The 227,606-nt window shown below is 55.0% G+C and carries 207 protein-coding genes, 2 tRNA genes, 4 pseudogenes and 1 riboswitch; of the genes and pseudogenes, 124 read left to right on the top strand and 89 right to left on the bottom strand.

Going from position 1 to position 227,606, the window contains the following annotated elements; translation table 11 throughout:
• Window positions 1-49: 49 nt before the first annotated feature.
• A complete protein-coding gene (locus tag EU557_RS11255; RefSeq protein ID WP_135436013.1) occupies window positions 50-244 on the bottom strand; it encodes a hypothetical protein in 195 nt (64 codons plus the stop codon).
• A 182-nt stretch (window positions 245-426) separates the two neighbouring features.
• On the opposite strand from EU557_RS11255, the gene EU557_RS11250 reads away from it, so the two are divergent.
• Window positions 427-1,236 (top strand): M48 family metallopeptidase, encoded by an 810-nt coding sequence (locus tag EU557_RS11250; protein WP_135530560.1) that lies wholly within the window; start codon window positions 427-429, stop codon window positions 1,234-1,236.
• A gap of 125 nt (window positions 1,237-1,361) precedes the next feature.
• Window positions 1,362-2,297 carry a diacylglycerol/lipid kinase family protein gene (locus tag EU557_RS11245; protein WP_135530559.1) on the top strand — a complete coding sequence of 312 codons (936 nt, stop codon included), beginning with the start codon at window positions 1,362-1,364 and terminating at the stop codon, window positions 2,295-2,297.
• A gap of 62 nt (window positions 2,298-2,359) precedes the next feature.
• On the opposite strand, the gene EU557_RS11240 is transcribed toward EU557_RS11245, so the two are convergent.
• Both EU557_RS11240 and EU557_RS11235 read right to left on the bottom strand, forming a co-directional pair.
• Window positions 2,360-3,595, bottom strand: coding sequence for a metallophosphoesterase (locus EU557_RS11240; protein WP_245326239.1), 1,236 nt, complete (start codon window positions 3,593-3,595; stop codon window positions 2,360-2,362).
• Window positions 3,596-3,699: 104 nt separating this feature from the next.
• Window positions 3,700-4,341, bottom strand: coding sequence for an LON peptidase substrate-binding domain-containing protein (locus tag EU557_RS11235; RefSeq protein ID WP_135530558.1), 642 nt, complete (start codon window positions 4,339-4,341; stop codon window positions 3,700-3,702).
• Between the two features lie 341 nt (window positions 4,342-4,682).
• Here EU557_RS11235 and mtgA point away from each other — a divergent pair, with 341 nt between their 5' ends.
• Complete coding sequence (gene mtgA, locus EU557_RS11230) at window positions 4,683-5,429, top strand: monofunctional biosynthetic peptidoglycan transglycosylase (protein ID WP_135530557.1); 747 nt, start codon at window positions 4,683-4,685, stop codon at window positions 5,427-5,429.
• Window positions 5,430-5,531: 102 nt separating this feature from the next.
• Here the strand turns inward: mtgA and EU557_RS11225 are convergent, their stop codons facing one another.
• Together EU557_RS11225 and EU557_RS11220 are read right to left on the bottom strand one after the other, a co-directional pair.
• Window positions 5,532-5,837 carry a hypothetical protein gene (locus EU557_RS11225; RefSeq protein WP_135530556.1) on the bottom strand — a complete coding sequence of 102 codons (306 nt, stop codon included), beginning with the start codon at window positions 5,835-5,837 and terminating at the stop codon, window positions 5,532-5,534.
• 812 nt (window positions 5,838-6,649) lie between these two features.
• Entirely contained in the window at window positions 6,650-8,773 is a 2,124-nt protein-coding gene (locus EU557_RS11220) for a prolyl oligopeptidase family serine peptidase (protein ID WP_135530555.1), read from the bottom strand.
• A gap of 373 nt (window positions 8,774-9,146) precedes the next feature.
• Here EU557_RS11220 and EU557_RS11215 point away from each other — a divergent pair, with 373 nt between their 5' ends.
• Window positions 9,147-9,590, top strand: coding sequence for a YybH family protein (locus tag EU557_RS11215; RefSeq protein WP_135530554.1), 444 nt, complete (start codon window positions 9,147-9,149; stop codon window positions 9,588-9,590).
• Between the two features lie 165 nt (window positions 9,591-9,755).
• On the opposite strand, the gene EU557_RS11210 is transcribed toward EU557_RS11215, so the two are convergent.
• Together EU557_RS11210 and EU557_RS11205 are read right to left on the bottom strand one after the other, a co-directional pair.
• Window positions 9,756-10,937: an App1 family protein phosphatidate phosphatase gene (locus tag EU557_RS11210; RefSeq protein WP_135530553.1), complete on the bottom strand. Its 1,182-nt coding sequence runs from the start codon at window positions 10,935-10,937 to the stop codon at window positions 9,756-9,758.
• Window positions 10,938-11,074: 137 nt separating this feature from the next.
• Window positions 11,075-11,824, bottom strand: a complete 750-nt coding sequence (locus EU557_RS11205; protein WP_245326238.1) for a M48 family metalloprotease — start codon at window positions 11,822-11,824, stop codon at window positions 11,075-11,077.
• 454 nt (window positions 11,825-12,278) lie between these two features.
• Here EU557_RS11205 and EU557_RS11200 point away from each other — a divergent pair, with 454 nt between their 5' ends.
• A complete protein-coding gene (locus EU557_RS11200) occupies window positions 12,279-13,412 on the top strand; it encodes a DNA topoisomerase IB (protein WP_135530551.1) in 1,134 nt (377 codons plus the stop codon).
• Window positions 13,413-13,547: 135 nt separating this feature from the next.
• On the opposite strand, the gene EU557_RS11195 is transcribed toward EU557_RS11200, so the two are convergent.
• Window positions 13,548-15,143, bottom strand: a complete 1,596-nt coding sequence (locus EU557_RS11195; RefSeq protein WP_135530550.1) for a hypothetical protein — start codon at window positions 15,141-15,143, stop codon at window positions 13,548-13,550.
• Window positions 15,144-15,290: 147 nt separating this feature from the next.
• Here EU557_RS11195 and EU557_RS11190 point away from each other — a divergent pair, with 147 nt between their 5' ends.
• Both EU557_RS11190 and EU557_RS11185 read left to right on the top strand, forming a co-directional pair.
• Window positions 15,291-16,886: a hypothetical protein gene (locus EU557_RS11190; RefSeq protein ID WP_135530549.1), complete on the top strand. Its 1,596-nt coding sequence runs from the start codon at window positions 15,291-15,293 to the stop codon at window positions 16,884-16,886.
• A 194-nt stretch (window positions 16,887-17,080) separates the two neighbouring features.
• A complete protein-coding gene (locus tag EU557_RS11185) occupies window positions 17,081-17,521 on the top strand; it encodes a hypothetical protein (RefSeq protein WP_135530548.1) in 441 nt (146 codons plus the stop codon).
• Window positions 17,522-17,533: 12 nt separating this feature from the next.
• Here EU557_RS11185 and EU557_RS11180 read toward each other — a convergent pair whose 3' ends face one another.
• The 3 genes from EU557_RS11180 to EU557_RS11170 all read right to left on the bottom strand — a co-directional run bounded on the left by EU557_RS11180 (window position 17,534) and on the right by EU557_RS11170 (window position 21,066).
• Entirely contained in the window at window positions 17,534-19,030 is a 1,497-nt protein-coding gene (locus EU557_RS11180; protein WP_135530547.1) for an exonuclease domain-containing protein, read from the bottom strand.
• A 172-nt stretch (window positions 19,031-19,202) separates the two neighbouring features.
• The gene (locus EU557_RS11175) at window positions 19,203-19,673 is read right to left on the bottom strand and encodes a ferritin-like domain-containing protein (protein ID WP_135530546.1); all 471 of its coding nucleotides are present in this window, start codon (window positions 19,671-19,673) and stop codon (window positions 19,203-19,205) included.
• Between the two features lie 208 nt (window positions 19,674-19,881).
• The gene (locus EU557_RS11170) at window positions 19,882-21,066 is read right to left on the bottom strand and encodes an AI-2E family transporter (protein WP_245326237.1); all 1,185 of its coding nucleotides are present in this window, start codon (window positions 21,064-21,066) and stop codon (window positions 19,882-19,884) included.
• A gap of 194 nt (window positions 21,067-21,260) precedes the next feature.
• Between EU557_RS11170 and EU557_RS11165 the strand changes: the two genes are divergently transcribed.
• The 10 genes and pseudogenes from EU557_RS11165 (at window position 21,261) to EU557_RS11120 (ending at window position 34,051) form a co-directional block, all read left to right on the top strand.
• Complete coding sequence (locus EU557_RS11165) at window positions 21,261-23,177, top strand: DNA topoisomerase IV subunit B (protein WP_135530545.1); 1,917 nt, start codon at window positions 21,261-21,263, stop codon at window positions 23,175-23,177.
• A 188-nt stretch (window positions 23,178-23,365) separates the two neighbouring features.
• Window positions 23,366-26,323 (top strand): DNA gyrase/topoisomerase IV subunit A, encoded by a 2,958-nt coding sequence (locus tag EU557_RS11160; protein ID WP_135530544.1) that lies wholly within the window; start codon window positions 23,366-23,368, stop codon window positions 26,321-26,323.
• A gap of 291 nt (window positions 26,324-26,614) precedes the next feature.
• Window positions 26,615-27,340 carry a tetratricopeptide repeat protein gene (locus EU557_RS11155; protein WP_210116023.1) on the top strand — a complete coding sequence of 242 codons (726 nt, stop codon included), beginning with the start codon at window positions 26,615-26,617 and terminating at the stop codon, window positions 27,338-27,340.
• Between the two features lie 134 nt (window positions 27,341-27,474).
• Window positions 27,475-28,569, top strand: a complete 1,095-nt coding sequence (locus EU557_RS11150; RefSeq protein ID WP_167855168.1) for a tetratricopeptide repeat protein — start codon at window positions 27,475-27,477, stop codon at window positions 28,567-28,569.
• Window positions 28,570-28,761: 192 nt separating this feature from the next.
• Window positions 28,762-30,711, top strand: coding sequence for a threonine--tRNA ligase (gene thrS, locus EU557_RS11145; RefSeq protein WP_135530541.1), 1,950 nt, complete (start codon window positions 28,762-28,764; stop codon window positions 30,709-30,711).
• A gap of 260 nt (window positions 30,712-30,971) precedes the next feature.
• Window positions 30,972-31,529: pseudogene (gene infC / locus EU557_RS11140) on the top strand (translation initiation factor IF-3); the annotation flags it as partial.
• Window positions 31,530-31,711: 182 nt separating this feature from the next.
• Window positions 31,712-31,906 (top strand): 50S ribosomal protein L35, encoded by a 195-nt coding sequence (rpmI, locus tag EU557_RS11135; protein ID WP_135436037.1) that lies wholly within the window; start codon window positions 31,712-31,714, stop codon window positions 31,904-31,906.
• A 146-nt stretch (window positions 31,907-32,052) separates the two neighbouring features.
• Window positions 32,053-32,397 (top strand): 50S ribosomal protein L20, encoded by a 345-nt coding sequence (gene rplT, locus EU557_RS11130; protein ID WP_135436038.1) that lies wholly within the window; start codon window positions 32,053-32,055, stop codon window positions 32,395-32,397.
• A gap of 387 nt (window positions 32,398-32,784) precedes the next feature.
• Complete coding sequence (locus tag EU557_RS11125) at window positions 32,785-33,567, top strand: phosphatase PAP2 family protein (protein ID WP_167855167.1); 783 nt, start codon at window positions 32,785-32,787, stop codon at window positions 33,565-33,567.
• Between the two features lie 70 nt (window positions 33,568-33,637).
• Window positions 33,638-34,051 carry an EamA family transporter gene (locus tag EU557_RS11120; protein ID WP_135530538.1) on the top strand — a complete coding sequence of 138 codons (414 nt, stop codon included), beginning with the start codon at window positions 33,638-33,640 and terminating at the stop codon, window positions 34,049-34,051.
• A 78-nt stretch (window positions 34,052-34,129) separates the two neighbouring features.
• On the opposite strand, the gene EU557_RS11115 is transcribed toward EU557_RS11120, so the two are convergent.
• Window positions 34,130-34,633 (bottom strand): hypothetical protein, encoded by a 504-nt coding sequence (locus EU557_RS11115; protein ID WP_135530537.1) that lies wholly within the window; start codon window positions 34,631-34,633, stop codon window positions 34,130-34,132.
• 333 nt (window positions 34,634-34,966) lie between these two features.
• Between EU557_RS11115 and EU557_RS11110 the strand changes: the two genes are divergently transcribed.
• Window positions 34,967-35,725 (top strand): DUF4184 family protein, encoded by a 759-nt coding sequence (locus EU557_RS11110; protein ID WP_135530536.1) that lies wholly within the window; start codon window positions 34,967-34,969, stop codon window positions 35,723-35,725.
• Window positions 35,726-35,829: 104 nt separating this feature from the next.
• On the opposite strand, the gene EU557_RS11105 is transcribed toward EU557_RS11110, so the two are convergent.
• Window positions 35,830-35,903, bottom strand: a tRNA-Met gene (locus EU557_RS11105).
• A 135-nt stretch (window positions 35,904-36,038) separates the two neighbouring features.
• Between EU557_RS11105 and EU557_RS11100 the strand changes: the two genes are divergently transcribed.
• From EU557_RS11100 to EU557_RS11070, 7 genes are all read left to right on the top strand, one after another.
• On the top strand, window positions 36,039-36,452 hold the full coding sequence (locus EU557_RS11100) for an START-like domain-containing protein (RefSeq protein WP_135530535.1): 414 nt from the start codon (window positions 36,039-36,041) through the stop codon (window positions 36,450-36,452).
• Between the two features lie 117 nt (window positions 36,453-36,569).
• Window positions 36,570-38,003 carry an LptF/LptG family permease gene (locus EU557_RS11095; RefSeq protein ID WP_135530534.1) on the top strand — a complete coding sequence of 478 codons (1,434 nt, stop codon included), beginning with the start codon at window positions 36,570-36,572 and terminating at the stop codon, window positions 38,001-38,003.
• A 167-nt stretch (window positions 38,004-38,170) separates the two neighbouring features.
• Window positions 38,171-38,446 carry a 30S ribosomal protein S15 gene (gene rpsO / locus EU557_RS11090; protein ID WP_135436106.1) on the top strand — a complete coding sequence of 92 codons (276 nt, stop codon included), beginning with the start codon at window positions 38,171-38,173 and terminating at the stop codon, window positions 38,444-38,446.
• Between the two features lie 190 nt (window positions 38,447-38,636).
• Window positions 38,637-40,799, top strand: a complete 2,163-nt coding sequence (pnp, locus tag EU557_RS11085; protein ID WP_135530533.1) for a polyribonucleotide nucleotidyltransferase — start codon at window positions 38,637-38,639, stop codon at window positions 40,797-40,799.
• Between the two features lie 133 nt (window positions 40,800-40,932).
• Complete coding sequence (locus EU557_RS11080; protein ID WP_022823752.1) at window positions 40,933-41,796, top strand: sigma-70 family RNA polymerase sigma factor; 864 nt, start codon at window positions 40,933-40,935, stop codon at window positions 41,794-41,796.
• Window positions 41,797-41,974: 178 nt separating this feature from the next.
• Entirely contained in the window at window positions 41,975-42,922 is a 948-nt protein-coding gene (gene trxB / locus EU557_RS11075) for a thioredoxin-disulfide reductase (RefSeq protein ID WP_135530532.1), read from the top strand.
• An 83-nt stretch (window positions 42,923-43,005) separates the two neighbouring features.
• A complete protein-coding gene (locus EU557_RS11070) occupies window positions 43,006-44,214 on the top strand; it encodes a M23 family metallopeptidase (protein WP_135530531.1) in 1,209 nt (402 codons plus the stop codon).
• A gap of 99 nt (window positions 44,215-44,313) precedes the next feature.
• On the opposite strand, the gene EU557_RS11065 is transcribed toward EU557_RS11070, so the two are convergent.
• Window positions 44,314-45,339, bottom strand: a complete 1,026-nt coding sequence (locus EU557_RS11065; RefSeq protein WP_135530530.1) for an aldo/keto reductase — start codon at window positions 45,337-45,339, stop codon at window positions 44,314-44,316.
• Window positions 45,340-45,603: 264 nt separating this feature from the next.
• On the opposite strand from EU557_RS11065, the gene bshB1 reads away from it, so the two are divergent.
• The gene (gene bshB1 / locus EU557_RS11060; RefSeq protein WP_135530529.1) at window positions 45,604-46,323 is read left to right on the top strand and encodes a bacillithiol biosynthesis deacetylase BshB1; all 720 of its coding nucleotides are present in this window, start codon (window positions 45,604-45,606) and stop codon (window positions 46,321-46,323) included.
• Window positions 46,324-46,497: 174 nt separating this feature from the next.
• Here bshB1 and accC read toward each other — a convergent pair whose 3' ends face one another.
• On the bottom strand, window positions 46,498-48,006 hold the full coding sequence (gene accC, locus EU557_RS11055; RefSeq protein WP_135530528.1) for an acetyl-CoA carboxylase biotin carboxylase subunit: 1,509 nt from the start codon (window positions 48,004-48,006) through the stop codon (window positions 46,498-46,500).
• 268 nt (window positions 48,007-48,274) lie between these two features.
• On the opposite strand from accC, the gene EU557_RS11050 reads away from it, so the two are divergent.
• Both EU557_RS11050 and EU557_RS11045 read left to right on the top strand, forming a co-directional pair.
• Complete coding sequence (locus EU557_RS11050; protein ID WP_135530527.1) at window positions 48,275-49,519, top strand: aminotransferase class I/II-fold pyridoxal phosphate-dependent enzyme; 1,245 nt, start codon at window positions 48,275-48,277, stop codon at window positions 49,517-49,519.
• A 246-nt stretch (window positions 49,520-49,765) separates the two neighbouring features.
• Window positions 49,766-49,936, top strand: a pseudogene (locus EU557_RS11045) (histone H1); the annotation flags it as partial.
• 198 nt (window positions 49,937-50,134) lie between these two features.
• Here EU557_RS11045 and tyrS read toward each other — a convergent pair.
• Complete coding sequence (gene tyrS, locus EU557_RS11040; RefSeq protein WP_135530525.1) at window positions 50,135-51,430, bottom strand: tyrosine--tRNA ligase; 1,296 nt, start codon at window positions 51,428-51,430, stop codon at window positions 50,135-50,137.
• Window positions 51,431-51,562: 132 nt separating this feature from the next.
• Here tyrS and holA point away from each other — a divergent pair, with 132 nt between their 5' ends.
• The 4 genes from holA (at window position 51,563) to EU557_RS11020 (ending at window position 54,114) form a co-directional block, all read left to right on the top strand.
• On the top strand, window positions 51,563-52,729 hold the full coding sequence (holA, locus tag EU557_RS11035; protein ID WP_342588236.1) for a DNA polymerase III subunit delta: 1,167 nt from the start codon (window positions 51,563-51,565) through the stop codon (window positions 52,727-52,729).
• 139 nt (window positions 52,730-52,868) lie between these two features.
• The gene (parS, locus tag EU557_RS11030; protein ID WP_135530524.1) at window positions 52,869-53,330 is read left to right on the top strand and encodes a type II RES/Xre toxin-antitoxin system antitoxin; all 462 of its coding nucleotides are present in this window, start codon (window positions 52,869-52,871) and stop codon (window positions 53,328-53,330) included.
• A 4-nt stretch (window positions 53,331-53,334) separates the two neighbouring features.
• Window positions 53,335-53,796: an RES family NAD+ phosphorylase gene (locus EU557_RS11025; protein WP_135530523.1), complete on the top strand. Its 462-nt coding sequence runs from the start codon at window positions 53,335-53,337 to the stop codon at window positions 53,794-53,796.
• A gap of 36 nt (window positions 53,797-53,832) precedes the next feature.
• Window positions 53,833-54,114 carry a hypothetical protein gene (locus tag EU557_RS11020; protein WP_135530522.1) on the top strand — a complete coding sequence of 94 codons (282 nt, stop codon included), beginning with the start codon at window positions 53,833-53,835 and terminating at the stop codon, window positions 54,112-54,114.
• A gap of 16 nt (window positions 54,115-54,130) precedes the next feature.
• Here the strand turns inward: EU557_RS11020 and EU557_RS11015 are convergent, their stop codons facing one another.
• Window positions 54,131-55,831 carry an alpha/beta fold hydrolase gene (locus EU557_RS11015; RefSeq protein ID WP_135530521.1) on the bottom strand — a complete coding sequence of 567 codons (1,701 nt, stop codon included), beginning with the start codon at window positions 55,829-55,831 and terminating at the stop codon, window positions 54,131-54,133.
• Window positions 55,832-55,905: 74 nt separating this feature from the next.
• Entirely contained in the window at window positions 55,906-56,757 is an 852-nt protein-coding gene (locus EU557_RS11010) for a hypothetical protein (RefSeq protein ID WP_135530520.1), read from the bottom strand.
• Window positions 56,758-56,944: 187 nt separating this feature from the next.
• Between EU557_RS11010 and EU557_RS11005 the strand changes: the two genes are divergently transcribed.
• From EU557_RS11005 to trmB, 8 genes are all read left to right on the top strand, one after another.
• Window positions 56,945-60,172: a tetratricopeptide repeat protein gene (locus EU557_RS11005; RefSeq protein WP_135530519.1), complete on the top strand. Its 3,228-nt coding sequence runs from the start codon at window positions 56,945-56,947 to the stop codon at window positions 60,170-60,172.
• 98 nt (window positions 60,173-60,270) lie between these two features.
• Complete coding sequence (locus tag EU557_RS11000) at window positions 60,271-61,983, top strand: porin family protein (RefSeq protein ID WP_135530518.1); 1,713 nt, start codon at window positions 60,271-60,273, stop codon at window positions 61,981-61,983.
• 183 nt (window positions 61,984-62,166) lie between these two features.
• On the top strand, window positions 62,167-63,351 hold the full coding sequence (locus tag EU557_RS10995) for an HU domain-containing protein (protein WP_135530517.1): 1,185 nt from the start codon (window positions 62,167-62,169) through the stop codon (window positions 63,349-63,351).
• Between the two features lies 1 nt (window position 63,352).
• A complete protein-coding gene (locus EU557_RS10990) occupies window positions 63,353-64,084 on the top strand; it encodes a MotA/TolQ/ExbB proton channel family protein (protein ID WP_135530516.1) in 732 nt (243 codons plus the stop codon).
• A 73-nt stretch (window positions 64,085-64,157) separates the two neighbouring features.
• On the top strand, window positions 64,158-64,568 hold the full coding sequence (locus EU557_RS10985; RefSeq protein ID WP_135530515.1) for an ExbD/TolR family protein: 411 nt from the start codon (window positions 64,158-64,160) through the stop codon (window positions 64,566-64,568).
• A gap of 287 nt (window positions 64,569-64,855) precedes the next feature.
• Entirely contained in the window at window positions 64,856-65,743 is an 888-nt protein-coding gene (locus EU557_RS10980; RefSeq protein WP_135530514.1) for a TonB family protein, read from the top strand.
• Window positions 65,744-65,936: 193 nt separating this feature from the next.
• Window positions 65,937-67,238, top strand: a complete 1,302-nt coding sequence (locus EU557_RS10975; RefSeq protein ID WP_135530513.1) for a bifunctional folylpolyglutamate synthase/dihydrofolate synthase — start codon at window positions 65,937-65,939, stop codon at window positions 67,236-67,238.
• Between the two features lie 142 nt (window positions 67,239-67,380).
• Window positions 67,381-68,043 (top strand): tRNA (guanosine(46)-N7)-methyltransferase TrmB, encoded by a 663-nt coding sequence (gene trmB / locus EU557_RS10970; protein ID WP_135530512.1) that lies wholly within the window; start codon window positions 67,381-67,383, stop codon window positions 68,041-68,043.
• Between the two features lie 133 nt (window positions 68,044-68,176).
• On the opposite strand, the gene EU557_RS10965 is transcribed toward trmB, so the two are convergent.
• A complete protein-coding gene (locus EU557_RS10965; protein WP_135530511.1) occupies window positions 68,177-68,470 on the bottom strand; it encodes a hypothetical protein in 294 nt (97 codons plus the stop codon).
• A gap of 324 nt (window positions 68,471-68,794) precedes the next feature.
• Between EU557_RS10965 and EU557_RS10960 the strand changes: the two genes are divergently transcribed.
• The gene (locus tag EU557_RS10960; RefSeq protein WP_135530510.1) at window positions 68,795-69,634 is read left to right on the top strand and encodes a maleylpyruvate isomerase N-terminal domain-containing protein; all 840 of its coding nucleotides are present in this window, start codon (window positions 68,795-68,797) and stop codon (window positions 69,632-69,634) included.
• A gap of 4 nt (window positions 69,635-69,638) precedes the next feature.
• Here the strand turns inward: EU557_RS10960 and trpF are convergent, their stop codons facing one another.
• Complete coding sequence (gene trpF, locus EU557_RS10955) at window positions 69,639-70,262, bottom strand: phosphoribosylanthranilate isomerase (RefSeq protein ID WP_135530509.1); 624 nt, start codon at window positions 70,260-70,262, stop codon at window positions 69,639-69,641.
• A 226-nt stretch (window positions 70,263-70,488) separates the two neighbouring features.
• Between trpF and mnmA the strand changes: the two genes are divergently transcribed.
• From mnmA to EU557_RS10920, 7 genes are all read left to right on the top strand, one after another.
• Window positions 70,489-71,637, top strand: a complete 1,149-nt coding sequence (gene mnmA / locus EU557_RS10950) for a tRNA 2-thiouridine(34) synthase MnmA (RefSeq protein WP_135530508.1) — start codon at window positions 70,489-70,491, stop codon at window positions 71,635-71,637.
• A 146-nt stretch (window positions 71,638-71,783) separates the two neighbouring features.
• Window positions 71,784-72,584 carry a hypothetical protein gene (locus EU557_RS10945; protein ID WP_135530507.1) on the top strand — a complete coding sequence of 267 codons (801 nt, stop codon included), beginning with the start codon at window positions 71,784-71,786 and terminating at the stop codon, window positions 72,582-72,584.
• A gap of 157 nt (window positions 72,585-72,741) precedes the next feature.
• Entirely contained in the window at window positions 72,742-73,449 is a 708-nt protein-coding gene (locus tag EU557_RS10940; protein ID WP_135530506.1) for a hypothetical protein, read from the top strand.
• A 120-nt stretch (window positions 73,450-73,569) separates the two neighbouring features.
• Complete coding sequence (locus EU557_RS10935) at window positions 73,570-75,273, top strand: S8 family serine peptidase (protein WP_135530505.1); 1,704 nt, start codon at window positions 73,570-73,572, stop codon at window positions 75,271-75,273.
• A gap of 173 nt (window positions 75,274-75,446) precedes the next feature.
• Window positions 75,447-75,770, top strand: coding sequence for a hypothetical protein (locus EU557_RS10930; RefSeq protein ID WP_135530504.1), 324 nt, complete (start codon window positions 75,447-75,449; stop codon window positions 75,768-75,770).
• Window positions 75,771-76,009: 239 nt separating this feature from the next.
• Complete coding sequence (rpe, locus tag EU557_RS10925) at window positions 76,010-76,711, top strand: ribulose-phosphate 3-epimerase (RefSeq protein ID WP_135530503.1); 702 nt, start codon at window positions 76,010-76,012, stop codon at window positions 76,709-76,711.
• A gap of 5 nt (window positions 76,712-76,716) precedes the next feature.
• Window positions 76,717-79,263 (top strand): TonB-dependent receptor, encoded by a 2,547-nt coding sequence (locus tag EU557_RS10920; protein WP_135530502.1) that lies wholly within the window; start codon window positions 76,717-76,719, stop codon window positions 79,261-79,263.
• Between the two features lie 268 nt (window positions 79,264-79,531).
• Here EU557_RS10920 and EU557_RS10915 read toward each other — a convergent pair whose 3' ends face one another.
• On the bottom strand, window positions 79,532-80,476 hold the full coding sequence (locus EU557_RS10915; RefSeq protein ID WP_167855166.1) for a DUF2911 domain-containing protein: 945 nt from the start codon (window positions 80,474-80,476) through the stop codon (window positions 79,532-79,534).
• A 523-nt stretch (window positions 80,477-80,999) separates the two neighbouring features.
• Between EU557_RS10915 and hisG the strand changes: the two genes are divergently transcribed.
• From hisG to hisIE, 8 genes are all read left to right on the top strand, one after another.
• The gene (gene hisG, locus EU557_RS10910; protein ID WP_135530500.1) at window positions 81,000-81,851 is read left to right on the top strand and encodes an ATP phosphoribosyltransferase; all 852 of its coding nucleotides are present in this window, start codon (window positions 81,000-81,002) and stop codon (window positions 81,849-81,851) included.
• A 118-nt stretch (window positions 81,852-81,969) separates the two neighbouring features.
• Window positions 81,970-83,274 (top strand): histidinol dehydrogenase, encoded by a 1,305-nt coding sequence (hisD, locus tag EU557_RS10905; RefSeq protein WP_135530499.1) that lies wholly within the window; start codon window positions 81,970-81,972, stop codon window positions 83,272-83,274.
• Between the two features lie 80 nt (window positions 83,275-83,354).
• Window positions 83,355-84,410, top strand: coding sequence for a histidinol-phosphate transaminase (gene hisC, locus EU557_RS10900; protein ID WP_135530498.1), 1,056 nt, complete (start codon window positions 83,355-83,357; stop codon window positions 84,408-84,410).
• 110 nt (window positions 84,411-84,520) lie between these two features.
• Entirely contained in the window at window positions 84,521-85,633 is a 1,113-nt protein-coding gene (hisB, locus tag EU557_RS10895) for a bifunctional histidinol-phosphatase/imidazoleglycerol-phosphate dehydratase HisB (protein WP_135530497.1), read from the top strand.
• A gap of 192 nt (window positions 85,634-85,825) precedes the next feature.
• Complete coding sequence (gene hisH, locus EU557_RS10890) at window positions 85,826-86,416, top strand: imidazole glycerol phosphate synthase subunit HisH (protein ID WP_135530496.1); 591 nt, start codon at window positions 85,826-85,828, stop codon at window positions 86,414-86,416.
• A 70-nt stretch (window positions 86,417-86,486) separates the two neighbouring features.
• Window positions 86,487-87,203, top strand: a complete 717-nt coding sequence (hisA, locus tag EU557_RS10885) for a 1-(5-phosphoribosyl)-5-[(5-phosphoribosylamino)methylideneamino]imidazole-4-carboxamide isomerase (RefSeq protein WP_135530495.1) — start codon at window positions 86,487-86,489, stop codon at window positions 87,201-87,203.
• 19 nt (window positions 87,204-87,222) lie between these two features.
• Entirely contained in the window at window positions 87,223-87,981 is a 759-nt protein-coding gene (gene hisF / locus EU557_RS10880; protein ID WP_135530494.1) for an imidazole glycerol phosphate synthase subunit HisF, read from the top strand.
• Between the two features lie 118 nt (window positions 87,982-88,099).
• A complete protein-coding gene (gene hisIE / locus EU557_RS10875) occupies window positions 88,100-88,738 on the top strand; it encodes a bifunctional phosphoribosyl-AMP cyclohydrolase/phosphoribosyl-ATP diphosphatase HisIE (protein ID WP_135530493.1) in 639 nt (212 codons plus the stop codon).
• Between the two features lie 93 nt (window positions 88,739-88,831).
• On the opposite strand, the gene EU557_RS10870 is transcribed toward hisIE, so the two are convergent.
• Window positions 88,832-89,470 carry a hypothetical protein gene (locus EU557_RS10870; protein ID WP_135530492.1) on the bottom strand — a complete coding sequence of 213 codons (639 nt, stop codon included), beginning with the start codon at window positions 89,468-89,470 and terminating at the stop codon, window positions 88,832-88,834.
• A gap of 127 nt (window positions 89,471-89,597) precedes the next feature.
• Between EU557_RS10870 and EU557_RS10865 the strand changes: the two genes are divergently transcribed.
• The gene (locus EU557_RS10865) at window positions 89,598-90,356 is read left to right on the top strand and encodes a glycosyltransferase (RefSeq protein WP_135530491.1); all 759 of its coding nucleotides are present in this window, start codon (window positions 89,598-89,600) and stop codon (window positions 90,354-90,356) included.
• A gap of 17 nt (window positions 90,357-90,373) precedes the next feature.
• Window positions 90,374-91,018 carry a lipid-A-disaccharide synthase N-terminal domain-containing protein gene (locus tag EU557_RS10860; RefSeq protein ID WP_135530490.1) on the top strand — a complete coding sequence of 215 codons (645 nt, stop codon included), beginning with the start codon at window positions 90,374-90,376 and terminating at the stop codon, window positions 91,016-91,018.
• Between the two features lie 122 nt (window positions 91,019-91,140).
• Here the strand turns inward: EU557_RS10860 and EU557_RS10855 are convergent, their stop codons facing one another.
• Window positions 91,141-92,169 (bottom strand): GDP-mannose 4,6-dehydratase, encoded by a 1,029-nt coding sequence (locus tag EU557_RS10855; RefSeq protein WP_245326236.1) that lies wholly within the window; start codon window positions 92,167-92,169, stop codon window positions 91,141-91,143.
• A gap of 75 nt (window positions 92,170-92,244) precedes the next feature.
• Between EU557_RS10855 and EU557_RS10850 the strand changes: the two genes are divergently transcribed.
• A complete protein-coding gene (locus EU557_RS10850; protein WP_135530488.1) occupies window positions 92,245-93,234 on the top strand; it encodes a glycerophosphodiester phosphodiesterase family protein in 990 nt (329 codons plus the stop codon).
• Between the two features lie 178 nt (window positions 93,235-93,412).
• On the top strand, window positions 93,413-95,008 hold the full coding sequence (locus EU557_RS10845; RefSeq protein WP_167855165.1) for an ArnT family glycosyltransferase: 1,596 nt from the start codon (window positions 93,413-93,415) through the stop codon (window positions 95,006-95,008).
• A 104-nt stretch (window positions 95,009-95,112) separates the two neighbouring features.
• Here EU557_RS10845 and EU557_RS10840 read toward each other — a convergent pair whose 3' ends face one another.
• The 6 genes from EU557_RS10840 to EU557_RS10815 all read right to left on the bottom strand — a co-directional run bounded on the left by EU557_RS10840 (window position 95,113) and on the right by EU557_RS10815 (window position 102,967).
• Window positions 95,113-96,144, bottom strand: a complete 1,032-nt coding sequence (locus tag EU557_RS10840; protein WP_135530486.1) for a hypothetical protein — start codon at window positions 96,142-96,144, stop codon at window positions 95,113-95,115.
• 1,236 nt (window positions 96,145-97,380) lie between these two features.
• A complete protein-coding gene (locus EU557_RS10835) occupies window positions 97,381-98,520 on the bottom strand; it encodes a tetratricopeptide repeat protein (protein ID WP_135530485.1) in 1,140 nt (379 codons plus the stop codon).
• A gap of 86 nt (window positions 98,521-98,606) precedes the next feature.
• Window positions 98,607-101,171, bottom strand: a complete 2,565-nt coding sequence (gene gyrA, locus EU557_RS10830) for a DNA gyrase subunit A (RefSeq protein WP_135530484.1) — start codon at window positions 101,169-101,171, stop codon at window positions 98,607-98,609.
• Window positions 101,172-101,302: 131 nt separating this feature from the next.
• The gene (locus tag EU557_RS10825) at window positions 101,303-101,542 is read right to left on the bottom strand and encodes a hypothetical protein (RefSeq protein WP_135530483.1); all 240 of its coding nucleotides are present in this window, start codon (window positions 101,540-101,542) and stop codon (window positions 101,303-101,305) included.
• A 103-nt stretch (window positions 101,543-101,645) separates the two neighbouring features.
• A complete protein-coding gene (locus tag EU557_RS10820; RefSeq protein WP_135530482.1) occupies window positions 101,646-102,323 on the bottom strand; it encodes an HD domain-containing protein in 678 nt (225 codons plus the stop codon).
• A gap of 89 nt (window positions 102,324-102,412) precedes the next feature.
• Window positions 102,413-102,967 carry an RNA 2'-phosphotransferase gene (locus EU557_RS10815; protein ID WP_135530481.1) on the bottom strand — a complete coding sequence of 185 codons (555 nt, stop codon included), beginning with the start codon at window positions 102,965-102,967 and terminating at the stop codon, window positions 102,413-102,415.
• Window positions 102,968-103,078: 111 nt separating this feature from the next.
• Here EU557_RS10815 and parS (EU557_RS10810) point away from each other — a divergent pair, with 111 nt between their 5' ends.
• From parS (EU557_RS10810) to EU557_RS10795, 4 genes are all read left to right on the top strand, one after another.
• The gene (parS, locus tag EU557_RS10810; protein ID WP_135530480.1) at window positions 103,079-103,531 is read left to right on the top strand and encodes a type II RES/Xre toxin-antitoxin system antitoxin; all 453 of its coding nucleotides are present in this window, start codon (window positions 103,079-103,081) and stop codon (window positions 103,529-103,531) included.
• A gap of 8 nt (window positions 103,532-103,539) precedes the next feature.
• On the top strand, window positions 103,540-103,992 hold the full coding sequence (locus tag EU557_RS10805) for an RES family NAD+ phosphorylase (RefSeq protein WP_135530479.1): 453 nt from the start codon (window positions 103,540-103,542) through the stop codon (window positions 103,990-103,992).
• Between the two features lie 214 nt (window positions 103,993-104,206).
• Window positions 104,207-105,688 carry a L,D-transpeptidase family protein gene (locus tag EU557_RS10800; protein WP_135530478.1) on the top strand — a complete coding sequence of 494 codons (1,482 nt, stop codon included), beginning with the start codon at window positions 104,207-104,209 and terminating at the stop codon, window positions 105,686-105,688.
• Window positions 105,689-105,897: 209 nt separating this feature from the next.
• Window positions 105,898-106,470 carry a fasciclin domain-containing protein gene (locus EU557_RS10795; protein WP_135530477.1) on the top strand — a complete coding sequence of 191 codons (573 nt, stop codon included), beginning with the start codon at window positions 105,898-105,900 and terminating at the stop codon, window positions 106,468-106,470.
• 321 nt (window positions 106,471-106,791) lie between these two features.
• Here the strand turns inward: EU557_RS10795 and EU557_RS10790 are convergent, their stop codons facing one another.
• The gene (locus tag EU557_RS10790; RefSeq protein WP_245326235.1) at window positions 106,792-107,403 is read right to left on the bottom strand and encodes a TlpA family protein disulfide reductase; all 612 of its coding nucleotides are present in this window, start codon (window positions 107,401-107,403) and stop codon (window positions 106,792-106,794) included.
• A 52-nt stretch (window positions 107,404-107,455) separates the two neighbouring features.
• Between EU557_RS10790 and EU557_RS10785 the strand changes: the two genes are divergently transcribed.
• Both EU557_RS10785 and EU557_RS10780 read left to right on the top strand, forming a co-directional pair.
• Window positions 107,456-108,097 (top strand): flavin reductase family protein, encoded by a 642-nt coding sequence (locus EU557_RS10785; RefSeq protein WP_135530476.1) that lies wholly within the window; start codon window positions 107,456-107,458, stop codon window positions 108,095-108,097.
• Between the two features lie 102 nt (window positions 108,098-108,199).
• Window positions 108,200-108,595: a DUF4259 domain-containing protein gene (locus EU557_RS10780; protein WP_135530475.1), complete on the top strand. Its 396-nt coding sequence runs from the start codon at window positions 108,200-108,202 to the stop codon at window positions 108,593-108,595.
• Window positions 108,596-108,620: 25 nt separating this feature from the next.
• Here the strand turns inward: EU557_RS10780 and EU557_RS10775 are convergent, their stop codons facing one another.
• From EU557_RS10775 to pdxH, 3 genes are all read right to left on the bottom strand, one after another.
• Window positions 108,621-109,232 carry a Maf family nucleotide pyrophosphatase gene (locus EU557_RS10775; protein ID WP_135530474.1) on the bottom strand — a complete coding sequence of 204 codons (612 nt, stop codon included), beginning with the start codon at window positions 109,230-109,232 and terminating at the stop codon, window positions 108,621-108,623.
• Window positions 109,213-110,535 carry a DUF1015 domain-containing protein gene (locus EU557_RS10770; protein WP_135530473.1) on the bottom strand — a complete coding sequence of 441 codons (1,323 nt, stop codon included), beginning with the start codon at window positions 110,533-110,535 and terminating at the stop codon, window positions 109,213-109,215. Before EU557_RS10770 ends, EU557_RS10775 begins: the two co-directional genes overlap by 20 nt.
• A 102-nt stretch (window positions 110,536-110,637) precedes the next feature.
• Window positions 110,638-111,288, bottom strand: coding sequence for a pyridoxamine 5'-phosphate oxidase (gene pdxH / locus EU557_RS10765; RefSeq protein WP_135530472.1), 651 nt, complete (start codon window positions 111,286-111,288; stop codon window positions 110,638-110,640).
• Window positions 111,289-111,647: 359 nt separating this feature from the next.
• Between pdxH and EU557_RS10760 the strand changes: the two genes are divergently transcribed.
• From EU557_RS10760 to EU557_RS10750, 3 genes are all read left to right on the top strand, one after another.
• Window positions 111,648-112,214 (top strand): YqgE/AlgH family protein, encoded by a 567-nt coding sequence (locus EU557_RS10760; RefSeq protein ID WP_135530471.1) that lies wholly within the window; start codon window positions 111,648-111,650, stop codon window positions 112,212-112,214.
• A gap of 43 nt (window positions 112,215-112,257) precedes the next feature.
• The gene (locus EU557_RS10755; RefSeq protein ID WP_135530470.1) at window positions 112,258-114,558 is read left to right on the top strand and encodes a DUF349 domain-containing protein; all 2,301 of its coding nucleotides are present in this window, start codon (window positions 112,258-112,260) and stop codon (window positions 114,556-114,558) included.
• 265 nt (window positions 114,559-114,823) lie between these two features.
• A tRNA-Thr gene (locus EU557_RS10750) sits at window positions 114,824-114,896 on the top strand.
• A gap of 331 nt (window positions 114,897-115,227) precedes the next feature.
• On the opposite strand, the gene EU557_RS10745 is transcribed toward EU557_RS10750, so the two are convergent.
• From EU557_RS10745 to EU557_RS10700, 10 genes are all read right to left on the bottom strand, one after another.
• Window positions 115,228-115,821, bottom strand: coding sequence for a hypothetical protein (locus EU557_RS10745; protein WP_135530469.1), 594 nt, complete (start codon window positions 115,819-115,821; stop codon window positions 115,228-115,230).
• A 2-nt stretch (window positions 115,822-115,823) separates the two neighbouring features.
• Window positions 115,824-116,411 (bottom strand): hypothetical protein, encoded by a 588-nt coding sequence (locus tag EU557_RS10740; RefSeq protein ID WP_135530468.1) that lies wholly within the window; start codon window positions 116,409-116,411, stop codon window positions 115,824-115,826.
• Complete coding sequence (locus EU557_RS10735; protein ID WP_135530467.1) at window positions 116,324-116,812, bottom strand: hypothetical protein; 489 nt, start codon at window positions 116,810-116,812, stop codon at window positions 116,324-116,326. The genes EU557_RS10740 and EU557_RS10735 overlap by 88 nt, the downstream gene beginning before the upstream one ends.
• Before the next feature lie 14 nt (window positions 116,813-116,826).
• Window positions 116,827-117,135, bottom strand: a complete 309-nt coding sequence (locus EU557_RS10730) for a hypothetical protein (protein WP_135530466.1) — start codon at window positions 117,133-117,135, stop codon at window positions 116,827-116,829.
• Window positions 117,136-117,797: 662 nt separating this feature from the next.
• Window positions 117,798-118,319 carry a DUF6712 family protein gene (locus tag EU557_RS10725; RefSeq protein WP_135530465.1) on the bottom strand — a complete coding sequence of 174 codons (522 nt, stop codon included), beginning with the start codon at window positions 118,317-118,319 and terminating at the stop codon, window positions 117,798-117,800.
• 125 nt (window positions 118,320-118,444) lie between these two features.
• Window positions 118,445-119,734, bottom strand: a complete 1,290-nt coding sequence (locus EU557_RS10720; RefSeq protein WP_135530464.1) for a hypothetical protein — start codon at window positions 119,732-119,734, stop codon at window positions 118,445-118,447.
• An 88-nt stretch (window positions 119,735-119,822) separates the two neighbouring features.
• Window positions 119,823-120,431 (bottom strand): hypothetical protein, encoded by a 609-nt coding sequence (locus EU557_RS10715; RefSeq protein WP_135530463.1) that lies wholly within the window; start codon window positions 120,429-120,431, stop codon window positions 119,823-119,825.
• Window positions 120,428-121,003, bottom strand: coding sequence for a hypothetical protein (locus EU557_RS10710; protein ID WP_135530462.1), 576 nt, complete (start codon window positions 121,001-121,003; stop codon window positions 120,428-120,430). The genes EU557_RS10715 and EU557_RS10710 overlap by 4 nt, the downstream gene beginning before the upstream one ends.
• 75 nt (window positions 121,004-121,078) lie before the next feature.
• Complete coding sequence (locus EU557_RS10705; RefSeq protein WP_135530461.1) at window positions 121,079-122,185, bottom strand: hypothetical protein; 1,107 nt, start codon at window positions 122,183-122,185, stop codon at window positions 121,079-121,081.
• 44 nt (window positions 122,186-122,229) lie between these two features.
• Window positions 122,230-123,417, bottom strand: a complete 1,188-nt coding sequence (locus EU557_RS10700) for an ATP-dependent Clp protease proteolytic subunit (RefSeq protein WP_135530460.1) — start codon at window positions 123,415-123,417, stop codon at window positions 122,230-122,232.
• 102 nt (window positions 123,418-123,519) lie between these two features.
• Here EU557_RS10700 and EU557_RS10695 point away from each other — a divergent pair, with 102 nt between their 5' ends.
• Window positions 123,520-123,951 carry a lipocalin family protein gene (locus EU557_RS10695; protein ID WP_135530459.1) on the top strand — a complete coding sequence of 144 codons (432 nt, stop codon included), beginning with the start codon at window positions 123,520-123,522 and terminating at the stop codon, window positions 123,949-123,951.
• Here EU557_RS10695 and EU557_RS10690 read toward each other — a convergent pair.
• Both EU557_RS10690 and EU557_RS10685 read right to left on the bottom strand, forming a co-directional pair.
• Window positions 123,948-124,196, bottom strand: coding sequence for a hypothetical protein (locus tag EU557_RS10690; protein WP_135530458.1), 249 nt, complete (start codon window positions 124,194-124,196; stop codon window positions 123,948-123,950). The two genes, EU557_RS10695 and EU557_RS10690, sit on opposite strands and share 4 nt — an antisense overlap.
• The gene (locus EU557_RS10685) at window positions 124,193-127,354 is read right to left on the bottom strand and encodes a coiled-coil domain-containing protein (RefSeq protein WP_135530457.1); all 3,162 of its coding nucleotides are present in this window, start codon (window positions 127,352-127,354) and stop codon (window positions 124,193-124,195) included. Before EU557_RS10685 ends, EU557_RS10690 begins: the two co-directional genes overlap by 4 nt.
• A gap of 157 nt (window positions 127,355-127,511) precedes the next feature.
• On the opposite strand from EU557_RS10685, the gene EU557_RS10680 reads away from it, so the two are divergent.
• Window positions 127,512-128,624 (top strand): acyltransferase family protein, encoded by a 1,113-nt coding sequence (locus EU557_RS10680; protein WP_135530456.1) that lies wholly within the window; start codon window positions 127,512-127,514, stop codon window positions 128,622-128,624.
• 15 nt (window positions 128,625-128,639) lie between these two features.
• Here the strand turns inward: EU557_RS10680 and EU557_RS10675 are convergent, their stop codons facing one another.
• The 9 genes from EU557_RS10675 to EU557_RS10635 all read right to left on the bottom strand — a co-directional run bounded on the left by EU557_RS10675 (window position 128,640) and on the right by EU557_RS10635 (window position 139,430).
• Window positions 128,640-130,679 (bottom strand): hypothetical protein, encoded by a 2,040-nt coding sequence (locus EU557_RS10675; protein ID WP_135530455.1) that lies wholly within the window; start codon window positions 130,677-130,679, stop codon window positions 128,640-128,642.
• Window positions 130,679-131,101 (bottom strand): hypothetical protein, encoded by a 423-nt coding sequence (locus tag EU557_RS10670; RefSeq protein ID WP_135530454.1) that lies wholly within the window; start codon window positions 131,099-131,101, stop codon window positions 130,679-130,681. Before EU557_RS10670 ends, EU557_RS10675 begins: the two co-directional genes overlap by 1 nt.
• A gap of 134 nt (window positions 131,102-131,235) precedes the next feature.
• Window positions 131,236-134,448: a PKD domain-containing protein gene (locus tag EU557_RS10665; RefSeq protein ID WP_135530453.1), complete on the bottom strand. Its 3,213-nt coding sequence runs from the start codon at window positions 134,446-134,448 to the stop codon at window positions 131,236-131,238.
• Window positions 134,448-135,815, bottom strand: a complete 1,368-nt coding sequence (locus EU557_RS10660; RefSeq protein WP_135530452.1) for a hypothetical protein — start codon at window positions 135,813-135,815, stop codon at window positions 134,448-134,450. Before EU557_RS10660 ends, EU557_RS10665 begins: the two co-directional genes overlap by 1 nt.
• Complete coding sequence (locus EU557_RS10655; protein ID WP_135530451.1) at window positions 135,815-136,291, bottom strand: hypothetical protein; 477 nt, start codon at window positions 136,289-136,291, stop codon at window positions 135,815-135,817. Before EU557_RS10655 ends, EU557_RS10660 begins: the two co-directional genes overlap by 1 nt.
• A gap of 2 nt (window positions 136,292-136,293) precedes the next feature.
• Window positions 136,294-136,734, bottom strand: coding sequence for a hypothetical protein (locus EU557_RS10650; RefSeq protein WP_135530450.1), 441 nt, complete (start codon window positions 136,732-136,734; stop codon window positions 136,294-136,296).
• Between the two features lie 428 nt (window positions 136,735-137,162).
• Window positions 137,163-137,462: a hypothetical protein gene (locus EU557_RS10645; RefSeq protein WP_135530449.1), complete on the bottom strand. Its 300-nt coding sequence runs from the start codon at window positions 137,460-137,462 to the stop codon at window positions 137,163-137,165.
• Between the two features lie 468 nt (window positions 137,463-137,930).
• Window positions 137,931-139,082, bottom strand: coding sequence for a PBSX family phage terminase large subunit (locus tag EU557_RS10640; protein WP_135530448.1), 1,152 nt, complete (start codon window positions 139,080-139,082; stop codon window positions 137,931-137,933).
• A 93-nt stretch (window positions 139,083-139,175) separates the two neighbouring features.
• On the bottom strand, window positions 139,176-139,430 hold the full coding sequence (locus tag EU557_RS10635) for a DUF5681 domain-containing protein (protein ID WP_135530447.1): 255 nt from the start codon (window positions 139,428-139,430) through the stop codon (window positions 139,176-139,178).
• Between the two features lie 837 nt (window positions 139,431-140,267).
• Between EU557_RS10635 and EU557_RS10630 the strand changes: the two genes are divergently transcribed.
• Entirely contained in the window at window positions 140,268-140,453 is a 186-nt protein-coding gene (locus EU557_RS10630; RefSeq protein ID WP_135530446.1) for a hypothetical protein, read from the top strand.
• A gap of 475 nt (window positions 140,454-140,928) precedes the next feature.
• Here the strand turns inward: EU557_RS10630 and EU557_RS10625 are convergent, their stop codons facing one another.
• Window positions 140,929-141,450 (bottom strand): hypothetical protein, encoded by a 522-nt coding sequence (locus tag EU557_RS10625; RefSeq protein WP_135530445.1) that lies wholly within the window; start codon window positions 141,448-141,450, stop codon window positions 140,929-140,931.
• Window positions 141,451-141,653: 203 nt separating this feature from the next.
• Window positions 141,654-141,905 (bottom strand): annotated as a pseudogene (locus EU557_RS10620) (DnaB-like helicase C-terminal domain-containing protein); the annotation flags it as partial.
• A 10-nt stretch (window positions 141,906-141,915) separates the two neighbouring features.
• On the opposite strand from EU557_RS10620, the gene EU557_RS25835 reads away from it, so the two are divergent.
• The 5 genes from EU557_RS25835 to EU557_RS10595 all read left to right on the top strand — a co-directional run bounded on the left by EU557_RS25835 (window position 141,916) and on the right by EU557_RS10595 (window position 144,140).
• Entirely contained in the window at window positions 141,916-142,011 is a 96-nt protein-coding gene (locus EU557_RS25835) for an SHOCT domain-containing protein (RefSeq protein WP_245326234.1), read from the top strand.
• A gap of 33 nt (window positions 142,012-142,044) precedes the next feature.
• A complete protein-coding gene (locus EU557_RS10610; protein WP_135530443.1) occupies window positions 142,045-142,527 on the top strand; it encodes a DUF4274 domain-containing protein in 483 nt (160 codons plus the stop codon).
• A 234-nt stretch (window positions 142,528-142,761) separates the two neighbouring features.
• Window positions 142,762-142,965, top strand: a complete 204-nt coding sequence (locus EU557_RS10605) for a hypothetical protein (RefSeq protein ID WP_135530442.1) — start codon at window positions 142,762-142,764, stop codon at window positions 142,963-142,965.
• Between the two features lie 31 nt (window positions 142,966-142,996).
• Window positions 142,997-143,569, top strand: coding sequence for a hypothetical protein (locus EU557_RS10600; RefSeq protein WP_135530441.1), 573 nt, complete (start codon window positions 142,997-142,999; stop codon window positions 143,567-143,569).
• A gap of 136 nt (window positions 143,570-143,705) precedes the next feature.
• Entirely contained in the window at window positions 143,706-144,140 is a 435-nt protein-coding gene (locus tag EU557_RS10595) for a VOC family protein (RefSeq protein ID WP_135530440.1), read from the top strand.
• A gap of 104 nt (window positions 144,141-144,244) precedes the next feature.
• Here EU557_RS10595 and EU557_RS10590 read toward each other — a convergent pair whose 3' ends face one another.
• Window positions 144,245-144,586: a hypothetical protein gene (locus tag EU557_RS10590; protein WP_135530439.1), complete on the bottom strand. Its 342-nt coding sequence runs from the start codon at window positions 144,584-144,586 to the stop codon at window positions 144,245-144,247.
• Window positions 144,587-145,117: 531 nt separating this feature from the next.
• Between EU557_RS10590 and EU557_RS10585 the strand changes: the two genes are divergently transcribed.
• Window positions 145,118-145,522: a hypothetical protein gene (locus EU557_RS10585; RefSeq protein WP_135530438.1), complete on the top strand. Its 405-nt coding sequence runs from the start codon at window positions 145,118-145,120 to the stop codon at window positions 145,520-145,522.
• 92 nt (window positions 145,523-145,614) lie between these two features.
• Here EU557_RS10585 and EU557_RS10580 read toward each other — a convergent pair whose 3' ends face one another.
• A complete protein-coding gene (locus tag EU557_RS10580) occupies window positions 145,615-145,947 on the bottom strand; it encodes a hypothetical protein (RefSeq protein WP_135530437.1) in 333 nt (110 codons plus the stop codon).
• A 268-nt stretch (window positions 145,948-146,215) separates the two neighbouring features.
• Here EU557_RS10580 and EU557_RS10575 point away from each other — a divergent pair, with 268 nt between their 5' ends.
• From EU557_RS10575 to EU557_RS10560, 6 genes are all read left to right on the top strand, one after another.
• A complete protein-coding gene (locus tag EU557_RS10575) occupies window positions 146,216-146,518 on the top strand; it encodes a hypothetical protein (RefSeq protein WP_135530436.1) in 303 nt (100 codons plus the stop codon).
• Between the two features lie 94 nt (window positions 146,519-146,612).
• Window positions 146,613-146,744, top strand: a complete 132-nt coding sequence (locus EU557_RS25945) for a hypothetical protein (RefSeq protein ID WP_281062603.1) — start codon at window positions 146,613-146,615, stop codon at window positions 146,742-146,744.
• A gap of 431 nt (window positions 146,745-147,175) precedes the next feature.
• Window positions 147,176-147,334, top strand: coding sequence for a hypothetical protein (locus tag EU557_RS25470; protein ID WP_167855164.1), 159 nt, complete (start codon window positions 147,176-147,178; stop codon window positions 147,332-147,334).
• Window positions 147,335-147,353: 19 nt separating this feature from the next.
• Window positions 147,354-147,914: a site-specific integrase gene (locus EU557_RS10570; RefSeq protein ID WP_135530435.1), complete on the top strand. Its 561-nt coding sequence runs from the start codon at window positions 147,354-147,356 to the stop codon at window positions 147,912-147,914.
• A gap of 1,400 nt (window positions 147,915-149,314) precedes the next feature.
• Window positions 149,315-149,518, top strand: a complete 204-nt coding sequence (locus EU557_RS10565) for an acyltransferase family protein (protein WP_135530434.1) — start codon at window positions 149,315-149,317, stop codon at window positions 149,516-149,518.
• Window positions 149,519-149,532: 14 nt separating this feature from the next.
• The gene (locus EU557_RS10560) at window positions 149,533-150,249 is read left to right on the top strand and encodes an acyltransferase family protein (RefSeq protein WP_135530433.1); all 717 of its coding nucleotides are present in this window, start codon (window positions 149,533-149,535) and stop codon (window positions 150,247-150,249) included.
• A 1,652-nt stretch (window positions 150,250-151,901) separates the two neighbouring features.
• Here EU557_RS10560 and EU557_RS10555 read toward each other — a convergent pair.
• Window positions 151,902-152,153, bottom strand: coding sequence for a hypothetical protein (locus EU557_RS10555; RefSeq protein WP_135530432.1), 252 nt, complete (start codon window positions 152,151-152,153; stop codon window positions 151,902-151,904).
• A 381-nt stretch (window positions 152,154-152,534) separates the two neighbouring features.
• Between EU557_RS10555 and EU557_RS10550 the strand changes: the two genes are divergently transcribed.
• From EU557_RS10550 to EU557_RS10535, 5 genes are all read left to right on the top strand, one after another.
• On the top strand, window positions 152,535-152,774 hold the full coding sequence (locus tag EU557_RS10550) for a hypothetical protein (RefSeq protein ID WP_135530431.1): 240 nt from the start codon (window positions 152,535-152,537) through the stop codon (window positions 152,772-152,774).
• A 476-nt stretch (window positions 152,775-153,250) separates the two neighbouring features.
• Entirely contained in the window at window positions 153,251-153,670 is a 420-nt protein-coding gene (locus EU557_RS10545) for a hypothetical protein (protein WP_135530430.1), read from the top strand.
• A 487-nt stretch (window positions 153,671-154,157) separates the two neighbouring features.
• Entirely contained in the window at window positions 154,158-154,346 is a 189-nt protein-coding gene (locus EU557_RS10540) for a hypothetical protein (protein ID WP_135530429.1), read from the top strand.
• Between the two features lie 87 nt (window positions 154,347-154,433).
• Window positions 154,434-154,574, top strand: coding sequence for a hypothetical protein (locus tag EU557_RS25465; RefSeq protein ID WP_167855163.1), 141 nt, complete (start codon window positions 154,434-154,436; stop codon window positions 154,572-154,574).
• Window positions 154,575-155,169: 595 nt separating this feature from the next.
• Window positions 155,170-157,233 (top strand): tetratricopeptide repeat protein, encoded by a 2,064-nt coding sequence (locus EU557_RS10535; protein ID WP_135530428.1) that lies wholly within the window; start codon window positions 155,170-155,172, stop codon window positions 157,231-157,233.
• A 436-nt stretch (window positions 157,234-157,669) separates the two neighbouring features.
• On the opposite strand, the gene EU557_RS10530 is transcribed toward EU557_RS10535, so the two are convergent.
• From EU557_RS10530 to sdaAB, 6 genes are all read right to left on the bottom strand, one after another.
• Window positions 157,670-158,098: an EamA family transporter gene (locus EU557_RS10530; RefSeq protein WP_135530427.1), complete on the bottom strand. Its 429-nt coding sequence runs from the start codon at window positions 158,096-158,098 to the stop codon at window positions 157,670-157,672.
• Between the two features lie 17 nt (window positions 158,099-158,115).
• The gene (locus EU557_RS10525; RefSeq protein WP_135530426.1) at window positions 158,116-158,505 is read right to left on the bottom strand and encodes a DUF4259 domain-containing protein; all 390 of its coding nucleotides are present in this window, start codon (window positions 158,503-158,505) and stop codon (window positions 158,116-158,118) included.
• 138 nt (window positions 158,506-158,643) lie between these two features.
• Window positions 158,644-159,633, bottom strand: a complete 990-nt coding sequence (locus EU557_RS10520; RefSeq protein WP_245326233.1) for an NAD(P)H-dependent glycerol-3-phosphate dehydrogenase — start codon at window positions 159,631-159,633, stop codon at window positions 158,644-158,646.
• 237 nt (window positions 159,634-159,870) lie between these two features.
• On the bottom strand, window positions 159,871-161,280 hold the full coding sequence (locus EU557_RS10515) for an efflux RND transporter periplasmic adaptor subunit (protein ID WP_135530425.1): 1,410 nt from the start codon (window positions 161,278-161,280) through the stop codon (window positions 159,871-159,873).
• A gap of 145 nt (window positions 161,281-161,425) precedes the next feature.
• Window positions 161,426-162,934 (bottom strand): TolC family protein, encoded by a 1,509-nt coding sequence (locus EU557_RS10510; protein WP_135530424.1) that lies wholly within the window; start codon window positions 162,932-162,934, stop codon window positions 161,426-161,428.
• A 164-nt stretch (window positions 162,935-163,098) separates the two neighbouring features.
• On the bottom strand, window positions 163,099-163,779 hold the full coding sequence (gene sdaAB / locus EU557_RS10505; RefSeq protein WP_135530423.1) for an L-serine ammonia-lyase, iron-sulfur-dependent subunit beta: 681 nt from the start codon (window positions 163,777-163,779) through the stop codon (window positions 163,099-163,101).
• 287 nt (window positions 163,780-164,066) lie between these two features.
• Between sdaAB and EU557_RS10500 the strand changes: the two genes are divergently transcribed.
• The 3 genes from EU557_RS10500 (at window position 164,067) to EU557_RS10490 (ending at window position 166,646) form a co-directional block, all read left to right on the top strand.
• Entirely contained in the window at window positions 164,067-165,044 is a 978-nt protein-coding gene (locus EU557_RS10500; protein ID WP_135530422.1) for a tryptophan 2,3-dioxygenase family protein, read from the top strand.
• A gap of 141 nt (window positions 165,045-165,185) precedes the next feature.
• Window positions 165,186-165,851 (top strand): M23 family metallopeptidase, encoded by a 666-nt coding sequence (locus EU557_RS10495; RefSeq protein WP_135530421.1) that lies wholly within the window; start codon window positions 165,186-165,188, stop codon window positions 165,849-165,851.
• 54 nt (window positions 165,852-165,905) lie between these two features.
• Window positions 165,906-166,646 (top strand): peptidoglycan DD-metalloendopeptidase family protein, encoded by a 741-nt coding sequence (locus tag EU557_RS10490; RefSeq protein ID WP_135530420.1) that lies wholly within the window; start codon window positions 165,906-165,908, stop codon window positions 166,644-166,646.
• Between the two features lie 95 nt (window positions 166,647-166,741).
• On the opposite strand, the gene EU557_RS10485 is transcribed toward EU557_RS10490, so the two are convergent.
• Together EU557_RS10485 and EU557_RS10480 are read right to left on the bottom strand one after the other, a co-directional pair.
• On the bottom strand, window positions 166,742-167,296 hold the full coding sequence (locus EU557_RS10485) for a DUF2911 domain-containing protein (protein ID WP_245326232.1): 555 nt from the start codon (window positions 167,294-167,296) through the stop codon (window positions 166,742-166,744).
• 201 nt (window positions 167,297-167,497) lie between these two features.
• Window positions 167,498-168,805: an MFS transporter gene (locus tag EU557_RS10480; RefSeq protein ID WP_135530419.1), complete on the bottom strand. Its 1,308-nt coding sequence runs from the start codon at window positions 168,803-168,805 to the stop codon at window positions 167,498-167,500.
• Between the two features lie 204 nt (window positions 168,806-169,009).
• Window positions 169,010-169,202: riboswitch (cobalamin riboswitch) on the top strand.
• Window positions 169,203-169,393: 191 nt separating this feature from the next.
• Between EU557_RS10480 and EU557_RS10475 the strand changes: the two genes are divergently transcribed.
• The 7 genes from EU557_RS10475 (at window position 169,394) to EU557_RS10445 (ending at window position 175,345) form a co-directional block, all read left to right on the top strand.
• Window positions 169,394-169,789 carry an acyl-CoA thioesterase gene (locus EU557_RS10475; RefSeq protein WP_135530418.1) on the top strand — a complete coding sequence of 132 codons (396 nt, stop codon included), beginning with the start codon at window positions 169,394-169,396 and terminating at the stop codon, window positions 169,787-169,789.
• A gap of 168 nt (window positions 169,790-169,957) precedes the next feature.
• Entirely contained in the window at window positions 169,958-170,266 is a 309-nt protein-coding gene (locus EU557_RS10470) for a hypothetical protein (protein ID WP_135530417.1), read from the top strand.
• Window positions 170,267-170,449: 183 nt separating this feature from the next.
• Window positions 170,450-172,027, top strand: coding sequence for an NAD(P)/FAD-dependent oxidoreductase (locus tag EU557_RS10465; RefSeq protein ID WP_135530416.1), 1,578 nt, complete (start codon window positions 170,450-170,452; stop codon window positions 172,025-172,027).
• A 63-nt stretch (window positions 172,028-172,090) separates the two neighbouring features.
• Entirely contained in the window at window positions 172,091-172,450 is a 360-nt protein-coding gene (locus EU557_RS10460; protein ID WP_135436283.1) for a CoA-binding protein, read from the top strand.
• A gap of 317 nt (window positions 172,451-172,767) precedes the next feature.
• Complete coding sequence (locus tag EU557_RS10455) at window positions 172,768-173,352, top strand: RNA polymerase sigma factor (RefSeq protein ID WP_135530415.1); 585 nt, start codon at window positions 172,768-172,770, stop codon at window positions 173,350-173,352.
• Window positions 173,333-174,175, top strand: a complete 843-nt coding sequence (locus EU557_RS10450; RefSeq protein WP_135530414.1) for a hypothetical protein — start codon at window positions 173,333-173,335, stop codon at window positions 174,173-174,175. Before EU557_RS10455 ends, EU557_RS10450 begins: the two co-directional genes overlap by 20 nt.
• A gap of 24 nt (window positions 174,176-174,199) precedes the next feature.
• Window positions 174,200-175,345 carry a porin family protein gene (locus EU557_RS10445; protein ID WP_135530413.1) on the top strand — a complete coding sequence of 382 codons (1,146 nt, stop codon included), beginning with the start codon at window positions 174,200-174,202 and terminating at the stop codon, window positions 175,343-175,345.
• Window positions 175,346-175,457: 112 nt separating this feature from the next.
• Here the strand turns inward: EU557_RS10445 and EU557_RS10440 are convergent, their stop codons facing one another.
• Complete coding sequence (locus tag EU557_RS10440) at window positions 175,458-176,204, bottom strand: TrmH family RNA methyltransferase (RefSeq protein WP_135530412.1); 747 nt, start codon at window positions 176,202-176,204, stop codon at window positions 175,458-175,460.
• Here EU557_RS10440 and EU557_RS10435 point away from each other — a divergent pair.
• Window positions 176,195-178,837, top strand: coding sequence for a BamA/TamA family outer membrane protein (locus tag EU557_RS10435; RefSeq protein ID WP_167855162.1), 2,643 nt, complete (start codon window positions 176,195-176,197; stop codon window positions 178,835-178,837). The genes EU557_RS10440 and EU557_RS10435 overlap by 10 nt on opposite strands.
• A 213-nt stretch (window positions 178,838-179,050) precedes the next feature.
• Here EU557_RS10435 and EU557_RS10430 read toward each other — a convergent pair whose 3' ends face one another.
• Window positions 179,051-181,156, bottom strand: coding sequence for an alpha-ketoacid dehydrogenase subunit alpha/beta (locus EU557_RS10430; protein WP_135530410.1), 2,106 nt, complete (start codon window positions 181,154-181,156; stop codon window positions 179,051-179,053).
• Between the two features lie 244 nt (window positions 181,157-181,400).
• Between EU557_RS10430 and EU557_RS10425 the strand changes: the two genes are divergently transcribed.
• A complete protein-coding gene (locus EU557_RS10425; RefSeq protein ID WP_135530409.1) occupies window positions 181,401-181,922 on the top strand; it encodes a GNAT family N-acetyltransferase in 522 nt (173 codons plus the stop codon).
• A 3-nt stretch (window positions 181,923-181,925) separates the two neighbouring features.
• Here EU557_RS10425 and EU557_RS10420 read toward each other — a convergent pair whose 3' ends face one another.
• On the bottom strand, window positions 181,926-182,384 hold the full coding sequence (locus tag EU557_RS10420) for a hypothetical protein (protein WP_135530408.1): 459 nt from the start codon (window positions 182,382-182,384) through the stop codon (window positions 181,926-181,928).
• Window positions 182,385-182,666: 282 nt separating this feature from the next.
• Here EU557_RS10420 and hemF point away from each other — a divergent pair, with 282 nt between their 5' ends.
• Complete coding sequence (hemF, locus tag EU557_RS10415; RefSeq protein ID WP_135530407.1) at window positions 182,667-183,626, top strand: oxygen-dependent coproporphyrinogen oxidase; 960 nt, start codon at window positions 182,667-182,669, stop codon at window positions 183,624-183,626.
• Complete coding sequence (locus tag EU557_RS10410) at window positions 183,623-184,201, top strand: phosphatase PAP2 family protein (RefSeq protein ID WP_135530406.1); 579 nt, start codon at window positions 183,623-183,625, stop codon at window positions 184,199-184,201. Before hemF ends, EU557_RS10410 begins: the two co-directional genes overlap by 4 nt.
• Before the next feature lie 97 nt (window positions 184,202-184,298).
• Here the strand turns inward: EU557_RS10410 and EU557_RS10405 are convergent, their stop codons facing one another.
• From EU557_RS10405 to EU557_RS10395, 3 genes are all read right to left on the bottom strand, one after another.
• The gene (locus EU557_RS10405) at window positions 184,299-184,508 is read right to left on the bottom strand and encodes a hypothetical protein (protein ID WP_135530405.1); all 210 of its coding nucleotides are present in this window, start codon (window positions 184,506-184,508) and stop codon (window positions 184,299-184,301) included.
• A 74-nt stretch (window positions 184,509-184,582) separates the two neighbouring features.
• Window positions 184,583-185,173, bottom strand: coding sequence for a riboflavin synthase (locus EU557_RS10400; RefSeq protein ID WP_135530404.1), 591 nt, complete (start codon window positions 185,171-185,173; stop codon window positions 184,583-184,585).
• Between the two features lie 107 nt (window positions 185,174-185,280).
• Window positions 185,281-186,699 (bottom strand): sugar transferase, encoded by a 1,419-nt coding sequence (locus tag EU557_RS10395; protein ID WP_245326231.1) that lies wholly within the window; start codon window positions 186,697-186,699, stop codon window positions 185,281-185,283.
• Between the two features lie 190 nt (window positions 186,700-186,889).
• Here EU557_RS10395 and EU557_RS10390 point away from each other — a divergent pair, with 190 nt between their 5' ends.
• The 4 genes and pseudogenes from EU557_RS10390 (at window position 186,890) to EU557_RS10375 (ending at window position 189,869) form a co-directional block, all read left to right on the top strand.
• Window positions 186,890-187,543, top strand: coding sequence for a protein-L-isoaspartate(D-aspartate) O-methyltransferase (locus EU557_RS10390; RefSeq protein WP_135530403.1), 654 nt, complete (start codon window positions 186,890-186,892; stop codon window positions 187,541-187,543).
• A 424-nt stretch (window positions 187,544-187,967) separates the two neighbouring features.
• Window positions 187,968-188,339, top strand: a pseudogene (locus EU557_RS10385) (TlpA family protein disulfide reductase); the annotation flags it as partial.
• Window positions 188,340-188,423: 84 nt separating this feature from the next.
• Complete coding sequence (locus tag EU557_RS10380) at window positions 188,424-188,942, top strand: acyl-CoA thioesterase (protein WP_135530401.1); 519 nt, start codon at window positions 188,424-188,426, stop codon at window positions 188,940-188,942.
• Window positions 188,943-189,008: 66 nt separating this feature from the next.
• Window positions 189,009-189,869: a hypothetical protein gene (locus EU557_RS10375; RefSeq protein ID WP_135530400.1), complete on the top strand. Its 861-nt coding sequence runs from the start codon at window positions 189,009-189,011 to the stop codon at window positions 189,867-189,869.
• Between the two features lie 77 nt (window positions 189,870-189,946).
• Here EU557_RS10375 and EU557_RS10370 read toward each other — a convergent pair whose 3' ends face one another.
• From EU557_RS10370 to alaS, 8 genes are all read right to left on the bottom strand, one after another.
• A complete protein-coding gene (locus tag EU557_RS10370) occupies window positions 189,947-191,098 on the bottom strand; it encodes a TlpA disulfide reductase family protein (protein ID WP_135530399.1) in 1,152 nt (383 codons plus the stop codon).
• A gap of 194 nt (window positions 191,099-191,292) precedes the next feature.
• A complete protein-coding gene (locus tag EU557_RS10365) occupies window positions 191,293-191,805 on the bottom strand; it encodes a TlpA family protein disulfide reductase (protein WP_135530398.1) in 513 nt (170 codons plus the stop codon).
• Between the two features lie 100 nt (window positions 191,806-191,905).
• A complete protein-coding gene (gene gatB / locus EU557_RS10360) occupies window positions 191,906-193,363 on the bottom strand; it encodes an Asp-tRNA(Asn)/Glu-tRNA(Gln) amidotransferase subunit GatB (RefSeq protein ID WP_135530397.1) in 1,458 nt (485 codons plus the stop codon).
• A 44-nt stretch (window positions 193,364-193,407) separates the two neighbouring features.
• Window positions 193,408-194,205 carry an energy transducer TonB gene (locus tag EU557_RS10355; protein ID WP_135530396.1) on the bottom strand — a complete coding sequence of 266 codons (798 nt, stop codon included), beginning with the start codon at window positions 194,203-194,205 and terminating at the stop codon, window positions 193,408-193,410.
• Between the two features lie 108 nt (window positions 194,206-194,313).
• On the bottom strand, window positions 194,314-195,282 hold the full coding sequence (locus EU557_RS10350) for an LIC11966 family surface protein (RefSeq protein ID WP_135530395.1): 969 nt from the start codon (window positions 195,280-195,282) through the stop codon (window positions 194,314-194,316).
• Between the two features lie 35 nt (window positions 195,283-195,317).
• Window positions 195,318-196,073, bottom strand: a complete 756-nt coding sequence (locus EU557_RS10345) for an energy transducer TonB (RefSeq protein ID WP_135530394.1) — start codon at window positions 196,071-196,073, stop codon at window positions 195,318-195,320.
• 21 nt (window positions 196,074-196,094) lie between these two features.
• Window positions 196,095-196,844: an energy transducer TonB gene (locus EU557_RS10340; RefSeq protein WP_135530393.1), complete on the bottom strand. Its 750-nt coding sequence runs from the start codon at window positions 196,842-196,844 to the stop codon at window positions 196,095-196,097.
• A 168-nt stretch (window positions 196,845-197,012) separates the two neighbouring features.
• Complete coding sequence (alaS, locus tag EU557_RS10335) at window positions 197,013-199,697, bottom strand: alanine--tRNA ligase (protein ID WP_135530392.1); 2,685 nt, start codon at window positions 199,695-199,697, stop codon at window positions 197,013-197,015.
• Window positions 199,698-200,063: 366 nt separating this feature from the next.
• Here alaS and EU557_RS10330 point away from each other — a divergent pair, with 366 nt between their 5' ends.
• The 3 genes from EU557_RS10330 to EU557_RS10320 all read left to right on the top strand — a co-directional run bounded on the left by EU557_RS10330 (window position 200,064) and on the right by EU557_RS10320 (window position 202,612).
• Window positions 200,064-200,423 (top strand): MerR family transcriptional regulator, encoded by a 360-nt coding sequence (locus EU557_RS10330; RefSeq protein WP_135530391.1) that lies wholly within the window; start codon window positions 200,064-200,066, stop codon window positions 200,421-200,423.
• A gap of 118 nt (window positions 200,424-200,541) precedes the next feature.
• Window positions 200,542-201,675, top strand: a complete 1,134-nt coding sequence (dprA, locus tag EU557_RS10325) for a DNA-processing protein DprA (RefSeq protein ID WP_135530390.1) — start codon at window positions 200,542-200,544, stop codon at window positions 201,673-201,675.
• 103 nt (window positions 201,676-201,778) lie between these two features.
• The gene (locus EU557_RS10320) at window positions 201,779-202,612 is read left to right on the top strand and encodes an aminotransferase class IV (RefSeq protein ID WP_135530389.1); all 834 of its coding nucleotides are present in this window, start codon (window positions 201,779-201,781) and stop codon (window positions 202,610-202,612) included.
• An 848-nt stretch (window positions 202,613-203,460) separates the two neighbouring features.
• Here the strand turns inward: EU557_RS10320 and EU557_RS10315 are convergent.
• Window positions 203,461-204,255, bottom strand: a complete 795-nt coding sequence (locus EU557_RS10315) for a thymidylate synthase (RefSeq protein WP_135530388.1) — start codon at window positions 204,253-204,255, stop codon at window positions 203,461-203,463.
• A 273-nt stretch (window positions 204,256-204,528) separates the two neighbouring features.
• On the opposite strand from EU557_RS10315, the gene EU557_RS10310 reads away from it, so the two are divergent.
• The 4 genes from EU557_RS10310 (at window position 204,529) to EU557_RS10295 (ending at window position 207,864) form a co-directional block, all read left to right on the top strand.
• On the top strand, window positions 204,529-204,840 hold the full coding sequence (locus tag EU557_RS10310; RefSeq protein ID WP_135530387.1) for a hypothetical protein: 312 nt from the start codon (window positions 204,529-204,531) through the stop codon (window positions 204,838-204,840).
• Window positions 204,841-204,950: 110 nt separating this feature from the next.
• Complete coding sequence (locus EU557_RS10305) at window positions 204,951-206,342, top strand: ATP-binding protein (RefSeq protein WP_135530386.1); 1,392 nt, start codon at window positions 204,951-204,953, stop codon at window positions 206,340-206,342.
• A 90-nt stretch (window positions 206,343-206,432) separates the two neighbouring features.
• Complete coding sequence (locus EU557_RS10300) at window positions 206,433-206,828, top strand: response regulator (RefSeq protein ID WP_135530385.1); 396 nt, start codon at window positions 206,433-206,435, stop codon at window positions 206,826-206,828.
• Window positions 206,818-207,864 (top strand): adenylate/guanylate cyclase domain-containing protein, encoded by a 1,047-nt coding sequence (locus EU557_RS10295; RefSeq protein ID WP_135530384.1) that lies wholly within the window; start codon window positions 206,818-206,820, stop codon window positions 207,862-207,864. The genes EU557_RS10300 and EU557_RS10295 overlap by 11 nt, the downstream gene beginning before the upstream one ends.
• Window positions 207,865-207,948: 84 nt before the next feature.
• Here EU557_RS10295 and EU557_RS10290 read toward each other — a convergent pair whose 3' ends face one another.
• Both EU557_RS10290 and EU557_RS10285 read right to left on the bottom strand, forming a co-directional pair.
• On the bottom strand, window positions 207,949-209,016 hold the full coding sequence (locus EU557_RS10290) for an SDR family oxidoreductase (protein ID WP_135530383.1): 1,068 nt from the start codon (window positions 209,014-209,016) through the stop codon (window positions 207,949-207,951).
• A gap of 243 nt (window positions 209,017-209,259) precedes the next feature.
• Window positions 209,260-211,974, bottom strand: a complete 2,715-nt coding sequence (locus EU557_RS10285; protein WP_135530382.1) for a cyclic nucleotide-binding domain-containing protein — start codon at window positions 211,972-211,974, stop codon at window positions 209,260-209,262.
• A gap of 202 nt (window positions 211,975-212,176) precedes the next feature.
• On the opposite strand from EU557_RS10285, the gene EU557_RS10280 reads away from it, so the two are divergent.
• Both EU557_RS10280 and EU557_RS10275 read left to right on the top strand, forming a co-directional pair.
• Window positions 212,177-212,764: an HD domain-containing protein gene (locus EU557_RS10280; protein WP_135530381.1), complete on the top strand. Its 588-nt coding sequence runs from the start codon at window positions 212,177-212,179 to the stop codon at window positions 212,762-212,764.
• A gap of 104 nt (window positions 212,765-212,868) precedes the next feature.
• On the top strand, window positions 212,869-213,534 hold the full coding sequence (locus EU557_RS10275) for an acyl carrier protein (RefSeq protein WP_135530380.1): 666 nt from the start codon (window positions 212,869-212,871) through the stop codon (window positions 213,532-213,534).
• 56 nt (window positions 213,535-213,590) lie between these two features.
• Here EU557_RS10275 and EU557_RS10270 read toward each other — a convergent pair whose 3' ends face one another.
• Window positions 213,591-213,818, bottom strand: coding sequence for a hypothetical protein (locus tag EU557_RS10270; protein ID WP_135530379.1), 228 nt, complete (start codon window positions 213,816-213,818; stop codon window positions 213,591-213,593).
• 327 nt (window positions 213,819-214,145) lie between these two features.
• On the opposite strand from EU557_RS10270, the gene EU557_RS10265 reads away from it, so the two are divergent.
• Complete coding sequence (locus EU557_RS10265; RefSeq protein ID WP_135530378.1) at window positions 214,146-216,446, top strand: efflux RND transporter permease subunit; 2,301 nt, start codon at window positions 214,146-214,148, stop codon at window positions 216,444-216,446.
• Between the two features lie 121 nt (window positions 216,447-216,567).
• On the opposite strand, the gene EU557_RS25460 is transcribed toward EU557_RS10265, so the two are convergent.
• From EU557_RS25460 to EU557_RS10255, 3 genes are all read right to left on the bottom strand, one after another.
• Window positions 216,568-216,735 carry a hypothetical protein gene (locus tag EU557_RS25460; protein WP_167855161.1) on the bottom strand — a complete coding sequence of 56 codons (168 nt, stop codon included), beginning with the start codon at window positions 216,733-216,735 and terminating at the stop codon, window positions 216,568-216,570.
• A gap of 250 nt (window positions 216,736-216,985) precedes the next feature.
• Window positions 216,986-217,783: an alpha/beta fold hydrolase gene (locus EU557_RS10260; RefSeq protein WP_135530377.1), complete on the bottom strand. Its 798-nt coding sequence runs from the start codon at window positions 217,781-217,783 to the stop codon at window positions 216,986-216,988.
• A 430-nt stretch (window positions 217,784-218,213) separates the two neighbouring features.
• Window positions 218,214-218,456, bottom strand: a complete 243-nt coding sequence (locus tag EU557_RS10255; protein ID WP_135530376.1) for a hypothetical protein — start codon at window positions 218,454-218,456, stop codon at window positions 218,214-218,216.
• Between the two features lie 538 nt (window positions 218,457-218,994).
• Between EU557_RS10255 and EU557_RS10250 the strand changes: the two genes are divergently transcribed.
• From EU557_RS10250 to EU557_RS10220, 7 genes are all read left to right on the top strand, one after another.
• Window positions 218,995-219,771: a hypothetical protein gene (locus tag EU557_RS10250; protein WP_135530375.1), complete on the top strand. Its 777-nt coding sequence runs from the start codon at window positions 218,995-218,997 to the stop codon at window positions 219,769-219,771.
• 30 nt (window positions 219,772-219,801) lie between these two features.
• Complete coding sequence (locus tag EU557_RS10245) at window positions 219,802-220,638, top strand: hypothetical protein (protein WP_135530374.1); 837 nt, start codon at window positions 219,802-219,804, stop codon at window positions 220,636-220,638.
• 81 nt (window positions 220,639-220,719) lie between these two features.
• Window positions 220,720-221,304 (top strand): hypothetical protein, encoded by a 585-nt coding sequence (locus tag EU557_RS10240; protein ID WP_135530373.1) that lies wholly within the window; start codon window positions 220,720-220,722, stop codon window positions 221,302-221,304.
• Between the two features lie 413 nt (window positions 221,305-221,717).
• Window positions 221,718-222,068: a hypothetical protein gene (locus tag EU557_RS10235; RefSeq protein WP_135530372.1), complete on the top strand. Its 351-nt coding sequence runs from the start codon at window positions 221,718-221,720 to the stop codon at window positions 222,066-222,068.
• A gap of 57 nt (window positions 222,069-222,125) precedes the next feature.
• The gene (locus EU557_RS10230) at window positions 222,126-223,583 is read left to right on the top strand and encodes an SWIM zinc finger family protein (protein ID WP_135530371.1); all 1,458 of its coding nucleotides are present in this window, start codon (window positions 222,126-222,128) and stop codon (window positions 223,581-223,583) included.
• A 41-nt stretch (window positions 223,584-223,624) separates the two neighbouring features.
• A complete protein-coding gene (locus EU557_RS10225; RefSeq protein ID WP_135530370.1) occupies window positions 223,625-225,190 on the top strand; it encodes a DUF5691 domain-containing protein in 1,566 nt (521 codons plus the stop codon).
• Between the two features lie 69 nt (window positions 225,191-225,259).
• The gene (locus EU557_RS10220; RefSeq protein ID WP_135530369.1) at window positions 225,260-226,357 is read left to right on the top strand and encodes an ATP-binding protein; all 1,098 of its coding nucleotides are present in this window, start codon (window positions 225,260-225,262) and stop codon (window positions 226,355-226,357) included.
• 844 nt (window positions 226,358-227,201) lie between these two features.
• On the opposite strand, the gene EU557_RS10210 is transcribed toward EU557_RS10220, so the two are convergent.
• Window positions 227,202-227,483 (bottom strand): alpha/beta hydrolase fold domain-containing protein, encoded by a 282-nt coding sequence (locus tag EU557_RS10210; protein ID WP_281062605.1) that lies wholly within the window; start codon window positions 227,481-227,483, stop codon window positions 227,202-227,204.
• Window positions 227,484-227,606: the final 123 nt, after the last annotated feature.

Genomic DNA, 227,606 nt, shown 5'->3' with positions numbered 1-227,606 from the left:
GCTAATAATAGCCGGGCATTTTGCTGTGCGGTTATCTGAGGCCAAGTGGTTAGGCCCGGTCGCTAGTAGTCTTCACCAGGTTGATGCCGGCGAAGAAGAAAATGAGGCCTACAATGAAAGGCACGGCAGAGTTCATCTTGCTTAGGCCTATACCACCGATTTGCAGGAAAGCCAGCGCGGCGATGATGATACCAATTATGCCAAGAACAGTCAGGATGCTGCCGAAGGTGCGTTTCTGATTCATGATGACAAGGGAATTAGTGAGGAGAGAATTGTTAGAAAAGGGAGAGTAAGCCTGATACGGGAATCAGCACATTTTGGGTATATGCCGGCAGACAACCCTGCCGCAAGCTTCGCGTTACAAACCCCTGGAGGAGCTATACTCCTCTGTTTTGCCCTTCTCTCACTCCCTATTCCTAACCAATCATGCGCGGAAGTCTTCGTTATATCATTGCCCTCTTGCTAGGGGGCATTACACTCATATCCTACTACTGTAAACGCTCCGTGAATGAAGTGACCGGTGAAGTGCAGCACGTGGATATGACTGCCGACCAGGAAATTGCCCTAGGCCTGCAGGCCGCCCCCGAAATGGCCCAGCAATACGGCGGTATTCACCCCGACCGCCAAGCTGGGGCAGCTGTGGAGCGTATTGGTCAGGAAATTGTGCGCAGCACGAAAGCTGGACAGACGCCCTACAAGTTTCAGTTTCACCTGCTAGCCGATGAAAACACCATTAACGCTTTTGCCCTGCCGGGCGGGCAGGTATTCATTACGGCGGGTTTGCTTAAGAACCTCAAAACAGAAGGACAGGTAGCGGGCGTGCTGGCGCACGAAATTGGCCACGTAGTAGCTCGCCACTCAGCGGAGCAGATTGCTAAGTCAAAGCTGACGCAAGGCCTGACGGGTGCCGCCGCTATTGGCATGTATGACCCCGACCGGCCCGGAACGGCTGTAAGTGCCGCGGCAGCTGCTATGGTAGGCAAGCTCCTTACCCTGCGCTACGGGCGCCAGGATGAGCTAGAAGCCGATAAGCTGGCCGTAGATTTTACACCTTCTGCCGGCTATGATCCCCGGTCTATGATTCAGGTAATGGAGATCTTGGAGCAGGCAAACCACGGCAGCAGCCCCCCCGAGTTCCTAAGTACTCACCCCAACCCGGGAAACCGCATCCAGGAGCTGCAGCGCGACATTGCTACGGACTACCCCCAGGGGTTACCCGCCAATCTGAAGCCCTAACTCATATTCTTACAGCCCTTACAGCGTGGCCGGCCCAGTAGCCGGTCACGTTTGGTTTTAGAAGGTGGGCGGTGCCTGTTTTACCTATTCTCTTGACTCATGAAAACCTTTTTTTTCGCCTCCTTATGAGCGCTCCAGTTCAACTACGGAACCTTCTGTTTGTGTTAAATCCCATATCAGGCGATATTGACAAAGCGCAGTTGGAAGGCACCATTCGCAGCTATTGCCAGGAGCGCGGCCGCAATGCAGCGTTTTTCCATACTACTGGCGAAGACGACCTGGCGCGCCTACAGGAGCACCTTCAGCAAGTGGCCTACGATGCGGTTTTCGCCGCCGGTGGCGACGGCACCGTGAGTCTAGTGGCGGAATCTCTGGTTAATGGCTCGCTGCCGCTGGGCATAATTCCGTTAGGCTCGGGCAACGGCTTATCCAAGGACTTAGGTATTCCGCAACAGGTGGAAGAAGCCTTGCGCCTGACGTGGGATTTTGAAGTTCTGACGATGGATACCATCCGGGTGGGTGGCAAGTTCTCCGCTCACCTAGCCGATTTGGGCTTTAACGCGCTAGTGGTAGAGCGTTTCGACCAGGGAGATGTCCGCGGCCCGGGTGCTTACATTCGTATCGCCACTCAGGAGTACATCAACTACGAGCCAGAGCAGTATCATATAAAAACGGATCTGGAAGAATGGGAGGGGCCTGCCTTCATGCTCACCATTGCGAATGCTAATACCTTCGGCAGCAATGTGGTCATTAACCCAGAAGGCGAGTTAGATGATGGTCAGTTTGAGATTTGCCTGATCAACCCCTTCCCAAATGCTGCGGCGCCAGGCATCTTATATAATCTGTACACCAGCGGGTTTGATAGCTCTGAGTATACCCGGCGGTTGTGCTGCAGCCGGGCAACCATTACCGTACCCGGTAAAAACCGCGTATTAGCGCAGGTTGACGGTGAGCCTCTGTATTTACCTACGCCGGTTGAGGTGGAAATACTACCCCAAAGCCTGCATGTATTAACCCCAAAAAAGCAAAGCCCAGATGCAGCGGCACCGGGTGAGCAGTAAGTACCAAGTGGCCTAGAAGATAGAAGCCGGAAGTAGCGTATGCTGCTTCCGGCTTCTATCTTCTAGGCCACTTGGTCGCCCAAAAGCAGGGGTACTACCGCTGGGGCGGCTTCGTGCGTGGGCTGCAGGCGGAGCCGGAATACTTCTGGGCCGGGCTGCAAGCTATCCGTAACGCCGGGCTCCAGTGTACGGAGCCAAGTCTCACCGTTAGCATAAAAATCGAGGCTAAAGAAGCCCTGATACTCGTGCACAAACGTGGCCCGCCCGCCTTTTTGCACAAAGGCTGTTTTACTGCCCGACCCACTCACCAGGTAATGTCCGCCGTGTTTCTGAAAATACTGTAGGTTGTGGTCGTGGCCGGAGGCATAGATAACACCCGGAAACTGGTGTAGCACCCGCAGTAGTCGCCGCCGCATTTTGCGGTAACGGGGATGGGCCATGTCTTCGGCTGCTCCCACCACCTTGCGGTATAACGGTAATAAGGAGCCAATAAGGGGGAGCGGAACGTAGGCCCGTTTGTTTACCGTAGTAAGGGGAAACACGTGCTGCTTGGCCGTAAACTTACCCCCGTGCAATGCATTGGAATACAGCGGATGATGACCCGCTACTAGCACGCGCTGGTGCCGGTTCTGCTCCAGCAGCAGCTGCAATTGCCGAAAGGGCTCTTTAGAATCAGATGGCGGGCGTGCCCCCGTTTGCACCCACCATTGGGTATTGAGCACTACCAGCAGCACACCGTCCGCTAACTGCAGACTCATGGGGCCTGGTAGGCCACCTGTAGGAAGGTAGTGGGCTTGCGGCAAATGCTCGCGCACGTACGCCTCTTGCCGTTGCAGGTATTCCCACCCATCGGGCCGGCCTTTGTTCCAGTCGTGGTTGCCGCTGAGCAGTACAATATTGCCCTTATACTGGCCTAGTGCCTCTAACAACGCCTGAAAGCGTGCCTCTGCTGCCGCTCGGCCAGGGTGCTCAGGGGCCGGTAAGCCGGTAGGATAAATATTATCGCCCAGGATGACAATGGTGCCTGCTGGGCCAGTCTCCTGCTGCCAGAAGCTGAGCAGGTGCAGAATAGGATCGGTACCATCGGTTTTGACGGCGCCGGGGTCGCCCAGCACGGCCACGCGGTGCAAGGGGGGCGTTTGCGCATTGGGGGTTTGCAACTCCCAATCTAAAACCGCCGGGGCCACATACGGCCGTCGCCGGTACTGCCGCTCCTGCCAGTAACGCCAGCTCAGCCAGCATACGGCCGCCAGAACTGCACCAGCAAGTAAGCTCAGAATTAGGGTAGAGTAGGGCACGGCAATACAGTAGAGGTAAGTGTATACTACGTAAGGCCTACCCTCCGGCGTTCCGCTATGGCGCAGTTATGTGCTGGCAACCCCTGGTAAGTACGCAACCAGGTCTAAAAATTTGGTGGGGTGAGGTTTTTGAAATGCCCATTAAGGCGGGAGCGTTCTTTCAACCGCTCGGTTTCTAACAGAATGGGCAACACCTGCTCTAAGTGCTCCAGCACCATTGTCTGGCGGTCAACTTCCGACTCAGCAGTAAGAAGCTCAAACTCCTGCTCAGTATTCATGCCTAAGTGGTGGGCAATGTCATACACCCGGAAGTCAGTGGGCAGTTCCAGAAACAAATGACGTAGGCCTAGGATGTCATAGAGCTGTTGAATTTGCTTCTTAATGCGAGTCTGTAGCACTACGTCGCCTGTCAAGTCATCGGTCACCTCCTCAATATCGGCGCCGGCGTAGAGCTTGCCGGGGGCCTGCCGGTAGAACTCCTGCACCCGAAAGAGGCCTAGAGCCCGCGTCCGAATATCCATTTCCCCCGACTCATACGTTTTCTCCACGCCTACCAGCTTCATTTCGGTGCCCAGCGTGCTGATACCTTCCTTGAGGTAAGGAGGAATACCAAACGTAATGTTTTGCTCCAGGCAGTCATGCACGAGCTGGCGGTAGCGTGGCTCAAAAATGTGCAGGTTGAGTTTTTCGCCAGGAAACACCACCAGGTTCAACGGGAATAAGGCAAGTAGCCGGGTCTCAGACATGCAGGTGGGATTAAGAAGTGGGCTCTCAGAAGCGGCAGCTGAAAGAGTACGTAGTGCTATGGTAACAACCGCGCTTCGCTTTTGATATACTGTATTTGTGGCGGGTAGTTGCTAAGGGAGTGTACCGCACGGCGCACCACGCAAAAGCTGACGCAGGTAACACGAGTGGCCTAGCGGCACAATTACTCACCAAGCACTTCTACATACAATCAAAACCGGATAGAAGCACGCATACAACGCTTTTTCAATCTCTGGGCTGCCTTCCGCTAGCTAAATGCGCTACTTTTGCTTGGCTGCACTAAGGGCACGTTGTTCACAGTTGTTTCACCTAGGTTTCCGTTTTGAAGAGCGATTACAAGCAATACCTGCGTCGGGCCGGACGAATAGGCCTACAAGTAGCTGCGGCGCTGTTCCTCGCTTCCATTGCGTGGGTGCTGGTGTATAGGTGGGTTTCGCCACCCGCTACTTGGCTGATGCTAGACCGTCGGGCTCATGCTCCGATTGGCAAGGGGTACTATGGTATCCGGGAGGAAGACCGCCGGATCAACTATCACTTCCGAACCATGGAGGAAGTATCAGGCAATGTACCTCTGGCTTTGGTAGCCGCCGAAGATCAGCGTTTTCTCATCCATCATGGGTTCGATGGCGACGCCTTGCTAAAAGCAGCTAAGTCTAACCTAAGTGGTGGCAAGCAGCTACGGGGTGGCAGCACCATTTCGCAGCAGGTAGCCAAAAATGTGTTTTTATGGCAGGGGCGCAGCTACGTGCGCAAAGCGGCCGAGGCTTACTTCACTGTTCTGATTGAGCTATTGTGGGATAAGCGCCGCATTATGGAGATGTACCTAAACGTGGCTGAAATGGGCGACTGTATTTTTGGGGTAGAAGCTGCTTCCCAGCAGTACTTCCATAAGTCGGCCGCTAAACTCAACGCCCAGGAGGCCGCCCTATTAGCCGGCGTACTGCCCAATCCTTTGCGGTTCCGGGCTAGCAACCCCGGCCCCCAAGCGCGGGCCAAGCAGCAGCGCGTACTGCGCAACATGCGCCGCCTCGGTGGACAGGCCTACGTGCGGGAGTTGTTGGATGAGTAGGCGCTTATGAGGTGGAGTTACCCTATTTCAAAACTGAATGGTAATACGCCTAATGTTACGCCCCCTTACACTTGAACGGCTATTCGATTTTCACATGAGCATTTATTCAAGTTTGCTAAATAATCGAGTGCCTATAAAAGTAGATAATGTGCCACCCGTAACGGTTCCTGCACAAAGCATTACCAGATAACCAACAACCGCTTCTGAGGAATTTAACTGCTGGTTTTCATCAGCAAAAATCCAGGTATAGAGGATGGATGAACCTATTGCTCCCGCAAAAGCACCTACGACAAACAAAGCTATATTCTTGAATGCAAGCTTCCAGATAGGGTGAATAGCAATTACTATAGCTCCGAGTGTAGCGCTACCAACAACACCGAATATAAGGCCAATTAACGGTAAAAGCATATTGTTGTAAATCGCCTGCGTACTGACGCAAAAGAAGGAAGGAATTCTAGGACGTTTATAGAGAGTGCCTATTCATCTATTAATATAGTAAATGGCAGAAATCAATCCAAGCTTATATCCCAGTTTTAGCTAAGAAATATACTTGATAATTAGAAATGTAAAGGTAAAAACTATCCTTGTTTATAGGATATGGATATAAATCCAAGTATATAGAATTGACCAAAGCTATTTTTGCAATAATGGCTAGTTCCTTAACGGATATTCCTAAAATATAATAGCACTTATTTATGCGTCAGGCATTGAAGATATTTCGTAATATGTTAATCATGTGCCTCATATTTTCGCTACTATTGACAATTATTGGAGGTATTTCTGACATGATATTGAATCACGATTACGACAAAAGCTTCATACATAATATTGATCGATTTATCTTTTATTACTTGTTGGTCTTAAGCTACTGGTTGCCTGTTATGCTGTGCGGAAGTATATTGTTAGCTATATTATTAACCGCCTTGCGAATTGGCTATAATCGGTGGAATTTGCAAAAGAGTTCAACAGGTAATAAAACGCGATAACTGTCTATAAATGCACCTTCATCAAACACTAAAATATTTGATGATAGATTTAAAATTGTCCGTATGGTTTGAAGAACGTTATATAAAACATGTATTATGGAGTAATGCGCTGAGAAATTAACTTAGCAAATACAGTTAAGTGGCTTAATATATTTTAGCTGGCTCTCTCATAAAAAAGCCTGACAACTCTTGAAGAGCTGTCAGGCTTTTTTATTGTTTCAAAATGCTGCTAATCTAGTTATTCTGATAGGGCGTGAGGCCCATGTTTTGGAACATGAACGACCATTTATCGGCCTGTTCGCTAATTACTTGGGCCGTGGAGCGGCCGGCACCGTGGCCAGCCTTGGTTTCCACTCGAATCAGGACGGGGGCATTGCCTTTTTGTGATTCCTGGAGCTTGGAAGCAAACTTGAAGGAGTGGGCTGGCACTACGCGGTCGTCGTGGTCGGCGGTGGTAACCATGGTGGCGGGGTAGGAGGCGGGCTTTAGGGCGTGGTAGGGCGAGTATTTGTAGAGGTACTCGAACATTTCCTTGCTATCCTGAGCAGTGCCGTAGTCGTAGGCCCAGCCTGCACCAGCCGTAAATTGGTTGTAACGCAGCATGTCCATTACCCCCACAGCCGGGAAAGCTACTTTGAACATCTCGGGGCGCTGGGCCATGGTGGCACCCACAAGCAGACCGCCGTTCGAGCCACCCGAAATAGCGAGATAGTCTTTGGAGGTATAGTTGTTTTTCACCAGATACTCGGCCGCCGCAATGTAGTCGTCGAACACGTTTTGCTTCTGCAATTTGGTGCCGGCCAAGTGCCACTTCTCACCATACTCGCCCCCGCCACGCAAGTTGGGTACGGCGTAGATGCCACCGTTTTCGAGTAGCACAATAGTAGAAGTGCCAAAGCTAGGCGTTACGCTGGAGTTAAAGCCCCCATAAGCATACATCAGCGTGGGGTTCTTGCCATTAAGCACCAAGCCTTTTTTATGCGTGATGATCATGGGAATACGGGTGCCATCTTTCGAGTTATAAAACACCTGCTTCGACTCATACTGCGTAGGGTCGAACTGCACACCTGCTTTCTTGTAGACCGTGGATTTGCCGGTCGCAATGTCGTACTTGAAAATGGTAGGCGGGTAGATGTAAGAAGTAAAAGTGTAATACGTTTCCTTCTCTTCTTTCTTGGTGCCAAAGCCGCCGGCTGAGCCCACTGAAGGCAGTGTGATACTACGCTCTTTCTTACCGTTCATGTCGTACTGCTCAATCAGCGACGTCGCATCCTTCAAGTAGTTAGCGAAGATTTTACCGCCGCCAGTAGAGGCGTTCAACACATTCTTGCTCTCCGGAATTAAGTCTTTCCAGTTAGTAGGCTTAGGGTTGGCAGCATCCACCGTTACCACCTTGCTGTTAGGAGCATTCAGGTTGGTTTCGAGGTAGAGCTTACTGCCCACATTGTCGAGCACCCGCACTTCGTTCTTCTCGTTGTCAACCACCTGCACAATGGGGCTGTTAGCCTTGCTCAGATCCTGGATGTACAGTTCGTTACCCGTAGTAGTATTAGCGCCGCTGATAACCAGGAACCTCTCATCTTCTGTTAGGTAAGCTCCCACGTAACGACGGGGCGTTTTATCACCCCCAAATACGAGTTTATCATTCCGCTGTGGCGTGCCCAGTTTATGGTAAAACAGCTTATGAATTTGCGTTTTGCCGGCCAGTTGGCTTCCCGCTACGGGCTTGTCGTAGCTGCTGTAGTAGAAGCCGTCGTTGCCTTTCCAGGCCAAGCCCGAAAACTTCACGTCCTTCAGCGTATCACCGACCAAGGCTTTGTCGGAGGTGCGCATTACAATCACCTTGCGCCAGTCGGAGCCGCCTTCCGAAATCTGGTACGCGGCCAGGCTGCCGTCTTTGGTGAAGCTGATACCTGCCAGCGACGTGGTGCCGTCTTTGGAGAAGCCGTTGGGGTCAAGGAATACTTCCGGAGCACCGTTGCCCTGCTGTCGATAGAGAACCGACTGACTTTGTAGGCCAGTGTTCTTACTGAAGTAAGTGTACTTGCCTTCTTTGTAGGGTGCACCGTACTTCTCGTAATTCCAGAGGGTTTCAAGGCGCTTGCGAATGCTTTCGCGGAAGGGAATCTGAGACAGGTAATTCTGCGTCACCTTGTTTTCTTCCTGCACCCAAGCTTTGGTATCGGCCGCTTGGTCGTTTTCGAGCCAGCGGTACGGGTCAGCTACCTTGGTGCCGAAGTACGTGGTAACGGTATCCACCTTCTTGGTCTGCGGGTAGGGCAGCGTTTTGATTGGCGTTTGGGCGAAAGCGTGCGCGCTTAGCAGTGCCGCCGCCGTCGAAAGGTAAAGGCTTCTCATAGAGTAAGGGCTAGGTGAACGTTAGGGCGAAAGAAGGTAAGAATGTGAACCAGCATGAGGTAACTGCCTCGGAAGGCAGCGGCCTAGGCCAGTTAGGTAACAGCAAAAAGGTACGTCACAATGCTGAAGTTGCAAGATTTAAAGGTAAGCTACCCGCGGAAGATGCTACTTATTCTATAGGTTGTGGCAGGGCGTGTCATACCATCACTGGCAGTACATGCGGTTATTCAAAGAGGAAGCTACTCCGCTGCCTGACGCACGTTGCCCTTCTCGTAAAAATACAGATGCACAGCCAGTAGGTGGCCTACAACTAATAAAACTGAGCATGTTGCTTCCTAGGCCAGGTACTCGCATGGGGTTGTATATTAACGCCATGAAATACCGTGTTCTCATTGCTTTTCCATTCTTATTAACTGGCTGTGCTACCACTCAACAGCTGGGCAACCCTGCTGCCACCCGCCAAGCCATAACGCAGGTGCTGGCCACGCAAACAGCGGCCTGGAACCGTGGCGATGTAGCAGGGTTCATGCAGGGATACTGGAAGAACGACTCTTTGGTGTTCATCGGAAAAAGCGGTTTAACGTACGGTTGGCAGCAGACCCTCGACAACTACCGCCGTAGCTACCCCGATGCTACGGCCATGGGCCAGCTCGATTTTAGCAACCTAAAAGTGCAGCCACTCAGCCCCGACGCAGCCCACGTAATTGGCCGCTGGCACTTGGCCCGGCCTAGTGCGGGCGACTTACAAGGACATTTCCTGCTCGTCTTCCGCCGCTTCAACGGGCAGTGGGTGGTAGTGGCCGACCACTCTAGCTGAACTAAGGCATTGGGCCACCAGCCTGAGCCAAATCCTTACTCTATCGCGTTCTGCTTGGGACTAGCAAAAAGCCCTTACCTCCAGCTTGGAAGTAAGGGCTTTTGTGTTGAAAAGGCAGGAGCTAGCAAGAGCTACTCATTGAGAATACCTCACTGAGGTACTGTGTTACTTCATCACCGGCTTGCCAGTGCTAGTCTCATCTTCGGGGCCATCTGAGGCGGTTTCGTCTTTGCGTTTTTCCTTTTCCACAGCCGAAACTGCCTCGTGGAAGATCAGGCCTTTCTTGGCCGCGTGCTCAGCGGCTTGCACAGTGTCTTTCACCAGCAACATCTCCACCTTATCCAGGAGTAGATCTTCGGATACGCGTTCAACCATGGCCGCCCGTTCTGGCAGGTTCACATCGCGGATATACACGGCCAGAATACGACCAGGGTAGCGCCGCACCACCTCGCGGTAGATGTTAGCATCTTCCTGCCCCGAGTCGCCGATCAGCACAAAGGGCAGGTTAGGATAGGTGAGCAGCAGGTTGTCGATTTCCTTGAGCTTATGGCCGTGATGAGCTGAGGCATCGGCGGAGCTTTTGCGTTTCACCGCCATATCGCGCAGCAACAGGGGGCCGGGCGGAATGCTGTTCAGGTTAAGAAAGTCCTCCAGCAAGTCATACAGATTCCAGGGGGAGCTGCTCACGTAGAAGAACGGGTTGTTGCGCTTGCCGTTGCGGCCCAGCTGCAGGGCCCGGTAGAATTCCGCCACGCCCTTGAAGGGGAGGCGCGACCGGGCATTCCGGAGGAGCACCGTGCGCGCCATCCGGATCAGGTCGGTAGCGGAGGTTTGGATAACGGTGTCGTCCAGATCAGAGATGATACCATATTCCGCATCGACGGGCGGAATCAGCACCATAGCCTGCGTATTCAAGCCTGCTGGCGTGGGGAATGGCGGAGGTGACTGTTGCAGCAGCACATCTACCGGGTACCAAAGAAAGTCAACGGGTTCGGGCAGCACCTTAGGCTCCAGATTCAGGGTAAAATACCCTTCATCATCGGTCACTACGGGGTGGTCGGTGCCATCGGCTGGCTGCACTGAGAGCAAGGCGCCACTGATTTCGTTGCTATCAAAGCGCCGGTACATGTTCAGCAGGTTGTGCCAGCGCGAGTCGTTGGGATCTGGCTCTTTAATGCCTTTGTCGGTGAGCAAACGCCCTTTCACATACAGGCGCGACGTAGTGCCGTAGCTACGGTAAGGCACCAGCTGGAGCGGATGCAGTAACCCCAGGCGGGCCCGTATGTTCGTGAGGGTATCATCGGCGCGCTCAGCCCAGTCGCTGAACTTGTCTAGAATTGGTGGCATAGGTTGTAAAGAAAGCGGGTCTACCGTACAGGCCTACGAGTATAGTTGGGCTCGGCGTTACGTGGTACGGCAATAATGACAATAAAAAAGCGGCTTCCTGCCGGGGCAGGAAGCCGCTATCCAGGGGCTATTGTGGCCTAGAGCAGGCTCTTGAGCTCATTGAGCGAACCGTTGCTGGTGTTGCGGCTCCGGCAGCCCAGTTGGTCGGCTTTGGTTTGAATGTCCTGAATGCGAGAGCCTGGGTTGGGGTGCGTGCTCAGGAACTCCGGCGTGGCACTTTGGCCCTGGGCTTCTGCCTTGATGAAGAAGCCGGCGGCACCATCGCAGGCGTAATAGTTGGTGCCATTGAGGTACACTACGGAGTATTCATCGGCCTCCCGCTCAAAGTCGCGGCTAAATTTGAGTTGACCCAGGCCAGTGGCAATCTCGGCTAGCTGGCCGGGGTTTTCACCCAACAGCACGCTCAGAAGCAGGCTGATGCCATACTGCTGCTGCAGCTGGCGGGAGGTGTGGCGGCGGTCGGCGTGGGCAATTTCGTGGCCTAGAACCCCAGCCAGTTGATCTTCGCTGTCAAGAAACTTAATCAGGCCCGAGTAAACATAAATGTGGCCGCCGGGAGTAGCGAAGGCATTCTGGGTTTGGTCATCCTTGATGATCTGCACGTCCCAAGGAAACTCATTGCGGTATTGCAACTGGCCTGAGTTGAGCACGCGCGTCACAATTTGATTGAGCAGCGTGTAGGCGCGGGCATTGCTGCTCTTTTCCAGCAGCTGGCCTTTAGCTCGGTAGGTAGAATCGGTTTCCTGAGCAACTTTCTGGCCTAGCGCCTTATCATCTTCAACTGAAAAGAGCACAACACCATCACCATCCTTGGAGCAGGACGACATGGAACCAAGGGTGAGAACAAGGCCAAAAAGCAGCCAAGGTTTAAGCAAATAACGACGCATGAAAAAGGAAATGAGTAAGTAGAAAAAGAGCGGAGGTGAGCGTAAGGCGACACGAAATAGTGCCAAAATACCGGCGCTTCCGTACGATGCGCATGGCTTTAGGTTGCCACTTTACAATTTCTAGGCCTATCTGCCGGAATATCAGCCCGAAAATTTTTGCCTTTTCAGATGAGAAGTCTAACCCACGCAGTAGTGCTACCAGAAACGAACAAACCTATCGGGAGCGTATGTGAGCTACGTGTAATAAGCAGGCAAGAAGACTAGGAAAGGTGCCGGGTCAAGGGGTTTACTTCAATTGCCGGAGCACCGCAAGGGCTATAGACTATCACTTCCGATGTTTCTGCGTACAGCAGAGCCAGTAGGCCACTTCAGGCCTGCGGTTTCCCGTTCCCGTATGACTGTCTCTGCTGCCCGCCCAAAAACCCGTAAAAAGCGCCTCGATCCGTTGGAAGAAGCGCATTTGTTATATAAAGATCCTGCCCGCCAGGCTGAGCTAGCCGGCTTGCGTTACCTGAGCGATACCAAGCCAGGCCTGACGCGTCAAGCTGCTGCTGATGGCACTTTCCACTATCTCAACGCTAAAGGCGAGCCTATCAGTGATGAGAAAACCTTGAGCCGAATCCAGGGCTTTGTGATTCCACCCGCCTGGACGGATGTGTGGATTTCGCCCTCGGCCAACTCGCATTTGCAGGTAACTGGCCGCGATGCCAAAGGGCGCAAGCAGTACCTATATCACGCGGCCTGGGACCAGGCCCGCAGCCTCACCAAGTTTAGCCGTTTGCGTGCGTTTGGTGAGAAGCTGGCCGAGCTGCGCCAACAGATCCATAAAGACCTGGGGCGCCCGCAACTAGACAAGCAAAAGGTAATTGCCCTGGTGCTCACGCTCATGGATCAGTCCTTTATCCGGGTGGGTAACAAGGAGTACGCCAAGAAAAACAAGACCTACGGCCTTACCACCTTGCGCGATAAGCACGTGCAAGTGAGTGGCGCCGATGTGCGTTTTGCCTTCGTGGGTAAAAAAGGTGTTGCGCACGATCTGACCATTCACGACCGGAAGCTGGCTCGCATGGTGCAAAAGTGCAAGGAGATTCCTGGCCAGCACTTATTCCAGTACTACTTGCCCGATGGACACCGCGCCGAGCTAGAATCGGGCGACGTAAATGAGTACCTGCAACAAGTAACCGGGCTGAAGCTGTCGGCCAAGGACTTCCGCACCTGGGGAGGCACCGTGAAAATGGTAGAGTGCTTAGAGACTATTATTGACGAAGAACCAGAGTTTCCGAAGCCCAAAACGCTGAAGCGCGCGATAAAAGATGTGGCCCAGAACCTGGGCAATACCCCCACGGTCTGTTCTAAATACTACATTCACCCCCAGGTAGTCGAGCTGTTTAACTCCGATAAACTCATCGATTACCTGCGCCGTCACGACGCTGATCCTTCCGAGAATGACTTGCTCACGCCCACCGAACACATGGTGCTGGAAATGCTGCAAGAACTGGAAGGGGAAAAGCTACGTGCGGTAGAGTAGAAAAGCCGCGAGGCTGATTTTCTAAGTCAGAAAGGATCTTATGCTACCTGAATGAGTGGCCTAGTGCAGGCACCATCAGCTATCATAAGATCCTTTTTGTGCTATGGAGTATTGAGCTGTCAGCTGTCGGGTGGATTATCTGCCAGAGCCGTCTCGGTCGAAAGCGTGAGAGGCTACGCCGTGGCTGCGGTGGTCTTTGGTTTCTTTGCCGCCCTCCAATACGTTGTTGCGTTTGGTATCGAAGAAGCGCGTCTTCTTGCGTAGGCCACTTACGTGGGAGGTATCCTGCACGGTGTCCTCTTCTGGCCCCCCGTAGATGTCGATGAAGGGGGAATGAGACACCGAGCCAGAAACGGTGAATTCATCCTTGCCGCGCAACCCATGTAGCACTACCCGGTGGGTTTCTGCGGGATTAAATTGCCGACGGTACAGCAGGGAGTCGGGGGCGGCCTTGCCACCACCGAGGCGATATACTGATACCACAGTTGCCGTATCCGAAAGCCGCTCTATTACAAACCGCTCATTATCGTCGGTGCCCGCAACCAGTACTTCTTTGGCCTGCAAGCCATAATACCTTTCTGCCACATGCAGGAGGCCTTCGCGCCGAGCCCGCAGAGTGGCTTCCATACGGGCGCCTTCCAGTGCGTATACTTCGCGGGGCAGCCCTTTAACAACCGCCCGATGTATTATCTCATCGGTAAGGCGCTTTTGTAAGTCATGCGCTGTGCGCACATATCGTTCCCGGGGTAGTTCACTCAGCGTCCGTTGGTCAATGAAATGGGCGTTGCGGGTGTAGCCTTCCACGCTTTCGTAGGTTGGCTTAAACGACCGGAACTTCGGTACAATTCTACTGGCCAGCCAGGTCAGTAGGCCATCATTAAAGCGGAAGAACACTTGGTCGCGGTCTTGAGGCACCGGGCGCCAGAGGGTGCGGCCATTCTCCTGCGAGAAGGCGGCCCAACTCCATTGTCCTTCGTGCCGGTCCCAGTCGCCCAGCCACAGGTCAAGTAACCGGGCCCGCAGGAAGGCTGCTTCATCAATACGGTGATCTTGGCTGCGGTAGCGTTCTTCCAGCATCTCATCACTTTCCTCAAGCTCTGAGGCGCCCCGCAGGGAAGGCGGCAGGTTAATCTTGCCTTCCATTTTCTCTTCCAGCAGTACAACTTTACCCCTGAACCGCTCGGAGGCAACGTCTAGGCCACTCTCATCCGACCTGACATAGAAGGCTCTCGGGTTGGCATGAGGAATACCTGCGGCCTGAGCCAACGGGGGAACTACCATGGCCCCGTAAGGCATGCCCGCGGAAGTGGCATCGCGCACGGTTGTAAGCACAAAGCCTTGGCGGAGAACTTTGGGCAAGGTCTTATAGGGGTCTTTATCAATGGTGCGCAGCGCGTAGGCGAGCCCATCATCAGCAAGCAGCGTAACACTGGTTGTTTGGAAGCCCCCACCTAGTTTGCCAAACCGTAGGCCACCTGGCACTGCTTTCTGCGGGTCTAAAACCGGTAAGGTAACCGGAGTTGCCCACGCCTTGCGGTAATGCGCCCCCAGAAAAAGCCTGCCTATTGGGCCCCGCAAGTAGTGACGGCCGGCCGTTACCACCGCGCTGTCAGTCCCGGCGGCCATGGGCGCAGGGTAGCTTACCCGGGCGTCGGGCTGGAAATAAGAGTCGCGGGCACAACCTGATGCCGTAAGCAGCAGCAGCACTACTGAGGGAAAACGTTTGGTCATTCAGCGGAAATAAAACACGTCTGTATCCTTCAACGCAACTTCTCCCGAAAAGTAGGGGCCGAGCTCAACAACCGTTTAGGTAACGTTTGCGCTATAAGGGCGGCGGCTTCACATCGCGGCCGCTTTCTCGTCGCAATACCCAACTTTGTGTCTGGTTCTACTTTACATGTGCCCGGTGGTCTGCTGGCCGCGCTACTGCTGTACTCTTGCTCTTCGCCCGCGGCGCCACCTGTAGCCCACCCGGCATTACCCGTGCGCTCCGATTCTACGGTGCAGGTAGCCGCTGGACCGCAGTATAAGCGTGGGGCTGTGCATCGGTTTTTCTGGGGCAAGCACTACCGTAATGTGTGGGCTGAGCCTGTTACGGCACCCGTATTTAATTTGCGTACGGCCGTGCCTGGTGGACTTACTCCGGTGCGGGAAGGAGGGAGTTTTCAAACGCGCAACTTGCGCCTCGTAGACCGCAACGGAGTGCAGTATGTGTTGCGCTCCGTGGATAAGGATGCCACCAAAGCTCTGCCTGCAAGCCTGCAGAACGGCCCCATTGGCAACTTGATGAAGGACCAGACCAGTGTTATTCATCCATATGGTGCTTACATAGTGCCTGCGTTGGCTGAAGCGGCCGGGCTCTATCATACCAACCCCCGCCTAGTATTCGTGACGGACGACCCGGCCTTGGGTGAGTTTCGTAAGCTTTTTGCCAACCAGCTCTACTTATTTGAAGAGCGGCCCGAGGGTGACCAAAGCGCTGTTAGCAGTTTCGGGCGCTCTACCCGGGTAGAAAGCTCCCGTAAGGTGTTTACAAACCTGCTCACGAGTTCACAGTACCGGGTTGATGCCCGTCAGTACCTCCGTAACCGGCTTTTTGATATGTGGCTCGGCGACTGGAGCCGGCGGGAAGACCAGTGGCGCTGGGCAAGCTTTACGGGGAAGGAGGGAGCTACCATATACCGAGCCATTCCGCGCGACCGAGACCATGCCTTCTTTAAGTTCGACGATGGGTTTTTTACTCACATTGTTGCCTGGGTGAAGTCAAACTACCAGAGCTTCCATGAAAAAATCCGCCTCAAGGATGTCGAAGGACTAAACCGAGCGGCGCGGCCCATGGATAAATCGTTGCTGGCCTACCTCACGCGTGAGGACTTCCAGCAGATTGCCGACTCGTTGCGCCAATCATTACCTGACCCAGTAATTACCAACGCCCTGAGCGTGTGGCCTAAGGAAGTACAGACTCTGTCGGCCAGTGAATTTACCCGCAAGCTTCGCTCTCGCCGCGACCAGTTGCCCGCCGTAGCGGGCAAGTTCTATGAGCTCTTAGCTGAGGAAGTGGAACTACCCGGCACCGACGAGGCGGAGCGTTTTGTAGTAGAGGCCCTTGGAGAAGGGCAAGTGCGGATACAGGTATTCCAACTGTTGGCTACCGGTGAAAAATTGTTGTCTCAGCGAACCTTCGATGCTCGGCAAACAAAAAGTATCCGGCTCTTTGGCCTAGGAGGAAACGATGCCTTCGAGATAAGGGGCACCCCTGATGCACGCATAGCTATCAGCATCTATGATGGGGCAGGCCAAGACTTAATTGGGACCACAAACATGCCTGCTACGGCCAAATCTCGCATTACTGTGTACGATAGCGGCGATGGTAATACGCTACCTCTAAACAAGGCAGTGAAGGTGGAGAAATACCAACCAAGAGCCGATGAGTTTGACGGAGCAGGTTGGCTACTGCGCCACCGCTTGTACTAGTCCCAAGGTTCGGCAAACAGGCTTCCGTTTCACTAGGTGGCCCGCTGGAGGCTGGTAACCTTGGCTAAGCTAGAGCAGTAAAGAATACTACTTGCAAAGCAGGGGCACCTGGGTTGGCTAGCTCTGGTGAGCTGATAAGCCACTCAAAGCACAATTGCCGCCTTATCGTAAGTTTGTAGTTTAGTACTAGTATAATGCGCACGTTTACTGCTCCCGATTATCTAACCCTTACTTATCGGTCAGATCTCAAATTCTTGGTGGCGCGTTGGCTTCGGCCCGTTTCCAATGCCGAAACCCGAGAAGGGTACCAATTAATTCTGGAAGCTGCTCAGCAATCCGACTGTCCTTACTGGCTCCTCGATGGCCGTCGGCGCACACCTGCCGATCCTGAGACTACTGCCTGGGGGCTCAACGAGTTTTTCCCGACGTTAAGCCCTACGCTAGGGAGCACGGTGTACATGAGTCAGCTCCTGTCGCCATTCTATCAGCAGCTCACGCACACCATTGAGGCGTTTGAGCGGGCCGATACTGACCCAACTCGTACCTATCAGATGCGGCGCTTTAATGACGAAACACATGCCGTGCAGTGGCTGCAGATAGCCCAGCAGCATGAAGGCAGAGCTACGCCTAGCTAGAGCAGCAGTGGCCTAGGCAAATACCTTCACCTTGTCTTTGTGCTTGGTACGCAGGTATTGCCGTATAATCTGCTGCACGTCTTTATTGTCGTTGTAGCGAGTAATGGCGTCTTTGAAATCCACGAAGCGCCGCGCCGAGAAGCTTTCGTCTACGTACCCAAAGCCCAAGTACCGGCCATTTTCCACTACTACCAGGCTTTTCTCCGTGGCATGCCGCCCCGCACCAATGATAACAAAGGTGCCGTGCTCGTACGTGAACGATTCAATAGCCTCTTCTACCCGTTGGTTGTACTCCTCAGGCGGCTCTAGGCCTATGCAAGCGCCTTTACAGCGATGCACCTGATAATCGAAGCAAGAGCCAGTAGTTTTATATAAATCACAGAGCTTCTGGCACAGGTTAAACTTCGAAACCTTGTGAAATAAAAAGCCTTTGGCTTTAAACTGATTGCCTAGTGCAATTAACGGGTGCGACTCCGCGTGGTCGTCGGCCCGACCATAATACAGGCGCTTGTAGCCATTTTCATCGGTACGCAAGAAGATGCCTGCCGGAAACACTGACCGCCGCTGCGCCCGATTATACAGTGGCTTCATGCGCTTTATCTCGTGCGACTCATATAGCAGCGCCACCAGCTCGGAGCCCGTTAGTTCCCACGTAATGTCAGAGATAGAGTTCTTAAACTCTAGGCTCTTGCGCGACTTATAATCGACGGCAAAGTGCTGCTGAATCCGCTTGTATATGTTGATGCTCTTACCAACATAAATCACCTCGCCCTGCTGATCATAGAAGTAGTACACGCCCGCCTCCTGAGGTAGCGAAGCCACTTTCTCGGGAGTAATGTTCGGGGGCAGTAGGGCCGTTCGGATAGCCTCCTGTACTGCTTTGATCTTGCGGGTTGAAGGCTGCTTGGTGCTCACCGCCGCCGCTTTGGGTTGCCGGCCTGAAGGAGCAGTAGCGTCTACGGCGGCTAAGGTTTCAGCGGGGCTCAGGCCAGGTGCTACTAGGGCCTCTTCCTGTTGCGAAATTTTCAGCAACCGCCCGAATAAGATGGCCGTGGCCGCCGCATCGCCAGAAGCCCGGTGCCGGTCGTGGAGGGGAATGCCAATGTTCTGACACAGCTTGCCCAGGCTATAGCTAGGCTGGCCAGGCATCAGGGACCTACTCAGCCGCACCGTGCACAAGGTTTTACGGGAGTAGTTATAGCCTAGGTCCGCAAACTCTTTTTTCAGAAAGCTATAGTCGAAGCGCACGTTGTGGGCTACGAACACGCAACCCTCCGTCATTTCTACCACTTTGCGGGCCACCTCATGAAACTTGGGGGCATCGCGCACCATCTCGTCGGAAATCCCCGTGAGTTGGGTAATAAAGAAGGGAATAGGCCTACCAGGGTTCACGAGCGTGCTATACTCATCCACCACCTTTTCACCGTCGTGGATATAAATGGCAATTTCCGTGATGCGGTCTTGCGTGGGCTGACCGCCGGTAGTTTCTAAGTCAATGATGGCGTACAAAAGCGGCTCGAAATCAGGTAAGAAACGTGCTAATCAAATTGGTAACAAAGATACGCTTTCCAAAGGTTGCATTCGGTGCGTAGGCCAGGGTCTAACTATTGTTACTGCTTTGGTAACAACAAAAAAGGCTCACCATGTGGTGAGCCTTTTCTAAAATAGTTGCCAGATAGGCCTAGCGAGTGCCTTTGTGCTGGGTAACCCAGTTCTTAGCCGACAAGATTTCGCCGTGCTGCTTCTGAATTACGTTGCGGGCTTCAGCAGGAAGCTCGTTCGATTTCAGCGCCGTTTCATAGGACGAGAGAGCCGTAGCGTCGCCAGTTTCGCACTCGCCCAGAATAGCCGAGTCGTCTTGGCCAGTAATAGCCGATTTAATATTGATCCAGCCACGATGTACGGCAGCAGCGGCATCCGCTACTACACCTTCAATCGTGTTGTCGTTCTCAACCGAAATGCCAAACTGCTGTGCATGCTGCGACAGCTCCGAGGCGAATTGAGCGCGCTGCTGGCTGAACTGGCTCAGCTGCGATTTGAGATCGGGGCTAGATACGCCTTCAGCAGCTTCCTGATAGCCTTTAGCAGCCGTTTTATTGATTTCTACGAGGTCGTTGTAAGCGCGGGCGGCTTCGCCAGAGATAGTTGCCATGATGAAGAGAGTTTCAAGGGTTTACAGTATGATGCGGTAATACCGCCGGAAGCGGCTACCTGAGCTTTATACCCTCTTGTGCAAGGCTAGGTTGCTTTCTCGTCGGTACATAATTTGGGATAATAGCATTTAAACTTTTCTAGATGCAAAAAGGCCCCCACTCGCAAAACACGCGATGTGAAGGCCTTTGATAACGTTTAGAAGTGGGCTAGGCTGCCTTGCCGAAGGCTCGGTCCCAGAGCTTCTTTATGCCACCAGGCTGTTTAGCTTCGGGTTTAGTTGAGTCGTCTCCTTCGGCTGTATCACCCAGCAAAAAGCCCCAGGGTTCCGTTACCTTATTGGTGTCAAGTACCACTTTGATTACCGCAATCATGGGAATGCTCAGAATCATGCCGGGGGTTCCCCACAGAGCATTGCCCAAGATCAGGGCCAGAATAGCGGCCAATGGGTTAATGCTAACCTGAGAGCCCGTAATCATCGGGGTAATAAAGTTGCCCTCCAAGAATTGCACAAACACAAAAACACCGATTACTAGGCCTGCCTGCACCACTGAGCCGGTTTCTACCAGCGTGATAATAGCCGGTATTGTTGCCCCAATCATAATTCCGATGTAGGGAATAACCGCTAGCACGGAAGCGAAAATGGCGAAGAAGATGGCAAATTTCACTCCTAGCGCCAGTAGGCCTATGCCATTGAGAACGGCAACAATGATGATGACCTTGAACAAACCAGAGATATAGGCCTGCACAACGGTTTGAATATTGTCGACGGTGTGAAGCACGAAGGTGCGCTTATCCGGCGACACGAAACGGAACATGAATTGGCGCAGATGGTCGCGGTACAGCAGCAAGCAGAAGATGTAAATAAGCACCTGCGCCAAATTGCTGAACACTGAGGTAGTCGTGTTAAGCGTGGTGCCAAGGTATGTGCCCCCCGATTTCTTCAGGGCTTTTACTGTCGACTCCTTTACTTCCTCAATGCTCATGGGCTCATAGCCAAACTTATTGTGAGCCCAGGCCTGAGCATCCGTAAAGAACTGCATCATCTTGTCTTGCAGCTTCGGAATTTCAGACTGGAACTGCGTAAGCTGGGAGCCAAAGCCCAGGATAATGCCTGCTAAGAATAGCAGTAGCATTAGCAGGCATATAATAATGCTCAGTATTCGGGGAATGCCTCGCAACTCAAGCCACCGGCAAATAGGCAGCAGTAGCAGCGTAAACAGTGCCGAAAACAGCAATGGCAACAGGATATCGTCTAGCCTGTTAAGGGTATAGATCAGCAGCACTGCCCCCAGCATGAAGAAGGCGAACTGTATCATGGGCGACTGCTTCACTACCGGATTAGGCGTATGTCCGGAGGGGGGCAGATGATGTTGACTAGCGGGAGGAAACATTTTGCTAATATCGTTGGGATGGTGAGAGGTGTGAAGAAGAAGGAAATGAGGTTATTTAGGCGCTACTGTGGGAACAAACCGCCATTTATCTAGGTTGAAACGCTATTAATTGCTAACTTGGCTAGCGAAAGTAAAGCGCGGAAAAGGTCAATTTTCTGTGTTATTTTACCCCAAATTCGAATTCCAGTTTTCTGATGGCTGAAGAACAAGTACCCGCCGCAACCCCCGATCATGGCTACACCGAGGACAGCATTCGCTCGCTGGACTGGCGTGAGCACATTCGCCTGCGCCCAGGCATGTACATTGGTAAACTCGGGGATGGCTCCAGCTACGATGACGGCATTTATGTGCTGGTAAAAGAAGTCATCGACAACTCGATTGACGAGCACGTAATGGGCCACGGGCGTACCATCGACATCAAAATCTCCGATCAACGCGTGCAGGTACGTGACTATGGCCGGGGTATTCCGCTGGGCAAAGTGGTGGAAGTAGTAAGTAAGATTAATACAGGTGGCAAGTACGACTCGAAGGTCTTCCAGAAGTCTGTAGGCTTAAACGGCGTCGGCACCAAGGCGGTTAACGCGCTCAGCAATTACTTTTTGGTGCAGAGTGTCCGGGAGGGCATGATGAAGTCGGCGGAATTCTCCCAGGGTGTGCTTACCAGTGACCTTAAGCCCCAGAAAACCAGCCAGCGCAACGGCACGCTGTTCACGTTCCAGCCCGACGATTCTATTTTCCGCAACTACCGCTTCATCCCGGAGTACCTGGAAAATCAGATCTGGAACTACGTGTACCTGAATGCAGGTCTGACAATCAACTTCAACGGCCAGAAGTACTACTCCGAGAATGGCCTGCTGGACCTGTTGGCTCGCAAAGCCGATCCTGAATCGATTAAGTACCCTATCATTCACCTGAAGGGAGAGGATATTGAACTGGCTCTCACCCATGGCAACGACTACGGGGAAGAGTATTATTCCTTCGTAAACGGCCAGTACACCACGCAGGGCGGTACTCACCTGGCAGCCTTCCGTGAGGCTGTAGTAAAAACGGTGCGCGAGTTTTACAAGAAGGAGTATGATGCCGCCGATATTCGCGCTTCCATTGTGGCGGCCATTTCCGTTCGGGTGCAGGAGCCAGTATTCGAGTCGCAGACTAAAACCAAGTTAGGCTCCATCAACATGGGGCCTGATGGGCCTACGGTGCGCGGATTTGTTCTCGACTTCGTGAAGGAGCACCTCGACAATTACCTGCACAAAAATCAGGCAGTTGCTGACGCCCTACGCAAGCGCATTGAGCAAAGCGAGCGGGAACGGAAGGATATGGCGGGTGTGAAGAAGCTGGCCAACCAGCGCGCCAAGAAAGCCAACCTCCACAACCGCAAGCTCCGCGACTGCCGATTCCACCTCGGCGAAGGCAAGCAGGAAGCGGAGGCCCTGACCACGCTCTTTATCACGGAAGGTGACTCCGCATCGGGCTCCATTACCAAAAGCCGGAACGTAGAGACAGAAGCCGTTTTCTCCCTGCGCGGTAAGCCCCTGAACTGCTTCGGGCTGAAGAAGAAGATAGTGTATGAAAACGAGGAGCTGAACTTGCTCCAGCACGCGCTCAACATTGAGGAAGGCATTGAAGGCCTGCGCTACAACCGCGTAGTAATTGCCACCGACGCCGACGTAGACGGTATGCACATCCGGTTGTTGCTGCTCACCTTCTTCCTACAATTCTTCCCCGACCTGGTTCGCAACGGCCACGTGTTCATTCTGGAAACGCCGTTGTTCCGGGTGCGCAACAAGAAAACCACCATCTACTGCTACAACGAGCAGGAGAAGCAGGCCGCCATGCGCAAGCTGGGCCGCAACCCCGAAGTAACGCGCTTTAAAGGGTTGGGCGAGATTTCTCCAGATGAGTTTGGTAAGTTTATCGGCGACAACATCAAGCTGGAGCCCGTGATTCTGCAATCCGACCGCAGTATTCAGCAAGTACTGAACTACTACATGGGCAAAAACACGCCAGCTCGTCAGGAATTTATCATCGAAAATCTTCGTCTAGAGAAGGATTTGGTGACTTCTGATGTTCTCCCCGTTGAGGAAGTACCCGAAGAAGACCTAGCCTAACCTAAGGCGGTTTCAGCCGGCTGCCCTAAGTGGCCTAGCGCCATAGCGAGGCCTGTACACCAGCCAGGTAATACCAGCAGAAGCTGGACAGTAAATAGTTTAAAACCTTCTGCTTTCCTAGCTTTCATGGCGGGAGAGCAGGAGAGAGGTACAAGAACAATAACCGTGGTCCTAGGCCACACCCCGTAATGTCAGAAGAGACGAACCCCCAAGACCCAAATCAAGAAGAGCAACCAAACCTGTTTGGCTCCGGCGACTCCTTTGAGTTTGGGTCCGCGCCGGATCAGTCGGCGGATGCTGAAACGCCGGCGGATGAGCCCGCGCAATCTGTGGTAAGCGAATCAGGCGAACTACTCCTCGCGGAGTCGGGCGCCGACGTGGACGCCGTGACCGAGCCAGAGCCCGTAACGGAAGAAACAGAAGAGGAGCCTAAGTTTGCGCCCGGTGAGACCATTCATGACGTGGCCACCGTGAACGGCATGTACCAGAACTGGTTTCTGGACTACGCTTCCTATGTAATTCTGGAGCGTGCCGTGCCCGCCATTGAGGATGGCCTGAAGCCCGTACAGCGCCGTATTCTGCATGCCATGAAGGAAATGGACGATGGCCGCTTCAACAAGGTAGCTAACGTCATCGGCCAGACCATGCAGTACCATCCCCACGGTGATGCCTCCATTGGCGACGCCATGGTGAACCTAGGCCAGAAGGATCTGCTTATCGAGACGCAGGGTAATTGGGGCGACATCCGTACCGGCGACGGCGCGGCGGCTCCGCGTTATATTGAAGCCCGCCTAAGCAAGTTTGCGCTGGATGTGGTGTTCAACCCCGACATTACGGAGTGGCAGATGAGCTACGATGGCCGCAAGCGCGAGCCTACTACACTGCCCGTGAAGTTCCCGCTGCTGCTGGCACAAGGAGTAGAGGGTATTGCCGTAGGCCTCTCCACGAAGATCATGCCCCACAACTTCCGGGAGTTGTGCAAGGCCAGCATCGACGTGCTCCGCGGCCGCGACATTCAGCTCTTCCCCGACTTCCCCACGGGTGGCCTCTGCGACGTTACGAACTACAATGGTGGCCTACGCGGCGCCAAGATTCGCTTGCGGGCTACCATCGAGAAGGCCGATAAGACCATGCTCATCATTCGCGACATTCCGTACGGCACCACCACTACGGCGCTGATGGAAAGCATCGTGAAGGCCTCGGAAGCGAATAAAATCAAGATCAAGAAGGTAGTTGATAACACGGCCGCCGAGGTAGAGATACAGGTGCACCTGCCCACGGGCGTGAGCCCCGACCTCACCATGGATGCCCTCTACGCCTTCACCGACTGCGAAATTAGCATCTCGCCTAACACCTGCGTCATTATTGAGGAGAAGCCTCGTTTTGTGGCGGTGGAGGATATGCTGCGCCTGAGCACCCAGAAAACGGTGCGTTTGCTGGAGCGCGAGCTGGAAATTCGGCAGGAGGAGTTGCAGGAGAAGTGGCACTCGGCTTCGTTGGAGAAAATCTTCATTGAGAACCGCATCTACCGCAAAATTGAGGAGTGCGAGACCTGGGAAGACATTCTGCACACTATTGATGCGGGCTTGAAGAAATTCGTGCGCATTGAAGGGGAGAAGTTCAAGGCCAATGACACACGTATTGTACTGCGTCGCGCCATTACCGAAGATGACCTCACGCGTCTGACGGAAATCCGCATTAAGCGTATTTCGAAGTATGACGGCTTTAAGGCAGAAGAATACATCCACAAGCTGGAAACCGAGCTGCTGGAAGTAGCCGACCATTTGGCCAACATCACGCGCTACGCCATTCACTATTTTGAAGGGCTCCTGAAAAAGTACGGTACCAACCGGGAGCGTAAAACTCAGTTGCGCACGTTTGATGTAGTAACGGCCCAGAAAGTGGCTGTGGCTAACCAAAAGCTCTACGTGAACCGCCGCGACGGTTTTGTGGGCTACGGCTTAAAGAAAGACGAACATGTGGAGTACATCTGCGACTGCTCCGACCTCGACGATATCATTGCCATCAAGCGTGATGGTACCTTCATGGTATCTAAAATTGCCGAGAAGACCTTTGTTGGGAAAGACATCCTACACGCCGGCGTTTACAATAAGAACGATGACCGGCTGGTGTACAACATGATTTATCAGGATGGTGCTTCGGGCATCAGCTTTGCCAAGCGCTTCCTGGTAACGGGTATTACCCGCGACAAAACCTACGACTTGACCAAGGGCACCAAGGGCACCAAAACGCTTTATCTGACGGCTAACCCCAACTCCGAATCGGAGATTGTGAACGTGCAGCTTTCCGATAAAGCCCAGGCTCGCGTGAAGCAGTTTGACTTCGATTTCGCGGAGCTGGCCATTAAAGGCAAGGGCTCGATGGGGAACATCGTGACCAAGCAGCCCATTAAGAAAATCACGCAGAAGAGCCTCGGTGACTCCACGTTGGGCGGCCGCGAGGTATTCTTCGACAGTGTGGTAGGTCGTCTCAACACCGCCGGCCATGGTCGTTACTTAGGCACCTTCGACACCGATAACACTATTTTGGTGGTGTACAAGGATGGTAGCTACGAGCTTAAGTCGCCGGACCCAGCGCACCACTTCGATGTGCCCAACATTGTGCTGCTGCGCAAATTGGAGCCAGAGACCCTAATCAGCGCCGTTTATGCGGAGGGTGAAACCAAAACGCACTATGTGAAGCGTTTCAAAATTGAAACCAGTACGCTGGAGAAGCGCTTCACCTTTATATCGGAAACCAAGGGTTCTAAATTGCTCTGTGCTACCTGCCATTCGGAGCCGCAGGTTGAAATAAAACTGCAGCGTGATAAGAAGGCCGATAAAGAATCGGAGAAGCTTCTGATTCACGAGTTCATTGACGTGAAAGGCTGGAAGGCCATGGGCAACAAGCTCAACTACTTCAAGATTCACGCCGTGACTTTACTCACCGATGAAGGCCCTGAGCCCCAGCGCCGGGAAGTGGCCAAAAAGCGCGGGCCAGCCACAATTCCGCGCAGCAACTCATCGGTTGCCGCTGAAGAAGCGCCAATGCCCGAGCATACTGGACCAGTGGACATCTCAGCCGCTGATGTAGCCCAAGCCCAGGCCGTACTAAAGACGCCTAAATCGCAGCTAAAGCTGTTTTGAGTAATGAAGAGCCCCGCCCAAAAGCGGGGCTCTTTCTATAGGAGGGTAAGACTAGCCTAGAAGGCATTGCACCGCGGGAAGTTGGTATTGAGCAGTTTGTCTGCACCGCTTTCAGTAAAAACCCACAGTTTTGCAGGGCTATTAGAGGTTATGCGTCGTTCACTTCGTTTTGCAGTTGGAATTTTAGGCCTCTTGGCTAGCATATGCCGGCCGCCAGCTGCTGCGGGGCAGGGTAATCCGCCAGTAAGCCCAACTACTTCCGAAAAGCTGGCTCCAGCCTTGGAAGAGCTTATGGCCCAGGCAAAAGTGCAGCAGGAGCAATACCATGATTCAGAAGCCTTGGCCAAATACGAGCAGGTGTTAGTAAAGGCTCCAGCTACGTATGAGGCACTCTGGCAGGCCGCCATATTGAGCGTCAGGATTGGGGCGCGCTATACCGATGAAACGCGAAAGTCAGCTTATTTCTCGGCTGCACGCTTATATGCGAATCGAGCACTGGTAGTGCGTTCAGAAGGAGCTGAAGGCCATTATGCGGAAGCTCTGGCTCTTGGTAACCAAGCTACTTTACTGGGGGCCCGGGGCCGGCTACTGGCCTACAAGGAAATGAAGAGCCATGTGTTTAAAGCAGTAGCACGCCGGCCTGACTGGGCCGAGGCGTGGCAAATGCTAGGCCGCTGGCATTACCGTGTTGACCATTATAATCTTTTGGAGCGAGGCTTTAGCCGATTGTTTCTGGGCGGTATGCCGAGTGGAGCAGGTACCCGTAAAGCCATTGATGCTTTAGTCAGGGCACACGAGCTAGCACCCAAGCGGATTGAATTCTGTTATGACTTGGCCCGTGTTCATTTAAACCAAGGGCAGCGAAGCCGGGCAGTAGCCGTCTTACAAGAAGCAATGGAATTGAAGCCGGTTACGGCTGAAGAGTTGGAGACTAGTCGGCGCTGTCGGCGCATGTTAGAGCAACTCAACCGACAGCTACACCGGCAGGTGCAGCGTCATATCCGAAAGAAGGCGTAAGCTGCTGTTGGTGGGCCACGCGGAGCTTCTCAAGAGAATGTACTGAGCGAGGCTAGGCCAGCTAGGCTGTGTATCTTTGCAGTCTGATGGCCGCTTTAAAATATTTTTCTCACGCTTGTGTCCGAACTTTCCTAATGCTGACTCCACTTGCAGTGGGAGTGGCGGGATGTGGAGAAAGGGCTCCTGATGAGCGCCCAGAGGTGATGGTTAACCTAGCCACGGTGCAAAGTGGGCCTAAGATTCAGGCGGCGGAGCTAGAAGGAGCCATCGCGCGTCAGCCCCGTAATGCTTCTTTGTATGCGCGTCGGGCTGGGTTCCGTTTGGAGGCTGGCCTAATACCAGCAGCACTAGAAGATATCAATCGGGCCCTGGAGCTCGATGACAGCCCAGCAGATTTTTACTTTATTAAGGCTCGGGCTTTGCGCGCTCAGGGTAAAGTAAAGCAGGCTCTTACGGCTGCAGAAGAGGCCTCCCGCCGTGGCTACTCCTCCGCCGACTTGAACTTGCTAGTGGGGGAAACCTATTTAGTTGAACGACATTTCCAGGATGCCCTGGACCAACTAGATCGGGCCCTGCAGCAGGAGCCCGATCATGCGGGTGCGCTATTTTACAAGGGTATAGCGTACGTAGGCCTGCAAGACACGCTCCAGGCATTAGACTACCTGCGAGCTAGTCTTAGCCGCGACCCACGGCAGCCTGAAACCTTGCATCAGCTCGCGTTTCTCTCTAATGCGTTTCGAGTGCCAGCCGATGCAGCTAAGTATGCAGCTCGCGGGCTCAAGCTAGCCCCAAACTATGGCCCGCTGTGGTACGACTATGGCCGACAGTTTGAACTGCAAAATCAGCCCGATAGCGCGCTGCGGATCTACACTCGCACGGTTCAGCTGGATACCACTTTTTACCGCGCCGATTACCGGCTGGCGCTGGTGGCCTACAAAAATCATAAGTACGCCGACGCCATTCCCCACTTGCAGCGCGCCCTGCGGAGGGCTCCGCGCCTAGCAGGAGCTCGTCAGATGCTGGCAGAAAGCTACGAAAGCCTAGCTCGCTACGCCGAAGCCGCCGACCAGTATCGCTTACTAGTGGCTGAGAACCCAGGGAACCGTCACTGGACGTATAAAGCCTGGAAGGTTGGAAATCGGGCACACGGCGTTATCGTCGACGAAACACCTCGGCAGGCCGTGGAGGCAGTTGAGCCCATTTCTGTGCAGCCAGGTACAGGTTTGTAGGAAAGGATACGCCTGTTGATATAGCCGAGGAACGATGTTAGAAGCCCCTCAGTTATCTCTTTTAAAGGTTTTTTTGTGGTAAGTAGGCTTAGTAAGCGGTTGCTTGCCTTGCTCTACAGTCAGGAAAGCCAAAACTAATCCTCTAACTTGCGGGCTAACGCTGTTTGTATAGCTAAACCCCAATTTTTTCAAATGATTGACATAACGCTCCCCGACGGCTCCGTGCGCCAGTTTGTAGATGGCATCACGGGCTACGACGTTGCCGCCAACATTAGCGAGGGCCTAGCCCGTAATGCACTCGGCGTCCGCGTGAATGGCGAAGTGCGCGACCTGCACCGCCCAATTGACCAGAATGCTGCCGTAGAAATTCTGACCTGGAATGACCAGGATGGTAAGTCAACTTTCTGGCACTCCTCGGCCCACTTAATGGCTGAGGCACTGGAAACGTTGTATCCTGGCGTAAAGCTTGGCATTGGGCCCAGTATCGAAAATGGTTTCTATTACGATATCGATTTAGGCGAAGGCCGCTCGATTTCTACGGAGGAGTTTCCGAAGATAGAGGCCAAAATGTTGGAACTGGCCAAGAAGAAAAGCCAGTACCGCCGCCAGGATGTATCCAAGGCCGACGCCATTGCTTACTTCACTGAGAAAGGCGACGAGTATAAGTTAGACCTGCTTGACCGCCTTGAAGATGGTACCATTACCTTCTATACTCAGGGCGACTTCACGGACTTATGCCGCGGACCGCACATCCCAGATACTTCTCCCATCAAAGCCGTAAAACTGCTGAACGTAGCAGGCGCCTACTGGCGCGGTGATGAGAAGAATAAGCAGCTCACGCGTATTTACGGCATCACCTTCCCGAAGGCCAAGGAACTCACCGAGTACCTGGAGAAGCTAGAGGAGGCTAAGCGCCGTGACCACCGCAAGCTGGGCAAGGAACTAGAGCTTTTTACTTTCTCGGAGAAGGTAGGAGCAGGCCTGCCCTTGTGGCTACCGAAAGGCACTGCGTTACGGGAGCGCTTGGAGCAATTCCTGCGTCGCGCCCAGATGAAAGCTGGCTATCAGCCTGTGGTAACCCCGCACATCGGCTCCAAGGAGCTCTACGTGACTTCGGGCCACTACGAGAAATACGGGGCCGACTCATTCCAGCCCATTAGGACGCCTAACCCCGGCGAGGAGTTCTTCCTCAAGCCCATGAACTGCCCTCACCACTGCGAAATCTATCGCAGCAAGCCTCGTTCGTACCGCGACCTGCCGGTGCGCCTTGCGGAGTTTGGTACGGTGTATCGCTATGAGCAGTCGGGTGAGCTTCACGGTTTAACGCGCGTACGGGGCTTTACCCAGGACGATGCGCACATCTTCTGCCGTCCTGACCAAGTGAAGGAGGAGTTCCTGAAAGTAATTGACATTGTATTGTACGTGTTGAAAGCGCTGGACTTCCCTGAGTTCACTGCGCAAATTTCTCTCCGCGACCCTGAGAATAAAGCTAAATACATCGGCTCTGATGAAAACTGGGCCCGTGCCGAAGCTGCAATTCAGGAAGCTGCAGCCGAGAAAGGGTTGAACACGGTAACGGAGTTGGGTGAAGCAGCTTTCTACGGCCCTAAGCTCGACTTTATGGTGCGGGATGCTCTTGGCCGCAAGTGGCAGCTGGGTACTATCCAAGTTGACTACAACCTGCCCGAGCGCTTTGAATTGGAATATGTTGCCTCAGATAACTCACGGCAGCGCCCCGTCATGATTCACCGAGCTCCTTTTGGCTCGCTTGAGCGTTTCGTGGCTGTACTGATTGAACACTGCGGCGGTAACTTCCCCCTATGGCTCTCACCTGAGCAGTTTGCGGTATTGCCTATTTCTGAAAAATACCAGGACTACGCTCAGCAAGTGTACGACCGTTTGGTTCAAGCGGAACTGCGCGGCACCGTAGATCACCGCGACGAGAAAATTGGCCGGAAGATTCGGGATGCCGAAGTTTCCAAAGTGCCATACATGCTAATTGTAGGGGAGAAGGAGCAGGAAAACGGCATTGTGTCGGTGCGTAAGCACGGTGAGGGTGACGTAGGATCTATGCCAATTGAGTCATTCATCCAGAGCTTCCAGCAGCAGGTGAATGACATGATGGACGGAAAGACTGTCTAACTTATAGTAGTCATCTTGCCAACAATGACGACCTTGCCCCGCAGAAAGCCGTTCAACGGTTTCTAATTCAGCGGGACAAGGTCGTCGGAGGCTAAAAGGCCGGATTTTACTCAACTCATGAGGCTATTTTAATATAGCCTTTTTGAGTGTTTGGAAAAAATGCCGGATATTTGCCCCCTGAATGAACGGATTGGGACTGGCCTATGTCAAGTACAACCCTAGTAAACTGAATTTTTAGCTCACCTTTAAGGAGAACAGCCATAGCAACCCCTAACCGCCGCTACATCCCTCGCGCTCAAGTCGAGGAGCCGTTTAAAATCAACCAGAAGATTACGGCCCGTGAGGTGCGCCTAGTCGGTGAAAACATCGAACAGGGCATCTATTCTATTGAGCAGGCCCGCCGGATGGCCCAGGAGCAGAACCTCGACCTAGTTGAGATTTCACCTACCGCCGTACCACCCGTTTGCCGCGTTATTGACTACTCGAAATTTAAGTACGAGCAGAAGAAAAAGACGCGCGAACTGAAGGCCAAGCAGACGAAGGTTATCATCAAGGAAATTCGTTTCGGCCCTAACACCGACGACCATGACTTCGCCTTCAAACTGAAGCACGCGCAGGAATTCCTGCGTGAAGGGGCTAAGATTAAAGCCTATGTACACTTCGTAGGCCGGAGCATTGTCTTCAAAGAGCGTGGTGAGATCCTGCTGCTCAAATTTGCCCAGGCCCTGGAGGATCTGGCCAAAGTTGAGCAGTTACCTAAGCTAGAAGGCAAGCGTATGTTCCTGTATCTGGCTCCTAAAGCGGCTGCTCCTGTGAAGCCAGCCAAGCCCGCTGCTCCCAAAGAGGGTGGCAAGGATGCTCCAAAGGAAGCCAAGCCCGCGGCTCAGCCCGCTAACAAGGCTACTGAATAGTTTACCCGCGGCTCAGCCGCACTTTACGCTGGCGCACCGGCCCTAGGCAGCCGACCGCCGCAGTTGTTTTACTTCTTACCTCCACTACAATGCCGAAAGTAAAAACCAAGTCCGGCGCCAAGAAGCGTTTCTCGCTAACCGGCACGGGCAAAGTGAAGCGCAAGCACGCCTTCAAAAGCCACATCTTGACCAAGAAAACCACCAAGCAGAAGCGTAACCTCACGCACGCTACCCTGGTTAGCTCGGCCGATATGAACCGCGTAAAGGACATGCTTAACATCTAATTGGCTCTCAGCGGTAAAAGAATGGCACTGCAACTAGCAGGCGAACTGTTACTGCTCTTATCCAATTAACAAATTTTCACCAGGCGTCCGGCTGAAACATAAGCCGCGGCAATAACTCCGCCGCCGGCCGCCAAAAAAAACAGGTTATGCCAAGAAGTGTAAACCACGTGGCTTCGCGCCACCGTCGGAAAAAAGTAATGCGCCTGGCGAAAGGCTATTTCGGCCGTCGCAAGAACGTATGGACCGTTGCTAAGAACGCCGTTGAGAAAGGTCTTCTCTACGCATACCGCGACCGTAAGGCCAAGAAGCGTGAGTTCCGCGCCCTCTGGATTCAGCGTATCAACGCTGGCGCTCGTGAGCACGGCCTGTCGTACTCGCAGTTCATGGGTGGCCTAAAGAAGGCTGGTATCGACCTGAACCGTAAAGTTCTAGCTGACCTTGCCCTGAACCACCCTGAGGCTTTCAAAGGCATCATCGAGAAAATCAAGTAGGCCTCACGCTAGACCTCTTGCTAAAAGAGCCTGACCCACCGGTCAGGCTCTTTTTTATTATACTACCTGATACAGGTGCTGGCTTATACCGATTTGAGTAGCACAAACAGATAAAGAGATAGAAGTAGACCCAGCCTTAGGGGAGATTTCGCTCCTGTAAGCTTAAACGGAAGAGCTGCCGGATAATCACTCGTTCTTACGCTAAAATAGTGGCCTAGGCAACATAACTAATGTGGTGTGTTACGTAAATATTACGCAATTCAGGGGTGGTTCGCTCCTGAAACTCACTACTCTCGTAACATTTCTCCCCTCATTCCTTGTATGAAGTCTTTGCTTACCAGCTGCTCCCTAGGGAGCTTGCTATGGGTTTCCTCCTACCTACCTGTCATGGCGCAGGTCCCGGTTTCACCAACAGCCCCCGCGGATACTACCCATAAATTCGAGAACCCTACTGGGGCACCGGCTATTGTTAAGGCCCCTTGGTACAAAGGGAAGCTTGTTAAGGCCAGCATAGTACCAGCGGTACTAATTGGGTATGGTGTTTACACGTTTGATGGTGGTGGATTTTATACCAACCAACAAGCCAACCGTGACATCCACAAGCTGTTCCCCACGTATCGAACCCGATTAGACGACCTCCTGATTTTCGCACCCTACTTGGAGTTAGGTGCCGTGGCTCTTGCCGGAGTTGAATCGCGTGATGACCGTATCAATACTGGCCTAGTTATTCTGAAGAGTGAGCTAATAATGCTGACTTCAGTATTCGCTATTAAGAATCTGACGCAGGAAACGCGGCCAGATGGGTCCGATAATTTGTCGTTTCCATCGGGGCACACTGCCCAGGCATTTCTGGCCGCCAGCATTGTGCACACCGAGTTTCGGGATAAAAGCCAGTGGTATGGTATAGGAGCTTATACCATTGCTACCAGTGTAGCGGCTCTGCGCATGATCAATTCAAAGCATTGGCAGAGCGATGTAGTGGCGGGAGCGGGAATAGGCATTTTATCAGCTCACTTGGGCTACCTTACCCACCGTAATCGTTGGGGACGCAAGCCACGTCTGCCCCAGGGCATGAGCTTCATGCCTACCTGGCAAGGCGGCTATGGGTCCCGAACCATCGGAGGCTTAAGTGGTGCACCGGGTCTGCGATTTATTTGGCAACCCAAGTAGCCTAATTATTGCCTCTTGCGGCCGTCGGCAGTAGCAGGAGGAGGTTTACCAAAGTACTTTAAAGCCTGCTATGTGGTGGATTTATGCTCTGCTCTCGGCGCTGTTTGCAGCGCTAACGGCCATTCTTGCCAAGATTGGTATTAAGGGTGTTGATTCAAATCTGGCAACTGCCGTACGCACTGTGGTCATCTTGGTGCTGGCCTGGGGTATTGTGTACTTCCGAGGTGGCCTAGCGGAAGTGCATACACTTTCACGCATGAACCTGCTTTTCCTAGGCCTATCAGGATTAGCAACAGGGATGTCATGGATATTCTATTTCAAAGCACTCCAGTTAGGTAAAGTATCGCAGGTTGCACCAGTTGATAAGCTAAGTGTTGCGCTGTCTATTCTACTATCGGTGGTGTTCTTAGGCGAGAAGCTATCCTTACAAGTGGGAATAGGAGCAGGGCTTATTATCATAGGTACACTGGTGCTGATTTTGTAAACCATACGTAGAGGCCTTACTTTATACTTTTAAGTGAGGTCTCTACGTATGTAGTTAAGAGGATGATTTTAGCAGACATCAGTTCTTGGAATGCGCATCGGCAAGGGTGTAATAGAGGCAAAATCGGCTAAGAATGTGCCTTATACATGCATATAAATCTTCATATATTTTTCTCCGTTGCAAACGGCGCAACCAGGTCTTGGCTTCTTCAATGTCACCGAATAGGCGCATGTGTAAGTCTGATCCCAGGCCGTCATACATGTGCTCAGCGGAGATAGTAGCTATACCTTCGGGGCTGAACACATGTGCCATGTGGGTTAGACCTTGCTCAATTGCCCTTGGTGCCCAGCTGGAAACCACCCAGTCTACGGCAAAGTCCCAGGAGCCAATTACGTGGCGGTTGTCATTGAGCAAGTAACGGCATTTATACTCGCGTAAGGCGGTCAGGCAAGCGTCTGCACCTGTGGTTACCTGCAAATAGGTTTGAGTACCCACCCAGTTACTATATACCCAATTTGTAACCGAACTGTACTCGATAGTGAGATAGACGTCGCCAATGCCGTTACGTAGTTCTTTGAACATAGAATTTAGGATAAGGTGGCTCTTACTTCACGACTCAGCACGTATAAAAAACTTCGGTAAGCTAGCTTGCAGAAGCATAGCCTGCCCATGCCTTTGCGTTTCTGCAGCCACTAACGAGTATTTATACGCAGCGGTGTTAGCTAATGAAATTATGCTCACGGGTTCCAGTGATTAAACCCCCATCACTTTTGCTTAGCCCTGGTAAATATAATCGGATAGCCCAGTACACAGTGGGGTGAGCAATACACCGTTTAGCGTGTCACCTATTTACATGGGCTAGCTTGATGTAAAACCTAGTTATAGCCAGGCAACAGGAAACCAGTTTACCCATACATGCCCTTTACTTTTTCACATCCAGCGATAGTAATGCCATTGCTGGCCTTGCCAAAAAAATGGCGATCTGCCACTGGCTTAATCATCGGTAGTATGGCTCCTGACTTCGAAAAGTTTATTCGAATGAGTGAGTTTGACCCCAATAGTCATACTTGGCGTAGTATCTTTTATTTCAATCTTCCCCTTGGTCTTATACTGGCTTTCATCTTTCACATGCTAGTGCGAGATCCATTGATTGTGCACTTGCCCAAAATATTGCGCGAACGATTTTCTCGCTTTATAGGATTTGATTGGAAGGCATATTTCAAGAAGCATTACCCAATAGTAATTTTCTCTTTATTACTAGGCACTGTTTCCCATCTTGTGTGGGACAGCTTCACTCATCCAGAAGGGCGAGGAGTACGTTATTTTCCCTTTTTGATGCAGCATGCATTCGGAGGCTTACTCAAGATGAGGCTCTACTCTTTTCTCCAGAAGCTAGGCTCAGTACTAGGTGCGCTTGCACTAGTGTATTACATCCAGCAAATGCGACGGGAGAAGATTTTCCTAGTTAAAGGCAATCAGGTAAAGTACTGGGCCTTGTTTACCATTACTACTTTAGGAATTATAGGAATTCGGCTATGCTTGGAGGACAGTGTGCGACTAGAAAATCTATACCATTTCGCTATCCTTCTAATCTCCGGTGGAATGACCAGTTTTATATTGGTTCCTCGTATGTTGAAAATGTGGGAAGCAGGTAAATATGAAAGTAATGTCTAGTAAGTATACCTAACTACCAAGTAGAATGGAATGATGCCAGTGGTGGCATCAAGTTCCCCTGAAAAACGGAAAAGGCCTTCCTGCAATAGGAAGGCCTTTTCTTGTAGCGGGGACGAGAGTTGAACTCGTGACCTCAGGGTTATGAATCCTGTGCTCTAACCAACTGAGCTACCCCGCCCTGTTTTGGTGGTGCAAATGTAGAGACAAGATTTGGCCTGATGCAAGTGTTTGCGGAAAAAAAAACCCGTGTATATTGCTTCCAGCCGGTAAGTTCCTGTGCTTCCGGGTTAATAAAAATTACATAGTTCCGCTTATGCCCCTTTCTGCTACTCGTCTCAAGCACCGTTTTACGGTCGAGTACCCCATCAATGCCTCGCCCAAGATTCTGTATCCCTACCTCGCGTCGGCCTCTGGCCTGTCTCATTGGTTTTGCCAGGATGTGCGTATAGATGCAGACCATTGCTACAATTTCATCTGGGATAATCAGCCTCATTACGCCGAGATGAATTCTCACCGCACTAACCGATCCGTACGGTACGTTTTCTTGGGGCCAAACAAGCGGCATACTCCCGATGCCAACTACCTTGATTTTACTCTGGAGGAGTCTCAACTAACCCAGGAAGTTTACTTACGGGTGATTGATTATTCGGAGGAAACAGATGACATCGAGTTGCAGGAAATGTGGGATAGCCTCATCCAAAAGTTGCGGGAACAGGTAGGGGGCTGATTCGGTTATCTACTCTTGGAAAAGGAGCACACGCGAAACGAGGCGTATCTTCGTTTCCCGTGTGCTCCTTTTTCATGTTAGGTGGGTCCTAAGTATGGCCTACCGACTAGTATTAAAATGAAAAAACTAGATAAGCTTATTCTCAAAGCCTTTGTAGGCCCATTCCTGCTCACGTTTGCCGTAGTGCAGTTTATCTTCCTGATGCAGTTCATGATGAAATACATGGACGATCTGGTAGGCAAAGACTTGGGGTTGGGCGTTATTCTACAGTTGCTGTTCTTCTTTAGCGTACTGATTGTACCCATTTCGTTGCCGCTGGCGGTGCTGCTATCGTCTCTGATGACCTTTGGAACCCTGGGTGAGCACCACGAGCTAACCGCTATCAAGACTTCTGGCATCTCCCTAACCCGTATTCTGCAGCCCGTACTACTAGCAAGCTTACTGCTTGCGGGAGGGGCGTTCTGGTTTAATAATACGGTTGTACCTATGGCCAATTTGCAGGCTTATAGCTTGCTTTGGGATGTGCGCCAGCAAAAGCTAGCATTGGATATTCGGGAAGGAGTGTTTTACAACGGCATCCCGGGCTACACGATCAAGGTAAATCAGAAGCTGGGTGAAAACGGTGACTTGCTGAAGGGAGTCATGATTTATGACCATACCCAGAGTTCCGGCTCCATGCGCGTTATTCTGGCTGATTCAGGAAGAATGTTCACCCGCTTTGGAGGGCAGTACTTAGGCCTAGAACTATTTCGGGGGCGCACTTATGTAGAGCAGCCCGATGCCAATAACCGTTCGGGAGCTAGCTTTATTCGTCAAAACTTTGACCGCAACACCATCACGTTTTCCTTGGAGTCTTTTGGTCTCAATCGGACCAAAACAGAGCTGTTTAAGGACAACAAAATGATGCTAAATCTGCGGCAGCTGGAACACACCACTGATTCTTTGCACACGCGTTTGTTCACGGAGCGTAAGCTACTGGTTAGGCAATTGAACCCATATTACTCCTTCCTACGCCTGGATACAACTGGGCAGGTAGCCATGCAAAAGGTGGAGCACCTGCGCGTGCCTTCTAAGCGACTAGGGGTAGTAAATAGTATGATAACGCAACAGGCAGCTAACCGGGCCCGCAACGTGCACTCTTACCTGGGTACTAGCGCTGAGCGCCTCAATAACATGACCAAGGATACCGCCAATTTCCGAATAGAGATATATCGCAAGTTCACGCAATCGGCAGCTATTCTACTCATGTTCGTGATTGGGGCGCCATTGGGAGCAATTATTAAAAAAGGTGGCCTAGGAGTGCCTATCCTCATTTCCATTGTCTTCTTCATCGTGTACTATGTCTTTTCCATTATGGGCGAGAAGTACGGGCGAGAAGTGATTATGCCGGTTGGCGTGGGTATGTGGATGGCAACGGCCATCTTGTTACCTGTAGGCCTTTTTTTCTTATATCAGGCACGCCACGACTCGGGCATCCTCGATATTGACTGGCAACGGTTCCGGCCTACTTGGCTGCGTTGGCCTTTGCGCGGTTATAAGCGCACCGTATAAAGCTAGGCCTCCTGTGAAGTGTAAGGAGGGAAACTGATTAGCAAACTAACTCGCACGGGGTAGCAACAGCCAAGTAAAAAAGCTTTACCTTTGCGGCCACCTCGAAGTCCGGGGTGTTCAATTTTCTTTTTTCATCTTAATCCAAGACGGGGAAAACCTATCTGCCGATGAAACTCACTACCGAAGCTAAACAGGCTATTTTCGAAAAGAACAGCCTCCAGAAGTCTGCTAACGACACTGGTTCTGCTGAATCGCAAATCGCGCTGTTTACGCACCGCATCAACCACCTGACGGAGCACCTGAAGGTAAACAAGAAAGACTTCTCGACCCGTCTGGGTCTGCTGAAGCTAGTAGGTAAGCGTCGTCGTATGTTGGACTACCTCCAGCACCGCGAAATCAACCGCTACCGCGCTATCATTAAGGAGCTGGGTATCCGCAAGTAACCAGCCCCGAAGTAGCAGGGAGCCTTCCAAACGGAAGGTTCCCTGCTCTTTTTTTATCCGGACTGTTCTTAGCTGTGCACGTCCTGAATCTGTACTTTTCCGCAGAGAGATATTTTTGAGTAAAATAGGTCCTTCTAGGCCTGTTTTTTTGGCTGCTCGCCCGCTGTCGCTTTTTCAAGCAAACCATAAGATGCCCAACTACACCGCGGTTACCAGACACATTACCCTGCCGGATGGCCGGCAGATTTCTATAGAAACTGGCAAGCTGGCCAAATTCTCAGACGGCGCTGTTGTCGTTCGCCTCGGCGACGCGATGCTGCTAGCTACTGTAGTTTCCCAGCCCAGTGCCCGCGGCGACGTGGACTTCCTGCCTTTGTCGGTGGATTATCAGGAGAAGTTCGGCGGTGCCGGCAAGATTCCTGGTTCATTCCAGCGTCGGGAAGGCCGCTTGTCGGACTACGAAGTGTTGGTTTCCCGCCTCGTAGACCGCATTCTGCGCCCCATGTTCCCCAAGGATTATCACTACGAAGTACAGGTGATGATTTCCTTGATTTCAGCTGATAAAGACGTGCAGCCGGATGCTCTTGCTGCCCTGGCTGCTTCGGCTGCCCTTTCGGTGTCCGACATCCCGTTTGCTGGTCCGATTTCTGAGGTGCGCGTTGCTCGCATCGATGGCAAATTGCAGATCAACCCTAAAACTGCTGACATTGAGCGGGCTGATATCGACCTCATCGTAGGTGCTACGGCCGACTCAGTGGCCATGGTGGAAGGTGAAATGAACGAGGTGAGCGAGGAGGAAATGGTAGAAGCCATTGCTTACGCTCATGAAGCGATTAAGGAGCAGGTTCGCGTACAGAGCGAGCTGGCTGCTGAAATTGCGAAAGCCGCTGTAAAGCGTGAGTATCCTAAGTACGACGAGAACGACGAGCTGAAGCAGCGTATTACCGAGGCTGTTTACCAGAAGGCGTACGAAGTGGCCAAGTCAGGCAACACCAGCAAAGCTGGTCGCAAGGAGTCGTTTGGCGCTATCAAGAAGCCATTGCTGGAAGAGCTGCTGGCTGAAAACCCTGAGCTTGACCAGAAGATGTTCGGCCGTTACTATGGTTCGGCTGAGAAGAAAGCTATCCGCGACATGATGATCAAGGAGCGCACCCGCCTCGATGGTCGTCAGTTGACGGAAATCCGTCCTATCTGGTCGGAGGTTAATTACCTGCCCGGTGCGCACGGCTCTTCGCTGTTTACCCGCGGCGAGACCCAGTCGTTGACTACGGTTGCCCTGGGTACTAAGCTTGATGAGCAGATTATTGACTCGGCTATGCAGTCGGGCTACAACAAGTTCATGTTGCACTACAACTTCCCCGCCTTCTCAACCGGTGAGGTGAAGCCAAACCGTGGCCCGGGCCGTCGGGAAGTAGGCCACGGCAACTTGGCTATGCGCTCCTTGAAGAAGGTGTTGCCCCCTGAAGAGGAGAATCCCTACACCATCCGCATCGTGTCGGACATTCTGGAGTCGAATGGCTCCTCGTCGATGGCTACGGTGTGCGCTGGTTCGCTAGCCCTGATGGACGCTGGTATCAAAGTTCGGGCGGCCGTATCGGGCATTGCCATGGGCCTTGTACAGGATAAAGAAACCGGCGAGTATGCTGTGCTTTCGGACATCCTCGGCGATGAAGACCACCTCGGTGACATGGACTTCAAAGTAACCGGCACCGAGAAAGGCATCGTAGCTTGCCAGATGGACATCAAAATCCAAGGCTTGAGCAACGAAATCCTGACCAAGGCGCTGCACCAGGCTCGCGAAGGCCGTTTGCACATTTTGGGTGAGATGGCTAAGACTATTTCTGCTCCTGCCGCTGAGCTGAAGCCTCATACGCCTCGCTCACACAAGATGCTCATCGATAAAGAATTTATCGGTGCCGTAATCGGACCAGGTGGTAAGGTGATTCAGCAGATCCAGAAGGATACCAATGCCACGGTTATCATCGAGGAGAAGGACGAGAAAGGCCACGTTAGCATCTTCGCTTCTAACCAGGAAGACATGCAGGCTGCTATCAGCCGCATTCAGGCTATTGCTGCCGTGCCAGAAGTAGGAGCCACCTATAAAGGCAAAGTACGTAGCATTCAGCCTTATGGTGCCTTCGTAGAAATTATGCCGGGTAAAGATGGCCTGTTGCACATTTCCGAAGTATCGCACGAGCGCCTAGCCGCGCTGGAAGGCGTACTGGAAGTAGGACAGGAAATTGACGTTAAATTGTTGGACATCGACAAGAAAACCGGTAAATATCGTCTGTCGCGGAAAGTGCTGCTGCCGAAGCCGGAGCGCGCCGCCGACTCAAACGGAACCGCGCAGTAACCCTCTGCCGAACTTTCGCGGGTACCGGGGTGTTGCTCACAACTGACCCCGGTACCCGCGTTTGGGTATCCCTCGTATACCGGATCAACAGGACGTTTCCAAGCATTAACACTTCAACTCTCTCGCGCCCGCAATGAGACAGCTAAAAATCAGCAAGCAGATTACCAACCGCGAAAGCCAGTCGCTGGATAAATATCTCCAGGAGATTGGTAAGGTAGATCTGCTAACCCCCGACGAGGAGGTAACGCTGGCGCAACGCATTAAGGAAGGTGACCAGCAGGCGCTGGAAAAACTGACCAAAGCCAACCTTCGCTTCGTGGTGTCGGTGGCTAAGCAGTACCAGAACCAGGGTCTGTCGCTGGGTGACTTGATCAACGAGGGCAACCTTGGTCTGATCAAAGCTGCTAAGCGCTTTGATGAAACCCGCGGCTTTAAGTTTATTTCTTATGCCGTATGGTGGATTCGCCAGTCCATTCTGCAAGCGCTGGCCGAACAGTCGCGCATTGTACGTCTGCCCCTGAATCGGGTAGGCTCTTTGAATAAAATCAGCAAATCGTTCTCCGAGCTGGAGCAGAAATTCGAGCGTGAGCCCTCGCCCGAAGAAATTGCCGAAGTTCTGGAGCTGACTACTTCTGAAGTAGTTGATACCCTGAAAATATCGGGCCGCCACGTATCGGTAGATGCTCCCTTCGTGCAAGGTGAGGAAAACCGTTTGCTCGACGTTCTCGAAAACGAAGATGAAGAGTCGCCGGACACTGGCCTGATGAACGACTCGCTCCGCAAGGAAGTGCAGCGCGCCCTTAGCACGCTCACTAAACGCGAAGCTGACGTTATCACGCTGTATTTCGGTTTGAACGGTGAACACTCCCTGACCCTGGAGGAGATTGGCGAGAAGTTCAACCTAACCCGTGAGCGGGTGCGCCAGATCAAGGAGAAAGCTATCCGTCGTCTGCGTCATACTTCACGCTCCAAAGCTCTGAAGCCCTACTTGGGATAAGGAATTTTACCCTATCCGCTAAAAACCCCGACCTTACCGTTGGGGTTTTTTGTTAGTGTATGGTGGCCTAGCGTTGAGGTAGTGCTTCGACAGTAGAACCTCGCGCTGCAACCATTACCTTTGCACCCCCTAGTAAACCTCTCATGGCGCAGGCAGCAGCGTGTGCCCTTTCATACTCATGGAGAATACTTCCCCCGAACACATAAAGTGTTTGATTATCGGATCTGGTCCAGCAGGCTATACAGCAGCTATTTATGCGGCCCGCGCTAACCTTAAGCCCGTTATGTACCAAGGGCTGCAGCCTGGCGGGCAGCTGACTATCACCAACGATGTAGAAAACTTTCCGGGCTACCCAGATGGTATCATGGGCCCCGAAATGATGGAGGACCTGAGAAAGCAGGCGGCACGATTCGGCACTGATATCCGTTACGGTATTGCTACCTCAGTTGACTTTTCTGGTCACCCGCACCGCGTTACTATTGATGAGCAGCTGGAGCTGACGGCCGACACCGTGATTATTGCAACCGGGGCGTCGGCTAAGTGGCTAGGCCTGCCTTCGGAGCAGCGGCTAAATGGCTCGGGCGTATCAGCATGTGCTGTCTGCGACGGATTCTTCTACCGGGGCAAAGATGTAGTGATTGTAGGCGCCGGAGATACGGCGGCTGAAGAAGCTACCTATCTGGCTAATCTGTGCAACAAGGTGTACATGGTGGTTCGGAAAGGGGAGATGCGCGCGTCGAAAATCATGCAGAAGCGCGTGATAGATAACCCCAAAATTGAGGTGCTTTGGAACACCGTAACCGATGAGATTTTGGGTGAGCACGCCGTGGAAGCTGTGCGCGTTAAAAATGTGCTTACACACGAAACGCGTGATTTATCCGTTGAAGGCTTCTTCGTAGCCATCGGTCACGAGCCAAACTCAAAAATATTCCAGCCTTACCTGCACCACGATGAGCAGGGATACCTGAAAACTATTCCGGGTACTGCTAAAACAAACGTTGATGGGGTATTTGCCTGCGGCGACGTGCAGGATTATACCTACCGTCAGGCAGTTACGGCTGCTGGCTCAGGTTGTATGGCGGCGCTGGATGCAGAGCGCTACTTGGCGGCTCTCGGCGACCATTAAGTGAAATTGTGAAGTTGTGAAATGGCCAATTTGGTGCCAACGGACAAGACAGAAGATGTTTTGTCCGTTGGAACGCACACCATATGGCCATTTTACAGCATCATAACCTCACCACTTCACTCTTTACCCTATTGCCCTTGCTGAATAATGTGAAACCCTGGCTGCTGCCGCTGCTACTGATCGGGCTGTTTCTTGGCTTGCCCGGCCAGCTGCTTGCCCAGCGGCGCAAAGTGCCTGAGCCCAAGGCGAAATCGGGCTCGGCGGGCACTCGGAAGGATTTCTTCCGCATCAAGTCGCCTACTATTCGCTACGTTCGCCCCGATACAACTATCCTGATTGAGACGGAGGAACTGCCCGACGAAAACTCCGACGCAGCAAAATCTATCTTCTTCAATCCCGCTAAAAAGCTCTCAATCGTTAGCGAGGATACCAGTTCCCTAAATGAGGGCGGACAGCATATTGTGGAAGTGAAGGAAGAAGTACAGATCGACTCTTCCTGGATTCAGGTGGCCGGCTATTACTCCATCTGGGATACGCACAACATTAACCCGTACCGCGTTGATGGGCGCCGGATTAAGGATACCCTGAACCTGAAGCTGACGGACCCCGCAAACCAGCGCTACGCCAAAATGCCGCTGGCCTCAACGCCCATGACCTCTGATTTTGGGTTTCGGGGCTACCGCTGGCACTATGGCGTAGACTTAGACCTGGAAACTGGGGATTCCGTGAAGGCTGCCTTCGACGGAGTGGTGCGCATTGTAAAATGGGACGGCTCTGGTTATGGTAACTATATTCTGGTGCGCCACTACAATGGCATTGAAACCCTGTATGGGCACTTGCAGAAGTCGTTGGTTACGCCAGGAACCTTTGTGAAAGCTGGCCAACTGATTGGCTGGGGCGGCAGCACAGGCCGCAGTACTGGCTCGCACTTACACTTTGAAGTACGCTACGAAGGCAACCCGATTGACCCGGAGCGCATGTACGACTTCCCGGATTATAAATTGATCAAGGACAACTTCCAGATTACCTCAGCCCTGTTTGCTTATTATAGCAAGTCGTTGCGCTATAAGGGTGGCAGTGTGCCGGGAGCTGGTAGTGGCGGCGGAGGTAGCAGGAGCAGCAGTAGTAGTGGTAAACCTACTCAGGCCCGCCGGGTAGTCACGCACAAAATCCGCTCTGGTGATACGCTATCAGAAATTGCTGATAAGTACGGTGTTTCGCAGGCACAGCTCCGGCGCTTGAATGGCGGAACCGCTACCTTGCGCGTGGGCCGTACGTTGCGCATTAAGTAGAATACATTTCTAAAAGAGGCCTAGTAAAAGCAACAGCCCGCTACTGGTGAACCGGTAGCGGGCTGTTGCTTTTACTAGGCCTCTTTCAAGAAGATAGAACTACACTATTTTCTTCTGCAGCATAGGGAAGTTACGCTGGTGCCAATAGGGGTAAATGGGTTCTGTAGCGCTGGCAGCATCCAACTTGGCTACTTGCTCCGGGGAAAGATTCCAGCCCACAGCGTCTAGGTTTTGACGTAACTGCTCTTCATTGCGAGCCCCCACTACCAGGTTCACGACGGTGGGGCGCTGAAGGAGCCAGTTTAAGGCTACTTGCGCTACAGTTTTCTCGGTTTCAGCCGCTACTTCGTCCAATGCGTCGATGATGTTGTAGAGCAGCTCATCAGGCACTTTAGGCCCTTGCCCGCCGCCCTGAGCTAGGCGGCTTTCAGCGGGTACAGGCTGACCTCGGCGAATTTTGCCACTGAGTAGGCCTGCTGATAGGGGGCTCCATACCAGCGTACCTACGCCCTGGTCGAGGCCTAGCGGCATCAGTTCCCACTCAAACTCCCGGTTTGCCAGCGAGTAGTAAGCTTGGTGGCCTACGTAGCGCACCCACCCGTAGCGCTCCGATACCGACAAGGACTTCATCAGGTGCCAGCCAGAAAAGTTAGAGCAGGCGATGTAGCGCACTTTACCGCTTTGAACCAGATTATCGAGGGTACGCAGGGTTTCTTCCACGGGGGTGTTGGAGTCGAAGCCGTGCATGTGGTAGATATCAATGTAATCAGTACCGAGGCGGCGCAGGCTGTCTTCGCAGGCTTTGGTCAGGTGTAGGCGGGAGGAGCCGTAGTCGTTCGGGCCGTCGCCGGTGGGGAAGGTGGCTTTGGTGGAGATAAGTGCCTCTTGGCGGCGGCCCTCCAAAGCTTTGCCCAAAATCTCCTCGGCCATGCCTTGCGAGTAACCGTTGGCGGTGTCGAAGAAATTAACTCCGGCTTCCATACAGATGTCAATCAGGTGACGCGCTTCGTCTACTTGGGTGCTGCCCCAGGCTTTGAAAAACTCATTGCCACCACCAAAAGTGGCGGTGCCAAAACTTAAAACAGGGATGCGTAAGCCTGACGCGCCTAGTTGTCTGTATTCCATGGATGCAGGGAAATAATACGAGTTGTAAACTGCTGAGGAGTGTAAGCTAGGCCAGTAACCTTGGTGGGCTCAGCCTGCATAGCGGAAGATGTAACGGCCTCACCCAGCACAGTGTTTTGACCAACTTCTCTCCTCTGATAACACGGCTTGTCGCCAACCGCGTACTTTTACGCGTTGTTCTGTCCAGCATCACTACGAAGTGGCCTAGCAGCCCGCCGAAGGGAGCTGGAAGTGGACGTTACTTTCGGGATCTGCTTACCACCTATGAAACTTGATATCCTAGCCTTCGGGGCGCACCCCGATGATGTAGAAATGTCCTGCGCCGGCACGCTGCTTGCCGCCGCCGCCGCGGGCAAGAAAATTGGCATCGTCGACTTCACCCGGGGTGAATTGGGCACTCGTGGTACCCCCGCTACCCGGGCCGCCGAGGCTGAAGCGGCCAGCCGCATTCTGGGCCTAAGTGCTCGCGAAAACCTAGGCCTGCCCGACGGCTTTTTCCGCAACGACCGGGAGCACCAACTGCCCCTCATTGCTGCTTTACGCCGCTATCAGCCCGACATCGTGCTCTGCAACGCTATCAACGACCGGCACCCCGACCACGGCCGCGGCGCCCAGCTAGCATCAGAATCCTGCTTCTTGAGTGGCCTACGCATGATTGAAACGCTCGGCCCCGATGGGCAACCCCAGCAACCCTGGCGCCCCCGCCTAGTGTTCCACTACATCCAGGACCGCCAGATTCCCGCCGACTTCGTGGTGGATATCTCAGAGCACTGGCCAAAGAAGTGGGAAAGCATCCAAGCCTACCGCACCCAGTTTCACGACCCTGAAAGCACAGAGCCCACCACCTACCTTTCTACGCCGGTCTTCAGCAACTTCATGGAAGCCCGCGCCCGTGAGTTCGGCCACTTGATTGGGGTAGAGTTCGGAGAAGGCTTCACCCGCGAGCGGCCCCTAGGTGTGCGGGAAATAACGGAGCTGATTTAAGTGTCAGTATAGCTGTGTCTAAGGTCTGCTTTTGACTGACCAACAGAACCAAGAAGCTCACCCATTATAGGCTCACCTATACAGTGGTTCGCTGAAAAAGAGAGGCCTTTACAAAAGTTGGTTTATAAGCACCGACTTTCGTAAAGGCCTCTCCGTTACCTGCTGGTTCTATCACTACCGCACGCCCAAACGGTTCCGTTTCCAGGCCGAGCCAGTGGCAGCAGGCGCTTCTGAAGCAGCAGCTGATGGCGCTTTCTTCTCCGTCAGGAGCATGGCCGTGAGCACGGCGGCGAGCTTGGCGGTGGTTTCATCTGGGGCAGCGGGCTGCAGGGCGCCGGCCGGGAAATAGTCGCGGATGAAGTTGGTGTCGAAGTCGCCGCTGACGAAGGCGGGGTGCTGCAGCACGTAGCGGCCGAAGCCTAGCGTGGTTTCGATGCCGGTAATCTGGTACTCGTCGATGGCGCGCAGCATCCGCTCGATGGCCTCCTGGCGGGTGGCCCCGAAGGTCACGAGCTTGGCAATCATGGGGTCGTAGTAGATTGGTATCTCCATGCCCTGCTCGAAGCCATCATCTACCCGCACGCCGGGGCCTTGGGGGCGCACGTAGGTAGTGAGGGTACCAATGTCGGGCAGGAAGTTGTTCTGCGGATCTTCGGCGTACACGCGCAGCTCAAGGGCGTGGCCTTGAATCTGGAGGTCGTCCTGGCCAAAGGCGAGGGGCTGGCCCTGGGCCACCTTAATCTGCTCTTTTACCAAGTCTAGGCCAGTAATCTGCTCCGTGACGGGGTGCTCTACCTGCAGGCGGGTGTTCATCTCCAGGAAGTAGAAGTTGCGCTTGTCGTCCAGCAGGAATTCCACAGTGCCGGCACCAGTGTAATTGCAGGCGCGGGCTACGTCTACGGCGCAGCGGCCCATTTCAGCTCGCAGCTCGGGCGTGAGCACCGAAGAGGGCGCTTCCTCAATTACCTTCTGGTGGCGGCGCTGGATAGAGCATTCGCGCTCAAACAGATGCACGATATTGCCGTGCTCGTCGCCGAGTACCTGAATCTCAATGTGGCGCGGGCCGGTCACGAACTTCTCGATGAACACTGAGCCATCGCCGAAGGCTGAAGTAGCCTCATTAATTGCCAGCTGCATCTGCTCCTCAAACTCGGCTTCAGAATTCACGATGCGCATGCCCTTGCCACCACCACCGGCCGACGCCTTGATCAAGATGGGAAAACCTACGGTAGCGGCAATTTGCTTGGCCTCTTCCACATCAGAAATGGCTTCGGCAGTACCCGGTACCAACGGAATGTTGTAGGCCTGCACAGCTTGCTTGGCCGAGAGCTTGTCGCCCATAATATTCATAGCCTCAGGAGAGGGACCTACGAAAATTAGTCCGGCTTCTTTCACCATGCGGGCAAACTCCGCGTTTTCGCTCAGGAAGCCGTACCCCGGGTGAATAGCATCCACGCCCAGTTGACGGCACACTTCCAGAATCTTGTCGCCGCGCAGGTAGCTGTCCTTCGATGCCGGCGGGCCTACACATACGGCTTCATCGGCGTAGCGCACGTGCAAGGCATTGCGGTCGGCCTCACTATATATAGCCACGGTTTTCAGACCCATTTCGCGGGCTGACCGTAGTACCCGTAAAGCAATTTCACCGCGGTTGGCGACGAGCAGCTTGTTGATTTTCTTCATATTTGGCAAGGAGAAGGGTGGGGAGAGAGACTAAGTGCATGGGAGCTGTCAAGCAGAGCCAGCGCCTAGCTTAACGTTCGGAGGCCCAAAGAAACGCCATTCCAGCGGCTCCAAAAAACGAAAACTGATTTCCCTAGGCCTGCCTTTGCTGGTTGGATGCCTGCCCGCTAGCGGCTACCTTTGCGGATTGCCATAACTTTGCACGTCCTTCGGGAGTTACTCCCACTACGTAACCACCCGCTTTCATTCACATTTAATCTGTTCCCTCGTGGATCTTTTCGAAAAGATTGCCGCGAACCGCGGCCCCCTGGGCAGCCACTCGCACTACGCCCACGGCTATTTCACGTTTCCCAAGCTTGAAGGTGAAATTAAGCCCCGCATGATTTTTCGCGGCAAAGAGGTACTTACCTGGAGCCTGAATAACTACCTAGGCCTAGCTAATCACCCTGAAGTGCGCAAAGCCGATGCCGAGGGTGCCGCCGAATACGGCATGGCTCTGCCCATGGGTGCCCGCATGATGTCGGGCAACTCGAACCTGCACGAGCAACTCGAGAATGAGCTAGCTGAGTTTGTGCAGAAGCCCGAATGCATGCTGCTCAACTTTGGCTATCAAGGTGTGGTATCGATTATCGATGCTATGGTAGGCCGCCACGATGTGATTGTGTACGACGCCGAGTCGCACGCCTGCATCATTGATGGAGTGCGCCTGCACCAAGGCAAGCGCTTCGTATATACCCACAACGACATGGCCAGCCTGGAGAAGCAGCTGGAGCGCGCCAAGCGTATCACCGACGAAACCGGCGGTGGCATCCTCGTAATTACTGAGGGGGTATTCGGCATGTCGGGCAACCAGGGTGACCTCCGTGGCGTGATTGCGCTGAAGGAGAAATACGAGTTCCGTTTGTTCGTTGACGACGCTCACGGCTTCGGAACCATGGGCACTACAGGTGCCGGAACGGGCGAAGAACAGGGCGTGCAAGATGGCATTGATCTTTATTTTTCGACGTTTGCTAAGAGTATGGCAAGCATCGGTGCCTTCGTTGCGGGCCCTGAGAACGTAATTGAATATTTGCGCTACAACATGCGCAGCCAGATTTTCGCCAAAAGCCTGCCCATGCCGCTTGTAGTGGGCGCTTTGAAGCGTTTGGAGCTGCTGCGTACCCGCCCCGAGCTGAAGGAAAACCTCTGGACCGTAGTTCGGGCACTGCAGACTGGCCTGCGTGAAAAAGGCTTCAACATTGGCACCACCACCTCACCCGTGACGCCGGTATTGCTACAGGGCCAAATCCCTGATGCAACTCAAATAACCTTCGATCTACGTGAGAATCACGGTATTTTCTGCTCTATTGTGGTATATCCCGTAGTGCCGAAGGGCGTGATTATGCTGCGTTTGATTCCTACGGCCGCCCACTCACTGGATGATGTAGCCGTTACCATTAAGGCCTTTGAAGCCGTAGCGGAGAAGCTCGACAAGGGTCTCTATTCAAAAGCAGAAGTGCCAGCTGGCCTCTAGGCCACTTTCCTACTTCGCTAAGTACAAAAGCCAGATACCCCCGGGTGTCTGGCTTTGTTTTTTGGTACTTTTTGAAGAGGGAGTAACGTAATGATCAGGTTGTGCGTTGGAGGAGTAAAGCAAAAAACCCTTATACAAGCTTGTAGGGGCAGTTTAGAAAAAAACTTGCGCAGTTGCTTGTATTTGAAATCCCTGTATATTAGGGCCGGTTAATCAATTTTTTCCACACCACACAACCCCTCCCAAATGAGCAATTTTAGCCAACTGAAGGACCTCGTAATGTCGCTGGAAGCCGACTTCGAAAAGTTCTACGACAAGAACAACTCGGCCGCTGGTACCCGTGTGCGCAAAGGCATGCAGGAACTGAAGAACATGGCTCAGACTATCCGTACTGAAGTACAGAACGCCAAAAACAGCGCTGCTGGTGCTGGCGATGCCAAGGCTGCTCCTGCTAAGAAAGCTGCAGCTCCTGCTGCCAAAAAGGCTGCTCCTGCAAAAAAGAAGTAATCCCTTTGTTGTTTGGTGCCACTAGGCCCCGAGCACTTAGTGAATACAAAAGCGGCCCTGCTGATAATCAGCAGGGCCGCTTTCTTTTTGCGCGTGGTCAGCTACTAGCTACACCAGCTTGATCAGGAAGTAGCTCTTGCCCTTCTGGGCCACCAGGTACTTGTCGAGCAGGGCCGGCACGGCCGTGGCCGACTGGTCGAGGGCGACTTTCTGGCGGTTGAGCTTCACACCGTTGTTCTGCACCATTTTGCGCGCCTCGCCCTTGCTGGCGAAGATGGCGCCACCGGTAGCTGCACTCAGGAGCGTCAGGGCATCGAGGGCATCTAGGTCGGCGCGGGGCACTTCTACATGCGGCACGCCAGCAAACACGTCCAGCAGGGTAGCCTCGTCGAGCGTGGCCAAGTCACCGCCCCCGAAGAGTACCTGAGAAGCCGCCAACGCTGCCTCGTAGGCCTGCTCTGAGTGTACCCGAATGGTTACATCCTTGGCCAGAGCCTTCTGCAGAACACGCAGGTGGGGCGCCTGGGCGTGCTCCGCCTCCAGCGCTTCAATCTCTGACTGGTCTAGCAGCGTGAATACACGGATGAGGCGAGGTACGTCGGCGTCGGCAGCGTTGAGGAAGAACTGGTAGAACTGATAGGGCGAGGTCATGGTGGGGTCGAGCCACACGGTGCCGGTTTCGCTTTTACCGTACTTGGTACCATCAGCTTTGGTGATGAGCTGGCCGGTAAGGGCGTAGGCCTTGCCCTCGCCACCGCTCATGCGGCGGATGAGCTCGGTACCAGTAGTAATGTTCCCCCACTGGTCGCTGGCGCCCATTTGCAGGGTAGTGCCCAATTCCTTGTAGAGGTGGTAGAAGTCGTAGCCCTGCAGGAGCTGGTAGCTGAACTCGGTGTAGCTCAAGCCTTCCGCCCCCGACTCCTCGTTGCCACTGATACGGCGCTTCACGGAGTCCTTGGCCATCATGTAGTTTACGGTGAGGTGCTTGCCTACTTCACGCAGGAACTGCAGGAAGCCAAACTCCTTGAACCAGTCGTAGTTGTTAACCACCTTAGCTCCCGTGGGGCCTTCGGAGAAATCTAGGAACTTCTCCAGCTGCGCCCGAATGCCGGCTTGGTTGCGGCGCAGGGCCTCCTCATCCAGCAGGTTCCGCTCAGCTGACTTACCCGAGGGGTCACCAATCATGCCAGTGGCGCCGCCTACCAGCGCCAGGGGGCGGTGCCCAGCGCGTTGCAGATGTACGAGCAACATAATGGTAGCCAAGTTGCCAATGTGCAGGGATGGCGCCGTGGGGTCGAAGCCGATATAGCCGGTGATGGGGGCGTTTTGGCGTAAATGCTCATCAGTACCAGGCATCATGTCGTGAAACATGCCCCGCCAGCGCAGTTCTTCTATTAAATCCACTGAGTAAATAGGTGAGTGAGTGAATGAGTGAGTTGGGTTCAGCAGACCAAGCAGGGCCGCCGGTGCGCTCAGCCGTGACTACCAGAGAAACCGACGGGAGCCCATAACAACTGGACAAAGGTAGCAGTACCTTTGCTTTTCCAGAGTGAAAATCATCGGAAGGATAGGCCTAGCGCCAACAGCCTGCTGTTTCACTCATTCACTTATTTATTCATTCACCGCGTGACCCTCACCGCCGACGAGATTCTCAAGCAGCTCCAGCAACGGCAGTTTGCGCCCGTGTACTTTCTGCAAGGGGAGGAGCCATACTATATTGATCTGGTAGCCGACTTGCTGGAGAAACACGTGCTCCAGGAGCACGAGAAGGGCTTCAACCAAGTGGTGCTTTACGGCAAGGACACCGACGTAACGGGCATCCTAGGCCAGGCCAAGCGCTTCCCCATGATGGCAGAGCGCTCGGTAGTGATTGTGAAAGAAGCCCAGGCCGTAGCCGATCTGGAGGCCGAGAAGTCGTGGCCGTTTCTGGAGGCTTACCTGAAGAACCCGCTGCAGAGCACGGTGCTGGTGTTTTGCTACAAGCATAAAACCCTCGATGCCCGCAAAAAGCTGGGTAAGCTGCTCACCGGCGATAAAAACAACCCCGCCCCGGCCGGCACGGTACTGCTGACTAGCAAAAAGCTCTATGACAACCAGGTGGCACCCTGGCTCACGAACTACGTGCGCAGCAAAGGTCAGCAGATTACCCCCCAGGCCACCAATATGCTAGCCGAGTACATCGGGGCGGAGCTAGGCCGGCTCACCAATGAGGTGGATAAGATGCTCATCAACCTGCTACCGGGCCAAGCCATTGACGAGGGCCTGGTGCAGCGCATGGTGGGCATTAGCAAGGAGTACAATATCTTCGAGCTGCAGAGCGCCCTCATCCGCCGCGACGTGCTCAAGGCCAACCGCATTCTGCTCTACTTCGAGGCCAACCCCAAGAACAACCCGCTCATCCCGAACCTGACGCTGTTGTTCAACTACTTCTCGCGGCTGTTGGCGCTTCATCAAATTCCTAATCCTACCGAAGCCGACTGGAAGCGCATAGGCCTAGTGAGCACCTACGCCCGCCGCGACTACCAAACCGGCCTGAAAGTATTCGACTTCCCGCGCACCCGCGACATCGTGCACCTCATCCGCCGTGCCGACGCCCAGAGCAAAGGCATTGATAGCGGCTCCATGACCGACGGCGAGATTCTGCGGGAGCTGGTGTGGCTGATTCTGCACCCCGTGCCCCTGCATGCGGTGGTAGGATTGTAGTGGAGAAAAAGAGTAGCAGAGGTTCTATTTACACGTCATCCTTCCTGCGTCAGGATGACGTGTAAATAGAACCATTAGAAAAATTTCCTCGTTAATTGGAAAAATTTCCCTAAGTTCGATCTGTCAAACTGCAACACCTATGGCTACTACTGCGCAACATCCTAAAACAACTACCGCTATACCTGCTGCCCTACGTAAAAAGTGGGCGGCCTGGGGGCAGGCGGGGCAGGATGCCTTTGCGTTGGTAATGGAAGCTCGAAAGGGAGTGCCCGCCGCCACCGCGTTTGAAGTTGCGGAGGCCTTCCAGCTGCAGGCCAACGAGCTGGAGGCTATCTACGAGTTATCGACGAAAACACTGCGGACGTACTCCCAGGAGAAAAAAACGCTCAGTGCCGCCAGTAGCGAAAAAACGCTCAAGATTATCAGCCTCTACAACCTGGGCCTAGAAGTATTTGGCGACGCGGCGGCGTTCCTGCGGTGGCTGGATAAGCCCGCCCACGGCCTCGACCAGGAAGTGCCCCTGCGCTTACTCGAAACCAGTGGCGGCATTGACTTGGTGGCCGAGGAGCTGACGCGCATTGCCTACGGCGACTTGTCGTAGGCCTATGTTAGTATATCGTATCTGCCTGGCCAAGTACGCCGACGACCTGTTTGCCTCCGGCTACCGGGGCCGCTGGAATTACCAAAACCAGTTCGTGATTTACACGGCCTCGTCCCGCGCCTTGGCTTGCTTAGAGAACGTGGTGCATAGGAGCGGAGAAGGCCTCAACGACCAGTTTAGGGTGCTAGTAATTGACGTGCCCGATGACTTGGTAGTGGAGGAAATTACGCTAGGCCAGTTGCCACAGAATTGGGAAAAGGCCAGCCGATATGCTGTGTGCCAGCCTTTGGGCGCGGCGTGGTACACTCAGCGTAGCACAGCGGTGCTACGTGTACCCTCATCTATAATCCCGCAGGAAAGCAACTACATCCTGCACAGTCGCCACCCCGAGTTTAAACGTATCCAAATAGTGGCCCGCGAAGAGTTCGGCTTTGATGCTCGCATCAAGGCCAGCCAGCCTGAGTAGCCATCCTGTACCCGATATTCTCCATTTTAGCTTCCAATGGCTGAATCACCTACAATTCAACTCCTCGACATCATTCAGATGTCGCCGAAAGAGACTTTCCTGGTAGGCCACTTCACGGGTACGGTAAAGCCCGGCCCCTGGGAATTGCAGCTTAACGGCGAACCTATTGCTACATTAGATGTAACGGGCGAGGCGGAAATTGAAGCTGGCCGTAAAGGCAAACTAGCTCCACCCCGCGTGATAGTATGCCGTGGCCCGGTGGAGAAAAGCCGCATTGACTTTACCCGCGACGAGGTAACGCTGGTTCGCCAAGCATAAGCCCAAGGCTTGTTAGCTACTGGCCGAGAAAACGCAGAACCGCTTTATTAAATATCTGGGGCACTTCCTGTGGGGCATAATGTGAAGCACCCGGCAAAATCAGCAATTGGGCCTGGGGGATATGCTGCGCAATGGCTCGGGTATGTAGCTCCCGAATAACATCGTGCTGCCCGGCCATTACCAGCACCGGAGCGGTAAGGCAGCGCAATTCCTGGAACGTCATCTGTGGCTCTTGCAGCAGCAAGCGCAGCAACCGGACTTGCTGGGCTGTTTGGTCGCCAGGGGTCTTATGTGCTTCCTGTAACCGCCGCTGTAGGAGCCGCAAGAAATCGGGCTCAATAGCCTCCGGAGTGGGGAAGAGGTTAGCACCCATTAGCACCACCCGGTTGATATAAGCGGGGTATTGCAGAGCCAGCTTCAGGGCCGTGTTGCCACCGTCGCTCCAGCCTACTACGTGCACTTTGCGCAGGTGCAGCGAGTCAAGGAGCTGGCGAATATCCTCGGCAAACAAGTCATAAGTTAAGGCGCCGGAGGTAAGGTCCTGGCTGTTGCCGTGGGCGCGGGTGTCCACGGCAATGACCTCGTAGTGCTTGGCTAGCTCACCAATCTGCTCTTGAAAGGCCGCAATCGACTGGCTGTTGCCGTGAAGCAGCAGCAGTGGCTCCCCGTGCCCATAACGCTCGTAATACAACTTGGCGCCTTTCACCGGCACATAGTGGCCTACAGCTGCATTCTCACCGTAATGCTGCGGATTAGTTAACTGGGGCACAGTTGCCGTGAGATACCGGAGGTAACGCAGACTATCAGGCAAAGGAGCCTCCACTAATGGTGGCTGGGCCGATTGCTTGCCACCGCGGTAAGAGTCGGCGGTGAGGTAGAAGCTCAGGTAGCCCGGCTTAGTCTCTTTCCATTGGGCTTGGCTCTTGTTGCGGGTTAGCACGCTATGGCCTGGCATGGGTACCGCCGAAACTCCGAAGGCCTTCTGGCTGCCTTCCGCGGCTTCGCTCTGGAGCCACTGCAGCGTTACGGCTACTTCCTTATGTCCCTGCAGATACACGTGGTAAGGGCGCAGATCAACCTTTACCCAACCGCGGGGCTGCGTCACGTCGAAGCGAATATCCTGGGAGAGCAAGGGCTTATCGGGAAGGCCGGCTTTCACGCTGTAAAGGTTCAGCCGAAACTTGACCGACTTGAAGCGGTTGAAAGCCACGTGAAAGTTGAAGTCTTGCAGCAGGCATTCTTCATCAATGGGAATAACGGTGCCCTGCTCTTTTGCTAGGCCATCATCCACTAGGTTGGGCTCCGTGTAAAGGCTGGCCCCCATGAGCGTGGAGCTGCTGGTGCGCCCAAAGATTTTGGGTTTGACCTTGCCGGGTCGCACCATTACGGCCGCGAGGCTGACGGCGGAAGGTGCCAGCCGGACGGTGGGTGAGTGGCCTAGAAACTCCGTCAGCGGCCGGGCCTGCGTTTGGTAGCCCACACAAGAAATCATCAGTTGTTGATCCGTAGCTGCCGGCGTAGGAATACTAAACTCGAAGTGGCCTAGCGCATCGGCTACCGTACCGAGGGCAGTATGTGGGATGCCGACAGACGCAAACGGAACGGGAGCTTTGGTTTGCTCATCCAATACTTTGCCACTCAGCTGCAGGGTTTGCGCATGAAGACTAAAAGCAAATAGAAGGAAGAAAATCGTGAGCAGGTATGAGCGGAAGAGCATAGAAAGTATCGCATAGTCGCTCCTTGGAGCCCCAATACGAATAAAAGGTTGCCACAAGCAGGGCAGAAGCCATTTCAGTACCTCTCCTCATTGCGGACAGAACTCAGGTCAATCAGGTACTCGCAGGCCGCGCGGAAGCTATCTGATTTATCGGGGCTGTGGCGGGAGACCATGTGGTAGCTAGTTGGTTGGTGCGATTCCAGTAGCCAATCTGCGCCATCCAATACGCCAGGATCAGGCTGGCAAGCGGGCAAACTATTGAAGTTACTGTCCTTTACTAAAGCCTGAAATTGCTCCCACTGCGCTGGCGTGATAAGCACCGTTGATTCTTCAGATTTAACCTGTGCAGCTCGGCGTTTACCTTCAGCTACTTCTTTTTGAAACTCAGGATCAGCCATAGCTTCATTATAACGCCTTATCGCCTGTGCGCTCTCTGCGGGAGAGGCTGTTTGTAGCAGTTGAGTAGGAGGAAAAACGTCGACATGCACGAAGCAAGGTGACTTGTCCAGAAGCTGGGTGCGAAGTGTCGCTCCTATGGGTGTTTTGCGCAACGTTAAAAGTACAGGCCGATGGAATGAGCGCAGCCACAGGAAACGGTAAGTATCAGTGCCCAAATAGTAATTAGATAGCACAGGTGCATCAAAATAGGTAAGCGTATACGAAGCAAATTGAAGCTCATAGGCACAGTTCGATAATCGTACGTCCGTATTATACCGTACTTCAGGCCATTTACTTTTAGGCAGATATTTAGCGTGTAGCGAGTCGGCGGCCGGGAAGTAGAACGTGGTAGTATCTCGCGGGTGGCCTAGCGCATCGGAGACGGCCGGGTTTTGCGGGTAAGCAGGAGCGGAGGCTGTTGGCGAAGAGCAGCTGGCCAAAGCCAATAAACACAGGCTGTGTAAAAGGAATTGGCAGGGGTAGCGCATACAGATTGAGCAAATACGTTCTCAAGCACGGCACTATTCTTCAGTTTTCTACACCAAAGTCCTGATGATTCGCGTTAAAACCGGCAAAAAGGCCACTTTCGGGGCAACCTCGGCCGAACTTTTCGCTACTTTTGGCTGATTCCGGGGCCGCTGGCGGTTCCGGGCTTTCTCTGCGTAACGCTCTCTGATGAAACTATTCCCCCGCCTGGCGCTGGCCGCCTCCCTCAGTGCAGCAGCCCCGCTAGCTGCTTCGGCCCAGCAAACGCAGGTGTTCACCAACGATGAACGCCACTTCCAAGAAGGCCTCGAACTCTTCGACCGCGGCAAGTACGGCGCCGCCCAGCAGGCTTTCCAACGCTACCTTGATGTAACCCAGCGCCGCACCGGCGAGCTGGCCGCTGGCCGCACCACCGATGCCGAATATTACTATGCCGTATCGGGCCTCTACCTGTTCCATCCCGATGCGGAGGACCGCATTCTGGCCTTTGCCAGTGCTAACCCGGCGCATCCTAAAGCTGCCGAAGCGTATTTTCAGCTGGGGAAATTCTATTTCGACAAGAAAGACTACGTAAAGGCCATCGACTACCTGCAGAAGGTAGGGCCGGATAACCTCACCGACGACCAGCGCGCCGAAGCAGAATTTAAACTGGGCTACGGCTACTTTGCGCAGAAGGAGTACGACAAGGCCAAGCTGCAATTCGACCGCAACAAGGTGGGCAGCCACCAGTACCGCTACGCCAGCAGCTACTACGCCGGCTACCTGGCCTACCGCGCCGGCGACTACGCCGGGGCTCGCAAAGACCTGGGCGTGGCCGAGCAGAACGATGCCTACCGGCCCGTAGTGCCCGCCATTATGTCGCAGATCTATTACAAGGAAGGCGACTACGACGGGCTGATTACGTACGCCTCCCAAGCACTCCAGCAGACGCCCCCGCCCCAAAGTGCCGACGAAATTCAGCTCCTTCTGGGCGATGCCTATTATCAGAAGCAGGATTTCAAGCAGGCCGCTACGTACTTTGATCAGTATGCCGCGGGCCGCAAGAAAATTGAGCCCGAAGTGCAGTACAAAATCGGGTACGCCAACTTCAAGCAGGGCGACTTTAAGGGTGCTATCGGTAGCCTGAAGAACGTGGCTGCCCGCCGCGACTCACTAGGCCAGAATGCTGCTTATCACTTGGGCCTAAGCTACCTCCAAACCAATCAAAAGCCGCTGGCATTGAATTCGTTTGATGCCGCCCGCAAACTTACTTTCGATAAGAATATTACCGAAAACGCCACGCTGAAATACGCGCAGGTAAGCTACGAGCTGGGCAACACCCAAGAGGTAATTGCCGCCCTACGCGACTTTCCTAAGCGGTTCCCGCGCTCCAAGAACCAGGCGGCCGCCGATGATATTTTAAGCGAGAGTTTCCTGAACTCCTCTGACTACGCTCAGGCCCTCAACTACCTCGATAACCTGGACGAGCGTAGCTCCAAGCTCAACGCCACTTATCAGCGAGTGGCCTACCTGCATGCCGCCACGCTCTACAACGACAACCGCTACCAGGACGCCCTGCCGGTGCTCGACAAGAGCCTGAAGTACCCGCAGGATGATGCGTTGCGCGCTGCGGCTCAGGTGCTGAAAGGGGAGATTTACAGCGTAGGCCAGCAGTACCAGCCCGCTATTACGGCTTATACTGCTGCTGCTCGCACGGCGCGCACGGGCTCGGCGGCCGAAACGGACTTCGACCAGAAGGCTCGCTACGGCTTGGGCTACGCTTACTACAACACCAAGCAGTATGACCGCGCTCGTCAGCAGTTTCAGGCTTGGCTGCAGGATGCTACGGCCAAGCCCACCGACCCCAACTACTATGACGTAACCCTGCGCCTCGGCGATACTTACTACGTGGCCAAGAATTACCAGCAGGCCATCGATCAGTACGACAAAGTGATTCAGGCCAACGCGGCCGATAAGGACTATGCCTACTACCGCAAGGGCCAAACGCTAGGCCTCATGGGGAAGCGGGAGGAAGCCGCTCGCACCCTGAGCACCCTGCTTAAAACGGCGCCCACCTCGCGCTACGCCGATGATGCGGTGTACCAGCAGGCGCAGCTTGATTATGAAGCGGGCTCTTTCCAGGCCGCTGTAGATGGGTTCACCCGTTTGATTCAGAACCGCCCCAACTCGCCCCTGATTCCGACGGCCCTGCAGAAGCGGGGAGTGGCCTACCAGAACTTGGAGCAGCACGAGAAAGCCATAGCAGATTTTAGGCAGGTGCTAAGCCAGTATCCGCGCACTAAATCGGCTAGCAGCGCCATTTACAGCCTTCAGGAAAGCCTGTCGGCGCTTGGCCGCACGGAGGAGTTTGACCAAGCCCTGGCCCAGTTCAAACAGCAAAACCCCGACAATAAAGCCACCGAGAGCGTAGAGTTTGAGGCCGCAAAGTCGCTGTACTTGGCTGAGAAATATGCCCAGGCCATTCCGCGCCTAGAAAGCTACCTCAAGCAGTACCCCGACAATGTGCTGGCCGCAGACGGACGCTTCTTCCTGGCGGACTCTTACCTGCGTACGGGCCGCAAGGCCGATGCGCTGCCACGCCTGAAAGCCGTAATAGAAGAAGGTAAGAGCGAGTTTGTGAACCGCGCCGTAGGCCGGGTGGCTGAGCTGGAATTTGAAAACAAGAACTACGCTGAGGCTGCAAAGTACTATGCTCGCCTGAGGGAGGTATCACAGAACAAACGGGAAGTAGCCAACGCCGGCATCGGGCTGATGAAAAGTTACTACGAAGCCGGTGACCTAGAAGGTACCCGCCGGGTGGCGCAGGAACTCCAGGCGCAGGGTGGCGCAGCCCTCAACGCTACCAACCTAGCCTTGCTGTACCTAGGCAAAGCCAGCTACAAAGCGGGCAACCTTGACCAGGCCATCACAGAGCTGACCACGGCTGCTTCTACGGCTAAGGATGAGAGCGGTGCCGAAGCGCAATACCTGGTAGCGGAGGCATTATATCAGCAGAAAAAGTACCCGGAAGCACTGGATGCGGCCTACAAGAGCAACTCTGATTTCTCGAATTACGATGTGTGGCTAGGCCGGGCCTTCTTGCTGATTGCAGACGTGTACAAGGCGCAGAACGAAATCTTCCAGGCCCGTGCTACGCTAAATTCCATCATCGACAACAAATTCCCGGTGAAGGAAATCGTGGATGGGGCCAAGCAGCGCCTAGCCGAGCTGCCCGCCGACCCTGCGGCTCCGGCAGGTGGTACCAAGGCCCAGCCTAGCAAAACTAGCCCTGCCAAAACGAGTGCCCCAGCCACTAAGCCCACCACTGGTAAGGCTGCATCTAAAGCTCCGGTTCGCAGCTCTTTGGCACCTACTGATGCTGCCCCAACCGACTCAACTGCCAACCCCACTGATGGCCCAGTAGGCCAGGAGGAATAAGCGCGGGTAGAGTTTTCGAGAAAATAAATAATTAAATACTAGTTGATTTACCTGCTGAAAATAAACCTTCGGTTGTAATCAGCTAAACTTCCGATACTATGACGTTTCAACCGTCGAAATTGTTGGCCGCCGCCACCTTGCTAACCGTTGCCGCTCCGGCTACTGTGTGGGCTCAGAAAACGGGAGGTAAGATTGAGGATGCCGAGATTGAGATTGTGAAGGAGCGGGTAAACGAGCTGCCCGAGGCCACCCGCAACTTTGAAAAGGTAAAGCTGGATGGGCCAGTGAAAGTGGAGAAGAAAGTGGCGTATACCTACCCCGATTTCCGACTGCCCGCTGATAAGCTCAATCCCTCGGTCAGGGTGCTTACTATCCGGCAGGAAGATCTGGCTCCGCTTACGGGAAATTACCTGAAGGCCGGTTTAGGCAACTACGGCACCGTGTATGGCAAGGCCTACCTGCACAACAACCGCAACGACCGGGCTAGCTACGGCCTCGATTTTAGCCACCTTTCTTCATCCAAAGGGCCGGTTGATAAGAAGAACTCCAGCCAGAGCCAAACTAGCTTGGCCCTGAACGGCGAAACTTACGGCGGTCCGCTGGTGCTGGGTGCCACGGCTAGCGCAGGGCGGGAGCGGTACAACTTCTACGGCTACGACCGGGAATTTAATCTGCCACCAAGCCCCGATAGCCTAAAGCAGGTTTTCACCCGCGCTGCCGTGAAGCTCTACGCCCGCAACCGCGCCGCAGATGCTGCCTTCCAGTATGATTTCGGAGTAGGCTTCAACTTCTGGAAAGACCGTTTCAAGGCGAAGGAAAGCAACGTGTACGCCACGCTACGCTCTGGTTACAAGATCAACGAGACCAGCCGGATTCGTTTCGACGGAGATGTCTCGTTCATCAACTTCCGAGACTCGCTGAGCTATAGCCGCCCCTTGGTGCAGGTAACGCCAGCCTACGAGCTTACCCTAAATCGCTTGGCCGTATCGGTTGGCGCCACGCTGGGCTATACCGGCGATACAATTGGCAAGGCTAAGCAGGCCAAATTCTACCCGGCTGTGCGCCTAAGGTACACCGTCACCGAAGACAAGTTCCTCGTCTTTGCTGGGTTGGGTGGCGCGCTCCAGCGTGTAACGATGTATGACCTAACCACGGAAAACCCGTGGTTGGCGCCCAACCAGCGGGTAGCGGATACACATCGCGGGCCAACCCTGTATTTTGGCTTCCAGGCAGCTCCGGCCCGTTCGCTAGAGGTGAATGCCAAGGTGACGCTCTCGAACGACCAGAATCTGTACTTCTACGCTAACTCGCCGCGCGATACCACCAAGTTCAATCTGGTGTACGACAAGAAGTCAACCCAACTGCTGAACGTACACGGCGAAATCATTTATAACGCCGCCGAGAAAACCCGGGTGGGCTTCAAGGCCGATTACAATGGCTACAAAGTACATTCACTCCCGGAGGCCTTCCACCGCCCAGCCTTCCAGGGAATACTTTTCGGTACTTACAACATGTATGACAAGCTGCTGCTTGGCGCTGAAATCTATACCTACAGCTCCAGCTTTGGCAGAGGATACAAGCGCCAAGAAATTCCTTCTGTGCCGCCGGGCCCTTCGCCCGTAACCTACACTTCAGTAGTACGCCCCACCGACTCCGTCATTGACCTGAACCTGCGCGCAGATTACCGCATTATGGAAAATCTATCCATATTTGCTCTAGGCAATAACCTGTTAGGCCGCAAGAATGAGCGTTTCCTAAACTATCCGGTGAAGGGAATTAACGTACTGGCAGGCGTAACTTATGACTTCTAAACTGCTGATTCTATGATTGGTGCTAGCTCTCACGTGTAAGGAGTTCTAGGCCAGTCAGCGGCAGAGTATGCCAGGGCATACGGCGAGCTACCTCAAGGTTGCTCGCCGCTTTTGCATTGCATATTCCGCCAGAAACAGATTCCGCAGCACAATACCTCTTAAAAAAACTAGCACGTCTCCCGCATGCAGCTTTCCGACCATATCCGTACCCTGCTCCGCGACCATGACTGCGTCATCATCCCTGATTTTGGTGGGCTGATTGCGGAGTATGAGCCGGCTCGGATTCATCCGGTACGTCACACGTTGGTGCCCCCCGCCAAACGCGTTGCCTTCAATCAATCACTGACCCGCAACGACGGGTTGCTGGTAGATGCGCTGAGTCGGCAGCTGGAGGTGAGCACGGCCCAGGCTCGCCAACTGGTGCGGGAAGCAGTACTGCGGATGCAGGAAGAACTGGAAACGGGGCAGCGCACCGAACTCCGCGGAGTTGGTATGTTCCGTAGGGCCGCTGGTAGGGGCCTGGAGTTTGAATACACGGGTACTCAGAATTTGCTAAGCGCAAGCTATGGCTTGCCCGAACTGGTATCTAGGCCTATCCGGGCTACTGATGCCATCATGGCTCGGGAGCGTCCTATGCCGGCGCCGCTGCTAGCCGCCTCGCGCTCCGCGCGCGTCACGCGGGCCTTCCGGGTAGCCGCTATGGCCCTGATTGCAGGCTTGGCGCTGTCGGCCAACTACATGACTCTGGATATGCTTGGCTATCTGCCCGAGGGTTGGCAGCTATCTAAAGCCACCTCCGTGCCATCGGCTAGCGAAGTACAGCCACCAGTAATGGCGCGGCAGCAAGCGGCACTAGCTTCTGAAATCTCGGCTCCGGCCCCTCAGCCCATTCGAGAAGCACGAGTGGAGGCTGCTCCAGCAGAGAAAGTTGCTCCGGCAGTGGCCCCTGCTGTTAAGCCACGCGTAGTAGCTGCGCCAGTAGTTAAAAAGCCTGTTCCAGTAGCTACGGTGGCAGGTGGGCAGAAAGCTCCGGTGTCCAAATCGGCCGCGAAGCCTAAGGCCAAAGCGCCTGGTTGGGAGAAAGCTGCTGCTACTAATGCAACCACCAGCAGCGAAAGCGCGACAATCAAAAGCCGGACTGGCCGTTATTACATCATTGCTGGCAGCTACACCTCACTGGCCAATGCCGAGAAGGGCCGTCAGGCTCTGGTGCGGCTAGGCCACCCGGCGCGGGTAATTCTGCCGCAGGCGGGTAGCCGTCAGTACAAGCTTTCCGTGGCTGATTACGCCGACCGTACGTCGGCCGACCGCGAAGCCCAGGCGCAGCGCCGTCGTTTAGGAAATTCTCTTTGGGTACTCAATTACTAGCATGACGCTTCTCACCCTGCTGCTGCAAGCGCCCACCGGGGCCGCAGCAGTTCCTGCGGCTTCCCCCGCCGCCGCTGATTCTGCTGCTACTGCGGCTAATGCTGCTGCCAATGCAGCTACGGGCCTTTCCCTCATCGATCTGGTACTGGCCGGCGGCTGGATAATGGTGCCGCTGTTTCTGTTGCTGTTCGTGTCAGTATACATCATCCTGGAGCGGTATTTCACTATTCGGAAAGCGGGAGCCGTGTCAGATACCTTTATGCCTGGCATTCGGGGGCTGATGGTGAAGGGTGATTTGCAGGGTGCTAAAATGCTTTGCGCTCAAAATCCCACGCCGCTGGCTCGCATGATTGAGAAAGGTATCCGCCGTATTGGGTTGCCTCTGAAAGAAATCGAAACCAGCGTGGAGAACGTGGGTAAGATTGAAATTGCCCGCCTCGAGAAGAACATCAACGTACTGGGTATTGTGGCCGGTATTGCACCTATGCTCGGGTTCGTGGGTACCATCATTGGGGTAATCAAGATCTTCTACGCTATCAGCTCTACCGGCGACTTCGGCATTGCCCAGATTTCTGGTGGTCTGTATACCAAAATGGTGACCTCCGCTGCGGGGCTTATTGTTGGTATTGTGGCGCACGTGGGCTACCACTGGCTCAGCATCATGGTGGAGCGCATGGTCTTTCGCATGGAGAACTCAGCCATCGAGTTCATGGATATTCTTCAAGACAATTAGTGAGGTGGTGAACTTGTGAATAGCAGCAGGGTAACTCACCACCTCACAAGTTCAACACCTCACCTTTCACGATATGGACCTCAGCCGGCGTCGTAAACTTTCTTCTCACGTCGAGACTAGCTCGATGAACGACATCATGTTCTTTCTGATGTTGTTCTTCCTGATTGTGTCGACGATGGTGAACCCGAACGTTATTAAGCTCATGCTGCCCAATGCCCGCTCGGGCAAACAGGCCATGAAGCAGCCCATCACGGTATCGGTGGATGCTGCCGGGCAATACTTCATCGACCGCCAGCTGACTACCCCAACCCAGCTTGAAGCTGAATTAGCCCGCCGCGTAGAAGGACTGGAGAGCCCCACCGCGGTGTTGCGCGTAGATGCCTCGCTGAATGTGCAGAAGCTGGTAGATATCCTCGAAATTGGCAACCGCCTTAAGATTAGAATGGTAATGGCTACCCAGGCCCAACAAGGCTCTGCGAAGTAAGCTAGGCCCCTGCATGCTGAACCCGCTGGCCCAGCTTTACCGTTAATACTATACTCTACGCCCCGTCTGCCGTTTTTCCGGAGCGGGGCGTAGTGATTAACAGAGGGCTAGGCCACTCTTACCCAGGGACCAGTGTATAAAGAAGTGTTCCAGAATTTTGAGCGAGAACGATTGAATAAGCCTGCGAACAGAACCAGTGGCATTCTCACTACTCTCGCTCAGACCAGTTAACTTGACTTCCTCAGACTGAGCCAGCGTAGGCCAGTACGAGCAAACCTATTTCACCCATGGCAACTGAATATCGTGAGGAGCATCGCCGTGAAGCCTTAATCGGTACTGTGCTGATTCATGCTGCCTTGGCTGCGCTGTTCATTTTTACCGTGTTTAAAGGCCCCGACCCACCCCTGGAAACACTGGGCGGTGATGGGGTGGAGCTCAATTACGGTGTAGATGAAGTAGGCTCCGGCGACATCCAGAGCCAGGCGCCAGCCAACGAATCTAAGAACCGGGAGGACAGCCGCCCGCCCGCCGCCCAACCTGACCCCACGCCGCCTAGGCCAGTAGCCCAGCCCGATCCAACACCACCCGCCGAAACTCGGGTGGTAACGAGCGAAGCGGAAGAAAGCCCGGTAACGGTTCCGCCGGTTCAGAAGTCGGCCCCTGTAGTGAAGGAGGAAGTGAAGCCCGAGCCTCCCCGCCCCAAAGTAGATCAGCGGGCGGTATTCACGCCCAAAGCCAACAGCAACACCGGCGGCGGTAATGGCGTGAACGGGACCAGCAATGCGCCCACCGGCAACAACAACGGCGACAACCCCGGCACTGTGGGCGACAAGGGCGACCCCCGCGGCACCTATGGCGGCACAGCCTACTCCGGTGAGCCAGGCAGTGGTGGGCGGGGTACTAGCCCCGGCTCAGGTGGCCTAGAGATGTCGGGCTGGGCAGTTGTCAGCAAGCCTAACGTATCGGCGCTGGATAACAACTCCGGCTTCGTACGCTACCGAATCAAAATTAACGCCGAGGGCGAAGTGGAGTCCGTTGCAAAAGTGTCGGGCAACGTGTCGCCGGCGCAGGACAGAGCCTGCCGCGATGCGCTGGAACGAGTGGAGTTTCGCCGGACTAGTGCCGCTGAAGGTGGGGCCACCGGTTACTACACATTCCGCTTTACTGTCCAGTAGACTTAGCATATCCAATGCCTTTTTTTGAGCCGCCGGTCGGATTTATCCGGCCGGCGGCTTTGCTTTGCAGGCTCTTTTCAATTGCCGGTTGTTAGTTGCCAGATAGCAATGGTTGGTTGATTCTTGAACGGATAACCAGAGGCTTCTGCTTACACTTAACATCTAGCAACGCACCCCAGACTCATTCTTTCCCATGACCTACCGCGAGACCCTCGACTTCTTATACAATCAACTACCCATGTTTCAGCGGGTAGGTGAGGCGGGATATAAGCCGGGGCTGGGGAATACGGAGGCCTTAGCTGAAATCACCGGGCACCCAGAGCGTACCTTTCGGAGCGTACACGTGGCCGGTACCAACGGTAAGGGGAGCAGCTCCAACCTGCTGGCGGCTGTACTCCAGGCCGCCGGCTACAAGGTGGGGCTATACACCTCGCCTCACCTGCGGGAGTTTACAGAACGCATTAAGGTGAATGGCGAAGACCTGAAGCCCGAGTATCTGGTGGAGTGGGTGGCCCGCTGGTGGCCGGAGTTTGAGCACGTGCAGCCATCGTTTTTTGAGATGTGCGTGGCATTGTGCTTCTGCTACTTCGCCGAGCAGCAGGTTGATGTTGCAGTAGTTGAGGTAGGCCTAGGTGGGCGCTTAGATTCCACTAACATCATTCAACCCCTGGTATCGCTGATTACCAACATCAGCTTCGACCATCAAAATTTGCTGGGCGACACGCTGCCCAAAATAGCAGCGGAGAAGGCCGGCATTATCAAGCCGGGCGTGCCTGCCATCATCAGCCAGAAGCAGCCCCAGGTACAGGTGGTGTTCGAAGAAAAGGCCGCCGCCGCACAAGCACCCTTACAGTTTGCTGACCAAGAGTACCGCGTTGACGTAACCCGACCTGCCGCGCCCGACGAGGACGTGCAGCACCTGCGCGTGACTCGCCACGGGGCTCCTTACCTCGATAATCTGGAACTGGCCTTGGCCGGCGACTACCAGCGCCTGAACCTGGCGGGAGTGCTGGCCACTCTGGAGGAGCTACGCCAGCAGGGCTTTGTAATTCCGGAGGCCGCCGTACGCACGGGCCTCCGCGACGTGCGCCGCCTCACGGGCTTCCGGGGCCGCTGGACCATTCTTGGCCGCCGCCCGCTGGTGGTGTGCGATACGGGCCACAATGAGGCGGGCCTTCGGTTCGTGACCGAGCAACTGGCGCGTTTGCCATACCAGCAGCTGCACTTTGTGCTCGGCGTCGTCAACGACAAAGATGCGACCAAGATGCTGGGCCTGCTGCCCCGCGAGGCCACGTATTACTTCTGCCAGGCCAGTATTCCGCGGGCCTTGCCCGGGGCAGAACTCGCCGAGCGCGCCGCGTCAGTAGGCCTGCATGGGCAAGTGTATGGGCCCGTGGCTGCCGCCGTGGCCGCTGCCCGAGCCGCCGCCGCCCCCGATGATGTGGTCTTCATTGGAGGCAGTACCTTTGTGGTGGCCGAGATAGAGGAGCTCTAGGCCTATTGCGCTAAGCTCAGTTTGGCGGAGCAGGCGGCCTTCCGGGGCAACCGCTCAGGGTGGGGCTTTCTGGATGGGATGGCAATCCTAAACAGAAAGCACCGCACCATATCACATTTCATCACCGCACCATTTCCCTTTCGTGAGTCGAATTAAACTAAAGCGCTTTGCCGACAATGCCGGCCGCAACGATATTGTAGAACCCGGCAAAGAGAACTACCAACAGCTAGGCGGACGCTGGCACGAGGCATTTTTTCAGAACCAGAACCCTATTACTCTAGAAGTAGGCTGCGGCAAAGGGGAGTACACCGTAGGACTGGCTGAGCGCTACCCGGAGCGCAATTTTCTGGGCCTTGACATCAAAGGTGACCGAATTTGGCGGGGCAGCCGCCGCGCTGAAGCTCTAGGCCTCTCCAACGTGGGGTTTGTGCGCACGCGCGCCCATGATTTGCTCACCCATTTTGCTCCCGGAGAGCTGCACGAAATCTGGATAACGTTTCCTGACCCTCGCCCGCGCGACCGAGATATTAAGCGGCGCCTAACGTCGCCGCGTTTCCTTGACTTGTATCAGCAACTGCTGCGCCCGGGTGGCCTAGTTCACCTCAAAACCGATAACGAAGGCTTGTTTGATTACTCGCTAGAAACGGTGCAGCAGCGGCCCGGCACTACCATCCTGGCCTACACCAAGGATCTGTATGCCACGCCCGAGCTGCTGCCTCACGCCGAGGACATCGAAACGAACTTTGAAAGCAAGTACCGCGCTCAGGGTGTCCCCATCAAGTATCTCCAATTTCAGTTAAGCTAGGCTACTGGCCTTAGAAAAACACAGAGCCCGCCGCAGCGCAATTGCGCTGCGGCGGGCTCTGTGTTTCTCAACGGGGTTAGGTAACACTACACTTCAGAAAGCCTGATGCTACCTTCTAGGCGTTGACACTTACTTAGTGTTCCGCATCACTAGAGTTGGTACGGTCGCCGCCCTTGTCGGTGGGGGCCGTCATGCCGGTGCCGCTGTTCATATCACCGGCAATTTGTTCCTTAAAGTTGTCGGGGCGGTTGCCAACTGCCACGTGGGGTTGACTGGCTTGGCCCGGTAGGCCACTCCGCACGGAACGGTCATGGTCGGTGGAGCCGGCTTGCTGGGCTTGCTCCGAAGATTGGTTGCTGATTTTACTGTTGGTATTAGGCCCAGATTTGGGGTCGTGCTGACTGCGTTTACCAGATTGCTTAGACATAGCTGTAGGGTTGGTGGTGAAGAACGGAGGCCAAGATGTAGCCCAACAAGTTGCTCGCTAGAAAGGGTATCCCCTCTGACGAGCCTCTATAATGGTACGCCGGCCAGCGGGGTCTGTTGCATTAGATGTCGAAAACCTCTTCGCCACGGCTGAGCTTATCGGTTGACCATCAGGCGTCTGGCAATAGGCTATGCTTGCGTGTCAAGTCTATTGGGCAACACCAGCACATAGCACGCTTGTACGCTGTACCTAAGTCCGTTTGCAGTCAGTAAAGAACCTACTATTGCCTATGTTCGCATTCAGCAAACTCAGCAACAAGTTTCCATGCAAGCTCTTCCCATACTGACTACAGCCCACTTGTTTCCGGTTTTGGATGAACACCTGCTGCAGGTGCTGCGGTCATTGTCGCCGGCAGAGTGGGAGAGGCCTACAGTAGCCCCCAAATGGCGGGTGCGCGATGTGGCTCTGCACCTGCTGGACGGTAACCTGCGAACGTTATCCATGCTCCGCGACGGGCATTTTGGCGGTCCACCACCCGCAAGCCCAGCGTATGCCGATGTAGTACACTTTCTCAATGACCTGAACAACTCCTGGGTCGGTGCTGGCCAGCGGCTAAGCCCGGCGGTGATAATCTGGCTGCTGGAGTTGAGCGGAGTGGCCTACAGCCAGTACATTGCGTCCTTAGACCCTTCGGCGCCGGCGGTGTTTTCAGTGGCCTGGGCCGGTGAGGAAGAGTCGCCCAACTGGTTTCACGTAGCCCGGGAGTATACCGAGAAGTGGCACCATCAGCAGCAGATCAGACTGGCAGTGGGGCAGGAGGCAGCATTGCTTACGCGTGAGCTGTACCACCCATTCCTGGCTACCTGCGTGCGGGCCTTGCCACACCGATACCGGCAGTTGAGGGCGCCATTGAACACCACAATACAGTTCACCGTAGATGGCCCCGCCGGCGACACGTGGTATCTGCAGCGCCTGGAGCAAGGGTGGGACCTAGGTCAGCAGTATGTAGGTCCCATAGCCACGGGGCTTACTATTGCCCCGGAGCAGGCTTGGCGGCTGTTTACAAATAGCCTTAGCCAGCAAGAAGCACGGCAGTACATTAAGGTGCAGGGCGAGGCGGCGTGGGCGGAGCCAGTGTATACTTTGCTGGCCGTGATGGCTTAGCATTCTATTCTTCTTCCAGCGCCTCAAACACTGCTTCCATCTCCTCAAAGTCGCGGAGGCCGGGCTTGATTTCATGTCCACCTTCCAGCACGATACCCGCCGGGCGTACCGTTTCTACCAACTGCCGAATGTTGGTGGGGGCAAACCCTTCTCCCAGCCACAGAGCATAGCGCCGGGCCTGTTCTGTGAGGCGATTTATCTCGGCGGTGCTAGGTAAGGGCAAAGGCGCATCGGCCAGTACAAAGCCTGCGTAGGAAGCCTGCTGCTCACGAAAGCGTAGTTCCACGTCTTCGGGCAGCATGTCCGGTATCCAGGAGGTCAGCTTATAGACCGGAAGCTCCAACTGAGTCAACTCCTGTGCCGGGCGCCGTCGGTGCAGCAGCACTCCGTGCAGGCCGCATGTGCGCGCCAGGGCATTTATCTCAGTTACGGGCAAGGTGTCAAACTCCCCAATAAGCTGCACCCCCGATACCCAGCCACCCAGTTCCTGCACTGCTTCGGGCGTCAGATGGTCAGACCAAGCCGGATCTAAACGGAAGGTGAGGCAGTCGGCGCCCATGCCGGCGCAGTAGCGGGCATCGGAGAGGTTATTGATGCAGCGCACCATAACAGGGACGATGAGAGCCATGGCAAAAAATCGGGAAGATGAGAATTTGAGAGTAACAGCGCTGCTAGCTGGCTGCCGTTGAGCCTGCAATATTCGGGTAAAATTAGGCTATATGCGCTGTTTACATCCTACTTTCTCCGCAAAGCAGCTCTGGGCTCTTTGTGCCAGCAACTCATACTCCCTAATACCCACTACCTTTGCACCTTCGGCCGGAACCTTTCACGCTCCGGGCGCTTTTCATTCTCTTATGAATACTACGAAAGGACGGGTGCTAGTTGCTATGAGCGGCGGCATCGACAGCTCCGTGGCAGCCGTGATGCTCCACGAGCAAGGCTATGAAGTGGTCGGGATGACCATGAAAACCTGGGATTACGCCTCGGCGGGCGGCAGCAAGAAGGAAACCGGGTGCTGCTCCCTCGATAGTATCAACGATGCCCGGCAGATTGCCGTCGACCTAGGTTTTCCGCACTACATCATTGATATCCGCGACGAGTTTGGCGACTTCGTCATCTCTAACTTCACCGAAGAATACTTGGCTGGTCGCACGCCCAACCCGTGCGTGCTCTGTAATACCCACATCAAATGGGACGCACTGCTGCGCCGGGCCGATCAGCTGGGCTGCGAGTTCATTGCCACGGGCCACTACGCCCAGGTTCGGCACGAAAACGGCCGCTACGTTATCAGCAAAGGCCTTGACGACAACAAGGATCAAAGCTACGCGCTCTGGGGGGTGACCCAGGAGAGCTTGGCCCGGACGCTATTTCCTCTAGGCCAGCTGCGCAAAACGGCCATCTATGACTTTGCCCGGGAGCGGGGTTTCACGGAACTAGTAAATAAGCCCGAGAGCTACGAAATCTGCTTTATCCCCGACAATGACTACCGCGGCTTCCTGCGGCGGCGGGTGCCCGGCCTGGAAGAGCGCGTATCAGGTGGGGAGTTTGTGCTGCGTGATGGGACTGTAGTGGGCAAGCATGAGGGCTACCCGTTCTACACCATTGGGCAGCGGAAAGGCCTCGGGGTGGCGCTAGGCTTCCCGGCCTACGTTACGGCCATTGATCCGGAAACCAACCGCGTAGTGCTCGGTAATTTTGAAGACTTAGCCAGCACTCGCACCGTTGTTGGCAAGCTCAACATGGGCAAGTACGCTTCTCTGGAAGGCCGCGGTCTGGTACCTAGCATTACCAAAATCCGCTACAACCACGACGGCGCCCCCGCTTTCCTGGAGCAAAAGGGCGACAAAATCTACGTGTACTTTGAAGAGGCAGTGCACGCCGTAACCCCGGGGCAGGCCGCCGTATTTTATGACGGCGAAGATGTACTGGGCGGCGGCTGGATTGAGCGCCACACCATCGGCGAAATTCCTGAGCCTTCTGAGTTGGTAGCCAACGCCCAATAAACTGGCCTAGGCCACGTTACTGCGCCAACCTTCACGGCCCGGCAGTCTTTCTTAGGGAAGAGCCTGCCGGGCCGTTTGGCAGTAACCACGCTACAAGGCGCATACCAATAGTTTTTGTGCTATTTTTCAGCTGCAAAGCCTACACTATGACTCATTACTATTCATTCTTTTCTAGGCCACTTGAACAGGTTGCTAAGGCGTTACCCATCTTCCTGCTGGGGACGCTGGCGCTGGCTGGGTGCAAAAACGAAACGGAGGCAGTACCCGACCAAAGCCAGGAGTACTATCCGTTGGAAGTAGGCTCGTATCGGATTTATGATGTAGTAGATTCTACCTTCAATGCTAATGTGGCGAAGGTTGAGCGGTTTCAATTCAGAGAAGAGGTAGCCACTGAGCAAACCGCTGATGCCACCGGGCGGCTAGTTTACCGGGTAGTGCGCTCCCGCCGCGCCACCCCCGCCAATGCCTGGAAGGTTGACTCGGTTATTACCGTTTCGGCAAGTCAGCGCAACGTTATGGAGCTGCGCAACAATACCCGCCGGGTAGAGCTGGTGTTTCCAGTAAACGAGGGGAAGCAATGGGACAGCAATGCCTTTAACACGCTCAGCGAAGAGGACCTGGATTCCGTGGCTAAGGCCAACCGCAACTATGAGGTTCTAAATCGAGCATACTCACACGTAGGCGAGCCGTTTACCATTGTCAGCAGCGGCAAAACGTACTCCTATCCCAACACGGTAACTACGATGAATGATTTGTCGAACAGCCGCACGGGAGTTAATGCGTACTACTATACCGTTCTGCGCAATGTGTATGCACAAGGAGTGGGTCCTGTTTACCGAGCCCGGCGGCGCTTTATTTATTGCCAGACGGGTAATTGTGTGCCCAATCCCGCATACATCTACCTAGGCCAGTCTCGCAGTGAAGTGCTGGTAGACAGTGGGAAATAAGAGGTACAGTACCAGCGGCTTTTCTACGAATTTTTAAGGGCAGTAGATCCTACTAAACTCAATATGCAAGCCACGTTTGAGCTGAATACATAAAGTAAGGCTTACATCTATAAGTATAATATAAGTGAGGGCTAATATTAAATTCAAACTACGTGGTTTGTTAGTAGCCGCTGGCCTAGGGTTGTGGGGCTGCAACACGGAAGTGGAAAAATTAACTGCCGCTGACCGGGAGTATTATCCTATTTACGTAGGGCATAAATGGTTGTATGAGGCAGTAGACAGCCTTTACCGAAATGATGTAGCCGTTAAAGTCAGCCGTTTTCAGTTGCAGGATGAAGTAATTGGCTTTGCGAAGGATGCAGCCGGAGACACAGCTTGGCAGGTGCTCCGGTCGCGCCGCCTTAATGCTGCTGCCGTTTGGCAGCCCGACACCGTATTCACGCTCACCCGTACTTTTAAACACGTACTTACGCAGCGTAGTAACCGCCGCACGGTTGAGCTAGTATTTCCGGTGCGCGAAAATTATGCTTGGCAGCTACATGCGTTTTTAGCCGAACTGACCGATACTACCAAAGATGCATACACCCAAACCCGACAGTACACTGGCCTAGGTCAACCCTATTCCAGGGAAGTGCTCGGTCAGTTCATTTGCTTCGAGCCGACAATTACTACCGAAGCCGATATCTTGTATGATGTGTACAATCCGGTGCAGCGCCATACCGTTTTTGCTAGGGGAGTAGGGCCAGTATTTTCTGAGGAACGCCGGTATATTATGGGCTGCCCGCCTGGTTCATCTCCCGATTGTGCTTACGTGCCAGGCTTTATCGCACTGGGCTACGGTCGGGTGCGCGTGCTCGTACAATAGGGGCTACTGGGGCAAGAATAGCAGTTGTTGGAGGAAGGTTTTTTAGCAAGGAATAATGCGTTAGTTAAGCCCAAAGCAAGCTTTACTTCGTATCTTCCGGCAAGCTTTTTCCCGATCTGAATGCGCCTTCCCCACCTACTGCTTGCTGCAGCACTGTGGTCGGGTACGCTGCTAGCATCAGCTGCAGCATCCGGACCGCTCACCCCGCCTTCACCAACGGCTGGTACTACTGGCACTGTGCGCAAGCACTTGGTTTACTTCCGCGATAAAGCCAACTCCCCCTACAGTACCAGTCAGCCCTCCGCGTACCTGTCGGCCCGGTCGGTGCAGCGGCGGCAACGTCAGAACATTGCTATTCTGCCCCGCGACTTGCCGGTCAACCCTAGCTACGTGCAACAAGTGAAGGCCGTAGCCGGTGCGCAACTCTGGTATACCTCTCGTTGGTTTAACGCGGCAGTGGTGGCCTGCGATTCAGCCACTCTGGCTCAGCTCCAGACGCTTCCATGCGTGCAAACAATTAAAACGGTAAACCGTGGCCTAGCCGGTACCCGCAAGCGCGACGGTGCTGATCAGGATGCCGCGGCGCGCACAACTGGTACCCGAGCTGAGTATGGTGCTGCCTACACCCAGGCTAAAATGATTGGGGCCGTTGAAATGCATGATGCGGGTTTCAGAGGCCAAGGAATGCAGATTGCTGTGTTTGATGCGGGTTTTCCGGGTGTAAACACCACCGAGCCATTTGCTGCTATGAGGGCGGAAAACCGCCTAGGAAGCGTATTCAACTTCGTGGAGAAAAACCAGCAAGTATTCTTACGGAATAACCACGGTACCAACTGCCTGTCTACCATGGCAGCTAACCAGCCGGGGCTATACATTGGCACGGCCCCGCAAGCATCTTATCACCTCTACATCACCGAGGATGTAACCTCAGAGCATCCAGTTGAGGAAGTGAACTGGCTCATTGCAGCCGAATACGCCGATTCGGTGGGGGTAGATATTATTAGTTCATCGCTGGGGTACAACACCTTTGATTACCCTTCTATTGATTATACCACTAGCGACCTGAACGGTCGGACTGCTCTTTCTACCCGGGCTGCTACCGTGGCGGCACGCGTAGGAATGCTGGTGGTAAACAGTGCCGGCAACGAAGGAGCTACAACGTGGCGCCATATAACGGCTCCCGCCGATGCTGACTCTATTCTTACGGTAGGGGCCGTTGACTCCTTATTACGGCGCGCGGCCTTTAGCTCAGTAGGGCCTACTGCCGATGGCCGCATAAAGCCTAACCTATCGGCAATGGGGCAGCAAACGGCTATTATTACCCCTTCTGGCTCTGCCTCTCGTGGCAACGGCACTTCCTTTTCCTGCCCTGTACTGGCTGGCATGGCGGCGGGATTTTGGCAGGCAAACCCTACGCTCACGGCGCAACAGGTGTTGCGGTTTCTAGAGCGCTCGGGTTCCCAAGCCAGTGTGCCCAATGATGAGATAGGGTACGGCATTCCTAATTTTGTGCGTGCCTATAACTTGGCTAATCCTGGCACGCCTTTATCGGCTGCGCACGCCACTGCCCGGCAAGAGCTGTTAATTTATCCGAACCCCAGCAAAGACAACGAATTGTTCCTGCAACTGGCGGAAGCGTTTCGGAGCAAGCCCTTGCTTATTCGCATTTTTGATGCCCGGGGCGGATTGGTAAATGAGCAGCATTTGCCAGCAACTACGGCTTCCGAAGTGCGGCTACAGCCTATTCATCTACCCAAGGGAGTCTATACCTGTTCTGTGGCAGCGGGGAAGGAGCAGCGCACCGTTCGCTTTGTAAAACTATAGGCCTGTTGTAGCTAAAGCAGAGAGGAAAAATAAGGCTAAAAAGATGAGAGCTCCATTGCTATTATCGTTAGGTTTTTGCAAATTTAGTTAGCCAAAAGGCAATTATTCTTGGCTCCGAATTGTTGAATTTCACAGCCAGAAGGCCTAATTAACCCTTTTATCTCTCTCCCAGCATGTTACAAATGATGGTCTCCAAGCGCATTGGGCGCCGACAGTTTCACTTCACCGTACAAGGACCTAACTTTCATGAAGTGGTGGCCGAATACGACCGACTAAGCTTCCCAGATGTACCTAAATGCGGGATCTGTGGCTCCGATAATCTCGACCTAACTGCCCGCGTGGCTCAGGATAAATTCAAGTACACTTCTGTGAAGTGTATTGACTGCCGAGCTGATGTAACCTTCGGTAAACGTCAGGACGACGATCAAACGGTGTTTCTGCGCAAAACGGAAGATGGGAAACTCGATTGGCGTGCTTGGGAAAAAGCCGACAAATAAGGGTAGGCTAAACATTTGCTGAGCACCCTTGCCCCAAAGCCGCCGGAGTGGCCTAGAGCAACAGTATAATTTTTTAGGAAAGACACTGAGGCTGGACAATGCAACGCCAGTCTCGACGTTTAGCCTGTAATCAATTGCTGCTGCTCTAGGCCATTCCGGCGGCTTTTTCTTATTTATAGCAGTTAGATAATCCGGTTACATCTGCTATCCTAGTCACCCTAATCCTCTACCTTCGTGGCATGAATCCTACTCGTCGTATGGCCCCATTGCTGGCCCCATCACTTCTGGCCGCTGATTTTGGCAATCTGCAATCTGAAACAGAGCGCCTAGCCGACAGTGCTGCCGACTGGTTACACTTCGACGTGATGGATGGCCGTTTCGTGCCGAACATCTCCTTTGGCATTCCGGTATTGCAGGCGGTGCATCGGCACGCCAAGCAACCCATCGACGTGCACCTCATGATTGAGGAACCCCAAAACTACCTTGCGGCTTTCCGCGATGCAGGAGCAACTAACCTAACCGTTCATTACGAGGCCTGCACCCACCTGCACCGGGTAGTACAACAAATTAAGCAGTTGGGCTGCCGGGCCGGAGTAGCACTAAACCCGCATACCCCAGTGTGGGTGCTGGAAGACATTGCGGCTGACTTAGACTTGGTACTGGTAATGTCCGTCAACCCTGGGTTTGGTGGGCAGACCTTCATCCCGAACACACTGCGCAAAGTGGCCGCCCTCAAAGAATTGCTGGTGGATAGCGGCTCACAGGCGCTGATTGAAATCGACGGCGGGGTAACTCTTGATAATGCTGGGGCCCTAGTAGAGGCGGGTGCCGATGTGCTGGTAGCCGGCTCCTTTGTGTTCAACTCCGCTGACCCCGTAGCAACACTGGCCGAAATGCGTCAGCAGCTGACCGCACTAACCGAATCCGGCGACCAGGACTAACGCGCATGCTCCGACGTTTCCTTTCCCGCCACACCTTGCAGCTTCATTTGCTAGTCCGGCCATTGGGCGGGGCGGGAGTACTTTACATGCTGACGGTGCCGACCGCGCTAGCTCAGCAAACGGAGCGCATCGTGGTAACGGGTACTCTGTTAGATGCTGCGGGTAAGCCCCTCGACCAAGTGAATGTAGAGGTAGAGGGCCAGCCTGGGGGAACAGTTTCCGACGACGAGGGGCATTTTAGTTTGAGTGTGCCGCGCCCTAGTAGCAGTAAGGCGCCCGTGCTAGTGGTGCGCCGACTTGGGTATAAAACGCAACGGGTAGTACTTAGCCCAACGGCACCTCGGGAAGTCAGTATCGTGCTCATGGAAGATACCCGGTCCTTGGGCAACGTGACGGTGCGCGGCAACACCAACGCCGCTGATACCCGCGAGCAGGTAAGTGTCATGACGCTAGACCCCCGCTCGGCGAAAGTAATTCCCTCACCCTTCGGCGACTTTAATGCCATTCTAAAAACGCTACCTGGAGTTACCAGCACCAACGAACTGACTAGCACCTACTCCGTACGGGGGGGCAACTACGAGGAAAACCTTGTGTACGTAAATGGATTCGAAATTTATCGTCCATTTCTTGTAACGGCCGCGGCTCAGGAAGGACTCAGCTTCGTGAACCCAGATTTAGTGACCCGGGTGGAATTTTCAACTGGCGGCTGGCAGCCTAAGTTTGGTGATAAGCTGTCGTCGGTGCTGAATATTGAATACAAGCAGCCCACCAAGTTTGGGGCTTCTGCTTCGGCTAGTTTGGTTGGGGGCACGGCGCATGTGGAGGCTGCATCGCCTAACAAACGCATTAGCTATCTGACGGGCATCCGATATAAAAATGCCAGAAATGTGCTTCGATCACAGGAGCAGGAGCAGGGAGTATATAACCCTACTTTTTACGATGGGCAAAGCCTGATTACAGTGGCGCTGGGCCCCGCAGATAACCCAGAGCGTACCTCACTCGGGTTACTTACTACGTTCGCCCACAACAACTATCGTTTCAGCCCGGACAGCGGAGAAAGTACCTTTAGTACATCAGCTAATCAATACACCCGGCTCAAGATTGGCTATATAGGGTTAGAGCGGATGCAGTACGACACGTACCAGGGAGGGCTAAATCTGCGTCATAACGTGCGGCCCAACTTGCAGGTGGAGGTACTAGGTGGCCTTCTCTATTCCCGCGAGTTTGAGTACCGTGATGTTGAGGCAAATTATACCCTTGGGGATGTAAATACCGACCCCGATTCAAAGGATTACAATAAGACTACCCGGGAGCGTAGCCTGGCTACTCGCTTTAATCACTCCCGTAACTACCTCACGGCCTGGGTTGCCACTCTCGAAACCCGTGGCACCTGGACGCCCGGGCAGGCCCACACTATCCGCTGGGGGGTGAAAGCCGGACGGGAGAATATTGACGATAAGCTCAATGAGTACAGCTTCGCCGATTCTGCGGGCTTCGTGCCCGATGCTCGCCGTACTCGCCTTCGCTCGGACCTGAACCTAGAAAGCACCCGCTATCAGGGATACGTGCAGCATACCATTGCCTTTGATTCGTTGCGCACGCTTACGTACGGGGCCCGTCTGAACTATTGGACGGTAAACGGTCAGCTCACCGTAAGCCCCCGGGTTCAGTATTCATTCATCAGTCCTCGCCGGCCTAACGTGTCGTGGAAAGCAGCTGCAGGCGTGTACGTGCAGCCCCCATTTTACCGCGAATTGCGCGCCCAAATTGGTGCACCTCAAAACCAAACCGGTTACCTGAACTTAGAACTACGTGCCCAGCGCTCCTTACATTTCATTGTAGGCAATGAGGTGCGTTTCCGGCAGTGGGACCGGCCCTTCAAGTTTACCGGGGAGGCCTACTACAAATACCTCACCGACGTAGTGCCCTACGATATTGATAACGTGCGCCTGCGCTACTTCGCCAAAAACAACGCCCGCGCTTACGCCGCCGGCATTGATGCGAGAGTGAGCGGGGAATTCGTGAAGGGAGTGGAGTCGTGGTTTAGCCTGGGGGTGCTTACGACTCGTGAAAATATAGCTGGCGACTCTATTAACACCTATAATGGCACTATGACAACGGGCCGGGTACCGAAGGGCTACATCCGACGCCCTTCGGATCAGCGCGTAAATCTGGGGGTGTTTTTTCAGGACAATCTGCCTAACATCCCTTCCGTGAAGGGCTACGTGAACCTGGTGTTCGGCACTGGCCTACCGTTCAGCCCTCCTGGCTTGCCAGACCTGCGCGGTACCAACAAGCTCACTCGCAGCTATAAGCGGGTGGACATGGGTTTCTCGAAAGTAGTGGCCTTACGTACAACTGCTCCAGAGCAGGATGGAGGTAAACCTATACAGCTAGAAAGTCTGTGGCTGGGGCTAGAAATCCTGAATATTCTAGCGGCCGACAACGTGGCGGGCTATAACTACCTCCAGGATTTGAACGGACAGATATACTCCATCCCGAATTTTCTTTCTCAGCGTGTAGTCAACTTGCGGGCTATCGTGCGGTTCTAGCAGCCATCAACAGGCGTAGTTACACGCATGCACGAGCCCGTAGCCAACAACTAGGGAAATAGTTCTTGCATTGTGCGAGTTGCCGGAGCGTTTTCCGGAGACTTCCAGGCTGTTGCCAGGCAAACGGATTGGAGTATTTCCATTAACATGGCGGCCTTAGGTTAAGCCAATCTGGTTTTAGGAAGACAGTATGGTCAAACTATAAGAGTCACCCTCCGCAGAAAGTGACTCCTATAGTTTGAACCCAAAGACTGGCCTAGCGAGTGCTCTAGTAAGCTTTAGCTTGCCACTCTGTAAGTGCAATCCGCATGCTGGGCAATTGAGGCTTCAGCGTTTCATCCTTATCTACTAGTTTGATGGCCTTGCGGGCGTATACGATGGCAGTGCCAAAATCCTGCTGTTGAGCTAACAGGCGGGCTTTTATCCAGTTGTTGGTGGCAACATCCTGTAGCTTCAGCGACTCATTGATATACGTGAGGGCGCGCTCGGGCTGCAGGTTGTTCTGCACTAGATAGTCAGCGGCCTGGGCTAGTAGTTGCCAGTCGTTGGGCTTTTGCTGAAGCACCTGCTCAATACCGGAAAGTACTTGCTTGTGTACTTCTGTTTCAATGGGCAGCACGATGGTGCGCTTTTCCCAGGTAAGGTTGAGGTGGGCCCCCGTCGGCTGCACATCGGAGAACCAGTAAAGCAGTGTTTCGTGGAAGGGTGCCGTTTCGGGCATTACCGGAATGCGGATGACGTCGGCGTTAGCATCGTAGCCCTCGGAGCCCCAGTGGTTAATCACCCGATTCAGAATAAGCTCCCATTCCCGGTCGGCGTGGGGCAATACATAAATTGAGTACTGGCCGGCTACTACCGTCTGGCCCCGTAGCACTACCGGGGTAGAAAAGCGGATAATGGTATTTTCGTTGGCTCCCGCGCGCCATACTTGCTCGTAAGGTACTAGGCCACCCCATACGGTACGGTTGCGCACGCTGGGCGCATGGTAATCGACCACTACCTCGGTCAGCCCTATGTTCTGTGAAACCAGCGCGTGCGGACTGGCCTGGGGCAAGGGCAGTAATACAGGCTGAGCATTTTCCGGTGCATTGGTGCTGGGGGTAATAGAAGCCGGCGTCGGTACTGACACTGTCTGACCCAGCGCCCCGTAAGTATAGAAAACAGCAAGACTGATGCCTAAACCCAAGCGGGCCAAAAACCGGTCTTTCAACATATGCAAAGCAATAAGTGGTGAGCAGGTTGCCATCTGGTAATCCAGAGCGTTAGGAAATTTTCATCCCGAAACAATGGTGCCAGATTACAGTTAGAAGGACATTGATAACGCAAAGGTGGGTCTTTGATGTAAGTTTTTGCTTGAAAAGTTTTCATCCTACCAACCGGCGCGTACATTTGCCTCGCTATTCAGCCCTTTATGCCCTTCAACGCGCAACACATTTGCCCCTTCCGCCACATGGCCGCTCCCACGTCGGGCGCCCTGGCTGGGCTGCGCGCGGTGCATCATCATCTGCACGGGCATCATTCCTCTTTCTAGAGGAATATACGCATCATATTGACCCCGTTGGGCGAACCGCACTTGGTTCCCCTGCCCCCGAAACAGGTGGCCCCGGCCGGTTATGGCCGCTGTGCAACGTCGGGGTCTCCCTCGTATCTCTTCCGAAATTCCCTCGAATAAACCGGCTTACCTCGGGCTTACATCGTTAGCCCACCCGGTATACTTCATCTTCCCCCTTACCTATATGATTCGTCTTGCCATCCAGAAATCGGGCCGTCTGAGCGAAGATTCCCTCAACCTGATTCGTGAATGCGGCATTAGCTTCCAGACTAGCTCCTACAGGCTCAAAACTGAAGCCACCAATTTTCCCCTCGAAATCTTGTACCTGCGCGATGATGATATTCCGGGCTACGTGCAGGATGGCGTGGCCGACTTGGGCATTGTGGGGCAGAACGTGCTGGTGGAAGCGGGTATGCCGGCGCTAGAGCTGGAGCCGCTAGGGTTTAGCAAGTGCCGCCTGAGCCTGGCAGTACCTCGCGCCGCCGGCTACGACTCCGTGCAGGATCTGCAGGGCAAGAACATTGCTACCTCGTACCCCCAGATTCTGGGCGACTACCTCGCTGAGCGGGGCGTGAAGGCCAACCTGCACACAATTAGTGGCTCGGTGGAAATTGCCCCGAGCATCGGGCTAGCCGAAGCCATCTGCGACATTGTGAGCAGCGGCTCTACTCTGCTGGGTAATGGCCTGCGCGAGGTAGAAACTGTCTTCCGCTCGGAGGCCGTGCTCATCGCCAACCAGAATATGTCGGCGGAAAAGCGAGAAATTCTGGAGCAACTGCAGTTTCGGATGCAGGCTGTGCGCCGCGCACGCCGCAACAAGTACATTCTGCTGAACGCGCCTACTGCTTCGCTGGATGCTGTAAAGGCGCTACTGCCGGGTATTAAGTCGCCCACGGTTACGCCGCTGGCCGAGGAAGGCTGGGTATCGGTGCAGTCGGTAGTGAATGAAGATGACTTCTGGCACATTACGGGTCAGCTGAAAGCCGTGGGTGCCGAGGGCATTCTGGTGCTGCCAATTGAAAAGATGATTGCCTAAGGGCTGAACGGGTATAAACTGGGTGGTGCAGCCCGCTCACAATGACAGCTGCGCCACCTGGTTCTTTGCCTGAGTGATCCATCACCTAGTTAGACCCACCCAGAATCAGTTTTCCATCATGCAAGTTTTCCAATATCCCGATCAAACGAAGTGGACCACGCTTCAGCAGCGGGCCGCGGCGCAGGAGGCGCAGGAAATAGAGCAGCGCGTGCAGAGCATCTTTCTGGATGTGCGCCAGCGTGGCGACGTGGCCCTGCGCGACTACGCCCAGCAGTTTGACGGCGTGCAGTTGCAGGACCTGCGCGTAACGCCTGAGGAAATTGCGGCCGCCGTAGCCCAGGTTCCCGCCGAGCTTCAAACGGCCATTCGGCAGGCCCACGCCAACATCTGGAAGTTTCACGCCACCCAGCGGACGGAGGAAAAGCCCGTTGAGACGATGCCGGGCGTAACGTGCTGGCGCCGCTCAGTGCCGGTGCAGCGCGTAGGCCTCTACATTCCGGGTGGCACCGCGCCGTTGTTCAGCACCTTATTGATGCTGGGCGTGCCCGCCCGGCTGGCCGGTTGCCCGGAAGTGGTGCTCACTACGCCGCCCCAGAAAGACGGCTCCGTGAATTCGGTTATCCTGTTCACGGCCCAGCTTCTGGGCATCAGTACCATTATTAAAGCCGGCGGTGCCCAGGCCATTGCGGCCCTCACGGGCGGCACCGATTCGGTGCCCGCCGTAGACAAGATTTTCGGCCCTGGTAACCGCTACGTTACGGCCGCCAAGCAGCTAGCTACTCGTTATGGGGTGGCCATTGATATGCCGGCCGGTCCATCGGAAGTGCTCGTTATTGCGGATGCAACGGCTAATCCCTCGTTTGTGGCCGCCGACTTGCTCAGCCAGGCCGAGCACGGACCGGACTCCCAAGTGATTTTGGTTTCCGATTCAATGGCTGTGATTGAGCAGACGCAGGCTGAGATTGAACGCCAGTTGGCCACGCTGCCCCGGGCGGCCGTAGCCACGCAGGCGCTTAACGAGAGCCGAGCTATTCTGCTGCGCACGCCCGAAGACATGCTCTACTTCTCGAATCAGTACGCCCCTGAGCACCTGATTCTGGCCGTGCAAAATCCCGAGCAACTCGCGGAAGGCGTAACCAGCGCCGGCTCCGTGTTTCTAGGCCACTATACGCCCGAAGCGGCCGGCGACTACGCCTCCGGCACCAACCACACGCTGCCTACCAATGGCTACGCCCGCAACTACAGTGGCGTTTCTTTAGATTCCTTCCTGAAGAAAATCACTTATCAGCGCATTACGGCGCAAGGCCTGCTCAACGTGGGACCGGTAGTAGAGACAATGGCCGAAGCCGAAGGTCTCAGCGCCCACGCCCGCGCCGTCACTTTGCGCCTGGAAGCCGTAGCCGGCACAGCGCAAGCACTATAACCAGCAGTCCGCTCACTACTAGAACAGCCCTGCCAGACTAGCTCCATTCAAACTGGCCTAGCAGGAAAACAGCACATATTATGTTTGATCTAACCAGCCTCGTTCGCCCCAACATTCGGGCAATGAAACCTTACTCTTCGGCCCGCGACGAATTTCAGGGCGAGGCGCATGTGATGCTTGATGCCAACGAGAACAGCCTGGGCAGCGCCGGCCCCGAGCGGTTCAACCGCTACCCCGACCCGCTGCAGCGCGCCGTGAAGACCGAGCTGGCCAAGTTGAAGGGCGTGGCGGAAAACCAGATTTTCCTCGGCAACGGCTCCGATGAAGCTATTGATCTGCTGGTGCGGCTCGTGTGCATTCCGGGCCAAGACAGCATTTTGATTCTGCCGCCCACCTATGGCATGTACGAGGTGGCCGCCAACCTCAACGACGTGCGCATTGAGCGTCAGCCCCTGACGCCTGACTTTCAGATTGCTCCAGAGGCTATTGCTCAGATTGTTGCTTCCGACGCCAAAATCGTATTTCTGTGTTCCCCCAACAATCCCACCGGCAACCTGCTGCACGCCGAAGCTATTGAGCAGGTTCTGCGCGGTTTTCGGGGGCTGGTGGTAGTGGATGAGGCCTATGCCGATTTCGCGGCCGCTCCCAGCTGGACTACCCGCTTGGCCGAGTTTCCCAACCTGGTGGTAATGCAAACTTTTTCCAAGGCGTGGGGTCTAGCGGGCTTGCGCCTGGGTATGGCCTTCGCCTCGCCGGAGGTTATCAGCTACCTTAATAAGATCAAGCCTCCTTATAATATATCGGAGGCGACCCAGCAGCACGCCCTGGCCGCCCTGCAGGATGCCCCCCGCTTTGAGCAGATGCGTCAGCAACTCCTCGTCGGCCGCGACTGGCTGGCCGAGCGGCTGCCGGCGCTGAGCATCGTGGAGGAGGTGTTCCCCTCGGATGCCAACTTCCTGCTGACGCGCTTCCGCCCCGACGCCACCGCCGTGTATGATTACCTGGTAAGCAAGGGAATCATTGTGCGCAACCGCACCACCCAGCCCGGCTGCGTGGGCACGCTGCGCCTGACCGTGGGCTCGCCCACGGAAAACGAAGAGCTGTTACAAGCGCTGCAAGAATTTAAGGAAGCGTAATTTTCTTGGAGTGGCCTACGGAGCATTTCACGTTGTTCCGTAGGCCACTCCTTTAAGTAACGTACTACATCGACTACTCGCGCAGCGTTTGCTTCGCGTCACACATACTCATGAAAAAAGTACTCTTCATCGACCGCGACGGCACCATCCTGATAGAGCCGCCCACGGATTTTCAAGTTGATTCGCTTAGCCGCGAAAAATTTCAGTTTGTGCCCGGCGCCATTACTGGCCTAGCTCGCATAGCGCGCGAGCTGGATTATGAGCTAGTGCTGGTGAGCAACCAAGATGGCCTCGGCACCGACAGTTTCCCGGAAGACACCTTCTGGCCGGCTCACACGATGATGCTCGACATTCTGCGCTCGGAAGGAGTGGAGTTCGTGCGCGAGCACATCGACCGTAGCTTCCCCCACGAGAACCTACCCACGCGCAAGCCCGGCATCGGCATGCTGCAACAGTACTTCGGCGAGGCGGCAGGCTACGACCTGAGAAATTCTTTCGTTATCGGCGACCGACTGACGGATGTGGAGCTAGCACAAAACTTGGGCTGCCAGTCTATTTTGCTAAAGCCGGAAGGGGAGGAGGATGAGCGCGCCGCTTTGACTACTATGAGCTGGGAAAAAATATACCAGTTCTTGCGCCTGCCCGCGCGCACGGCAGTAGTACAACGCGACACGAACGAAACAAAGATCAGCATCGAGTTAAACCTCGATGGCAATGGCCGCCCGTCTATGCACACGGGACTTGGCTTCTTTGATCATATGCTGGACCAGCTCAGCAAGCACTCAGGTGTAGACATGAAAATCTCGGTGCAAGGTGACCTGCACATTGACGAGCACCACACCATCGAAGACACGGCCATTGCCTTGGGCGAAGCCTTCACGCAAGCCCTCGGCGACAAGCGTGGCCTGGCCCGCTATGGGTTTTTACTGCCCATGGATGATGTGTTAGCGCAAGCCGCCATTGACTTTTCTGGCCGCCCCTGGATTGTGTGGGAAGCTGAGTTCAAGCGCGAAAAAATCGGGGATATGCCGACGGAAATGTTCTACCATTTCTTCAAGAGCTTCTCGGATGCGGCTCGCTGCAACCTCAACATAAAAGCCGAGGGCCAAAATGAGCATCATAAGATTGAGGCAATTTTTAAGGCAGTAGCAAAGTCTATAAGGATGGCCCTGGTGCGTGACGCTGGCAAGATGGAAATACCCAGCACGAAGGGTATTTTGTAATTTATCCATTTGTTTAAACAAATAGATAATGCATTGACCTGCTGCTTAGTGTGCCATCTTTCAGCTTAGTAGTGCCACGAATGGGTTGCAGAAGACAAGTCAACAGCTAAAAGGCTGCGGACGAAGCGAGAGGGGCTTTACCCAAATGTTTTAACATATGTGTAAACATGAAAATCTTCTACTATTGCTCAAATGGAAATAGCAGTAATTGATTACAAGGGTGGCAATGTGCAGTCGGTGATTTTTGCGTTGGAGCGCTTAGGCGTGCAGGCAACGTTAACTGCCGACCATGATGTAATACGCCGAGCCGACAAGGTGCTTTTTCCTGGCGAGGGAGAAGCTGCCTCGGCTATGCGTGAGCTTCAAGCCCAGGAGCTCGATAAATTGTTGCCTACGCTTACGCAACCCTTCCTTGGTATATGCCTGGGCATGCAGTTGCTGGGCCAGCACAGCGAAGAAGGCGGGGGGACTGATCTGCTCGGTATCCTGCCCTTCGATGTGGTACGTTTTCCGGCGTCGGCGGAGTACAAAGTTCCGCACATGGGTTGGAATACGCTGAGCCAACTTCGCTCTCCCTTATTTACCGGGCTCCAGGAAGAGGACTATGTGTATTTCGTGCACAGCTACTATGCTCCCGTAGGCCAGTATACTATTGCCCAGGGGCAGTACCCCACACCGTTCAGCGCCGCCGTGCAGCATAAGAATTTTTATGCCGTGCAGTTCCACACCGAGAAGAGCAGTACCGTAGGCACGCGCATCCTGGAAAACTTTCTGAAACTATAAATCAGTTGGCAGGTACGAGTTGGCGGTTGCCTGGCAACCGCCAACTCGTACCTGCTAATGCACAACCACCATGGAAATAATTCCCGCCATTGACCTGATCAACGGCCAGTGCGTGCGCCTCACCGAAGGCGACTTCGCCCAGCAGACCACCTACGACTCCGACCCCTTGGCCGTGGCTCAGCGCTTTGAGCAGCACGGCGTGAAGCGCCTTCACTTGGTAGACCTCGACGGCGCCCGCGCCAAACGTCCCATAAACCTGCCGGTGTTGGAGCGCATTGCCCGCCACACCAGCCTGGTAGTGGACTACGGTGGCGGTCTGCAAAGCGACGAAGCCCTGCGGCAGGCCTTCGCGGCGGGAGCCACCCAGATTACGGCGGGCAGCATTGCTGTGCGGGAGCCGGAAACGGTTAACAACTGGCTGCAGACTTTTGGGGCTGAGAAAATCATTGTGGGAGCTGATTTCCGCGACAACCATATTTCCATTAATGCCTGGGCCGAGCAGAGTGAGCGTACCCTGCAGGAGTTTCTAGGCCAGTACCTCACTGCTGGAGCCACCACCTTTATCTGCACCGACGTGAGTAAGGATGGGAAGCTGCAAGGCCCGGCCCTGGACACGTATCGGGAGCTGCGGCAGGTGCTGCCGGCGGCCCGCCTTATTGCCAGCGGTGGCGTTACAACAATTGCCGATGTAGAAGCCCTAGCTGAAATCGGAATGCACGGTGCCATCATTGGTAAGGCTATCTATGAAGGCACCATTACCCTCAACGAGCTCAAAAGCTGGCTGTAACTGCTGACCTCAACACTCCATGCTTACTAAAAGAATTATTCCCTGCCTTGATGTGAAGGACGGGCGCACTGTGAAGGGCGTTCGGTTTGAGGGCCTGCGCGACGCCGGCGACCCGGTGGCACTGGCCGCCCGCTACGCCCGCGAAGGCGCCGACGAGCTGGTGTTCCTGGACATCACGGCCACCAACCAAAAGCGCGCCACGCTGGTGGCGCTGGTGCGCGACGTAGCCCGGGAGCTGGATATTCCGTTCACCGTGGGCGGCGGCATTGGCACCGTTACCGATGTGGAGGCGCTACTACTGAACGGAGCCGACAAAGTCAGCATTAATTCGGCGGCACTGGCGCGGCCGGAGCTGATTGATGAGCTGGCCGCTCGGTTCGGGAGCCAGTGTATTGTAGTGGCCGCCGATGCGCGCTACAACGATGCCGACGGCTGGCAGATCTACACGCGCGCCGGCACCAACAATACCGGCCGCAATGCCGTGGAGTGGTGCCGGGAGGCCGCCGACCGCGGGGCGGGTGAAATCCTGCTGACTTCCATGAGCAACGACGGCACCAAGGATGGCTTTGCCCTAGATATTACGGGGGCCGTGAGCCGAGCTGTAACTATTCCAGTGGTAGCCTCGGGCGGGGCCGGCTCCAAGCAAGATTTTACCAACGTGTTCCAGCAAGCCCATGCCGATGCCGGCCTAGCCGCCAGTATCTTCCACTTCGGAGAAATCGGAATCCGGGAGCTAAAAGAGCACCTGCGCCAAGATGGTATTCCGGTGCGGCTTTAAATGAATTGGTAGAAGTTGATTGCGAGTTGCTGATTGGTATTCCCTCTGTAGCCGCTAACAAGTAGCAACCAGCAATCAACTTCTACCAACCAGCAATCAACTTCTACCAACCACAACCATGGATTTCGCCAAAATGCCCGACGGGCTCATTCCCGTTATCGTGCAGGATGCCCAGACCGGGCAGGTGCTGATGCTGGGCTACCAGAACGAGGAAGCCCAGCGTGTAACGACTGAAACGGGCCGCGTCACGTTCTTTTCCCGCTCTAAGCAGCGCCTCTGGACCAAGGGCGAAACCAGCGGCAACTACCTTACGGTAGTCAGCCAGCACCCCGACTGCGACCAGGATGCCCTGCTAATCCGGGCCATTCCGGATGGGCCTACCTGCCACCGCGGTACTACCAGTTGCTTTGAGCAGCCGGAGCAAGTGGCCTACCCAACCGCGCCGGTGGGCTTCATTGCCGAACTGGAGCGCTTGGTGCAGCGCCGCCAGCAGTTCCCCGACGAAGACCCGAAGTCGTATACGGTATCCTTGTTTAAGAAGGGGATGCCCAAAATTGCCCAGAAAGTGGGAGAGGAGGCTGTAGAAACCGTTATTGATGCTGTAGGTGGCAACATTGAAGGCCTCAAAGGAGAAGCGGCTGATTTACTTTACCATTTGTTGGTATTGCTTACGGCTTCTGGTCTAAGCCTGGAAAATGTTGTGGAGGTGCTACGTCAGCGCCATACCACCATTTCCGCCGGCGTGCGCCGGGAGTAGCTGCCTCTTGTTGTCACTTCGCTGTTTAATCAGTCGAACAAAGCCGTTTAGTTTTCGCTAAACGGCTTTGTTATATCTAGCTGTTTCCAACGTTTAGAGCCTCCAACCAATTTGTAGGCCACCGCCAGCATCGAGATACGGCGCATTCGCGTTACGCCGGTTTACTGATTCGCGCCGGTAAATGCAGGTGCCTAAAAACGTATCAAGTACTACGCGCTGACCTAGGGCCCATTGACGGCCTAGATATACTTGGGGCTGGGCATGGGTCGTGCGGTAGCGGGTAGTAGTTCCTTGTAATGCGGTAGCCGAGGCCACATACACCTCTTCACTGCGCCGGTAGGTGCCCTGAAGGGCAAAGCTGGCATACCAACCGGTTAGCGGCCGCTGGGGCCTATGTTGCCGGAAATAATAGCGCAGCTGTAGGTCGGCGTGGTAGGAGTGAGAGACGCCCTGTATCTCTTCAGGCTGGCTTTGCCCCGCCGCCGGGCTAAACCATACGCCATAAATAGAATAACGCTGGCGGAAGTACCCTACGCCGCCCAGTAGGCTTAAGCGAGGCGTGAGCTGCCTTTCGTAGGTACTTATCAGGTCTGGCTGGTTAAATATCCGGACGCCGGCTTTCACTACTTGAGCAGCGGGCCGAGCATGGGTACTATCGGGAACTAGCGAGTGTTGGGCGTGAGTTGCCGTTGAGATACAGAGGCCTAGGGCTCCTAAATAATAGAATTTCATGCTGGTAAAAACTCATTCAAATAATTGTCAGTAAGATAGGGCGCAAAGGTGATGAGGCGGTATTCTACAAGACCATTTTGCTGAAGAATCCTTGAGTACCTTGCGCCCCGTTTTTACGCTCGTCTGTATGTCTGATAACGCTGCCTATCTGGCCACGCAAAGTCTCACCGTTCTTGTACCGGTGTATAATGAAGAAGAAAGCCTGCAGCAGTTTGCAGTCGAGATGAACAAGTTCCTGGACAAAACGCCCGTGACCACAACGGTTCTGTTTGTGAATGATGGCTCCACGGATGGCTCGCTGGCCATTCTGCGCAACATTTGTCGCCAAGATTCGCGCTATGAGTTTATTAGTTTGAGCCACAACCGGGGCCTCAGCACTGCCATCAAAGCTGGCATTGACCACTGCCGCACCACGCTGCTGGGCTACATCGACTCCGACATTCAGACCTCACCGCTGGACTTTCTTAAGTTCTTCGAGTTTTTTCCGCAGTATGATATGGTGAATGGCATCCGGGCCAAGCGTCAGGATACGTTTGTGAAAAAGCTCTCTTCCAAGATTGCCAACGGCGTGCGGCGTACGCTCATTAACGATGGTATTCAGGACACGGGCTGCCCGCTCAAGATTATGAAGATTGAGTACGCCCGCCGGATTCCGCTCTTCCATGGCATGCACCGCTTCCTGGGGGCGCTGGTGCAGCTGCAGGGCGGCAAAGTGCATCAGATGCCCGTGCAGCACTTCCCGCGCTTTGCGGGTACGGCTAAGTACAACCTCTGGAACCGCGCCTGGAAGCCCCTGGTGGATACCTTTGGTTTCCGCTGGATCCGCAGCCGCTGGAAGAACTACGAAATCGGGGAGGAGCAGCGCGGTACGGCTGCCTCAGCATAGCCTAGGCCACGCACAGTATGAGCACCGAAGTAGTTGCCCGCATTATTGGGCTGTTGTCGCAGGGCCTGTTCAGCAGCCGCATTATTCTGCAATGGATCAAGAGCGAGCGTGCCAAGCAGGTGCTGGTGCCGGCGTTATTCTGGCAGATCAGCCTGATATCATCCTTCCTGATGATTATCTACGGCATTCTGCGGCACGACCCGGTTATTCTGGGTGCCCAGCTCATCAGCTACGGCATCTATATTCGCAATTTGCAGCTGCTGGGCGAGTGGCGTAAGCTTAACGGTGTTTTCCGGGCCGGGGCGTATCTTTTCCCGCTGGCTACGTTGGTACTCTTCTTTGTGGGTACGCCCAACTTCAGCTTCCAGCGCATGTTGCATACGCCCATTCCGGGTGGCTGGCTGGCGCTGGGCGCCGTAGGCCAGGCGGTGTTTCTACTCCGCTTCGTATACCAGTGGCTGTATTCAGAGCGCAAGGGGGAGTCTGTGCTGCCGCTGGGCTTTTGGGTGGTGAGCCTGGTCGGCTCGTTTCTGGTGCTCATCTATGCCATTCTGCGTCACGATGAGGTGCTTATCCTGGGCAACGTGCCCGGCATTGTGGTCTACACCCGAAACATCGTACTGCTGCGCCGCGAGCAGGCGCAGCAGGAACAGGTGGCCTAGAGAGGGTTACCGGTCAGCTGCTCGGTCAGCTGCTACTTCTTACGATAAACGGCGTTACACAAGAGGCCCTGGGTAAATCCCAGGGCCTCTTGTGTATCATATATTATGACGAATTATACGCCTTACCCCTGGGGCTCCTGGTTATCCATCCACTCCACAAAATGGGCTAGGCCAGTGGCTAGGGTAGTTTGTGGCGCATAGCCCAGCAATTGCTGCGCCTTGCTGATATCCGCGTAGGTGATGTCTACGTCGCCAGCTTGCATTGGCTGAAACTCCAGCTGTGGAGAGTGGCCTACTGCGTCTCCCACGGCCGTGATGAGCTCTAGCAGCGTAACGGGGCGGTTGTTGCCTAGGTTGATAGTTTCATATACGCCCTGGTGGTTAAGTAGATGCGCCACCCCGCGGGCAATGCCGTCTACCGTATCCAGCACGAAGGTGTAGTCGCGGGCGGTGGTGCCATCACCGAACACGGGAATAGACTGCCCCGCCCGTAACAAGCGCACAAACTTATGAATGGCCAGATCGGGGCGTTGGCGGGGGCCATACACGGTGAAAAACCGGGCATTCAGCACATCCATCCCGTACAGATGGTGGTAGGTGTAGGTGAGCTGCTCCCCGGCCAGCTTGGAAGCGGCATACGGAGAGATACAGGCAGCCAGTAGGTTCTGATCTTCGCGGAAGGGTAGCACTTTGGTATTACCGTACACCGAGGACGAGGAAGCAAAAAACAGCTTCTTGATATCCCGTTGCCGCATCCACTCCAGCAAATGCGTGGTCCCGAGTACGTTGTTTTCCAGATAAGCTACGGGCTCCCGCACGGAGGGCCCCACGCCGGCTTTGGCGGCCAGGTGTACCACCACCTCAATGGGGTCGGCGGGCAGGGCATCTACCAGGGCATCTAGACCGTGGCGGAGGTCAACCTCGTGAAAGCTGAAGCGCGGGTGCGCAAGGCACTGGCCTAGGTTGGTTTGTTTAAGCGTCCGGTCGTAGAACGGATCAAAGTTGTCTAGGCCTACAACGCGGTGCCCATCCTGGAGCAGCCGCTCGGCGAGGTGCGAGCCAATGAAGCCCGCGCAGCCGGTAACCAGAATGGATGCCATGCGCAGATGCGGGAAGAAAGTGAAGCCCACGGGTGAAACCGCGGGGCGCAAAGGTAATGGAATTGCCCAGGTGGCAGTTTTTCGCGTATACAATTCCGGTCGGACGGTCAATTCCTTTTCTTACTAATGTCCGGCATTGTGCACATGCAACTTTCTTACTTCCGGATGGGGCGCCGAGTGCTGCTGCCCGTGTTTCTGAGTGGCCTAGCCCTGGCTTGTCATACCGCTACGGCCGCCCCCTTGGGCTCCGGTGCAACTGATAGGCCTACGTCGGTTCGCCCAGCCTCTCAGCCATTGGTGTTAGGCCACGCGGGGTCGGGGTTCTTTACGCCGTTTTTGCCTTTCAACCCGTTGCCACCCAGTAGTCTGCGCAGCATTAACCGGGCCTTGCGCCAGAAAGCAGCAGGAGTGGAGGTCGATATTCGCCTTTCGCAGGATGGCGTGCCCGTGCTCTACCACGACCATACGTTAGCCTCGATGACTGATGGGCAGGGGTGTGTCAGCCAAACATCGGCGGCCGACCTGCAGCGCTTACATTACCGCGGCGGTTGGCCCTACGACTGGTTTCAGCACGAGCAGATCAGCACGTTTGAACAGCTGTTGAGCCAGCTAGCTAAGCGACCAGAGTTTCCATATCTCCACCTCGATCTGCACGAGGATGATGCTTGCTCAGCCAATGATACTACCCGTAGCCGCACGCTAGCTCGGCAGCTAGTTGCTTTGCTAGGCCAGTATCGGGTGCCCGCGGAGCGGGTGCTCATTCTAACTAACCGCCCGACTACTCTGGCTTACTTGCGTCAGTTGCAGCCAACTTTACCGCTCGGGCTAGAGTTTACCGACGAGTTTGAGCAGGGAATGGCCTTCCTGAGTGCTGCTGATGTGCAAGCTGTGGTGCTGCACAAAGATGATGTTAGCCCTGAGCGGGTAGCCCGCATTCATGAGACTGGGCGGGAAGTAGTAGTGTTTGGGGGGCGCTCTGGCCAGGCTGTTAAACGAGTAGTAGCTTCCCGGCCCGATGCGTATCAGGTGGATAATGTGCGGCGCCTGCGCCACCAACTTCATCATCAGTCCGCCATTCAGCATTCCCTGTCCATGGCTAAACCAGCCAACCCGTAGGCCTAGTGTAAGTAGGAGCGCTGGGCTACTAACAGAAACAGTCAATTTTCAACAGCAACATATGCATCAAGAAAGCATCCCACCTCCTCGGCCTCGTGCCTGGGTGAGGTGGGCATCTGTACTAGCCGTTTGTATCAGTAGTTTCTTTATTCATGGCGGTGCCCCCGAAGTAAGTCTGATGGAGGCCCGCAATTTTGTGGCGGCCCGCGAGATGGTAGCGGGCGGCTCTTGGCTCATCCCGACTATGAACGGGGAGCTTCGGTTGGCAAAGCCCCCTTTACCTACGTGGGCCGTAGCTGGCCTGCAGACCCTTATTGGCCCAACTGAAAACCTGGCTCTGCTCCGGTTGCCCGCCGCTGTAGTGGCTACGTTACTAGTGCTATTTTTCTGGGGGCTAGCGCTAGAACTAACGCGTTCATTGCCCGGCGAAGAGGAAAACCCCGGTCGCACGGCTTGGTTGGGAGCCCTCGCGCTGGGTAGTAGCCTGCTGGTAGTCACTACTGGGCGAGAAGGTCAATGGGATATTTTTGCCGTGAGCCTGATGGTAGGGGCTCTGTGGCTGCTGGTTAAAGGTTGGCAGCACACGGGCCGCGCCTGGGGGTGGTTGGCCGGTGCCGGGGTACTAGGTGGGTTATCCTTACTTAGCAAAGGCCCCGTAGCCCTGTATACGGTGCTGTTCCCTTTTTTGCTGGTGTATCTGGTAGGCTATCCCCAGCATCGTCAGCAAGTCCGTCGGCAGCTGCCAGGTACGTTATTGGGGCTAGGCCTGCTGTTGGCTATTGGGTGTAGCTGGCCTCTCTATATTTATCAGCACGTAGCGCCTGCCGCTGTTACGGTAGCCCGTACGGAAATTTCTTCTTGGGGAGAGCGGCATGTTAAGCCTTTCTGGTTTTACGCTCCATTTGCGGTTTTTACGGGTATTTGGGCGTTAGTAGCGTTAGTTTCGCTGGTTTGGCCGTATGCCCGGCCACGGCTGCAGCACTATATTCCGTATGTTCTTGCCTTGGGGTGGGTATTGGTTAGTCTGTTGCTGCTGAGCTTGGTGCCCGAAAAGAAAGAACGGTATATGCTACCTCTAATGCCGCCGCTGGCTTTACTAGTGGCCGGTATGGTTCGGTACTGGGAGGCGGCTGTGGCGGCTAAGCAAGCCACTCGTTCTGATCAGGGGGTGTTGCGCGCTTGGGGGATAATCCTTTTGGTAGTATGCCTGGCTGTGCCAATTGCTTTACTCATTATTGATCTTCCCGGCACTAAAGGCCTTCGGTTCTGGGCTTCTTTGTTGGTGTTCGGTGGGATAGGGGTATATGTAATGCGGCAAGTGCGATTACCACAGCCCACAGCTCTCATAGGAGCATCTCTGACCGGCATGTCCGCCTTGCTTATTCTGTTGCTTCCTTTTTATCCTTTGTGGGAGCGTCGGCGCGATACGGCCGGACTGCGGCAAATGCGAGATATTCGGCGGCATGTGGCCCTGCAAAGTATGCGCTGGTATAGCCTCGACACGCTGCATGTAAAGCAGGTGTGGGCCGCGGGTAGGGCAGTCCCGATCTGGCATATCCCAGCCGGTATATCTTACGCGTTAAAGCACAGAGAAGTGCCTGCTGGGCCAGTAGCAGTTTTTTCGGCGGCCCCCCTGAAGGCCCGATTACCGTTGGCATGGCGTAACGCGGGGTTTGGCATAACGCAGGTTGATAGCTTTTATCTGGGAGGGAAAAGGGAGTCAGGTTATTGGGTAGTAGGGGTTCTTAGCCGTAACAGACACATTTCACCTTAACATAATATTTAAACAGGCAGCTGTTTTTATTTTTTATGACAGTAGGAGGTAAGACTGGCTTTAAAGCAAAGAGGGCCGCGGATACTATCCGCGGCCCTCTTTGCTTAGCGTAATTGGCGTCTGATCTTATCCAACAAGGCACTTACAAGTACCAAATCATCCACATCCTGTATGACAAGCTGAGTGTCTAAGCCAGGACCACTGATGCTAATGCTATACCCGTGGCCTAGGGGAGTTGCTGGAACAGAATAGGCAACCTGTGCAGGTGGCTGGGGTGTATGAGTTACCTGTGCAGCGGCCGGTTGTGGATTGCTCGCAATATAAGTTCCTGTAGTCGTAGGCAAAGTAGTGTCTCTAGGCCTCTGTACAGGCTCACCAGAAGCCACTGAAGGTACATACGGGGCTACAGACTCATCGCTTGTGCTATCTGGTTCTTCTGAGGCTTTATCAAGATCATCTGTGTCTAGTCCGAACAGACTTGATACTGGATCTGAGCCACGTTGCGAAGGCATAAAAGCAGGAGAAGGAGATATACTAGGCGAGGCGTTATCGGTAGGAGTCTTTGATTCACCAGTTGAAACCGCTGCAGCCGCTCCCTTAAACAAGTTTAGAGGCATCTCACCGCTGCTGAGTTCCTTGCGTGGGCCTTGTTGTGCATCTAATTGATCTATGTCGGCAATGATGTTTCTTTCATCAAGGATGGACACCATGCGAGCCCCATCGATAAAGGCTTTCGCAACACTTTGTGCATTGATCTCTTCTACTCCGAACTCTCGCAGTAGCATAACATCAAGCATGTGTACTGGCAGCTCTCTGTTCCGAAACTTACGACAGATCTGGGTGAATAATGGGGGATGGAGAAAGGCTTCTCTATGATAGATTCTTTCTTCCTGCTTATCATAAGCGTGTTTGATGCGCCTGAACAAGTTAGTAGTTGTTAGGAATTCGCGCTTGCTTGTTAGAAGCCCAAACTTCACAGCCGAACCTATAATGGCTTTAAAGGAGCCACTAACCTTTCTGTTTAGTTTACGAGCAGCTGTTTCAATGGCGCACTTGCCACCAGTATCATCAACCACTTCAGCTACTTCCCACGCACTAGTGTAACTAGTGCGTGGATAGTCTATAGTCTTAGGCATGGAAAGTCAAGAAAAAATTTGTTGGTATATAGTACGTGTACGCAAGGTAATAGGATAAACTTGTTTAGCAAAAGTACATAAAAGTAGTTTAAAGTATAAAAAAGCACATTGATTTCTCATTTATATACTTTTTTAGACTTTTTACGCTTATTAAAGCTATTTTATTGTGTGGGTACTTATTGATAGGTTATTACTGCTTAGTATATACCCATTTATTTAAATACCCTCTAACAATACGGCGGGGCAGGCGGGCAGCAGCACGCCTTTTATTCCCTTTTATCTGCTTTTGAATCAACTACCGAGCGCATATCTACAGTGAGTAACACTTTCACAATGCTATTACTACAACCACTATAATGCGTTATCTCAGGGCCTCATTCATATTGGCTAAATGAATCAAGCGATTAATTAAGTTTAGCCATTTGATAGTTGTACAAATAGGAGGGAAGCAGTCCTCCACTTGTTCATTGGTGTATCTACCAGGTGAATAACACTGGGTGAATAACACTGGAACACTTCCTTCACAAACAGGTAGTATTCGTTGCCGCTAAACTTTGACCGCAGAAATGCTTAATAGTTGATGCATTGCACTGAGGCATGAGCTACCCGCTGGCTGTTGGCACTTAGCATTTCTCTTAATTGATTAGAGCTTGTCCAATAGGTTTAACTAGAGTTGTCTAGCTTTACCCACCAAGATTCCCGCTTTATTACGTTTCCATTTTATACTTAAGGTCACGCTAGTTTCTAAAGCTATAGTCATAGTTCTGTCAAGCTTTTGTTTTGTTATGCGGAACCACGCCTTGGTATGAGTATGAATCGCCAAGTTCTGGAACAGCTGCTTATTTATGAGTGATAGATAACTCGAAAATTCCAGTCCGGCACTGTATATCTATATCTAATGCCTCCGTGAGCTTGGGTAGTTTTCAGACTTAGCAGAGCAAAATTCCTCGAACTTTTATGGATGTGCTTATCTATTCGCTGCCTGAGAATCGCTCTAACTTTAAACTGTGGCCTATGGCCCAGCTGGTTATAGTAGGTGGCCTAGATTCGTATTAGACTCAGTTGAATTCTCGACGAGTCAGTAGGTAGTCACCATAATTCATATATTAGTTTGTCTTATAATTTATATTATGTTAAGTAGAATTTCTAAAAATACAGCCCAGCATAGTTCTACCTATATCTGGGCTGTATTTTACTCCCCCACCTTGATGATTTAGTGGAAGAGATTCACTCTAACTATTTCGCTGCTTCAAGCTTTGCCGACATACGCTCTGAATCAGCTGTACGTCCAACGCGCAAATAAGCCTTCTGCAGCGACGAGATGGTTGCACGGTCATTTGGCTGAACCTGCAAAGCCTTCTCGAAGTATGGCAGCGAATCCTGGAAGTACTTCTTGCCATCGGCTTCATACTTCTTACCAGACTTCTGATACTCAGCCAAGCTCATTTTGCTGGCCCTTGTGTAGAGGTCTGCGGCCTTGTTATAGTTGTAAACGCCCAAGTTAAAGTTAGCGTCAAAATTTTCTGGCTCAATCTCCACTGCCTTTTTGTAGGCCTCTAGTGCTTGAGCTGGCTGTTTTGCCTGATCAAGCAGTGAGCCTTTCACGGCGTACAGGTTGGCATTCTTCGGATCAGCGGCAATGGCTTTGTCAATTTTAGCCAATGCTTCTTTGCTACGGCCTGAGCTCAAATCAGCATTCAGGTCTTCAAGCATAAAGCTTTTGTTGGTTGGATACGCCTGCAGGGCCTGCTGTAACACCTTTGAAGCTTCAGCATCGTTCTTCTCCTGACGGGCCATCTGCAGCAGTGTAGTATACATCTGCGGCGATTTGTACCCAATGCCTTGCAGCTTAGTATACTGCTCCTTAGCAGCCGGGAAGTCTTCCTTAGCCGCTGCAGCATACGCCGCGTAGAGATACGCCGTTGTGTCCTGAGGACGAATCTGCTGGGCCATCTGGTACGACTTCAAGGCCTCGTCGTATTTCTTACCGTTGTAGTTTTCTACACCAGCATTCAGTGCTAGGCCATACAAGCCATCGAGCTTCGCAGTAGCCTGCTTGCCGAACTCCCCGTCTTTGCCGTCGAGCTGAATAGCTTTCTGGTAGGATTCAAACGCAATTTTAGCGCCTTCACCAGCGGGCAGAGCTTTGCCATATATCGGGCTCGATACCAGCGCATCGTAGATCTCGCCGCGGGTATACCAGGTTTTAGCCTTAGTAGAAGTTTTCTCGTTGGTTATTGCCTTGTCGATTTCAGTGCGGGCTTTGTCTAACGTGCCTTGGCGCTGAAACAAAACCGCATTCGTTACGGCTGAATTCTGAGCGGAAGCTGTGTGTAAAGCAGCCGCTGCAACGAGTGTCAAAATGGTCTTCTTCATGGGAGTTTGTCGAAGAATGGTCAGGTTGAATGAAAGGAATTGCAAAGCAAACGGCAGAACCCAAAGTTGAGTTCTGCCGTTGCAAGTTAATTAGCGCTGAGCGAATCGAGATCAGTGAGCGACGTGAGGTCTGCATCTGGTGTGGTAGCGGAGCCATCCCCATTCAGGGTCAGTCCATCACCACTTCCTAATTCCGCTTCTTTCTCTTCTTCGGCTGCTACTTTCGCTACCGAAGAAATTTCGTCACCCTGGCTGATTTTCAGCAGGCGCACACCTTGTGTGGCGCGGCCAATGCTGCGTAGTTCAGCCATCCGCAGTCGGATGGTGATGCCGGACTTGTTGATGATCATCAGATCGTCGGAGTCGCTAACGGCTTTGATAGTTACCAGTGCCCCCGTTTTCTCCGTGATCTTCATTGCCCGAACCCCTTTACCACCTCGGTTCGTGATACGGTACTCATCCAGCGGGCTGCGCTTGCCATATCCATTTTCGGATACTACCAGCAGCTCATCCTCGCTGTCTTTGTCGATGCACACCATACCTACTACCCGGTCTGAGTCGTCGGCCAGCGTAATACCGCGTACCCCGGCGGCCGTGCGGCCCATAGAACGCACTTTCTCTTCGGGAAAACGTACGGCCCGGCCCGAACGCAGCGCAACTACTATCTCGGAAGTGCCAGTGGTCAGTTGCACGTCAAGCAGACGGTCACCTTCGTTAATGGTAATAGCGTTGATGCCGGCGGTGCGTGGACGGGAATAGGCCTCCAGTGGAGTCTTCTTCACGGTACCTTGCTCAGTGCAGAACATCAGGTAGGTATTCTCCAGATAATCTGGGTCGCGTAGGCCACGTACGTTGAGTACGGAACGTACGCTGTCCTCCCGAGGAATTTCGATCAGGTTCTGGATGGGGCGCCCTTTGGTAGCCTTCCCTCCTTCTGGTACTTCGTATACCTTGAGCCAGAACACGCGGCCAGCCTCCGTAAAGAACAGCAGGTACTCGTGTGTGGTAGCCACAAACAGGTGCTCAGTGAAGTCATCCTGCTTGGAGGTGGCTCCACGGGCACCAACACCTCCCCGACCTTGCGCCCGGTATTCGTCGAGAGCCGTGCGCTTGATGTAGCCTTCGCTGGAGATGGTAATAACCATGCTCTCGTCGGCAATCATGTCCTCCATCGAGAAGTCGCCACCGGCGTACTCAATGGTGGTCCGGCGGGCATCGCCGTAACGCTCCTTAATCTCCTGAAGCTCGTCGCGGATGATTTGGCGCTGCATCTCATCCGACGCCAGTACGGCCTTCAGGTGATCAATCAGCTTCATCAGCTCATCGTACTCCGCCACAATTTTATCGCGCTCCAGGCCCGTGAGGCGCTGCAGACGCATATCCAGAATGGCGCGAGCCTGTACTTCGCTCAGTGAGAATCGCTCAATGAGTTGGCCACGGGCAACCTCTGGGTCACGGGAGGAACGGATGAGAGCAATTACTTCGTCGAGGTGGTCTAAAGCAATCAGCAGGCCTTCCAAGATGTGGGCCCGCTTCTGTGCTTCCGCCAGCTCGTAGCGCGTCCGACGCACAATTACATCAGCGCGGTGCTCTACGAAGTATACAATCAGGTCCTTCAGGTTCAGCGTCATGGGGCGGCCCTTTACCAGGGCTACGTTGTTGACGCCGAACGAAGACTGCAGCTGGGTGTACTTGAACAGGTTGTTCAGCACCACCGTGGGCATAGCATCCCGCTTCAGGTCGTACACAATGCGCATACCATCACGGTCCGACTCGTCGCGCAAGTCGGCAATACCTTCAATCTTCTTCTCGTTGATGAGAGCCGCCGTCTTCTCAATCATCGAGGCCTTGTTCACCATATAGGGAATTTCGGTCACGATGATCTGCTCCTTCCCCGAAGGTAAGGTTTCGAAGTGCGCTTTTGCCCGCATCACTACGCGGCCCCGGCCCGTTTCGAAGGCTTGCTTCACGCCGTCGTAACCGTAAATGATACCGCCAGTCGGGAAGTCGGGAGCCGTTACGTGCTCCATCAATTCTGCCACCGTGATATCCTCGTTGCCGAGGTAGGCCACGATGCCGTCTACTACCTCCGTGAGGTTATGAGGCGCCATGTTGGTAGCCATACCCACGGCAATACCCGTGGTGCCGTTTACCAGCAGGTTCGGGAACTTAGCCGGCATCACCGACGGCTCCTCCAGGGAGTCGTCGAAGTTGGGCTGGAAGTCCACCGTTTCCTTGTCCAGGTCGCCGAGCATTTCATCGGCCAAGCGCTTCAAGCGGGCCTCCGTGTAACGCATAGCCGCCGGCGAGTCGCCGTCGATGCTACCGAAGTTACCTTGTCCGTCTACGAGCGGGTAACGCAGGCTCCAGTCCTGGGCCATGCGCACCATCGTGTCGTACACGGAGGAGTCACCGTGGGGGTGATATTTACCGAGCACCTCGCCCACGATACGGGCGCTCTTCTTATAGGATTTGTTGTAGGAAACGCCCAGCTCGCTCATGCCATAGAGCACGCGCCGGTGCACGGGTTTCAAACCGTCGCGCACATCCGGCAGAGCCCGGGAGATGATGACCGACATCGAGTAGTCGATGTAGGCGCCGCGCATCTCATCTTCAATGTTTATCGGAATGATCTTTTCGCCTTCCGCCATAGGGAGATCTAAGTGGCCTAGAAACCCGTGAAAAACGGGAGCTTTTTCGGCCCGTGAGTGTGTACTTTCTTAAGCCCGCAAGATAGGCAAAAAAGGCCATTTTACCTAATCTAGCGCCATCTTTAGTACCCTTAGAGAGTCTTCTTGCGGTCGTTATGATGCTTGCCCTGATCCTGGCTGTGCACCTTGATTTTTTCGCCGATTGCGGGGTTCTGTTTTTTAAACCAAGGCTGCCCGCGGTACTTGGTACCGTTGTGCAAATGCACCTTTCGGGTATGGCATGAGACCATGGGACAAGTGCGGCAGGAAGCGACTAACAGCAGGCCCACCACGGGCACTAAGAAACGAGAGGAGAGTACGCGTAAATTCATACGGATAAAGGTATTGAGTTCCGGGCTACGGTTGAGTACAGAAAGGGCTAGCCCAGTGCCAGAAGTGGCCTAGCGCCGGTTAGCCTACCCGAGGATGCACTGCCTACGACTGCGCGGCGCCTACATCCTGGCTGTCCCACTCCCGCAGAAACTGCTCCAGAAACTGTTCCATGAACTGGTGGCGCTCCTCCGCTACCCGACGGGCCGCGGGCGTATTCAGCCGCTCCCGCAGGTGCAGCAGCTTTTCGTAGAAGTGGTTGATGGTGGGTGCCGTGTTTTGCTTGTAGCTCTCAAAAGAATCGTGCTGAATGGGCGGCACCGCCGGATCGTGCAGGGGCCGGCCCTTGTGGCCGCCGTAGGCAAAAGCCCGCGCTACCCCAATAGCTCCAATAGCATCCAGGCGGTCAGCGTCCTGCACCAGTTCTCCTTCCACGGTACTCATGGGCGTAGCCACGCCCAGCCCTTTAAAACTGATTTCCCGAATAATGGCTTCTACGCGCTGAATAACAACTTCCTCGGCCTGCTGGCTTTCTAGCCACTGGCGCGCGGCTTGGGGCCCAGCTTCCTCATCTCCGTTGTGAAACTTCCAGTCGGCCACATCATGCAGCAAGGCGCCTAGCTCCGTTACAAGCGGGTCGGCTTCGGGGGTTTGCTGGGCCAGGGCCCGGGCAACATGCCATACCCGCCGGATGTGAGCCCAATCGTGGCCCGAGCCTTCGTTCAAGAATTTATCACGGACAAAGTCCGCAGTTTGAGTAATGAGTTGTTGCGCGTCGGACATGATAGTTTGCAATGGCCTAGGCCAGGTAATTAGAAGTTGGCAAAGGTATCACTCTGCCGTTGGCCCGGCTACTACTCGCTGGCTACCCGTTACGAGAAGGAGAGTTCCCGCAGGTACTGCGGTGGTACCTCATCCGTGAGCCACACCCCATTGCCGGACTGGTAGAACGTTGCCCCAGCCGCGTGCAGGGCCGCCGCATCTACGGCCAATAGCACGGGGCGCCCCCGCCGGCTGCCAACATGACGGGCGGTTTCTACATCCGGCGACAAATGCACATGGTGGCGCTGCATCTTCTGCAGGCCCTGCTCCCGGATGGCCGGCAACGCCGCCGCTACGGTACCGTGGTAGAGTTTCGGGGGCGGCACCTGCGCTACCAAGCCTAGCTCAACCGGTACGCTATGCCCCTGCTGCGCCCTGATGCGCGTGCCCGATTCATCAAAAGCGAAGCGCTGCTTGTCACTGCTGGTTACTACTTCTTCTAGCTGCTCCCGGGTTAGCGGGAACCCGCGGCGGGCACAGGCGGCCAGTAGCGCCTTCACTCCTACCCAGCCCCCGGCCTCCAGCGTTACGCCCAACAGCTCTGGCTGGTGGCGTAAGTGCAGGCTTAGAAACTTACTGATGCGGGTTTGTTGGGCTTTCTCCATAGCTAAAGAGAATGAAGTGCGCGGGCTCAGAACTATGCTGACGGAATCTTTTACCGAAGGTTTTCCGTTCCTGCGTATATTGCCGTCAAATGACGGTTTAAAAACACGCAAATGACAGTCGTTCGTAAAACTTCCGTGGCCAGCATGGTGGACCTTATGGGTGGCCCCACCGTAATTCCGCAGCTTGTGCGCAATGAGCTGGACCTGCTAGGCGTGGCCATCAAAGGCATGTCGGTGCAAGCCGTACGGGCGCTGCAACAGCGCCTGCAGTTTTCTAACAAGGAAATCAGCGCCGTGCTAGGCATTTCGGAAAGCACCCTGGCCCGGCGCGAGCAGGCCCACGGGGCCCTCACCCTCGACGAGGGAGAGAAAACCATCCAACTATCTGGGGTGCTGGCTAAGGGTCTGGAGGTGTTCGAAGATCAGGACGACTTCCAGCACTGGCTGGCTACGCCCAACCCAGCCCTGGGCGGCATCAAGCCCAAGTCCCTGCTATCGTCGGCCATTGGGCGCGAGCAGATTTGTGACATTTTGGGCCGCATTCAGTACGGACACTACTCCTAGGCCACTTCATGCTGCTCTATCGCCTGGGAAAAGCCCCGTACATTTCAGATACCTCTGGGCGAGGTGGCCTGTACTACGGGGGGCGCTGGCACGAAATCGGGACGCTAATTCTCTACACCTCGGAGCATCTCTCCCTAGCGAAGCTGGAGGTACTGGCTAACTCCCCGTCTCTGCCCCGTAATTATTTTGCCCTGACCCTGGAGGTGCCGGATACCGCCTCCATCCGCCATGTAACGCTGGAAGAGCTTCCCAGCGGCTGGCAGCAGTTACCGTATCCGCTGGAGCTGGCGCAACTCACCCGGGCCTGGATTGAGGAAGGCACCGAGTGGCTCATGCGTGTACCCTCCGCACACGCACCCCACGAGTGGAACTACCTGCTCAACCCCTTGCACCCCGATCATCAGCAACTCCGCACCGTTACGCTGGAGCCCCATCCCTTCGATCCTCGCCTGAAGCCCTAACACTCAATATACAAGTAGTAAGCCCCGCTGGTTAACCAGCGGGGCTTACTACTTGTATGGCAGGCACCTTTCCAGCTTTTCCTAGGAATAGAAGGCAAAATTTCGGACATTATAGTAGTCACACTCTGGGCTCACTTCCCATCTATTACCCTACTGCCTATAGTCCCACTTTTCCACTGCCCAGCATTTTCCGTCACTTCTTACCCCTGTACCTATGGACTGGTTGAGAAGCACCGTGCGGTCTGCCTATTTCCTTCTGACCCTCGCTGGCTGCGCATTTTCCCAGGTGGCCTACGCCTCGGAGAAAAGCGAAGGTCTCCCTCCTACTTTGGTGGCTCCGCCCACCGAAACGGCCGCCCTACGGGCTACGCTCCGGCAACTGCTGGATACCCGAGCACTGGGCACCGTGACTACCTACCAACGACTAGGCCTGCGAATGGGTCCGGCCGTGGGCAGCTTTTACCAAACCAACGACTACACTGCCCGCTGGACTCAGGACGCGGGTTGGAACCCACAGGCCACCGAAGCCTTGCAGCTGCTGGGCCGGGCCACCGAGTTTGGCCTGCTGCCCGAAGCCTACTCCTGGCAGCACCTGCTAACCCTCCCTGACTCGCTCCGGCTCTCAGCACCAAGCAGGGCACGGGGCCACCAACTGGCCACGTTTGAGCTGCGCCTCACCGATGCGCTGGTAACCTACCTCTTCCATTTGCGGCGGGGAACTCTGCAACCCGGCACCTTGCGGCCGGCAGTGCCCGACAGTCTCACTTGCCAGCAAACCGTTGCGCAGCTACATCACGCCCTCAACAGCTCCAACCTGACCGCGGCCATCCTGTGCCTGCAGCCTCCGCAACTGGCCTACCGCCACTTACAAACAACCTGGAGCCGGGCCCTGCGCGCTTCTCCCGCTGACTCATTACGCTTGATGCAAGACACTGTGGCGGGCTTTCAACGGGTGGCTATCAACCTGGAACGCATGCGCTGGGAAGCCGCGGCGGATTCCGAATACGCAGTGGTGAACATTCCGGCCTATCAGCTGCAGATCATTAAGAAGGGCCAGGTGCTGCAGACGTACCGCGTAATTGTGGGAAAGCCGGAGCTGCCTACGCCCGTTCTCAGCAGCCGAATCAGTGTGTTTGTGACGGCGCCGGAGTGGCGGGTGCCTTATAGCATTGCCGTGCGGGAGTTCCTGCCAGAGCTCCAGCGTGACCCTGGCTACCTCTACGACAACCATTACCAGCTCTACGATGGACGGGGGCGCCTCATTAATCCGTGGCACGTGAACTGGGCACGCATTACGCCCGCCACGTTTGTATACTCCATCCGGCAACGGGCGGGGTCGTTTAACGCGCTAGGTAATGTGGTTTTCTACTTCCCAAACCAGCAAACCGTGTTCCTGCACGACACACCCGGCCGCACTGCCTTCACCCGCCCTGAGCGAGCCCTCAGTCACGGCTGCGTTCGTGTGGAGAAACCTTTGAAGCTGGCGGAGTACCTGTTGCGGCGCGAAGGTCAGGCCAAGGCTATTCGGGAGATGTATGCTAGCGTGGCAGCCCACGATAAGCACCGCTTCGATCTATCCGTAGGCCTGCCTATCTACCTGCGCTACTACACCTGCGAAACAGAGCAAGGCCAGCTGCGCTTTCTGCCAGACATTTATCAATTAGACGCACCCATAATTGCAGCTTTGTTTAAGTGATAATAACTTATATAGCGCTAATCAAACAATTACTGCATAAAATAATCGACCTAATTTTTTCAATTAAACACATACACAACATGGCATTATCGAGCAAGTAAACTTATTATCTTAAAAATATTTCAACTCGCCTAAATCCAGTAGTGAGTAAGGTGGCGTAGATGCCCTCAAATAAACCAATCTACCCTTCCCCTTACTCATTACAACACATGAAAAAGCACTTGCTTTCCTTCGCAGTAGTAGCCCTGATGGGCGCAGCAACCGCAACATCGGCTTCGGCCCAAGCCAAAATGGTAGCCGGCACCGTATCAGTAGGTGGCGAAGCAATGTACCCCACGAAGAACATCGTTGAAAACGCGGTTAATTCTAAAGACCACACCACCCTGGTAGCCGCCGTGAAAGCTGCTGGCCTAGTTGAAACCCTGCAGGGGAAAGGCCCTTTTACCGTGTTTGCGCCTACTAACGCTGCTTTCAATGCCTTGCCCGCTGGCACCGTTGAAACCCTGGTAAAGCCCGAGAGCAAAGCTACGCTAACCAAAATCCTGACCTACCACGTGGTGGCTGGCAACATGACTTCCGATAAGATCATGGCTGCCATTAAAGCGGGCAAAGGCGCCGCCTCCTTAAAGACCGTGAGCGGTGGTACGCTAAAGGCCATGATGAACGGCCCGAAAAATATTGTACTAGTGGATGAAAAAGGCGGTGTATCAACTATTTCGACATATGACGTTACGCAAAGCAACGGCGTAATTCACGTTATCGACAAAGTCCTGATGCCCTAATTATTTCATAAGCAAATAAAATACCCGTGCCTCGTATTATGCAACTGCGTAATACGAGGCACGGGTATTTTATTTTTATCTAAATCTTTGAAAATAGGTTTTAATAAAAATAAACCAAGTGGTTCAAACAGGCTCGAACAAGTGAGCACGCTAGGTGTTAAACTACCTGCACGCTGCGCGAACTTCCAAGACTATGAAAAGGAACGAGATAGAGCCCCGTCAGAATCGTGTCATTTACGTGCTGATGGTGGTAATCGCCATTATCGCCTTATCAGTAGCTATCTGGTACCATGCCCGGCAGTAGCCCTCACCTAGAACGCCCTACTTCTGTTTCTGCCAGCGGCGCAACAGGCCTAGGATCTCGGGGGTATCATACTTGGCCATGCCTTCGTGTGAGCCAATGATTTTACCAGCAGGAGAAATAATAAAAGTGGCCGGAATGCCAGCCGTTTGATAAGCAGTTGGTAATGGAGAGCCCGGCGAATAGGCGGGCACCGTAATACCTCGCCGAGAAAGAAAACGACGCGCTTTTTCTGGGTTCTGATCCAGCGAAAGCAGCACAAAGGCGACACTGTCGGGGTTAGTGCGCTTAGCCAACCGGACAATATCGGGCATTTCAGCTACGCAGGGCGGACACCAACTGGCCCAGATGTTGAGAAAAATTACCTTGCCCCGCAGTTGCGATAGTGGCACGGCTGGCCCAGGCTGATTTAGGGGCAATAGCAGCAAATTGAAATTATCGGATGCAGAGGCGGTGCGGCCGGCTGCCTTAGGCGCACTGAGTTGCGGCTGCCACAAACCAGTGCTGAGCAGCCCCTGCTGCACTCGGCCCAACACCTCGGTGTGCCACCCGCTGAAGTACAGGCCTAGCGCGATAGCCAGGTACAGGGCCGGCTCCAGCCAGGCGCGCCGTCGAAACAAAAATTGAAACATCTGGCAAAGGTCGCGACTTGCTTGTATCTCTGACACATTTTGCCCTGCCCTCATGCCGCATTTCACCGCCGATGACCTCGCTGGTCTGGAAAAAGTATTCCGCCTCAACCTGGTTAACTCCGTAACCGGCTACAAACCCGCCAACTTAGTAGGAACGGCCGCCCCCGATGGAGCCACCAACTTAGCCGTAATCAGCTCAGTAGTACATCTGGGTTCAAATCCGGCCCTGATTGGCTTTGTAATGCGCCCAGCCAGCGTGCCGCGTCACACCTACGAAAATATCCAGGCTACCGGCCGGTACACTATTAATCATGTGCACAGCGGCATCATGCGCGAGGCGCACTACACCTCGGCTAACTTCCCCCGGGAAGTATCAGAATTTGAAGCCTGTGGACTCACCCCCGAGTACCGCGACGACTTTTCGGCGCCATACGTGCAAGGCAGCCGGGTTCAAATGGGTCTGGAGCTGGCGCAGGAGCTGCCCATTGAAATAAACGGCACCATTCTGCTCATTGGCCGCGTCGTGCAGTTGTATTTGGCCGATGACGTAATGCGACCCGATGGCTCCCTGAACCTTCCCGCTGCCGACAGCGTGTGCCTTTCCGGTCTTGATACCTACCACACTGCCACTGCTCAGGCCCGCTATGGGTACGCCCGCCCCAATCAGCCCATGCCCGAACTCCCCCTGGCCTAGAGAGCTGCCAACTAGCTACGAAGCCCGGAGGGAAGTGGCCTAGGCCACTTCCCTCCGGGCTTCACTCCTATCTTTGTGCACTCACATATTGACTAAGCACGTATGGGCACCTCTGGCTTCCGCAATTTCGATAACGACGACGCAGCAGATTTTCTGGCTGATTTTGCCGACGACCCCAACGAAGTGGTGTTGCTCGAGGCCCTGATTACTGCTGCCGAAGAGGAAGGCTATGTGGAGGCCGATGTGGCTGCCCAGGCCCTGGCCGCCGCTGAAATTGTAGCCGCCTGGCAAGGACAGCCCAGCGCTGACTTCCCCGACGATATGCTCGAGCTGGCTGATGAGCTCGATGTAAGCGACGAAGATGAACTAACCGAGCTGGCCCGCCGGGCCGTAGAAGCCGTGCTCAAGCGCTCGGAGCTGCTGGATTTGTGGCAGGACTCGAAAGAACTGCCCCAGTGGCAACAAACCCAGCAAGACTTACTGAAGCGGTTAGAGTAGACGGAGCAGGCTTGCTGCTGGCTTTTTACAGGCCTACCGCGCCCAATTTCTCCAGTTCCTCCCACACGCGGTGCACCGGCAGGCCCATTACATTGAAGTAGGAACCTTCTAGGCGCGTCACGGCCACCATGCCAATCCAATCTTGCGCCCCATAGGCGCCTGCTTTGTCCAGGGGATGGTATTGCGTTACGTAGTGCTCAATTTCGGCGAGGGACAGCGGGCGGAAGTACACCCGCGTCTGGTCAGAGAATACTACGCGGCGCCCGTCGCCGGCTAGCAAGCATACGCCAGTGTACACGTCATGAGCCCGGCCCTGCAGGCGCTGCAGCATCTGCACAGCTTCGGCCGCATCGGCGGGCTTGTTCAGCACGTCATCATCAAGGCATACAATCGTGTCGGCTGTAAGCACGAGTTCATCGGGGGCCAAATCCGAGGCGTAGGCAGAGGCTTTATGCGCGGCCAGGTATTCGGCTACTTCCGCGCGCACTAGGTGCGGCGGGAAAGATTCATCTACCTCACGCAGCCGCACCTCGTAGGCCACTCCCAGATCGGTAAGCAGCTGCCGCCGCCGGGGCGAGTTGGAAGCCAGCACCAAGCGCGGCCGAACCAAGGAAGAGTCAGGAGCGGAAAACGGCATAAAAGGGATGTTCAGTTTCAGAGTCGCGGATACTGGTGAAGAGAAATCCGCCAATAGTTTTAGGATAAAAGAACGTGGATTTGGGCGGCATCACGGCCCCGGAGTGGCAGACACGCTCCACTTCCTCCATCGTGACTTCGTTCGTAATGAAGGCCGCCCGCGCCTCGCCCCGGTCCACCCGGGTAAGGCACTCGGGGAAGTTACGCACGTAGGCCACTCCGGCCCACTGCCGTTGCGCCTCCTGCCCCACAATACCCAACACCTTTTCCAACACAAAAAAGTGCAGCACCGTGAGGTCAAGGTTCTTTACTTCGGGGGTGGTAGGCCAGTCGAGCAGGGCGTGCGCTTCGGGCCGCAGCCGAATCTTGTAGGCCTGCCCCTCGCCCAAATACAGTCCGAAAGCCCAGGGCTTACCGGCAATTCGCTCGGGCAAACCATAGGGGTCATCCAGCGTCAGCACCGTAAAGTAGGGCGTTAAGCGGGTCAGCAGCTCTTCGGTAGAAAGCCCTTCTGGTAGTTGCAGCACTAGGCGGTGCGTGGGCAGAATGCGCAGGTCGTCGGCAGCCGCGTTGGTGAGGTACATCAGGTGAAAATTCCACGCTTCCTCCCCCGTGTAGGCCTCTCCGGCTGCCAGGCGGCGCGCCTGCCGGTAAGTTAACGACCCCTCATAACGGTGGTGCCCGTCGGCCAGAATAACCTCCCGCGCTTCCAACACTTGCTGAAACCGCCGAATGATGTGTACATCCTGAATCACGGCCAGCACATCACGGGCACCCTGATAGTCTTCCTCAGTTTGGTAGAGCGGGTTTTGCATGGCCTCATCCATGTATTGCTCCAACTCAAAGGTATCATCGCGGTATAGGCCGTGGGTAGCGCTGGTCTGGAACTCCATCCGGCTCAGCAGCTCAGCACGGTCATTTACGGAAGCCGGCAGCGTGTTCTCATGGCGCAATACCACGTTTTCGGCCCAGTCGTAGGCCCTGATGTGGCACATAAAGCCTTTTCGGCAGTATTCGCGGGTGCTGCCGGGTAGCCGGAAGTACTGATAATACACGTAGATACCGGGCAGCTCATCCTGCCGCAGCACGCCGCTTTGCTGCCACTCCTGCAGCCGCTGGCGCGCCGCACCGGCAGCATCCTCCCCCCGTGGCACTGATAGATGAATGCTATTGAGCGGATTCTGGTAGAGTGCCTCCCGCTGCTTCGCCGAAACCACGTCGAAGAGCGGAGAAACGTAGGCATCAATTTGCTGACTCAATTCCGAGTTGTAGCGCCAGCCGCGCACGGGTTGGATTTCGGCCACTTAAAAGGGAGTAAAGTAAAAGGGAACGGGAGTGGCCTAGTAAGGCCGGCGGAACAGCACTCCTCCGCTCCGAAGAGCTCAGCCTACTGCTCTAGGCCACTATTAGGGAGCCAGGCGCGAAATAGTCCAGCCTAGCCCATGCATTTCATACACAATCCGGTCGTGCAAACGGCTAGGCCTCCCCTGCCAGAACTCAATGCGTTGCGGCCGCAGGATGTAACCACCCCAATGGTCTGGGCGAGGCAGTGGCTCTTGCCCTGCAAAGCGAGCTTCCACTTCGTGCTCCCGCTGCTCCAGCTCTTCCCTACTCTGAATCGGCTGACTCTGGGGCGATGCCCAGGCTCCCACCTGACTAGCCCGGGGGCGGCTCTGAAAGTATTCCGTGGATAGCTCTTCGGGCGCCTTCTCTACGCGCCCTTCCACCCGCACTTGGCGTTCCAGCGCCGGCCAGAAGAACGTCATAGCCGCTAAGGCGCCGGTTGCCAGTTCCTGCCCTTTGCGGGAATCGTAGTTGGTAAAGAAGAGGAACCCCGCATCGTCTGGCAGCCCTTTAAGCAGCACAACGCGGGCAGAAGGCTGCCCGGCTTCACTTACCGTAGCTAACGTGAGAGCGGTAGGCTCCTCTACTTGCGCACTGATGGCCTCATCTAGCCAAGCACGAAACTGCCGCACGGCATCTGGCTGCACATCGGCTTCGGTGAGCGTCCGCTGGGCGTACGTTTTGCGCAGGTCAGCAAGTTGAGGATCAATCATGGAAAGGCAGAAATAGGCGTAAAGGCAACATGCCAGGCGGAAGTAGCTGGGGTATGAGCCCAACTACTTCCTGTGAAACTGGGGTAAAAATAAGCGTCTGACGCGAAGCTGCTACCTAACCGGCGTGCAATACGTGCTTCACGGAGGTAACTGGCAGCAGTCTGAACTGCAGAAAGAGCCGAAAGGTAGTACAATACGAATGCCCAACGGAACCCGCGCCCCCCTGCCTAACGTACTCCCAAAGAATCACGCCGCACCAATCTCTTCCAAGGGAGCACTTACTGCTAAAAGGGTTACTATACTGCCCTCTTCGCTCTCTTCGTTCCCCTTTACCCTCCATCAACCAATCACCTTCTCCGATGCCTCGCCTTCAATCTGGTAGCTTGCTGATATCGCAGCCTTTTCTCGGCGACCCCAACTTTGAGCGAACAGTGGTACTGCTATGCAGCCACTCCGAAGAAGAAGGGTCGTTCGGGCTGGTCCTCAACCGTCCGGCTTCCTTGCAGCTAGGCGATGTGCTGGAATTACCAGGCGGAGATGCCTTGCCCGCCGCCCGCATACCCCTAGGCCTAGGTGGCCCGGTGCAGCCTGATACGCTGCACTACCTGCACCGTCGCGCCGATCTGCCCCACGCTGTAGCCCTCGGCCAGGACGTATACTGGGGTGGCGACTTCCGGCAGTTAATTGAAGAGTTACAAACTGATCCAACCCCCTCTGAAGAGGTGCGTTTGTACGTTGGCTACTCTGGCTGGACTGCCGGTCAGCTAGCCGAAGAAGTACGGGAAAATGTTTGGATTGTGCACTCTAATGCTGCCGGGAAAGTATTTACTTTGGATAACGATGCTTTCTGGCAGTCGATATTGCGCGAAAAAGGGGGCCGCTTCCGTATGTTGTCCAACTACCCCACAGACCCGCGTCTGAACTAATCGCGCCCACTGCCCACTTCTGGGCCTTTCTCCCTTGAATATTATGCTACCTGAAAACGATAACACCGTCCCTACCAACGCCAATGATGAGGCCTCCGAGTCGCCGATGAGTATTCTGGAGCGACGTCTGGATGAAATCAACGCCAAGCAGGATCCCGCAAACGAAGTTACCACCCCTCCCGCCGAGTCCTCTGGTCCGGCAAACAGCACTTCCGCAACTCCCGTTGCCCCCGAGGATATTACCGAGCGGCCTACCCAAGATGTACCATCCATCGCCCCTGAACCCAGTGGTGCCGGTACCGCTGAGCCTACGGTAGCGCCTTCATCTGAGCAGGCAGCAACCTCGGAATCGGTCAGCCACGCACCAGCACCAGCCCAAGCCGCCGATGCTCACTCTGCTGGCGAGGCCCGTTCCCTAGCCCACTACGGCACCACCGCGCCGGGCGCTTCAGCAGAAGCAGTTGCTCCCGAAGACGAAGCTCCTCACGTAAAACCCGTTGTAGAGGTAAGCGCCGATGAAAATTTGGATAAGGCCCTGGAGCAAGCGCCCTCGGTAGCCTCGCTGCACACCTCCTCCGATGCCGCTGCCACAGATGACGAGGAGGAATACGTTCCAGACGCCTCGGCTCCGGACTTCGCCACCCTTGACCTGGCCGCGCAAACCACCTACCTGCAATCCTTGCTGCAGCGCCCAGATGCACGCCAGAACCGTAAGCAGATTTTTGACCTGCAGCGCCAATACGAAACCCAAATCCAGAACGACAGGGCAGCAGCCAAGCAACGGTTCACGGAAGCAGGCAATACTGGCGAAGATTTCGCATATGCTGGTCCCACCGGTTATCAGGAGTTAACCAAAGCCTTCCAGGACTTTCGCGACAGCCGCGTCCGCGATGCCAAGGCTGAAGATGAGCAGCGTGCCAAAAATCTCGCGCACAAGCAGTACCTACTCTCGCAGCTCCGCCAATTAGTAGAGTCAGCGGAAACCAAGGATAGCTCTACCCGCATCAAAGCCCTTCAAAACGATTGGAAGGCTACTGGCCCTGTTCCCCAGAAGGACACTCAGGAGCTCTGGAACAGCTACCACGCGCTACTTGATATCTTCTACAACAACCGGGGCCTGTTCTTCGAGATGAAGGAACTTGACCGCCGCCGGAACCAGGAGGCCAAGGAAGGACTGATCACGCGCGCAGAAGCACTCCAACAGCAGCCTAGCATTAACAAGGCCTTACAGGAGCTACGCCAGCTGCATGAGGAGTGGAAACACATCGGCCCAGTACCAAACGAGCAGCGTGAAGCCTTGTGGCAGCGCTTTCTGCAGGCATCAGAGAAAGTGCACGACCGGAAGAAAGAGTTTCTAACCAGCCGCTCCGCTCAAGAGAATGCTAATCTGGAACGTAAAACGGCACTACTAGCCCAGTTGCAACCCTTCGGCGAATTCCAGACTGAACGGGTAAACGAGTGGCGCGCCAAGACCGACGAGCTTCAGAAGCTCAAAGAAGAATGGGACGCCGCCGGCCTGGTTCCTCGCGAGAAAGCGGAACAAATGAACAAGCAGTTCTGGGGAGCTTACAAGGGGTTCTTCCAGCGCAAAAATCAATTCTTCAAGGCTCTCGACGAAGAAAAGAACACGAATCTAAAGCGCAAGCTCGATTTGTGCGAGCAAGCTGAAGCGGCCTTGGTGAATCCCAATTGGGAGGAAGCCCGTGAAACCGTCATCCGCCTGCAGAAAGAGTGGAAGCTCATTGGCCGCGTCCCAGAAAAGCAGTCCGACAAAGTCTGGAACCGCTTCCGCACGGCATGTGACTCTTTCTTTGACCGTAAGAAGGAGGAAGTGCGCCAACGTGAGCAGCACGCTCAGCAAGCCAGCCGCGAGCAAGTTCAGCACTTGGATAAAATCGCCGAAGCTGTAGCGGCCTTATCTGCTGATGCACCCGGCTCCATAGAAGGCTTCCGCCAGCAAGTGAGCGAGTGGCGGAGCTTTGACACTGGCTCTGGAAAAGGCAATGAGCGCACCGAGGAGAAATTTCAGTTGCTAATGGCCAAATATCTAGACACAGTGCCTGGCCTCTCCTATGCTGAGCGTACTGAGCTACTATTCAACCTCCAGATAGAACGGCTCAAGTCAGCACCCGACTCGCAACAGCAGCTCTACAAAAAAGAACAACTACTGCGCCGAGAAATCAACGAGTTAGAGAATGACATCTCTACCCTCAGAACCAACTTAGAGTTTTTCGCGCGTTCAAAGAATGCAGGTCAGCTTCGTGAAGAGTACCAAGGCCGCATTGACGAAGCACAAGCCCGTATAGATACTTTGAAAAAGCAACTGCGCGCGGTGCGCAGTTAATCTTCAGTTCTTATCAACAAGAAAAGCCGGATGAGTCTTTAGGCTCATCCGGCTTTTCTTGTTCAGTACATACAGCCTCTCTTGTGGGAACTTTTGTCCATTTTAAAAAATAAAGTAAAAATTCACTCTTGCTGCAAAACACAAACCTCTCAGATTATCAATCACTTTGGCCCTTATTGGTAGATTCACTACTTCTAAGACGTCTTTTTTTATCAGTTAAGGCTTGAGAATATCAATTCTATATGTAGTTTTGCACCACTTAAACGCCTCCTTAGCTCAGCTGGTAGAGCAACTGACTTGTAATCAGTAGGTCGCTGGTTCGATCCCGGCAGGGGGCTCATAGGTAAAGTAACGCCTTGTAAATCAATGATTTGCAAGGCGTTTTTTATTGGTGTGCCCGTTGGTGTGCCTCTTTGCCTAAATAGGCCTCCCTCCTACTACTTATATACTCGCTAAAATGTAAAAGCCCCGACATGTGCCGAGGCTTCTATAGTTGCAGTAGATGGCAGTCCACACCTTTTGCGCGGTTGTGGAGAGGCAAATATAAAACGAAGAAGCCGGGCTGCAGTTCCGGCTTCCCTCCGAATATACCCTCGGGCGCGGGCATGCGCTCCCGCTAGAGGTATCCTGGCCTACGCCCCTACACACAAAGCGGGGCCAGTGATTCTATTAGGCCAGCTTCCAGCGAGCTGGTACCCAGGCCCACTTGCTAGCATGATTGCGTAATATCCAGCCGCCTGTAGCACCAGCTAGCACCAACAGGCCATACACCCACCACGGCGGGCCTACCTCCTTTGTGCTGACTGAGGGTGCGTTGCCCTTGCCAATACCTGCGGCCCCACCATCGGCGCCTGCTTCCCGGTTATCGGTGGCCTTGTTACCGGTGCCTAGCTGGGTCGGGGCTTCCGTTTTGGTAGGCACAGCAGCGATGTTGCCGGTGCCGTACTGGTTGATAATGGTGCTGTTCTTTATTTTCTGCTTGCCTGAGCGCTTGCCTAGGCCTAGAAAGCCTATTCCCTTTGGCTGGTCAGCCTGTGCCGTTGGTACCTGATTAGCGTAGTTAGCCGCCTTGTACGGCTGGTCGCGTGCGTACTGGCCTGTATCCTCTGGGCTTGCATCTGACACACTCTCGCTTGCTACATTTTTTGATGTAGCACAGCTACTCAGGCCAATTGTGATTCCTAGGCCGAAGCCGAGTAAAAGAATGCCCACCACGATCAGCAGCAGCAACCGGCCATAGCCGTTTAGTTTAGGAGTATCCATGGTTAGTACAGCCAGTTTGCAACTGCGGATATGTCCGAGTTAGGGTAAAACACGACACGCACGCCCCCACCATCCCGGCCCCCACCTCGGCCCGTATTGCCCGCATTCACATACCAGCCACGGGCGGGCCGGCCTTTGCGGATGCTGCGGCCCATCTCTACCGCCCGGCCAATATGCCCGATGCGGCCCAGGCTTGCATAGTAGAAACCCACTACATGCCCTGGCTTCAGGCTATCGATGGAGCCACGCTTGCCAGTGAAGTAGTAGGTGCGCGTCTTATCGGTGAACCAATTATAGGAGCCAGCGGCTCCCTTGGGCACTGGTAGGCCACAGGCCCGCTGGTTGGCTGCCTGGTATACGCCACACCAGGGGCCATAGAGGGCCGCTCCTGCGGCCTTTTGCCAGGCGTTGATTTGCGGCCCATCGTTGCGGCCGGTCAGTTCCCGCACGCCCGTTTGCCGCCCTGCCCAGTCGAGGGTGCAGGCGGCATTCGAACGCTGGGCTACTGACTGAGCGCGGCTACCAGCAGGCAGGCCGCATACAGCGAGAGCAAGCCAAACCAGACTTTTAAGTAGATGTTGTACTGACATTCTTCCGAAAGTTGAACAGTAGAATCCTCGACGACAAAACCAGCCGTGAAGTGACGCTTGGCCCACACTGGCAGGCCGGGAGTGATGTAGTGCATGAGCGACCAGACCAGCACGATGATGCCACAGAAGTAGCCTGAGCCCGCCAGGAAGATGCTCACCACCGCCCCGAACTGTTTGGCTCCCTGTGCTTGGTGCAGGGCGGTTATCTGCGCCCCGTCCGGATCAGCACCGCCAGGGGTAATTGGCTCAGCACCGTATAGCCAGAAGGTGAGCTTGGGTAGTAGCTCAGGCGTGAGCAGGTAGGCCAGGACAATGAGCAGGCCCAGGAAGAAGGGTACATGCCGGCGGATGTAGGCCACGGTTTTCTGCCAAGGCGTACAGGTGTTGGGGGATTGTTCCATAAGTGTATTAGTGATTAGGGTTGAGGCGGAAGATTCTTGCCTGCTTGCTGCAGGCCGTACAGGTATTTATCAAAAGCCTGCACACTCGTATGCAGCACCTTATTTTCCTTTTCCAGATTGTCCTGCCGCTCTTTTAGGTAGTTGACCAACTGCCGGTCATCCTTGCGCTCCAGCCGCATTTCCGTTACCAGCTGCGTGAGCTGGTGCACGGCATCCTTCGTCTCCTTGGTGCTGGCATCGAAGCCCGATACGGTTCGGTTAAGTAGCCACGCGGCCACGCCAATTACAGCCCCAACAATGCCTGCTAATACAGGCGTAGGCATAGCAGTCCCCGCATCCAACAACACAACAAGGAAAGTATAAGAGGGCAGCACAGCGATTGACGTAGCGAGGAAATGATTAGGGAGAAGAGGTAGGCCGGCTACCACCTGTTGCCAGCTTGGCGGAGGCCAAAGCAGCGGATAGCGAGGAGCATAGCGAGGCAGGCAGATTGAATAGGTCATGGTGCTAGGCGTTGGTCAGACGTGGCACTGAGAACGAATAGATGCGGGGCAGGGCGGCTAGGAAAAAGCAGGACGGTTTGACTTATATGCATCTTTATTTTCTATCTTTCCTAGCTTTATTTATACCTCATATCTTTCTATGGTAAAACTGCTACGCAACTACATAAGCCGTTTTTTAGGTTTTTTCTCCAACCCTGATCCTAACTACCCTCTTCCACCCTATCCTTCAAATGATTGGGATGAGTGGCCCCAAGAGTACTGGCCCGAAGGCTACCGGAATAAAATCGAGTTGGATAAGCTGAAGTGTCGCGCAACCCTTGGGCAGGCATCCGACTAGCCGTGGTTGGTTAGCGTAGCTCTGCACTAGCCCCGCCCGTAACGGCTGGGCCTGTGCAGTAGTCCGTGGCGTTAGACTGTTTGTGGGGCTTCAGCCCGTATGCCGAGCCGGCGAAGTCACTTGGGCCATGAATCCCAGTAGCTTACTAGCGGCGGTAGGCGGGGCGGCCAATAGCCTGCACCACTACTGTAGCCGTGCGGGCTGCGGGCTGCGAGTCGCCACAGTGAGCGCGGTCTGGATAAAAGCCCGCGAAGCTGGAAGCGTTGGCGATGAGCCAAGTGCGCAGCTCTACTTCGTAGCTCAGGGCCCGGCCATCGTACACCGAGGCCTGCGTTGCCAGCGTGCGGGCATCAACAGCCGAGGAATACTGGCTATCCTTTTGCCGTAAGCCTGCGCTAGTCAGCGTCGCCTGGGAGAAGGGCCAGAAGGCAGCCAGTGTGGCATGCACCAAGGCAGGCACGGCATGGCTGTGTAGCTCCACGTAGTCGCCCGATAGCGCCTCGGCTTTGTGCTGGCGCACCAACTCGGCTAGCAGCTGCTCTCCTAAGAGCGGCTTTAGGCGGCGCTGGGCTTCCCGAATGTGGGGAGCCATGCGTTCCAGCCGCATGTTCTCGGGTAGGTCGCAGTAAGGCTTGAAATCTTCGAGGCTAAGCAGCAGCGGTTCCATTGTCGGGGTCTAAAGGCGTATCAGGGGGTAAGCCCATCATTTCCAGCTTCTTCTTGCGAGGCACATCTTTCAGCAGCTCATTCGCCAGAAGCACAGGCAGGCTAGCCAGAATGGCCAGGGTAGAATCAGTTATTGAGGGGAGTATCTTCCGCAGTCGGGGTGGCTGGCGCTGATTCGGTTGGTACGCCAGCTAGCTTAGCTGCTTGCTCCAGCGTCAGGTTTTGAATGGAGAAGTCCTTCAGGTTGCGGAAGGGAAACGAGCCATCGGCTTTCTGGAAGTCGCGAAACACAGCCTCAAAGCCTCGCTCAATGGCGCGCTGCGGCGAGTTGACGACCAGCGTTTGCACGTAGAGCACGGCGTCTTGGAGTTCCTGCAGGCTGCCAAGCTTGCCCGCGATTTCCCGCCCTAAGAGCACGCCCGGCATTTGCATAGCTTCGCGGATATTCTGCTTAATCGCGTCCTCATCTGTTACGTAGCGCTTGCTGGCATCAGGAGCCTGCAGGGTGTCTACATCGGGTTTCTGGTCCTTATTCAGCGCATACTGCAGCAGAATTCTACTGCCATCAGGGCCGACAAAGACGCCGTATTTGAGGTTATTAGCTTCCAGTACTTCCGGCGTGGGCTTGTCTGTACCGTACTCGGTAATCATCACCTGCGCGGAGTAGCCCGAATCTAAGTCGCGCGCCCGACTGCGCTTCAAATTGGGCTCCGAGTACACGTCATCGAGCACGGCATCAATCAGCGGGCGCGGGTGCAGATAGGCACCAGTGCGCTTCTGAAACCAGTAATAGATTTCCCCTGGGTATCCTTTTAGCCCAATTTTTTCCCCTTTCTCATTCTCCCACGCCGCAATGCGCTCCAACCTAGCTTCGGGCTTTTCGCGTGGGTTGTACACCGGTACTTTCTGCAGTCCCGAACGGGAAGCGTAGGTAGCTCCACGCTTGGCCACAGCAGCTGGATTGCGCACCAGACCTACCCAGCGGGTAACGCCATTGGCCTCCGGATAGTAGGGCCGCACCTGCTCTTTAGGCTGGTGCAGCACCTCACAAGGAAAGCCGTTGGCGTTGATGTTCACCCGCACGGCCCAGCCTTCGATGTACGCCGTGTTGTTAGCTACGGGCTGCAGCAAGCTATCGATAGTGCCTCCGGCCCGGTCAATCACAGCTCGATAGAAGGTGGTATCTGTGAAGCCGTTCCCCTCAATAAACTGGGCTTTGCGCTCGGCGCACACCGTCGCCGTGCCCGAGCCAGCGTAGGCAGCCAGCAGGCGCTGCGGATACAGGTTGTCATCCCCCCACTTCGGGTAGTCAGTCGGCGTGTTAAGGGTGATGATGTCGGGCCGCAGTGCTTGGGCCTTTATCACCTGACGCTGGGCCTGGAGCATGGGGGCAAGAGTTTCAGTAGCAGTGGACACGGAGAGGGAGAGGTAGGCAGGAAAAAAGAAAAAGGCCCGCGCCGAAGTGCGGTGCGGGCCTTTTATGGGCATTCAGCAAGCAGGCGGCTTACTTGGCGCGGCTATCGAGCAGGGCGTTGATCAGCTCCGTTTTGTTGGCGAAGGTTTTGGGATCCTGTCCATCGGTTACCTCCGACGAGTAGAAGCCTTCCAACTCATCTCGCTTCAGGCCTTCCAACTGCTTGAAGGCGTCAGCCCGCTGCTCTTCGGCACTGGGCGGGGTCTGATTCAGCGATTCGACGAACTCCTGGCCTTCCTCTTCGGATATACCGAAGTGCACCGCCATGGCCGGATCAGATTTCAGGATCGAGCCTATCAGCTTATCGGTGAGGTTAGCATTGGAAAACACCACCGGCGAATTATGCGGGCGGTAGGTTTTATTGGTGTCAACAAAGGAGTACTTGCGTTCTACTTTGGGAGTGGCAGTGGACATAACAGCAGAAAATGAAGTGGAGGAATCCGTGGGGGCAGTGCGCAGGTAGCGCAGAACAGCCTGGAAGGCCTCGGCTACGCACTTATAGCAGCCGACCCGTACGGGTTCGGCTGTAGGATATAGGGCGGCGTATACCGCGGCCAGCTCTGCGGAGTCGGTGCGCATCAGGCCCGCCAGTTTTATCTGACGAGCCCTATCCACCCACTCCCCCTTTGACTGGCTCATACTACTGGTGCAGCGTACAGCGCCTCAAAGGCAAGTTTTGTAGCGGCGGCATCGTAGACGCCATCCGTAATCACCATCAGGTAATCAGCCAGGCCAACTTCCTTGTCGGAAGAGAGCGTAGCGGGAATACCACCACCGAGGTCGGCATCAGCCGAGTCGGTTTTCATGGCTGAAGGGCGCAGGCCCCCGTTTAGGCCCAGCACTTTGTAGTAGCCGTTGTTGTCCAGCGTGATGGAAATAACACCCTCTGCATCACCGGCTAAATCTTCCATGGTTTCGGCCTGCTCGGGGCCCGGGTCGAAGGCAACCAGGTCGAATTCATGCTTATAGCTGGGCTTGTATTTGCCGGGCACGAGTTCGGCGCGGGCCGCGTTGCTGTCGCCTAGGCCTTGAAAGAGGAAGCCCTTCTTGCCCGCTACCAGGGTGAGGACGATGCCTTTCTTGATAACCGCGTCCCGAACGAAGCCGGCAATATCTTCCTTGCGCACGAGGACAGTTTTAGCCTTCAGGCCAGCTACCCCTGGTTCGCAGGGGGCAACGGCGCCTTTTTTTAGTTGACGGCAGGATGCCATAAGTCGAGTCTTCTAGAAATGAGGTGAAGAATGGCCCCATCCTAAGTGGCCGGGGCGTTTTCGCGATAGGATAGCTTAGTAGGCCGCCAGCATCAAGTCCGAGCTCATCACCTTCACGTCCATCTTGAACATGGCGCGCAGGTGGGTTTCGCGGTCCTTGCGGTCGTAGAAGGCATCGACTTCGGTGGCGGCATCGTAGCTGTCAAAGCCAGCCCGCAGGTTGCGGCGCGTGGTCAGGATAGCGCGGTGGGGCAGATCGATTTTGCCCGCCAGCTTGAAGTCCGACTTGAGCAGCTTGTCCAGATCCTTGATCTTGATGATCGGAATGTCGCGGAACGTAGGCGCTACCAAGCGGCCTTCCTGCAACTCCCAGCTTACCTGTACTTTGTCGTTCGACTCGCGGTAGTCCTGCCAGTTCTTGGCAATGGAGCTGGTTACCAGCAGTACTTTATCATCGGCATCTTCCAAATCACCTTCAGCCGCATTGTCGAGCGCCTTGAAGATCTTGTAGGACTCCCCAGCAGGCAACTCCTGATCAGCCGACTGGTTCGCTGCGATTTCGTAGGCGCGGTTCTCAGCACCCGCAGCGATTACCTGCGTGAAGGCCCCATCTACAGCGTTGTAGTTCTTCACGTCATCAGCACCCTTCGTGAGCTGAGCGGCCGTGATGGCCTTGTTGCCCAGCAAGGCGAAGCGGTAGATGTCACGACGGATAGCCGAGATGAACATATCCTGCACGAACTCATTCCAGTAGTCTACCGTCTGCTCGGTGCCGGCGTCGCCGGGTACCAGGTTGCCGGTTTTGATCTGGATAAGGGCGTTTTGCAGGTCATCCCGCTTATAGCCCACATCCAGACCCCAGGCCATGAAGGTGCGGTCCAGGTCGGTGGCGCACTCCTTGATCCAGGCCAGCATGGGCATGGGGTCCCAGGTGAGCTTGTCAAACGGGATACGGGGCGTGGTAGGCTGAGCGCCGCAACCTGGGTCGAGGTGCGTTACCTTCTCAAAGCGGCCCACGAAGGGCACGTCCATTTTGGCTTTGATGCCATCCTCAATCACCATGATGGCGTTGAGTTCAGGATCTTCCTGAATGAACTTGAGAATGAAGGCGCGGAACTCTTCCGGGCCGTAGAAGGGCGCGTTACCCGTCACCCAGGCGTAATCCAGAATCTTGTCAGCCATGGCTGTAGTCTGTGGAATAAAGTGTAGAAGAAAAGAGAGCTGGATTACAGCTTGCGGTTTTGCTTTTGGCGGTCTGCGCGGCGGTCAGCAGCTGACTGGCCCGTTTTCACTTCGGCCGTTTTACCTTGCTGCGAGGTAGTAGTCACATCATCTACTTCCACCACACCAGCGCTACCTGTGGCAGCAGCTACTTGCACGATGCGCTGCGCCGTAGTGGCTTGTTTGCGCTGCATTGCCGTGATGCTTTCACCATGACCTTTTACCACGTCAGCCAGGCCCTGAATAGCTTCCAAGATTTGGCGCTGCACAGGGTCGCCATCGGCTGAAGCCGTGGTGGCCGTAGTAGTGGTTTCGGTGGGCACTATCTCGGTAATGAGTTCAGCCGCAACCGTAATCGTATTGCCATCGGGCAGCACATACGCGGCATCTGCTACGGGATCATTGGGCGAATCGGGAGCCGTCACTTTATCGCCTACCTGATAGGTATCCCGGTCACCCGTATCGATTACCAAGAGCCCTTTATCAGATTCCACTTCCAATGCAGTAGTGGCAGTGCGGGTTGAACCCAGTGCAGTAATCGTGGCCAGCAATGCAGTGGCCATGGTGGCGAGTTTGGACATAACAGAAGAAGCCGGTACTTCCGGCGATTGAGGTTGCGAGGGGGCTTGAGCCATCTTGGGAGCCAGCGTAGCTAAGGCGGTAGCAGGCTGCACAATAGCAGTGGCAATGCCGTAGGAGAGCATTTCTTCGGCAGTGAGCACGGTTTCTTTGCTCATTAACTCCGCTGTGGTGGTGGCATCCATACCGGCTCTTTCCACATACAGGCCAATGAGCTGTTCTTGGGCGCGGGCCATGTCTTCCGCCCAGGCCTGAGCCGTAGCCGCGTTGGCGTTCTTGATGCCCCCGGCGGGTAAGTGAATTAGGCTTTCAGCATGCGGATGCACCAAGCGAACTGAGCCAGCCAGGAAAACAGCATTGGCAATGCTGGAGCACTGGCCAATAGCCTCGGTAGTGATAGTAACACCGGGCAGGCTACGCAGATAGTCGTAAATGCCTAGTCCTTTATCTAGGCGCCCACCTGGGGAGTTGATAACCGCACGAACGCCAGTAAACGGCTTCTGCCATTCCAGTTGGGAAATGACATCTTCTAGGGTGGTATAGGGCCATACACCGTCTGCTTCTTCAGCAGTGGCGACAATGGGCCCACAGATAAGAACCTTCGCTTCGGACATATCACGAAGGTCTTTGTACTATGCGCAGATAACAGGACTATTGTATCAGCACTGTGATAAGGCTTGATATATTCGTGGCGTTTTCACTTTTATCTTTTACTGATGCCAACCCGCTTACTTTCTATCTTCTTACTACTTCTGCTTTTCGGTGCTTCTGTTGGGTGTGGCAGTTCTACCGAAGAGGACCCCAAGCCATTACAAGAGCTTAGTGGCCGCTGGGATGAGAAATCCTATGTAACAACTATCTATAATGAGAAAGGAGGGGTAGAAAATACCTCTACTGCGACGGGCGTTGACAATTATTATGTATTCAAATCTGACAAGACGTTTGAATATCACTCTGGTATTTCAACGGTAATTCCCGGCACCTATTCTTACACGAACACGACGATCAATCTAAATCATCAGGGAGGCACCTTTTATAACTTCCAGGATATTTCAGTATTCACGCCATCTCAGCTCGTGATAAGCGCCGGCAAACAGCAGGCAGGTACACGTTCTACGGTGGTGGTGCTTACGCTTGTAAAGCACTAAGCAGCTTGTTGCTCCATCCCTACGATAGCACGGTACACAGAAGGTACCGAAACCTCCATTTCCTCTGCTACCTGGCGCACGGCACCTGCATTATCCTGAGCATAGCGTAGTGATGCCCGCAACGTCTGCCACCGCAAGTAGATATCTCGCTGGCTGAAGGCCTTAAGATTGATAATACCCGCTTGATAGAGGGAGGTCAGATGGCCTCCCTCTTCTAGTTTATTCAGAATGTCGATTACCTTCATGAGTCAGCACGTTGCTCGTTACGGATCATTTTATCTTGCTTCTCTCGTAGTTCGGTTAGCCTCGTTACCGGTGGAGGTAAAGCCTTATTGGCCTCATAGAAGCCTGGTACAACTTTGTCAGCAATTGCCTGGGCCAACTGCTGGTAATCAATTTGGCTGCCACCGCTGCGCCCCGCTGCCGCCGCCGGCATCCAGCTCGGATCGAACTTCACTACCCCGCCTTCTGCAAAGCGACTATCAAGGGGCTTGCGTAGCTCCGACAGGCCAGAGCTATAGAGGGCCTTCCCGCCTCCCAAAATGTTGAGCAGACTGGCAAATGGCCGTAGGGCTGGATTGCGGTGCACTCCTTTGGTGAGAATGATCTCATCACCTTCCGCCTCGAAGCCAGGGCGGCCGGCTATTGCGAACGGAATGCCACCCTGGCTGTGGCTCGGGCCAGCGAGTACACCACCCTTTTCAAAGGCTAAGACCTGCGCGGTAGCAAAGGCCGCTTTCGCAATGGCAATGCCTGACAGGATAGCGGTCTGAGAGATACCTGCTACCCCAGCCGTTACCACGTTGGCCGGGTTGGCTGCGGCCGCGGCGGCAATAGCCGACAATTCCTTTTGCAGGTTCAAGCCTATTTCCGTGACGGCTAGAATCTTCTTCACAGCTAAGGCAGCCTGCCCAGCCGCTGACTCTTCACCGAACAGGTTGATGATTGTATCTGTGCCTTGCTGGGCAGCCTCTACGATAGCAAAGCGGATCTGTACTTCCTGCTCAGCAAGAGCCCGCTTACGCTCGGTTTCCGATTCAGCAGCTGATAGGCGCTGCTGGCTTTGGGTTTCTTCCTCGGCGGTGGTGCTACGCCCATAGTCCTGCAGCGTGACAATGCGCGACGCCTGCCCCGCCCGCTCAATAGCGGCAAGGGCGGCTTCGTGCTGGGCTTTGGTGAGTTGCCCATCCGCGTACTGCTGATTGGTCAGCGTGCGCTGCTGGGAGAGGAACGTATCGAGGTTGGCCAGCGACTGCTGAAAATCCAGCTCCGCCGTTTGCTTGGTGGCCTCAGCCCGTAGCTTATCCTCTTGCGCCGCCTGATCTTCCTTGCTCTGCCGGGTGTCAATGCTGGCAATGGCGACGGTGAGCTGAGCCTGCACTGCCTCCGCTTTCAGGGCAAACTCTTCCTGGCTGCCCTCCCGGGCACGGGCCAGTTGCGTGGCTACGGCTATTTGCTGGGCCTCGGCCGCTTGCTGCCGTAGGCGCTGCAAGTGCTCCCGATCGAGCTGCGCAATGTCACTACGGTACTTCACCTCAATGGCTTTCTTAGCATTGGCCGTTAAGTCGGCTTCCGAGAGCGCCAGCGCCCGCTGCTTGGCCAGCTTATCTTTTTCTAGCTGCAGTTCCTGATTGCTGCCTACCACCACTTTGGCTAGGCGCGTATCGATCTGGGCTATTTCCAGATTCAGGAAGTCCTGCCGGAGCTTACGTAGCTTCTCTTCGCCTTCCTTTTGCAGGGCAAAGCGGTTGGTGATAAGCTCGTTTTGCTTGCCGGCGCTGTCTTCGAGGATGTCGTAGTACTCGTTTTCAGCTTCCCCTCGGGCGCGTAATTGCTCTACCGTAGCCTTGGCGTCGCCACCCCGGCGCTCAATATCCTGCTTGATGATATCGAGGTTGCGCTTCGCCAGATCAGCCAGCGTGTTTTGCCGCTGTATCTCCACTGTATAGGCATCCTCATTGGCCTTATTGCGCACGGCTAGGCTGTTATTCTCATCATCGCGCAGGTTCTTGAGCCGCTCCACATCGTTGAGCAGGCGCTTATTGGTCGAGATGTTGTTGGCCTGGTCGCGTTCTAGCTGCTGCCTAGCTTTGCTCAGGTCTAAGGCCAGTTTGGTTTCACGCTGGATTTCGTCGCCTACGCCGCGAAAGCTGGCCTTGGCCGTTTCGGCAGCCTGCGCAAAGTCGCCATTAAAGAACTGCACGGCAGCCTTACCGAAGTTGCCGATGCGGTCAGTCACTACATCAACGGTAGCCCCAATCTGGGCAAACACTTGCTCTAGAATGCGCCCACCTTCGGCAGTCTGGGTGAAGTAGGTAACCAGAGAACCTAGGATAACGAGGAAGGCCCCGATGCCCGTAGCAGCAAGAGCCAGCTTCAGGATCTTAGCCGCGCCCGTGCTGGCTCCCATGGCAAGCCGGCTCAGGTTCTGCACTTGCACCCACTTTTCCTGCAAGCCCGTGGCCTTCTGCACAGCTCCCCCGAGCGTTTCCGTTTCGCCAGCAGCTTCCAGTAGAGCACTGGTAAATGACTGCGTATCTTCCGCAGCCTTTTTCAGGTTGTTACCGGCGCCCTCCGTGGCGAGCTTGGCATCATCCAAAGCCTTTGAGGTAGCCGCAATCTGGAAGCCTATCCGACGGTAGGACTCAGTAGCTTCCTCTCCAGATTCGACAATGCGCACCTGCTCCGCCTCTAAGGCCACCAGATTTTCTACGACGGGCTGAATGCTCTTGGCGTAGTTTTCAATAGTTTTAGTCGCCTCATCATACGTCTGGCCAGTTTGCGCTGCCGCCCGCTGGGCCGCGGTCATGAAGCCCGCCTGCCGCCGCTGGTTTTCCGCCAGCTCCTTGCTGCCTTCGCTCAGGTTCTTTTCCTGGGCCTGGAGCTTGACCATCTGCTTTACGAGATCTTCCAGCGAGCCTTTGTAGTTGCCCACATTGCGGCGGTTGTCACCTACCGCCGACTCTAATTCCTTCAGCTCGTCACTGATGGCGCGGGTACGGACCTGCAAAGCTTTGCCGGCTTCCGAGTTTTCACGCTCCTCTTTGCTGAGGGCATTATAAGCAGCTGTGGTTAGGACCAGCTCAGCGCGAAGCTGGTTGATCGAGCCTTCAGCTTCGTTACCTACTTTCGTCAGGCTTTCGAGCTGCTTGGTGGCGGCAGCCTGCTCTTTGGTCTGGGCCCGTAGCCGTTCGCTTAGAGCCTGAGCAGCTACACCGTACTCGGCTTCGCTCTTGGTACCGGTCTTGAAGCCCTGCACCAGTTGCTTCTGCTCAGCGCGCGTCGCCGCAATGGCCGTGGTTAGCTCGGCTTGTTTCTTACGAACGGCATCACTTTCGGCTTTGAGCTGCTCGGCATTTAGTCGGACTTCAAATAACAGCTTCTCGGTTTGGTCTTGTGCCATACAGGCAACCTACCACGCAGAAAAATTCTCGCCTAACGGCCACGCCTAGAAACGTCGCGCATTTGCAAAAAGCGTCGCGGACTTTACTCTTTAGTTCACTACGCCCACATCGAAGGATATCATCCGCTACTTTTGTGGCTTATATCAATGGCAACACATGGCAATACTTCCCAAATCTATTCGGTACTATGAGATCGATTTAATGCGGTTTCTGGCAGCGTTAAGTGTCGTTTTTTATCATTTCACGTACCGCGGGTATCAGCAGGGCCACTTTATGCCGACTAGCTTTCCGGCCCTGGCACCTGTTACCAAGTATGGGTGGCTAGGCGTGCAACTGTTCTTTATGATCAGTGGCTACGTCGTGTTGATGTCCGCGCAGGGTAAAACGGTCAAGCAATTTTTCCTGTCTCGAGTTACGCGGCTATACCCAGCTTATTGGGTCTGTTGTACCTTGACCTTTGTTTTCTTTCGGGCATTCGGCCCACGGCCTGGGCAGCTCGGCTGGTCGGATGCTTTGGATGTCTCGCTAACTAAGTGGCTGGTCAACTTGACCATGCTGCAGGAATTCGTCGGTGCTAAGCTAGTAGACCTCTCGTATTGGTCTCTTACGATAGAGCTCACCTTCTATTTTCTTATCAGCCTAGTGGTGGCGTATCGCCTATTCAACAGTCTGCCCGCACTGCTACTGCTGTGGCTTGGCTATGTGGCCATAACAGGTCCAGACCCAGGAGATAAGGCACCGTTTTTCACCCTATTCTTCCCAAATCATGCGCCATTTTTTGCGGCAGGCATGGTATTCTACTTATTGCAAAAGAAGTTCTTTGCTGCTTGGCAATTATACTCGCTCCTTGCCCTGTCCTTTGTTCTGGGAATACGCAGCATTCGAGCCGAAACAGGCATCATGCAGAGTATATTCAAGGATACTAACTTCAGCCCTGTAGTGGCCGCAGTGGCTGTTGTCACCTTCTTTGTGCTATTCTGGCTTCTCATTAAAGGAAGGCTGCATCTGCCTTTCAGTTGGTTAAGCCGGTTAGGAGCTATGACGTATCCCTTGTACCTGTTGCACTCCAGTATCGGCTGGGTGGTTTTTCAGCGCCTAGATGGGGTAGTAAATAAGTATGTGCTACTATTCGGGCTAATTGCGGTTATGATGCTGATGGCTTTGGGTATCCATTACATGATTGAGAGACGCTTCGCTAAACCGTTGGGCGAAGCTGTTGATGGTCTGCTTTCGCGCTTGTCCGCTCACTTACCGACTAGGCAAGTCTAGTCCATATGTGGCGGTTTAGTAGGTCAGGCGAATGAGTTCAACCACCGTCGAGGCCTGATCGGCCTCCCAGTTGTCGAGTTTGTTTGCGTAAAAAATGGCCCCCTCGCTTTCCAGCCACACCGGCACCAGCTGGTTGAAGTCCGTTACCTCATCGGGGCGCAACCGCACCGCGGGCTTCAGCACTAAGGGCCGGCGGTAGGCCGCAGCCAGGTGCGTGTAGTAAGCAGGCAGCAGCGAGGTAGCAAAGTCGAGCCCCCCGAACGTGGTGATGAGTGGGCTGATGGTAACGGTAGTGGTACCATCAACCAGCTTCACCCGCCTGGCCACGCCCGTTTGCACTACCAGGCGCGTAACCGGGTTCTGGGTATCGAACTGCTGTTCCACCGACACGGTGCCTACGCGGGCTTTATACACGGGCAGCAAGAGCAGTCCATTCGTGCCCGTGGTGGTAGCGGCCCAAGGCAGTACCAGCGCATCCCGCTTGGCATCGAGCGTCTGATCCGGACAGGGCAGCATGCCATCCCCCAGCTCTTTCGCCAGGTCGGGGTTGCTGTCATCCTCTTTCCAGCGGAACCAATTCTGCTGGGCCTGTCCGGAGAGGTGAAACAGGCGTGGCGCTGGCTCACTGGCATCCAGCTTATGAGTCCAATCAAGGGCATTAGCCGCGTTCTGCTGCAGCGCGGGCCCTGTGGGCGAAAACGTGATGGTGCGCGTGTAGGGGTCGGTCTGTTGCGTCAGGCCAAACAGGCCGATAATGCCCTTGACAAAGTCTTTCTGGCTCATGTCGGGCAGCCAGTCCTGCAAGCGCACCCGCCCCCCTGGGGGAAAGTCCGGTAGCACCTCCACCGAAAAGCTATCAAGGGGCAGCGCGTTGCCATCGCGCACATATACGGCGCCGCTGAACATGGTGTAGCCCCACTTGTGGGTACCATACACGCCGGCTTTGGCCTTGTTGAGCTTCACTTTGATGGTCACCTCATCCCCCGCCTTCAGCAGCCGCTTACTGTCGCTGGTGGAAACCGTGACGTACGTACTATCCGCCCCCTTCTTGCTCTCGGCAATGGCCCCGCCGCCCATTTCCTGGCCATTGACATAGGTAAAGAGCTGGGCCTGGGCACTGCCAAACGGGCTGCTGAGCTCTACCGTCAGGCTGGCATTGATGTTCACGTAGCAAGGCTCCAGGGCCTTCCAGCTATGAGCAGCAGGATTCCAGACTAAGGGCGTGGTAGGCGCCACGTAGCCATAGCGGGCGGGGGTGTCATCAAACGGCACAACCCGTACCACCTCGGGCCGGCCTTCGTAGGCGCGGCCGGAGTCCGTATTCGGCCCGCCGACGCCCGTGCCACCGCTGCCGTTGATGCCGGCCAGCAGCCTACGCGCTTTGCGGAATTCCTCACTGTAGCCCGGCGCCGTAGCCGAGGGCATCAGCAGTCGATCAAACAGGGCGGGCATCGGGCCTGTCCACTTACAGTGCGCTTCATTGAAGATTTGCTGCCAGACAGCCCGCACGTAGAGGCTCGGGTAGATATCCGCCTCATAGAGCTTGAGTAGCGCATCCTGGGCCGGCCCGCCCTTGCCCCGATCGTAGAGGTCATACACGTACGCTTTCGAGTAGTCTGTATGCCCAGCACCAGCTGCCATATCCTGCAGCACCCAGTCATGCTCGGTGTTATAGGGGAAAGCCAGCTCCCGTAGCTTCTTGCCTTCGATGGCAGCATAGAAGTTCTTATTCCCACCCAGTACCTGCGCTTCAAAGCCCTTACCGGTTTCGTGCTGCTCGACGACGGCCACGGCGTTGGGCAGCACTTCCAGGTTGCCCGCTTCCAGCGTGCAAGGCAGCTGCTGATACGGCGCGTCCGAGAGGCTAAGTCCGTGCTGGGGCTGCTGGAGCGCAGCGCGCACCTCGGGCGTGTCAGCCAGCGTGAGTGTGTTGGAGTAGTCGCTTTGCACGCTACTCGTCTTCAGGATGTCATTGGCCTGCACGGTCAGGCCTACCCGCTGATCAGCCGCGAGTGGCAAGCGCTGCCCATCGCGTAAAATGAGAGCCGCCGCCATTAGATGCGCGTGAGTGTATTACGGGGCCCGAGGTCAATCTCTACATCGAACTCGGTGCGGCTCTCAGCGGAAGTCCGGCCCGTAGTAGCCGGCACTACAGTCACGGGCATAAGCGCCCCGCCCGCATCCTGCATGTAAACTTGGGGGCTATCCTGCAGGGTGCTGAGCACAGCATGCTGCCTGGGCGTGAGGTTGCCGGCTCGCAACAACCGGCGGGTGCTAGTTGTGCTGCGCAGCTTCAGCGCCGCTCCTCTGGCTGGCTGGAAGGTGTTGCCCGTGGGCGCGGGCGTTGAGTCGTCAATATCACCCTCAAATAGCCAGCCTTCCCAGTTGCCCAGGGGCGAAAGCCAGCGCAGATACACCCCAGAGCCAGGGCAATACGGCTGAAGTTGAATGACTAGAGGCTGGGTATACACGTCCATGCCAGCGAAGGTGCTACCTCTGCTGTAGGAGCGCAACTAGCCTCCCGCCAAAACGCCACGAAGTAGGCTCAAAACGCCACGAAGTTTACAAAAGGCACAAAAAAGCCCCAACCTCTGCAGGTTGGGGCTTTTTGTTAATAGTAGGCTAGGATAAAGTCGGCATACAGCGCCGAGTTATAGGCTGCCCTACCAATCAATGTAAGAGTGTAGTTACCCCTGGGGAATTGAATGCGCTCGCCTGTAGTGGGCAGCCTGACACTAGAGGCTGAGGCGGGCGGGCTGGCTACATTGATGTTGTACGTACTGCCAGCTATCTGCACATCAAAGCGAACGGGGATGCCATCATAGGTTTGGAAGCCTACATCCACGCCAACGCAGTTGGTGAGCTGAATAGTAGCCGTACCGTCTTTGCCAGCCTCCACGTAGAGCATGGTCCCATCGTCGGTGTTGGGCGCGGGAGCTATCTGCATGCTTCCCGCCAGGGCGAAGCTAGAATTGCTATCGAGGATTTTAGTCGGGGTGCCTTCCTCATAGCCCCCGCCCCCAGTGGTTTGCAACCCTAGCACCTGGAATGAGCCACCACTAGGGCTACCAATACTGTAGGCCGCGTTGGCTACCAAGGCTTGGGTGTTCAAATACGTAGCATCACGCCGCTCTGAATAGCCGTAGAAGGCGGCTGAGCTACTACCAGCCTTAATGATATTTGACACTCGCAATGGTGCATCGGCCCCCTTGGTTACGTCGGTGTATACCGTCAGGTCTTGCGCAAGAATCCGGTCTACCGAGAACAGGGCGGGGAAGTTTACTCGGTCCCCTTCTAATGTCTTATCACCTAAAAACAGTGTGACAATGGGAGGTGCCGTACTGGCTGCCTGCGTACCCGTCACATTAAATGACGAGGAACTGTTTGCGGCCAGATTATACGGCCCAACAGCACCTGATGCCGTTGAGGACAGCAAGGTTTGAGTGTTGGTGTACCCATTCGGGCCCCGCTCCGATGTGCCAGATCCACTTCTGCTGAGTGTGTTGGCTGGAAAGTCAAATATAATAATGCTCGTAGTGCCTGCTTTCGAAATCTGAATCGGGATTTTGACAGGTGTAGCACTGGCTACCGGCGTGGAAATCGTGTAATCAAACACGGCATCAGTAGCTGTCTCGCTCTTCTTCGTGGTCATAAAAGAGAAAGTAGGTGTGCCCGTCGCTGGCGGTGCCGAGTAAGTGATTTGGGCTGTGCTGGCATCGTCTGGATACACCGGCATGGAGCCGGTAATATCCACCGAAGAGCTATGCCGTAGTTTTAAGTTGTTAGGGCCCGTGATCTGCGTTAGGGTGGACAGGCTAGCACGGGAGATGTTGCCGGCTGGGAAAGTGCCATACTGCATGCCCAGGCCCGCGTAATCATCAAAATGGAAATCAATGGTACCATCGGCATTCTCATACAGATCGGGCGCCTCGGCGGTAACCGTGATGTCGGTTGCCCCTTCGCTGTTGTAGGCTGTGGCTAGTAGGTTGGCAGCTATGTCATTATAGGGCCCGAGCACATTAGGTGACCGAGCAAGTCGTAAGCCCATGCCATATTCTGCCGTGTTGAATTTCTCAAAGCAGCGGTAGGCTAGGTAATACATGCCACCAATGCGGCGCAAGGCAAAATCAATAAAACTGCCAGGGGTATTGGTGGCCTTATTACCTTGGTCATAGGTGAGAGCACTACCTGTAAGCAGGATGCCATTGCTGACCTGTGCTAGGTTAATGCCGCTGGCCTCGACGAAAATGCCGTAGCTGTTACTTCCGTCGTACGTATTGGGCTGGTACATTACGATAATGCCCAGTTTGCCCCCCGGACGCAGAAAGACCGTAGGCGAACTAATTACTGGCCGAGGGCCAATACCAGAATAGCCACCAATGCCTGATGGAATGCGGCCTGGTACACTGAAATCAATGGAGGCCACTGGGTTAAGCGTTACATAATCAGTTCCGGCATTATTGGCTTTGTAAAGGGTAATAGTAGTGACCTCGTACGGGTTGCCGGGATAGTCGGAGGACATGTAGTACTGTTCTCCCCCGTACATGAAACCATAGGTGTCATGTATTTTCTTCGTACCCGTAAGCACTACATTCAGCCCTATTTCCTTGGTAAAGGAGCGCCTGTTCGGTCCGGCTAACAGATGCGGGTTGTGGTTGTCATCAAACGTGAGCAGTCGCACTGGTAGAGAAGTGCTCACCGGCGCCGCATTCACCGTCACTAGCACGTCATCCGACTTCTGCCCGTTCTTGTCATCCGTAACAGTGAGGCGGAATTGGTAGATGCCCGCCACTAGGCCACTCACTACCACATTCTGCGTAGTAGCCGGAATGCCTGTTGCATTGTTGGGCCCGGTAATCTGGGACCAGGCGTAGGCCGAAATAGTACCGTCCGAATCTGTGCCAGAGCCCATCAGCGCTACCTGGTTGGTGGGCAGCTGCAGGGTGACATCGGAACCGGCATTGGCCACCGGCAGCACGTTACCGCCGGGAGCCTGCACCGTAATATTGACGGTACCCGTTTGCACGTTGCCAGCCGCATCCGATGCCTTGGCAACCAACGAGAGCGGGCCGGCAACACTGACGGTATAGGGCAGCGTGTACGTGTTGCCGTTCTTAGCTCCCTGGCCTAGGCTAGCGCCGGTGGCCCCGTTGAGAAACTCTACGGTCGTCACGGCTACGTTATCAGTTGCCGTGGCTGTGAGCGTCAGTTGGGTGCCCACGGGCACCGTAGCCCCCGAGGCAGGCGCGGTAAAGCTGAGGTTCGGCGCCTGCGTATCGGCTGAGACAGGCGGCGTAGTCGTTGTCTCAGCTTTCCGAAAAACCAGTCTCCACTCTCCGTTTAGGTGAGCATAGCGCTCATAGCTGCTCTGGCTGATGGTGTAGAACCACTGATCCCCTTCCTTGTAGCCGGCATTATCTGCTGCCTTGGGTGCGTAGGTCTTATCCACAATCTCATTGCCATCGAAGCCATCGGTGCCATCAACGTAGTCCTTGCCTTTTTGGGGCGTATAGCCATCCTTGCCCTTCAGGTTCTGCCGCAGGACGTAAGAGCCTGCCACCTTCTGGTATTCATCGCCATTGGCCGTATTGCGGTAGAGGTCGCCATCCGTACCGAGGCTGTTGCTGGGCACGCCCGTGCCGTAGCGCAGGACCGATGCGCCCGCTGCCTGCATAGCCGAGAGGTCTTTGGTCAGGGTAGTGTGCCGAGTAAGCAGCGCGGCTAGCTGAGGGCCGGAAACGTTAGCTCCTGGCTGCAGGGTGCCCAGGATATCCCGGCTTAGCGTATCAAGCTCTTGTTGAAGTTGGGCAGTAGTGGTTGCCATTAGCGGTAATCGTTATCGTTGAGATCCGGAATTGCATAGTCGTGGGCTTCAGGCCGCACGGGTGGCAGCTCATCAGGCGCCGAAGTGCGGGCCGTGTCGGTGAGCTGAAAGGTTACCGTAGAGGCTTGCGCATGCGGCTTGAGGGGCAGCGGCACGCGCGTAACCCCAGCCGGCAAAGAGGCAGGCAGTTCAATGGAACGTACATCGAGCGTGCGGCCTAGGCCATCGCGGTACACGAACTCAGCATAGGTGGCAGGGCGTGGCGTGGGCAGCCACACGGCCACATCCAGCGGCAAACCATTCCAGGCGACGGCTTGCCCACTGGCAAAGGCGCTGAGTGGCTTGGCTGGAGTGGTGGCGCTGGCCAGATACGCCGTAGTGGGATCGAACTCAGGCAACGCACTGAGCACGGCGTAGTGCACCACGTCTTCTTCCTGCCAGTCGCCTTCACCCTGCTGATCGGCTTCGCGGTAGCGGGCCCGAAAGGCTAGGGTAGCATCGGCATCATGCGTCACCACGCCCACGGGGTAGCGGGCCTCGGGCCGCAGCTGCGTGTGCAGGGCCTGGGAGATATCGACCTGCTCGGCTTCCTTCCGGACTGTCTTGCGCAGCCGGGCAAATGGTAGCTCCTGCCCATCTCGTCGTAGCTCTACCACCACGTGCAGACCGATGCGGGGAGCAAAATTGCTATCATGCAGGCTACTGACGGGGGTAGCTAGGTACGCGGGCCGGGGCTGCAAGCCACCCACCGCAAACCAGCGGGGCACCGGGGGTGGTGGCACGACTACCGGTGGTGCCGACGCCGCGTTGATAGTTACATCCACGGAAGCTTTGCAACCGCGCGCATCCTGGAAGTTGAAGCGGTAGCTGCCTGCTGGCACGGCTCCTGCCTGAAACTGACCGGGCGTGTAGATGGGCGCTAGCTGCTCGGTGAAGTTGTCGGAGAGGCGGGTAACGCTAACGGTGTAGTTGGCAGCTGAGGTAGCTACCTGCACGCTCATACTGCCTGTAGCACCTGCCTGGGTAGGCTGGTAGACTTTCAGATCCGTTACGCTCAGGTCGCAGCTCTCGGCCGTACCCACGTTACCACAGGCGACCGTGTAGGTGCGAGGCTCCGACTCCAGGCCCGTGTTATCACCACCCGTGATGGTGTACTCGCCATCCTTAACGCCACCGAACTTAAGTGTAGCCGAGGCGCCCGTGCTGCCCAGCGTTTGCAGCGTGCCATCCGCGCCCTGCACCGAGCAGAACACGGATGTGGCCCCCTCCGAAGAGGTGCTGCGCACGGTAACGCGTAGCTCTGCCCCACCACCCGTAGTGGAGCAGGTGTGCTGAACGCCAATAGTAACGGTATCGAGTGCGGGCATTAGTAAGCGGTTGTAGAAGTGAGGTCAGCGAAGAGCTCCGAGCGCAGGGAGCGGCGCGTTTCGGCGGCTAGATCGGTGCGCAGACGGGCGCGGCTAGCTTGTAGCACGTCGCGCAGCGTGCCCGTGGGCCTAGCGAAGCGCGGATCTTCGCCGCGAAACAAGCGCGTACCCTTGCGCAGAATGGATGTGGCCACGGCCCAGGGAGAGGCATCATAGCCGCGGGCTTGTAGCCAGGCCTGGATATCGGCAATCATGGCGCGGCCGGGCTTCGCATCCGGGTTCCGAGCAGGGCCGCTGCCTTCTTCCAGGGCGCCAAGGTGAGCGGGGCCGTAGAGGCGGGCTAGCTCGGGGCTAGACTCACGCCGCAGGGCAGCAATAGTGCGGCCTGTAGCCCGCTGGCCAGACTGCGTGATGCTGTCGCCTAGCTCTTGCTGGGTGCGGGTAAACTCGGCATTGAGCAGCTCGGCTAAGTTCATGGCTAGCACAGGGAAGCCCGCTCGGCAGGCGTGAGGTCGAGTTGCATCACCACCCCGTCGAGGTTGGCGTCGAATTGATTGTAAGCCATCACAATGCTGCGGCTCATGACCTTGGCTAGGCTCGGGTGCTTCTCCAGTGCCGATAGCAGCGCCAAGGCCTGATTCAGCAGGCTATCCATGCGCGGGCCTCTAGCCTCCGCATCATCGGTCATCTGCGAGTAGGCCAGCCCCGACACGGTAGCTTGAAAGGTGACCGTAGTGCGTACCCCGAATTTGTTTACGGTAGGCGTTACCAGCATCTTGTCTTCGACTAGCACTACTCGGCTTTCGGGCGTGAGCTGATCGAGGATGATGTTGGCCTCTTCCTTTTCACCATGGGCGAAGTGGCAGCCGGGAATGGCCAGGGCAGCGCAGGCGCGTAGAGTGGGAATGGGATATTGCATCGGGTGGTTATCTTGGGGGCATGGCTATACTCGTGCGTATTGTTTTAGTGCTGCTTCTCGTCTGTATGCTGCTGCTTCCTGCCATCACCTTTTGGCTGAAGCAACGAGTCACCCTAGAGGATATGGCAGGTGTGGCGCTTATCCTCCTCATAGTGGGTGGGCCGTTTTTGCTGTTCGTTCTTTTCGTAGTAGGATTTGGGCTATTGCTCAAGAGGTGGGTGCGATAGGATTTATTATGCTGGGTTACTATTTTAAAGAATGCGCCCATTTATGATCCTTGTTGTGTCTGCTCTGCTTCTATTTGCCCTTCTAGGGGCAGCAGGGCAGGATATGCCTATTCGATATGCGATGTTTTGGCTAGCCATCCTTTGGCCAATCTGGGTGCCTATTGTCCTGATTGTAGCAGCGAGGAAGCTCCTGCGCTAAGCCTATCGTTTCTGTTGCCGTTCCTGCTGCACCTGCACCTGGTAGCGGTAGTAGGCTTTGTGGTTTTCCAGCTCAATCATGGTATTGACCTCTCCCCAGGCTTTCTGGAAGAAGTAGTCCCAGCGGGTCTTATCGCCCCCAGCTAAGGCATCTACCACAGCCAGGGCGTCCCACTCCTCGGAGAACTTACCCACGCCCGCGGCTTGCTCGGCTCGGCTTAAGGGGATGCGCTTGAGCTGAGCAGCGTGGGCTCTGCGGATGCGGTCGTAGTCGGCAAAAAAAATCAGTGAGCGGCAGCGCATGCCTGAGCTTAACTTCCTGACACAGTGCCTCCACCACGGCTACCCGGTCGGAGTCGTAGGCGATACCAGCGTAGGCGGGCTGGAGGATGGTGGCCAGCACCAGCAGGCGCAGCTGGGGAATATCCGCTGTATGATCGTGCATTAGGGCGCCGATATCGGCAGCTTGCCTGAAGCTCAGGTCTTCGAGCGTGTCGAGGATCGGCACCTCTACATCACCTAGGAAGATGGATGTAGGCCGACGAAGGATGTGAAGTCAGGCTTGGCATCAGCAGCTAGAAACAGTACCTGATGCAAGGCAGCCCCTAGCTCGGGCCCGCTCAGCTGGAGCAGGTCGGGAAGACCGCAATCCAACAGCAAGGCCAGGCAGTCCTGAATACTGGCATCCCCCCAGGGCTTCCAGCTTCACGGCCTGAGCCAGGGTAATATCACCCCAGCAGGCGGGTAGTGTGTGGAGAGGGAGCATAAGCATTAGCGGCGGCGGTTGGGGCCAAAGGATTGGGAAACGGTAATCGGGGCGCTGGTCTTGTGCTGCAGCGTGTAGGAGTAGGTACCGTAGCGGCCCGCGTCAATAACGTCATCGTTCACCTTCACGGGCTCGTCGAGGATGACACCCGAGCGCAGGGTTTTCCACTTGTAGGCCCGCAACTCCTTGATCAGATCCACGCTATCAGCCGTGACGAACAGGGGCTTGCTCTTCACGTCGTCTATGCCCGCCTTCACAGCTTTATCAGCCTCTGTGATGTGAAAGCCGGCCCGCCGGATATCCTCAATGATTTCAGGCCGGGCGTGGTCAGCGTAGATGGTATCGCGCTTGTTTGGAATCAGCCGCTTCAGATGTTCAATTAGGTCAGGTGTGGTGAGCTGCGACTGGTACAGGCGCTGCTGCCAGTAGCGGGCCTCAGGCGTTTCATTGATCTCGACTAGACTAGTGGGGTGATTATACCCGAAGTCGAGGCCGTAGCGCTTGTGCTGGGCATGGGCAGGCACGGTGGCGCACTGCTGCCAGTGGGTGAAGATGGTGGTGCCGGCTACGCCTCGCTCTCCTAGGCCGTACACGCGCCAATAGTTAGGGTCAGCCGCTTCCAGCAGTTTGATTTCGTGCAGGATGGTAGCAGGCAGGAAAGGGTTATCCCGGTAGGTGCTTTGGATAAAGACACAGTCTTGACGTGGTACCACCTCGTCATAGAGCCAGTGGAACTCCTCACTAGGGTTGTAATCAATAAACAGGACCCTACTGGTGAGGAAGATCAGTTGGCGCCAGTCATCGAGCCGCAGTTCATTGGCCTCATTCGCCAGCAAGTAGTCGCGCTTTCGCCCGCGTATTTTCTGGGCATCATCAATGCTGAAGTCCTCTACTTGACTTCCGTTCGGGAACGTGTAGAGGTGATCCTTCTTGTTGTGGCTGTCGAGCACTTTATGCAATTCCAAGGCTGCCAGCTGCTCTTCAAAGTCACGTAATACGGTGGCAGTCAGCGCAGGCAGCGTCTCACGCACGATGCTGAACAAGATGCCCGGCTGCGTTAGACATAGGTAGATGGCCAGCTGCACCAAGCTTACCGTCTTGCTGCTTCGCGTGCCGACCTGATTAACGACAATGCGCGTCGGGCGTCTGGGCAGCATCTAGGTTGCGGGTGAAGACGCTGGTATGCCGGATGTCAAGAGTGCCAGTGCTCATGACTGGCCCTCCCACTTTACCTCCGTTAGCCGGATGGTCTAAATTTCAATCGGGCCACCGCCTTCGCCCGTGTGCTCTTTGCGGCTGAGCTTGGGCCGTGCGTACTCCTGCAGCTGTAAAAAGGCCTCCACCCGCTTAGCAGGGGTAAGCTTCTCAATATCTTCCAGCAGCGTTTCGTCGAGCTTGGTCAACACGTCCTCAATCCGCTCAACCAGAGCAGTTGTGAACTTGCTTTTCGCGCCTTTCGGGCGTCCGGATGGGTTTCCGGACTTGCCTTTGTTATATTTTGCCACGGGGGTAGTTGCCTGTTCTTGCCTGTTTTTCACAGGCCTTGCAAGCTTCAACTACCCTTTTTTGAATACAAAACGCCGATGCCCAAAAGCGTCGCGCAGTTTTACTGATTGACGTGGCGGAGCATACGGCGCAACTGTACAGTGCTGACACCTAGGTCGCGAGCCACTGTAGCCCGCGCTCTGGCCTGGGGCCAACTCGGGTGCGCGTGCAGGAGTTAGGAGTTCGGCTACCCGGCGGGTCGCTTGCATGCACTCGCCAATCGGGTAGGCCTTGCGCCTGGGCGGCTCAGGTGGCAGGCTGAAGTAGTCGAGGATGCGGCGCCGCTCTTTGGGTCGAGTTGGAAGAGCACTTGGCGGAGCAGTTCTGCGTGGGACTGCCAAGCGGGAATGGTGACTAGGGCCAGGATGGGAAGGTAGGTGGGAGAACTGTTGCTAGTCAGCATAGGGATTAGGGAAAGATTGTGTATACTAGGGCACACTAACGTGCTGGAGATATGAAGACAGGACACTCGCTGAGGCCAGAAGCACAACACCTTCCAATGCCACAAACGGCCGCTGATCGGCGGTTACAGCACTGGGCTGCGATAGCCGGCTTGTTTAGTGCCAACCGCCTGTTAACCGAGCTAGCGACACTGCAAGACTTGTCGGAACAAACATCACAGTTTTCGCAGAAAGAATAGAAACCAACGTGGAACGGGTATATCCTGGCACGTGGTGTGCTATGGGCTAGTGGCGAAGCTGAACGAAGTACCTGGATGCTTCGTAGGGGACCATTGAGTAGTTTTAGAACCCCTTAGGTCTACGCTCCACTCCCACCCGTTTTACCATACCCTTAACATGTTACACGAAACACTGGACTTAGCTTACCTGTTGCAAATTGAAATAGAAGCCTTGACTACTCGCTTTGACGAGGCCAAGACAGAGGAGGACCGCAGCTGGCTAAAATTCAAGTTAGCGAAAATCAAAGCCGAACTATCTAATGTACAGGCGAGTCGTGCTTCACAGCAGAATACCGGCGCATGAAGCAACGGCTACTATGGAACTGATCTGAAAGGCTCGCTCGGTGGGTGGGCCTTTTTTCGTGGACAGAGGCGAGCATAAGGGGAGTTGCTGAAAGTGGTTACCTATCTTGGGGGCCTATGAAAAAACTATTCTTTATGCTGGGCTGCGGCGCGCATTGATCTGTCGGCTCGCAAAGTGGTTATTACCCGAGGAGAGGGTAAAAGCGAGGTTATTGACATCACCCTGCGCTCAGGGTTGGAGAAATACGCAGTGAGCATTAATGAGCTGTATTATTCCACCATTAAGCGGCTTCAGCAAGAGGGGTATGAATTAAAAGAGCGCTTAAGCGGAAGTGAGGCATCTCCCACTCTGCTCTTCATCAAGGCCCCAAAGCCGTAACCAAGCGTAGGGCTTCCTCTACCGTTTCCACCACGTGGTAGGGGGAGCCCCATCACTGGGCCCGAAAGCGCCCCTCCCCTACTGTGACAGTTAACACTCAAGCGGCCAGGCCCAATGAAGGTGGAATCAGCAAGCGGAAGTAGTTGTGCGTAGCTTCTACCCAGCGCTCGATAGCCTGTTTTTTCAGCGCATCTGCCTCCGCTTCCAGTGCTGACAGGACCGGCTGCAGGTAGAGCACGAGAGCATCATCATCGTGTTCGTAGGTGAAGTGGGTGCCCGGCGCAATCCCCTGCTGCGTCTGCCAGTCACTCATAGCCTGGGCCACGGCCGGCGCCGCCTGCAGGTAGGCGTCGTAGGCATGGCGTAAAGCCCGGCGGGAAAGGTGGAATTCCCGCAGACGGTGTTGCCAGGCAGCAGCCTGCTTATTGGGCTGGCGCGTGAGGCAGTGCTCGGGCTTGGTGCGTTCCAGCATAACTTCCTGCATGTTGCGGTGCAAGCGCGCGAGATGAATGAGGTGCTGCAGCACCGTGCGGCGGGTAGTCTGAGTTGGTCTGGCGAGTTGCTTGGCCGCCAAGGAACGAAGGGCGGCGGGAACGGGAGGTAGCAGGATGATTTCCATTAGAAGCCGGGGTCTGTTTCATCAGGCATGAATTCGCTAGGGGTGGCCGTGCGCCGGGTGGGACGCGATTCGTGGCCTGGGGCACCGTGTGGTGGGCCGACGGGCACAGCCGACTACAGATCGAAGTAGCGGCCATTGTGCAAGGTAGAGCCCACGATCAACTCATCCAGCGGGCCGTTGCGGTGCTTGCCGAAAATCAGCTAAGACAAGTCCGTGGTGGGGTTACCCATGTCGTCTTCCTTAATGTCATAGTAGGCAGGGCGGTAGGGAAACACGACGATGTCGGCGTCCTGCTCGATGTCGCCGGATTCGCGTAGGTCGGAGAGCATAGGCTTTTTGTCGCCACCGCGCTGCTAGGGGGCGCGGCTGAGTTGGGCTAGGGCCAGGATAGGCACGCCGAGCTCTTTAGCGGTTTGCTTCAGGGCACGGGTAATGGAGCCGATTTCCACGGTTCTCCCATCATCCGTGGCCAATGAACTGCGCAAGCTCCAGCAGCTCCACGAGCAGGGTTTACTCAACGCCCAGGAGTTCGAGGAGCAGAAGCGCCAAGTACTGCGCTAGATTCAAGCTTAGCTAAGTACATACATTCCGAAAATGGATTATTCAGTATCAGAAGAGCGAGCTCAGCTCCTGGCGGATAAATTATTTCAGTTTAGCTTCGAGGAGCGTGAACCTGATAAGGAGTTCTTCGACTCCCTCACAAATCCGGTTGAGCTGCATCTTATCGCGGGCGTCTACAACTGGGATGACGGCATGGAAGTCCTTCTGTGGATAATTGACAACCCGATCTGCGATAAGGCCACGGCCGCCATGATCTTCTGGCATGCGCAGCCTAGCTATTACACGGAGTTTGCTACTGAACAGGAGGCCACTTACGATGCAGACGTATACCGGCTCCTGCGTAAAATCATGACCAATTGGGAAGTAGGCTTTTATCGGACTAACCTGATTTCGTACGATCCGCGACAGGATGTAAAGGCGGAGCCCATAGACTCCACCTACCCGAATCCCAAGTGGAGCATCCCGGACTATATAAAGCAGCCGCAGGTTGGGCAATTTCCCGTAGAGTTGTATTGATTTCTATTATCACCTAAATGGAACGGCCCTGGCCTACAAAGGGCGGAGTTGTGTCTTACTAGGCTAGTATAATCATCCTATACCTTGCAGCAGAAGCGCTGAGTGCTACCCTAGGCCTAGCCGCCCCTCCACCCGTCTACCTCTTCCCCCGTTTATGCAATCCGTGCTAACACGGATATCCGTACCTATGGCAGTGTGTTTCGACCTATATACCTAGGCCTATCCCTTATCGCAATGCTCACCTCCCTATTGCTATTGCTGGGCGACATCAGCGGCTCTTCGCTGCTACTCGTCATGACCGGTATTCTTACACTACCCGTCCTCGTGCTGTTGTACGCTTTCTGGCGCTGGTCACGTCGCCATAAGCCGAAAGTAGCTGTTGAGGAACATAGCAATGCCCGGGAGTTCGAGCAGCAGAAGCAGCGGGTGCTGCGCTAGACCACTCTGGCCTTGCCCCCTATCTTGCACTATGAAACATAGCTACCTTATTCGGGCTTTCGTAGTACTGAGCCTGCCCCTTACTTCTTTCATCGGCTCCGGTTGGGTTCCTTTCTCCGTGGATGAGCAACTACAGGTACTGCTTCCAAAGCCGGCCGAGGAGATGAACATGGAGAAGTTGACCGGGCGCACCATCCCCAACACCCGTGTGTTTATGTCCTCCGATTCAGTCGGTCTTTATCAGATTATGCAGGTAAAGATGCCCCCTGAACAAGCCGCCACGTTAGAGGGCGAAGAAAACAGAGAGCAGTATTATTCAGGAGTAATCAATGGGATGCTCCGTAGCCAAAAGGATGGGGTCTTGCTAGAGCGCACCCAGTTCACAACAGCCGCGGGACCTGGCATAGAAGTAAAGTACCGAGCCCGTCATAATAGTACAGGCAAGTTGACGGTAAAGTATTCCCGTAGCCTAGTGGCCAGTGGGGTTGGGTATGCCTTTAACTTTATTCCCCGCGACCTGACCGACACGGCAGGCATCAGCGGTAGTGCGCAGCGCCGTCGCTTCTTCTCCTCTATTCAGATAAAACCGGTCAGCAAGAGGTAGCAATCAAGTGCTTAACGAGTTCTCCGAATTGCTAAAAAATTTGTCGCAAATACCCCCGCAGGTTGTCGCATTCACCGGCCTTCAGCGGTCGATGAAGCCCCTACTTTTGCCCTGTACCCACTAACCCAACCCCCACATGGCAACTAGTATTTTCGTAAACCTGCCCGTCAAAGACCTGGGCGCATCCGTGGCCTTCTTCACTCAACTAGGGTTTCGCTTCGATCAGCAGATGACCGATGAACGAGGCACCTGTATGGTCGTCAGCGACACGATCTACGTGATGCTGCTGACAGAGCCCTTCTTCCAGTCGTTTACGGCCAAGCCCCTGATCAATGCCCACCAGACCAATGAAGCCATTCTCTGCCTCTCGGTGGACAGCCGCACCGAAGTAGACCGCATAGCCGACGCTGCCTTGGCCGTCGGCGGACACGTCGTGCCGCAGCAGCCGCAAAACGAAGTGGAGTTCATGTACGACCGCAACTTCCAGGACCTTGACGGCCACCTCTGGAATATCCTCTACATGAATCCTGTCTGCGCCCAGCAGCCGGCCAGCGCCGAAGTAGCCGCGTAGTAAGTAAGGCGAGTTCCCTTCACCAGAAAAACACTGCCCCGGCCTGTAGTAGGTTGGGGCGGTTTCAATTTCAGGCCTGGGACATCCGGGCAAAGGACACCAGGCTATAGCCCATCCTCTGCAATGACAGAATTTTCTACTTCCTCCGGGCCGGGCAGCACGATGGCAGACGCCTCGCTCCTGCTGGTACCACTGCTGGGGTTGTATACTACAGTGAACCCCAGCTGCACCAGCACGCTCTGCTGATGCACTGAGTAGCGAATCTCCCTGACCGCGAATACGAGTGGGTGTGCTACGATCTGACTCTGCAGGCCCGGCATACCACTCGCCTGGCAGATAGCCGCCACGTGGTTCTGCAACAGCGGCACGTAGGCCGCGGGAACGTTTTGCTCGACGACGCACTGCATGTACAGGCTATCGGTTACTCTAGTGGGGGCGGTAGGCATACGCGAAGGAGTAGGATAAGAAGAATAGTTACGTTTCCATACTAAAGCTCTTATTATTCTCCTGCCCGTGCTATCTGTGCTGGCACGTATTTCTCTCCCTATAGCGGTATAGAGGTGCACTTCGGCGTAACGGTAGATTAAGTTTTTGGTGAGATGCTAAAAATCGCATTTTCACCTGTAACATTGCATTTAGATAAGGACTCGATTTTGTAAGAAAATGACAGTCTGGAGCGGTATTACCTAATACAGGGGGGGGTGCTACCGCTCCTATCTATCGTAGGCTATTTCTAGTTTTATTTGTATTTATAATGGAAAGTCGTAGCTTCATCGGTTGCCTTCCCTTTCTCGCTCGGAAATGGTTAGCCGCGGAAAAGGGAAGTTTGGAGAGAGGCGTTTCTCAGGAGGGACCGCCTTTTTCTTTTTCCGTGAATCCGCCCACTCTCCAGTCACAAAGCTATGACTTCTGTCCTGTACAACCGGCTCGGCTTGCCTTACTATTAGCTATTCTTTCACCTTCTAGTCTTATCCTTCATGAAGTTACTCGTTCGCTCTCTCTCGCTGAGCGCCCTACTGGCCCTGGGTGCCGCGACCTCTGCCTTTACGCCAAGCCGCCCGGCGATTGAAACCCGTTCCGCCGTCTCCTATACCGATTATGTGGACGGCTACACCCATGGTAAGAAGGAAGCCGAGGAGAACAAGTGCATCGACGGCGCCCAGTTTCAATATAAGTACACTACCTATTACCATCCCTGGGCGGAGCGAAACCGCAGCTACGCCACAACGCCGGAAGAGTATGATTACTGGAACGGGTACGTGGAGGGCATGGAAGAAGGCTATAACACTCCGGTAGTATGCGGTAGCCCGGGCGGCGGGGGCGGCGGTACCGGCCCCGGCGGGGGCGGGGGCGACGGCCCCTATGAGCCGGTCTTCGACTAAGCCGGCCCCCCTGGCCTATTGCCAGTGCTACTCAACAATCACAAAAAAAAGCCCCTCCGTAGTGGAGGGGCTTTTTTTGCGTGCAACCCGGCTTAGTACTCTTCTTCCAGCGGACGGCCCAATCCATCGATAAAGCCACTCCAGAAGTCTATCTCGTGCTGGTCGTAGTTCTCCGTGGGGTATCGCAGGCTGCGGATGGCCTCGTAGTGATCGCTGTCAATGGCAGCCGTATACGCCGGCGTGCCGGCCCCATAGATACTGGCATAGTAGTCCTTATGCCCCGTGCCCGTCGCCAGTCCACTGTAGTAATCGCCTGGGGTAACGGTAACCGTCTGCGAGGAAGCGAAAGTCGTTGGAGTGGCCTGGACCGTGAGTCCCCCGAGCAGCAGCACGGATAGGAAAAGCGTACACAATACACGTTTCATAGAAATACAGTAAGTGGTGAATGACATGGCGTGAAAGGTGGATGGATAGGCGCGGCCTGTAAAGGCCACCTTAACCGGAATTGTGACAGAAGGGATGAACTTACCCACCTGCGTAGCCCTGTTGAAGCCACAGGAACTGGTTTTGCACGTGCGCCTGAGAACATTATAGAGATTGAATGGCACAATTTCAAGCATTTAGGACTTGATAAAGGTACCCAGCAAGCCTAGCTTGGGGTATTCATTCACCACCATCCTTATCAATTACCGTATGAAAACGATCCTTCGTGTTCTGGCCGCCTCCGCCTTGCTGCTCAGCATTAGCCCGGCCCTGCAAGCCATTGCCCTCCCTGTAGCGTCCCACGCTACCACCACTACAACGTTTGCCCTTTCCTACGAACAGGGCATGGCTGATGGCGCCGACGAGGAAGCCAACTACGCCTCCGCCTATGGCCGTGGCACGCAAGAGTATCAGGATGCCATCGATGCTGCCGTTCAGCGCGCCACCTATAACGCCCGCAACTCCGAGGAGCCCATCTACTGGCGCGGCTATGTGAACGGCCTGCAGTACTAGTCCACCAGTCCGGAATTATCTCATCCGTTCTTTTCCCTTATCTATTCTTTTCCTTTCTATTTCGCATGAAAACCATCTTCCGCTTCCTTCTGTCGTGGCCCTATTAGGCTTGGGTTCTGTATCGGCTTCCCATGCCGCGACCAGCAAACCCGCCGCTAACGTAAACTTCGTTACGCCAGAATATGCCGACGGGCGCTTTGCCGGGCTGCAGGACCGGGACTATTGACTTGACTACTAAGGTGGTGCTACTGCCGATTTTGAGGCTACCGTAAGTGAGCAAGCTGCTCAAGCGCGCGAAAACGCCGCGTACGCCACTACGGCGGCCGAACGAGACTGCTACAATGGGTACGCCGCTGGCATTAGTGGCCGCTAGGCTCCTCACGCTACGTTCCTGACGGAAAAAGCCCTACCGGCCCCGGTGGGGCTTTTTATGTTCCTGCTCTACCCTCTTTAGCAATTTACTACCTTGGTTATCCAATCCACTACACTGCTATAACCATCCGCTTCTACCTGCATACCTATGCCCGTACCGATGGCCGCTCCCCCATCTACGCGGACATCCGCTGAGGCCGCGGCGACGCTGCCACCGAAGAGCTATCCCGCCTACGCACCAGTACGGGCCAGAGCTGCCTGCCTCAGAACTAGAAAGGGGAATGCGTGAAGTCAGCCCAAGCTGGCTACCTCAAAATCAACACCAGGCTGGCCGAGTTCGAGCGCAGCGCGGGCCAGTTGCTCGAGCAGGCCGAGCGGGAAAACACTGAGTTCACGCCCGGAGCAACTGCTCCACTTACTCAAACCGAATCAAAAGAAAAGTAAATCTGCTACTGGCTCAACCGTGGCCGCGGAAGCACATACCAGCCCCCGGACCCTGGCCGAGGTGTACGCCGACTGGAAAAACGCTTACCGGGCTCACTTAGCTGCCAAAACCCTGAGCAATCCGCAGGGCTTAATCAACCGCCTAACTGAGTGGCGCCCAAACACACTGGCCACGCCCCAGGAATTTCAGCCCGACGCCCATGGCCACTGCCGGCCGCTGGAAGACTTCTGCGCCTGGCTGGTGCAGGATGCGCGCTTACCCGGTAAAAACGGCACCAAGTGGGATCGGGGCTTTTACAACAACACGATCAGCACTTACCTGAAGAACTTGCGCAAGCTGCTCAAGTTAGAGCGCCTGCCCTCCGACTGGATCGAGGATGAGTTCGGCGAGAAAGTGGAACGCGACCCGTTGATTTTCGAAGAGGTATTGCAGCTCTACCGCCACGAGCCGCTGGAGCTGAAGAAAGGCAGCACCAACTACCTGTCTCGCCGCCAGGTGCGTGAAGCTTTCGTCTTTAACTGCCTCACGGGCCCACGCTACTCTGACCTGGCCTGTCCCGGCTCAAGCCCTCGGACCTGACACTGGAAACCTTCCGCGGCGAAGACGGCACCACTCGCCAGCTTCCCATCCTGGCCTACGACCAGCAGAAAATCAAGCGAGATAAAACGAAAGTGCGCGTAGCCCTTGCCCCCATCGCTTATGAGATCTGGCAACGGTACGAGGGCAAGCTGCCCCACGTGCGCGGACGTGGCGCCGAGCGCATCACCCGGGAGGTAGAACTCTGACAAGTGGTGAGCTGCCACTCGGCCCGCTTCACGTTCATCACCCTGCAGTTCGAAGGCGCCGACATTGTCTTCATCCAGGACTCGGTGGGCCACGCCAACCTTAACACCACCCGCGGCTACCTCAAAACCAGCTCTAAGGAACGGCACGCCTCAACCCTGGCCGCCTTTGACCACTTACGCCCAGAAAAGGCACAGTTGTTCTGTGCCCCTTTTCTGGGCCTCTTTCACGGGGAAACAGTATTGTTTCCCGCTGACACTAGGATGCTTGCCCGCTCATTAAACGGCCTTCTTGCCGGGACTAGCGGAAGGCCGAAGTATAGACGAGTAAAACCCATATTTCGGCGGGGGCTTATTGGCAATTAATATACTGTAAATTACTAATTTGTAGTTTTATATTGTTGTATGCGTTAGCGTGACTCTTTTTCCTAATAGGCTTCCCTCTTACTACTGTAAGAAATCAGATCAGCCAGCTGCGGAGCCCTGGACGCCACGCGCCCCCAATGGGTTGACACTCACGGATGAGGTAGCGGTCTTGAGCTAATGCCACCCTACATTAAGTATAAGTTTGATTGGGGCAACGCCGCCGAGCTGCTTGATAAGCCTGCTATTAATGTTTGGCAAGTAATCTGATGTGGCTCCCTGCTTTGTGATGATCGGTTTCCGCCTGCCAGTGTATCTACTAGATAACCAACACTGGGACGTGTACTTCGAAGACGAGCTGTACGTTACGTAGAGCAAGTACAAATCAGAAGTGAATTAGTAAAAGCCCTATCTACTTGGGATGGCCAAAGCTTTTGGTTGTAGTTATGATAATAGGGTGAAACACAAAAGGCAGTTAATTACTGTTGTGTTGTGCTGCAATAATACAATACTGAGTGCGGAATCAAAATTTACAACAGGTTGATTATTAAAAAAATGATATCATTCTTATGGAGACAACCCAGTATATTTGTCAACCTGATTCAGCATCCGCTTTTGCTTATTTATGCATTATACTTCTACTTTGCCCGCGCAAGAAGTAGCTTTCGCTAAACCGCAGACTAGCGGCCACGTTCACAACAATAATTTCAATTTACTCCGCCTAGTGTTTGCCTCGCTGGTGCTCTTGTCCTATGCGCCCGAACTACGGGATGGGAACCGAAGCCGGGAGTTACTTACCAATCTATTTGGAACGGAGAGCTTTGAGAGTTAGCCGTGGATGGCTTTTTTCTGCTGAGTGGCTACCTGATCGTAAAAAGCTGGGATGGAAAACCGGATTGGCGCGACTTTTTTGAGAAGCGGATACGCCGCATTTATCCTGGCTTTATTGTAGCCAGCCTGCTGAGCGTGTTTGTGCTGGCACCTTGGGGGCAAACCAATTTGGCGCCTACTTCGCAGCCCTCGACTGCCAATTACTAGTCACCAACTTGCTGTTGCTGCGGCCACCTACTACACCAGATATTTTCGTGGGCACGCCCAACCCCATCATCAATGGGGCGATGTGGTCCATTTCCTACGAGTTTCGTTGCTACGCGCTAGTGGCGCTGGTAGGCGTACTCGGATCACGCTACCAAAAACCGTTGTGGGCGGCCCTATTAGCGCTAACGCTGGTGCTTAACTGCTTTCCCGCGCAAATGCACGCCGTGGATTTCCCAGGCCTATACTTGCTGCTTGGCAACTTCGAAGTGTTCGTGCGAGTATTCTCCTTCTTTAGCGCGGGGGCTTGTTTCTACTTGTTTCGTCAGCAGTTATTTTTGCGTGGGTCCGTTGCCCTGGTAGCGTTTGGGCTCCTAATAGTAGGCATGTTCTACCAATTGACGGCAAATCTAGTGCTCCCGACAGTGGGCGGCTACTCGTTGTTCTGGCTTGCCTTCGCCCCAATTCCGGCCCTGCGGAGTTTCCAGCGGCTGGATGATGTGTCATACGGCTTGTACCTTTACGGCTGGCCTACTCAGAAATTGCTCGACTGGTTCTTGCCGACCGTGTCGCCCTGGCTGTTGTTGCCACTAGCGTTTGTCATCAGTTGCCTCTCTGGCTGGGCCAGTTGGCATCTTGTCGAAGCACACTTTATACGACGAACTTCCAAAACAAACAGTTCATGGTTCATAAAGGCCAAAAGCATAATCGAACCCGTGATACCTATAGATTAGGTTGGATATTGACCGCAATCGTTACACTGATTTTTTTGTTCGCTGATAGCCTTCTTCGGATAGTAATGAAACGCCCTGATTACTGCTAGGGCTTCGAGTTGTAAAATATGAGCAGCTCACACCTTCTGCGCGTTTGTGAATTGCACGAAGATACGCCAGTGAAGTCATTACGCAGCTTTCAGCGGGTGGACACCCACACCCAGCCAACACTGGCCCGCACTAGCAGGCCATGTACCCACCACTGCGGGCCTTTTTCGTGCTGACTATTGGCGTGTTGCCCTTACCGATACCTGCTGCGTCACCATCAGCGTCGGCTTTCCGGATATCGGTAGCCTTATTCCCATACACAACTGGATGGGGATTCTGTCATGGTAGGCGCTACGGCTAAGTTGCCTATACCGTACTGGTTAATGATGGTGCTGTTCTTAACTTTCTGTTTACCCGAGGCGCCGAAGACTTTAACGATGACTTTGCTCACTTTCGTTTGAGAGGGGTTACAATTGATAGTGTGCGGGGTTGGTACCTGGTTTGCTTGGTTCGCCGCCTTGAACGGCTGTTCACGTACATCCTTAGAGTGCAGTGTATCTGTACTGGCCTGCTCATTATTAGGCCGCACAGTGACTTTCTATTAGTTGGCAACTCGTTACGCTCAAAATGACGGATAGGAGAAGCCTCATCTAGTAAGTCCAATTAGCCCGCCTAAATTAACTAGGCTGGGTAAACCACATCATACACGCCGGCACCATCCCCCACCACGGCCCGTACTATCCATCCCCATGTAGAGCGCCCTGTCAGGATAGGCCTAGTGGCTTCAATACCTCGGCTCACGTGGCCGATTCTGCCTAGATTGGCATAGTTTAAGCCAACCTAATACCCTGCTTTCAAGCTGTCTACTATACCACGTTTGCCCACTATATAATCGGTGAGCGGATTATTTGGCAAAAACTAGTTGTAGGAACTGGCGACTCTTTTCTGGGCCGACAGCCCCCAGGCCGTTTGCTCCACATACTGCTACACTCATAAATACCAACGAGAGCTGAGCGCCGTCCCGCAGGCTTTTTGTAGCGTTGATATTCGGACTCAATGACTGGTCACATTAGCTTTTGACTACTGCATTAGGTCAACCGCTTGCAGGCAGCGCGCAAAAAAGAAGATTGAGCCCTGCCAGAAGCTGGTATAAATAGCGAATTGCTATGGAGATGGTAAGTTGAAAAAAGTCACGGGTAAATTCTCGCTTAGCCCAGGTTGGCAGCACGAGGAGAATGCGGTGCATTGTCCACCACACCAAGCCCAAAGCCATAAAGTACAAAAAGGCTGCCGCCCCAAGCTTGCTCAATATGATGCCCGGCGGCACCCAGTGCGACTCAGCTGCAGCGGCCACTTGCGCCCAAGTCATCCCCTGAGTACAATAGGAGCAGCGTTGAGTACCCACTGCATTAGGTGTTGAAAGGCTTATTGCGAGGGCACGAAGGCCAATAGCAGGATTAGGGCTAACAGCCAGGGGCTTTGCCGGCGCGGAATGTTCTGTACATGGACCCTGCCTTCGCTCAGCAGCCGGCTACCCCTGATGTAGCAGCGCAGTAACGAGGACGAGATGCATTTGCAAGAAAGGAAGACAGCTCCAACCTACCAATAGGTTGGGCTGTCTTCCTTCAAGGCCAGTAGGATAGGTTCTCCGAGCTTGCAGAAATATAGCGCACGAAAAATCCTTTATCTTCCCAAGCTTTTACATTGTGGGGGCGCACAAAGCGCGTTTCAATATGGCCCCAGGCATCCTGCTTGTACATCACCGTTTTGCCTTCCTCGCGCTTTTGCAAGGCGCTGAGTTGATCAGCATGAGATAGTACCGGCGCAGTTTCTTCGCTGGCTTTACGGGAACGGGAACGTTTTACAGAAGTAGACATAGGTAGGCTAACGTTAGGTAACAGCACATAAGTGCCTTAGTAGTCGCTCACTCACTAGAACTGGATTGTCACCGCTGTTGCTGGACTAAATACTCTCCTCTACTAATACAATTCGGCAGCCCTGAATCAGAATACTCGGAGCTTATACTATCAAAATAATATTATCATGTTCACATCATCTTCGTGACGTATGTTCGTACACTTTTATCCGAACCCTATTTACCTTTCTCTCAGGCGGCCCCCTTGCTTCGCTGGATGTCGCCGCTAAGTAGAATCCTATTGCCAACTAGAACTCCCCCGCTTGTTGGAGCGCCTTCCCTAACCATGTTTGTGGAATGGGCATTTAGCATCTATTCATTAGGCCCCACAACGCTCTACCCCATGACTCAACACCTGCGCTACCTAGGCCCCACCACGGCCCAGTTTCGCACCGGCCACGTGTACCTTATCCTCCTATCCATCGACCGAGAGAGCATCGTGGTCTGCGAGCCCTGGAATAAAACATATTCCTATCGTAACCTGGCACACCTGCTTCAATTCTGGGAGCCGGCCTTTCCATATGTACCTGCCAAAGGTGACGATTTGACTGCCTCCCCCGCTTACAACAGTTGCCTTATCTAAGCAGCAATAGCAGCAAGTGCCAACGTACCAAACGAGGACAGAATCCTGCGTATTTCCCTCTACTGCCCAACTTGTAAATATACTTTTACTTTCGTACGTCTAAATTGCATTTTTACTCGTAACATTGCATTTAGATAAGGACTCGATTTTGTGAGAAAATGACGGTCTGGAGTGGTAGTACCTAATACAGGGGGTGCTACCACTCCTATCTATCGCAGGCTACTTCTAGGTTTTATTTGCATTCGTACTAGAAACTAGTAGCTTCATCGGTTGCCTTCGCTTTCTCAAACGGAAATGGTTAGCCGCAGAAAGGGAAGTTTGGAGAGAGGCGGTCCTTAGGAGTGACCGCCTTTTTCTATGGCCGGTGGGAACTGCAGCCGGCGAGCACCTTCCAAGCTTGTGCTGTCGAGGTTGCCGCGACAAGACAACGCCTATATCTTAGAGGTCCTTTTGAGTTCTCTTACCTCACTCCTTCTATGTTGCAACTTGCTGGCTTACCCATCTACTATGAGAATCCCATCGGGCGACTCTATGAGCATCCTGATGGCTATGCAATTGTTGACTATAAAGCGGGACCCCGTCAACTAAGCACCTACCAGGCCTTCCTCAATCACTTGGAAAATCTGCTCAAAAGCCGTGGCTGGAATAAGATGCTGGCCAATCAGCGCTTGCTCTCCCCCTTCACTGATGAGGAGAGAGTATGGATTCGGGAGCAGTGGCTTGTCGTTTCCCATGCTCTGCAGCGGGAGATGATTGCCGCTGTCCTATTACCCGATGACGTATTTGCTCGCCTGGGCATGAACCAGCTCATGCATGAAGCAAGGGAAGGGGCTCTCGTATATCGCGTGTTTAATAGCGCCCAGGAGGCTGCCGCTTGGCTCCTCAAAGTGGCCTAGTCCTGTACTCTACCTACAGAACAGCCCACCTTTATGAGGTAAGGTCCGGGGTTGTTCTGTAGGTAGTCAGGCGCTTAATACGGTGCATTAGTCAAAGCACTCTCCGTAAAGGCACTGGTAGCGGGCGAGGTCGGTTTGTTGTTCGCCGCGCCTGCCATAAAGCTAAAGGTACTGCTCATCACGCGCCTCATCGCATCGATAGTCGTGATAGTCATGCTCCCACCGTTTAGCGTGCTTGTGCCTCCATCTGTAAAAACGAGTCGTAATCCTGCGGGGAGGTATAGCGGGCTCGTTAGTCGTTAGCGACAGAGTGCTCACCTCAATGGCGGCATAAGGCAGAAAGAGATTGAGACTGTGTCCGCCTCCGTACTCCGTGGTAGTGAATCACCTACGCTCCCGAGCAATTGGCGGCGCTGCTCAAACTAACTACGGCGCACATTGCTCCCCTCACTGCAGTGCCCTTGCTGGTCCCCGTACTCTAGCTGACATGCACTCCGACGTGGCCCGGCTCAAGCCCTCGGACCTGACACTGGAAACCTTCCGCGGCGAAGACGACACTACACGCCAGCTTCCCATCCAGGCCTACGACCAGCAGAAAATCAAGCAGGATAAAACGAAAGTGCGCGTAGCCCTTGCCCCCATCGCTTATGAGATCTGGCAACGTTACGAGGGCTAGCTGCTCCACGTGCGCGGCCGCGGAGCCGAACGCATCTCCCGGGAGGTAGAGCTCTGACAGATGGTCAGCTGCCACTCAGCGCGCTACATGTTCATCACCCTGCAGTTCGAAGGGGGGACTGACATCGTCTTCATTCAGGACTCGGTAGGCCATTCTAACCTCAACACCACCCGCGGCTACCCGAAGACCCGCTCCCAGGACCGGCACGCCCACCCTGGGCGCGTTTGACCGACTACGCACAGAAAAGGCAGAGTAATTCTGTGCCCCTTTTATGTGCCTCTTTCGCGGGAAAACGGTATTATTTCCCGCTGACAATAGGATCCTTGCCTCTAAACTGCCTTCGTGTCGAGGCTAACGGAAAGCCACGAAAGTGCCTTATACTTCTATAGACTTAACTATAAAGCGAAAAAGCTCCGGAATACACGGAGCTTTTTCTATTCCAATAGGTGTGCAGTGTCTACACCGAGAGTATTAGGGAAGAGGTGTAAACATTGTGAATGTACAGATTCAACATGATGCAGAGATGATAACTATTATTTTGCTCGAGCCTTGGTTGGTCGTAGTCACAGAAAAAACTAAATCAAAATCTATTATCGAGACCATACGCTCCTAACATGAAATATGAATCTATATAAGTTACGTTAGTTGCGAAAATTGTATTGGTCACATAAGGTAAAAGGCCTGTTTCCACGCTCTTGGCTCTGAAAGACAGTCTTGTTGAATGTATTTCATAAACCATTAAATCGTACTCCTATAGTATTATTGTAACGAAGCTCAGGACGAAATGCAGCTCTTATAGTAGTGGCGGGCTATATTCACGGCCATGATCCGACGCAAACTTGTAGCCTTGATGGCTGTAGCCATTATTGGAGTTGTACATGTTGCCGGGGCACAGAGCCCTCAAACTAAGAAAATTCGACAAGCTCTGGCAGCAGCTACTGCTGATACCAGTCGTGTACTTCTACTGGCTGATTTAAGCGCAACCTACCGCTACTCGCGCTTCGACTCGGTACATCATTATGCAAAACAGGGGCTTCTACTAGCCCGGCGAATAGGTTATCAGAAAGGTGAAGGGCGATGCCTTTCCCGGATTGGTATTTTATACAGTGAGCGAGGCAACTTACCGCAGGCGCTGCGGGTGGATCTGCAGGCGCTTAGCTTGAATGAAGCAGCTCACGATTTAGAAGGGACAGCTCGTACGCTTAATCAAACGGGTTTACTTTACTATGCTCTAGAGGATTATCAGCCGTCGTTGAGCTATTATTTTCGGTCTTTGCGCTTGTACGAGCAGCTTGCAAACAGTGACCCTTCTCAGGTTATTAGTGTGCTCACTAATATTGGGGCCAGCTATGAAGGAAAAGGCCAGCTAGATTCGGCGACTTACTTTCTCCGTAAAGCGTGGCGGCTTACTCGGACCTCTCCGGCGGTACATAGAAGCTGCTGGGGCAACCCAGCTCCATATGTTCTGCGAGAACTTGGGCTGCTTGAAGTTTCGTTACATCACCCAACTATAGCTTTAGCCTGTTACCGTCGTAGTGCGCAGGCAGCAGCACCAGAGAACGATTTACGTAGTGCTTCTCGCTCTTACCAGTATATAGCGGAGCTCTATCAGCAGAGCAATCAGCTAGATTCCTGCGTGTTTTATGCTCGCAAGGCATTGGCGCTGAGCCAGTCTCTGCCTTTTGTCCTTAGCGTAGTGCGCAGTAGCAAACTCCTGACGGCCAGCTTCAAAACCCTTAATCAAGGCGACAGCACACTCAAATACATGAGCATCATGCTCATGGCCCAGGATAGTCTGTATAATCCAAAACGAATCAAACAGCTAGATGCCATCGGGTTTGCTGAGCAGCAACGGTTGCGGCAGCTAGAGGATGAGCAGAAAGCCTATGTAGCCCGAGTGCGATTGATTGCAGTGCTAGCCGGTGTGAGTGGCCTGTTATTACTTATCTCACTCTTGTGGCGCAATAACAGGCAGCAGCAGCGAGCAAATAAGCGCTTGCAAGATCTTAATGAGCGTGTAACGCACCAAGCCGACGAGCTCATGGCCCAGCGCGACAGCGTGGCCCGCACTCTTCAGGAGTTGAAGATTACGCAGGGGCAACTAGTGCTGCGAGAAAAAATGGCCTCGTTGGGGGAACTGATGGCGGGAGTGGCCTACGAGATCCAAAACCCGGTGAACAGCGTGCGGAAATATGCTGCTATCAGTGCAGAGCTTTGCCAAGAGGTAATGGTCGAGCTTGCTCACACCAATTTTCCACTGGAAGACAAAGAACTGGTTGATGAAATGCTGCAGAACCTGGGCCGTAACCAGGAGAAAATTATGCATCACAGCCAGCGGGCCGAGTCTATCGTGCGAGGCATGCTGGAGTATTCGCACGTTGGCAAACAACCACGGCAGGCCACTAATCTCAATCAGTTAGCCGAGGAATATCTTCGCTTGACGTATCATGATATGCGAGCCAAACATCATTTGTTCAACGTAGCCCTGCTGCTCTATCCAGACCCCAATGTGGGATGGGTAAACGTTATTCGACAAGATTTGGGGCGCGCTTTGGTTGGCATCTTTACCACTGCGCTGTCCGCGGTTCACCAACGGTTGCTTCAGGGAGATGAGGATTATATTCCGCAAATAGCCATTACCACTAAACGCGTAAATGACGAAGTGGAAATTTACGTGAAAGCAAATGGCGTTGGCTTGTCCAAAGCGACGCAGCAAACCTTATTTCAGCGTTTTCCTGCTTCTGAAAGCACTTCAGAAAGTACGCTCGGCTTGGCCTTGAGCCATGATTTAATAACGAAAGGATATAATGGAAAGGTATCCGTGTGCTCTTCTGATGAAGAGTTCACAGAATATTTGATTTGGTTACCACTTCCATTAGTGGCCTAGAACCCAACGCTGATACTTCTTTTCTACCAAGTTCAAGCTAAGACACTATTGGGACAGTTGGGTTTCCTAAACCTATAGGAGTAAAAAATACTGCACTCACCCATATGTCACATTTCACCAACATTGGGCAGGGTTGAGAACAGTATGCATCTGTTTCAAGCTAATGGAGCGGCTACTCTTCTTGAAATAGTGGGTACATGAGTCATAATTTCCATGTCACAAATTGCTCCTAGTTGGCCTTGGCTATGGGCAAGATCCGCTGCACTTTTGTATCACCCTCCGGTCAGGCTAGCTTCTGCTTCCTGACTTCAACCGTCCCCTTTCCACAACCAAATGCGCAAGCCGGAAAACCAGTTTTCCGGCTTGCGCATTTGTACCTAGTAGGTAAGAGCTACTACAGGTATAGGTGACGCGTCTAGGCCTATTACAAGTGTCTCTAATGTCCGCGCGCTAACAAGGCTATACCTACTACAATGCTTGCTAGGCCTAGCGCTTGCGACCAAGACAACGCCTCACGTAATACCACCAAGCCTAGCACGGCCGTGAGCAGTACGGAGCCGCCCACAATAACCGGCGTACCCACGGAAGAAGGCACTCCTCGCCCAAATACTACGAACGTCAAGATTTCGGCCAGGCCAACCCCTGCTCCTGCTAGCATAGCCAGCCCCACTCCCGTGCCACTTAAGGCAAGGGGCTGTCCCTTTAGCCTCAGCCAAACGAGCCACAGGCTTCCAAGGCCAGCGGCCACCAGTTGCAAAATAACAGCACCTGCCGCCGCCGAAATATGGCCAGCTGCCAGCTTGATGAAGAAGTTATAGAGCGCTAAGCAGAGCGCCGTAAGTAAGGCAAGAAGTAGCCAGTGCATAGAAATTAGAACCGTTACTATAACCGGTCGAGGAGCTCTTGTTGCAGCTGTTGCCAGTCTTGAGCATTTTCGCCCTGCCCCCAATGAGCTAGCAGGGCCGATTGCTTGGTTACTGCTTGCACAGCCTCGCGGGCTAGTTGCTGAAACATGGGAGCTTCTTCGGGAGTGAGTTGCACTGTAATAGGCAATAGGTCAGCGGGCAGGTCGCGGCCTGGCTTGCCTAGGAGCGCGGCTACAATTTCTGCAGCCGCTAACGCTTCCTGGGCTGTTTGAGCCTCTACAGCTTCAGTTGCGCCAATATCAGCTAAGGCTTCCCTGAGCAGGCCTAGACTGTGCGTATCGCGGAATTTGGCCGAAAAATCGGCAGCAGCATCGTTGTCAAAGTTATAGTAGCCCCAGGTTGCCATGCGGTATCTGTTAAATGAGAGATATTGATAGCAGACGAGATACCGGCTGTTTTGTTCTGCTAGGCCAGTATTCTCTCCTAATGAGCCTCAAGTAAGATTGCAAGCAATTTCCCAGTTTCGGTGTGAGCATTTGCTTCGCTACTTAAACTTCTCTTTCAGCAGTTCAATCTCCACCACCGGTGAAATCTTCTCATACAGCACGTGGTAGGCGGCAGAGGTAATAGGCATTGATACCTGCAGCTTTTTGTTGAGTTCGTAAATGCTTTTTACGGCATAATAACCTTCTGCCACCATATTCATTTCCATTTGCGCCGACTTCACGCTGTAGCCCCGGCCCACCATGCTCCCGAACGTGCGGTTGCGCGAGAATTGCGAATAAGCCGTCACGAGTAAGTCGCCGAGATAGGCGGACCCCGAAAGGTCGCGCGGCTGCGGATTTAGAGCATGAACAAAGCGGCGCATTTCCTGCACGGCATTTGAAACTAGCACGGCCTGGAAGTTATCGCCATAACCTAGTCCATGAGCAATACCACAGGTCAGGGCGATAATGTTCTTCATAACGGCACAGTACTCAATACCGTCAAGGTCTTGGGCAGCATTGGCCTTCACGTAGCGGTTGCGCAACATGCGGCTAAACTCCTCGGCTAGCTCCGCATCAGGCGAGCCAATGGTGAGGTAGCTCTGCTTTTCTAGAGCCACTTCCTCAGCGTGGCAGGGGCCGGCCACTACGCCCAAGCGAGTATGCGGCAAACGAAACCGCTCGGCTACGTAGTCAGTCACCAGCACGTTCTTACCCGGAATCATGCCCTTGATGGCGGAGATAATACGCTTGTGTTTCAGCGAATCTCGGTCTAGCTTATCAAGGGTGCTTTGCACAAAAGCAGCGGGCACAGCCAGCACCAACCAGTCGGCTTCGCGCACGGCATCATCAAGGTTGGTAGTTGGGTGTACCCGAGCTAAATCTAGCGCCACCGATGAGAGATACCGCGGATTATGGCGTGTGCGTAGCAAATGCTGCACGTCGTCTTTACTGCGCATCCACCAATCGACACGAGCGCCGTTTTCGGATAGTATCTTGGTAAGAGCAGTGGCCCAGGAGCCGCCGCCGAGCATGGCAATTTTTTCCAAGCTGAGTTCGAATAATAAAGTGGTAATCTAAGCAGCACCCCTACCAACCTAAGCCTAGCAGCCTTCACAGGTTGATAGGCCTAGTAGCCGTCAGGGCCGGAACAAGTCTAATTGGCAGTGCTTATGCTTCAATCTTAGCTAAAAAAAACGAGAGGCCGCCTTTGCATACAGCACTGGCAGCCTCTCTTCGTGGCCTAGCACACAAGCACTCAGATGAATGCTTCAGATACAGAAAGCCTATTTACTTTCGTCGGCATCCTCCTTCAGCGCCGACTTGTCTAGGGACTTCTCGTCTTTAATAACTACTGGAGCGCCATCCTTTAGGGTTTTAGACACCACGCGGTACGGACCGCTCACCAGCTCGTCGCCGGCCTGAATACCACTCAGTATCTCCATATTGTTACGGTCGCTAATACCTGTTTTCACGGGGGCCATCACTGCTTTGCCGTTCCGGATCAGGAACACCACCTGCTCCACCGGTTCATTGCTTTTCGCAGTGTTGTCGGTTTCCGAAGCGGAACCGCCACGGCTCACCCGCACTGCTGGCGTACCCTTCCCATCTGCATCTTCGGTCTTCGTGCTATCCGAGCGGGTAGTTACGGCCATTAGCGGTACCGCCAGCACATTGGCTTTGCGCTCCGTGATGATGTCCACGGATGCAGTCATACCCGGGCGGAAAGGCACTACTGCACGGCCCTTTTCGGAGCGTAACAGTTGCTGATATGAGGCAGGCAGCAAGCGAATACGTACTTCAAACTCCGTTACTGCTTCAGCCGTGAGGGCATCCTTGGCGGTATTTGCAATGCTGGTGACAATGCCCCGGAACTTCTGGTTCTTACTAGCATAGCTATCAACTTCCACGTCGGCAGAGTCGCCGAGGCTCACGTTGATAATGTCGTTTTCGTTCACGCTCACCCGCACCTCCATGTTGTTGAGGTTGGCAATGCGCATGATTTCCGTACCCGCCATCTGTGAGGTGCCAACTACACGCTCACCCTTCTTCACGTTGAGCTTGCTGACGGTACCGCTTACGGGTGCGTAGATGGTAGTCTTGTTGAGGTTCTTACGCGCCTCCTCCAGGGATGCTTGTGCGCTTTGCACGTTGCTCTGAGCCCCCCGAATGCTTTGGCGAGCCGAATTAATTTCCTCCTGGGAAGCATCATAGGCTGCTTTGCTGGCTTCAAAATCAGCCTGTGAAATTACCTTCTGCTTGTAAAGCGAAGCGTTGCGGCGATAAGTAAGCTCGGTTTGCTTGGCGTTGGCCAGCAACTGCTGCAAACGTGCCTGGGTCTGGGCCACGTTGGCACGCTGAGTACCTACCGAGGCCGACTGCATATTCACCATGGCTTGGTAGTTATCGGGGCGGATGCGCAGCAACAGTTGTCCTTTTTTCACGGAGTCACCCTCCTCCACGTACAGTTCAATGATTTCTCCTGATACGTCGGGCGAGATTTTCACTTCAGTCTCGGGCTGCACCTTTCCCGAAGCGCTTACCGTTTCAACAATGGTCTTTGGGCTAGCTTTTACGGCTAGCACCTCCGTGCCAGCGGGCTTGCCAATTAGCCCCTGCTTTTTCGCCACCACAAAGCCAACCAGCAGTAGCACCACTACGGCCAGCAGAATGTACAGTACGCGGTTATTTTTCATCTATGGTTTATTGGGGTGTTAGAAACGTAGGGTGTGATAAGCTAAAGCCTGGGTTTAATTAAAGCTACCAAACGCTTAGTTAGCAAAGGCTTTACGAAAGAAAAGTGCTTGATACGATTCCTCTCTTGAGGCAGATGCTAAGCCACTACAAGGCAATGGGTCGGCCCTGATAGAAGTCAAGCACCTTGCGGCGGAAGATAAACTCATACTTCGCCTGAATCATCGTCGACTCAGCCGCAGTAAGGTTATTTTTAGCAATGTTAAACTCCGTACCGTTTAGCAAACCATTGTTAAAGCGAATTTCGGCGTTACGGTAGGCCGCAGTCAGCGCTTCGGTTTGCCGACGCGAGGACAGGTAGCGCCGTTGCGCGGCAATGGCATCAGCGTAGGCCTGCTGAATGTTCTGCTGCAGCGTCAGGCGGGTTTGCGCGGCTCTCAGCTCCTGCTGCTGAATGTTGATCTGGGCCCGCTGCACGCTGGTGCGCGTCTGAAGACCATTGAGAATGGGGATTTGCAGAGAGAACTGCAGGCTTTTACCAAGGTTATCTTTCAGCTGCTGAGAAAACCGAGAAGGCAATAGTTCGGGAATAGCCTGTTTCGGCTGCAGCAGGAAGTACTGCGACGGAATCGGTTGCCCGCTGAGTCCCGACTGAAACACGGGTACCTGCACGGCGCTGGTTGAATCGCCGTTGAACACGCGGGCTAGTCTTGAGGACGAGAAACCGGTGAAAATACCGGCTCCAAATGCCAGACGGGGATAGTATCCGCCGCGGGCTATATCGAGGCTCCGCTGAGCCGAGCGCACCCGCAGATCGGCGGCCTTAATTTCTGGCAGCAGGCCCTGAGCAGTTTGGTACGTACCATCGGGGTCGGCCGCCAGCAGGGGCTGATCATCGGGGTCAGCTAGCACCGGCACTTCAATCTGGAAGCCGGCCGGGGAAGGCAGGTTGAGCAGCTGCGTGAGTGTAAGACGGGCTAGGTCGCGCTGGTTTTGAGCAGAAATCAAGTTTACCTCATCAGAGGCTTGCTGAGCCTGAATATCCAGCAGATTACTCTCTGGAATTGAGCCCGCCCTTAACAGTTTCTGCGTGCGCTCTACCTGCTGAACGGTGCTGTTCACGCGCACCTCATTGGTGCGCACTAGCTCTTCGGCCAGCACCAATTGCAAAAAGGCCGAGGCCACGTTCAGCGCTAAATCGTTGCGCGACTTTTCAATGTCCAGATTGCTGGCTTCAGAGTCAAGTGCGTTCCGCTTTACCGTATTGCGCAGTTGGAAGCCCGAAAACAGAGTTACTTGGGAGTTAGCTGAGAAGTTGTTTGAGCGAATTGTCTGGCTGACGAAGTCGTTAGTCAGCGGGTCAAGGCTGGTGCCGTAGTTCCAGGCTTGCGTACCCGATAGGTTTGCTGAAGGCAGCAGTGCCGCCCGGCTCTGGCGCAACGTGGCGTTTTGCAGCTCCGATGTCAGTTGCTGCTGCCGTACCGTCAGGTTGTTTTGCAGGGCGTAGTCGATGGCGCGCTGCAACGTAAATGGGCCAGCAGGTGCCGCCGCTGTTAAGCTACCCGCCGGCGGCTGATTGGGCGCAGTAGTTTGGGCCGCAACCGGAGTCGCCAGCAGTCCGACCGAGATGGGTAACAACCAGTAGAAACGCTTCATACAGTGTATTGCTTACCTGCCTTCAGAAAACAGGGTTAAGAGTTATAGCGAGTGGCCTAGGCCACTAAGGTATCGGATAAGGTGGCCAGGGCGGGAGCAAAATCAACCAATCGACCGAAATCAACCTTCAATCAGATAATTTTTACCGCTAGCGTGGGCTGGCTTTAATCAATGGTAGGAATGTACGTTACCCGGTGCACCCACCGCAGCTGCCGCAGATATTCTAGAGTAATATCCCTCAGGCTAGAATCTACTTCGATGAACTGCCGAGCTGCATCGTTTTTGCCCTTCCGCGACACGAACATGGTAGCGATGTTACACTCGTCGTGGGCGATGACGGACGCAATGAAGGCAATAGAGCCCGGCACGTCGTCGGCATCAATAATAAGGGTATGCAGAGAAGCGGAAAAATCGGCTGGAAAACCATCTACCTCCACAATCCGAATAACGCCGCCGCCCCGGCTCTGGCCAATGACCTCAACGGCTGTGCCTGCGCGCTCATCACGCAGTTGGAGCTTAATCGTGTTGGGGTGCATGGTTGAGGCATTGCCGACGCTCTGAAAAGTGTACTGTAGGCCACTTTCCTTGGCGTGATCAAACGCTTCACGGATGCGCACATCGTCGGTGGGCATGCCCAGCAGGCCAGCCACAATGGCGCGGTCGGAGCCGTGCCCTTCGTAGGTGCGGGCAAACGAGTTGTAAAAAGTAATCGTCGCGTGGGTCGGAATCGAGCCCAGGATGCGGATTGCGGCGCGCGCAATGCGCACTACCCCCGCCGTGTGCGAGGAACTCGGCCCGATCATTACCGGGCCGATCATATCGAAAATGCTGCTTTTCTCGGCCATAAACGTGGTAAAGGTATAAGTTTACCCGATTCAGCCCAGTAGCTCCTTACGGAAGTAGTAAAATCAGGGGCAGAACCCCGTGAATGGTAGTAGATACAGGCTCAGCCTTGCGGATTGTGTGTTGCCACTACTGTCCTAGGAACGGCTCTTGTTGGCTGCCCCACTCCTATTACTTATCTCTACCAGATTAGGTCAACTCTAAGAGAAGCCACACCATTCAGCGGGTTTTTCGTTCTTTGCAGCCCACCCCGTCGTTTTGTTTGCCCTCCCTTTCCACCTTCCTACGCATGACCACACCCGAAGAGGAATTTTCGCCCGCCGTCTGGCAACAGTTGCGCCGCCTACAAACTAAATACGCCGCCGACGGCCAAGATCTGGCCGCCTATCTGGAAGGCCTCTACTACGCCGACTACGTTAACTACTGGGACTATATCAAGCTGGATACGCTACTATCCCTACAGCAGCCCCTCACCCAGATTCCCGACGAGCGCATCTTCATCATGTACCACCAGATTACGGAGCTCTACTTCAAGCTCTGTCTATGTGAGTACGAGCAACTTGGCGACCTGCGTGAGCCTACTCTGCAGGAGGTAGTATTGCGTGTGGGCCGCGTAAACCGCTACTTCGAGAATCTGATCGACTCGTTCGATGTGATGGTAGACGGCATGGATAAGCAGCAGTTTCTGCAGTTTCGCATGAGCCTGATGCCGGCCTCTGGATTCCAGAGTGTGCAATACCGCATGATTGAACTGGCCAGCACTAGCCTCACTAACCTGGTGCCTGAGGAGCAGCGCCGCCTGTTGGGCGAAGCCGCTGCCCACGACGAACTACTAGGCTGCATTTACTGGAAAGCCGGTGCCACTGTGGAAGAAAGTGGTGCCAAGGCTCTTACGCTAATACAGTTTGAGGAAAAGTATACGGCTCAGCTCATGGAACACGCCCGCCACTTCCAGGACCGCAACCTGTGGGCCGTGGTGCAGCGCTTGCCTGAGGATGACCGCCAGCACCCCCGCCTCCTGCGCCAACTCCGCCAGCTAGATGTGAATGTAAACGTCAACTGGCCCCTGATGCATTACAAGTCAGCCGTACGCTACCTGGAGCGCCACCCCGATGCCATTGCGGCTACCGGCGGCACCAACTGGCGCAAGTACTTGCCCCCCAAGTTTCAGCGCCGCATTTTCTACCCGCAAATCTGGAGCCCGCAAGAGTTGGAGGACTGGGGCAAAGGCTGGGTGGAAAGCGTGTTAGGCGAGGGAGTGGCCTAGCCAACATTTGTAATAATAAACCAAACCCTTATATCTACTCAATTGATAACTAAATTTTCTCTAGCTACGGTATTTGCCAGCTTGTTATTGCTCTTTAACCGATGTGCATTGTGTCAAACATCACTTCGCAAAGTATTCAAGGTGGAAAACACAGATGGAAGCATTGCCATTTTTGGGGAGAACCACGACATCTTACCCTACTCAATACATCTTGAGCCGCAACTTAAGCTCATGCATTGCAAAGTGCCACTACCGGTTAGAATAGTAGTATTACCAGATGAGAAACCGCAATTGTTAACTGTATTTATACCTGATGGTCCTAGCTACTCTTATTCCTACTCATATCGCTTTGACTTAGGATCTTATTCTGGCCAAACTCCTGACTCCAGCGTTGTGTATGCCTTGCCATTCATTACTTCTAATGATAGTATAGTACCGAAGCGAGCCGACAAGTTATATATCTACAATTTCCTTTTACCGAAATACACACCAATACTTGCGGCACGTGGAGGAATAGTAGCCGCAGTAAAGTTTGGCCAAAAAAATACTAGAACCATAAACAGTAACTTGATCTATGTGTACCACGACGACGGTACGCACGCCTGTTATGAAAACCTTGACCCTGAGAAAAGTAATGCTATTGTTAAGGTTGGTCAACGTGTGAAAGTAGGAGAGACCATCGGATACTTTGGAGAAAACAAGAAAAACCCCTATTTCTGGTTTTCTGTAGAATATCCTGCAGCTACTAATTCTGAAACTATTCCTGTTACTTTTTTAATGGGAAATCGTTTAGTACGGCCTAATTAAATCATTCTATGTACACGTACTTTTATTTAATTTTGCTTATAAAACTCCTAATCTATGTCCAAAATTTTACCCTTTCTACTTTCTTTTAGCTTGTTTATACAAATTACAGCACCAGCTGCATGTCAATCAATCTTGTGTAAGGTATACCAAGTAAAAAATGAGAACGGCACGGTATCGATAATGGGCGAGAACCACGGTCCAGTACCTTGTTCTGTTCACTTAGAAGCCAAACTGACGCTCATGCGTAGCTCTGTTGCCTTACCAGCAAGAATTGCTTTATTGCCTAATGAGAAGCCCCAGTTGCTAACTGTATTTATACCAGAATACGCAGGTTATTCTTACTACTACACCCCTTATATTGATTTAGGGCTTTATACAGGTCATGCCCCAGACAGTACCACAGTGTACGCACTGCCATTTCGAGCACAGACTGATACTATTAAGGGCCGGCAGCCATATCGAAATCAATACGTGTTTTCGCTTCCCACCGGCACCCCCATTTTAGCAGCACGAGAAGGAGTCGTCGCCTATGTTCGCCACGACAAGAAAAATGCATTCATAAGGAAGAATGGTAACTCCATTTTTATTTACCACGCTGATGGCACCCATGGAAGATACGAGAATATTACCCAGCACAGTGCCCTGGTACAAGTGGGTCAACAAGTGAAACAGGGACAATTACTAGGATACTTTGGGGGCAATAAATACGAACAGCATTTCTTTTTCACAGTTGTTTACCTATCTCAATCAGGTATTGAATCAACCCCTGTTATATTCCAAGCTAAAAAAGACTAAGATTTAAAAACTTAGTCTCTTAAGCATAAGGGCCACCGTTCTTACTCACAAGAGTAAAGACGGTGGCCCTTCTGCTTAAGAGACTCTTGAGTATGTTATTTGCTCACGGTAAAGCTGACCTGCGTGTTTTCCCAAGCCATTGTCACAACGCCGCTCTTGTCAGAAGAGATAGTAAACTGCTCTACAAGGGAAGGCGTTTTGGTAGGCTTAACGTTTACGCGCAGAGCATCTTGAGCCTGGTCGTATTTAAAGGCCCCCCACTGTTCGGCCGTCTTGTTGAAGATGATGGTCCACTCCTGCTCGCCAGGGATGGTGAACAGCGCGTACTTGCCAGACGGCAGGGCTTGGCCGTTGATTTTTACTGGCTGCTTTACTTCGAATGTAGTGGCTTCGTTAGCACCTGTACGCCATACTTTGCCATACTGCTCTAGTCCGCCGAAAATTTTCCGGCCTTTAACCGAGGGGCGGCTGTAGTCGATGGTGTAGGCCAGTCCACCGGCCGCGGTGCCCGTTACGGTAGCGGGCGGGCTTGGGCGTTTTGATTTGTCTTCGGGGGCTTTCTTCGTCATGGTGCCTTGGGCAAAAGACGTAGCCGCCAGCAGAACGGCGCACAGGAAAAGGAACAGGAACTTGGGAGTGAGGGTACGCATGAGCATGAATGGGTTTAGGAGAGAACACTGGAACAGAAAGCTCAACTTACGCACTTTGTTTCAAGGCGCAGAACCGTAATAGTAAACTAGCACTTAGCTAGCCAATGGACAACACTAGCTCTCAATAGGTTGCCTACCTCCTACCCAAGTGGCCTAGGCCACTCTACCGCACATAAGTATGAAGGCGCGGGGCTACTCTTCTCACATCCGGGAGGTATCGCGGGTATCGCCCATCCGCAGATACACTATTAGAGAGATGGCGGCGCAGGCCGTTACGTACCAGTAAAACCAGGTTTCCACGCCACGGTCTTTAGCCAGTAGGGCAACGTATTCGGCCGAGCCGCCAAACACAGCCACCGTCAGTGCATACGGCAGCCCCACACCTAGGGCTCTGATTTCGGTCGGGAAGAGTTCGGCCTTTACCACTGCGTTGATGGATGTGTAGCCACTCACGATCAACAAGGCCAGCACGAGCAACCCAAACGCGGCCCCAGGCCCGGTGGACTGGCCTAGCGCCGTGAGCAGCGGGTACGTGCCCAGGGTGGAGCCTATTCCAAAAAACAGCAGCACTGGCCGCCGCCCTACACGGTCGGAAATGGCGCCCAGCACCGGCTGCAGCAACATGGCCACACCCAGCGCCCCGAAGGAAACGAGGGTGGCATCATCCTTACTGAACCCGGCCGTATTCACCAGAAACTTCTGCACGTACGTGGTGAAAGTGTAGAAAACCACCGTTCCGCCCAGCGTGAGACCCACCACCGTCAGCACCTCGCGCGGGTAGCGCATGAGCACGGTTAGTTTACTGGGCGGGGCGGCCGCCTCAGCGGAGGTTGGGCCGGTGGTTTGCTTGGTAAAAGCATCGGTTTCCTCCATAGTCCGGCGCAGGTAGAGGGCTACCAGAGCCGCTACCGCACCAATAGCAAACGGCACGCGCCAGCCCCAGGCATATAGCTCCTCGGTGCTCAGCACCTTTTGCAGACCTAGCTGCACGAGCAGGGCCAGCAGCTGCCCGGCAATGAGAGTTACGTATTGAAAGCTGGAGAAAAAGCCCCGGTTGCGCTGGTCGGCCATTTCGCTGAGGTAGGTGGCGGAAGTGCCATACTCTCCGCCCACGCTTAAGCCCTGGAGTAAGCGCGCCAGCACTAACAGCACCGGGGCTGCCACGCCAATCTGGCTATACCCGGGCGTGAGGGCAATAAGTAAAGAGCCGCCGCACATCAGCAGCACCGACAGTAACAACGCCGCCTTGCGGCCATGACGGTCGGCGTAGATGCCCATGAGCCATCCTCCCAAAGGCCGCATCAGAAAACCCACCGCAAAAATGGCCGCCGAGTTAAGCAGCTGAGCCGTTAGGTTACCCTTAGGGAAGAACGCCGGGGCAAAGTACAAGGCAAAAGCCGAGTATACATACCAATCATACCACTCCACCAGGTTGCCCACCGAGCCACTGAAGATGGAGCGAATACGGGAGGCCATGGTGCGCGGCGCGGGAGTAGTTGATGGTGCCATAGGCCAGGTTAAGAAAGCGAGGAAGAAGCGCAAAATAGCACACCCTGTCCGAAGCCCTTTAGAGGCCACTAGCCGTCCGCTCAGGTTGCCGTTTCACGCGCAACCGAGGAATCTAGTGTAGCGCCTAGGCCACTTTGCAGCCTCGCGCCCCAGCACACTGGGGCATTCTGCTACCTTTGTGGCATTGTTCTTTGTCTGTTTATTCCAGTCAGACGAGCGGCAGGTTTTTGGCTTCGGCCAGAATGAAAAGGGAACCGGGTGCAACTCCCGGACAGACGCGCTACTGTAAGTAACCATAGCCCAGTGCTTTCCAGCTACAGCCCATTGCCACCAGAAAGGCGAGAAGGGCGGAAAGCATGTTACAAGTCAGGAGACCTGCCCGCCGCTCTTGATGATGAGGCTCCTGCGCGAACCGGGTCCTTGTCGGGTGCTGCTGCGGGCTGTGGCCCTCTCCCGCTGCCCAATATGGGCCAGGTGGGTGTAGGGCAGTATGCGCGTAGGCCAGGTAGCCGGCAACGAGAAGGTGAGCAACGGGAGCCGCGGGAGCGGCCGGCAAGGGGTATCTCTTTTTCACCTTCTTCACTACCTATGTCTTCCTTAGAAGAAAAAATCAGCCGGGCCGAGACGCGCATCTTCAAAGCCGTATTTCCCAACACCACCAACCACTACGACACGCTCTTTGGGGGTACCACCCTGCACATGATGGACGAGGTAGCTTTTATCACGGCCACCCGTTTCAGCCGGCTTAAAATGGTAACCGTTTCCTCTGATAAAGTTGACTTCACTCATCCTATTCCGGGTGGTACGCTGGTGGAGCTGATTGGCCGCGTGTCTCGGGTTGGAAACACGAGTCTGCAAGTCCGCGTAGAGCTATTCGTGGAGCAGATGTATTCCGAAGAGCGCATTAAGGCGGTTTCGGGTCTGTTCACCTTCGTGGCTATTGATGATCAGAAGCGCCCCGTTTCAATTCTAGGCCACAATTGATGTAAGTTAACCCAACACTAACCTGCTAACAAACAGCACTCTTATCACTTTATATCTCTACCCATTTCTATTTTTTCTAGACAGACACTGCGCTGTCTGAACCTTTCTAGTCAGCGCGGAAGTTTATCGAACTATTCATATCACCTGATTTTCTCCTCTCAGTAGAAAATGGAGCAGCCCCTTCCTAATCAAAAAGCCCGTTTGGAACAGTCCTTCAAGGAGGCCGATAAAGCTCGCGAAGAGCTAACGGACTCTATCTCAAATTCTGTAGCTGCCAATTGCGACTTGCTGCACCACGGATTGGTAAGCGCCAAGGGCCTGGAAGTTACTACGGAAATGTACCGTTACTTATTAGGCCGCTTGTTACGCCATCCTTCGGGGGAAGTACGCTCGCAGGTACTGGATAGCTTTAATCAGTCGATGGAGAAATTCTGGCCGCGTAAAGCCGGAAGCTCTAACGACGGAACTGCCCAATAACGCATCCTGTTTTAGAGCCGGCCCTGCTAAGCAGCGTAAGCACCGCCAGGGCGGTGCTTACGCTGCTTAGCAGGGCCGGCTTTTGCTCTCTTCAGGCTGAGAACTGGCCTAGACGGCATTTTCGTAGTTTTGCATCTGCTTTTACCCATCTGGTTCAAAGGCTAACTCCCTTTCACCTTCTGTATGCCCACACCCCAAGAAATCGAGGTGCTACTTCCGCCGGAAGTGGCCTACGATGAAATGGCGCGCTACCGCGCCCTCCTCGACGCCGCTGGCCTCGTGCCCGGTCAGGCCGATTTTGTGCATTTGCGCAAGCGCTCCATTGATGCGCGCGGCCGCCAGCCCCAAGTGCGCCTACGCGCCGAGATTTACCAAACCCCGCCGCCCGCCGACCTTTTTGGCCCTTGGTTTCATTACTCCAATGTGAGCCAGGCCCGTCGCTCGGTGCTAATTGTAGGTGCGGGCCCAGCCGGCTTGTTTGCGGCCCTGCGTGCCATTGAACTAGGTATTAAGCCTATTGTGCTGGAGCGCGGCAAAGACGTGCGCACCCGTCGCCGCGACCTGGCAGCGCTCAACAAGGAGCACATCGTCGACACCGACTCGAACTACTGCTTCGGGGAAGGTGGGGCTGGCACCTACTCCGATGGTAAGCTCTACACCCGTGCCACCAAGCGCGGCGACGTGGGCCGCATTCTGCGCCTGCTGGTGCAGCACGGCGCCACCCCGGATATTCTGGTAGATGCCCACCCGCACATCGGTACCAACAAGTTGCCCTACGTGGTGCAGGCCCTCCGCGACACAATTCGGGAAGCCGGAGGCGAGGTACGCTTTGAAACCCGCGTGACCGATCTTATCCTGGAGCAGAACCACCTGCGTGGCGTGGTGACGGCGGCTGGGGAAGCCCTGGAGGCTGATGCGGTAATTCTGGCCACCGGCCACTCCGCCCGCGATATTTACGAGTTGCTGCACCGCCGCGGCGTGCTCATTGAGGCCAAGCCGTTTGCCCTGGGCGTGCGCGTAGAGCACCCCCAGGAGCTGATTGACCAAGCCCAGTACCGCCGCAAAGATCGGGGTGCCTTGCCCGCCGCCTCATATGCGCTGGTGCACCAAACCCAGTGGCAGAACCGGCAGCGGGGCGTATTCTCCTTCTGCATGTGCCCCGGTGGCTTTATCGTGCCTGCCGCCACCGCCCCCGGCGAGGTGGTGGTGAACGGCATGAGCCCCAGCCGCCGCGACTCGCGCTTTGCCAACTCCGGCATTGTGACGGCCATTGAGCTGGAAGACATGGACCTGCGCCAGTACGGCGCCCTGGCCGGCCTGCGCCTGCAGCAAGAAATTGAACAGCGTGCTTGCCAGCTGGCCGGCAATACCCAACTGGCCCCGGCCCAGCGCCTCGGCGATTTTCTGAAAAGCAAAGTATCGCCGGAGCTGCTGGAAACCAGCTACCAGCCGGGCCTGGTGTCGGTGCCGATGGACCAAGTGCTGGGCGCTGGCCTAGCAGAGCGCCTGCGCCAGGGCTTCAAGAATTTTGGGCAGAAGATACCCGGCTATGCTACCAATGCCGCCCAGATTGTGGGCGTGGAAAGCCGCACCTCCTCGCCCGTGCGCATCCCCCGCGACCGTGACACGCTGCAGCACCCGGAGGTGCGCGGGTTGTTCCCCTGCGGCGAAGGCGCAGGGTATGCCGGCGGCATCGTGTCGGCGGCCATGGATGGGGAGCGGTGCGCTGAAGCTGTATTGGCAGCCATCAGCGCGAAATAGCCGTTAAAGGGTAGATAAACTTGTCGGTCAGTTTCTCTTTACTGATCCTAGCAACACCATCTTATGAAAAAGACCCTTGTTCTGGGGGCTAGCGATAATCCCAACCGTTACGCCTACCGCGCTGTGCATCAGCTGAAAAACCACGGCCACGAAGTAGTGCCCGTGGGCATTCGTAAAGGCCAGGTAGCTGGTCTCGATATCCACACCGACCGGCCGCAGGCAGGGGACGTAGATACGGTGACACTGTACGTAGGCCCCCAAAACCAGCCCGGCTGGTACGACTATATTCTGGACCTCAATCCCAAGCGCATCATCTTCAACCCTGGCACTGAAAATCCGGAGTTGGAAGAGCTAGCTCAGCAGCGCGGCATCCGTACGGAGGAGGCCTGCACGCTGGTAATGCTTTCCATTGGCCAGTATTAAGTGATTCGGCGATAACGCTGTTGTTCGGAACGGAGGCAAGAAGTCCGGCTAGGCCACTAGGCCACTCAGGTACTTCCCGCCCTTCGCACCAACAGCCTTGTCGGGTATAGTGAGCCTGCATCTTTCCCTGGAAGGATGCAGGCTTTTTGTTTACTAAGCCAATTGTATTCTTCAGGTTTTAAGCCAGTTATCCTAACTACTGCTCAGCAAAGCCACTTTTTGACGATTTTTCTCTCACGCTAGGCAACCCCACCCGGGCAGGTTGCATCTAGCCCACCAAACGACTTGCTCCTGACCCAACCTTTACTCTTCCTTCCGTGACTGATGCTGACCTCATAGCCGCCTGCCGTCAAGGCAGCAGCCGCGCCCAAAAACTGCTCTATGAGCGGTTCGCGGGCCTGATGCTGTCGGTGTGCATGCGCTACCTGCGGCGCCGCGAAGACGCTGAGGAAGCCCTAATTGTGGGCTTCACCAAAGTATTCCGAGCCCTGGACCAGTACCGCCACGAAGGCTCGTTTGAAGGCTGGATTCGCCGGATTATGGTGAACGAAGCGCTAGGCCTCTTGCGCCGCAAGGAGCCCCTGCACATGGCCATCGACGATTTGACCTACGATGTGCCCGCTACGGCGGCCACGGCCGAAAGCCAGCTCAACGCCGACGATATGCTAGCCGTATTGGCCGAACTGCCCGCTGGCTACCGTACCGTGTTTAACCTGTATGCCCTGGAGGGCTACACCCACCCCGAAATCGGCGAGCTGCTCGGTATTTCGGAAGGCACCAGCAAGTCGCAGCTCAGTAAGGCCCGGGCCATGCTCCAGCGCCGCCTCGCGGTAGCCGGAGCCCAAGCCCGGCCCTCCTCCACCTCCTCAACGAAAGAACTCTATGCAACCGGAAGATATTGATAAGCTGTTTCGGGACCGACTGGAGGGCCATGCCCCCACGCCGCCCGCCTACCTCTGGAACCAGCTGGAGGCCGAAATTCAGCCCAAGCGCAAGCGCCCTGTACTGTGGCTGGCCGCCGCAGCCGTGGCACTGCTCACATTACTTGGCGGTGCTTGGTGGCTGCTGGTGCAGCAAGGGCCGGTTAGTGGCCTAGGCGCTGGCACCGTGGCGTCGGTTACTGAAAAAAAATCTGCCATCACGCAGGCAACCCCTACTACTCCTTCTCCATCTACCGCTACAGAAGCCCCGGACAATGCGACGCCGGTAGAGGTGGCCACCTCAGCAGCTTCTCCGGCCCGGTCCGCGGGTGCACAACCGGACCCCGCCCCTGAAGCTGCCCCCGCCGCACTAGCCCGCACTTCGGCCCCGCGCTCTGCTACTCGCCGCTCCTTAAAAGCTATGTCGGCCCCCGCTCCTTCTCGCCAGGCACTTGCCGCTACTTCTCCCGCCCCAACTGCTCCGGAGCAGCGCGCGGTGGTAGCTACCCTGCCCGAAAAGACGGCGCCCGCTCCTACTACCCTTGCCCTGGCTTCGTCGGCCAAATCAGCTCCCATCGGACCTATTGAAGTAGAAGTACGCCCTGCTCCGGCCGTAACGGCTATGGCAGTGAATGATGCTTCAGCGTCTGGTCATCGCCCACGCCGCCTTGGAGCCTTGCTGCAGCAGGCCCGCAACGTGGTAAACGGTGATAAAGTGAGCCTCACGGAAGCCGGCCTGCCGGAAATGGTAACGGTGCAGGCCCGCGTGGGCAACCGCACCCTTACCAAAGTAATCCAACTCTAACGCTGCCTTTTTCTCCCTTACGTCATGAAACGTATATCCTCTCTCCTCGCTCTCCTGGCCCTGGTGCTCCTAATGCCCGGCCGCATGCACGCCTCCGCTAGGCCTGCCACTCACCTCGACGACACCATCATTGTGAAGCTGCCCAACCAGTCTACCATGACGCTGTTTGTGAAGAACAAGGCCCAGCTCCGTGAGATGCGCAACTACAAGCTCGACTCATTGCTGGTGCTGCTCGACGGCTACATCACGCAGGCTGAGGCGGCGGGCAAGAACTCGAAGTCGGACCAAGTGACCATGGAGTTTTACCCCGCCAAAGACCAACCCGGCAAGAAAGTACCCGAGCAAATCCGCATTACGGTACGCTCCCAAGATGGCAAGACCAGCTCTAAAACCATGACCCGCACCGATGTGGTAATGGGCCGCGTATTCGGGGTGACGGTGTACGACAAGCAGGATGGCAAGGACGACGACCACGTTTCGGTACGCATCAGCTCCACCCCCGACTCAGTGAAGCAGGCGCAGCGTAAAGCCAAACAGGAAGAACGCGCCAACCGCGCCGTGCACACCAACTTCAACGTAGACCTGGGCCTGAATACGCTGGTAAACAAATCAGTGGCTCCCGGCGAAAATGAGCTTGACCTGCGCCCCATTGGCTCGCGCTACCTCAGCCTGAACTACAACTACGATATCCGGGTAGGTAAAAAGGGCTCTCCTTTTCACCTGATTACGGGTCCTGAGCTTTCCTTCAACAACTTCATGCTCGATAAGAACTACCGCTTCGCAGATGACAACAACATCACGCGAGTTGTAGCCGACACGCGCAGCCTAGAGAAGAGCAAGCTCACCATGACCACCCTGAACCTGCCTCTGATGGCTTCGCTCCGCTTCCGTGGTAAGAATGACCGAGATGGTTTCCACATTGGCGCCGGTGGGTTTGCGGGCTACCGTCTCGGTTCTCATACCAAGCTCAAGTATGAGGAAGAAGGCCGCACCCGTAAAGACAAAGACCGTGGCAGCTACAACCTCTCCGACTTCCAGTATGGCCTACAGGGCACCATCGGCATCCGTGGCCTAGACCTGTTCGTGAAGTATAACCTCAACGACACCTTCAAGGACAACCGCGGCCCCCAGGCTCAGACGTTAAGCTTCGGTGTCTCACTGCTGAACTAAGCACTCCTCTCATTCTCCCGAACAGAAACAGGCCTAGCAACGCTGCTAGGCCTGTTTCTGTTCTAGGAACTGCTTACTAGCGCTAGGCCAGTACCCATGCGCAAGGCAGGTACTATTCGTTCCGGTAAAAGTTATCGAGCAGAATAGCCGCCGATACGGCCACGTTTAGGCTTTCGGCCTGGCCCCGGCCAGGAATGTGCAGCCGCTGGGTGAGGCAGGCTTCTACTTCCGGGGTGAGACCGTGCGATTCACTGCCCATAATGAGCACGCCAGTGGGGCGCAGCGTAAGCCGATGCACATTTTCGCCGTGCAGGTCGGCACCGTAAATGGGCAGCTCGGGCGGTAAGCTCTGCAGCCAACCTGGCAGTTCCCGCTGCCACACGGGCACCCGCGTAAAAGAGCCCATGGTAGCCGCTACTGTTTTAGGTGCCCACGGGTCGGCGCAAGTATCGGAGCAGATTACTCCCGCTAGGCCATACCAGTCGGCCAGTCGGATGAGGGTGCCCACATTGCCGGGGTCGCGCACTTGGTCGAGGGCCAGCAGCAGGCTGCCCGGCTTAGGCTGTAGAGGCGTTTCCTGGGGCAGGCGGGCAATGGCCAGGGCCGTCGTATTATTGGCTAGCGTGCCTAGTTTCGTAAGTTCGTCTTCCGTGACGATGTCGACGGGAACCGCGGGGGGAAGCTGCGCCTGAATTTTCTCAGCAAAATCAGACGTAACAATCACCCGTTCCGTTAGAAGTCCGGAACTTAGCAGCTCTTTTACGCTTTTGCCGCCTTCTACCAAGAATGCGGCGTGCCGAAGTCGATACTTCTTCAGGTGCAGCGCGTGCACGTATTTCGCTACTGCTTTTGAAACCATATACGCTGTTTAACGAGGCCTCCACCAGGGGGCTTTTTTCGGGAAAGAAAACGCGGGCTGCTATGGGCAGCTTGCTGCTACTGAGTGGCCTAGCGGGCTGTTCCCCATTACGCCTGCTCCAGCCGGGTCAGCGACTGCTGAGCCGCGTGAAGGTAGAGGGCGTGAAAAACGCCGACCCCGAGCGGCTGCAGGCACTTACCCAGCAGAAGCCCAATAGCACGTTTCCGCTGCCAAAGCTAGCAATCTATCAGCTAGGGCGTAAGTTTTACAACCCCGAGAAGCTTCAGCGCAAGCTCGATGAAGACCGTACCCACTACAACCAGCTAATACAAGCTGCCGGTACCGACTCGGTGCAGGTGGGCAAATTACTGACCAAGCGTGAGCGGCACACCCGCCGCCACCAGCTAGCCCTCGACAAGGGCAACGCCATTATGCGGATTGGCGAGGCTCCCGTGATTTACGACTCCTCCCTCACCCGGGCCAGCGCCGATCAGATGGCCACGTTCCTGAAATCGAAGGGGTTCTTCCGGAGCAGCGTAACCGTTACCGACACGGTGCCCACGCGCCTGTTTTCGCCCTTTCGGGTCTTCACGTTTCGTAGCCCTTTCCACACGGAGCCTCGTCGGGTAACGGTAGTGTACCACGTAACCGAAAACGAGCCCTTCCACTATACCCAGCTCGACTACGACATTCAGGACACGGCCGTGGCCCGGCGCGTGCTGCTGAGCTTGCCCCAAAGCCTGCTGCACGTGGGCGACCAGTACGATGAAGAAGCTATTGGAGGGGAGCGCAACCGCATTGAAGACCTGCTCAAAAACCAGGGCTATTACGACTTCCGCCAGCAATACATTACACTGGAGGCCGATACTAGCTTTGCTCCTACCACGGTGCGCCTGCGCACCATTGTAAGCAAGCCCACGCGGGGAGATTACCACCGCCTGTACACCGTTCGGCGAGTTAACTTCATTACTGATGCTGGCCTAGTTCGCTTTGGGCAAAACCGCGACACCCTCATCCGCGACTCTATTTTTTACCTGGCCTACAAGCACAAGTTCAGCACCCGCACCCTCGACCGCAAAGTGGCGGTGCGCCCCGGCGAGCCGTACAGCCAGACCAATACCCAGCTCACCCAGCGTCAGCTCTCTAACCTCGACATGTTCCGTTTCAGTACGGTTACATACCGACGGCTGCGAGGCGCTGATGCCCCCAGTGACTCAACGCGTGGGTTGTTGGACGCCACGATCAATGCCTCGCCGGCTAAGAAATATCAGGAAACCTCCGAATTCGGCGGCACCTACGTGGCGGGGCGACCAGGTCCATTCGGCAACGTACGCCTGAAAGTTCGCAATGTATTTGGTGGCGCTGAGGTGTTGGAATTTGGCCTGCGCGCAGGCTTCGAAGGGCAGCTTAATATTGCAGGCCAAACCAATGAATCCCCAACCAGCAGCCGCAGCTTGCTCACCACGCAGCTGGGTGCAAACGTAAACCTGGTTCTCCCCCAGTTTCTGATTCCGTGGCGCCCCAATCGGTACCTGAGCCAGTATAACCCCCGCACGCGCTTCAACGCCAGCTATACCTACGTAAAACGCCCAGCTCAGTACACCCGCACCAACGTGGAAGGTACGCTGGACTACATCTGGCAGCGTTCTACGTATCACCAGTACGTGCTCACCCCCTTCGACCTCAGCATTGTTCGGACGGCCGCCATCACTGACCCTTATTTTGCCCTGCTACAGCAGCTAGCACTAACTCAGAATACGCCCGTATTACGCAGCTTCGATAACCTGTTTGTTCCAAGCTTCAGCGCTACCTCACTGTATAATTCCAATGACTTCAACGAAACGCGTGATGGTCATTACTTGCGCCTATTTGCCGAAGTAGGCGGCCTCACGCGCAACCTCTACCAAAAACAGCCGGTTACCATCAGCCTCAGGCCAGACCCCAGCGACCGGCTTAAAACGTATGATTTCGCGAAGTTCACGGCTGATTTTCGTCGTTACTACAAACTCACTCCCCAAACCTTCTTCGTGTACCGGCTCGCCGGCGGGGCCGTCCGCTCCCTGACTACTACTAAAACCCAACAGCGGGGCGAGAACGGCGAGCTACTTAGGGATGCCAATGGGCAGGTGGTGCAAAGAGAAGAGCTGCTGGTACCTTATGACAAGTATCTCTTCGCGGGCGGTAGTTCTAGCGTGCGAGCCTGGAAGCCCCGCCGCCTAGGCACGGGCAGCTATACTCAGTATCAGCGGGATAAGGATGGGAACGAAACAAGTGAGCGTAACTACGACTTGGAACAGCCAGGCGAGTTGCTGCTGGAAGGTAACGTCGAGTACCGTTTCCCTATCTATAGCTTTATCAAAGGAGCTGTTTTCACGGACTTTGGCAACGTGTGGTCCCTGCAGAAGGACACGGTGCGACCAGGTGCCCAATTCCAACTCAATAAGTTTTACCGGCAGTTCGCGGTGGGCTCAGGCTTTGGCTTACGCCTTGATTTTAGCTTCCTGATTCTGCGCCTCGATATTGCCACCAAAGTTTACGACCCTACAGCTCCTGGCAATAAATGGGCTATTCGTCGTTTCAGCTTCGCAGAAGATCAAACTGCCTTTAACCTAGGCATTGGCTATCCTTTCTAAGCCCAGAGCTACTAGGGTGGCCTAGGATAGCCCTCATTGCTGAGGAAGCACAGCGTAATAACCCTCCTCTTGCGCACCAGTGTTAGCCAACTAAAAGCCCTTACCTTCTGCGTGGAGGTAAGGGCTTTTCAATTGCTCAAGGCCTTTTGATTGTGAATAGGAAGAATGGCTTCAGCGACAAGCAATGGCGCTAGACCACTTCACTCACCTAGCCTAATAGCTTAGCAGTTCATGTAGAGCTACTGCTACTTTCTCCGCACTGGGCAGCATTTGCTTTTCCAGCTCCACATTCAGGGCAATGGCAGGCAGGTTGGCTGCGCCCAAGGTAAACACAGGCGCATCAAGATTGCGGAAACAGGTGCGTTGAATGCGGCCGGCCAAGCTCTCGGCAAAGGAGTTCATCAAGGGCTCCTCCGTCAAGACGAGGGCCTTGCCGTGGCGGCGTAAGGCGGCCTCTACGGCGTCGTAGTCAAGGGGGTTGAGGGTGCGCAGGTCCAGAACCTCTACTTGGCCAGGAAACTGCTTACTGGCAGTTTTTGCCCAGTGTACGCCCATGCCATAGGTGATAACCACGCAGGTTTCGCCGTTGCGCAGCTTCTCCGCATCGGCCTGCTGGGCTATGGCGGCTTTGCCCAGCGGAATCACATAACCTGCGGCGGGCTCTACCGTCTTGGCGTCTTCGGTGCCCGGCACTTTGCTCCAGTATAAGCCTTTGTGCTCGAGCAGTACTACGGGATTAGGATCGAGGAAGGCCGCCCGTAGCAGACCCTTCATGTCGGCGGCATTGCTGGGATATACCACCTTGATGCCCCGAATGGTAAGCAACGTGCTTTCCACGGAGCCCGAGTGATAGGGCCCGCCCCCACCATACGCTCCTACCGGTACCCGAATCAAGCTTTGCACCGGAAACTTACCGTTTGACAGGTAGCACGACTTGCTGAGCTCCTCTACCAACTGGTTCAGGCCCGGCCAGATATAGTCGGCAAACTGTATTTCCACAATGGCCTTGGCGCCCACGGCGCTCATGCCGGCCGTGCTGCCCACAATGTAGGCCTCCTGAATGGGCGTATTGAACACCCGGGCATCGCCATATTTTTTGGCCAACAGGGCTGCTTCGCGGAATACGCCGCCTAGCTCGCCTCCTACGTCCTGACCGTAAAACAACGCCTCCGGAAATTCCTGCAGAATGTCATCCACGGCGTGCAGAGCTGCATCTACCATCAGCACCTTGTCGGCCCCGGCGGGGCTCCGCTCGCCAACTTCATCAGTTACGGCAGGCGGCGCAAACTCATGGTCTTGGAAAGTAGCGGGATCGGGTGCCGGGGCTGCCAGGGCGCGCTGATAATCTGCTTCCACAGTAGCACGGGCTTCTTCCCCCAGCGCGGCCAGCATCTCTTCTGAGTATCCCAATTCCAGCAGCTGCTGGTGAAAACGCGGCAGCGGGTCGTTGAGGGTGTGGGTAGCCAGGTTGTCGCCGCGGTACCATTCGCGGCGCACGCCGCTGGTGTGGTGGCCTAGCAACGGGCATTTGGCGTGCACCAGCACGGGGCCGCGGGTACGGCGGGCATAATCAAAAGCCTCTTCCATACCGGCGTGGCTGGCCAAGAAGTCGGCCCCGTCAAATTGCAACCGGTGCAACCCTTTGAAGCCGGCCGCAAACTCAAATGCATCCATGGCGCGCATTTCGCGGCTGGTTGCCGAGATGCCCCAGTCGTTGTCTTGCACTAAGTAAATAATGGGCAGCTGGTGCAGAACGGCCATCTGCAAGGCCTCAGCAACCTCTCCCTCCGTCATGGCACCATCACCAATGGAGCATAGCACTACGGGCTGCTCCTCAGCATCAGGCAGTAGGTTCTGCCCTTCCAGGTATTTAATAGCGTGGGCCATGCCGGTGGCCGGAATGGCCTGCATGCCCGTGGCGGAGCTTTGGTGTGGAATGACGGGAAAGCCCGCCCGCCGCAATGATGGATGGCTGTAGTACGTGCGGCCGCCCGAGAAGGGGTCGTCGCGCTTAGCCATAAGCTGAAGCATCAACTCATAGGGCGTCAGGCCGAAGCCCAGCAGCATGGCATCGTCGCGGTAATATGGTGCGGCATAGTCAGAGGGCCGCAAATGAAACGCGGCGGCCAATTGAATAGCCTCATGCCCGCGGGCCGTGGCATGCACGTACTTAGCCGTTACGGCCTTATTTTCTTCATATAAGCGAGCTAGTTCCGCAGCGGTACGCATCAGGCGATAGGCACGTTGGAGCATTGCTCGGGTGGGTGTAGGGGTGGCAAAATCGGTTTCCAGCGTCGTCGGGGTGGTGTAAGTTGACATGCAGGGGTGGTGGGTTGTGCGGCGAAATTACGGGTTCCCAAGAGAATGCTAGGTTCGTACAGGGTCTAAATAATTTCCGTCTGTCAGCCAGCCCAATAGTAGCAGCTGATAGTTGGTTTGGGGTTGCCAAGTGAGAGAGCAAGCTATAGGAGCGCTATTATCCCTTGGCTAGGCCTGTAGAATAGCAACTGCCGTTTTAACAACCCATGCCCCAACCCTGTTCACTGCCTCGTATTTTCGCCGCATGGACTTTTCTCTTACCATTGCTCCCGCTACTGAAGCGGACATTCCAGACATTGTAGCACTCGTCAATAGCGCATATAGGGGCGACGTATCTCGCCAGGGCTGGACCACCGAAGCCCATTTGCTCGATGGCCAGCGCACGGATGCTGAGGATATACGGGACTTGCTAACCGGCCCCGGTGGCGCCATTCTACAGGCCCGTAACGAGGCTGGGCAACTAGTAGGCAGTGTATATGTGAAGGAGCAGCAGCCCGACTTGTACATGGGCATGCTTTCCGTATCACCTGCTCACCAAGGCACTGGCCTAGGCAAACGCCTGATGGCCGCCGTGGAAGAGCACGCACGGCAAGTAGGCTGCACCAGCCTGCTCATTTCGGTTATTTCGGTTCGTGATGAGCTGCTGGCTTGGTACGAGCGCCACGGCTTCCGGCGCACCGGCGAAACCATTGCCTTTCCCACTGATACGCGCTTCGGGATTCCCAAGCAACCCCTGAAGTTGCTGCTGTTGCGGAAGGAGCTGTAAGATCTACTGGCACTCCTGGAAAACAACAGGGCCAGTTTTAGCAATCACGGTGCTCCTGCCGGGCGCCGTGTTACGATGTAAATAGAAATAACAGGTTATGGGGCGCTTTAATAGAGCATTATGCCGGATAGCAGCCATCGGATAGCTAAGGATGAGCGTATCTCGTTTCGCCTTTACTGTTACTTCGCCTACCCTACCGTCAGAGAAGGTCATGCCTTGTCGGGTGCTTTGAAATTTGATTGATACGGCAAACCCATATTCAGCCTGTACTGTGTCTGCAATACGATAGGCCAGTTTAGCCTTTATCACAGACTGTGCAGTAAGTGCAGTGCAAGGCGGCTGGTAGAGCTTGAGTAATTCAATACGACTACCCTCAGCGCCTTGATCAACAGCCGGCGTAGTGAAGGCGCTTATGCCACTAAGAGTCAGTCCCGCAGCTAAGAGGTATATGTTCTTTTTCATTAAACGTATAAAACGAGGTAAGGTGTGCTAATAAATTGGCCTAAGCTTAACTTTAAAAGCTTGTCTAATTCATGGGCTGTGAAGATAGCAACAAGAAAATGCCCAGGTAAAGCCTGCACTGGGTAAACAGGATTTGCTGGGGTGGCTGCTCCTTCCGTTCAAACTCCTAAACGCATACCTTTGCAGAACCAAAAACAGCAGCGGCCCTGATTTTTGTCAGTTTTTGGCGGAGCTTCCCGGCGGAAGTTTGCCCTGAACTCCTCTTCCGCTGTTATGATAACCATGTCTGTTTCCGAACCTACTCTTTTCCCCACGGCCAGCGCTGCGCCCACTTTTCGCCAGAGCGTAGAGGCCTGGATGCGCCACTTTCAGGATTGGCTGTGCCAGCAGATTGAAGCTGCCGATGGCCTAGGCCACTTCCAGGAGGATGCCTGGCAGCACCACAGCGGTGGCGGCGGCCGGAGCCGCGTATTGGCCGGCGGACGAGTTATCGAAAAGGGAGGCGTAAACTTCTCGGCCGTGGAAGGCACCATGAGTGAGCAGGCTGCCCGCGTATTGCTCATGCCCAACCCCAATTACTTTGCCACGGGCGTATCAGTGGTGCAGCACCCGCGCAGTCCCCGCGTGCCTATCTCGCACATGAATGTGCGCTACTTTGAGGCGGGCAACGGCGAAGCGTGGTTTGGCGGTGGCCTAGACCTAACCCCCATCTACGTAGATGAAGACCAGTCGCGCTGGTTTCATGAGCAAATTGCGGAGGCATGTGCCCAGCACGACGCCACGTATTACACGCGGTTCAAAGCCTGGGCCGATGAGTATTTTTTCCTCCCGCACCGCCAGGAAACTCGTGGTGTAGGTGGTATCTTCTTCGACCGCCTCACCGTAGGAAAAGACGGCGACCGGGACAGTCTGTTTGCCTTTGTGCAAGCCGTAGGCGAAGTGTATGGCCGTACCTACACGCACCTGATGCGCCAGAACGCCGACCTGCCCTTTACCGAGCGGGAAAAGCAGTGGCAACTCGTGCGCCGCGGGCGCTACGCTGAGTTTAACCTCGCCATTGACCGCGGCACTCGTTTCGGCCTCGAAACTGGTGGCCGCACCGAAAGCATTTTAATGAGCCTCCCGCCTCAGGCTGAGTGGCACTATAACCTCCAACCTGAACCCGGCTCGCCCGAAGAAGCCACTCAACAGTGGCTGCGCAAGGGCATCGACTGGGTTACCGCCCCGTCTGTTCCCTCTTGATCGAATACCTGCAAACCCTCGACCGTCACCTGCTGGTGGCGGCTAATACCCACCATACACGCAGCCTCGACGCCTGGATGATTTTCTTCTCGGAGCGGCTGGTGTGGTTTCCGGCGTACTTTGTGCTGCTGGTAATACTTGGCTACCTCTACCGGCGCCGGGCCTTTCTGCTACTGCCGCTGCTAGGCCTGAGTGTTGCGTTGGCTGACATCATTTCCAGCCGGTTCTTTAAGCCTTACTTCGCCCGTTTGCGCCCCTGCCATGACCCGCAGCTTTCTGCGGTGCTAAATCTGGCAAATGGGTGCGGCGGGCAGTTTGGCTTTATCTCCTCGCACGCAGCAAATGCCTTTTCGCTGGCAATGTTTATTGCGCTGGTGCTCCCCCGCCGCTTCCGCTTAGCCAAAATTCTGCTATTTCTGTGGGCGTCTCTGGTAAGCTACAGCCGCATGTATCTGGCCGCGCACTTCCCTTCTGATGTGCTAGCCGGAGCACTGCTCGGGAGCCTATTGGCCTGGGGCAGCGCCACTCTATTTAAGAAAGGAGCTGAATACTGGTGGCCTACAGTGTTAGCTTAGCTCTTAGCTAGAATTAAAAAGCCATCCTCAAACACAGAACGAGGTCCTAGCAACTGCTACGACCTCGTTCTGTGTTTGAGGATGGCTCAGTGGAAGGTTACTTCTTTTTGGCGGGGGTAGCCCGACTGCCAGTGTGGCCGTCGCCCCGGTCACCTTGGCCAGGAGCGCTAGTCACTTTCGAGTTCTTACGGTCATCTCGGGAGAGGGAACGATGCAGGTCATCTACCTTCGTAAATTCCCCTTTCTCATTGCGGCGCACGTAGCGCTTATCGCCTTCGGTTGGTTCTATTAATTCGCGTTTAGACATAGCTCAGGAGCAATTTGGTGGATACTGCTGCTACGAAGCTTACTACCAACGCGTTGCCAGTGCCATGTTCTCTGCTACCGGCCTAGCAGCTTCGCCACGTACTTGCCCACAATATCAAACTCCAAATTCACCTGGTCGCCGGGCCGAAGGTCTTGGAACGTGGTGTGCTCATACGTGTACGGAATGATGGCTACCGAGAATCCGTCGTCGGTGCTGTTGAAGCAGGTTAGGCTGGTGCCGTTGATGCAGATAGAGCCTTTTTCCACGGTGACGCGGCCGGGGCCGGCCTCGTGGCGGAACCGGTACAGCCACGAGCCATTCTGATCCTCCACTGACTCACACACGGCCGTCAGATCCACGTGGCCCTGCACGATATGGCCGTCAAAACGCCCGTTGGCAGCCAAGCACCGCTCCAGGTTCACGCGGCGGCCCGGCTGCCACTGGTTCAGGTTGGTCTTTTGTAGGGTTTCATCAATGGCGGTTACTACGTGCGTATTAGCGTGGCCGTCTACGGCCACCACGGTTAGGCACACGCCATCATGAGCCACACTCTGGTCGATTCTGAGTTCCTGCGCAAATGCCGACGAAACGGTAAAGTGTATGTTGGTACCCTCGCGGCGCACATCCTGAATGGTACCCAGGGTTTCTATGATTCCAGTGAACATGTTATCTGTGAGCAATGAATAATTAGCATTGAACAAGTAAGAAGGTATTTTGGTAGCTCCGCAGCGCATTATTATTCATTGCTCTAACTACCTGTTGAAGGTAAAGCTTATTTACCCCGGCCTTCAATGATGATTTTAAGGGTGTAGAGCAACACCCGAAAGTCCATGGAAAGGCTCATGTTTTCGATGTAGAGAATATCGAATTTAAGTCGCTCTACCATTTGAGCTACCGTTTCGGCGTAGCCATATTTTACCTGGCCTAGGCTAGTGAGGCCAGGTCGCACGCGGTGCAGGTGACGATAATGGGGCGCCACTCGCATGATCTGATCAATAAAGAACTGGCGCTCGGGGCGTGGGCCTACGATGCTCATGTCGCCCTTGATGACGTTCCAAAACTGGGGAAGCTCATCGAGGCGAACTTTGCGCATGAACCGTCCCCAGGGCGTAATGCGCGGGTCGTGGTCGGAGCTGAGGGCTGGGCCCTGCTTTTCCGCATCCACGTACATTGAGCGGAACTTGTAGATGCGGAATGGGTGGCCGTAGCGGCCAATGCGCTCCTGCGAGTAAAAGATGGGCCCGGGTGAGGAGAGCTTCACCATCACGGCCGTAAATGCATACACGGGCCAGGCCAGCAGCAGAAATAGCACGGAGGCTACTACGTCTACCGCCCGCTTCGATACCTGCTGCCACACGGGCAACAGGTCCTGCTTGATTTCAATGAGTGGAGTCCCAAAAACGTGGGTTACTTTCACCGAGCCCAGTAGCATCTGATAAAGGTCGGGCAGGATGCTCACACGCGAGGGTGTGCCTTCCAATAAAGATAAAATCTCTTCGGTAAGGCGGTGCTCAGCGGGCTCTATTGCAATAATAACCTGCTCAATGTGCATGGCCCGAATTAGGGCGGGCAATCGGCGATACGTACCCCGGGCCGGCAACACGGCAGCCAGCTCCGGATCAACAGTTTCGCTGGTAGGCACAAAACCCACAATCTTGAGGCCCAAGTGGCGCCCCGTACGACGCAGCTCCTGGTACGTGTCGCGGGCCAGGGCATTGGAGCCTACTAGAAGCGTATTAAAGCTAATTACACCGCCGCGCACTAGGCGCTGTACGCTCGTTACGGCCCAGGTACGCAGCACCGCCGTAACGGTAAAGTGAATCATAAAATAAGAGGGGAACGTCAGGTAGTAAGCCTGATAATTCCGAACCCCTTCATCATCTAGGAGCAGGGCGAAGAATATAACCACTGCCCCAAGGAAGGATACGCGGCCCAACCGGATGATTTCAGCTAGGCGTGATTTGCGAAAGATGTCCCGGTACTCGCCAATTAGGGCATACAAAGTGGTCCAGAAAGTCGCAATCATAAGGGCCGAGCCCGTTAGAAAGAAGAGCGCCCCCTCGGTGAAGTGATACGTCTCCGTAATTTCCTGAAGCAGGTACTTACGCACTAAAAAAAAGCAAACCCATGCCAATAAAGCGGCCAGAAAGTCGGCAGCTATCAGCTTCAGTTTTTGGAAGGTGCGGATCAAGAGGGTACTAGCTGACTGGTTGCGAGGTGGAGAAGAGCGGTTTTATGGCCACGAAGCTGTAGTTTCGTGCTTTATTTTGGCTTTACAAGCTCCCTTGGGCCTGTTTCAAAGCCGAGCAAAGGTAGGGATTAGCCGCATTTCGCAGACAAGGTCTGGTTTGCGCGAGGCTCCTACCGCCTTTCCTACGCTCATGCATACTGATAGCTATCGGCACCGTGGCCTGCGCCGCACCCTCGTGGAAGAGCTTCGCCGCAAAGGCATCCGCAACGAGCGGGTACTGGCAGCCATTGGCACCATACCGCGCCACCTGTTTTTTGACCCAGCCTTTCAGGCCCACGCCTACCAAGACAAGGCCTTTCCCATTGGCGAGGGCCAGACCATTTCGCAGCCATACACGGTGGCCTACCAAACCGAGTTGCTTAACCTGCACCCCCAAGATCGGGTACTGGAAATCGGTACCGGCTCGGGCTACCAGTGCTGCGTGCTGCTGGAGCTAACGCCACACGTGTGTAGCATTGAATACCAGCCCGTGCTATTTGAGCGTACACGCAAGCGTATGGCGGCCCTGCATCGTTCGGCACATCTGTTTTGCGGCGATGGTTCTCTAGGCCTCCCCCAGCACGCACCCTTCGATAAAATTCTGGTTACAGCCGGTTCCCCTACTATTCCTCGCCCACTGCTGCGGCAACTACGGGTGGGTGGGGCCTTGGTTATTCCAGTTGGAGATGCGCACACGCAACGGATGATGCGCGTGGTGCGCGAGAGTGAAGAGGAGTTTTCCAGACAGGTATTTGAGGAATTTCGCTTTGTGCCGTTGCTAGGCCAGGCCGGCTGGAATGAATAAGACCCTGGCATGAATTAGAAGTGGTGCGTAGGCCTATATTGCCAGGACAATTACTTCTTATTCAGCTACATCTTATGCTTCGAGACAGTATCCTCCTCCTTGCACTACTGTGCCTTTCTGCTACAACTGTAAATGCACAAACAAAACCACCTTGCCAACTTGGTGTATTACTGGGAAAGGCAACACGCAACTTCATCGTAGCTCATCCTCAATCACTTACCAGTGCCGCCCTACTGTATGAGCAAGCTAAGTATACGAACGACCAACCCGTAAATGAGTATGAGCGGCTGTTGGGCCGCCTTTCCCCCGATGTTCAGGCTAGTGCTCAGGGGCAGGCTGTGGCACGCCGGTTGGAGGCCTTACGCAAGCAGCCCCAAGTGGGGCACCTACTCCCCAATTTTACTATGCCCGACACGGCCGGGGTAGCTGTATCGTTGGGGCAATTTCGGGGCAATACGTACTCCTCGATTTCTGGGGGCACTGGTGCGGCCCTTGTATCAGTTCAATGCCGCATCTCAAGCAACTCCAGGCGCAATATGCTCGGCAACTAGCCATAATAGGCATCGGCATGGAAGCCTTACCAGACAAGGCCCTCTGGCTAAGAGCAATCCGCAAACACCAGCTTACCTGGACTCAACTCTCAGAGCTCAAATCAGATAAAGGCGTTATTGAGCAATTGAATGTAGAACAGTTTCCAACCTATATGTTGCTTGACAAGCACGGCCGTCTGGTGGTCATGACCTCCTCGCTAGGCCCCATTGAAGACAAACTAAAAGGCCTGATCACTGCCCCTTAAGCTCAGCAGGTGCGGAAATGGTGCACGCCGGGCGGCTCGTCGCTATCTTTACGGCTCAATTGCCAATCCATACTCTGTCGCACAATGCGCAAACAAAAGCCCGTTCAAGAATCCTTCGTAAGCATGACCGAGTTGGTTCTGCCCAACGATACCAATACGCTCAACAACCTGATGGGCGGCCGCATGATGCACTTGATGGATATTGCCGCCGCAGTATCGGCACAGCGGCACAGCAACCGCATTGTAGTTACGGCCTCCGTCGATAATGTATCGTTCCGGGAAGGCATTCGTTTGGGTAGCGTGGTAACGCTGGAAGCAAAGGTCACGCGGGCCTTCAGCTCATCAATGGAAGTGCACATTGATGTGTGGGCGGAAGACATTCCTAGCGGCACAAAAGTCAAATCTAACGAGGCCTTCTTCACCTTCGTGGCAGTAGACCAGTCGGGCCGGCCCATTGACGTGCCCGATGCTCTGCCCGAGACGCCCACTGAGCAGGAACTATACGAGGGAGCTCTGCGCCGCCGCCAACTGCGCTTGGTGTTGGCTGGCCGCCTTAAGCCATCTGAGGCTACGGAACTGAAAGCCCTGTTCGATTTAGCTTAATTGGCCTAGAGATGTAGGCCACCTCTTGCTTATACCTCTCCACCCACTCAGCTCTGTGCCAGACCTATGAACCCTGCCGCTGATCTTGCCTTCTTTCAGAATCTCTATAATGGAGTTTCGCTTTACGTGGTGCCAGAGCATACTACAGCGGCGGCTTCTGTGGAGGTGCCCCCCCCTACTGAGGCGGCAGCCAGCGCCCTCCCAGTTGCTCAGGTGCTAAGTGAGGCATTGCCCACGCCGGCTGCACCAGAACAGCCCACTCCAGTAGCCGCGGCACCAGTGCCGGCAGCAGTGCCTCAGCCCGCCATTGCTCCTAGCGTCGCGTCAGCACCTGCGGCCCCGCCCACGCCGGTGGCCGCAAAATTACCTTCGCTGGCAAACCTCAAGGCGCAGTCACCCCCACCTGCCCCGCCGGTTGCATCGCCCGCTCCTGTACGGGAGCCAGTTGTGCCTACCCTAGCGCAGCTACCGGCCGCCGCGGCGGCTCCGGCGGGCCGGGTACAGCCCACCCCAACTCAGTCACCGGTTGCGCACATTCCCTTCTCCACGCTGGGCAGCAACCCCAACGGCCTCATTATTCTGGTGCGCTTGCCGGAGACAGAATTCCGGAAACTTCCCCGCAACGTATTTCTCAACAACATTCTGAAGGCCATTCGCCTCATTGTGGAGGACGTAGTGCTCGTAAACGTGGAGCACCCCAGCTATCCAGTGGCCCTGTGCACGCTTCGGCAGGCGCTGGGGGCGCGGCAGTTCATAGCATTTGGCAAAAACCTGCTGGATGTAGCGGTGTATACCACGCAGCCCTACGAGCCCGTGCTACTTTTCGGCGACACGGCCTTTTTGGGAGCCAGTGAAATCAGCATGCTAGAGTATGACGCTGGCCGTAAGAAGCAGCTCTGGCAAGCTATGCAGCGTATGTTCTTGTAACTGATACAGCCATAAAAAAAGCCGTTCATCTTGAGATGAACGGCTTTTTTTATGGCTGTATCTGTAGTGCTAGGCCTCTATTTGAGGACAGTAGCCAGCTTGGCGGAAAGGGCATCACCGCGTAAATTCTTGCCGATAATGCGCCCCTGAGGGTCGAGCAGAAAAGAAGCTGGAATGGATTTGATACCATAGCTCTGACCAGCGGCACTTTCCCACCCCTTCAGATCGGAAACGTGAGTCCAGGTTAAGCCATCAGCCTGAATGGCTTTCAGCCATTTGTCGCGGTCTTGGTCAAAGCTTACGCTATAAATCTCGAAGCCTTTGTCCTTGAATTTGTTATAGGCTTTCACCACGTTGGGGTTCTCCTGCCGGCACGGCCGGCACCAGGAAGCCCAGAAATCGATCAAAACATACTTGCCGCGCAGGCTGGTGAGCGTCACGGGCTTGCCATCGGGAGCCGTTAGGCTGATTTCCGGAGCCTGCACCCCTAGTGCGGTTGCCCGCAGAGGCTCAAGCCGGGCCACCAGGCTCTTCGTGTAGCGTGAGTCGGGCTGGGCGGTCTTGAGCTGGGTTGCCACTGAATCTGCCAGACTAAAGTTCTCTTCAGGATTCAGGATGCTCGTTACCACAAACGCCGATACAATGGAGCGCGGATTCTGACGTACCAGTTGCTGCACTGGGCGCTGGCTCTTGCTGGCCAATAGTTCCGCCTGGCTCTGAATAGCCTGCATTGAGTCGGTGCGGCCACCTTGGGCAGCGCGATTGTAGCGCTCCTCTAAACGAGGCATTGCCTGCTGCATTTGCTGCTGGCCACTCTGCAGGGCCTGGTTGATACGCTGCCACAGCTCCGAGTCAGGAGATCCTTTCACGGTGTACGAATCGCCGAGCTTTTGGGCATCCCCAGTTAATTCAACGCGGCTACCGCTGCTGAGTGCCAACAGAACTTGGTTTTTGTCGTTGGTTTTCACCTGGTAGATACCAGTCTCAGGCACTGTCCCCGTAAACGAAAACTTCCCGTTTTCTCCAATGGTGGCCGTATCGCGCGATACAAACTGAGTTTCGCCCAGCTCAGCCAGATAAATTTTGGTACCAGCCGGGGCATTCTGCAGCTGACCATTTATTTGATAGCTACCGGCAGCCGATCCGGCCGCTCCCGTGGTAGGAGTTGTGTTCTTATTGCAGGCGTTGACCATGCCTAGCAGGGCGCCCATAAACAGGAAACTCTTCATTTTGTGCATCTTCGGAGTGCGCGCCAGCTGCGGGCTGGCGTACCGTTTGGCAAAAGACAAGCGTTGAGGTGGCAAGTTGCCAATTTCCCCTCGTATTCGCGGGAAACACACCAGATTCTGTACTTGCCCGCCTACTTTTTACACATCCCATACAACCTCCACTCCTACTTCAGTTCCAGAGTGCTCCTCAGCAATTAGTCTAAAGGAATGTACTCCGAAATCTTTTGGCCCAGGGCCCGCCCACGCAGATTATAGGCTAGCACGCGGCCTTCGCGGTCTAAGAGCACTGAGTACGGAATAGAATGCACCCCGTAGGCCCTAGCTCCCACACTTTGCCATCCACGCAAATCTGAAACGTGATGCCACGCCAACTCATCCGCGGCAATGGCTTGGTGCCACCGGGCCGGGTTTACGTCCAGCGACACGCTGTAGATTTCCAATCCCCGGCTATGAAACTGCCCGTAGATTTTCTGGAGGTTTGGACTTTCGGCGCGGCATGGTCCGCACCACGAAGCCCAGAAATCAACGAGTACATATTTACCGCGCAGGCTGCTTAGAGCCAGTTTACTGCCGTTCGGCTGGGGCAGGTTTATGTCGGGCGCTTCAGTAGCACGGGGTATTGCTTTAGCAGCCGAGGTAGTAGTAGGCCGCTGACAGCTTATGCAGATTAACCAACTTGATACTCCTATAAGGATTTGGCGCTTCATTGTAATAGCAAATGTTATGTTAAAAAATATCCCACTTCTCAAATAAACAAAAAACCACCGGCTGGCTGGCTGGTGGTTTTTATAGTCAATGTAACAATGCTTACATGTCGAGCTTCTGGCGCAGCAACTGGTTAGCCAACTTAGGATCGGCCTTACCACCGGTAAGCTTCATGAGTTCACCCATGAACATACCCGTTAAAGACTTTTTACCGGCGCGATACTCGGCTACCTTAGCTGGGTTAGCATCCAGTACCTGCTGAATTTTGGCTTCCAGCTCTCCGGCATCCGACTGCTGCAACAAGCCCTGCGCTTCGGCGGCGGCAGCGGCCGTTTGCGCGGGGTTTTCCAGCAGGTACGGGAACAGCTGCTTGCTGGCTACCGAGTGGCCTACCTTGTTCTCATCAATGAGAGTAATGATATCGGCGAGGTGCTGAGGCGTCAGCGGGAACTGGTCTAGGGTAAGGGCACGCTCGTTGAGATACGCCTTTACCGGGCCAGTAACCCAGTTAGCGGCGGCCTTGGCATTTGTGGTTAAGCGGGTTAGCTCATCGAAGTACAGCGCCACGTCTTTGTCGGCGGTGAGTACGTTGGCATCGTAGTCAGACAGGCCTAGCTCACCAGTGAAGCGGGCGTAAAGCTGCTGCGGCAGGGCCGGCAGCTCAGCTTGCACGCGGTGCAGCCACTCATCACCAATGATAACCGGGGGCAGATCGGGCTCTGGGAAGTACCGGTAGTCGTTCATGGTTTCCTTGCTGCGCTGCCCGCTAGTGGTGCCAGTTTGCGCATCAAAGCCACGAGTTTCGCTATCGATTACTTCGCCGGCTTCGGCCATGGCAATCTGCCGTTCAATCTCGTACTCAATGGCGCGCTGCACGTTGCGGAAGGAGTTCATGTTCTTCACCTCCACCTTGGTGCCGAATTTATCAGCGCCCTTCAGCATCACCGAGATGTTGGCGTCGCAACGCAGCGAGCCTTCCTCCATGTTGCCGTCGCAGATGTCGAGGTACTGTACCAGCTTCTTGATCTCCGTCAGGTATGCATAGGCCTCATCGGCGTTCCGAATATCGGGCTCCGACACAATTTCAATCAGCGGCACGCCGGCGCGGTTCAGGTCTACCAGGGTTTCCACCTCGCCCGCTAAGTGCATCGACTTACCCGCGTCTTCCTCCATGTGAATGCGGGTGATGCCTATTTTCTTCGTTGAGCCATCCGAAAGGCGGATTTCAACGTGGCCATTCGTGCAGATGGGCGTTTTGTCCTGCGTAATCTGGTAGCCCTTGGGAAGGTCGGGATAGAAGTAATTTTTGCGCGCAAACAGGTTGTCACGACGAATCTGGCAGTTCGTGGCCAACCCCATTTTCATGGCGTACTCCACGGCCGTGTAGTTTACACGCGGCAGCGTGCCGGGGTGGCCTAGCGTAATAACGCTGAGGTTGTTATTAGGAAGCGCGCCATATTCATTCTCATCAGAAGAGTACATTTTGCTGCGCGTGAGCAGCTGCGCGTGTACTTCGAGGCCGATTACAGGCTGGTATTTTGACTTGATGCTTTCGTCCATACAATGCAGGGCACCCTGCCCATTGGGCAAGGTCGGAAAACTGGTTATTTAATCCGAAAGGTAAGAGGTACCGTGTAAGAAACCGCCACTGGCTCACCATCGTGCCGGCCCGGTGTAAAGGGTTTCAGCTGGCGCACAGCCGTTATGGCGGCTTCCTGTAGCTGCTGATACGCATCCGCTAGGTTTGGGGGCACGGCACCAGCAGGCGTTTTCTCAGGTCGCACATCCCGTACCTTACCGTCTTGATCTACCACAAACTTAATCTTTACGATACCATACACGCGCTGACGCAGCGCATCCTGGGGGTAGTGGGTATTGTTCATCACATCCTGTACTACGGCCTGTTGGCTACCATCACCCCTGGAGTATACGGGCATAGTTTCGAAGGGGTAATACGCGACGGGCTTGCCATCTGGCCCATAGCATTCACCGGTTACGGGCTGCCCCGGCACTATTTGGTCGCGCCGTTTCAAGGTACCGTCGGGGTAATAGGTTACTCGCTCCCCCTCCAACTTACCTACCACATAGCTTTCCTTACGCTGCAGCTGGCCACTTTCATAGAAGTACGTGGAGGTGCCATGCCGAAAGTGCTTGCGTAGATTGGCATAGAACACGTAGGAGCGCAGCTTGCCCGATGGCAAATAATATTCCCGCACGCCCCCGCTTACGCTGTCTCGGAAGGTAGTTTCAATACGGCGAGTAGCTCCTTCCTCGGAAGGCAGCTTATGATTAGTAGCATCGGTATATTCTATCTTTTTAGAAGGCACAGGCGCCTCAGATTGTTGAGCATAAGCCCCAGTGCTGGCTAGCGCTACAATGGCTGTGGCAATGCGTATTGTCATAAAATAAGGCGGTTAGTTAGTATAGAAAAGCAAAGATAGCGGGTGTAAAAAAGCAATCGGGCGCTGTTTACCAGTGCAAACAGCGCCCGATGCGATAAGGCCGAAACGCTAGTCGTTAAACACCGGAATGTAAGTTGACTGGAAGTTATTGCCGGCTTGGTTATAAGCCGTAGATAGCTTCTGGTTTTGGGAGTTATAGGTATTGATGAAGCCATTAAACTTGTCAGCCTCTGCTTTTGTGAGGCGGTCTTTGCGCTCCATCAACTCTTTCATTTGAGCGGCTTGGTTTGTGGCAAAAGCCCCGTAGAACTTCACCAGGTTTCGGGCGGCGTCGCGGTACTGAGCATCCTTGCCCCGGAACGGTGTAATGGAAGTTAACTCAGTGGCGGCGGTTTGGGCATCCTGCACCAATTGCTGGCGGGCTACCTCAAACGCGGCGGCATCTTGGGCATTTAGAGCATCGGTGAGGCGGGCGTTGGCTTTCTCAATGCGAAACTGCGCCAGATATACTTTGTGCTGATAGCTGTTCACTTCTGACACCTGCCGCATATAGTTAGCCAGACGCTTGCCCTCCGGGTCTTCTGAAATGGTCATTTTATGGCGCTGGGCAAACCGCTTTTGGGCCGCATCAACGGAATCGTTTACCACCTGCAGCTTGGCTTCGGCAATTTCTTGAAGCTTGAAATATTGCTCCATGTTAGCCACGGTGGCCGTGCGGGTAGCCGCTAGCATGTCCACGGCCTTGTAATCCTCGGAGTACACCTTCAGGAGTTGGTAGAGGGCTTCGGTAGTCTGCTCCTTAAAGCCTTTATCATCCTGAAAAGCCGGCATCTTGGCCACTTTGTTCAGCGATAGTTCCGTTTGCTTGATCAGGTCCTGGCGCTTGGCGTCAATCTTCTTCTCATTATCCGAGTGCGCCGATTTGCTGATGTAGCGCAGGTTCTTCTTGAGCATGGCCCGCTGCTCACTCACAATAAAGTTGTTGTAGGCGCCGGGGTCCGTAAAGGTCTGAGCCGAAACTGAGGTTGCTAGGCCAGTCAGCAGGCCTGCGGCAAGTAGGAAGGTAGAAATGCGCATAAGCTATTAGATATGGGTGAATGACTACTGGAAATCTAGCGAATGGTGAAAGTGACTGGCAGGCCAAACATAACGTCGGCAGCGTCGCCGTCAAGGCGTCCCGGCGTCCAGCCGCGTAGGCTGTTGACTACGCGCAACGCCTCCGCATCAAGCTGTGGGTGAACACTCTGCCGCACCCGGGCCTGCTGTACACGCCCCTGGGCATCTACCAGGAACTCCACCACTACTTTGCCCGTTACGTTTTGCCGAATAAGCGGCCGGGGATAGTTTGTACGCTTCTGAATATCCGTCAGGAGCGGCAGTAAGCCGCCCGGATACTCTGGAAAAACCAGCAGCTCCGGAGCGTTTTGCGGAGTACCATTGAGCGTGAAGCTGCCGGATTCCAAGAGCTTACCGTGCAGATACTGGCGGCGGGTTTTTACAGCTCCACTGGGGTAGTAGATAACCTGCTCTCCCTCTAACTCATCGGCTTGATACTTCTCCTGTAGTTGCACCTGCCCGTTTTCATACCACCGGGTATGCTCACCGTTAAGGGTGCCCTTTTGTAAGTCGGAAACGGCGGCCTGTTCATACATTTGCCCCGACGGGTAATACTTCTTTATAACGCCCCCTATAGTTGCAACTCGCACTGTATCGGTCCGGAACAGGAAGCCAGGTCCGAAGCCCAAAGTGTTCTTTTTAGGCTGCTGTCGGTAGAAATCGTTAAGCGACTGTCCCGGTTGCTGGGCTTCAGCGCTCTTATTAAGACCAGTAAGCAAGCCTGCAGTAATAAAAAGAATAAAAATGCGCATAGAATACGGGTAGGGTGAAAGTTAATTAATGTTGAAAGTGACTGGCACTATGAAGGAAGTTGGTACTGCCATGCCGGCTTTACGGCATGGCTCAAACCGGCCCAACCTCTTTACTACCCGCATACTCTCTGCATCTAAGCTTGGGAATACTGATTGTTTGATACGTACATTTCGTACTTGTCCAATTTCATCAACCACAAAGTACACAAGCACTTTTCCTTGCTTTCGCTGCGCGAGGGCATCTAAAGGGTAGTGTATATTCTCTCCCACGAAGCGTAATATCCCTTCCACCCCGCTTGGATACTGAGGGGCGATGGTTTCTGTATTCTGACACACCTGCCGTGCCCCCACGGTCGGCTCGCACGTGGTATTTTTGAGGGTACCGGCTACATACCCATGTTGGTGCCGGAGCTGCCCTGCTTTATCGTAGTAGAGTTGGGTTCCGTGTTGTTTCTTATTAAGCCTCTCCTCTCGCCATTGCAAATGCCCGTTTCGGTGCCAACGCGTAGTGACTTCGCTGGTATCTCCCGTTGCTAGCATATTGGTTTGTACAACTTGGCGCAGGTAGCCATCCGTCAAGCTGAAAGTGCTATCTATCCAACTCGTTATTCCGGTTGAATAGTGATCCACCACAAAGGCTACATCGCCATCGTCCACTAAAAGCTTTTGGAAGGCATGGTCTGAGTAGAAGGTTTGGCTGGGTGCGGCTTTTTGCTGGCCTACAACCGGAACGGAACTGCTAAGCAATAATGCAGTAAATAATCTCTTCATTAATAGATACTCTGAATAACCAGCTTGCTACACGTAAGCTTTCATGTTCTCAACTAATTATACAAGCAAAACGGACGTTGTGTGGTAGTGACTTCACTGCCTCACAACGCCCGCTGACGTTAGTCGGATGAACGGTCAAAAATACCGCCTCCCGCTTAAAATACAAATCTAGGCCAGCGCCTTGCTGATCAATTCCTCGGCTTTACTAATGGCAGCGCCTAGGCCACCTACGTTCTTGCCACCGGCCGTAGCGAAGAACGGCTGTCCGCCGCCTCCGCCCTGGATTTCCTTGGCCAACTCACGTACCAGGGTGCTGGCATTGAGCTTGCCGCCTTTGGAAAGCTCATCGTCGAGCATTACGGCCAACTGAGGCTTGCCGTCGATTTCAGCGCCGAGCACGGCCACCAGGTTCGGTACCGCCTGTCGCAGGTTGAAGGCCAAGGATTTGAGGCCGTCGGCGGAGGTAGCCTGCACCTGGGCGGCCAGGAAGCTCACGCCATTCAGCGGCTTTACCTGGCCTACCATCTGGTCTTTCTGCTGATTGATGCTCTGCTGCGCAAACTGCTCAATCTGCTTACGCAGGTTGGCAATTTCTTCGGTCTGCTTCTCGATGCTGGGGATGAGGTGCTGGGGGTTACCCAGGGCCTCACGCACCTGGCCTAACAGATCCAGCTGCTGGTTAACGAAGGACTCGGCGGCTTCAGCCGTTACGGCTTCAATGCGACGTACGCCCGCACCTACCGCGCTTTCCGAGGTGATTTTGAAGAAGCCTATGTCGCCGGTGGTGCGCACGTGGGTGCCACCGCAAAGCTCCACAGAAAACTCCCGGTCGAAGGTGATAACGCGCACAAACTCGCCGTACTTCTCGCCAAACAGCGCGGTTGCGCCCAGGGCTTTAGCTTCGTCAATGGGCACGTTGCGGCGCTCGTCCAGCGGGATTTGCTGACGAATGCGCTGGTTCACGATGGTTTCCACCTGCCGTAGCTGGTCGTCGGTTACCTTGGTGAAGTGGCTGAAGTCGAAGCGGAGTAGCTTTTCGTTCACCAATGAGCCTTTCTGAGCTACGTGGGTACCCACCACCTCGCGCAGGGCAGCTTGCAGCAAGTGCGTGGCCGTGTGGTTGCGGCGGATCTGGTCGCGGCGGGCGTGGTCTACCTCGGCGCTAAAGTCGGCGTCCAGGTCCTGGGGCAGATCCAGCACGGTATGCACAATAAGGTCGTTCTCCTTTTTCGTGTCGAGTACGCGCACCTTGCTTAGCGGCGACACCAGGTAACCCGTGTCACCAATCTGTCCGCCCGACTCGGCGTAGAACGGCGTCTGGTCGAGCACCACCTGGTACTCGGTTTTGCCTTTCCGGTCGGTGCGGCGGTAGCGCAGGATGCGGGCCGGGGCCTCCTCCTGGTCGTAGCCCACAAACACGGGCTGCTCTTCCGATTCCGTTACAATGGTCCAGTCGCTCTGCTCGGCCTCCTGGGCGTTGCGAGAGCGGTTTTTCTGAGCCTCCAACTCTTTCTTGAAGCCTTCCTCGTCCACCGTCAGGCCCTTTTCACGGGCAATGAGGGCAGTAAGGTCCAGCGGGAAGCCAAACGTATCGGATAGCTCGAAAGCAGTTTTGCCATCGATGCGGTTGCCGTTGGCGCGGGCGGATTCTTCCAGGGCGTCGAGGCGACGCAGGCCGTTCTCCAGCGTTTTCAGGAAGGCAATTTCCTCTTCCTCAATTACGCGCTGCACAAACTGCTGCTGCTGCTTGAGCTCGGGGAAGATGTTCGCCATCTGGTCGGCCAATACGGGTACCAGCTTGTAGAGGAAAGGCTGCTTCTGGTTCAGCGACGAGAAGGCGTAGCGCACGGCCCGGCGCAGAATACGGCGAATTACGTAGCCGGCTTTCACGTTGCTGGGCAGCTGGCCGTCGGCAATAGTGAAGCTGATGGTCCGGATGTGGTCGGCAATAACCCGGATGGCGATGTCCGTCTTCTCGTTCTCGGTTGCGGGCTGGTCGTTCACGGTGGCGGGGGCCGTGCCGTGGTACTGCAGGCCTACCTGCGAGGCAATGAACTGGATGAGCGGCTGGAATACGTCGGTGTCGTAGTTTGACTTCACCCCCGACACGGCCATCATCAAACGCTCGAAGCCCATGCCCGTATCTACGTTCTGCTGAGGCAGTTTTAGCAGCGACTTATCGGCGCGGCGCTCAAACTCCATGAACACGTTGTTCCAGATTTCCACCACTTGGGGGTGGTCGGCGTTTACCAGTTCGGCGCCGCCCTTCTGGGCTACCTCAGCCTCGTCGCGCAGGTCGATGTGGATTTCGGTGCAAGGGCCGCAGGGGCCGGTGTCGCCCATCTCCCAGAAGTTGTCCTTCTTGTTGCCGGGCAAAATGCGCTCCTCGGCCACGTACTGCCGCCACAGGTCCTGGGTCTCAGTGTCAGGACCGAGGCCGTCGCCCTTGTCACCTTCAAAATAGGTGACGTAGAGGCGGTCCTTGGGCAGCTTAAACACATCGGTAAGCAGTTCCCAGGCCCAGGCAATTGCGTCCTTCTTGAAGTAGTCACCAAACGACCAGTTGCCGAGCATCTCGAACATGGTGTGGTGGTAGGTGTCGTACCCTACCTCTTCCAGGTCGTTGTGCTTGCCCGATACGCGCAAGCATTTTTGCGTATCGGCAATGCGCTTGAATGGGGCCGGCTTGTTACCAAGGAAATAGTCCTTAAACGGGGCCATGCCCGAGTTGATGAACAGCAGCGTAGGGTCGTCCTTCACCACAATGGGCGCCGATGGCACAATGTGGTGGCCTTTGGAGGCGAAGAAATCCAGGAACTGCTGGCGGACGTGGCTGGCGGTAGGGAGTGACATGCAGGAGATATAAGACCGAGCCGCCAGATTGGCGACGGCAACAAAAATGGCTACTTTACAACTTCAGAGCCCTAAAGAACCGGGCTAGAAGGTATTTCTGCAAAGGTAGACACTTCGCTCGGAAGTCGGCGCAGCTCCGAAGGCCTTGCAGGCAGCTCATCGCTCGGCAAAACGAAGACCGCTAGCTACCGTGGGTATAGGATGAAATAAACAAAAACTGTAAGGCCTTGTAGTTTTTACTCTATACGGGCTATTCTCCCTGCTGAATTCCTTCGTAAGCCTTAGCTTGCACCTTAGTAAACTGAGCCATATACTTCAATTTACGGGTGGGTTACGACTCTCCTCCGTGCGCTTTACCTCTTCTTTATGCCATACAAAGAGCGCGACATCGAAAAGCAGTACTTTACCATTGGGGAGGTGGCTGCTCAGTTCAATGTAGCTCCCTCCCTGATTCGGTTCTGGGAGACGGAGTTTGAGGAGCTACGTCCGCGCAAGAGCAAAAAGGGCAACCGCCTCTATACCCCTCAGGATATTGACACCTTCCGGACCATCTACCACCTGGTAAAGGAGCGCGGCTACACCATCCCTGGGGCCCGCGATATGCTCAAGCAGAAAGGCCCCCAGCTCAAGGAGAAAATCGATGTGATTCAAAGCTTGGAAAAGGTGCGCGGCTTCCTGGTGCAGATGAAGAAAGAGCTGGATGCTATTGGCAAAGCTCAAGGGTAAGCTTTTTTCGCTGTCATTCTTAGCCCTTGCCCAGCAATCGGCAACCAGGTATTCGACTCAAGCCTCTATTTAATTTGACTATTCAAGGCAGCAGTACAGGTTCTTTATACATTATCCTATGCCTATTGTTACCTCCGACGACACTGTACTTTACGAAATTGCCCTAACGCTCTTCCCTAACATCGGGCCGCAGCTAACGCGGCAGTTAATGAGCTACGGGGGCTCGGCTAAGAACGTGTTGCACCTGCCGCCGGGCAAGCTGCGCAAGATTCCGGGCGTTGGGCCGGCAACGGTGGCTATCCTGACTGGCCTAGAGCGCACAAAGGCGCTGAAGCAGGCCGAGGACAGCTTGCGCAAAGCCGAGAAGGAAGGCGTACAGATACTATTCTACACCAGCAAGCGGTTTCCGGCGCGCCTCAAGCAACTGCCCGATGCGCCCGTGCTGCTTTACTACCAGGGCACCGCCGACCTGAACCACCCCAAAACCGTAGCCATTGTGGGCACTCGCCAAGCCACCGACTACGGCCGCGAGCAGACCGAGCGACTAGTGAAGGGCTTTGTAGCGCACCGCCCTCTGGTAGTGAGCGGACTGGCCTACGGCATTGACATTGCCGCCCACCGCGCGGCCCTGCAGGAGGGCTTAGAAACGGTGGGTGTGATGGCCACTGGCCTAGATGTGCTCTATCCGGCCGCTCACCGCAAAACGGCGGAGAAAATGCTCACCCAAGGAGGCCTGCTAACCGAATTTCCCTTCGGCACGCAGCCCGACAAGTATAACTTTCCCTCCCGTAACAGAATTATTGCTGGTCTGTCCGATGGCACTGTGGTAGTAGAAGCCGCCCGCAAAGGCGGTGCCCTCATTACCGCCGATCTGGCCCACGGCTACGACCGGGATGTGTTGGCCGTGCCTGGGCCACTGGGCTCCCCTGCTTCAGAAGGCTGCCATGAACTGATTAAGACCAACCGGGCGGCGCTTTACTCTGAGCCCAAAGACCTGGAACAATTACTGAACTGGGATGCCGCTTTACAGTTAAATGGCAAGTTCAAAGGGCCAACCACATTTAACCCAGCCGACTTCAGTACCGAAGAGTTTCATATTATTGAAGTACTGCAGGCAGTGAAGGAAGAGCATATGGACACCATCGCCTGGAAAACGCAATTGCCGGTCCATCAAGTGGCCTCCCTGCTGTTAGGCCTAGAGTTTCGGAGCGTGGTGAAGGCGCTGCCAGGCAAACGGTTTGTGCTGAATTGAGAAGTAGCCAAGCACCTTGCCCGAGCTTTTGGTTAACGTATCTTTTCGTAACCAAATCAACTGTTTTAATCTTTCACTCCTCTCTAATCGCCACATCTAGCGCATGACCTCCGGTTCAGAATTTCTGCTCTACAACGGTCAGTTACTGCCGGCGGCAGAATTTGCGCTGCCACTGCCCAACCGAGGCTTGTTCTTTAACGATGGGTTCTTTGAGACACTGGTGTGGGCTGAAACTGGCCTACGTTACCACCAGCAACACCAAGAGCGTTTAGAGCGGGCGGCGAGGGTGCTGGGCCTGACCTTACCGGACGCACTAGCTACTCCTCACTCCTTGAGCCAAACTCTAGGCCAGTTGGCATCAGCCAACGCACTGCCCCAAGCCCGGATACGCCTGCAGTTATGGCGACAGGGAGCTGGCCTCTACGCTCCTACCACCTCCGGCTGCGACTGGCTGGTCACATGCCAGCCTTTTTCCGCATTCGATGCGCCCATTGCCCGAGCCGATTTTGCCCAAACGGTGCACACGCACTTCTCAGCATTTTCTTTCTGCAAAGGCCCCAATGCCCTCACCTACGTGCGGGCAGCACAAGAGCGCGCTGAGCGTCAGCTAGACGAAGTTTTCCTCCTTTCAGCGCAAGGTTACGTAGCGGAAGCCGTTTCCTCGGCAGTAGCTTGGGTTAAGGAGGAGGCTATCTATACTCCTGCCCCTGAGGCCGGCGGGGTTTCCGGCGTGCGGCTCGCGCATTTACGCACAGTGGCGCAAGGCCTAGGCCTCTCTTGGCACACTGGCTTGTATAGCCCTGCTGAACTTCTGGCTGCCGAAGCAATATGGACAGCTAATGTGGCAGGCATCCGAGCAGTAGAGGAACTAGCGGGAGTTACCTACGCTTCCTCGGCACACCCCGTATTACGGCAGCTTCTAGCCGCTGAAAAATAGTACCAATTAAAAAGCGCATCCAAATGGATGCGCTTTTTGATTTACCAGATTATAGCCAGCTACTTAGCCAGGAGGTACTCGCCGGCGCATACGGCGCCAACTTTCTTCGTACTCAGCCAAATCCGTTTCTGTCACATTATTAATTCGCAGTATTTCAGCGCGATTAACAGGACTATTGGCAATAGAATATAGCGCAATCCAGGCACGGTGGCGAAGAGGCAGTTGAGGTACAGTGTGCGATTTGGAGGCAATAGGGATCATAGGAGCTTATACGAAGCTACACTATTAATTAGATTTTATCTTGATTATTTAATTTTACCACTACACAATAACTTACTATAAATAATTAACATACAACATGTTACTAATACTACAGCCACATAAATACAATACAAAATTTATAAATAATGCAATTTTTCCTTTTTAATATATAACAAGGTTATTTAACTCAATTCACTGATGTTACCTGTAATAGTAAATTTCCTAGCCCTGAAGAAGGGCTAATTTCATAGCATCAAAAGCCATATCACCGCAAAAGACAAAAACCAACTACCAATTTACTCGACCTCATTAAGCTAACAGTTCTCCATACTGATGAGCTTACACTAACCATCACTACTAGCTGATCAATAAGCTGTTAGTCATCTCAGGCTTATTGCCGTTTGGCTTATTCCTGGGTAGTCATAGAATTCGATTTATGTTTAGAATATTAAGAAGTCTGCCATACTATCTATATGCTGAGTCAGTACATGAAAAGGCCTTCCAGCATCTGTGCGAAAGGTATCGGCAGTTACTGGAAGGCCCTCAACGTATTTTACACGCCGACCTTGGTGAATCAGGCGAGTACTTTAAACAGCCACTGGCGCCTTGATGGCGGGATATGGTTCGTAGTTCTCCAAGGTAAAATCTTCGAATTGAAAGGCGAATATGTCGTTCACCGCAGGATTGAGACGCATCTGAGGCAAGGGCCGCGGCTCTCGGGTGAGCTGCAGGCGGGCCTGCTCTAGGTGGTTACTGTAGAGGTGAGTATCACCGCCGGTCCAGATGAATTCACCGGGCTCTAGGCCAGTAACCTGTGCTAGCATCAGCGTAAGCAGGGCGTAGCTGGCAATGTTGAAGGGCACCCCAAGGAACACATCAGCGGAGCGCTGGTAGAGCTGGCAAGAAAGGCGGCCATCGGCTACGTAGAACTGCACCAGGGCGTGGCAGGGCTGCAGCTTCATCAGGGGCAAGTCGGCTACATTCCAGGCAGAGATGAGGATGCGGCGCGAATCGGGCTGCTCACGCAGTTGGCGAACCACTTCGCTGATCTGGTCGATGGTGCCCCCGTGGCCGTCGGGCCATGCGCGCCACTGGCTGCCATACACGGGGCCCAGCTCGCCGTTTTCGTCGGCCCATTCATCCCAGATGCTCACCCCGTGCTCCTTTAGGTAAGCAATATTGGTGTCGCCGCGCAGAAACCACAGCAGCTCGTGGATAATGCTGCGCAGGTGCACTTTCTTGGTGGTAACCAGTGGAAAGCCCTCCTGCAGATTAAAGCGCATCTGGTAGCCAAATACCGAGAGCGTACCAGTGCCGGTACGGTCGGTTTTTTGAGTGCCGTGGTCAAGAATATGGCGAACGAGGTCGAGGTATTGATGCATGAGTTGAGAGCTAGAGAAGGCAAAACGAGCCACGGGCATAAGCCGGCACCTCGCAGTATCGAGTCAAAAATAGGAAAACCTGGCGGCTGAACCAGCCAGTGCTGCCGCCGCGGGGGTATGCGGGAGGTTATGGGCCTGCGCCCCGAACTGTTGAGCTTGCTGCAGGCCTAGGCCATACCGGTTCACTTAAAGAAGCTTACCCGCACTAGCTGGGCAAAAAGCTTTTCAGAAACTACTTTATAATAGCATCTTTAGGCCATCAATAGCTATACAATGAATATTTCTAAACCAGTGTACCTGCTTGTAGTGCTGCTGCTCACCGCTTTGAGTAGCCACGCGCAGTCAAAAACTGGTTCTGCGCCAGCTGAGCCGCCCCAGCAGCAAATGACGGTGCAGGTCACTCTGCCAACAGTGGTGGCAGTATTAAGTGACTACGCCCGAGGCATCTTTTCCAGCAACCCCGACAAGCTCAAAACCTTGACATCTAAGCGCAAGTCTCGCACCAGCAACCCCGTTGTTGAATTCACCATTGATTTGCCCAAGGGCTGGGGTAAGAAGCGTGACAAAGGCGATGACAAGAACTAACTCCCACAGGCCTCTTGGCTCGCTTACTGGCCTAGCCCACTACTAAGCGCATCTAACTCCTCCTGCTGCTGAACTCTCTCCTCTCCATTCCTGCCGCGCCTGACCAGCTTATGAGCGTCAACACTACCATACTATTCACGATACCCGTCGCGCTGCTGATTGTGCGGTCGATGCGGCGCTTTTTTGACCTGCCCACCCGCCTGCCCCGACTTAATCAGGCCCTTACCTGGATTTGGGTGCCCGGCGCCATTCTGTACGTGGCGGCGCTGCTGATGAAGTGGAAGACGGACCAGCTGGACGAGATATACCTGCTCCTGGTGTTTGCGGCAGTGATAGTAACGCTGCTGCGCTTGCAGAATTACCGCCCGGCGCGTACGGTACTGCTGGCCATGGTGCCGTACGTGCTGTATTCGGCCATTGAGCTGGAGCTGGAGCTTACCGGAGGAGCCTTTTTGAAGGAGTACGATGATGCCTTCGATACCTCCCGAGGCTTCGCAATGATCTGGCTGTTCACCTTCATTCTGATTGCTCGCAACCAGAAAAAGCAGCTGGAAAAAGAGCGCATTTTGCGTGAGGAAGAAGAAAAGGCCAAGCGCCTGATTGAGGCCCAAAACGCCGAGCTGGAGCGACTGGTGGGCGAGCGAACAGCCACGCTCACGCAGCAGGCCGAAGAACTACGCGAAGCGCTTACCGAGCTCCGAATCACGCAAACTCAGCTTATACAGAGCGAGAAAATGGCCTCGCTGGGAGAACTCACCGCTGGCATTGCCCACGAAATTCAAAACCCGCTCAACTTCGTTACCAACTTCTCTGATGTATCGGCGGAGCTGATTGAGGAGCTGGAGGAGGAGCGCCAGCGCGCCGACCGCGACCCGGAACTGGAAGCCGAGCTGCTGGTTGACCTCAAGCAGAACCTGCAGAAAATAACGCACCACGGACAGCGGGCGGCCAGTATTGTGCGGGGCATGCTGGAGCACAGCCGCGCCAGCACCGGTGAGCGGCAGCCGGTTGATTTAAATGTGCTGGCCGATGAATACCTGCGCCTGGCCTACCACGGTTTGCGCGCCAAAGACAAAACCTTTAACGCCACCCTGGTTACCAATTTCGATCAGGACCTGGGCACCGTACAGGCGGTTTCCCAGGATCTGGGCCGCGTGCTGCTCAACCTGTTTACCAATGCTTTTTACGCGGTGCAGAAGAAGAAAGAGCGCTGCCCCGATGGCTACACCCCTACCGTGAGCGTAACCACCCTCCGCCAGCCCGATGGCGATGTAGAGGTGCGGGTGCGCGACAATGGTACGGGCATTCCGGAGGCCGTGCAGAAGAAAATCTTTCAGCCGTTCTTCACCACCAAGCCTACTGGTGAAGGCACGGGCCTAGGCCTCTCCTTAAGCTACGACATCGTCACGAAGGGCCATAACGGCACGCTTACCGTAGAAACCTCTGAGGGCGAAGGCACTGAGTTTGTTATTGTGCTGCCCCGGGCCGATGGCACTGAGTAAGCCTGCCGCCAACCGTAGTAGCGACAGAGTACTCAGGTTTATTCCCAGATTTTCCTTTCCCGCGTCCTATTTCAGCTAGATTTGTAAACGATGAAGATACTGGTTGTAGATGATGAAACCGACGTACGCACGCTGTTTGAGCAGCGCTTCCGTCGTGAAATCCGGAGCGGTCAATTTTCCTTTTCCTTTGCCTATTCCGGAGAAGATGCCCTGAACTACCTGCGTGAGCATGCCTCGGAGGTGGTGCTGATCTTATCGGACATTAATATGCCCGGCATGAGTGGCCTAGAGCTGCTAAAGCACATTAAGCAGCAGTACCTCGCGCCCCCGCCCGCTCCGCCGCAGGTAATGATGATAACCGCTTACGGCGACGACGAAAGCTATCGACAGGCCATGCAGCTCGGGGCCAACGATTTCCTGACCAAGCCTGTTGACTTTGCGGCCCTCAAAGAAAAATTGACCTTGCTCGCGAGCCATGAAAACTAAAATACTGGTAGTGGATGATGAAGCAGACCTGGAGCTGCTCATCAAACAGAAGTTCCGGCGTAAAATCCGGGAGAATGTGTATGAATTTGTATTTGCCAGCAACGGCCAAGAAGCCCTGGATACTGTGCAGGCCAACCCCGATCTGGACATTATCCTCTCCGACATTAACATGCCGGTGATGGATGGCCTGACGCTGCTCAGCAAAATGCCGGAAGCCAACCCCATTGTGAAAACCGTAATGGTGTCGGCCTACGGCGACATGGAGAACATCCGGATGGCCATGAACCGGGGAGCCTTTGACTTCGTGTGCAAGCCCGTAGATTTCCAGGATCTGGAGCTGACCATGGAGAAAACCGCCAAGCAGGTGCGCCAGCTGCGCGAAACCCTGCAGGCCATCCAGGAAAACAACATCCTGAAGATGTACGTGGACGAGACGGTGCTCAACTTCATGGGCCGGCCCGGCTTCGAGAACAAGCTCATGGCCAGCGAAACCGTGGAAGCTACCGTCGTTTTCATGGATATCTGCGGCTTCACGTCATTGTCGGAGGTGCTGGCTCCTGCCGAAGTGGTGGGCATGCTCAACACCTACTTCGATCAGATGGTGAAGGAAATAATTGCCCAGGGCGGCTACGTAGACAAATTCATGGGCGACGCCGTAATGGCCGTATTCCGGGGCGACTACCACCTCGACCGCGCCATTGACGCGGCCCTTGCAGTGCGCAGCGTGGTGCATGCCAACCAGCACACCCTGTCCGATGGTAAGTCCTACCAGCCCCAGGTGAGCATTGGGGTAAATACCGGCGAGATGGTGTCGGGCAACATTGGCTCAGCCTCCCTCAAACGCCTCGACTACACCGTCATCGGTGACACTGTGAACGTGAGCCAGCGTCTGCAAGCGGCCGCCCAGCCGGGCCAGATTATCATCACGGAGGCTACCTACGAGCGGGTGAAAGAGTCGTTCCAGTGCCGCCCCATCAAGGAGGTGACGCTGAAGAACAAGGTGCAGCCCGTTATGATTTATGAGGTAGTGGCCTAGCCGCGCACCCTTGTATTACGCAAAAGCCCCTCGCCCTATAGTACCACAGGGCGAGGGGCTTTTCTTATTCTTATGGCGGCCTGCTTACGGAATCAGCCGATCTTGGCGCAGTTGCTCAAACAAATCGAAGAATGAATCTTGAGTGCGCTGGTAGGCAGTGAAGCCACGCTGGCGGCTGTTCGACATATCGGTCATGACCTCAATCGGCCGGCCCAGGTCCAAATCAGTGTGCCAGGCAGAGGCCAATCGGTCTAGATTAGCCTCGGTTAATTGGTGGCGGGTGGCAATGTCACGCCATACATCCGTGTACTGCGCCATTTCGGCTTCCAAGGGGTGAATGGTTCCATCAAAGCCCACGGCCTCCACCCCAAACCAATCGGCAATCTTACCCCACAGCCAGCTCCAGCGGAAAACGTCGCCGTTCACAATGTTGTAGGCCTCGTTCTGAGAGCCCTCGGCAGTAGCGGCCCATATTAGCTGTTTAGCAATAATGCGGGCATCGGTTACGTCATTTATGCCCTCCCATTGGGCTTTGGAGCCAGGCCAGCGGAAGGGGCGGCCTGTTTCCTTACAGATGCTGGCGTACACGGCCAGGGTGGTGCCCAAGTTCATCTGGTTGCCCACGGCTTTGCCAATGATGGTGTGCGGCCGGTGGATGCTCCAGGTAAACCCGTCGCGCTCCGCGGCAGCGTACACCTCATCTTCCTGGGCGTAGTAGAAGTTCTCAATGGGCAGGCGGGGCTGTTCCTCGCGCAGGGGCGTGGGGGGCAATACGCCCTCTTTCGCGTAGGCCTCAAACGGCCCGAGGTAGTGCTTGAGCCCCGTCACCAGGGCCACGTGCTGCACCGAGTGCTTCGGGGAAAGCACCGTGAGCAGGTTGCGCACCATAGCGCTATTAACTCGAATGTTCTCCGCTTCGGTGTCATTGCGCATCCAGCTGGTAATGAACACGTGCGTTGGGGCGAGGTCTTGCAGGGCGTTTTCCAGGCCGGCCACGTCGAGCAAGTCAGCCGCCACGGGCTGGAGGCCGGCAATATCGGTGCTGGGGCGGCGCGCCAGGCCGTAGGTGGTCCAACCGTTGGCCAGCAGCTCCTGGGCCAGGTTGCCGCCAATAATGCCGCTGGCACCTACTACTAATGCAATCTTATCCATGTGAATTCCGGTATTTGTTCAGCTTGAGTAGCCGCTGCCACGGGTCTGGGCAGTGGTGGCTCCCGAGTGGCCTAGCGACCAAACAGGAACCTGTCTATACGCCAAACAAGCAACCAACAACCGCTTTGTTTTGCGGTTTGTGGTTGCTTGTTGAGCTCTAGCACCCGGAAATAGGTTCTGTCAAGAAGGCAAGCACCAAGCGGTCAGCAACATGTGGCCGCGGCACACAAAGTGCCTTTTTCGCTACTGGGGCAGGTGCATTTTCTCATTCTGGCGGCGCAGGCGCTGGCACAGCACGCGCAGAATGTTGCGCAGCACTTCGCCGCGTTCTTCCATTACATCGTAGAAATCTTCCTGATCGAGGCGGAAGGCCACCACGGCACCGTGGGCCACGGCTGAGGCGGAACGGGGCTCCGCATCGAGCAAGGCCAGCTCCCCGAAGAAGTCGCCGGAGCGGAAGGTAGCCAGCTGCTGGGCGCCGCTGAAGATATTCACCTCCCCTTCCTGCACAATGAATAAGGAGGTACCCAGGTCGCCCTTGGCGAAGATCTGCTCGCCGTCGTGGAAGGCAACTTCCTTCATGATGGGCACAATGCTACTGAGTACGTTTTCGGGCGTTTCTGCAAACAGGGCAGTGTTTTTCAGGAGGGCAACCCGCTCCGTTGCCGAGATGCGGGACGTGGTGGCGTGGTGGCTCATGAGCAAGGATACTAAGTGAGGATGAGCGGCCAGCAGGTGCTGGTAGTCTTCGGGGGCATTGTGGGCGAAGCGGTCCAGCACGGCTACCGCGCTTTGCTGGATGAGCGGGTTAGCGCTGTGCAGCAGGGGCAGCACTTGGCCTACGGTGTAGGGCGTGGGGCGCCACTGGTTCAGCGCCGTGCTGATGGTCCAGTCGGTGTAGGCCACTTCGCCCCGCTCAATAATGGTAGGCACCACGGAGGAGCCACCGCCCGACGCACCCAACAGGGCATCGAACCGACGCACCTTCTCGGCCACCGGCACCACGTCGAGCAAGGTCTGCAGGCCCTGGTAGAGTGGCCTAGGAATCAAGTTGTCGAGCATTTCGAGGGCGTTGGCCTGCCGCTCCCGGGTGGCGTGGGCCACACCCCGCTGGGCATCGGCAATGATCTGGGGCGGATACAGCTGCAGCAACAGCCCAAACAGGCGTTGCTGCACGCGCGTCAGCTCATACTCCAGGCTGGTTTGCAATGCTTGGTTAGACGTAGCGGCCTGGCCTAGCAGCAGCTGTTGGGCCAAGTGCATCTCCTCCTGCACCAACCCCTGGAACACGGGCGCCTCGGTTGGCACTGGCTCGAAGTTCCGCAGCGCCCGCAGGGCGGCTTCGCGTCTGAACAGATTGGGTTGCCGGGCCATCTCTACCAGAGCCTGCCGGCTGGCAGGTTGCGGCACGTGCCCACACAGCTGCGCCACGCGCCGCAGAAGGGCTTCATCGGAGCTGGTGCGCAGGGTGGTGGTGAGTTCCGGCAGAGCCGCTGCCCCCAGCTGCAGGAGCTGGTCGGTGGCCTGGGGGCGGGTGGCCTTGTCGGTTAAAGCCGTAATCAGGGCCTGGATACCGGCCGCATCCGGCACTTTTATAGCGCCTAAGCCATTGGCAGCCGTCAGGCCATTTACTGAGACTACGGTATCGGCTACGGGCGCAAAGCGGCGGCTTACCGCGTGCTGCAGCTCAGCGAGGTAGTGCCCGTAGGTGCGGTAGAGCAACACCAGGGCCAGCAGAGCCAGCAGGGCCATCCAGCCAAAGGTGAGCTGCTCGCTAAGCTCGGGCTGGGTGTGAAATGCAAATAGCAGCAAGCCCGCCAGCGCCATGCCCAGGGGCTCGTACACGCCTTTGGCCAGCGTATGGGCTTGCAGCCGCTCGGTGGCCGGCAAAGGCTGAAACAGGATCAGAAAAACCGGATCAAACACCGCCCGCCGCAATACCTCTAGCGCCAGAAACAGGCCGCAGAAATAGAGCATCAGGCTGTCGTCGGAGCCGGTGTACTGGATGATGCCGTACAGACCTAGGCCTACCAGTACGGTGCCGGGCAATGCCAGCAGCGTCCCCCGGAAGCCCACCCGGTCTAGGGTTTGGCTGGTGAGCAGGAGCTTAAACACCAAGGCCAGTAAATACGTGAGGGCTAGCACGCTGCCCACGTAGCGCATCACCACCGACTGATCGTGAAAGCGGTGCTTGACGTTGACGAAGAAGGAAAACTCAATACCCGTGGTAACGGCCGCAATAGCCAGCATGCTTAGGCACATGGCCAGCACTAAGCGGCTGCTACCAAACCAGCGCTGCAAACCGGGCGTCACGGCGGCGGTGCGCTGGGCCCGGGCGGCGGAGCGGGCCTCTACCACGTGCAATCGACCCGTGGCCTGCAGCACCAGCAAAGCCCCCATATAGGCCCCAAACGCCGTGAGCAGCAGCCACAGCAGCTCGGTGTGGTGGTGGATGAGGATGGCCAGCACTGCCCCGAGAGCCTTGGCGGGCATGTCGCCGGAGCTGATGACGCTGAACAGGCGGCGGCTCTGGCGCACATCAAATACCACCGCCGATACCCCCCAGAACTCCAGGTTAGTGAGCAGGTAGATGACGCGGTAGCCGGCCATAATAGCCACGGCCGCCGCTACAGAGTGGCCTACGGCCACCAGCACACCTAGCACACCCGTTAGGGCCACTACTGCCAGCAGAACCCGCACCGCCACGCGCTGCAGGCCCAGGTGGTGCTCGAAATGGGCATATACCTTGCCGGCCCCAATCATGAGCAGCGCCGCAACGCCGTAGGCCAGGGGCAGGTTGCGCTCGGGGTTATTCTCCAGAAGGATTACGTTGGCCGACACGTATACCAGGATGGTGCCAATACCTAGCAGGAAGTTGTGCAGGAAGAACAGCCCCACCGTGCGCCCCTCATCGGGCCGAATGCCCAGCAATTGCTGCCAGCGTTCAAGTAGTGTCATTCTTAGTTGTTGATTGCCGGTTGCGTATTGCTGAGTGTTGGTGGTTAGTTGTTTTGTAATGTGGTCTGATAACTAGCATCCAACAAATTACAAGTAGCAATCAACACCCAGCAAAAATGAGATGACGCAAGATAGTGGCCTAGCTCGGCATGGCACGGGTTTTTTCCTGTAATTACGCTTTGCTACTCTATCTACCCGCCCTATGAACTCCCACCGCGCCGAAACCTACGTGCTCGACCAATTGCGCCGGCACCTCTCGCCCACCCTGGCCTACCACGGTGTGCACCATACCCTCGATGTAGTGCAGCAGGCCGAGTCGCTGGCCGCCGCCGAAGGCATCACCGACCCCGACGACCTCGCGCTGCTCCGCACGGCCGCCTTGTACCACGATGCCGGCTTCCTGACCACTTACCAGGGCCACGAGGCTGCCGGCTGCGAACTGGTGCGTGAGGTGCTGCCCGACATGGACTACTCCCCCAGCGAAGTAGAGCTGATCTGCCGCATGATAATGGCCACCCAAGTACCCCAAAACCCCGACGACCTGCACCTGGCTCAAATTCTCTGCGATGCCGACCTGGACTACCTAGGCCGCCCCGACTTCTGGTCCATCAGCAACACCTTGCGTGAGGAGTGGCAAGCCCGCGACATGGTGCGCGACGAGCGGCACTGGTACGAGATTCAGGTGAAGTTCCTCAGCGCCCACCGCTACTGGACGCGCACCGCCATAGCCCGCCGCGAAGCCGAAAAGCAGGCCCGGTTGGCAGAGGTGAAAGTACGCCTAGCGCATTAAAAAATAAAGCCTACTTAAGGCAAAATTAGATCCGTGAGTATAAACTGGACTATTCATGACTATAGCATAAGGCTAATAATGAGCAGCAACTACCTATCTACCTTATGAACGCTCATCATCTAGGAATCGACCACGAGGAATTAAGTCTCAGTATTATTCCGAGAGTTGAAGAATCGTTTGGCATTTCATTTCAGTCGGCTGATTTGGCCGACGTTTACACGTTCGGACAACTCTGCGCGGCAGTCCAAACGAAGCTTGCAGGCCAGGTTACTGCTGATTGTACTTCTCAGCAGGCTTTCTACAAGGCCCGGCAGGTAGTTCAAAAACACACATCAGTAAAGTATATTACTCCGAATACTGCCTTAACTGATATTCTTCCTGCGGGGCTCCAGCGCCGGCAGATTGTAGCCGCAATGGAGCAAGAGTTGCATATGAAGCTGGACATCCTAACAATGTCTCCTGGGCTGATAGGCGCCTGCTGCTTGGCTCTACTGACTTCGCTAGCATGTCTGTTTTTCTATCCTCTACTGGGGTTCACAGGAATGGCATTTGCCATTGCAGGATTGCACTTAGCAGGCCGGTTAGGAACTACCCTACGCATTTATACTATGCGAGAATTGGCTGAGTGTATGAGCACCCGGTATTACCGGACCTCGCGCCGAAATCCTCAATCTGTAAATCTGAGGGAAATAGTGGGCACAATGAGGCATCTTTTCAACAAAGAGTACAGCATAGCACTCCACGAGTTAACGCCGGATGCAATTATCTAAAAGAAGAGAAAGCTGCCTCTACTTGAGGCAGCTTTCTCTTTTTGAAGTAGACCACTCTACAGCGACTTCGCGGCCGCACTGGCGGGAGCCGGAGTTACTGCGGCGGTTTTGGCGCCTTTCTTCATGCAGCAGGAGCCGCCCATGGCCGTTTTCTTATCCATGGAGCAGCCAGCGGTGCTGGCTTCTTTCTTACCTTTTTTGGCTTTGTCGCCGTTGTGCCCCTCGTGGGCAGTGGCAGAACCAACGAATGCAAACAGCGACAGGGCGAGCAGTACGTTTTTCATATTGTAGAAGCGAGTAACAGGAAACAAAAGCGAGAAAGCGAAGGCCCTCTTAGGACCGACTCTAAGATAGAAGATTTAGCCTGGACCCCGGACCCAGTGGCTCAATCTTCTCGCTTCCGCCTAGCCTAGCCGCCCCCTTTCTGCTGCCTACGAGCGAACCTTATTAAGTAGCATTTCTCACATTTCGGCTCCAAGAAATGTTACAATGAGCGCTAGGCCAGTCGAACGAGATGCCCCAGCTTTACGTCTTGCTTCTTACTGGCCTAGGCCACTTTCCCCGACCCTGTTTCCCCTGCTGCGCGCCCCGATGGTTCTGCGCTACCGCTTATGCCCCTTCGCAAACTCAGTTATAGTGTTCTGCTCGTTCTGGCCCTGATTTCGGCCTTGAGCGTGTATTTCGTGGCGCAATTGCGCTTCAATTACAACTTCAACGACTTTTACCCCGCCGGCGACCCTGATCTGGACTACTACCAGCAGTATTCCGGCCGCTTCGGCAACGACAACGATTACGTGCTGCTGGGCCTAGAGGCCCCGGCCGGACGCACCGTGTTTGAGCCGCGGTTCCTTACCCGCGTCGACTCCCTGACGCGCTTCATTCAGGCACGGCCGCACGTGGTGCACGTCACCTCTCCCACCAACGCCACTAATCCCGTGGTAGAAGGCTTGGGTGTCTTCAACATTCCCTACCTCCATCCCCAGGAGCCCGAGCGGCGTGCCCAAGACTCGGCGCTGGTGTACCGCACGCCGGGGCTGGTGGGCAACCTCATTGCCAAGGATGCCCGCGCCGTTACTATCCTGCTGCAAACCTCCCCCAACCTCAGCAAGCCCCCCGGCGACTCCCTGCTGGCGGCGGTACGCACCGAGCTAAGCCGCCAGGGCTTCGCGGAGGCCGATTATCACTTGGCCGGTAAGCTAGTGGCGCAGTCGGTATTTGTAGACCGGCTACAGCGGGAGCTGATGGTGTTTATGTCACTATCGGTGGTGCTCGTGACGGGGCTGCTGTGGTTTACCTTCCGGACGTGGTGGGGGGTGGTGCTGCCGCTGGTGGTGGTGCTGGGCGCTATTCTGTGGGGCCTGGGGCTGATGTCGGCCTGCGGGGTGAGCATTGATCTGATGACGGCCCTGCTGCCGGTGATGCTATTCGTGGTGGGCATGTCGGATACCATCCACATCATCACGCGCTACGTCACGGAGCTGGGCTACGGCACCTCTAAGCGCGATTCGCTGGTGATTACGCTTAAGGAGTCGGGCTTTGGCTCGGGGCTTTCGGCCCTGACCACTAGCATCGGCTTTTTCACGTTGATGACTAGCACCATCCGGCCCATTTACAACTTCGGGCTGTTTACGGGCATTGCCGTGCTGCTCACGTTTGTGCTCAGCTTCACGCTGCTGCCGGCCATGCTCATGCTGCTGCGCAAGCCCCAGCTGCGCATTCCGCGGGCTGAGGGCCATAGCTGGGACGGGGTGCTGGGCCGCATGTTCCGGACGGTGCTCGCCCGCCGCCAATGGGTGGTGGCCATCAGCGCCCTGCTGCTGATTGGATCAGTAGCCTCGGCCTCTCGCATCCGCATCAACTCCGCCCTACTCGACGACCTCTCCAAAAACGACCCTGTGAAGCTGGATTTCCGCTTTTTTGAGAATCACTTCGCCGGCGTACGGCCCTTCGAGATGGACATAAAGCCCGCGCCCGGCCGCTCCATCTACGACCTGCAGGTGCTGCGGCAGACCGAGCAGATTGAGAATTACCTCACCAAAGAGTACGGCCTCAACTTCGTAGCCTCCCCCGTTACGCTGGTAAAGTCCGTGCGCAAGGCCTTCAATGGTGGCCTACTGGAAGAGTACCGCCTGCCTGAGTCCGACGCCGAGCTGAAGCGCCTGGTTTCCAAGATCAAGCTGTTCCGCAAGAAGCCCGAGTTCCGGGCGCTGGTGCTGCCCGATGCCTCCGAGGGCCGCGTGACAGGCCGTATGCCCGATGTGGGCAGCATCCGGGCGGATAAGCTCAACGCCGACCTGCGCCAGTTCCTGCGCCAGCACAACGACTCTACCGTGCTGCACACCCGCCTCACTGGCTCGGCCAACCTCATCGATAAGAACAATGAAAACCTCACCCTGAACATGATTACCGGGATGAGTATCGACATTGTGATGGTCACGCTCATTGTGCTGGCCCTGTTCCGGAGCCTGCGCATGACCTTGGTGGTGCTCATCCCCAACTTAGTGCCCATTTTGATTGTGGCCGGCGTAATGGGCCTGGCGGGCGTGCACATGAAGGTCAGCACCAGCATCATCTTCACCATTGCCTTCGGCATTGCCGTCGATGACACGATTCACTTCATCAGCAAGCTCAAGCTGACGCTCTTGAAGGAGCGAAGTCTGTTCCGGGCCGTGCGCAAAACCTACCTGATGGCGGGTAAAGCGGTTATCGTCACGTCCCTGATTCTGGTAGGTGGCTTTTCCACACTCATCTTCTCTTCCTTTGATGGCACCTTCTACGTAGGCCTGCTCATTGGCCTCACCCTGCTCTTCGGTGTAGTGGCCGAGTTGACGCTGCTGCCCATCTTGATTCTGGCCTTCTACAAGCACCGCCCCAAAGAAATACGGCAGCCGGTGCCGGCCCTGGGCGGCTAGGCTAGGAGTTGCGCGTACTAGGCCACTTGCGCAAAGCCCCATCCTCCAAGAAGCTGGAAACAGAGCTTCCGGAGGATGGGGCTTTACATTTAACAGGCCGTTTTTGCTGTCCTAGCGGTAACTAGTTGGCCCCCGTGGTCCGGGTAGTGTCGGAGGTGGTGGTGGGCTTTTTGCAGCTTTTGCCAGCTGTTGGCCGCGCATCGGTTGTTTTGTCGCAGCCCGAAAAGCTGCTGATAGCGCAGAACAACACCAGGCCGCACACGGTACGCAGAATAGAAGAAGTACGCATAGAGAGAGTGGTTGTGAAAGGGTGAATTGAAAACTGAGGCTACTACATGCCGCCCCAAGGGGCAGGCCGCCATAACGAGCCTCCCCTTGGAGCGAACGGGTAATTGTCTCCTGCCTAAGTTGGCAGTGCCGGCTTACACCCCTTTTACTCAATCGATTACTTCCCCTCTTTTCACCGACGGTTTGGTACATCATGCCGCCAAAAGGCAGCTCCCACTGCGCTCCTCTAATTTCCTTACTCCAGGGGTGGCCTAGGCCGATGCCAGAAAGCGCTCAACTGAGGAAATAGTGGCAACTGGCGCATTCAGGTGCGGATAATGACCTGTAGTATTCAGTATTTCCAGTTTGCTACCGGCGAGGTTGGCGTGCATGTAGTGGCCTACCACGGAGGGCGCCACCGTATCCTGGGCGCATTGTACCACTAGAGTAGGGATTCGCAGCTTTGACAGCTCCGTGCGATAGTCGGAAAGAAAGGTAGCACGAGCGAATTGCCGGGCAATGGCCGGATCAACCTCACAAAAGCTCGATACTACTTCATCAACCAGTTCGGAGCGCATATCTCCCCCCACTATGCCCGGCACCATGGCATGCGACCAGCCGTAATAGTCCCGGTCGAGGAAGCCAAGCGCCTCCTCCAAATCGGCAGTATCGAAGCCTCCTATGTAGTCGCCATCATTTATATAACAAGGTGAAGCTGCCAACAGCACAAGCCGCTCAAACAGAGCGGGCTCCCGGATGGCAGCCAACACTCCAATTATTCCGCTGACGGAGTGGCCTATGTACACCACTTTAGGGAGCTGCAGGGCCCGCAGCAGCTCCAGCAAATCGTTCACGTAGCCGTCGAGCGTCTGGTGGCGCGAAAAATCATAGGCCGTTTTATCAGAACGGCCAGCTCCTATCAGATCAAAGAGTACAACTTGATTGCGAGCGGCAAATGCGGGCGCTACATAGCGCCAGGCCTGTTGATCGGTTCCGAAGCCGTGGGCAAATACCAAAGCCTTTTCCCCAGATCCGTAGGTTGATACGTGATGGCGTTGAAGAATATCCATACCTATCGTGAATTAGATAAACATGAGGTAAGCTAATTTCTAGGTGCTACTCCCTATTACTAAGTACTTTTCAACCAGTAAGCTGGGCATGAATACATGCCCAAACAAACGCTTCTCAACAAAGAACATCCCTCTAGTTCTGGGACCACCTGGCTTTTTGCCCTGCTACCTTCCTAAAGCACCTGCTGGCAACTCTATTGAGGTAAGCAAGACCTTGCAGCTACACATTGGCCAGCAGGTGAGCGCCCAAACGCTTTTTCATAATGGGAAGCAGATGACCATCTTTTTCCTGTCCTCTCACCTCCAATTGAACAGGCCATTGCCGGCTATCGATGCAGTAACCTCCCCCCAAAACTCAGCAAAAGGTGGTAAGGCCAGGCCACAAAAAACCCCAGCCATTTGGCCAGGGCGTTTTGTATATGCAGCCGAGCTACTGGATTTTATCTGCGCACAACGCGGTGAAGGCGGGGCAGCAGTCGTTTACTAAGTCAACGGAGTAGCCGCCAGGCTCAGGCATTAGCTGCAGCTGAGGCAAGGTGCCGTGCTCAGGGCAGCAGAGGCCCTGCAGTTTTTGATATAAGCCGGCCAGTACTTGCTCCTCCTGATTGTGGTGCAATAGCTGTCTGACTACTTCGACATTAATCATGTCGGGTTGACGGGTAGAAATGGACATAAGCGTGCGAGTAAGTGAGGTGAAGGTCTGACTGCCAACCCAGTTATATTCAATCTTTTCTCAGCTCTCTCATAGCGCAAATGCGCAAGTATAATTGAGCAATGAATTAATTGTTATATATCTGATTTACAGCAGATAGCGAGTTCAAAAGATATAGTTAAACTTGACAATCCCCACATTATGTTTTTCTGAAGCCCATCCTTTAGCAACCTCATTACCTGAGTTTTATTCAAAATATTCTATTCGTTCTAATTCATATTCCATTTGAAGTTTACTCACTGCTACCGCGGCAGATCAGGAGTTACTATGTATCCGCTGATAACTTGTAAGCTCAACTTTGATTTCGCGGCTGCCGCATTCCTTATGTTCTCTCCACTTATCAGGGGGCTAGTTTTTACTGGTTTCTAGGTATTTCAGCCTCATAGGCCACCCTGTACTTTTGCTCCATACCCCAACCATGTGGCTGAAAGCGACAGAGCACCCCAACTCCTGTGCTGCTGCTGAGCAATAGCCGTTTTACATTACCTCTTCCGCTGCTATGGTGCGCACACTTCTCATTCGCATAACGGTGACAGGCCTAGCGGTGCTGGCTAGCTGTGCTCCGGCTCTTCATCTGTCCCCAACACCGCAGGGGTTTGTGGCCATGCCTGTGCGCAGCTTTCACCTAAACCAAGTAGCCTTAGGGCCCTTTCATACCACCCGGATGCGCAGCCCCACCGGTTTTCGCATCTGGACTGGCCTAGACCTGGGTTTCATCAGGTTATTCAACCGCACCGCCCAGCGGCAGCGAATCAATTTCTCGCTTGCTAATGCGCAAGGGGAAGTGGCCCAAACGCAAGCTCTCAACCACCTTATCGTGCACAGCTCCATCGGCGACTTGGGTCATTTACCTGATGCTGGACCTAACACGCCCAACTGGTACAGCCGCAAAAACGCCGATGTATTTAAGGGTACCATCACCCTCCCCAACCGTGACAGCACCGGCCAGTGGCAGTTTGAGATAGAAAACGCGCACCAGTTAAAAGGTCCGCATATCGAAGGGCAGGTTACAGATGGTAAGCGCCTCATTCGGCTCCTGAGCGTGGAGCGCGCCACCGATTTTGGCCGTGATGGCCACCTGGATGAGGCTTTGCTGGCGGCGCAAGTAAAGCGCGGCCTAGTGTTTCGCTACGAAAACCGCTTGATAGGTGCCCTTGACCAAACCTACCCCGACTACCCTATCTTTTTTATCCGGCCTGAGCTAGACCCCACCCTGCAATTTGTGCTGGCTAATAGTGCCGTGCTGCTGCTACGCCATGCCAACCTGCTTCGCTAAACGCTACTCATTAATACGCCTTACTCGATTATGAAACGCATCCTATTAAGCCTCATATTTGGCAGCGCGCTAGGCCTGTCGTCGTGTGCTATTGGCCTATTAGAGCCGGTTACGCTGCCCGAGTTTGAACAGTCGGCCACGCCCTTACCGGTGAAGGGGTTACAGAGCTTGGTTATTGGGCAGCGCATATCCTTTGGGGAGTTTCAGCTGGGCAAGGTTCACCGCGGCTGGACATCGACCCGGTACTACTCGGGTGGGGGGCTGCGGCCGGGGCCGTCTGGCCTGCCCGTGCTAGATGTTCTTAACCTGCCTGCCGCGCAGTACCTGCGTAACTCTAGCAACAAGCTGCAGTTTAGCCTGGAGGCAGGGCCACGCCACTCAGAAATCTACTGCGTGAATAACGTTAGTAGCCGGGAGCTAGCGGTGTTTACGCCCATCGTTCGGGGCCCCATAAATATTACCCAAGACTGGAAAAACACGTTTACCGGGCTCATTGTGGGTCCCGAGCTTGACTCTGTTAACGTCTGGAATATTGTACTCACCACGTCGCTGGCCGATGCCGACTCGCGCAATAACCCTGAGCCCGTCGTGGGTTTGGTAGGCAGCAACGATGAAGTGTTGCTCCGGATACAGCAGGTGGTGCGGCGGTCGGTGAAGCACCCCAAAACCCACCAGCAGGTTGCTTTGCCCGTACCCATGCCCATTGGGTACCAGATTATGTTTCGGGACCAAGCTATTGGGTTTGTGGATTTACAAACGCCGGAGGGCACCGTCTGGCTACGGACGAACATGCCCCCGAATATGCGCTTTCTCGCGGCCAATACGGCTGCCACGGTTATGCTATGGTCGCGGGGCATCGCCTTGTAAAGCTGGCCTACGCAGCCTAGCGCAGCCGTTATAGAGGCCAAAATATACCGTGCTAGGCCTCTTCGTCGTTTCTTTGCGACTATGATGCACCCACGCTTGCTTACTGCCACCTTCCTTTTCCTGCCCCTTTTCAGCTTTGCGCAAACCCCATCTCCCACCCCTAGCCCTGACCCGTTGCCGCGCCTGATTCAGGAACGTGAAGCCTTGATCCATCAGTACGAAGAGGCCAATGCCCAGCGCAATGCCTTCCTGGCCAACAAGCCCAGCAAAAAAGACCTCCAAGACGTAGTAGACGCGCTAAAAGGCATTATCCGGAAGGATACGGAGATAGTACGGGCCGTGCAGGATGCCACTCAGCGCCGCACTGCCACCATTGTGGCTGAAAATCAGCAGGCCAAGCAGCAGGTCACGGTAGCGCAAACGGACCAAAGCAGCACCCGCCAGCGCTTCTACGATTTGGAAAACGAGATTGCCAACCTTCAGCTCCGCGATAAGCAGCGCGAGAAGAAGCTGCAGGATTTGCAAGCCGCCGAGGCCGAAGCAACTCAGGCGCGAACCAGCCGCGAGCTGCTGGCTGCGGGCTTGGCCTTGCTTTCCATCGGCCTCCTGGCCTACGTGCTCAAGCTTCGCAGCCGCCTAGCAACTCCAGCACGACGTCGCAAGTAAACTATTTGCTGTCAAGGCCTTCTTGCGGAAAACAGCCTTTGAGCCGAATGGCAAGTAAAAAGCCCCTTTTTGCAGAAAGGGGCTTTTTGTGATGAAGAGCCAGTCACTCAGCAAGCTCTCCAAAAGGGTGCAAGAGTAGCAACTGCCGGGGTGATACAGTTAAGCTTTAGCACGGGAGGCAGAAGTTAAGAACTCTTTTCAAAGAGACAACTTTTAGGCTTTGGTGTAAAGGATGAATAGACTGCGTTTGTGACCTCAACTAAGGTCAACAGTACTCTTTCTGGCGAGGCCCCTACTAGGCTGAAATACTGTCGGCGTCTGGGTAATTACTTCTTATAGGCCAGTTTCTTCGGTAGAAACGAGAAGCCAAAGTGGGCAGATTTCTGCTCAAATGTGACCTCAAAATATTATTTATGCTTGTTACAGCTGCCGAGTTTTTGACCTACCGCGAGGCAGTTGCACTCTACAACACGCTGCGTGAAGCGGAAATTGAGGCGCTGGTAAAAACCTGTGGCCCACCTACTTTTCCCTTCGGCGACGGCATGTACTACCAGCTGCTCATTGACGAAGCCGCGGCCCCAGCCGCCCAGCAACTCCTGCAAGCCTTTGAGGTGCAGCGCACCGCGCCTCAGACCCTGCACTGCCCGCGGTGCGGCACCCCCAGCCCCGCGCCGATACTGCGCCTGCCGTGGTGGAAACGGCTGTTTTATGCGGGTACTACCTTGCACAAATGTGGGAGTTGCGGCAAGGAATTTCCGGTCTGAACTACTACTTTGCCGGGGTATCCTGCCCTTCTATACCGGGCGTAATCTCGTAAAGAATTGACTTGGACTGAAGCACAGGCCCGCGCACTCATCACCGACCCTGGCACGCTCAAGCGCGGGCAGGAGCTGGCAGCTACTACCAAGTGGAGCAACCTCGGCCAAACCGAAACGGCCGCCTGGGGAGAGTGCAAGGGCAGCGGCAGCAAACCCTACCAAACCGGCATCGACCTCACCGAGCCAGCCTTTAAATGCTCTTGCCCCAGCCGCGTATTTCCCTGCAAGCACGGTGCCGGCCTGCTGTTGCTCCTGGCCCGCCAGCCTCAGCTACTCAACGGCGCCACCCCTCCGCCCTGGTTGCAAGAGTGGCTGGATAAGCGCCAGCAAACCCAGAGTAAAAAACCAGCCACGCCTGCGGAAGATGTAGCAGCAACCAGTGATGATACTGCGGCCACCGCCACAGCTGCTACCGATGCCGAACTGGCCCGCAAGAAACGCGAGTCTCAGCGCCTCAGCCGCATGCAGCAGGGGGCTGCCGAGCTGGAAACCTGGCTCGTAGACCTCATGCGCGCTGGCCTAGCGGCCACTGAAAGTCAGCCGCCCAGCTTTTGGGAAAGCCAGGCAGCGCGGTTGGTTGACAACCAGTTGCCGGGCCTAGCCACCGTGCTGCGCGACTTGGCCGGAGTACGCCACCTGGGGCCCACCTGGCCGGAGCGCCTACTAGGCCAGGTGGGCGAGCTATACCTGCTGGCCCGTACGGCGCGCAATCTGGAGCACCTGCCTGCCGAAACCCGCCAGGAGATTTTGCAGCAGCTTGGCGTCACGAGCAAGAAGGAAGAAGTGTTAGCTACCCAGCCCGCCGTTGCGGATCAGTGGCTGGTGCTTAGCCAGACCACCACCGAGGAAGAACGACTATTGGTGCGACGCTCTTGGCTACAGGGCCAAGAAACCGACCGCTTTGCCCTAATAGTGGAATTTTCGTTTGGCGGGCAGGCGTTCAGTACTCCCTTACTACCGGCCGGGCGGTATGCGGGCCGCGTCACTTTCTACCCTGGCCTGCTTCCGTTGCGGGCAGTGCCGGGTGAGCTAACATTTCTAGGCACCAGCACCCTCGCTCCGGTGGGGTACACTACGCCAGCGCAGTTGCTAGAGGCCTACGCGACTGGGCTGGCTCGACAACCGTGGCTGCGAGAGCTACCCGCACTACTGGCTGGCGGCGTGCCGCTGCAAACTACTACCGGCGCCTGGGTTCTGCAGTTCTCGGCTAACGAGGACCTAATCGAAACCTCAGCAGTAGCAGTAGCCTCCTCCACTGTTGTGGCCGGTCCTTATGCCTCTGCAGCACCAGAGGCTGCCAGAGAAGTATTGCTGCCGCTAACCTGCGATGAGCTATACGGCTGGCAGCTGCGAGCCGTGAGTGGTGGCTACCCGCTCACAGTTTTTGGCGAATGGACGGGAGCTGCCCTTCGCCCGCTGGCCTACTGGCCTAGCCCCGTTGCTACTATTCACTCTGCCTGATTATGCCGGAGCACCCCACCGTTTCTCCACCTACCCCTACCGTGCAACCAAGCCCTGACTGGCAGCGCTTGCTGCGCGTAGCGTTGCTAGGCACGCGCCAAGCTCCCGATGCACTTCCTACCGGTGGCCTAGCCTTGCCAGATGCTTCTACCGACCCAGACTACCGCGAAAAGCAAGCCTTAACTGCCGCCGGGGCCTTGTCGCTGGTTCGAAAGGCGGGCTATCAGTTTACGGCCGCGGCAGTGGCAACGCCTGAGCCCTCGCTTGCGCCCCCTGAAAGCGCCCTATCATTAGGCCCTGTTGGGACGCAGCTGCTTCAGCAGATGATAGATGGCACGCACTCTCCGCTTCTGGCTGGGTTCCTGAATGACATGCATAGCCATGGGCGCCGGGTACCGCATCACTTGCTGGTGCCCTTGCTGGAGACAGCGCGCACTCGCCGCGAGCTGCACGGCCCCACGGCCCAAGTGCTAGGCCAGCGCGGAACGTGGCTGTTGAAGCAGCACCCAGGTTGGCAGCCTATTCTGGTGGCGGCGGCTACTACACCCGATGCTACCACATGGGAAACTGGCTCCATTGCCGAGCGGGTAACTTTTCTGAATTTGCTGCGCGCCACCGCCCCCGATCAAGCCCGCGAGTTATTAGCGGCCGCGCTTCCTCAGGAACCAGCCAAAAACCAGGCAGTCCTCTTAGAAGCCCTCAGTACGGCGCTAACTGCCCCCGACTCCCCCTTGCTGGAGCAGTACCTCACCTCGAAAAGCAAAGAGGTGCGCCAGGTAGTGCGCCCCCTTTTAGCGAAGGCGCCAGGTAATAGCCTGATTGAGCGGGTGTGGAACCGCACCGAGCCGTTGGTGCGGGTAAAGACCTCGCTACTTTCCAAGAAATTACTGGTAGAGCTGCCGGATCAACCGTGGGATAAAAGCTGGCTGACTGATGGGATTGAGCAGCATGACAGCCGCTTCCAGGGCGACCGGGCCACGCTGCTAGGCCAGCAGTTAGCTCTCATTCCGCCCCAGCGCTGGACGGCTCATTTTAATTTGCCTATCCCTAAGCTACTAGACTTAGCAGCCGGCACGGAGTGGGCGGCGCTGCTATTGAGCGGCTGGGCCGAGGCCGCCCTGTTGCATCAGGATGCCAGCTGGGCGGCCGCTATGCTGGAGTGGTTGTATGAGAAGCCCCGCAAATTGTCCCCGCTACAGGCTCTGGGTGGGCTGGTAGGGCTACTCTCGCCCGCGCAATTCACTAGCCTGCTATTGCCCCTGCTGGCAGCGGCTCCGCACCTTAGCCCCGAGGTCCGCTGGCTGCCGCTACTGCTCCAAGGCCATACGCCGTGGCCAGAGAGTCTTACACGCCGAATGATAGAAGTGTTGCTAGAGTCTCTCGGTCGGCCCGAGCAGTTGCATCGCATTCATTACGCGGCTAGTCAAATATTCGAGCATATGGCCCGGGTGGTGCCGGCTAGCCAGTACGTCCTTTGCGCTCGAGGCCTAGAGCCGCTGCTTCATGATGTGCCTTACATTCATAACAGCCTTACCCGCCTGCTCAACACCCTGCACTTTCGCCAGCAGCTAGCGGAAGCACTCACCGAGCCACCTGGGCTGGGCTGATTCGCAGCGAAGCACACTCTTTCTTTACCCGCCCATCTTTCTCCTTACTGACTAGCCGTAGTTTTTCCTATGTCGCTCAATCCATCCTCCGAAGTCCTGCGCCCGCACGTTGAGGTGCAATACGCCGAAGAACTCGCCGCACTCAAAGCCCTTGACGACCGGCCCAAGCCGCCAAACTGGCAACTCTCGCCTTGGGCCGTAGTTACCTACCTGCTAGGCGGCAAGCTGGACAATGGATTCGAGATTGAACCCAAGTACATCGGGCAGCGGCGCCTAATGGAAATTGCCGTGGCTACCCTGGCCACCGACCGCGCCCTGCTGCTGCTGGGCGTACCCGGCACGGCCAAAAGCTGGGTATCGGAACACCTGACCGCCGCCATCAGCGGGCACTCCAACCTGCTCATTCAGGGTACGGCCGGCACCAGTGAAGATGCCATCCGCTACTCCTGGAACTACGCGCGCCTCATTGCCGAAGGGCCCTCCGCGGCGGCCCTGGTGCCCTCGCCCCTGCTCAAAGGCATGCAGGAAGGTGCCCTAGTCCGGGTGGAAGAGCTCACCCGCATCCCCTCCGACGTGCAGGACACGCTCATCACCGTCCTCTCCGAAAAGGTGCTGCCCGTGCCTGAGCTGGCTACCGAAATTCAAGCTACCCGTGGTTTCAACGTGATAGCCACCGCCAACGACCGCGACAAAGGCGTAAACGAGCTGAGCAGTGCCCTGCGTCGCCGCTTCAACACGGTGGTGCTGCCCCTGCCCACTTCCGTAGCCGAGGAAGTGCAGATTGTGCACTCCCGCGTGGAGAAAAACGGCCGGGCCTTGCAATTGCCGCCCACCATCACAGCTCTAGAGCAGATCAGCCGCCTCGTGACCGTATTCCGGGAGCTGCGTTCAGGCGTGACGGAGAATGGTAAAACCAAGCTCAAGAGCCCCAGCGGCACTCTCAGCACCGGCGAGGCTATTTCCGTGCTCAACAGTGGCCTAGCCCTGGCCGCCTACTTTGGCGACGGCACCCTGCAAGCCGCCGACCTAGCCGCCGGCCTCACCGGCGCCGTCATCAAAGACCCAGTACAAGACCGCGTAGTGTGGCTGGAATACCTGGAAACTGTAGTAAAAGAGCGCGACGGCTGGAAAGACCTTTACCGCGCCTGCCGAGAGGTAGTGGATTAGCGATTATTCACTTGAACTCACTAGGCACAGCGGATATGATTTGAATTATGGATGTTAATAAGGCACCCACAGCTGAATCATACTGGACAGCATTATCAAGGAGCGTCCATACGGGCCGGGCGGTGCCGAAATACGTTACGGTACAAAACATTTCGCGCCGGGTACTAAGGTGCACATCATCGACTGGTACCCTGGAATGTGTCAAAGTATTGTAGTAGTCGGGCTTCATCGCAAATCCAAACGCTTTATAACCTTGTCACTTGATGTTCGCTTGGTGGAAAACCTTCGCCCTAAGGTCTGCTACAATCCTACCGTAATTGCCAAATTCAAAGAGCACTACTCCCCAAAATCACTAGACTCACTCACAAAAGAGCTGGCTGAAACGATATGCCAAGCAATCCCGAATTGGCAACGGAACTATAAAACTAATTCTGTAGAAAGCTCTCCACTTGCTGATGAAGAATCCAGCAAAACCCAAGGTTTTCTGGCGCGACTCCGAGAGTTTTATTGTTTTTTTTCGAGGTTTTAATCTGAGCCGTCTGTCGCCATTTCCAAATCTGAGCCCGGTTCCTTGACCAAATTTGGCGGTTGATTCCAAGTAGAATTGGGAGTCATTATGAAAATGATCTAGTGAAACTGTTGTAGACAAGACATTTCCCGAACTCCGCCTCGACACCTACTTTGGCAGCACCGACCGAAGCACTATATTACCTTGGTTCCACTGGCTGCTAAGACGGGGGTTGACCTGGTGTTATCCACGGAGCGGCAGCGGTTTGGTGGTACAGCGGTCAGCCTTCTGAATGGATTTCAGCCTGACCTAATCCCTACGCTATCTAAGGCAGGATTAAGCTAACAGGTGGTGCGTTAGGAAAGCAGCACTAAGATCAAGGGCATGCCGGGCCGCCTGCAACTCCTGGGGGCTGGACACGAAAACGTGGGGCATCTGCTCCCAAAGGTGTAGTTCGGCCTTACCTCCGGCGGCGTGCACACTAGCTGCGTAGCGCACGGAGTCGTCCAGTAGTACTTCGGCATCGCCAACGTGCACTTGCACGGGCGCTAGGCCAGTAACGGAGCCATATACCGGCGAGGCCAGTGGGTTGTGGGCATCTTGCCCCTGTAGGTACAGGGCGTACGCATCAAAACTAAGACGCTGTCTTGAGGGCTGACCTTTGTCTTGTTAGACATCGTTAAGCACTTCATGCTCAGCCAACTCCTTGTCTCATTCGCTACGCTACCGGACCCACGTTGT

The organism is Hymenobacter wooponensis, from assembly GCF_004745865.1.
In the GTDB taxonomy this organism is placed as follows: domain Bacteria; phylum Bacteroidota; class Bacteroidia; order Cytophagales; family Hymenobacteraceae; genus Hymenobacter; species Hymenobacter wooponensis.
This window is presented reverse-complemented; position numbering and strand designations above follow the sequence as displayed.

What these genes read in the sequence shown, in the direction of transcription:
- EU557_RS11255 (WP_135436013.1), bottom strand. Translation starts at nt 244, where the DNA reads ATGAATCAGAAACGCACCTTCGGCAGCATCCTGACTGTTCTTGGCATA.
- EU557_RS11250 (WP_135530560.1), top strand. Translation starts at nt 427, where the DNA reads ATGCGCGGAAGTCTTCGTTATATCATTGCCCTCTTGCTAGGGGGCATT.
- EU557_RS11245 (WP_135530559.1), top strand. Translation starts at nt 1,362, where the DNA reads ATGAGCGCTCCAGTTCAACTACGGAACCTTCTGTTTGTGTTAAATCCC.
- EU557_RS11235 (WP_135530558.1), bottom strand. Translation starts at nt 4,341, where the DNA reads ATGTCTGAGACCCGGCTACTTGCCTTATTCCCGTTGAACCTGGTGGTG.
- EU557_RS11225 (WP_135530556.1), bottom strand. Translation starts at nt 5,837, where the DNA reads ATGCTTTTACCGTTAATTGGCCTTATATTCGGTGTTGTTGGTAGCGCT.
- EU557_RS11220 (WP_135530555.1), bottom strand. Translation starts at nt 8,773, where the DNA reads ATGAGAAGCCTTTACCTTTCGACGGCGGCGGCACTGCTAAGCGCGCAC.
- EU557_RS11215 (WP_135530554.1), top strand. Translation starts at nt 9,147, where the DNA reads ATGAAATACCGTGTTCTCATTGCTTTTCCATTCTTATTAACTGGCTGT.
- EU557_RS11210 (WP_135530553.1), bottom strand. Translation starts at nt 10,937, where the DNA reads ATGCCACCAATTCTAGACAAGTTCAGCGACTGGGCTGAGCGCGCCGAT.
- EU557_RS11205 (WP_245326238.1), bottom strand. Translation starts at nt 11,824, where the DNA reads ATGTCGTCCTGCTCCAAGGATGGTGATGGTGTTGTGCTCTTTTCAGTT.
- EU557_RS11200 (WP_135530551.1), top strand. Translation starts at nt 12,279, where the DNA reads ATGACTGTCTCTGCTGCCCGCCCAAAAACCCGTAAAAAGCGCCTCGAT.
- EU557_RS11195 (WP_135530550.1), bottom strand. Translation starts at nt 15,143, where the DNA reads ATGACCAAACGTTTTCCCTCAGTAGTGCTGCTGCTGCTTACGGCATCA.
- EU557_RS11185 (WP_135530548.1), top strand. Translation starts at nt 17,081, where the DNA reads ATGCGCACGTTTACTGCTCCCGATTATCTAACCCTTACTTATCGGTCA.
- EU557_RS11175 (WP_135530546.1), bottom strand. Translation starts at nt 19,673, where the DNA reads ATGGCAACTATCTCTGGCGAAGCCGCCCGCGCTTACAACGACCTCGTA.
- EU557_RS11170 (WP_245326237.1), bottom strand. Translation starts at nt 21,066, where the DNA reads ATGTTTCCTCCCGCTAGTCAACATCATCTGCCCCCCTCCGGACATACG.
- EU557_RS11165 (WP_135530545.1), top strand. Translation starts at nt 21,261, where the DNA reads ATGGCTGAAGAACAAGTACCCGCCGCAACCCCCGATCATGGCTACACC.
- EU557_RS11160 (WP_135530544.1), top strand. Translation starts at nt 23,366, where the DNA reads ATGTCAGAAGAGACGAACCCCCAAGACCCAAATCAAGAAGAGCAACCA.
- EU557_RS11155 (WP_210116023.1), top strand. Translation starts at nt 26,615, where the DNA reads ATGGCCCAGGCAAAAGTGCAGCAGGAGCAATACCATGATTCAGAAGCC.
- EU557_RS11150 (WP_167855168.1), top strand. Translation starts at nt 27,475, where the DNA reads ATGCTGACTCCACTTGCAGTGGGAGTGGCGGGATGTGGAGAAAGGGCT.
- thrS (WP_135530541.1), top strand. Translation starts at nt 28,762, where the DNA reads ATGATTGACATAACGCTCCCCGACGGCTCCGTGCGCCAGTTTGTAGAT.
- rpmI (WP_135436037.1), top strand. Translation starts at nt 31,712, where the DNA reads ATGCCGAAAGTAAAAACCAAGTCCGGCGCCAAGAAGCGTTTCTCGCTA.
- rplT (WP_135436038.1), top strand. Translation starts at nt 32,053, where the DNA reads ATGCCAAGAAGTGTAAACCACGTGGCTTCGCGCCACCGTCGGAAAAAA.
- EU557_RS11125 (WP_167855167.1), top strand. Translation starts at nt 32,785, where the DNA reads ATGGCGCAGGTCCCGGTTTCACCAACAGCCCCCGCGGATACTACCCAT.
- EU557_RS11120 (WP_135530538.1), top strand. Translation starts at nt 33,638, where the DNA reads ATGTGGTGGATTTATGCTCTGCTCTCGGCGCTGTTTGCAGCGCTAACG.
- EU557_RS11115 (WP_135530537.1), bottom strand. Translation starts at nt 34,633, where the DNA reads ATGTTCAAAGAACTACGTAACGGCATTGGCGACGTCTATCTCACTATC.
- EU557_RS11110 (WP_135530536.1), top strand. Translation starts at nt 34,967, where the DNA reads ATGCCCTTTACTTTTTCACATCCAGCGATAGTAATGCCATTGCTGGCC.
- EU557_RS11100 (WP_135530535.1), top strand. Translation starts at nt 36,039, where the DNA reads ATGCCCCTTTCTGCTACTCGTCTCAAGCACCGTTTTACGGTCGAGTAC.
- EU557_RS11095 (WP_135530534.1), top strand. Translation starts at nt 36,570, where the DNA reads ATGAAAAAACTAGATAAGCTTATTCTCAAAGCCTTTGTAGGCCCATTC.
- rpsO (WP_135436106.1), top strand. Translation starts at nt 38,171, where the DNA reads ATGAAACTCACTACCGAAGCTAAACAGGCTATTTTCGAAAAGAACAGC.
- pnp (WP_135530533.1), top strand. Translation starts at nt 38,637, where the DNA reads ATGCCCAACTACACCGCGGTTACCAGACACATTACCCTGCCGGATGGC.
- EU557_RS11080 (WP_022823752.1), top strand. Translation starts at nt 40,933, where the DNA reads ATGAGACAGCTAAAAATCAGCAAGCAGATTACCAACCGCGAAAGCCAG.
- trxB (WP_135530532.1), top strand. Translation starts at nt 41,975, where the DNA reads ATGGAGAATACTTCCCCCGAACACATAAAGTGTTTGATTATCGGATCT.
- EU557_RS11070 (WP_135530531.1), top strand. Translation starts at nt 43,006, where the DNA reads ATGGCCATTTTACAGCATCATAACCTCACCACTTCACTCTTTACCCTA.
- EU557_RS11065 (WP_135530530.1), bottom strand. Translation starts at nt 45,339, where the DNA reads ATGGAATACAGACAACTAGGCGCGTCAGGCTTACGCATCCCTGTTTTA.
- bshB1 (WP_135530529.1), top strand. Translation starts at nt 45,604, where the DNA reads ATGAAACTTGATATCCTAGCCTTCGGGGCGCACCCCGATGATGTAGAA.
- accC (WP_135530528.1), bottom strand. Translation starts at nt 48,006, where the DNA reads ATGAAGAAAATCAACAAGCTGCTCGTCGCCAACCGCGGTGAAATTGCT.
- parS (WP_135530524.1), top strand. Translation starts at nt 52,869, where the DNA reads ATGGCTACTACTGCGCAACATCCTAAAACAACTACCGCTATACCTGCT.
- EU557_RS11025 (WP_135530523.1), top strand. Translation starts at nt 53,335, where the DNA reads ATGTTAGTATATCGTATCTGCCTGGCCAAGTACGCCGACGACCTGTTT.
- EU557_RS11020 (WP_135530522.1), top strand. Translation starts at nt 53,833, where the DNA reads ATGGCTGAATCACCTACAATTCAACTCCTCGACATCATTCAGATGTCG.
- EU557_RS11015 (WP_135530521.1), bottom strand. Translation starts at nt 55,831, where the DNA reads ATGCTCTTCCGCTCATACCTGCTCACGATTTTCTTCCTTCTATTTGCT.
- EU557_RS11010 (WP_135530520.1), bottom strand. Translation starts at nt 56,757, where the DNA reads ATGCGCTACCCCTGCCAATTCCTTTTACACAGCCTGTGTTTATTGGCT.
- EU557_RS11005 (WP_135530519.1), top strand. Translation starts at nt 56,945, where the DNA reads ATGAAACTATTCCCCCGCCTGGCGCTGGCCGCCTCCCTCAGTGCAGCA.
- EU557_RS11000 (WP_135530518.1), top strand. Translation starts at nt 60,271, where the DNA reads ATGACGTTTCAACCGTCGAAATTGTTGGCCGCCGCCACCTTGCTAACC.
- EU557_RS10995 (WP_135530517.1), top strand. Translation starts at nt 62,167, where the DNA reads ATGCAGCTTTCCGACCATATCCGTACCCTGCTCCGCGACCATGACTGC.
- EU557_RS10990 (WP_135530516.1), top strand. Translation starts at nt 63,353, where the DNA reads ATGACGCTTCTCACCCTGCTGCTGCAAGCGCCCACCGGGGCCGCAGCA.
- EU557_RS10985 (WP_135530515.1), top strand. Translation starts at nt 64,158, where the DNA reads ATGGACCTCAGCCGGCGTCGTAAACTTTCTTCTCACGTCGAGACTAGC.
- EU557_RS10980 (WP_135530514.1), top strand. Translation starts at nt 64,856, where the DNA reads ATGGCAACTGAATATCGTGAGGAGCATCGCCGTGAAGCCTTAATCGGT.
- EU557_RS10975 (WP_135530513.1), top strand. Translation starts at nt 65,937, where the DNA reads ATGACCTACCGCGAGACCCTCGACTTCTTATACAATCAACTACCCATG.
- EU557_RS10965 (WP_135530511.1), bottom strand. Translation starts at nt 68,470, where the DNA reads ATGTCTAAGCAATCTGGTAAACGCAGTCAGCACGACCCCAAATCTGGG.
- EU557_RS10960 (WP_135530510.1), top strand. Translation starts at nt 68,795, where the DNA reads ATGCAAGCTCTTCCCATACTGACTACAGCCCACTTGTTTCCGGTTTTG.
- trpF (WP_135530509.1), bottom strand. Translation starts at nt 70,262, where the DNA reads ATGGCTCTCATCGTCCCTGTTATGGTGCGCTGCATCAATAACCTCTCC.
- mnmA (WP_135530508.1), top strand. Translation starts at nt 70,489, where the DNA reads ATGAATACTACGAAAGGACGGGTGCTAGTTGCTATGAGCGGCGGCATC.
- EU557_RS10945 (WP_135530507.1), top strand. Translation starts at nt 71,784, where the DNA reads ATGACTCATTACTATTCATTCTTTTCTAGGCCACTTGAACAGGTTGCT.
- EU557_RS10935 (WP_135530505.1), top strand. Translation starts at nt 73,570, where the DNA reads ATGCGCCTTCCCCACCTACTGCTTGCTGCAGCACTGTGGTCGGGTACG.
- EU557_RS10930 (WP_135530504.1), top strand. Translation starts at nt 75,447, where the DNA reads ATGTTACAAATGATGGTCTCCAAGCGCATTGGGCGCCGACAGTTTCAC.
- rpe (WP_135530503.1), top strand. Translation starts at nt 76,010, where the DNA reads ATGAATCCTACTCGTCGTATGGCCCCATTGCTGGCCCCATCACTTCTG.
- EU557_RS10920 (WP_135530502.1), top strand. Translation starts at nt 76,717, where the DNA reads ATGCTCCGACGTTTCCTTTCCCGCCACACCTTGCAGCTTCATTTGCTA.
- EU557_RS10915 (WP_167855166.1), bottom strand. Translation starts at nt 80,476, where the DNA reads ATGTTGAAAGACCGGTTTTTGGCCCGCTTGGGTTTAGGCATCAGTCTT.
- hisG (WP_135530500.1), top strand. Translation starts at nt 81,000, where the DNA reads ATGATTCGTCTTGCCATCCAGAAATCGGGCCGTCTGAGCGAAGATTCC.
- hisD (WP_135530499.1), top strand. Translation starts at nt 81,970, where the DNA reads ATGCAAGTTTTCCAATATCCCGATCAAACGAAGTGGACCACGCTTCAG.
- hisC (WP_135530498.1), top strand. Translation starts at nt 83,355, where the DNA reads ATGTTTGATCTAACCAGCCTCGTTCGCCCCAACATTCGGGCAATGAAA.
- hisB (WP_135530497.1), top strand. Translation starts at nt 84,521, where the DNA reads ATGAAAAAAGTACTCTTCATCGACCGCGACGGCACCATCCTGATAGAG.
- hisH (WP_135530496.1), top strand. Translation starts at nt 85,826, where the DNA reads ATGGAAATAGCAGTAATTGATTACAAGGGTGGCAATGTGCAGTCGGTG.
- hisA (WP_135530495.1), top strand. Translation starts at nt 86,487, where the DNA reads ATGGAAATAATTCCCGCCATTGACCTGATCAACGGCCAGTGCGTGCGC.
- hisF (WP_135530494.1), top strand. Translation starts at nt 87,223, where the DNA reads ATGCTTACTAAAAGAATTATTCCCTGCCTTGATGTGAAGGACGGGCGC.
- hisIE (WP_135530493.1), top strand. Translation starts at nt 88,100, where the DNA reads ATGGATTTCGCCAAAATGCCCGACGGGCTCATTCCCGTTATCGTGCAG.
- EU557_RS10870 (WP_135530492.1), bottom strand. Translation starts at nt 89,470, where the DNA reads ATGAAATTCTATTATTTAGGAGCCCTAGGCCTCTGTATCTCAACGGCA.
- EU557_RS10865 (WP_135530491.1), top strand. Translation starts at nt 89,598, where the DNA reads ATGTCTGATAACGCTGCCTATCTGGCCACGCAAAGTCTCACCGTTCTT.
- EU557_RS10860 (WP_135530490.1), top strand. Translation starts at nt 90,374, where the DNA reads ATGAGCACCGAAGTAGTTGCCCGCATTATTGGGCTGTTGTCGCAGGGC.
- EU557_RS10850 (WP_135530488.1), top strand. Translation starts at nt 92,245, where the DNA reads ATGTCCGGCATTGTGCACATGCAACTTTCTTACTTCCGGATGGGGCGC.
- EU557_RS10845 (WP_167855165.1), top strand. Translation starts at nt 93,413, where the DNA reads ATGGAGGCCCGCAATTTTGTGGCGGCCCGCGAGATGGTAGCGGGCGGC.
- EU557_RS10840 (WP_135530486.1), bottom strand. Translation starts at nt 96,144, where the DNA reads ATGCCTAAGACTATAGACTATCCACGCACTAGTTACACTAGTGCGTGG.
- EU557_RS10835 (WP_135530485.1), bottom strand. Translation starts at nt 98,520, where the DNA reads ATGAAGAAGACCATTTTGACACTCGTTGCAGCGGCTGCTTTACACACA.
- gyrA (WP_135530484.1), bottom strand. Translation starts at nt 101,171, where the DNA reads ATGGCGGAAGGCGAAAAGATCATTCCGATAAACATTGAAGATGAGATG.
- EU557_RS10825 (WP_135530483.1), bottom strand. Translation starts at nt 101,542, where the DNA reads ATGAATTTACGCGTACTCTCCTCTCGTTTCTTAGTGCCCGTGGTGGGC.
- EU557_RS10820 (WP_135530482.1), bottom strand. Translation starts at nt 102,323, where the DNA reads ATGTCCGACGCGCAACAACTCATTACTCAAACTGCGGACTTTGTCCGT.
- EU557_RS10815 (WP_135530481.1), bottom strand. Translation starts at nt 102,967, where the DNA reads ATGGAGAAAGCCCAACAAACCCGCATCAGTAAGTTTCTAAGCCTGCAC.
- parS (WP_135530480.1), top strand. Translation starts at nt 103,079, where the DNA reads ATGACAGTCGTTCGTAAAACTTCCGTGGCCAGCATGGTGGACCTTATG.
- EU557_RS10805 (WP_135530479.1), top strand. Translation starts at nt 103,540, where the DNA reads ATGCTGCTCTATCGCCTGGGAAAAGCCCCGTACATTTCAGATACCTCT.
- EU557_RS10800 (WP_135530478.1), top strand. Translation starts at nt 104,207, where the DNA reads ATGGACTGGTTGAGAAGCACCGTGCGGTCTGCCTATTTCCTTCTGACC.
- EU557_RS10795 (WP_135530477.1), top strand. Translation starts at nt 105,898, where the DNA reads ATGAAAAAGCACTTGCTTTCCTTCGCAGTAGTAGCCCTGATGGGCGCA.
- EU557_RS10790 (WP_245326235.1), bottom strand. Translation starts at nt 107,403, where the DNA reads ATGTTTCAATTTTTGTTTCGACGGCGCGCCTGGCTGGAGCCGGCCCTG.
- EU557_RS10785 (WP_135530476.1), top strand. Translation starts at nt 107,456, where the DNA reads ATGCCGCATTTCACCGCCGATGACCTCGCTGGTCTGGAAAAAGTATTC.
- EU557_RS10780 (WP_135530475.1), top strand. Translation starts at nt 108,200, where the DNA reads ATGGGCACCTCTGGCTTCCGCAATTTCGATAACGACGACGCAGCAGAT.
- EU557_RS10775 (WP_135530474.1), bottom strand. Translation starts at nt 109,232, where the DNA reads ATGCCGTTTTCCGCTCCTGACTCTTCCTTGGTTCGGCCGCGCTTGGTG.
- pdxH (WP_135530472.1), bottom strand. Translation starts at nt 111,288, where the DNA reads ATGATTGATCCTCAACTTGCTGACCTGCGCAAAACGTACGCCCAGCGG.
- EU557_RS10760 (WP_135530471.1), top strand. Translation starts at nt 111,648, where the DNA reads ATGCCTCGCCTTCAATCTGGTAGCTTGCTGATATCGCAGCCTTTTCTC.
- EU557_RS10755 (WP_135530470.1), top strand. Translation starts at nt 112,258, where the DNA reads ATGCTACCTGAAAACGATAACACCGTCCCTACCAACGCCAATGATGAG.
- EU557_RS10745 (WP_135530469.1), bottom strand. Translation starts at nt 115,821, where the DNA reads ATGGATACTCCTAAACTAAACGGCTATGGCCGGTTGCTGCTGCTGATC.
- EU557_RS10740 (WP_135530468.1), bottom strand. Translation starts at nt 116,411, where the DNA reads ATGTCAGTACAACATCTACTTAAAAGTCTGGTTTGGCTTGCTCTCGCT.
- EU557_RS10735 (WP_135530467.1), bottom strand. Translation starts at nt 116,812, where the DNA reads ATGGAACAATCCCCCAACACCTGTACGCCTTGGCAGAAAACCGTGGCC.
- EU557_RS10730 (WP_135530466.1), bottom strand. Translation starts at nt 117,135, where the DNA reads ATGCCTACGCCTGTATTAGCAGGCATTGTTGGGGCTGTAATTGGCGTG.
- EU557_RS10725 (WP_135530465.1), bottom strand. Translation starts at nt 118,319, where the DNA reads ATGGAACCGCTGCTGCTTAGCCTCGAAGATTTCAAGCCTTACTGCGAC.
- EU557_RS10715 (WP_135530463.1), bottom strand. Translation starts at nt 120,431, where the DNA reads ATGAGCCAGTCAAAGGGGGAGTGGGTGGATAGGGCTCGTCAGATAAAA.
- EU557_RS10710 (WP_135530462.1), bottom strand. Translation starts at nt 121,003, where the DNA reads ATGGCATCCTGCCGTCAACTAAAAAAAGGCGCCGTTGCCCCCTGCGAA.
- EU557_RS10705 (WP_135530461.1), bottom strand. Translation starts at nt 122,185, where the DNA reads ATGGCTGACAAGATTCTGGATTACGCCTGGGTGACGGGTAACGCGCCC.
- EU557_RS10700 (WP_135530460.1), bottom strand. Translation starts at nt 123,417, where the DNA reads ATGTCCGAAGCGAAGGTTCTTATCTGTGGGCCCATTGTCGCCACTGCT.
- EU557_RS10695 (WP_135530459.1), top strand. Translation starts at nt 123,520, where the DNA reads ATGCCAACCCGCTTACTTTCTATCTTCTTACTACTTCTGCTTTTCGGT.
- EU557_RS10690 (WP_135530458.1), bottom strand. Translation starts at nt 124,196, where the DNA reads ATGAAGGTAATCGACATTCTGAATAAACTAGAAGAGGGAGGCCATCTG.
- EU557_RS10685 (WP_135530457.1), bottom strand. Translation starts at nt 127,354, where the DNA reads ATGGCACAAGACCAAACCGAGAAGCTGTTATTTGAAGTCCGACTAAAT.
- EU557_RS10680 (WP_135530456.1), top strand. Translation starts at nt 127,512, where the DNA reads ATGGCAATACTTCCCAAATCTATTCGGTACTATGAGATCGATTTAATG.
- EU557_RS10675 (WP_135530455.1), bottom strand. Translation starts at nt 130,679, where the DNA reads ATGGCGGCGGCTCTCATTTTACGCGATGGGCAGCGCTTGCCACTCGCG.
- EU557_RS10670 (WP_135530454.1), bottom strand. Translation starts at nt 131,101, where the DNA reads ATGGACGTGTATACCCAGCCTCTAGTCATTCAACTTCAGCCGTATTGC.
- EU557_RS10665 (WP_135530453.1), bottom strand. Translation starts at nt 134,448, where the DNA reads ATGGCAACCACTACTGCCCAACTTCAACAAGAGCTTGATACGCTAAGC.
- EU557_RS10660 (WP_135530452.1), bottom strand. Translation starts at nt 135,815, where the DNA reads ATGCCCGCACTCGATACCGTTACTATTGGCGTTCAGCACACCTGCTCC.
- EU557_RS10655 (WP_135530451.1), bottom strand. Translation starts at nt 136,291, where the DNA reads ATGAACTTAGCCGAGCTGCTCAATGCCGAGTTTACCCGCACCCAGCAA.
- EU557_RS10650 (WP_135530450.1), bottom strand. Translation starts at nt 136,734, where the DNA reads ATGCAATATCCCATTCCCACTCTACGCGCCTGCGCTGCCCTGGCCATT.
- EU557_RS10645 (WP_135530449.1), bottom strand. Translation starts at nt 137,462, where the DNA reads ATGCGCTGCCGCTCACTGATTTTTTTTGCCGACTACGACCGCATCCGC.
- EU557_RS10640 (WP_135530448.1), bottom strand. Translation starts at nt 139,082, where the DNA reads ATGCTGCCCAGACGCCCGACGCGCATTGTCGTTAATCAGGTCGGCACG.
- EU557_RS10630 (WP_135530446.1), top strand. Translation starts at nt 140,268, where the DNA reads ATGTTACACGAAACACTGGACTTAGCTTACCTGTTGCAAATTGAAATA.
- EU557_RS10625 (WP_135530445.1), bottom strand. Translation starts at nt 141,450, where the DNA reads ATGGAAATCATCCTGCTACCTCCCGTTCCCGCCGCCCTTCGTTCCTTG.
- EU557_RS10610 (WP_135530443.1), top strand. Translation starts at nt 142,045, where the DNA reads ATGGATTATTCAGTATCAGAAGAGCGAGCTCAGCTCCTGGCGGATAAA.
- EU557_RS10605 (WP_135530442.1), top strand. Translation starts at nt 142,762, where the DNA reads ATGCTCACCTCCCTATTGCTATTGCTGGGCGACATCAGCGGCTCTTCG.
- EU557_RS10600 (WP_135530441.1), top strand. Translation starts at nt 142,997, where the DNA reads ATGAAACATAGCTACCTTATTCGGGCTTTCGTAGTACTGAGCCTGCCC.
- EU557_RS10595 (WP_135530440.1), top strand. Translation starts at nt 143,706, where the DNA reads ATGGCAACTAGTATTTTCGTAAACCTGCCCGTCAAAGACCTGGGCGCA.
- EU557_RS10590 (WP_135530439.1), bottom strand. Translation starts at nt 144,586, where the DNA reads ATGCCTACCGCCCCCACTAGAGTAACCGATAGCCTGTACATGCAGTGC.
- EU557_RS10585 (WP_135530438.1), top strand. Translation starts at nt 145,118, where the DNA reads ATGAAGTTACTCGTTCGCTCTCTCTCGCTGAGCGCCCTACTGGCCCTG.
- EU557_RS10580 (WP_135530437.1), bottom strand. Translation starts at nt 145,947, where the DNA reads ATGAAACGTGTATTGTGTACGCTTTTCCTATCCGTGCTGCTGCTCGGG.
- EU557_RS10575 (WP_135530436.1), top strand. Translation starts at nt 146,216, where the DNA reads ATGAAAACGATCCTTCGTGTTCTGGCCGCCTCCGCCTTGCTGCTCAGC.
- EU557_RS10555 (WP_135530432.1), bottom strand. Translation starts at nt 152,153, where the DNA reads ATGTCTACTTCTGTAAAACGTTCCCGTTCCCGTAAAGCCAGCGAAGAA.
- EU557_RS10550 (WP_135530431.1), top strand. Translation starts at nt 152,535, where the DNA reads ATGACTCAACACCTGCGCTACCTAGGCCCCACCACGGCCCAGTTTCGC.
- EU557_RS10545 (WP_135530430.1), top strand. Translation starts at nt 153,251, where the DNA reads ATGTTGCAACTTGCTGGCTTACCCATCTACTATGAGAATCCCATCGGG.
- EU557_RS10540 (WP_135530429.1), top strand. Translation starts at nt 154,158, where the DNA reads ATGCACTCCGACGTGGCCCGGCTCAAGCCCTCGGACCTGACACTGGAA.
- EU557_RS25465 (WP_167855163.1), top strand. Translation starts at nt 154,434, where the DNA reads ATGTTCATCACCCTGCAGTTCGAAGGGGGGACTGACATCGTCTTCATT.
- EU557_RS10535 (WP_135530428.1), top strand. Translation starts at nt 155,170, where the DNA reads ATGATCCGACGCAAACTTGTAGCCTTGATGGCTGTAGCCATTATTGGA.
- EU557_RS10530 (WP_135530427.1), bottom strand. Translation starts at nt 158,098, where the DNA reads ATGCACTGGCTACTTCTTGCCTTACTTACGGCGCTCTGCTTAGCGCTC.
- EU557_RS10525 (WP_135530426.1), bottom strand. Translation starts at nt 158,505, where the DNA reads ATGGCAACCTGGGGCTACTATAACTTTGACAACGATGCTGCTGCCGAT.
- EU557_RS10515 (WP_135530425.1), bottom strand. Translation starts at nt 161,280, where the DNA reads ATGAAAAATAACCGCGTACTGTACATTCTGCTGGCCGTAGTGGTGCTA.
- EU557_RS10510 (WP_135530424.1), bottom strand. Translation starts at nt 162,934, where the DNA reads ATGAAGCGTTTCTACTGGTTGTTACCCATCTCGGTCGGACTGCTGGCG.
- sdaAB (WP_135530423.1), bottom strand. Translation starts at nt 163,779, where the DNA reads ATGGCCGAGAAAAGCAGCATTTTCGATATGATCGGCCCGGTAATGATC.
- EU557_RS10500 (WP_135530422.1), top strand. Translation starts at nt 164,067, where the DNA reads ATGACCACACCCGAAGAGGAATTTTCGCCCGCCGTCTGGCAACAGTTG.
- EU557_RS10490 (WP_135530420.1), top strand. Translation starts at nt 165,906, where the DNA reads ATGTCCAAAATTTTACCCTTTCTACTTTCTTTTAGCTTGTTTATACAA.
- EU557_RS10485 (WP_245326232.1), bottom strand. Translation starts at nt 167,296, where the DNA reads ATGCGTACCCTCACTCCCAAGTTCCTGTTCCTTTTCCTGTGCGCCGTT.
- EU557_RS10480 (WP_135530419.1), bottom strand. Translation starts at nt 168,805, where the DNA reads ATGGCACCATCAACTACTCCCGCGCCGCGCACCATGGCCTCCCGTATT.
- EU557_RS10475 (WP_135530418.1), top strand. Translation starts at nt 169,394, where the DNA reads ATGTCTTCCTTAGAAGAAAAAATCAGCCGGGCCGAGACGCGCATCTTC.
- EU557_RS10470 (WP_135530417.1), top strand. Translation starts at nt 169,958, where the DNA reads ATGGAGCAGCCCCTTCCTAATCAAAAAGCCCGTTTGGAACAGTCCTTC.
- EU557_RS10465 (WP_135530416.1), top strand. Translation starts at nt 170,450, where the DNA reads ATGCCCACACCCCAAGAAATCGAGGTGCTACTTCCGCCGGAAGTGGCC.
- EU557_RS10460 (WP_135436283.1), top strand. Translation starts at nt 172,091, where the DNA reads ATGAAAAAGACCCTTGTTCTGGGGGCTAGCGATAATCCCAACCGTTAC.
- EU557_RS10450 (WP_135530414.1), top strand. Translation starts at nt 173,333, where the DNA reads ATGCAACCGGAAGATATTGATAAGCTGTTTCGGGACCGACTGGAGGGC.
- EU557_RS10445 (WP_135530413.1), top strand. Translation starts at nt 174,200, where the DNA reads ATGAAACGTATATCCTCTCTCCTCGCTCTCCTGGCCCTGGTGCTCCTA.
- EU557_RS10440 (WP_135530412.1), bottom strand. Translation starts at nt 176,204, where the DNA reads ATGGTTTCAAAAGCAGTAGCGAAATACGTGCACGCGCTGCACCTGAAG.
- EU557_RS10430 (WP_135530410.1), bottom strand. Translation starts at nt 181,156, where the DNA reads ATGTCAACTTACACCACCCCGACGACGCTGGAAACCGATTTTGCCACC.
- EU557_RS10425 (WP_135530409.1), top strand. Translation starts at nt 181,401, where the DNA reads ATGGACTTTTCTCTTACCATTGCTCCCGCTACTGAAGCGGACATTCCA.
- EU557_RS10420 (WP_135530408.1), bottom strand. Translation starts at nt 182,384, where the DNA reads ATGAAAAAGAACATATACCTCTTAGCTGCGGGACTGACTCTTAGTGGC.
- hemF (WP_135530407.1), top strand. Translation starts at nt 182,667, where the DNA reads ATGTCTGTTTCCGAACCTACTCTTTTCCCCACGGCCAGCGCTGCGCCC.
- EU557_RS10405 (WP_135530405.1), bottom strand. Translation starts at nt 184,508, where the DNA reads ATGTCTAAACGCGAATTAATAGAACCAACCGAAGGCGATAAGCGCTAC.
- EU557_RS10400 (WP_135530404.1), bottom strand. Translation starts at nt 185,173, where the DNA reads ATGTTCACTGGAATCATAGAAACCCTGGGTACCATTCAGGATGTGCGC.
- EU557_RS10390 (WP_135530403.1), top strand. Translation starts at nt 186,890, where the DNA reads ATGCATACTGATAGCTATCGGCACCGTGGCCTGCGCCGCACCCTCGTG.
- EU557_RS10380 (WP_135530401.1), top strand. Translation starts at nt 188,424, where the DNA reads ATGCGCAAACAAAAGCCCGTTCAAGAATCCTTCGTAAGCATGACCGAG.
- EU557_RS10375 (WP_135530400.1), top strand. Translation starts at nt 189,009, where the DNA reads ATGAACCCTGCCGCTGATCTTGCCTTCTTTCAGAATCTCTATAATGGA.
- EU557_RS10370 (WP_135530399.1), bottom strand. Translation starts at nt 191,098, where the DNA reads ATGAAGAGTTTCCTGTTTATGGGCGCCCTGCTAGGCATGGTCAACGCC.
- EU557_RS10365 (WP_135530398.1), bottom strand. Translation starts at nt 191,805, where the DNA reads ATGAAGCGCCAAATCCTTATAGGAGTATCAAGTTGGTTAATCTGCATA.
- gatB (WP_135530397.1), bottom strand. Translation starts at nt 193,363, where the DNA reads ATGGACGAAAGCATCAAGTCAAAATACCAGCCTGTAATCGGCCTCGAA.
- EU557_RS10355 (WP_135530396.1), bottom strand. Translation starts at nt 194,205, where the DNA reads ATGACAATACGCATTGCCACAGCCATTGTAGCGCTAGCCAGCACTGGG.
- EU557_RS10350 (WP_135530395.1), bottom strand. Translation starts at nt 195,282, where the DNA reads ATGCGCATTTCTACCTTCCTACTTGCCGCAGGCCTGCTGACTGGCCTA.
- EU557_RS10345 (WP_135530394.1), bottom strand. Translation starts at nt 196,073, where the DNA reads ATGCGCATTTTTATTCTTTTTATTACTGCAGGCTTGCTTACTGGTCTT.
- EU557_RS10340 (WP_135530393.1), bottom strand. Translation starts at nt 196,844, where the DNA reads ATGAAGAGATTATTTACTGCATTATTGCTTAGCAGTTCCGTTCCGGTT.
- alaS (WP_135530392.1), bottom strand. Translation starts at nt 199,697, where the DNA reads ATGTCACTCCCTACCGCCAGCCACGTCCGCCAGCAGTTCCTGGATTTC.
- EU557_RS10330 (WP_135530391.1), top strand. Translation starts at nt 200,064, where the DNA reads ATGCCATACAAAGAGCGCGACATCGAAAAGCAGTACTTTACCATTGGG.
- dprA (WP_135530390.1), top strand. Translation starts at nt 200,542, where the DNA reads ATGCCTATTGTTACCTCCGACGACACTGTACTTTACGAAATTGCCCTA.
- EU557_RS10320 (WP_135530389.1), top strand. Translation starts at nt 201,779, where the DNA reads ATGACCTCCGGTTCAGAATTTCTGCTCTACAACGGTCAGTTACTGCCG.
- EU557_RS10315 (WP_135530388.1), bottom strand. Translation starts at nt 204,255, where the DNA reads ATGCATCAATACCTCGACCTCGTTCGCCATATTCTTGACCACGGCACT.
- EU557_RS10310 (WP_135530387.1), top strand. Translation starts at nt 204,529, where the DNA reads ATGAATATTTCTAAACCAGTGTACCTGCTTGTAGTGCTGCTGCTCACC.
- EU557_RS10305 (WP_135530386.1), top strand. Translation starts at nt 204,951, where the DNA reads ATGAGCGTCAACACTACCATACTATTCACGATACCCGTCGCGCTGCTG.
- EU557_RS10300 (WP_135530385.1), top strand. Translation starts at nt 206,433, where the DNA reads ATGAAGATACTGGTTGTAGATGATGAAACCGACGTACGCACGCTGTTT.
- EU557_RS10295 (WP_135530384.1), top strand. Translation starts at nt 206,818, where the DNA reads ATGAAAACTAAAATACTGGTAGTGGATGATGAAGCAGACCTGGAGCTG.
- EU557_RS10290 (WP_135530383.1), bottom strand. Translation starts at nt 209,016, where the DNA reads ATGGATAAGATTGCATTAGTAGTAGGTGCCAGCGGCATTATTGGCGGC.
- EU557_RS10285 (WP_135530382.1), bottom strand. Translation starts at nt 211,974, where the DNA reads ATGACACTACTTGAACGCTGGCAGCAATTGCTGGGCATTCGGCCCGAT.
- EU557_RS10280 (WP_135530381.1), top strand. Translation starts at nt 212,177, where the DNA reads ATGAACTCCCACCGCGCCGAAACCTACGTGCTCGACCAATTGCGCCGG.
- EU557_RS10275 (WP_135530380.1), top strand. Translation starts at nt 212,869, where the DNA reads ATGAACGCTCATCATCTAGGAATCGACCACGAGGAATTAAGTCTCAGT.
- EU557_RS10270 (WP_135530379.1), bottom strand. Translation starts at nt 213,818, where the DNA reads ATGAAAAACGTACTGCTCGCCCTGTCGCTGTTTGCATTCGTTGGTTCT.
- EU557_RS10265 (WP_135530378.1), top strand. Translation starts at nt 214,146, where the DNA reads ATGCCCCTTCGCAAACTCAGTTATAGTGTTCTGCTCGTTCTGGCCCTG.
- EU557_RS25460 (WP_167855161.1), bottom strand. Translation starts at nt 216,735, where the DNA reads ATGCGTACTTCTTCTATTCTGCGTACCGTGTGCGGCCTGGTGTTGTTC.
- EU557_RS10260 (WP_135530377.1), bottom strand. Translation starts at nt 217,783, where the DNA reads ATGGATATTCTTCAACGCCATCACGTATCAACCTACGGATCTGGGGAA.
- EU557_RS10255 (WP_135530376.1), bottom strand. Translation starts at nt 218,456, where the DNA reads ATGTCCATTTCTACCCGTCAACCCGACATGATTAATGTCGAAGTAGTC.
- EU557_RS10250 (WP_135530375.1), top strand. Translation starts at nt 218,995, where the DNA reads ATGGTGCGCACACTTCTCATTCGCATAACGGTGACAGGCCTAGCGGTG.
- EU557_RS10245 (WP_135530374.1), top strand. Translation starts at nt 219,802, where the DNA reads ATGAAACGCATCCTATTAAGCCTCATATTTGGCAGCGCGCTAGGCCTG.
- EU557_RS10240 (WP_135530373.1), top strand. Translation starts at nt 220,720, where the DNA reads ATGATGCACCCACGCTTGCTTACTGCCACCTTCCTTTTCCTGCCCCTT.
- EU557_RS10235 (WP_135530372.1), top strand. Translation starts at nt 221,718, where the DNA reads ATGCTTGTTACAGCTGCCGAGTTTTTGACCTACCGCGAGGCAGTTGCA.
- EU557_RS10220 (WP_135530369.1), top strand. Translation starts at nt 225,260, where the DNA reads ATGTCGCTCAATCCATCCTCCGAAGTCCTGCGCCCGCACGTTGAGGTG.